The 229,068-nt window shown below is 74.5% G+C and carries 212 protein-coding genes, 3 tRNA genes, 1 other RNA gene, 2 pseudogenes and 1 riboswitch (2 of these 219 running past the window's edge); of the genes and pseudogenes, 82 read left to right on the top strand and 136 right to left on the bottom strand.

Annotated features, from left to right (window positions below):
- Positions 1-475, top strand: partial view of a septation protein SepH gene (sepH, locus tag KOV94_RS11915; protein WP_124343247.1) — the final stretch only. Its footprint begins 578 nt before the window's first position; the window shows 475 of its 1,053 coding nt (coding positions 579-1,053); its start codon lies beyond the left edge, outside the window; it ends in the stop codon at positions 473-475.
- Between the two features lie 37 nt (positions 476-512).
- On the opposite strand, the gene KOV94_RS11910 is transcribed toward sepH, so the two are convergent.
- From KOV94_RS11910 to KOV94_RS11895, 4 genes are read right to left on the bottom strand one after another with little or no spacing between them, the layout of a single operon-like run.
- Positions 513-1,181: a thymidine kinase gene (locus KOV94_RS11910; RefSeq protein WP_162352164.1), complete on the bottom strand. Its 669-nt coding sequence runs from the start codon at positions 1,179-1,181 to the stop codon at positions 513-515.
- Positions 1,182-1,183: 2 nt separating this feature from the next.
- Positions 1,184-2,362, bottom strand: coding sequence for an alkaline phosphatase family protein (locus KOV94_RS11905; protein WP_124343245.1), 1,179 nt, complete (start codon positions 2,360-2,362; stop codon positions 1,184-1,186).
- The gene (locus tag KOV94_RS11900; RefSeq protein ID WP_218052138.1) at positions 2,359-2,943 is read right to left on the bottom strand and encodes a DUF5998 family protein; all 585 of its coding nucleotides are present in this window, start codon (positions 2,941-2,943) and stop codon (positions 2,359-2,361) included. Before KOV94_RS11900 ends, KOV94_RS11905 begins: the two co-directional genes overlap by 4 nt.
- 31 nt (positions 2,944-2,974) lie before the next feature.
- Positions 2,975-5,749, bottom strand: coding sequence for a bifunctional acetate--CoA ligase family protein/GNAT family N-acetyltransferase (locus tag KOV94_RS11895; RefSeq protein ID WP_218052137.1), 2,775 nt, complete (start codon positions 5,747-5,749; stop codon positions 2,975-2,977).
- A 123-nt stretch (positions 5,750-5,872) separates the two neighbouring features.
- Between KOV94_RS11895 and KOV94_RS11890 the strand changes: the two genes are divergently transcribed.
- Positions 5,873-8,347, top strand: coding sequence for a DNA gyrase/topoisomerase IV subunit A (locus KOV94_RS11890; protein WP_218052136.1), 2,475 nt, complete (start codon positions 5,873-5,875; stop codon positions 8,345-8,347).
- 99 nt (positions 8,348-8,446) lie between these two features.
- Here KOV94_RS11890 and KOV94_RS11885 read toward each other — a convergent pair whose 3' ends face one another.
- From KOV94_RS11885 to KOV94_RS11875, 3 genes are all read right to left on the bottom strand, one after another.
- Positions 8,447-9,214, bottom strand: a complete 768-nt coding sequence (locus tag KOV94_RS11885) for a lysoplasmalogenase family protein (protein WP_308160506.1) — start codon at positions 9,212-9,214, stop codon at positions 8,447-8,449.
- A 131-nt stretch (positions 9,215-9,345) separates the two neighbouring features.
- Complete coding sequence (locus KOV94_RS11880) at positions 9,346-10,374, bottom strand: GNAT family N-acetyltransferase (RefSeq protein WP_308160504.1); 1,029 nt, start codon at positions 10,372-10,374, stop codon at positions 9,346-9,348.
- Between the two features lie 238 nt (positions 10,375-10,612).
- Complete coding sequence (locus KOV94_RS11875; protein ID WP_124341187.1) at positions 10,613-12,751, bottom strand: DNA gyrase/topoisomerase IV subunit B; 2,139 nt, start codon at positions 12,749-12,751, stop codon at positions 10,613-10,615.
- A gap of 196 nt (positions 12,752-12,947) precedes the next feature.
- Between KOV94_RS11875 and KOV94_RS11870 the strand changes: the two genes are divergently transcribed.
- The gene (locus KOV94_RS11870; protein ID WP_225916503.1) at positions 12,948-13,157 is read left to right on the top strand and encodes a DUF7455 domain-containing protein; all 210 of its coding nucleotides are present in this window, start codon (positions 12,948-12,950) and stop codon (positions 13,155-13,157) included.
- Between the two features lie 230 nt (positions 13,158-13,387).
- Here KOV94_RS11870 and KOV94_RS11865 read toward each other — a convergent pair whose 3' ends face one another.
- The 3 genes from KOV94_RS11865 to KOV94_RS11855 all read right to left on the bottom strand — a co-directional run bounded on the left by KOV94_RS11865 (position 13,388) and on the right by KOV94_RS11855 (position 17,108).
- Positions 13,388-15,007, bottom strand: a complete 1,620-nt coding sequence (locus KOV94_RS11865) for an RNA polymerase sigma factor (RefSeq protein WP_218052134.1) — start codon at positions 15,005-15,007, stop codon at positions 13,388-13,390.
- 346 nt (positions 15,008-15,353) lie between these two features.
- Positions 15,354-15,752 carry a universal stress protein gene (locus KOV94_RS11860; protein WP_124341184.1) on the bottom strand — a complete coding sequence of 133 codons (399 nt, stop codon included), beginning with the start codon at positions 15,750-15,752 and terminating at the stop codon, positions 15,354-15,356.
- A 108-nt stretch (positions 15,753-15,860) separates the two neighbouring features.
- The gene (locus KOV94_RS11855; RefSeq protein ID WP_218052133.1) at positions 15,861-17,108 is read right to left on the bottom strand and encodes a DUF4192 domain-containing protein; all 1,248 of its coding nucleotides are present in this window, start codon (positions 17,106-17,108) and stop codon (positions 15,861-15,863) included.
- 181 nt (positions 17,109-17,289) lie between these two features.
- On the opposite strand from KOV94_RS11855, the gene KOV94_RS11850 reads away from it, so the two are divergent.
- Both KOV94_RS11850 and KOV94_RS11845 read left to right on the top strand, forming a co-directional pair.
- Entirely contained in the window at positions 17,290-17,811 is a 522-nt protein-coding gene (locus tag KOV94_RS11850) for a hypothetical protein (protein ID WP_124343798.1), read from the top strand.
- 10 nt (positions 17,812-17,821) lie between these two features.
- Entirely contained in the window at positions 17,822-18,940 is a 1,119-nt protein-coding gene (locus KOV94_RS11845) for a polyprenyl synthetase family protein (protein ID WP_124343799.1), read from the top strand.
- A gap of 50 nt (positions 18,941-18,990) precedes the next feature.
- Here the strand turns inward: KOV94_RS11845 and KOV94_RS11840 are convergent, their stop codons facing one another.
- A complete protein-coding gene (locus KOV94_RS11840) occupies positions 18,991-19,404 on the bottom strand; it encodes an Rv2175c family DNA-binding protein (RefSeq protein ID WP_124343800.1) in 414 nt (137 codons plus the stop codon).
- Positions 19,405-19,550: 146 nt separating this feature from the next.
- Between KOV94_RS11840 and KOV94_RS11835 the strand changes: the two genes are divergently transcribed.
- Together KOV94_RS11835 and pknB are read left to right on the top strand one after the other, a co-directional pair.
- Positions 19,551-20,717: a LysM peptidoglycan-binding domain-containing protein gene (locus tag KOV94_RS11835; protein ID WP_124343801.1), complete on the top strand. Its 1,167-nt coding sequence runs from the start codon at positions 19,551-19,553 to the stop codon at positions 20,715-20,717.
- Positions 20,718-20,766: 49 nt separating this feature from the next.
- Complete coding sequence (pknB, locus tag KOV94_RS11830) at positions 20,767-22,770, top strand: Stk1 family PASTA domain-containing Ser/Thr kinase (protein ID WP_218052132.1); 2,004 nt, start codon at positions 20,767-20,769, stop codon at positions 22,768-22,770.
- 152 nt (positions 22,771-22,922) lie between these two features.
- On the opposite strand, the gene KOV94_RS11825 is transcribed toward pknB, so the two are convergent.
- The 3 genes from KOV94_RS11825 to KOV94_RS11815 form a co-directional block, all read right to left on the bottom strand.
- Positions 22,923-24,275, bottom strand: coding sequence for a class II 3-deoxy-7-phosphoheptulonate synthase (locus KOV94_RS11825; RefSeq protein ID WP_124343803.1), 1,353 nt, complete (start codon positions 24,273-24,275; stop codon positions 22,923-22,925).
- Positions 24,272-25,492 carry a pyrophosphate--fructose-6-phosphate 1-phosphotransferase gene (locus KOV94_RS11820; protein WP_124343804.1) on the bottom strand — a complete coding sequence of 407 codons (1,221 nt, stop codon included), beginning with the start codon at positions 25,490-25,492 and terminating at the stop codon, positions 24,272-24,274. Before KOV94_RS11820 ends, KOV94_RS11825 begins: the two co-directional genes overlap by 4 nt.
- Before the next feature lie 126 nt (positions 25,493-25,618).
- On the bottom strand, positions 25,619-26,398 hold the full coding sequence (locus KOV94_RS11815) for a lysophospholipid acyltransferase family protein (RefSeq protein ID WP_218052165.1): 780 nt from the start codon (positions 26,396-26,398) through the stop codon (positions 25,619-25,621).
- 163 nt (positions 26,399-26,561) lie between these two features.
- Here KOV94_RS11815 and KOV94_RS11810 point away from each other — a divergent pair, with 163 nt between their 5' ends.
- On the top strand, positions 26,562-27,131 hold the full coding sequence (locus tag KOV94_RS11810; protein WP_124342998.1) for a COX15/CtaA family protein: 570 nt from the start codon (positions 26,562-26,564) through the stop codon (positions 27,129-27,131).
- A 51-nt stretch (positions 27,132-27,182) separates the two neighbouring features.
- Here KOV94_RS11810 and KOV94_RS11805 read toward each other — a convergent pair whose 3' ends face one another.
- Positions 27,183-28,124, bottom strand: a complete 942-nt coding sequence (locus KOV94_RS11805; RefSeq protein WP_124342997.1) for an ROK family glucokinase — start codon at positions 28,122-28,124, stop codon at positions 27,183-27,185.
- 199 nt (positions 28,125-28,323) lie between these two features.
- Between KOV94_RS11805 and KOV94_RS11800 the strand changes: the two genes are divergently transcribed.
- Positions 28,324-30,129: an AMP-dependent synthetase/ligase gene (locus tag KOV94_RS11800; protein ID WP_124342996.1), complete on the top strand. Its 1,806-nt coding sequence runs from the start codon at positions 28,324-28,326 to the stop codon at positions 30,127-30,129.
- Between the two features lie 9 nt (positions 30,130-30,138).
- On the opposite strand, the gene KOV94_RS11795 is transcribed toward KOV94_RS11800, so the two are convergent.
- Positions 30,139-30,354, bottom strand: a complete 216-nt coding sequence (locus KOV94_RS11795; protein WP_124342995.1) for a hypothetical protein — start codon at positions 30,352-30,354, stop codon at positions 30,139-30,141.
- A 51-nt stretch (positions 30,355-30,405) separates the two neighbouring features.
- Complete coding sequence (locus KOV94_RS11790) at positions 30,406-31,797, bottom strand: NYN domain-containing protein (RefSeq protein ID WP_218052131.1); 1,392 nt, start codon at positions 31,795-31,797, stop codon at positions 30,406-30,408.
- Between the two features lie 110 nt (positions 31,798-31,907).
- Here KOV94_RS11790 and KOV94_RS11785 point away from each other — a divergent pair, with 110 nt between their 5' ends.
- Both KOV94_RS11785 and KOV94_RS11780 read left to right on the top strand, forming a co-directional pair.
- Positions 31,908-33,758, top strand: a complete 1,851-nt coding sequence (locus tag KOV94_RS11785; RefSeq protein ID WP_218052130.1) for a DEDD exonuclease domain-containing protein — start codon at positions 31,908-31,910, stop codon at positions 33,756-33,758.
- An 8-nt stretch (positions 33,759-33,766) separates the two neighbouring features.
- A complete protein-coding gene (locus KOV94_RS11780) occupies positions 33,767-34,048 on the top strand; it encodes an Lrp/AsnC family transcriptional regulator (protein ID WP_124342498.1) in 282 nt (93 codons plus the stop codon).
- A gap of 353 nt (positions 34,049-34,401) precedes the next feature.
- Here the strand turns inward: KOV94_RS11780 and trpD are convergent, their stop codons facing one another.
- Both trpD and KOV94_RS11770 read right to left on the bottom strand, forming a co-directional pair.
- On the bottom strand, positions 34,402-35,448 hold the full coding sequence (gene trpD, locus KOV94_RS11775) for an anthranilate phosphoribosyltransferase (protein ID WP_124342497.1): 1,047 nt from the start codon (positions 35,446-35,448) through the stop codon (positions 34,402-34,404).
- Positions 35,445-35,876 (bottom strand): response regulator transcription factor, encoded by a 432-nt coding sequence (locus KOV94_RS11770; protein ID WP_124342496.1) that lies wholly within the window; start codon positions 35,874-35,876, stop codon positions 35,445-35,447. Before KOV94_RS11770 ends, trpD begins: the two co-directional genes overlap by 4 nt.
- Positions 35,877-36,210: 334 nt before the next feature.
- Between KOV94_RS11770 and ctaE the strand changes: the two genes are divergently transcribed.
- The 6 genes from ctaE to KOV94_RS11740 all read left to right on the top strand — a co-directional run bounded on the left by ctaE (position 36,211) and on the right by KOV94_RS11740 (position 42,126).
- Positions 36,211-36,837, top strand: coding sequence for an aa3-type cytochrome oxidase subunit III (ctaE, locus tag KOV94_RS11765; RefSeq protein ID WP_124342503.1), 627 nt, complete (start codon positions 36,211-36,213; stop codon positions 36,835-36,837).
- Between the two features lie 63 nt (positions 36,838-36,900).
- Positions 36,901-37,686 (top strand): cytochrome bc1 complex diheme cytochrome c subunit, encoded by a 786-nt coding sequence (gene qcrC, locus KOV94_RS11760; protein WP_124342495.1) that lies wholly within the window; start codon positions 36,901-36,903, stop codon positions 37,684-37,686.
- Positions 37,683-38,705, top strand: a complete 1,023-nt coding sequence (qcrA, locus tag KOV94_RS11755) for a cytochrome bc1 complex Rieske iron-sulfur subunit (RefSeq protein ID WP_124342494.1) — start codon at positions 37,683-37,685, stop codon at positions 38,703-38,705. Before qcrC ends, qcrA begins: the two co-directional genes overlap by 4 nt.
- Positions 38,702-40,471 (top strand): cytochrome bc1 complex cytochrome b subunit, encoded by a 1,770-nt coding sequence (gene qcrB, locus KOV94_RS11750; protein ID WP_218052129.1) that lies wholly within the window; start codon positions 38,702-38,704, stop codon positions 40,469-40,471. Before qcrA ends, qcrB begins: the two co-directional genes overlap by 4 nt.
- Positions 40,472-40,595: 124 nt before the next feature.
- The gene (locus tag KOV94_RS11745) at positions 40,596-41,222 is read left to right on the top strand and encodes a superoxide dismutase (protein ID WP_124342492.1); all 627 of its coding nucleotides are present in this window, start codon (positions 40,596-40,598) and stop codon (positions 41,220-41,222) included.
- A gap of 130 nt (positions 41,223-41,352) precedes the next feature.
- Positions 41,353-42,126, top strand: coding sequence for a 2-phosphosulfolactate phosphatase (locus tag KOV94_RS11740; RefSeq protein ID WP_124342491.1), 774 nt, complete (start codon positions 41,353-41,355; stop codon positions 42,124-42,126).
- Positions 42,127-42,342: 216 nt separating this feature from the next.
- On the opposite strand, the gene KOV94_RS11735 is transcribed toward KOV94_RS11740, so the two are convergent.
- From KOV94_RS11735 to ctaC, 3 genes are read right to left on the bottom strand one after another with little or no spacing between them, the layout of a single operon-like run.
- Entirely contained in the window at positions 42,343-42,741 is a 399-nt protein-coding gene (locus KOV94_RS11735) for a cytochrome c oxidase subunit 4 (protein ID WP_124342490.1), read from the bottom strand.
- Entirely contained in the window at positions 42,738-44,558 is a 1,821-nt protein-coding gene (ctaD, locus tag KOV94_RS11730; RefSeq protein ID WP_124342489.1) for an aa3-type cytochrome oxidase subunit I, read from the bottom strand. The genes KOV94_RS11735 and ctaD overlap by 4 nt, the downstream gene beginning before the upstream one ends.
- A complete protein-coding gene (gene ctaC, locus KOV94_RS11725) occupies positions 44,558-45,451 on the bottom strand; it encodes an aa3-type cytochrome oxidase subunit II (protein ID WP_124342502.1) in 894 nt (297 codons plus the stop codon). The genes ctaD and ctaC overlap by 1 nt, the downstream gene beginning before the upstream one ends.
- Positions 45,452-45,738: 287 nt before the next feature.
- Here ctaC and KOV94_RS11720 point away from each other — a divergent pair, with 287 nt between their 5' ends.
- Both KOV94_RS11720 and KOV94_RS11715 read left to right on the top strand, forming a co-directional pair.
- Entirely contained in the window at positions 45,739-46,908 is a 1,170-nt protein-coding gene (locus KOV94_RS11720; protein WP_218052164.1) for a cysteine desulfurase family protein, read from the top strand.
- Positions 46,905-47,156, top strand: a complete 252-nt coding sequence (locus KOV94_RS11715) for a sulfurtransferase TusA family protein (RefSeq protein ID WP_124342488.1) — start codon at positions 46,905-46,907, stop codon at positions 47,154-47,156. Before KOV94_RS11720 ends, KOV94_RS11715 begins: the two co-directional genes overlap by 4 nt.
- Positions 47,157-47,246: 90 nt before the next feature.
- Here the strand turns inward: KOV94_RS11715 and erpA are convergent, their stop codons facing one another.
- Together erpA and KOV94_RS11705 are read right to left on the bottom strand one after the other, a co-directional pair.
- The gene (erpA, locus tag KOV94_RS11710) at positions 47,247-47,597 is read right to left on the bottom strand and encodes an iron-sulfur cluster insertion protein ErpA (protein ID WP_124342487.1); all 351 of its coding nucleotides are present in this window, start codon (positions 47,595-47,597) and stop codon (positions 47,247-47,249) included.
- Between the two features lie 127 nt (positions 47,598-47,724).
- Entirely contained in the window at positions 47,725-48,906 is a 1,182-nt protein-coding gene (locus tag KOV94_RS11705; protein WP_218052128.1) for a glycerate kinase family protein, read from the bottom strand.
- Positions 48,907-49,065: 159 nt separating this feature from the next.
- On the opposite strand from KOV94_RS11705, the gene nadA reads away from it, so the two are divergent.
- From nadA to KOV94_RS11690, 3 genes are read left to right on the top strand one after another with little or no spacing between them, the layout of a single operon-like run.
- Complete coding sequence (gene nadA, locus KOV94_RS11700) at positions 49,066-50,265, top strand: quinolinate synthase NadA (RefSeq protein ID WP_218052127.1); 1,200 nt, start codon at positions 49,066-49,068, stop codon at positions 50,263-50,265.
- Positions 50,266-50,271: 6 nt separating this feature from the next.
- Complete coding sequence (locus KOV94_RS11695; protein ID WP_124342484.1) at positions 50,272-50,871, top strand: DJ-1/PfpI family protein; 600 nt, start codon at positions 50,272-50,274, stop codon at positions 50,869-50,871.
- A 53-nt stretch (positions 50,872-50,924) separates the two neighbouring features.
- The gene (locus KOV94_RS11690) at positions 50,925-51,455 is read left to right on the top strand and encodes an acyl-CoA thioesterase (protein WP_124342483.1); all 531 of its coding nucleotides are present in this window, start codon (positions 50,925-50,927) and stop codon (positions 51,453-51,455) included.
- A gap of 130 nt (positions 51,456-51,585) precedes the next feature.
- Here KOV94_RS11690 and KOV94_RS11685 read toward each other — a convergent pair whose 3' ends face one another.
- The gene (locus KOV94_RS11685; RefSeq protein WP_218052126.1) at positions 51,586-52,989 is read right to left on the bottom strand and encodes a dipeptidase; all 1,404 of its coding nucleotides are present in this window, start codon (positions 52,987-52,989) and stop codon (positions 51,586-51,588) included.
- A 32-nt stretch (positions 52,990-53,021) separates the two neighbouring features.
- Between KOV94_RS11685 and KOV94_RS11680 the strand changes: the two genes are divergently transcribed.
- Positions 53,022-53,621 carry a DUF3043 domain-containing protein gene (locus tag KOV94_RS11680; protein ID WP_124342481.1) on the top strand — a complete coding sequence of 200 codons (600 nt, stop codon included), beginning with the start codon at positions 53,022-53,024 and terminating at the stop codon, positions 53,619-53,621.
- A 64-nt stretch (positions 53,622-53,685) separates the two neighbouring features.
- Positions 53,686-54,696, top strand: a complete 1,011-nt coding sequence (locus tag KOV94_RS11675; protein ID WP_124342480.1) for an aldo/keto reductase family protein — start codon at positions 53,686-53,688, stop codon at positions 54,694-54,696.
- A 78-nt stretch (positions 54,697-54,774) separates the two neighbouring features.
- Here KOV94_RS11675 and yczE read toward each other — a convergent pair whose 3' ends face one another.
- Positions 54,775-55,434, bottom strand: a complete 660-nt coding sequence (yczE, locus tag KOV94_RS11670) for a membrane protein YczE (protein WP_218052125.1) — start codon at positions 55,432-55,434, stop codon at positions 54,775-54,777.
- Positions 55,431-55,622 (bottom strand): hypothetical protein, encoded by a 192-nt coding sequence (locus KOV94_RS11665; RefSeq protein WP_218052168.1) that lies wholly within the window; start codon positions 55,620-55,622, stop codon positions 55,431-55,433. The genes yczE and KOV94_RS11665 overlap by 4 nt, the downstream gene beginning before the upstream one ends.
- A gap of 61 nt (positions 55,623-55,683) precedes the next feature.
- On the opposite strand from KOV94_RS11665, the gene yczR reads away from it, so the two are divergent.
- Positions 55,684-57,141: a MocR-like transcription factor YczR gene (gene yczR / locus KOV94_RS11660; protein WP_218052124.1), complete on the top strand. Its 1,458-nt coding sequence runs from the start codon at positions 55,684-55,686 to the stop codon at positions 57,139-57,141.
- 6 nt (positions 57,142-57,147) lie between these two features.
- On the opposite strand, the gene KOV94_RS11655 is transcribed toward yczR, so the two are convergent.
- Genes KOV94_RS11655 through KOV94_RS11640 form a run of 4 tightly spaced genes read right to left on the bottom strand, consistent with a single transcriptional unit; the run spans position 57,148 to position 59,249 of the window.
- Positions 57,148-57,360 carry a hypothetical protein gene (locus KOV94_RS11655; RefSeq protein WP_124342477.1) on the bottom strand — a complete coding sequence of 71 codons (213 nt, stop codon included), beginning with the start codon at positions 57,358-57,360 and terminating at the stop codon, positions 57,148-57,150.
- Positions 57,360-58,421 (bottom strand): quinone-dependent dihydroorotate dehydrogenase, encoded by a 1,062-nt coding sequence (locus KOV94_RS11650; RefSeq protein ID WP_218052123.1) that lies wholly within the window; start codon positions 58,419-58,421, stop codon positions 57,360-57,362. Before KOV94_RS11650 ends, KOV94_RS11655 begins: the two co-directional genes overlap by 1 nt.
- 4 nt (positions 58,422-58,425) lie before the next feature.
- Positions 58,426-58,893 (bottom strand): hypothetical protein, encoded by a 468-nt coding sequence (locus KOV94_RS11645; protein WP_218052122.1) that lies wholly within the window; start codon positions 58,891-58,893, stop codon positions 58,426-58,428.
- Positions 58,890-59,249: a hypothetical protein gene (locus KOV94_RS11640; RefSeq protein WP_124342474.1), complete on the bottom strand. Its 360-nt coding sequence runs from the start codon at positions 59,247-59,249 to the stop codon at positions 58,890-58,892. Before KOV94_RS11640 ends, KOV94_RS11645 begins: the two co-directional genes overlap by 4 nt.
- A gap of 96 nt (positions 59,250-59,345) precedes the next feature.
- Between KOV94_RS11640 and KOV94_RS11635 the strand changes: the two genes are divergently transcribed.
- Positions 59,346-60,830 carry a leucyl aminopeptidase gene (locus tag KOV94_RS11635; protein ID WP_218052121.1) on the top strand — a complete coding sequence of 495 codons (1,485 nt, stop codon included), beginning with the start codon at positions 59,346-59,348 and terminating at the stop codon, positions 60,828-60,830.
- A 33-nt stretch (positions 60,831-60,863) separates the two neighbouring features.
- Here KOV94_RS11635 and KOV94_RS11630 read toward each other — a convergent pair whose 3' ends face one another.
- Positions 60,864-61,211 carry an oxidoreductase gene (locus KOV94_RS11630; protein WP_218052120.1) on the bottom strand — a complete coding sequence of 116 codons (348 nt, stop codon included), beginning with the start codon at positions 61,209-61,211 and terminating at the stop codon, positions 60,864-60,866.
- Positions 61,212-61,391: 180 nt separating this feature from the next.
- Between KOV94_RS11630 and lpdA the strand changes: the two genes are divergently transcribed.
- The 3 genes from lpdA (at position 61,392) to KOV94_RS11615 (ending at position 65,742) form a co-directional block, all read left to right on the top strand.
- Positions 61,392-62,777 carry a dihydrolipoyl dehydrogenase gene (gene lpdA / locus KOV94_RS11625; protein ID WP_124342471.1) on the top strand — a complete coding sequence of 462 codons (1,386 nt, stop codon included), beginning with the start codon at positions 61,392-61,394 and terminating at the stop codon, positions 62,775-62,777.
- 30 nt (positions 62,778-62,807) lie between these two features.
- Positions 62,808-64,658, top strand: a complete 1,851-nt coding sequence (gene sucB, locus KOV94_RS11620) for a 2-oxoglutarate dehydrogenase, E2 component, dihydrolipoamide succinyltransferase (RefSeq protein WP_218052119.1) — start codon at positions 62,808-62,810, stop codon at positions 64,656-64,658.
- A 196-nt stretch (positions 64,659-64,854) separates the two neighbouring features.
- The gene (locus KOV94_RS11615; protein WP_218052118.1) at positions 64,855-65,742 is read left to right on the top strand and encodes a TIGR01777 family oxidoreductase; all 888 of its coding nucleotides are present in this window, start codon (positions 64,855-64,857) and stop codon (positions 65,740-65,742) included.
- Between the two features lie 3 nt (positions 65,743-65,745).
- On the opposite strand, the gene KOV94_RS11610 is transcribed toward KOV94_RS11615, so the two are convergent.
- The 3 genes from KOV94_RS11610 to KOV94_RS11600 all read right to left on the bottom strand — a co-directional run bounded on the left by KOV94_RS11610 (position 65,746) and on the right by KOV94_RS11600 (position 70,693).
- A complete protein-coding gene (locus KOV94_RS11610) occupies positions 65,746-67,140 on the bottom strand; it encodes a protein kinase family protein (RefSeq protein ID WP_218052117.1) in 1,395 nt (464 codons plus the stop codon).
- A 192-nt stretch (positions 67,141-67,332) separates the two neighbouring features.
- A complete protein-coding gene (locus KOV94_RS11605; RefSeq protein ID WP_218052116.1) occupies positions 67,333-68,376 on the bottom strand; it encodes a Gfo/Idh/MocA family protein in 1,044 nt (347 codons plus the stop codon).
- Between the two features lie 10 nt (positions 68,377-68,386).
- Positions 68,387-70,693 carry an MMPL family transporter gene (locus KOV94_RS11600; RefSeq protein WP_225916501.1) on the bottom strand — a complete coding sequence of 769 codons (2,307 nt, stop codon included), beginning with the start codon at positions 70,691-70,693 and terminating at the stop codon, positions 68,387-68,389.
- A 55-nt stretch (positions 70,694-70,748) separates the two neighbouring features.
- Between KOV94_RS11600 and KOV94_RS11595 the strand changes: the two genes are divergently transcribed.
- Both KOV94_RS11595 and lipB read left to right on the top strand, forming a co-directional pair.
- Positions 70,749-71,273, top strand: a complete 525-nt coding sequence (locus tag KOV94_RS11595; RefSeq protein ID WP_308160499.1) for a MarR family winged helix-turn-helix transcriptional regulator — start codon at positions 70,749-70,751, stop codon at positions 71,271-71,273.
- Between the two features lie 10 nt (positions 71,274-71,283).
- Positions 71,284-71,988: a lipoyl(octanoyl) transferase LipB gene (gene lipB, locus KOV94_RS11590; RefSeq protein WP_218052114.1), complete on the top strand. Its 705-nt coding sequence runs from the start codon at positions 71,284-71,286 to the stop codon at positions 71,986-71,988.
- Positions 71,989-71,992: 4 nt separating this feature from the next.
- On the opposite strand, the gene KOV94_RS11585 is transcribed toward lipB, so the two are convergent.
- Positions 71,993-72,493, bottom strand: a complete 501-nt coding sequence (locus tag KOV94_RS11585; RefSeq protein WP_124341003.1) for a flavodoxin domain-containing protein — start codon at positions 72,491-72,493, stop codon at positions 71,993-71,995.
- Between the two features lie 182 nt (positions 72,494-72,675).
- Here KOV94_RS11585 and lipA point away from each other — a divergent pair, with 182 nt between their 5' ends.
- From lipA to KOV94_RS11570, 3 genes are all read left to right on the top strand, one after another.
- Positions 72,676-73,677 carry a lipoyl synthase gene (gene lipA, locus KOV94_RS11580; RefSeq protein WP_218052113.1) on the top strand — a complete coding sequence of 334 codons (1,002 nt, stop codon included), beginning with the start codon at positions 72,676-72,678 and terminating at the stop codon, positions 73,675-73,677.
- 61 nt (positions 73,678-73,738) lie between these two features.
- Positions 73,739-74,458 carry a DUF4191 domain-containing protein gene (locus tag KOV94_RS11575; RefSeq protein WP_124341001.1) on the top strand — a complete coding sequence of 240 codons (720 nt, stop codon included), beginning with the start codon at positions 73,739-73,741 and terminating at the stop codon, positions 74,456-74,458.
- A 32-nt stretch (positions 74,459-74,490) separates the two neighbouring features.
- Entirely contained in the window at positions 74,491-75,084 is a 594-nt protein-coding gene (locus KOV94_RS11570; RefSeq protein ID WP_218052112.1) for a class I SAM-dependent methyltransferase, read from the top strand.
- Positions 75,085-75,087: 3 nt separating this feature from the next.
- Here the strand turns inward: KOV94_RS11570 and KOV94_RS11565 are convergent, their stop codons facing one another.
- The gene (locus KOV94_RS11565) at positions 75,088-75,588 is read right to left on the bottom strand and encodes an RDD family protein (protein ID WP_235843096.1); all 501 of its coding nucleotides are present in this window, start codon (positions 75,586-75,588) and stop codon (positions 75,088-75,090) included.
- A gap of 197 nt (positions 75,589-75,785) precedes the next feature.
- Here KOV94_RS11565 and glnA point away from each other — a divergent pair, with 197 nt between their 5' ends.
- On the top strand, positions 75,786-77,210 hold the full coding sequence (gene glnA, locus KOV94_RS11560) for a type I glutamate--ammonia ligase (protein ID WP_124340999.1): 1,425 nt from the start codon (positions 75,786-75,788) through the stop codon (positions 77,208-77,210).
- Positions 77,211-77,243: 33 nt separating this feature from the next.
- Here glnA and KOV94_RS11555 read toward each other — a convergent pair.
- Positions 77,244-77,513 (bottom strand): annotated as a pseudogene (locus tag KOV94_RS11555) (hypothetical protein); the annotation flags it as partial.
- A gap of 420 nt (positions 77,514-77,933) precedes the next feature.
- On the opposite strand from KOV94_RS11555, the gene KOV94_RS11550 reads away from it, so the two are divergent.
- A complete protein-coding gene (locus KOV94_RS11550; protein WP_162352226.1) occupies positions 77,934-78,578 on the top strand; it encodes a hypothetical protein in 645 nt (214 codons plus the stop codon).
- Positions 78,579-78,634: 56 nt separating this feature from the next.
- Positions 78,635-78,790 carry a hypothetical protein gene (locus KOV94_RS11545; RefSeq protein WP_218052111.1) on the top strand — a complete coding sequence of 52 codons (156 nt, stop codon included), beginning with the start codon at positions 78,635-78,637 and terminating at the stop codon, positions 78,788-78,790.
- Positions 78,791-79,007: 217 nt separating this feature from the next.
- On the opposite strand, the gene KOV94_RS11540 is transcribed toward KOV94_RS11545, so the two are convergent.
- From KOV94_RS11540 to KOV94_RS11520, 5 genes are all read right to left on the bottom strand, one after another.
- Positions 79,008-79,499, bottom strand: coding sequence for a cupin domain-containing protein (locus KOV94_RS11540; RefSeq protein ID WP_218052110.1), 492 nt, complete (start codon positions 79,497-79,499; stop codon positions 79,008-79,010).
- Positions 79,500-79,634: 135 nt separating this feature from the next.
- Positions 79,635-79,973 (bottom strand): ester cyclase, encoded by a 339-nt coding sequence (locus tag KOV94_RS11535; RefSeq protein WP_218052109.1) that lies wholly within the window; start codon positions 79,971-79,973, stop codon positions 79,635-79,637.
- Positions 79,974-80,226: 253 nt separating this feature from the next.
- Positions 80,227-82,044 carry a family 43 glycosylhydrolase gene (locus KOV94_RS11530; RefSeq protein WP_218052108.1) on the bottom strand — a complete coding sequence of 606 codons (1,818 nt, stop codon included), beginning with the start codon at positions 82,042-82,044 and terminating at the stop codon, positions 80,227-80,229.
- Positions 82,045-82,338: 294 nt separating this feature from the next.
- Complete coding sequence (locus KOV94_RS11525) at positions 82,339-82,704, bottom strand: cupin domain-containing protein (RefSeq protein ID WP_218052107.1); 366 nt, start codon at positions 82,702-82,704, stop codon at positions 82,339-82,341.
- Positions 82,705-82,815: 111 nt separating this feature from the next.
- Positions 82,816-83,232, bottom strand: a complete 417-nt coding sequence (locus KOV94_RS11520) for an ester cyclase (RefSeq protein WP_218052106.1) — start codon at positions 83,230-83,232, stop codon at positions 82,816-82,818.
- Positions 83,233-83,411: 179 nt separating this feature from the next.
- Between KOV94_RS11520 and KOV94_RS11515 the strand changes: the two genes are divergently transcribed.
- The gene (locus KOV94_RS11515; protein ID WP_124340995.1) at positions 83,412-83,645 is read left to right on the top strand and encodes a hypothetical protein; all 234 of its coding nucleotides are present in this window, start codon (positions 83,412-83,414) and stop codon (positions 83,643-83,645) included.
- A 9-nt stretch (positions 83,646-83,654) separates the two neighbouring features.
- Here the strand turns inward: KOV94_RS11515 and KOV94_RS11510 are convergent, their stop codons facing one another.
- Both KOV94_RS11510 and KOV94_RS11505 read right to left on the bottom strand, forming a co-directional pair.
- On the bottom strand, positions 83,655-85,547 hold the full coding sequence (locus KOV94_RS11510) for an ATP-binding SpoIIE family protein phosphatase (RefSeq protein ID WP_124340994.1): 1,893 nt from the start codon (positions 85,545-85,547) through the stop codon (positions 83,655-83,657).
- Positions 85,548-85,566: 19 nt separating this feature from the next.
- A complete protein-coding gene (locus KOV94_RS11505; protein WP_124340993.1) occupies positions 85,567-86,547 on the bottom strand; it encodes an ANTAR domain-containing protein in 981 nt (326 codons plus the stop codon).
- Positions 86,548-86,828: 281 nt separating this feature from the next.
- Here KOV94_RS11505 and KOV94_RS11500 point away from each other — a divergent pair, with 281 nt between their 5' ends.
- Positions 86,829-88,382 (top strand): DUF4153 domain-containing protein, encoded by a 1,554-nt coding sequence (locus KOV94_RS11500; RefSeq protein WP_218052105.1) that lies wholly within the window; start codon positions 86,829-86,831, stop codon positions 88,380-88,382.
- A gap of 12 nt (positions 88,383-88,394) precedes the next feature.
- A pseudogene (locus KOV94_RS21285) lies at positions 88,395-88,547 on the top strand (DUF6766 family protein); the annotation flags it as partial.
- 13 nt (positions 88,548-88,560) lie between these two features.
- On the opposite strand, the gene KOV94_RS11495 reads toward KOV94_RS21285, so the two are convergent.
- From KOV94_RS11495 to KOV94_RS11480, 4 genes are all read right to left on the bottom strand, one after another.
- Positions 88,561-90,273 (bottom strand): alpha-amylase family protein, encoded by a 1,713-nt coding sequence (locus tag KOV94_RS11495; RefSeq protein WP_218052104.1) that lies wholly within the window; start codon positions 90,271-90,273, stop codon positions 88,561-88,563.
- Positions 90,270-91,301 (bottom strand): TIGR03885 family FMN-dependent LLM class oxidoreductase, encoded by a 1,032-nt coding sequence (locus KOV94_RS11490; RefSeq protein ID WP_218052103.1) that lies wholly within the window; start codon positions 91,299-91,301, stop codon positions 90,270-90,272. The genes KOV94_RS11495 and KOV94_RS11490 overlap by 4 nt, the downstream gene beginning before the upstream one ends.
- Before the next feature lie 106 nt (positions 91,302-91,407).
- Entirely contained in the window at positions 91,408-91,698 is a 291-nt protein-coding gene (locus KOV94_RS11485) for a hypothetical protein (protein WP_218052102.1), read from the bottom strand.
- Between the two features lie 103 nt (positions 91,699-91,801).
- Positions 91,802-93,193, bottom strand: coding sequence for a hypothetical protein (locus tag KOV94_RS11480; protein WP_218052101.1), 1,392 nt, complete (start codon positions 93,191-93,193; stop codon positions 91,802-91,804).
- A gap of 155 nt (positions 93,194-93,348) precedes the next feature.
- On the opposite strand from KOV94_RS11480, the gene KOV94_RS11475 reads away from it, so the two are divergent.
- A complete protein-coding gene (locus KOV94_RS11475; protein ID WP_124343260.1) occupies positions 93,349-94,596 on the top strand; it encodes an AI-2E family transporter in 1,248 nt (415 codons plus the stop codon).
- On the opposite strand, the gene KOV94_RS11470 is transcribed toward KOV94_RS11475, so the two are convergent.
- Complete coding sequence (locus KOV94_RS11470; RefSeq protein ID WP_218052100.1) at positions 94,587-97,619, bottom strand: bifunctional [glutamine synthetase] adenylyltransferase/[glutamine synthetase]-adenylyl-L-tyrosine phosphorylase; 3,033 nt, start codon at positions 97,617-97,619, stop codon at positions 94,587-94,589. The genes KOV94_RS11475 and KOV94_RS11470 overlap by 10 nt on opposite strands.
- 88 nt (positions 97,620-97,707) lie before the next feature.
- Entirely contained in the window at positions 97,708-99,045 is a 1,338-nt protein-coding gene (locus KOV94_RS11465; RefSeq protein WP_124344329.1) for a glutamine synthetase family protein, read from the bottom strand.
- A 93-nt stretch (positions 99,046-99,138) separates the two neighbouring features.
- On the opposite strand from KOV94_RS11465, the gene KOV94_RS11460 reads away from it, so the two are divergent.
- Genes KOV94_RS11460 through KOV94_RS11450 form a run of 3 tightly spaced genes read left to right on the top strand, consistent with a single transcriptional unit; the run spans position 99,139 to position 102,654 of the window.
- Entirely contained in the window at positions 99,139-100,806 is a 1,668-nt protein-coding gene (locus tag KOV94_RS11460; protein WP_218052099.1) for an NAD+ synthase, read from the top strand.
- A 55-nt stretch (positions 100,807-100,861) separates the two neighbouring features.
- On the top strand, positions 100,862-101,674 hold the full coding sequence (gene panB, locus KOV94_RS11455; protein WP_218052098.1) for a 3-methyl-2-oxobutanoate hydroxymethyltransferase: 813 nt from the start codon (positions 100,862-100,864) through the stop codon (positions 101,672-101,674).
- The gene (locus KOV94_RS11450) at positions 101,671-102,654 is read left to right on the top strand and encodes an endonuclease/exonuclease/phosphatase family protein (RefSeq protein WP_218052097.1); all 984 of its coding nucleotides are present in this window, start codon (positions 101,671-101,673) and stop codon (positions 102,652-102,654) included. Before panB ends, KOV94_RS11450 begins: the two co-directional genes overlap by 4 nt.
- A 63-nt stretch (positions 102,655-102,717) precedes the next feature.
- Here the strand turns inward: KOV94_RS11450 and KOV94_RS11445 are convergent, their stop codons facing one another.
- Positions 102,718-102,891, bottom strand: a complete 174-nt coding sequence (locus KOV94_RS11445; protein ID WP_218052096.1) for an SPOR domain-containing protein — start codon at positions 102,889-102,891, stop codon at positions 102,718-102,720.
- 78 nt (positions 102,892-102,969) lie between these two features.
- Between KOV94_RS11445 and map the strand changes: the two genes are divergently transcribed.
- The 5 genes from map to KOV94_RS11420 all read left to right on the top strand — a co-directional run bounded on the left by map (position 102,970) and on the right by KOV94_RS11420 (position 106,226).
- Positions 102,970-103,842 carry a type I methionyl aminopeptidase gene (map, locus tag KOV94_RS11440; RefSeq protein WP_124344324.1) on the top strand — a complete coding sequence of 291 codons (873 nt, stop codon included), beginning with the start codon at positions 102,970-102,972 and terminating at the stop codon, positions 103,840-103,842.
- On the top strand, positions 103,839-104,624 hold the full coding sequence (ppgK, locus tag KOV94_RS11435; RefSeq protein ID WP_218052095.1) for a polyphosphate--glucose phosphotransferase: 786 nt from the start codon (positions 103,839-103,841) through the stop codon (positions 104,622-104,624). Before map ends, ppgK begins: the two co-directional genes overlap by 4 nt.
- On the top strand, positions 104,621-105,448 hold the full coding sequence (locus KOV94_RS11430; protein WP_225916563.1) for an MBL fold metallo-hydrolase: 828 nt from the start codon (positions 104,621-104,623) through the stop codon (positions 105,446-105,448). The genes ppgK and KOV94_RS11430 overlap by 4 nt, the downstream gene beginning before the upstream one ends.
- 21 nt (positions 105,449-105,469) lie before the next feature.
- Positions 105,470-105,757: a DUF6191 domain-containing protein gene (locus KOV94_RS11425; RefSeq protein WP_218052093.1), complete on the top strand. Its 288-nt coding sequence runs from the start codon at positions 105,470-105,472 to the stop codon at positions 105,755-105,757.
- Positions 105,758-105,818: 61 nt separating this feature from the next.
- The gene (locus tag KOV94_RS11420) at positions 105,819-106,226 is read left to right on the top strand and encodes a VOC family protein (RefSeq protein WP_124341518.1); all 408 of its coding nucleotides are present in this window, start codon (positions 105,819-105,821) and stop codon (positions 106,224-106,226) included.
- 81 nt (positions 106,227-106,307) lie between these two features.
- Here KOV94_RS11420 and KOV94_RS11415 read toward each other — a convergent pair whose 3' ends face one another.
- From KOV94_RS11415 to KOV94_RS11405, 3 genes are all read right to left on the bottom strand, one after another.
- On the bottom strand, positions 106,308-106,604 hold the full coding sequence (locus KOV94_RS11415; RefSeq protein WP_124341517.1) for a hypothetical protein: 297 nt from the start codon (positions 106,602-106,604) through the stop codon (positions 106,308-106,310).
- A 162-nt stretch (positions 106,605-106,766) separates the two neighbouring features.
- An RNA gene (gene rnpB / locus KOV94_RS11410) (RNase P RNA component class A) lies at positions 106,767-107,161 on the bottom strand.
- 49 nt (positions 107,162-107,210) lie between these two features.
- Positions 107,211-107,594, bottom strand: coding sequence for a tautomerase family protein (locus KOV94_RS11405; protein ID WP_124341516.1), 384 nt, complete (start codon positions 107,592-107,594; stop codon positions 107,211-107,213).
- 71 nt (positions 107,595-107,665) lie between these two features.
- Here KOV94_RS11405 and KOV94_RS11400 point away from each other — a divergent pair, with 71 nt between their 5' ends.
- Together KOV94_RS11400 and KOV94_RS11395 are read left to right on the top strand one after the other, a co-directional pair.
- Complete coding sequence (locus KOV94_RS11400) at positions 107,666-108,442, top strand: YaaA family protein (protein ID WP_218052092.1); 777 nt, start codon at positions 107,666-107,668, stop codon at positions 108,440-108,442.
- A complete protein-coding gene (locus KOV94_RS11395) occupies positions 108,439-109,614 on the top strand; it encodes an SLC13 family permease (protein WP_218052091.1) in 1,176 nt (391 codons plus the stop codon). The genes KOV94_RS11400 and KOV94_RS11395 overlap by 4 nt, the downstream gene beginning before the upstream one ends.
- A gap of 34 nt (positions 109,615-109,648) precedes the next feature.
- Here the strand turns inward: KOV94_RS11395 and KOV94_RS11390 are convergent, their stop codons facing one another.
- The 4 genes from KOV94_RS11390 to KOV94_RS21280 are packed head-to-tail and all read right to left on the bottom strand — an operon-like array spanning position 109,649 to position 113,685.
- Positions 109,649-110,854, bottom strand: coding sequence for a bifunctional RNase H/acid phosphatase (locus KOV94_RS11390; protein WP_218052090.1), 1,206 nt, complete (start codon positions 110,852-110,854; stop codon positions 109,649-109,651).
- Entirely contained in the window at positions 110,854-111,603 is a 750-nt protein-coding gene (locus KOV94_RS11385) for a zinc ribbon domain-containing protein (RefSeq protein WP_218052089.1), read from the bottom strand. Before KOV94_RS11385 ends, KOV94_RS11390 begins: the two co-directional genes overlap by 1 nt.
- Positions 111,600-112,796, bottom strand: a complete 1,197-nt coding sequence (locus tag KOV94_RS11380; protein ID WP_218052088.1) for a Nif3-like dinuclear metal center hexameric protein — start codon at positions 112,794-112,796, stop codon at positions 111,600-111,602. Before KOV94_RS11380 ends, KOV94_RS11385 begins: the two co-directional genes overlap by 4 nt.
- A 37-nt stretch (positions 112,797-112,833) precedes the next feature.
- Positions 112,834-113,685: an MOSC domain-containing protein gene (locus tag KOV94_RS21280; RefSeq protein ID WP_218052087.1), complete on the bottom strand. Its 852-nt coding sequence runs from the start codon at positions 113,683-113,685 to the stop codon at positions 112,834-112,836.
- A 107-nt stretch (positions 113,686-113,792) separates the two neighbouring features.
- Here KOV94_RS21280 and KOV94_RS11370 point away from each other — a divergent pair, with 107 nt between their 5' ends.
- Positions 113,793-114,326 (top strand): hypothetical protein, encoded by a 534-nt coding sequence (locus tag KOV94_RS11370; protein WP_218052086.1) that lies wholly within the window; start codon positions 113,793-113,795, stop codon positions 114,324-114,326.
- A gap of 9 nt (positions 114,327-114,335) precedes the next feature.
- Here KOV94_RS11370 and KOV94_RS11365 read toward each other — a convergent pair.
- The 3 genes from KOV94_RS11365 to KOV94_RS11355 form a co-directional block, all read right to left on the bottom strand.
- Positions 114,336-114,409, bottom strand: a tRNA-Val gene (locus KOV94_RS11365).
- A 97-nt stretch (positions 114,410-114,506) separates the two neighbouring features.
- The gene (locus KOV94_RS11360; RefSeq protein WP_218052085.1) at positions 114,507-114,974 is read right to left on the bottom strand and encodes a peroxiredoxin; all 468 of its coding nucleotides are present in this window, start codon (positions 114,972-114,974) and stop codon (positions 114,507-114,509) included.
- Positions 114,971-115,393: a DUF3052 domain-containing protein gene (locus KOV94_RS11355; RefSeq protein ID WP_218052084.1), complete on the bottom strand. Its 423-nt coding sequence runs from the start codon at positions 115,391-115,393 to the stop codon at positions 114,971-114,973. Before KOV94_RS11355 ends, KOV94_RS11360 begins: the two co-directional genes overlap by 4 nt.
- A 347-nt stretch (positions 115,394-115,740) precedes the next feature.
- Between KOV94_RS11355 and aceE the strand changes: the two genes are divergently transcribed.
- Positions 115,741-118,485: a pyruvate dehydrogenase (acetyl-transferring), homodimeric type gene (aceE, locus tag KOV94_RS11350; protein WP_218052083.1), complete on the top strand. Its 2,745-nt coding sequence runs from the start codon at positions 115,741-115,743 to the stop codon at positions 118,483-118,485.
- A 123-nt stretch (positions 118,486-118,608) separates the two neighbouring features.
- Here the strand turns inward: aceE and KOV94_RS11345 are convergent, their stop codons facing one another.
- Positions 118,609-119,295, bottom strand: a complete 687-nt coding sequence (locus KOV94_RS11345; RefSeq protein WP_225916499.1) for a hypothetical protein — start codon at positions 119,293-119,295, stop codon at positions 118,609-118,611.
- Between the two features lie 114 nt (positions 119,296-119,409).
- Here KOV94_RS11345 and KOV94_RS11340 point away from each other — a divergent pair, with 114 nt between their 5' ends.
- The 5 genes from KOV94_RS11340 to KOV94_RS11320 all read left to right on the top strand — a co-directional run bounded on the left by KOV94_RS11340 (position 119,410) and on the right by KOV94_RS11320 (position 124,491).
- Entirely contained in the window at positions 119,410-120,696 is a 1,287-nt protein-coding gene (locus KOV94_RS11340; protein WP_225916497.1) for a PucR family transcriptional regulator, read from the top strand.
- 98 nt (positions 120,697-120,794) lie between these two features.
- Positions 120,795-121,796 carry an ACP S-malonyltransferase gene (locus KOV94_RS11335; RefSeq protein WP_218052082.1) on the top strand — a complete coding sequence of 334 codons (1,002 nt, stop codon included), beginning with the start codon at positions 120,795-120,797 and terminating at the stop codon, positions 121,794-121,796.
- Positions 121,793-122,797, top strand: a complete 1,005-nt coding sequence (locus KOV94_RS11330; protein WP_218052081.1) for a beta-ketoacyl-ACP synthase III — start codon at positions 121,793-121,795, stop codon at positions 122,795-122,797. The genes KOV94_RS11335 and KOV94_RS11330 overlap by 4 nt, the downstream gene beginning before the upstream one ends.
- A 107-nt stretch (positions 122,798-122,904) precedes the next feature.
- Complete coding sequence (locus tag KOV94_RS11325) at positions 122,905-123,153, top strand: acyl carrier protein (protein ID WP_124341502.1); 249 nt, start codon at positions 122,905-122,907, stop codon at positions 123,151-123,153.
- Between the two features lie 93 nt (positions 123,154-123,246).
- Entirely contained in the window at positions 123,247-124,491 is a 1,245-nt protein-coding gene (locus KOV94_RS11320; RefSeq protein ID WP_218052080.1) for a beta-ketoacyl-[acyl-carrier-protein] synthase family protein, read from the top strand.
- A gap of 214 nt (positions 124,492-124,705) precedes the next feature.
- On the opposite strand, the gene KOV94_RS11315 is transcribed toward KOV94_RS11320, so the two are convergent.
- From KOV94_RS11315 to def, 5 genes are all read right to left on the bottom strand, one after another.
- Positions 124,706-126,223 (bottom strand): FAD-dependent oxidoreductase, encoded by a 1,518-nt coding sequence (locus tag KOV94_RS11315; RefSeq protein WP_218052079.1) that lies wholly within the window; start codon positions 126,221-126,223, stop codon positions 124,706-124,708.
- A complete protein-coding gene (locus KOV94_RS11310) occupies positions 126,220-127,077 on the bottom strand; it encodes an FAD:protein FMN transferase (protein WP_218052078.1) in 858 nt (285 codons plus the stop codon). Before KOV94_RS11310 ends, KOV94_RS11315 begins: the two co-directional genes overlap by 4 nt.
- Positions 127,064-127,549 (bottom strand): FMN-binding protein, encoded by a 486-nt coding sequence (locus tag KOV94_RS11305; protein ID WP_218052077.1) that lies wholly within the window; start codon positions 127,547-127,549, stop codon positions 127,064-127,066. The genes KOV94_RS11310 and KOV94_RS11305 overlap by 14 nt, the downstream gene beginning before the upstream one ends.
- A 147-nt stretch (positions 127,550-127,696) precedes the next feature.
- On the bottom strand, positions 127,697-128,197 hold the full coding sequence (locus KOV94_RS11300; RefSeq protein WP_124341012.1) for a DUF3145 domain-containing protein: 501 nt from the start codon (positions 128,195-128,197) through the stop codon (positions 127,697-127,699).
- Positions 128,198-128,336: 139 nt separating this feature from the next.
- Positions 128,337-128,825 (bottom strand): peptide deformylase, encoded by a 489-nt coding sequence (def, locus tag KOV94_RS11295; protein ID WP_124341013.1) that lies wholly within the window; start codon positions 128,823-128,825, stop codon positions 128,337-128,339.
- Positions 128,826-128,967: 142 nt separating this feature from the next.
- Here def and KOV94_RS11290 point away from each other — a divergent pair, with 142 nt between their 5' ends.
- The 3 genes from KOV94_RS11290 to KOV94_RS11280 are packed head-to-tail and all read left to right on the top strand — an operon-like array spanning position 128,968 to position 132,264.
- The gene (locus KOV94_RS11290; RefSeq protein ID WP_218052076.1) at positions 128,968-129,723 is read left to right on the top strand and encodes an AAA family ATPase; all 756 of its coding nucleotides are present in this window, start codon (positions 128,968-128,970) and stop codon (positions 129,721-129,723) included.
- 37 nt (positions 129,724-129,760) lie between these two features.
- Positions 129,761-131,683, top strand: coding sequence for a YhgE/Pip domain-containing protein (locus KOV94_RS11285; protein ID WP_218052075.1), 1,923 nt, complete (start codon positions 129,761-129,763; stop codon positions 131,681-131,683).
- 38 nt (positions 131,684-131,721) lie between these two features.
- Positions 131,722-132,264: a TetR/AcrR family transcriptional regulator gene (locus tag KOV94_RS11280; RefSeq protein WP_124341333.1), complete on the top strand. Its 543-nt coding sequence runs from the start codon at positions 131,722-131,724 to the stop codon at positions 132,262-132,264.
- 114 nt (positions 132,265-132,378) lie between these two features.
- On the opposite strand, the gene KOV94_RS11275 is transcribed toward KOV94_RS11280, so the two are convergent.
- Positions 132,379-132,594, bottom strand: a complete 216-nt coding sequence (locus KOV94_RS11275; RefSeq protein WP_200829613.1) for a BldC family transcriptional regulator — start codon at positions 132,592-132,594, stop codon at positions 132,379-132,381.
- A 15-nt stretch (positions 132,595-132,609) separates the two neighbouring features.
- Positions 132,610-132,684: riboswitch (cyclic di-GMP riboswitch) on the bottom strand.
- A 77-nt stretch (positions 132,685-132,761) separates the two neighbouring features.
- Complete coding sequence (locus tag KOV94_RS11270; protein ID WP_124341335.1) at positions 132,762-133,571, bottom strand: DUF1206 domain-containing protein; 810 nt, start codon at positions 133,569-133,571, stop codon at positions 132,762-132,764.
- A 119-nt stretch (positions 133,572-133,690) separates the two neighbouring features.
- Here KOV94_RS11270 and KOV94_RS11265 point away from each other — a divergent pair.
- From KOV94_RS11265 to KOV94_RS11245, 5 genes are all read left to right on the top strand, one after another.
- Positions 133,691-133,764, top strand: a tRNA-Ile gene (locus KOV94_RS11265).
- A 59-nt stretch (positions 133,765-133,823) separates the two neighbouring features.
- Entirely contained in the window at positions 133,824-134,333 is a 510-nt protein-coding gene (locus KOV94_RS11260; protein WP_124341336.1) for a hypothetical protein, read from the top strand.
- 73 nt (positions 134,334-134,406) lie between these two features.
- Positions 134,407-134,479: transfer RNA gene (locus KOV94_RS11255), tRNA-Asn, on the top strand.
- A gap of 436 nt (positions 134,480-134,915) precedes the next feature.
- Positions 134,916-135,464 (top strand): cysteine dioxygenase, encoded by a 549-nt coding sequence (locus KOV94_RS11250; RefSeq protein ID WP_218052074.1) that lies wholly within the window; start codon positions 134,916-134,918, stop codon positions 135,462-135,464.
- On the top strand, positions 135,461-135,892 hold the full coding sequence (locus tag KOV94_RS11245) for a rhodanese-like domain-containing protein (protein ID WP_200829614.1): 432 nt from the start codon (positions 135,461-135,463) through the stop codon (positions 135,890-135,892). Before KOV94_RS11250 ends, KOV94_RS11245 begins: the two co-directional genes overlap by 4 nt.
- Positions 135,893-135,897: 5 nt before the next feature.
- Here the strand turns inward: KOV94_RS11245 and KOV94_RS11240 are convergent, their stop codons facing one another.
- The gene (locus KOV94_RS11240; protein WP_124341338.1) at positions 135,898-136,278 is read right to left on the bottom strand and encodes an STAS domain-containing protein; all 381 of its coding nucleotides are present in this window, start codon (positions 136,276-136,278) and stop codon (positions 135,898-135,900) included.
- 125 nt (positions 136,279-136,403) lie between these two features.
- Here KOV94_RS11240 and KOV94_RS11235 point away from each other — a divergent pair, with 125 nt between their 5' ends.
- Positions 136,404-136,796, top strand: coding sequence for an ATP-binding protein (locus KOV94_RS11235; protein ID WP_124341339.1), 393 nt, complete (start codon positions 136,404-136,406; stop codon positions 136,794-136,796).
- Between the two features lie 124 nt (positions 136,797-136,920).
- A complete protein-coding gene (locus tag KOV94_RS11230) occupies positions 136,921-137,697 on the top strand; it encodes an SDR family oxidoreductase (RefSeq protein WP_218052073.1) in 777 nt (258 codons plus the stop codon).
- Between the two features lie 28 nt (positions 137,698-137,725).
- On the opposite strand, the gene KOV94_RS11225 is transcribed toward KOV94_RS11230, so the two are convergent.
- The 3 genes from KOV94_RS11225 to KOV94_RS11215 form a co-directional block, all read right to left on the bottom strand.
- Positions 137,726-138,286, bottom strand: a complete 561-nt coding sequence (locus KOV94_RS11225) for a GNAT family N-acetyltransferase (protein ID WP_235843129.1) — start codon at positions 138,284-138,286, stop codon at positions 137,726-137,728.
- Positions 138,287-138,446: 160 nt separating this feature from the next.
- A complete protein-coding gene (locus tag KOV94_RS11220) occupies positions 138,447-139,157 on the bottom strand; it encodes a response regulator (protein WP_124341341.1) in 711 nt (236 codons plus the stop codon).
- A complete protein-coding gene (locus tag KOV94_RS11215; RefSeq protein WP_218052072.1) occupies positions 139,154-140,482 on the bottom strand; it encodes a sensor histidine kinase in 1,329 nt (442 codons plus the stop codon). The genes KOV94_RS11220 and KOV94_RS11215 overlap by 4 nt, the downstream gene beginning before the upstream one ends.
- A gap of 174 nt (positions 140,483-140,656) precedes the next feature.
- Between KOV94_RS11215 and KOV94_RS11210 the strand changes: the two genes are divergently transcribed.
- On the top strand, positions 140,657-141,247 hold the full coding sequence (locus KOV94_RS11210) for a M15 family metallopeptidase (protein ID WP_124341343.1): 591 nt from the start codon (positions 140,657-140,659) through the stop codon (positions 141,245-141,247).
- A gap of 39 nt (positions 141,248-141,286) precedes the next feature.
- Here the strand turns inward: KOV94_RS11210 and KOV94_RS11205 are convergent, their stop codons facing one another.
- From KOV94_RS11205 to KOV94_RS11170, 8 genes are all read right to left on the bottom strand, one after another.
- Positions 141,287-142,063 carry an LLM class F420-dependent oxidoreductase gene (locus KOV94_RS11205; protein ID WP_218052071.1) on the bottom strand — a complete coding sequence of 259 codons (777 nt, stop codon included), beginning with the start codon at positions 142,061-142,063 and terminating at the stop codon, positions 141,287-141,289.
- Between the two features lie 138 nt (positions 142,064-142,201).
- Positions 142,202-142,615, bottom strand: a complete 414-nt coding sequence (locus KOV94_RS11200; RefSeq protein WP_218052070.1) for a transferase — start codon at positions 142,613-142,615, stop codon at positions 142,202-142,204.
- Between the two features lie 98 nt (positions 142,616-142,713).
- Positions 142,714-143,259, bottom strand: coding sequence for a hypothetical protein (locus KOV94_RS11195; protein ID WP_218052069.1), 546 nt, complete (start codon positions 143,257-143,259; stop codon positions 142,714-142,716).
- Entirely contained in the window at positions 143,256-144,680 is a 1,425-nt protein-coding gene (locus KOV94_RS11190) for a serine/threonine-protein kinase (protein WP_218052068.1), read from the bottom strand. The genes KOV94_RS11195 and KOV94_RS11190 overlap by 4 nt, the downstream gene beginning before the upstream one ends.
- Positions 144,681-144,848: 168 nt before the next feature.
- Complete coding sequence (locus KOV94_RS11185) at positions 144,849-145,484, bottom strand: trimeric intracellular cation channel family protein (protein WP_162352288.1); 636 nt, start codon at positions 145,482-145,484, stop codon at positions 144,849-144,851.
- 49 nt (positions 145,485-145,533) lie between these two features.
- Positions 145,534-146,544 (bottom strand): DUF389 domain-containing protein, encoded by a 1,011-nt coding sequence (locus KOV94_RS11180; protein WP_218052067.1) that lies wholly within the window; start codon positions 146,542-146,544, stop codon positions 145,534-145,536.
- 60 nt (positions 146,545-146,604) lie between these two features.
- Positions 146,605-147,096 carry a metallophosphoesterase family protein gene (locus tag KOV94_RS11175; protein ID WP_218052162.1) on the bottom strand — a complete coding sequence of 164 codons (492 nt, stop codon included), beginning with the start codon at positions 147,094-147,096 and terminating at the stop codon, positions 146,605-146,607.
- Positions 147,097-147,131: 35 nt separating this feature from the next.
- The gene (locus KOV94_RS11170; RefSeq protein ID WP_218052066.1) at positions 147,132-147,434 is read right to left on the bottom strand and encodes a hypothetical protein; all 303 of its coding nucleotides are present in this window, start codon (positions 147,432-147,434) and stop codon (positions 147,132-147,134) included.
- Between the two features lie 233 nt (positions 147,435-147,667).
- Between KOV94_RS11170 and KOV94_RS11165 the strand changes: the two genes are divergently transcribed.
- Positions 147,668-148,465 (top strand): transglutaminase-like domain-containing protein, encoded by a 798-nt coding sequence (locus tag KOV94_RS11165; RefSeq protein ID WP_218052065.1) that lies wholly within the window; start codon positions 147,668-147,670, stop codon positions 148,463-148,465.
- A gap of 84 nt (positions 148,466-148,549) precedes the next feature.
- Here KOV94_RS11165 and KOV94_RS11160 read toward each other — a convergent pair whose 3' ends face one another.
- From KOV94_RS11160 to KOV94_RS11120, 9 genes are all read right to left on the bottom strand, one after another.
- Complete coding sequence (locus KOV94_RS11160) at positions 148,550-149,530, bottom strand: diacylglycerol/lipid kinase family protein (RefSeq protein ID WP_124344657.1); 981 nt, start codon at positions 149,528-149,530, stop codon at positions 148,550-148,552.
- Between the two features lie 68 nt (positions 149,531-149,598).
- On the bottom strand, positions 149,599-151,743 hold the full coding sequence (gene dnaG / locus KOV94_RS11155) for a DNA primase (RefSeq protein ID WP_218052064.1): 2,145 nt from the start codon (positions 151,741-151,743) through the stop codon (positions 149,599-149,601).
- Positions 151,744-151,818: 75 nt separating this feature from the next.
- Positions 151,819-153,105 (bottom strand): deoxyguanosinetriphosphate triphosphohydrolase, encoded by a 1,287-nt coding sequence (locus KOV94_RS11150; protein ID WP_218052063.1) that lies wholly within the window; start codon positions 153,103-153,105, stop codon positions 151,819-151,821.
- A 55-nt stretch (positions 153,106-153,160) separates the two neighbouring features.
- Positions 153,161-153,493 (bottom strand): PIN domain-containing protein, encoded by a 333-nt coding sequence (locus KOV94_RS11145; RefSeq protein WP_218052062.1) that lies wholly within the window; start codon positions 153,491-153,493, stop codon positions 153,161-153,163.
- A gap of 282 nt (positions 153,494-153,775) precedes the next feature.
- Entirely contained in the window at positions 153,776-154,570 is a 795-nt protein-coding gene (locus KOV94_RS11140; RefSeq protein WP_218052061.1) for an AAC(3) family N-acetyltransferase, read from the bottom strand.
- Positions 154,567-156,411, bottom strand: coding sequence for a glycoside hydrolase family 13 protein (locus tag KOV94_RS11135; protein WP_218052060.1), 1,845 nt, complete (start codon positions 156,409-156,411; stop codon positions 154,567-154,569). Before KOV94_RS11135 ends, KOV94_RS11140 begins: the two co-directional genes overlap by 4 nt.
- Positions 156,408-157,334 (bottom strand): sugar ABC transporter permease, encoded by a 927-nt coding sequence (locus KOV94_RS11130; protein ID WP_218052059.1) that lies wholly within the window; start codon positions 157,332-157,334, stop codon positions 156,408-156,410. The genes KOV94_RS11135 and KOV94_RS11130 overlap by 4 nt, the downstream gene beginning before the upstream one ends.
- On the bottom strand, positions 157,334-158,959 hold the full coding sequence (locus tag KOV94_RS11125; protein ID WP_218052058.1) for an ABC transporter permease subunit: 1,626 nt from the start codon (positions 158,957-158,959) through the stop codon (positions 157,334-157,336). Before KOV94_RS11125 ends, KOV94_RS11130 begins: the two co-directional genes overlap by 1 nt.
- A gap of 166 nt (positions 158,960-159,125) precedes the next feature.
- Positions 159,126-160,370 (bottom strand): sugar ABC transporter substrate-binding protein, encoded by a 1,245-nt coding sequence (locus tag KOV94_RS11120; RefSeq protein ID WP_124343665.1) that lies wholly within the window; start codon positions 160,368-160,370, stop codon positions 159,126-159,128.
- 213 nt (positions 160,371-160,583) lie between these two features.
- Here KOV94_RS11120 and KOV94_RS11115 point away from each other — a divergent pair, with 213 nt between their 5' ends.
- Both KOV94_RS11115 and KOV94_RS11110 read left to right on the top strand, forming a co-directional pair.
- Positions 160,584-161,654, top strand: a complete 1,071-nt coding sequence (locus tag KOV94_RS11115; RefSeq protein ID WP_235843501.1) for a LacI family DNA-binding transcriptional regulator — start codon at positions 160,584-160,586, stop codon at positions 161,652-161,654.
- Positions 161,655-161,798: 144 nt separating this feature from the next.
- Entirely contained in the window at positions 161,799-163,574 is a 1,776-nt protein-coding gene (locus KOV94_RS11110) for a glycoside hydrolase family 13 protein (RefSeq protein WP_218052057.1), read from the top strand.
- Between the two features lie 256 nt (positions 163,575-163,830).
- Here KOV94_RS11110 and KOV94_RS11105 read toward each other — a convergent pair whose 3' ends face one another.
- The 8 genes from KOV94_RS11105 to KOV94_RS11070 all read right to left on the bottom strand — a co-directional run bounded on the left by KOV94_RS11105 (position 163,831) and on the right by KOV94_RS11070 (position 170,425).
- Positions 163,831-165,426, bottom strand: coding sequence for a SpoIIE family protein phosphatase (locus KOV94_RS11105; protein WP_218052056.1), 1,596 nt, complete (start codon positions 165,424-165,426; stop codon positions 163,831-163,833).
- Positions 165,423-167,147 carry an ATP-binding response regulator gene (locus tag KOV94_RS11100; protein ID WP_218052055.1) on the bottom strand — a complete coding sequence of 575 codons (1,725 nt, stop codon included), beginning with the start codon at positions 167,145-167,147 and terminating at the stop codon, positions 165,423-165,425. Before KOV94_RS11100 ends, KOV94_RS11105 begins: the two co-directional genes overlap by 4 nt.
- Positions 167,144-168,166, bottom strand: coding sequence for an ATP-binding protein (locus tag KOV94_RS21275; protein WP_200829761.1), 1,023 nt, complete (start codon positions 168,164-168,166; stop codon positions 167,144-167,146). Before KOV94_RS21275 ends, KOV94_RS11100 begins: the two co-directional genes overlap by 4 nt.
- The gene (locus KOV94_RS11090) at positions 168,163-168,576 is read right to left on the bottom strand and encodes an ATP-binding protein (RefSeq protein ID WP_124343660.1); all 414 of its coding nucleotides are present in this window, start codon (positions 168,574-168,576) and stop codon (positions 168,163-168,165) included. The genes KOV94_RS21275 and KOV94_RS11090 overlap by 4 nt, the downstream gene beginning before the upstream one ends.
- Entirely contained in the window at positions 168,573-168,980 is a 408-nt protein-coding gene (locus KOV94_RS11085) for an STAS domain-containing protein (RefSeq protein WP_124343659.1), read from the bottom strand. The genes KOV94_RS11090 and KOV94_RS11085 overlap by 4 nt, the downstream gene beginning before the upstream one ends.
- Positions 168,980-169,828 carry an STAS domain-containing protein gene (locus KOV94_RS11080; RefSeq protein WP_124343658.1) on the bottom strand — a complete coding sequence of 283 codons (849 nt, stop codon included), beginning with the start codon at positions 169,826-169,828 and terminating at the stop codon, positions 168,980-168,982. The genes KOV94_RS11085 and KOV94_RS11080 overlap by 1 nt, the downstream gene beginning before the upstream one ends.
- Positions 169,829-169,961: 133 nt before the next feature.
- On the bottom strand, positions 169,962-170,180 hold the full coding sequence (locus KOV94_RS11075; protein ID WP_124343657.1) for an alpha amylase C-terminal domain-containing protein: 219 nt from the start codon (positions 170,178-170,180) through the stop codon (positions 169,962-169,964).
- A 62-nt stretch (positions 170,181-170,242) separates the two neighbouring features.
- Positions 170,243-170,425 carry a hypothetical protein gene (locus KOV94_RS11070; protein ID WP_124343656.1) on the bottom strand — a complete coding sequence of 61 codons (183 nt, stop codon included), beginning with the start codon at positions 170,423-170,425 and terminating at the stop codon, positions 170,243-170,245.
- 151 nt (positions 170,426-170,576) lie between these two features.
- Between KOV94_RS11070 and KOV94_RS11065 the strand changes: the two genes are divergently transcribed.
- Positions 170,577-171,485 (top strand): carbohydrate kinase family protein, encoded by a 909-nt coding sequence (locus tag KOV94_RS11065; protein WP_218052054.1) that lies wholly within the window; start codon positions 170,577-170,579, stop codon positions 171,483-171,485.
- Between the two features lie 12 nt (positions 171,486-171,497).
- Here the strand turns inward: KOV94_RS11065 and KOV94_RS11060 are convergent, their stop codons facing one another.
- The 8 genes from KOV94_RS11060 to KOV94_RS11025 form a co-directional block, all read right to left on the bottom strand.
- Positions 171,498-172,634 (bottom strand): GNAT family N-acetyltransferase, encoded by a 1,137-nt coding sequence (locus tag KOV94_RS11060; RefSeq protein ID WP_124344365.1) that lies wholly within the window; start codon positions 172,632-172,634, stop codon positions 171,498-171,500.
- A gap of 83 nt (positions 172,635-172,717) precedes the next feature.
- Positions 172,718-173,908: a tRNA dihydrouridine synthase DusB gene (gene dusB, locus KOV94_RS11055; RefSeq protein WP_218052053.1), complete on the bottom strand. Its 1,191-nt coding sequence runs from the start codon at positions 173,906-173,908 to the stop codon at positions 172,718-172,720.
- 113 nt (positions 173,909-174,021) lie between these two features.
- Positions 174,022-174,642: a response regulator transcription factor gene (locus KOV94_RS11050; protein ID WP_124344363.1), complete on the bottom strand. Its 621-nt coding sequence runs from the start codon at positions 174,640-174,642 to the stop codon at positions 174,022-174,024.
- On the bottom strand, positions 174,639-175,883 hold the full coding sequence (locus KOV94_RS21270; RefSeq protein WP_218052052.1) for a sensor histidine kinase: 1,245 nt from the start codon (positions 175,881-175,883) through the stop codon (positions 174,639-174,641). The genes KOV94_RS11050 and KOV94_RS21270 overlap by 4 nt, the downstream gene beginning before the upstream one ends.
- 50 nt (positions 175,884-175,933) lie before the next feature.
- Positions 175,934-176,731 carry an ABC transporter permease gene (locus KOV94_RS11040; protein WP_218052051.1) on the bottom strand — a complete coding sequence of 266 codons (798 nt, stop codon included), beginning with the start codon at positions 176,729-176,731 and terminating at the stop codon, positions 175,934-175,936.
- Positions 176,728-177,702, bottom strand: a complete 975-nt coding sequence (locus tag KOV94_RS11035; RefSeq protein ID WP_218052050.1) for an ABC transporter ATP-binding protein — start codon at positions 177,700-177,702, stop codon at positions 176,728-176,730. The genes KOV94_RS11040 and KOV94_RS11035 overlap by 4 nt, the downstream gene beginning before the upstream one ends.
- 143 nt (positions 177,703-177,845) lie before the next feature.
- The gene (locus tag KOV94_RS11030) at positions 177,846-178,685 is read right to left on the bottom strand and encodes a nucleotidyltransferase domain-containing protein (RefSeq protein WP_124344359.1); all 840 of its coding nucleotides are present in this window, start codon (positions 178,683-178,685) and stop codon (positions 177,846-177,848) included.
- A 10-nt stretch (positions 178,686-178,695) separates the two neighbouring features.
- Positions 178,696-180,081 (bottom strand): glycine--tRNA ligase, encoded by a 1,386-nt coding sequence (locus tag KOV94_RS11025; RefSeq protein ID WP_124344358.1) that lies wholly within the window; start codon positions 180,079-180,081, stop codon positions 178,696-178,698.
- A gap of 162 nt (positions 180,082-180,243) precedes the next feature.
- Between KOV94_RS11025 and KOV94_RS11020 the strand changes: the two genes are divergently transcribed.
- The 4 genes from KOV94_RS11020 to KOV94_RS11005 are packed head-to-tail and all read left to right on the top strand — an operon-like array spanning position 180,244 to position 183,610.
- On the top strand, positions 180,244-181,173 hold the full coding sequence (locus tag KOV94_RS11020; protein WP_124344357.1) for a metal ABC transporter substrate-binding protein: 930 nt from the start codon (positions 180,244-180,246) through the stop codon (positions 181,171-181,173).
- Entirely contained in the window at positions 181,170-181,961 is a 792-nt protein-coding gene (locus KOV94_RS11015; RefSeq protein WP_218052049.1) for a metal ABC transporter ATP-binding protein, read from the top strand. The genes KOV94_RS11020 and KOV94_RS11015 overlap by 4 nt, the downstream gene beginning before the upstream one ends.
- A 20-nt stretch (positions 181,962-181,981) precedes the next feature.
- Positions 181,982-183,013: a metal ABC transporter permease gene (locus KOV94_RS11010; protein WP_225916535.1), complete on the top strand. Its 1,032-nt coding sequence runs from the start codon at positions 181,982-181,984 to the stop codon at positions 183,011-183,013.
- A gap of 9 nt (positions 183,014-183,022) precedes the next feature.
- The gene (locus tag KOV94_RS11005; RefSeq protein ID WP_218052048.1) at positions 183,023-183,610 is read left to right on the top strand and encodes a DedA family protein; all 588 of its coding nucleotides are present in this window, start codon (positions 183,023-183,025) and stop codon (positions 183,608-183,610) included.
- 86 nt (positions 183,611-183,696) lie between these two features.
- Here the strand turns inward: KOV94_RS11005 and KOV94_RS11000 are convergent, their stop codons facing one another.
- From KOV94_RS11000 to KOV94_RS10910, 19 genes are all read right to left on the bottom strand, one after another.
- Positions 183,697-184,059 carry a VOC family protein gene (locus KOV94_RS11000; protein ID WP_218052047.1) on the bottom strand — a complete coding sequence of 121 codons (363 nt, stop codon included), beginning with the start codon at positions 184,057-184,059 and terminating at the stop codon, positions 183,697-183,699.
- Positions 184,060-184,149: 90 nt separating this feature from the next.
- Entirely contained in the window at positions 184,150-184,938 is a 789-nt protein-coding gene (locus KOV94_RS10995; RefSeq protein WP_307720323.1) for an isoprenyl transferase, read from the bottom strand.
- A gap of 135 nt (positions 184,939-185,073) precedes the next feature.
- Positions 185,074-185,805 (bottom strand): DNA repair protein RecO, encoded by a 732-nt coding sequence (gene recO, locus KOV94_RS10990; RefSeq protein ID WP_218052046.1) that lies wholly within the window; start codon positions 185,803-185,805, stop codon positions 185,074-185,076.
- Between the two features lie 109 nt (positions 185,806-185,914).
- Positions 185,915-187,660: a 2-isopropylmalate synthase gene (leuA, locus tag KOV94_RS10985; protein WP_218052045.1), complete on the bottom strand. Its 1,746-nt coding sequence runs from the start codon at positions 187,658-187,660 to the stop codon at positions 185,915-185,917.
- A 182-nt stretch (positions 187,661-187,842) separates the two neighbouring features.
- Positions 187,843-189,345: an outer membrane protein assembly factor BamB family protein gene (locus tag KOV94_RS10980; RefSeq protein ID WP_218052044.1), complete on the bottom strand. Its 1,503-nt coding sequence runs from the start codon at positions 189,343-189,345 to the stop codon at positions 187,843-187,845.
- 70 nt (positions 189,346-189,415) lie between these two features.
- Positions 189,416-190,876, bottom strand: coding sequence for an outer membrane protein assembly factor BamB family protein (locus KOV94_RS10975; protein ID WP_218052043.1), 1,461 nt, complete (start codon positions 190,874-190,876; stop codon positions 189,416-189,418).
- 10 nt (positions 190,877-190,886) lie between these two features.
- A complete protein-coding gene (locus tag KOV94_RS10970) occupies positions 190,887-192,131 on the bottom strand; it encodes an RDD family protein (protein ID WP_218052042.1) in 1,245 nt (414 codons plus the stop codon).
- A 92-nt stretch (positions 192,132-192,223) separates the two neighbouring features.
- Positions 192,224-194,575: a transglutaminase-like domain-containing protein gene (locus KOV94_RS10965; RefSeq protein ID WP_308160495.1), complete on the bottom strand. Its 2,352-nt coding sequence runs from the start codon at positions 194,573-194,575 to the stop codon at positions 192,224-192,226.
- Positions 194,572-195,714: a DUF58 domain-containing protein gene (locus KOV94_RS10960; protein ID WP_235843348.1), complete on the bottom strand. Its 1,143-nt coding sequence runs from the start codon at positions 195,712-195,714 to the stop codon at positions 194,572-194,574. Before KOV94_RS10960 ends, KOV94_RS10965 begins: the two co-directional genes overlap by 4 nt.
- Positions 195,715-195,722: 8 nt before the next feature.
- A complete protein-coding gene (locus KOV94_RS10955; protein ID WP_124341941.1) occupies positions 195,723-196,679 on the bottom strand; it encodes an AAA family ATPase in 957 nt (318 codons plus the stop codon).
- Between the two features lie 49 nt (positions 196,680-196,728).
- Positions 196,729-202,824: an Ig-like domain-containing protein gene (locus tag KOV94_RS10950; protein ID WP_218052041.1), complete on the bottom strand. Its 6,096-nt coding sequence runs from the start codon at positions 202,822-202,824 to the stop codon at positions 196,729-196,731.
- Positions 202,821-204,389, bottom strand: a complete 1,569-nt coding sequence (locus KOV94_RS10945) for a protein kinase domain-containing protein (RefSeq protein ID WP_218052040.1) — start codon at positions 204,387-204,389, stop codon at positions 202,821-202,823. Before KOV94_RS10945 ends, KOV94_RS10950 begins: the two co-directional genes overlap by 4 nt.
- Positions 204,386-205,819 (bottom strand): FHA domain-containing protein, encoded by a 1,434-nt coding sequence (locus KOV94_RS10940; protein ID WP_124341938.1) that lies wholly within the window; start codon positions 205,817-205,819, stop codon positions 204,386-204,388. The genes KOV94_RS10945 and KOV94_RS10940 overlap by 4 nt, the downstream gene beginning before the upstream one ends.
- Positions 205,816-206,730, bottom strand: coding sequence for a PP2C family protein-serine/threonine phosphatase (locus KOV94_RS10935; RefSeq protein WP_124341937.1), 915 nt, complete (start codon positions 206,728-206,730; stop codon positions 205,816-205,818). Before KOV94_RS10935 ends, KOV94_RS10940 begins: the two co-directional genes overlap by 4 nt.
- A gap of 94 nt (positions 206,731-206,824) precedes the next feature.
- Positions 206,825-208,429: an alpha/beta hydrolase family protein gene (locus tag KOV94_RS10930; RefSeq protein ID WP_218052039.1), complete on the bottom strand. Its 1,605-nt coding sequence runs from the start codon at positions 208,427-208,429 to the stop codon at positions 206,825-206,827.
- Positions 208,429-209,343, bottom strand: coding sequence for a GTPase Era (era, locus tag KOV94_RS10925; protein ID WP_124341791.1), 915 nt, complete (start codon positions 209,341-209,343; stop codon positions 208,429-208,431). Before era ends, KOV94_RS10930 begins: the two co-directional genes overlap by 1 nt.
- Positions 209,340-210,659, bottom strand: a complete 1,320-nt coding sequence (locus tag KOV94_RS10920; RefSeq protein WP_124341790.1) for a hemolysin family protein — start codon at positions 210,657-210,659, stop codon at positions 209,340-209,342. The genes era and KOV94_RS10920 overlap by 4 nt, the downstream gene beginning before the upstream one ends.
- A complete protein-coding gene (gene ybeY, locus KOV94_RS10915) occupies positions 210,656-211,108 on the bottom strand; it encodes an rRNA maturation RNase YbeY (protein ID WP_124341789.1) in 453 nt (150 codons plus the stop codon). Before ybeY ends, KOV94_RS10920 begins: the two co-directional genes overlap by 4 nt.
- Entirely contained in the window at positions 211,105-212,112 is a 1,008-nt protein-coding gene (locus tag KOV94_RS10910) for a PhoH family protein (protein WP_124341788.1), read from the bottom strand. The genes ybeY and KOV94_RS10910 overlap by 4 nt, the downstream gene beginning before the upstream one ends.
- Before the next feature lie 226 nt (positions 212,113-212,338).
- On the opposite strand from KOV94_RS10910, the gene ppdK reads away from it, so the two are divergent.
- Positions 212,339-215,047, top strand: coding sequence for a pyruvate, phosphate dikinase (gene ppdK, locus KOV94_RS10905; protein ID WP_218052038.1), 2,709 nt, complete (start codon positions 212,339-212,341; stop codon positions 215,045-215,047).
- Positions 215,048-215,053: 6 nt separating this feature from the next.
- On the opposite strand, the gene KOV94_RS10900 is transcribed toward ppdK, so the two are convergent.
- The 3 genes from KOV94_RS10900 to hrcA all read right to left on the bottom strand — a co-directional run bounded on the left by KOV94_RS10900 (position 215,054) and on the right by hrcA (position 218,046).
- Positions 215,054-215,824 (bottom strand): 16S rRNA (uracil(1498)-N(3))-methyltransferase, encoded by a 771-nt coding sequence (locus tag KOV94_RS10900; RefSeq protein WP_218052037.1) that lies wholly within the window; start codon positions 215,822-215,824, stop codon positions 215,054-215,056.
- 1 nt (position 215,825) lies between these two features.
- Positions 215,826-216,953 (bottom strand): molecular chaperone DnaJ, encoded by a 1,128-nt coding sequence (gene dnaJ / locus KOV94_RS10895; RefSeq protein WP_124341785.1) that lies wholly within the window; start codon positions 216,951-216,953, stop codon positions 215,826-215,828.
- 67 nt (positions 216,954-217,020) lie between these two features.
- Positions 217,021-218,046, bottom strand: coding sequence for a heat-inducible transcriptional repressor HrcA (hrcA, locus tag KOV94_RS10890; RefSeq protein ID WP_124341784.1), 1,026 nt, complete (start codon positions 218,044-218,046; stop codon positions 217,021-217,023).
- A 128-nt stretch (positions 218,047-218,174) separates the two neighbouring features.
- On the opposite strand from hrcA, the gene KOV94_RS10885 reads away from it, so the two are divergent.
- Complete coding sequence (locus tag KOV94_RS10885; protein ID WP_218052036.1) at positions 218,175-219,032, top strand: DUF3097 domain-containing protein; 858 nt, start codon at positions 218,175-218,177, stop codon at positions 219,030-219,032.
- Positions 219,033-219,098: 66 nt separating this feature from the next.
- Here KOV94_RS10885 and KOV94_RS10880 read toward each other — a convergent pair whose 3' ends face one another.
- Positions 219,099-220,151 (bottom strand): hypothetical protein, encoded by a 1,053-nt coding sequence (locus KOV94_RS10880; RefSeq protein ID WP_218052035.1) that lies wholly within the window; start codon positions 220,149-220,151, stop codon positions 219,099-219,101.
- Between the two features lie 237 nt (positions 220,152-220,388).
- Between KOV94_RS10880 and KOV94_RS10875 the strand changes: the two genes are divergently transcribed.
- Positions 220,389-220,769: a DUF4870 domain-containing protein gene (locus KOV94_RS10875; protein ID WP_124343149.1), complete on the top strand. Its 381-nt coding sequence runs from the start codon at positions 220,389-220,391 to the stop codon at positions 220,767-220,769.
- A complete protein-coding gene (locus KOV94_RS10870; RefSeq protein ID WP_124343148.1) occupies positions 220,766-221,284 on the top strand; it encodes a DUF4870 domain-containing protein in 519 nt (172 codons plus the stop codon). Before KOV94_RS10875 ends, KOV94_RS10870 begins: the two co-directional genes overlap by 4 nt.
- 105 nt (positions 221,285-221,389) lie before the next feature.
- Here KOV94_RS10870 and hemW read toward each other — a convergent pair whose 3' ends face one another.
- From hemW to lepA, 3 genes are read right to left on the bottom strand one after another with little or no spacing between them, the layout of a single operon-like run.
- Positions 221,390-222,646 (bottom strand): radical SAM family heme chaperone HemW, encoded by a 1,257-nt coding sequence (gene hemW / locus KOV94_RS10865; protein ID WP_218052034.1) that lies wholly within the window; start codon positions 222,644-222,646, stop codon positions 221,390-221,392.
- On the bottom strand, positions 222,646-223,452 hold the full coding sequence (locus KOV94_RS10860) for an isocitrate lyase/PEP mutase family protein (RefSeq protein WP_124343146.1): 807 nt from the start codon (positions 223,450-223,452) through the stop codon (positions 222,646-222,648). Before KOV94_RS10860 ends, hemW begins: the two co-directional genes overlap by 1 nt.
- Positions 223,449-225,338, bottom strand: a complete 1,890-nt coding sequence (lepA, locus tag KOV94_RS10855) for a translation elongation factor 4 (protein ID WP_269467823.1) — start codon at positions 225,336-225,338, stop codon at positions 223,449-223,451. Before lepA ends, KOV94_RS10860 begins: the two co-directional genes overlap by 4 nt.
- Positions 225,339-225,448: 110 nt before the next feature.
- On the opposite strand from lepA, the gene KOV94_RS10850 reads away from it, so the two are divergent.
- Positions 225,449-226,153 carry a maleylpyruvate isomerase family mycothiol-dependent enzyme gene (locus KOV94_RS10850; protein ID WP_218052033.1) on the top strand — a complete coding sequence of 235 codons (705 nt, stop codon included), beginning with the start codon at positions 225,449-225,451 and terminating at the stop codon, positions 226,151-226,153.
- A 117-nt stretch (positions 226,154-226,270) separates the two neighbouring features.
- On the opposite strand, the gene KOV94_RS10845 is transcribed toward KOV94_RS10850, so the two are convergent.
- The 3 genes in view from KOV94_RS10845 to KOV94_RS10835 are tightly spaced (each overlapping or abutting the next) and all read right to left on the bottom strand, a layout consistent with a single transcriptional unit that may run on beyond the window.
- Positions 226,271-227,110, bottom strand: a complete 840-nt coding sequence (locus KOV94_RS10845; RefSeq protein ID WP_162352348.1) for a transglutaminase family protein — start codon at positions 227,108-227,110, stop codon at positions 226,271-226,273.
- The gene (locus tag KOV94_RS10840) at positions 227,110-228,039 is read right to left on the bottom strand and encodes an alpha-E domain-containing protein (RefSeq protein ID WP_168678246.1); all 930 of its coding nucleotides are present in this window, start codon (positions 228,037-228,039) and stop codon (positions 227,110-227,112) included. The genes KOV94_RS10845 and KOV94_RS10840 overlap by 1 nt, the downstream gene beginning before the upstream one ends.
- Positions 228,033-229,068 carry the 3' portion of a circularly permuted type 2 ATP-grasp protein gene (locus KOV94_RS10835; protein ID WP_124343142.1) on the bottom strand. The gene runs 551 nt beyond the window's last position, so the window shows 1,036 of its 1,587 coding nt (coding positions 552-1,587); its start codon lies beyond the right edge, outside the window; its stop codon occupies positions 228,033-228,035. The genes KOV94_RS10840 and KOV94_RS10835 overlap by 7 nt, the downstream gene beginning before the upstream one ends.

Raw genomic sequence — 229,068 nt, 5'->3', positions numbered from 1 at the left:
CTCCCGCCGTCATCTCGCGGCCGTCCGTGACGTCGTGTTCGACTTCCGCGACGACGGGTCGCTCACGGGCGGGGACGCACCCGAGCCCGAGCCGGAGCCCGACCCGCAGCAGGAGACGCACGACCTGCTCGACGAGCTCCGCACCCGGCGCGGCGTGCGGCAGAACCTCGACCTCGACGTCGACGACGAGGAGTTCGAGGGGTTCGGCCCGCAGCACGCGTTCGACTTCGGCCGCGACGACGCGGACGTCCCCGGGGCGCACCCGCTCGACGCCGACCCGCTCGCGGAGGCCGTCGTGCTGCGCCCGCCGGCGCCCGAGCCGGAGCCCGAGCCGGACGCGGTGGTGCCCGCGGTGCCCGTCGTGCCGCTCGACGACGAGTCGCCCGCCGAGCCCGCCGAGCGGCCCCGCACGCGCAAGGGGCGCGCGAAGGTGCCGAGCTGGGACGAGATCGTCTTCGGCGCCAAGCCGGAGTGACCCGGCCTCGGCGGTCGCGTCCGGCCTGATGCGAGGGTCAGGCCCCGACGCCGAGCGTGCCCTGCGCCGACGAGAGGGTCGCGACCGACGGTGACGCCGCGCGCGCGGTCGCGGCGGTCATCCGTCGCATGTGGTGCCGACGGCACAGCACCTCGTACGCGACCTCGCCGCTCGCGGCGGCGACGTCGCCGACGACCACCTGGGCGCCCTCGACGACCATGACGCCGTCGACCGTGCGCGCGTTGTGGGTCGCGCGCGCACCGCACCAGCAGAGCGCCTTGACCTGGAGCACCTCGACGCGGTCGGCGAGCTCGACGAGCCGGGCGGATCCCGGGAACAGCCTCGCCCGGAAGTCGGTCGAGATCCCGAACGTGTAGACGTCGACCTCGAGCTCGTCGACGACGCGCGCGAGCTGCTCGACCTGCGTGGCGGTGTAGAACTGCGCCTCGTCGGCGATGAGGTAGTCGACCGGCTGCCCCTGCGTGCGCCGCTCGATGACCTCGGCCCAGAAGTCGGTCGCGTCGCCGACCTCGGCGGCGTGCTGCACGAGGCCGAGGCGCGACGAGATGGTCGCCGCACCGGCCCGGTCGTTGCGCGTGAACAGCACGCCGTCGCGCCCGCGCGCCGCGTGGTTGTGGTGCATCTGCAGCGCGAGCGTGGACTTGCCGCAGTCCATCGTTCCCGAGAAGAAGACGAGCTCCGCCACGGTCAGGAGCCTTTCTGCACGACGAGGAACGGGACGAGCATCTCGTGCCGGGTGAGCGACCCGTGCACGCCGACGAGCTCGAGCGACGCGGGCGACTGGGTCGCGGAGTCGACCACGGTCGCGCGGCCCGTCATGGCGACGACCACGTCGCCGAGGACGCGCCGCGCACGCTCCCCCACGGGCCCGAACCAGCCGGCGTCGACCGCGGCCTCGCGCGTGACGACGACGGCTGCGTCCCCGAGCGTGCCGCGCCACCGCTCGGCGACGGCCTCGGCGTCGGCGCCCGGGCGCAGGTGCAGGTGCGACGCGCGCGGCTCCCCCGCGACGAGCGCGACGTCGGCGGACAGCACGGGATGGGTCGCGACGTCCCAGCGCGCGGTGCGGTCGACGTCGACCATGCCGTGGTCGGCGGTGACGACGAGGAGCGTGCCGCGCGGGAGGCTGCGCGCGAGCCGACCGAGCTCGGCGTCGAGGTCGGCGAGCGCGTCACCCCACTGCCACGACCCCCAGCCGTGGTGGTGGCCCGCCTTGTCGACGTCCCCCCAGTAGAGGTAGGTGAGGCCCGGGCGCCGCAGCGCGTCGAGCGTCGCGTCGACCCGGTCGGCGAGCGACTCGGCCACACGGTAGGTCGCGCCGCGCAGCGCCGCCTCGGTGAGGCCCGACCCGGCGAAGCGCGCCGGGCCGACGCTCGTGACGCTCGCGCCGGCTGCCGTGAGCCGCTCGAACACCGTGGGCTCCGCCTGCCACTCGCGGGCGGGCGGCAGGTCCGTCCACGACACGAGGTTCCCGAGCCGTCCGGTCGCGGGGTCGCGGACGGTGTAGCCGAGCATCGCGGTGGTGCCCGGCCCGGCACCGACGCCGAGGCTGCCGATCGCGGTCGCGGTCGTCGACGGGAACGTGCTGACGAGCGGCTCGGACTCGCGGACCACCCCGCGCAGGAACGGGGCGTGGCCCGCGCGCTCGCTCAGGTTCACGTGGCCGAGGCCGTCGACGAGCACGAGGCACACCCGGTCGGCGCGCGGCAGCCCGAGAAGGCCGGCGTCCGGTTGTTCGTGGCCGAGCACGCCCGCGAGCGCGGGCAGGAGCGACGGCAGGGCGGGCTCGTCGCCGCCCGGCAGCACGAGGTCCGCGTCGACGGGCAGCTCGACGAGCCGCGACGGCGACCCGGGCGGACGCGTCATCGACCGTGCGCGCTGGCGGCGGACAGCTGCCGCGCGAACGCGGCGGCGGCCCGCACCGAGTCGACGCCCTCGGCGGCGGCGCTCACGCGCACCACGACGTCGTCGGGGGTGAGCGTGCCGGTCAGGCCGTGGTCCGCCTCGCAGGCCGGGTCGCCGCACGTCGCGGGCTCGAGGTCGACGCGGGACACGGCCCCCCACCCGATCGCGAGCGTGAGCTCGGTCGGCGGCGTCCCAGCACGGTGTCGCTCCGGGTCCGGCATCACGTGCGTGAGGGCCACCGACCGCAGCTCGGCGATCGAGACCGCCTCGGTGGTCGCCGACGCGCTGGGCGACGGGTTCTCCGAGTCGGCGGCCTGGTCGTCGACGTGGGCCACGACGAGCCGGGTCGGCGTGAGCGCGAGGACCGTCACGTGGCGGCGGACCTCGGAGGCGTCGAACGTCGTCTCGGGGTGGACGAGGTGGGCGACCACGGGCTCGTCCGCGAGCGCCACGTCGAGGACGTCGGCCACGAGCTCCGGGTAGTAGCCGGCGCGGTGCAGGTCGTCGCGCAGGTCGTCAGATACTGCTGGCACGGCGCCCATCCTCCCACCGCCGCGGGGGTGCGCGCGGCGGTCACGCACGGGGCAGCCGCCGCGTCGAGTCCGCCCGGTCGGCGGGGGCGAGCGTCGCGCGCGCACCCAGGACGACCGCGCCGTGCTCGGACACCACGACGGGGTTGAGCTCGAGCGAGCGCAGCCCGGGCAGGTCGTCGGCGAGGACGGAGACGCGCGCGATGACGTCCTCGAGCGCGGCGACGTCCACGGCGGGCAGCCCGCGGTAGCCGAACAGGCGCGGGGCGGCGCGTGCCGACCGCACGAGCTCGGCGACGTCGACGTCCGTCAGCGGCGGCACGCCGTACGCCACGTCGCCCAGGAGGTCGGACGCGTCGCCCGACAGCCCGAAGCTGATGATCGGGCCGAAGAGCGGGTCCTCGGTGGACCGCACGACGCACGCGGAGCCGTGCGGCGCCATCGCCTGCACCTCGAGCGGCGCACCGTCGCCCTGCGGCCGGTGGGCGGCGCCGAGCGCGAGCACCTGGGCGACGTCGGAGCGCAGCTCGGCCTCGTCGGCGACGTCGAGCCGCACGCCGCCGAGGTCGGCGCGGTGCCGCAGCGCGGGCACGGTCGTCTTGAGCGCGACGGGCCAGCCGATCCGCTCGGCGACCTCGACCGCCTCGTCGGCGTCGTGCACGGGGAACGACGGGAGGACGTGGACGCCGACGGTCGCGAGCAGCGCGGACGTGCGCGCGACGTCGAGGTCGACGGTCCCCTCGGGTGCGGCACCGGGCGGCCAGCGCGTGACGTCCGGGTCCTCGACGCGACGGGGAGCCGCCTCCGCGAGCCACCCGGCGACGAGCCGTCGCGCGGCGCGCGTGTCGACCCCGTCGGGGTGCAGCGGGCGGCCGCGGTCCGTCGCGCGCCACCGGGCGTAGCGCGACGCGTGGCCGAGCGCGAGCGCCGCGTCCTCGGGCGTGCTGTAGGCGGGCACGGTCCACGACCGGCCGTCCGCGTCGAGCGCCGTGAGCTCGGGCGTCACGCCGTGCAGGCCGAGCACCGAGGCGACGGTCGTGCGGCCGGTGCGCGCGGCCGCGGCCGCGACCTCGCGCGGCAGGGTCTCGCCGACCGGGCCGAGCGTGGGGATCCGCACGACGACGACCACGTCGGTGGTGGGGTCGTCGTAGACGGCGGCGACCGTGGCACGGATCTCGTCCTCGTCCGCGTCCTCGGCGAGCATCGCGACGTGGCCCGACAGGACCAGGCCGCCGGCGGACACCGCCTCCGCGACGAGCGCGGCGACCGACGCGGAGGACGCGAGGACCGCGACGCGGCGGCCCCGGGGCAGCGGCTGGTGCGCGAGCAGCTGCGCGACGTCGAGCATCTGGTGCGTGTTGTCGACGCGGATGACGCCGGCCTGGCGCATCACCTCGGTGAGCGTCCGGGGCGGCGCGTACGTGGGCCGCACGGCGTGCCCGGGCGGGACGACGTGGCCGGACCGGCCCGCGGTGACGACGACGACGGGCTTCACGGACGACAGCCGGCGCGCGACGCGGGAGAACTTGCGCGGGTTGCCGATCGACTCGAGGTACAGGCCGACCACGTCGGTGCCGTCGTCGTCGGCCCAGAACTGCATGAGGTCGTTGCCGGAGACGTCGGCGCGGTGCCCGGCGGACACGAACTCCGCGAGGCCGATCCCGCGGCGCTGCACGGCGCGGATCAGCGCGACGGCCAGCGGTGCGGACTGGCAGAACAGCCCGACGCGGCCGGGCAGCGGCGGGTCGTCCTCGAGCGACGCGTTGAGCAGCCCGTCCGGCCCGGCGGCGAGCACGCCGTAGGACGCGGGACCGACCACGCGGATGCCGGCGGCGTGCGCGACGCGCAGCAGCGTGCGCTGGCGCGCGAGCCCGTCGGCGCCCGTCTCGGCGAAGCCGGTCGACAGCAGCACGACGCCGCGGACCCCGAGCGGCACGAGGCCGCGCACGACCTCGGTGGCACGCTCGGGCGGCACGGCGACGACCGCGAGCCGGACCGGTCGCGGCACGTCGGCGAGCCCGCTGTGCGCGTGCGCGCCCGCGGCGACGTCCTCGACGCCGACCGTGTGCACCGTCGCGCCGCCCCCGGCGACGAGGTTGGCGGCGGCCCGGGCCGCCTGCCGGCCGGCGAGGGTGCGCGCCTCGTCCGGCCCGGGACCGACGACCACGACGGTGCCGGCCTCGAGCAGCTCCCGGACCGAGCGGGCCTCGGCCCGGTGCTCGCGGTCGGCGATCACGGCGAGGGACCGGTCCGTCGGGTCGATGTCGAAGCCGACGGACACGACGCCGTCCTCGGTCTGCTGCGTCACCGCGTACCCCGCCTCGCGGAACACCGCGATCATCCGGCCGTTCTGCGGCAGCACGTCCGCGACGAACCGTCGCACGCCGCGCTCGCGCGCCGCCGCGGCGAGGTGCTCGAGGAGCACCGACCCGATGCCGCGGCCCTGGTGCGCGTCGGACACGTTGAACGCGACCTCCGCCTCCTCGGGCGCCTCGCCGACGAGCCGGTCGTAGCGCGCGACGCCGATGATGTGCTCGACGCCGTCGGCGTCGGCCGCGACCGCGACGAGCGCGACCCGGTCGACATGGTCGACGTTGACGAGCCGGTGCAGGTCGCGGTCGGGCAGCCGTTCGAGGTGCGCGAAGAAGCGCAGGTAGGTGGACCGCTCGGACTGCGCGACGTGGAACGCCTGCAGCGCGTCGGCGTCGCTCGGCCGGATGGGCCGCACGTGCGTCGTCGACCCGTCGGCCAGCACGACGTCCGCCTCCCACGCGGCGGGATAGCGGGCGGGCGCCGCGTCCTCGTCGACGTCTGCCATGCACGCCAGGCTATCCGGGCGGGACGCTGCGTCGTGCGCGCCCGCGTGCCGTGCCCACGACGCGCCCCGGACGGGCGACAATGGGCGGCGCACATCCCGCACCGGACCGAGGAGCACTCCCGCATGGCGCGTCGCCCCGCGACCCCGAACCTCCCTCCCGAGGACCTCGTCGAGCGCATCGTCGACATCGACGTCGCCTCCGAGATGGAGGGGTCGTTCCTCGAGTACGCGTACTCGGTCATCTACTCGCGCGCGCTCCCCGACGCCCGCGACGGGCTCAAGCCCGTGCAGCGGCGCATCCTGTTCCAGATGGCCGACATGGGCCTGCGCCCCGACCGGCCGTACGTGAAGTCGGCGCGCGTCGTCGGCGAGGTCATGGGCAAGCTCCACCCGCACGGTGACGCCCCGATCTACGACGCGATGGTCCGTCTGGCGCAGGCGTTCGCGCTCCGGCTCCCGCTCGTCGACGGGCACGGCAACTTCGGCTCGCTCGACGACGGCCCTGCCGCCCCCCGGTACACCGAGGCGCGGCTCGCACCGTCGGCGACGGCCATGACGACGGGGCTCGACGAGGATGTCGTCGACTTCGTCCCGAACTACGACAACAAGCTCACGCAGCCCGAGGTGCTGCCCTCGGCGATCCCGAACCTGCTGGTCAACGGCGCGGCGGGCATCGCGGTCGGCATGGCGACGAACATGGCGCCGCACAACCTCGTCGAGGTCGTCGCCGCGGCGCGCCACCTGGTCATGCACCCGGACGCGACGCTCGACGAGCTCATGCGCTTCGTGCCCGGCCCGGACCTGCCGACGGGCGGCAAGATCATCGGCCTGGACGGTGTGCGGGACGCCTACCGGACGGGCCGCGGCGCGTTCAAGACGCGCGCGACGGCGGTCGTCGAGAACGTCACGCCCAAGCGCAAGGGCATCGTCATCACCGAGCTGCCGTACATGGTCGGCCCGGAGAAGGTCATCGAGAAGATCAAGGAGGGCGTGCAGAGCAAGAAGCTCTCGGGCATCTCCGACGCGGTCGACCTCACCGACCGCCAGCACGGCCTGCGCCTCGTCATCGAGGTCAAGACGGGCTTCCACCCGGAGGCCGTGCTCGAGCAGCTCTACCGGTTCACGCCGCTCGAGGACTCGTTCTCGATCAACAACGTCGCGCTCGTCGACGGCCAGCCGCGCACGCTCGGCCTGCGCGAGCTGCTCCAGGTGTGGGTCGACCACCGGATCTCCGTGGTGCGCCGCCGCTCGCAGTTCCGGCTGACCAAGCGGCAGGAGCGGCTGCACCTCGTCGAGGGCCTGCTGGTCGCGATCCTCGACATCGACGAGGTCATCCAGGTCATCCGCTCGTCCGACGACGCGGACTCCGCCCGGACGCGCCTCCAGACCGTGTTCGACCTGTCCGAGCCGCAGGCCGAGTACATCCTCGAGCTGCGCCTGCGCCGCCTGACCAAGTTCTCCCGCCTCGAGCTCGAGCGCGAGAAGGAGCAGCTGCTCGCGGAGATCGCCGAGCTCGAGGCGATCCTGCGCGACGAGCAGCGGCTGCGCGTCCTCGTGTCCGACGAGATGGCCGAGGTCGCCGCGACCTACGGCACGCCGCGCCGGACGATCCTCCTGGAGTCCGCGGGCGGCACGTCGGTGTCGGGGGCGCCGGCCGCGCGCGCGTCCGCCACGCCGCTCGAGATCGAGGACTCGCCCTGCTGGGCGCTGCTGTCCGGGACGGGCCTGCTCGCGCGCACCGCCGGCGCCGACGCGCCCGTCCGGTCGGCCGACGCCCGCCGCGCGAAGCACGACGTGCTGTCGGCGGGCGTCCCCACGAGCGCCCGTGCGGACATCGGCGTCGTGACCTCGCGCGGTCGGGTGCTGCGGCTGTCGGTCCTCGACCTGCCGGCCCTGCCGCCGACCGACGGCCCGCCGTCGCTGTCGGGCGGTGTCCCGCTCGCCGAGCTCGTGACGCTGCCCGCGGGCGAGCGCGTCGTCGGCCTCGCGTCCCTCGCCGCCGACGCCCCGACGCTCGCCCTCGCGACCGCGCAGGGCACCGTCAAGCGCGTCGCGCAGGGCGACGTGCCCGGCAACAAGGACGAGTGGGTCGTCGTGGGCCTGCGCGACGACGACGAGGTCGTCGGTGTCGCCGCCGTGGCGGACGACGACGAGCTGGTGCTCGTGAGCTCGGACTCCTCGCTCCTGCACTTCCCCGCGTCGTCCGTGCGTCCGCAGGGCCGTGCCGCCGGGGGCATGGCGGGCATCAAGCTGGCGTCCGGCCAGCGGGTCGTCGCGTTCGGTGCGGTGCGCCCCGACGAGGTCGGCGACGCGCTCGTCGTCACCGTCTCCGGCTCGTCGAGCGCCCTGCCGGGCACGCAGGCCGGCGCCGCCAAGGTGACCCCGTTCGACGCTTACCCCGGCAAGGGCCGCGCGACGGGCGGTGTCCGCTCGCACCGGTTCCTCAAGGGCGAGGACACGCTCATCGCCGCGTGGGTCGGCGCGGGACCTGCGTGGGCCGCGGGCTCCGCGGGCCAGCCGGTCGACCTGCCGACCCCGGACCCGCGCCGCGACGGGTCGGGCACGCCGCTGACCGTGCCGGTCCACGCGATCGGCTGACCGCGGCCGGTCTGCACGTCGGCGGCTCTCGCCGTCGCCGCCGGCACGCCGGTCGTCGCGACCGCGCCGCCGCCGGCACGCCGTCGTCTCGACCGCGCGTCAGCGGACGGGCGCCCCGGTCCAGCCGACGAGCGCGACCACGTTGTCGCGCTTCGGCGCCGGCGGCCGTGCCTCCGCCGCGGGCACGGGCCGGGCCCGCCGGGCGGCGTGGTTGCGCTCGACGACGGCCACCGCGAGCATCCCCTGCGCGAGCAGGTAGGTCAGCATCACCCAGACGTCCTGGCCGGGCAGGTGCCACGCCGGCACGAACGCCTCGAGCGCGATCAGGCCGTCGGACACGACGAACACGGCGCCCGCGGCCCCGGCGAGCGGGCTCACGCCGGTCGCGAGGACCGCCATCGCGACGAGCACGCCGCCGTACACCGCGACCGGCACCAGCAGCGCACCCGCATGCGGCGCGCAGAGCCCGACCAGGACGACGAGGACGACCGCGTAGGGCAGCAGCCGCACCGGGTGCCGGTAGGCGACCGAGCGACGCGCGTCGGGGGCGAACGCCACGACGAACGCGACCTGCGCGAGCAGGAACCCGCCGACCATGAGCAGGAACGCGGTGTCGCCGCCGGACGTCGCCGGGAGCGTGTCGCCGAGCCACGAGCAGCCGAGCGCGACGAGCGTCCACGTCACGAGCCGCCCGCGCGGCCACCGGGTCGCGGTCGCGACCGCAGCCGCGAGCAGCGGCATCGCGCACCACTGCGCGACCTCCGCGACGGCGTCGGCGCCCGCCGCACGGCACACGAGCAGCAGCACCGCGTCGACGACGTAGAGGACCGACCACACGCGAGCAGCGACGGGCAGGGACCGGAGCACGGCGACCTCCTGGGACCGGACGTCAGCGTCCGGGACGGCACGCGGCCGGACCTCGTCGTCCGGCCGTCGCCGATGCTAACCCGCGTCGCACGCCCTCCGAGGACGGTTCGCGCGACCGTCGCCCGCAGGGCTCAGAGCTCGATCGCGTACATCGCCGAGCTGGCGTACACGGCGTACCCCAGGCCCGTGTAGAGCCGGTGCGCACCCGACCGGTTCGCGGTGTCGACGCTGAGCTCGGCGTACTCCATGCCGTCCGACCGGTAGACCGCCATGACCGCGGCGAGCAGCGCCGACGCGAGCCCGCGGCCGCGCCACTCGCGGACGACCCCGAGCAGGTCGGTGTACCCCGCCGAGTGGCCCGTGACCTCCCAGTCGGCCTCGTACCGCCCGGACAGGAGGTAGCCGACGACCTGGTCGTCGTCGTCCAGCGCGACCAGGCTCCACGTCGGCGCGAACATGCTGCGGCCGTGGACCCATTGCGCGGCGTTGCGCGGCTCGCTCCCCCAGTGGTCGGCGAACGCGGCGTTGTGCGCGAGACGCGCGCCCTCGTCGTGCTCGGGCGCCCACGGGACGATCCGCACGCCGTCGGGCGTCGGCGCCTCGGGCGGCGGCACGTCCAACGGGCGGCGCATCTCGGCGTAGTAGCGCACGGGCGTCATGCCCGAGCGGGTCAGCAGCCGGGCCGCGTCCTGCGCCTCGTCCGGCACGTAGGCGGCGATCCGTGCGGGCAGCTCCTTGCCGCTCGCCGCGAGGACCTGGCGCGCACGGGCGTGCGACCAGGCCACGATCGCCCGGCCGACTCCGCGACCCCGCCAGTCCGGGTCGACGCCTCCTCCGACGAACGCCCGCACGACGCGCGTGTCGCCCGGGGGCTGGTCCACCTCGGCCCACGCCCGCGGCACACCGTCGGCGTCCAGGCCGACGAGCGTGTCGCGCGGGATGTCACGCCACTCGCCGTCGAGCTTCTCGTCGATCTCCTCGGCCACCGTCCGGTAGGGCACACCGTCGGCGACCTCCGTGCGGGTGACGAGCGCGCTCAGCGCCGGGACGTCGTCTCGCGTGACCGGGCGCCAGGTGAGGCCCAGCGACGGGTCGGGCAGCGGCACGTCGACGGGCGCGGCGGCGCGCTCCGCGATGGGCGGCAGAGAGGTGGTGGTCACCGACCCACCCTCACGGCACGTCCCGGCCAGGGGCAACCGGAAATTGGCTCGACGTCCGCGCCGTCGCCGTGGTCGTGCCGGTGCCGGTGCCGGTCCTGCAGCCGGTGGGTGTCGCCGCGGCGGCATGTCCCCCGGCCGTCCAGCGGACCGGACCGGACCGGACCAGACCGGACCGCGCCGGCCGTGCGGGGCTCGGCCCGGACGCGACAGGGCTCAGCCCGGACGCGACGGGACGGCCTCAGGCGTCGATGCGCGACCGGTCGAGCGCCTGGGCACCCGCGACGATGAAGTCCTTGCGCGGCGCCACGTCCGAGCCCATGAGCAGCTCGAAGATCTGCTCGGCGCGGGCCGCGGCCTCGACGGTGACGCGGCGCAGCGTGCGGTGACGTGGGTCCATCGTCGTCTCCGCGAGCTGGTCGGCGTCCATCTCACCGAGACCCTTGTACCGCTGGATGTCGTCCTTGTAGCGCTTGCCGCTGCGGTCGAGCCGCTTGAGCGTCGCCGCGAGCTCCGCCTCCGAGTAGGTGTAGAGGTACCGGTCCTCGGGGTCGGCCTTGCGGCCGCCCCCGACGAGCTCGATGCGGTGCAGCGGCGGGACCGCCGCGTAGACGCGGCCCTGCTCGACGAGCGGCCGCATGTAGCGGAAGAAGAGCGTGAGCAGCAGGGTGCGGATGTGGGCGCCGTCGACGTCGGCGTCCGTCATCATCACGACCTTGCCGTAGCGCGCGGCGTCGAGGTCGAACGTCCGGCCCGAGCCCGCACCGATCACCTGGATGATCGAGGCGCACTCGGTGTTCTTCAGCATGTCCGTGACGGACGCCTTCTGGACGTTGAGGATCTTGCCGCGGATCGGCAGCAGCGCCTGGAAGTCCGAGCTGCGCGCGAGCTTCGCGGTGCCGAGCGCGCTGTCGCCCTCGACGATGAACAGCTCGCTGCGGTCCACGTCGTCGATGCGGCAGTCCGCGAGCTTCGCGGGCAGCGACGACGACTCGAGCGCGTTCTTCCGGCGGGAGATCTCCTTCTGCTTGCGCGCCGACAGCCGCGCCCGCATCTCCCCCACGACCTTGTCGAGCAGCAGCGACGACTGCGCCTTGTGGTCGCGCTTGGGCGACACGAAGATGCCGCCGAGCTCGGTGTCGAGGACCTTCGCGACGATCGCGCGCACCGGCGCGGTGCCGAGGACCTCCTTCGTCTGGCCCTCGAACTGCGGCTCCGCGAGCCGGACCGTCACGACCGCGGTGAGGCCCGCGAGCACGTCCTCCTTCTCGATGCGCTCGGTCGCCGCGTCCTTCGCGCTGATCTTGAGCCGGCGCGCGTTCGCCTCGACGGCCTTGCGGACCGTGCGCAGCAGGCCCGTCTCGAAGCCCGCGAGATGCGTGCCGCCCTTGGGCGTCGCGATGATGTTGACGAACGACCGGACCTCGGTCTCGTAGCCGGTCCCCCAGCGCAGCGCGACGTCGACCTCGCAGGTGCGGCTGACCTCCTGCGGGGTCATGTGGCCGCGGTCGTCGAGCACCGGGACCGTCTCGGTGAACGTGCCCGAGCCCGTGAGGTGCCAGGTGTCCGTCACCGCCGGGTCCGGCGACAGGTGGTCGACGAAGTCGACGACGCCACCGCTGTGGAAGAACGTCTCCTCGTGCGGGCCGCCCTCCCCCGGCGTGCCGGGGATGCCGCGCTCGTCGCGCACGGTCAGCGTGAGGCCGGGCACCAGGAAGCTCGTCTGACGCGCACGCGTCACGAGCTCGTCGTAGGAGAACACGGCCGTCTTCGGGAAGATCTGCCGGTCCGCCCAGTAGCGCACGCGCGTGCCCGTGCGGGCGCGGGCCGTCTTGCCGACGACCGCGAGCTCGGAGCCCGAGACGAACGGCTCGAACGGCGACTCGGGGCTCAGGCCCTCGCGGTCGTCGAACACGCCCGGCTCGCCGCGGTGGAACGTCATGCGGTGCGTGCGGCCGCCGCGGTCGACCTCGACGTCGAGCCGTGCCGACAGCGCGTTGACGACCGAGGCGCCGACGCCGTGCAGACCGCCCGACGCGCCGTACGAGCCGCCGCCGAACTTGCCGCCCGCGTGCAGCTTGGTGAACACGACCTCGACGCCCGTCAGGCCGGTCTTCGGCTCGACGTCGACCGGGATGCCGCGACCGTTGTCGCGGACCTCGACCGACGTGTCGGCGTGCAGCACGATGTCGATGCGGTCACCGTGCCCGGCGAGCGCCTCGTCGACGGAGTTGTCGATGATCTCCCAGAGGCAGTGCATGAGCCCGCGGCTGTCGGTCGTGCCGATGTACATGCCGGGGCGCTTGCGGACCGCCTCCAGGCCCTCGAGCACCGACAGGTGCCGGGCCGTGTAGCCGGACTGCGGGGAAGTCGTCGTCACGGGGGGATGGTAGCCGGGCGGCCTGACAGCACCGGGGAACCTCGCCGCAGCGGACACGGCCGGGACACGGGTCGGACACGGTCCGGACACGATCTCGTCCCGACCGGGGGAAACCCCGTACGCCGGGAGCGAACCACCCGCCGCCGGTGAGATGGATCCGCGTCCGGGATGGTTGTATGGAGACGTGACAGGGACCATGACCGAGCCGTTGACCGCAGCCGACCGTTGCGACCGCTGCGGTGCCCAGGCCTACGTCCGCGTGGTGCTCCCCGTGGGCGAGCTGCTGTTCTGCGCGCACCACGCGCGTGAGCACGCGCCGAAGTTCGCGGACGTCGCGACGCACGTCCACGACGAGACCGACCGCCTGCTCGCCGAGCACGGCGCCGGCACCGGCGCCGCCCGCTGAGGCACCGCACGACACTCGCACGACGAGGCCCGGACCCTTGCGGTCCGGGCCTCGTCGGATTTCCGGCCCACCCCCCACGCTGACGAGCCCGGCAGACGCTCCGTCCGACGGCTCCGGCCCACGCTCCGGCTGAAGGCTCCGGCCGACGGCGACCGCGCACCCCGCCCCGGACGCAGCGGAGCCCGCCACCGCAGACGCGGGGCGGGCTCCGTCGGGCGCTGGGCGCCGGATCAGTCGAGGTAGTCCCGGAGGACCTGCGAGCGCGACGGGTGGCGCAGCTTCGACATCGTCTTGGACTCGATCTGACGGATGCGCTCACGCGTCACTCCGTAGACCTTGCCGATCTCGTCGAGCGTCTTCGGCTGGCCGTCCGTGAGACCGAACCGCATCGAGACGACGCCGGCCTCGCGCTCGGACAGGGTGTCGAGGACCTGGTGCAGCTGCTCCTGCAGGAGCGTGAAGCTCACCGCGTCGGCGGGCACGACGGCCTCGGAGTCCTCGATGAGGTCACCGAACTCGCTGTCGCCGTCCTCACCGAGGGGCGTGTGCAGCGAGATGGGCTCACGGCCGTACTTCTGGACCTCGACGACCTTCTCGGGCGTCATGTCGAGCTCCTTGGCCAGCTCCTCCGGCGTGGGCTCGCGGCCCAGGTCCTGGAGCATCTGACGCTGGACACGCGCGAGCTTGTTGATGACCTCGACCATGTGCACCGGGATGCGGATGGTGCGCGCCTGGTCGGCCATCGCGCGGGTGATGGCCTGGCGGATCCACCACGTCGCGTACGTCGAGAACTTGTAGCCCTTGGTGTAGTCGAACTTCTCGACCGCGCGGATCAGACCGAGGTTGCCCTCCTGGATCAGGTCCAGGAAGAGCATGCCGCGACCGGTGTACCGCTTGGCGAGCGAGACGACGAGCCGCAGGTTGGCCTCGAGCAGGTGGTTCTTGGCCCGACGACCGTCGCCCGCGATCCACTCGAGCTCACGACGCAGCTTCGGCTCCATCGTGACGCCGGCGTTCAGACGCTCCTCCGCGAACAGGCCGGCCTCGATGCGCTTGGCGAGCTCGACCTCCTGCTCCGCGTTCAACAGCGCGACCTTGCCGATCTGCTTGAGGTAGTCCTTGACCGGGTCGGCCGTCGCACCCGCGGTGACGACCTGCTGCACCGGCGCGTCGTCGTCGTCGGCGTCCGAGTACACGAAGCCGGCGCTGTCCTCCGACTCCTCCTCGGCCGCGGCCTTCGGCTTCGCGTCGGTCGACTCCTCGTCGTCGCCCTCGGTGGTCTCGGCCGTCTCCTCGGTGTCCTCGGCCGCGACGTCGACGTCCTCGAGCGTCTCGGTCTCGTCGATCTCGACGTCCTCGAGCTCCTCGGTCTCGTCGATCTCCTCGTCGGAGTCGCCGGCCTTCCCGGGCGTGGCGGCCTTGGCGGCCGAGGCCTTGCCGGCCGTCTTGGGACCGGTCGACTTCGCCGCGGGCTTGGCGGTGGCCTTGGCGGTGCCGGCGGCCTTCGCGGTCGTCGCCTTCTTGGCGGCGGGGCGGGCGGGCGCGTCGCCGTCGGCCTCGTCTCGCGCGACGACGGCCTTGGTCGACGTCCGCGCCTTGGCGCTGGTCGCCGCGACGGCACGCGCGGGAGCGGGGGCCGCGGCGGGCTGCTGCACGCCGATACCCGCGGTGCCGAGGCCACGCATGACGGCCTTCAGACGCTTCGGGTCCTGGACGTCCGCCTGCTCGCAGGCGGAACGCAGCTCCTCGGCGCTGACGGTGCCATGGGTCCGCCCCCGGAGGACCAGCTCCTGGAGGGCGGGGTGCTCGAACTCGCGCGGGAGCGCGGGATGCGGGGTCTGGGACGACACGAATTACCTTTCGGCAGCGAGACACCCGGAGCGGGAGCCGGGAGGTAGACCCATATTGTACCGGCGGAGACCGCGCACGGCGGCTGCGGCGGCAGGTGTGGCGCCCTCGTCGACGCCGGCACACGGGCTGACGTCGTTCCAACGGAGGAGCGGCCCCCGGCATTCCCGCGCAGGGCCGCACGATCTCGCGCGGAGAGCGCACCACGCGGTGCCACGAGCCGAACCGACCGCCGCCGCGGAGAACCGCACGACGGCGCCGTCCCGGATCGCCGCCCGGTGCGTGCGGGCGGGATGCGCCGACCGGACGCGCGGCCGACGACGGCTCGCTCCGGCGGCGCGGCGCGTCTCAGCTCGCGGCGGGCTTCACCGTCAGGACCGGGCACGGGGCGTCGAACAGCACGCGCTGCGCGTTGGCACCGAGGATGAGCTTGCCCACGGGGCTGCGCCGACGCAGGCCGATGACGACCAGCTGCGCGTCGATGTCCTCGGCCGTCCCGATGAGGTCGTCGGCCACGTCGCCGCCGTCCAGCAGCCGCACCTCGTGCGGGATGCCGCCGGCCGCGAGCTCCGACTCGACCTGCGCGAGCGCCTGCTCGACCGCCGCACGCTGCTCGGGCGCCTCGTCGGGCCGCGCGCTCACAACCACGACGACCCTCGAGTCGTTCCGGCGCGCCTCCTCGACCGCCGCCTCGAGAGCCGCACGGCCCTCGGGGGTCGCCAGGTAACCGACCACGATGCCGCCCATCGGTCCTCCCTCGTCCACAACCGTCGCGCCGTGGCCGTGACGCTACCCGAGGTACGGCCGACGTTCGAGGGCACACGCGTCGGACCTGCCCGTTCACGGCCTCGGAGCTCAGCACGCCGACCGCACCCAGCCCGGCGGCACGGCCGCCGCGAGCACGTCCGCGAGCAGCACGGCGAGCCGGTGACCGGGGTCGTCGGTGAGCGCGCGCTCGAGCAGGACCGCGGCGCGTACCCCGTCGCCACGCCACCACGCGAGCATCGCCAGCAGCGTCAGGGCCGGTGCCTGGCCGCCGGCGCGGCCATGCGCGACGACCCGCTCGAGCACCCGCTCGTGCACGTCGACGTCCGCCGGCGGACGCATCGCGCGCGCGGGATCCACGAGCGTCGCCACGGCCGCACCCACCGCCGCGTCGACCGCGGGGGCCGGTGACTCCCCCGTCACGCTGCGCTCGGGGAGGTCGCCCGTCCCCGGCAGCATCCCGACGAGCACGGCGTCCCGCACCCGACGGTCGACGAGACCCGCCTCGATGCGACCCCACGGCGCGCGCCCGGGACTGTCGGGCGCGCCGCGGGTGTCACCGGCCGCCGCGAGCCCGGGACTACCGGGCGCGCCGCGCGTGCCACCGGCCGCCGTCCGCGACGGGGGGCGGGCCGAGGCGTCCGCACCGGCTCCCCGCTCGGCGGCGACCTGCTCCGCCGCCACTGCGGCGCGCCACGCCGCCAGGCAGTCGTGCCGCCACGCGGCGAGCTCGCGCGGCCCCTGGGCGGTCGCCGTCTCACGTCGCCGCTCCCACCGCCGCCGGGTCCGCGCGGCACCGCGGCGCGCGTCCTCGTCGGCGCGGCGGATCCGTCCGAGGTCCCCGCGCGAGCCCGCGACGGCCGAGCCGGCCAGCACCATGCGCGCGCTCGTCTGCGTGCTGTCGAGCTCGCGCAACGGTCGGCCGCCGGGCGGGCAGCACGCGTGGTCGGTGCAGTCGAGGGCCAGGTACCCCGTCGCGGTGACGACCCAGACGACGACGTCGCCCAACGGGACCGCCGCCGCCTCGCGGAGCGCCTCGACGGCGCGTACCGCCGTGCGGGCGCCGCCCGCGCGCGGGTCGTCCTCGACGTACAGCACGAGGACGGCGCGGCGTGCCCCGTCCTGGTCGAGCAGGCCCACGAGGGCGCGAGCGCACCGTCCGCCGTCGTCGGGGTCGGCGAGCTGCTCGAGGTCGACCCGCACCACGAGGCCGACCTGGCCGCGTGGCGGGCGGAGACTGATGGCGACCGCGCTGTCCCGTGGACGGAAGCCGAGGCGGTACGGGACGAGGGCCAGCAGCTCGCGGGGCTCGCTGACGCGCAGGGTCGTGGTGTCCATGGCGGCAGCACAGCGCAGCGCCGACCCGGCCGGGACGGTCGTCGACGCACCCTGTGGGCGGGAAGCGCGCCGACGGGTCTGTGGACGGCTGGGCGGAGGCCGACGTGCCGTCGGGCCGCCTGGCCCCAGGCCACGGCGCCATCAGGCCGCCGGGCCGCCGGGCGCCGACTACCCTGGCGCGGTGCCCCGCCCCTGGACAGCCGCCGTGCTCGCCGCCGCCGTCGCCGGCGCGGTCGCCGCGTGCTCCACGAGCGCTCCCGCGACGGTCGACCCGACGGCCTCGCCCACGCGTGCGCTGACCGCCGAGCCCGCCCCGAGCGAGACCCTGCTGCCGGACGACGGCGCGACGGCGTCGGCCGTCGGACGGCTCGCGGACGGCTTCCCGTCCGCGCTCCTCCCGGTGCCCGCCGGTGCCGAGGTGCTGGTGTCGTCCGTGCACCCCGTCGACGGTTCCGACCTGCTCGACGTCAGCCTCAACCTCCGCACCGAGCAGGACGCCGCAGGGCTGCTCGAGGCGCTGCGCGGACCGCTCGTCGCCGCCGGGTTCAGCGAGTCGTCGCCTCCCGCCCCCGAGCCCGGGCTGGCCGCGCAGTCGACCTTCTCGCGCGGTGACGGCAGCGAGCTCCTGGTCGTCGGGATCCTCGACCGGGACGGCGTCCGCACGCTCACGCTCGGCGGTCAGGTGCGCCCGACGACCGCCTAGGCTGCGGGGCATGACCGCCACACCCGCGCTCGTCGACCTCGAGGACGTCCGCCCCCAGGTCGACGCGCTGCTCGCGGGGCACGTCGCCCGCCTGACCACGGAGCTCGGCGCACTCGGCGACGACACGGCGCCCCTGGTCGCGGCCGTGACCCGCATGCTCTCGGGCGGCAAGCGGCTGCGCGCGGCGTTCTGCTGGTGGTCGTGGCGTGCGCACGGCGGGGAGCCCGGGACGCCCGAGGCCGCGGCGGTGCTGCGCGTCGGGGCCGCGCTCGAGCTGTTCCAGGCCGCGGCGCTCTTCCACGACGACGTCATGGACGACTCGGACACGCGCCGCGGCATGCCGTCGGCGCACCGCGCGTTCGAGCGGCTGCACGCCGAGCAGGGTCTGCTGGGCGACGCGGTCCGGTTCGGGGCGTCGGCGGCGATCCTCCTCGGCGACCTCGCGCTCGTCGCGAGCGAGCAGGAGTTCGCCGGCGCGCTCGCCGACGCCCCCGCGAGCCGGGCGGCGGCCGCGCGCGAGGTCTTCGACCTCATGCGGACCGAGGTGACCGTCGGGCAGTACCTGGACGTCCTCGCGCAGGCGATGCCCTGGGGCGCGGACCCGGACGCCGACGAGGCGCGCGCACGGCGCGTCATCCAGGCGAAGGCCGCGCGCTACAGCGTCGAGCACCCCATCGTGCTCGGCGCGGCGCTCGCCGACGCGGACGGGCCGGCCCTGGACGCGTGCCGCGCGATCGGGCTCCCGCTGGGCGAGGCGTTCCAGCTGCGCGACGACCTGCTCGGGGTGTTCGGCGACCCGTCGACGACGGGCAAGCCCGCGGGTGACGACCTGCGCGAGGGCAAGCGCACCGTCCTGGTCGCCCGCGCCGTGCGCCTGGCGCGCGAGCGCGGCGACGAGGCGACCGTGTCGTTGCTCCGCGACCACCTCGGCGACCGTGCGATGCCGGACGACGTCGTGACCCGGCTCGCTGACGCGATCGCGTCGACGGGCGCGGTCGAGGAGGTCGAGCGCACGATCGAGGACCTGGCGGGCCGCGCGTTCGCGATCATGGCCGCGCGCGCGTGGCCGGAGCCGGCGGCGTCACGCCTCGCGGAGGTCGCGCACGCCGCGGTGGACCGCCGGGCCTGACGGCACCGGCCAGGACGAGGGCCGCGACGACCGAGGCCGGGACGTCCTCGTCAGAGCTCGGCCTGGGCCCGCCGGCGCACCTCGGTCTTGCGGCCCGCACGGAGCGCCTCGACGGGCGTGCCCGGCAGCGAGTCGTCGGGCGTGAAGAGCCAGACGATCGCGTCCTCGTCCGAGAAACCGGCGTCCGCCAGGACCGTCAGCGTGCCCTGCAGCGAGGCGAGCACCGTCCACGCGTCGTCCGGGCGGGGCGTCGTGGGCTGCGCGGGGTTCGCGAGGTGCCCGGGGACGAGGAACGCGGCCGGGACGGACAGCACGCGGGGGTCACCGCGGCGGGCGCCGACGAGGCGACGTTCCTGGAGCAGGCGCCGCACCTTCCCGGCGTCGAGTCCGGTGCGCTCGGCCACGTCGGGCACGGTGAGCCACTCGTCGACGAGGCGGTCGAGGGCGTCGGATGCGTCGTTCACCCGTCAAGAGTACGCATCGCCGAATGACAGCCGCGCAATTCGCCCACCCGCCTTTCCCTGCCTGGACCGCTCGGCTACCGTCATTTTCTGTCACTTGTTTCACACCAGCACCACGAGTCACTCCTGACTCGTCTGAGGGGGCCGTCATGACGCCGCTCGCCACGTCCCGCGCCGACGGCCTGCGCCGTACCGCGACCGCCACGGGCGCCACGCTCGCGGTGGCCGCCGTCGCCGTGACCGCCACCGGCACCGCAGCGCACGCCGACGAGCAGGTCACGGTCCGCTCCGGCGACACCGTGAGCCACATCGCGGCCCGGCACGGCTCGACCGTCACGGCCGTCCGTCAGGCCAACGGCCTCGACGCGCGCGCCTTCATCCGCATCGGTCAGGTGCTCACGATCCCCACCGGGTCGTCCGGGGTGCGCGTCGCCCCGGCCGCGACCACCGCACCGACGCCGGCTGCCGCGACGTACACCGTCCGCAACGGCGACACCGTCAGCCACATCGCGAGCCGTCACGGCACCACGGTCGCGGCGATCGTCTCCGCGAACGGCCTCGACGCGCGCGCCTTCATCCGGGTGGGGCAGACGCTCACCATCCCCGGGGCCGCCGGCGCGGGCAGCGCCGCCGCCGCGACGCCCGCCGTCGCCGCCGCCCCCGCGTCCGCGACGCACACCGTCGCCGGTGGCGAGACGGTCTCCGCGATCGCCAGCCGCTACGGCACGACGGTGTCCGCGATCGTCGCCGCGAACGGCCTCGACGCGCGCGCGTTCATCCGCATCGGCCAGACGCTCACCATCCCGGGCGTCGCCCCGGCCGCGGCGACGAGCGTCGGCTCGACCTTCGCGGGCCGGTCGTACCCGGCTGCGACGGTCTCCGCCGCCAACGCCAACCTCGCCGCGCTGCGCGCGTCCGCCGTGCCGTCGAAGGCCGACATGCGGGCCAAGATCACCGCGACGGCGCGCGCGTACGGCGTCGACCCGGCGCTCGCGCTCGCCGTCGCGTTCCAGGAGTCCGGCTTCAACCACGCCGTCGTCTCCCCCGCGAACGCCATCGGCACCATGCAGGTCATCCCGTCGTCCGGGAAGTGGGCGTCGGACCTCGTCGGGCGGCCGCTCGACCTGCTGAACCCCGACGACAACGTCGTCGCGGGCGTCGCGATCCTGCGCTCGCTCGTGCGCAACGCGCCCGACCTGCCGACCGCGATCGCCGGGTACTACCAGGGCGCGTCGTCCGTGAAGCGCAACGGCATGTTCACCGACACCAAGCAGTACGTCGCCAACGTGCAGTCGCACATGACGCGCTTCGCCTGAGGGCCCTGCCTGCGACGATCCGGGCACGCCCGACCGTAGACTCCTGCGCGTGGGAGCCACCGTCACCGATCCGCTCGTCGGCCGCCTGGTCGACGGCCGGTACGAGATCGTCTCCCGGATCGCGCGCGGCGGGATGGCGACCGTCTACCTGGCCGTCGACCGACGGCTCGACCGCGACGTCGCCCTCAAGGTCATGCACCCGCACCTCGCGGAGGGCACCTCGGGCGCGGACTTCGTCGCGCGGTTCCGTCGCGAGGCCCGGACGGCTGCGCGGCTCACGCACCCCGGCCTGGTCGGGGTCTTCGACCAAGGGCTCGACGGCGAGACCAGCTACCTCACGATGGAGTACGTCGACGGCTCCAACCTGCGCCGCCGGATCGCGGAGCAGGGCGCGCTGACCGTCGGCGAGACCCTGCGCGTCACCGAGGCGGTGCTCGACGCGCTCGCCGCGGCGCACCGCGTCGGCCTCGTCCACCGGGACATCAAGCCCGAGAACGTGCTGCTGGCGAGCGACGACCGGGTCAAGCTCGCGGACTTCGGCCTGGCACGTGCGGTCACCGAGGTCACGTCGACCACGACCGGCACCGTGCTCGGCACGGTCGCGTACCTCGCACCCGAGCTCGTGGTGCGGGGTGCCAGCGACGCCCGCACCGACGTGTACGCGTGCGGCATCCTCCTGTACGAGATGCTCGTCGGCGCCCAGCCCTTCACGGGCGAGACGCCGATCCAGGTCGCGTTCCAGCACGTGAACAACGACATCCCGGCACCCTCCGACGCCGTGTCGTGGCTCCCCGCCGAGGTCGACGAGCTCGTCGCCGCGCTCGCCGCGCGGTCCCCCGACGACCGCCCGCTCGACGCGGCTGCGGCCCTGACGCTCGTGCGGCGCACCCGTGCGTCCCTCGACGCCGAGACGCTCGCCCGACGCGCCGACGTGGAACCCTCCATCGCCCTGCCTGCCGCGACCGACCCCGACGAGACGGACCTCGACGCGGAGGCGGAGCCCACGGACGACGTCCCGACCGACGAGACGACACGCCTCCCGGTCCCGCGCCCGAGCGGTGCGACGGTCGCCCTGCCGATCGGCCTCGGTGCCGCCCCGCCGTCCGCACCGGTCAGCGTCGTCGACACCGCACCGCCCCCGCGCCGCCGGCGCGTCCGCGTGCTGGCGATGCTCCTCGTGCTGCTCCTCGCGCTCGGCGGGCTGGGCACGTGGTGGTACCTGCGGGTCGGCCCGGGCGCGTGGACGACCGTCCCGTCCGTGCTGCAGGTGACCGAGGACGAGGCGAAGGCCGCCCTCGACGACGCCGGGCTGGACGCCAGCCGGGTCGAGGCGTTCGACCCCACGGCCCCCGTCGGGACCGTGGTCGCGAGCGACCCCGCGGTCGGTGAACGCGTGCGCAAGGAGGGCGTCGTCGAGCTCACGGTCTCCAAGGGCCCCGACTACGTGAACGTGCCGCAGGGCGTGGTGAACGAGCTCCAGGCGAACGCCGAGAAGACGCTCGCCGACGCCGGGCTGAAGGCGACCTACCCGCCCGCCGAGTACCACGACACCGTCCCGAACGGCGTCGTCATCAGCGCGACGCTGCCCGACGGCTCGCCCGCCGACCCGGGCGTCCGCAGCACGCGCGGCACCGAGGTCGCGCTCGTCGTCTCGAAGGGCCCCGCGCCCGTCACCGTCGTCAGCGTGGTCAACGAGCCGCTCGACGGGGCGACCGCGACGCTCGACGGGCTCGGGCTCAAGGTGGCGACCACCGAGGCGTTCAGCGACACCGTCGAGGCGGGTCACGTCATCTCGCAGGACCCGCCGGACAAGACCCAGCTGTTCCGCGGCGACACGGTCACGCTCACCGTGTCCAAGGGCCCCGAGCTCTTCGAGATCCCGAAGCTCATCGGCATGCAGTACGACGAGGCGGCCGCCGCGCTGACCGCCCTCGGGATGGAGCCGAAGCGCAGCAACGTCCTGGGCGGCATCTTCGGCACGGTCCGCGACCAGAGCGTCGGGTCGGGCCAGAAGGTCGCCAAGGGGACCGTCATCACGCTGACCGTCGTCTGACCCGTGGCACGTCGGCCGCTGACGGCCGCACGTCGACCGCCGTCCGTCAGGCGTGCGTCGCGCGCTCGGCGCCGCGAAGGTGCACGCAGGACGACGCTGGGGCGGCCGTCGTGGTGTCCCACGTCCGGCCGCCCCAGCGGTGCAGCGGTGCGTCAGGCCTTGCGGAGCAGCTCCACGACCTGGAACGCCATCTCGAGCGACTGCTGGTGGTTGAGCCGCGGGTCCACGAGCGTCTCGTAGCGACGCGCGAGACCCGCGTCGTCGATCTCCTCCGAGCCGCCGAGCACCTCGGTGACGTCGTCGCCCGTGAGCTCGATGTGCAGGCCCCCCGGCACGGTGCCGAGCGCCCGGTGCACCTCGAAGAAGCCCGCGACCTCGTCCATGACGTCCGAGAAGCGGCGCGTCTTGTACCCCGTGGCCGACGTGATGCCGTTGCCGTGCATCGGGTCGCACACCCACGTCACGGGACGCCCGTCGGCGCTCACCTTCTCGACGAGCGCGGGCAGCAGGTCGCGGACCTTGCCGGCGCCCATGCGCGTGATGAAGGTGATCCGGCCCGGTTCTCCGCTCGGGTTCAGCCGGTCGATGAGCGCGAGCGCGTCGTCGCCCGTCGACGTCGGCCCGAGCTTGATGCCGATCGGGTTCTGCACGCGCGAGAAGTAGTCGACGTGCGCACCGTCGAGCTGACGCGTGCGCTCCCCGATCCACAGGAAGTGCGCCGAGCAGTCGTACGGCAGGCCCGTGCGCGAGTCGATGCGCGTGAGCGGCCGCTCGTAGTCGAGCAGCAGCCCCTCGTGCGACGAGAAGAAGTCCACGGTGCGCAGCGCGTCGAAGTCGGCGCCGCACGCAGCCATGAACCGGATCGCGCGGTCGATCTCGGCGGCGATCTCCTCGTAGCGCGAGTACGCGGGATTCGTCGTGAACCCGCGGTTCCACTCGTGCACGCGCAGCAGCGACGCGAAGCCACCCGTCGTGAACGCACGGATGAGGTTCAGCGTCGACGCGGACGTGTGGTACGCCTCGAGCAGGCGCTGCGGGTCGGGGACGCGGGCCTCGGAGGTGAAGTCGAAGCCGTTGATGATGTCCCCGCGGAACGCGGGCAGCGTCACGCCGTCGCGCGTCTCGGAGTCCGAGCTGCGCGGCTTGGCGTACTGCCCCGCCATCCGGCCCATCTTGATGACGGGCAGGCTCGCGCCGTAGGTCAGCACGACGGCCATCTGGAGGATCGTCTTGATCTTGTTCCGGATGTTGTCGGCCGTCGCCTCGGCGAACGTCTCCGCGCAGTCCCCGCCCTGGAGCAGGAACGCCTCACCGCGACCCGCGGCGGCGAGCTGGCCGCGCAGCGCGTCCGACTCCCCCGCGAAGACCAGCGGCGGCAGCGCGGCGAGCCGCGACGACACCTTCTCGAGCGCACCCCGGTCGGGCCACTGCGGCTGCTGACCCGCGGGCAGGTCCCGCCAGGCGTCCAGCCCGGCGAGCACCTGCGGGTCCGGCTCGACGCTCATGAGTGGCTCGCCGCGACGAGCGGCTGGCCGATGTCCGCCAGCAGCTCGCCGAACCAGGGCTGCGAGACGTCGAACGCCTTGCCGCCCGCGATGCGCGGGAACTCGATGGCGCGCAGCACGTCGCCCTGCTCCTCGTCGTGGCCGATGACGCCGGACTCGCCACGCAGGGCGCACTCGACCGCGAGGTCGGTCATCGACTTGATGAGGCGCAGGTCCTCGGCGTTCGCGGCCGCGGCGCGCGAGTAGTAGCCGGACTTCTGGACCATCGTCTTCTCGGCGCCGAGCTTCTCCGCGAACTGCTTCGCGAACCACTGGCCCGGGTTGATGGTGTCGAGCTTGACGTGACCGAACGGGTCGCGCTCCGGGGGCGTGCCCGCCGCGGTGAGCTGCTCGACGATCTCGTGCATGCCCGCACCCTCGGACAGGAAGATGTTGACGTTGCCCTGGGTGTCCATGACCTTCTTGAGGCGCTCGGCCTCGGCGTCGATGTCGAGCGCGAGCTCGGGCACGAAGACGGCGTGGATGTCCCAGCGCTCGCGCGTGAGGCCGATGCCCGGGACCCACTCCTGCTGGTCGAGCCACTTGCGGTACTCGGCGGCCGCGGCGGCCGTGAGCCACCCGCAGTGCCGGCCCATGACCTCGTGGACGATGAGCATGCGCGGGCCCGAGCGGTGCTCGCCGATGACGTTCGCCGCGAAGCCGGCGGCCTCCTCGGCCGCGGTCCACGCGCCGAGCGACTGGCGGATCGGCACCACGTCGTTGTCGATCGTCTTGGGCAGGCCGACGACGGTCAGGCCGTAGCCGTTGTCCGCGAGGTACGCGGCCAGGTCCGCGGCCGTCGTGTTGGTGTCGTCGCCGCCGATCGTGTGGAGCACGTCGACGCCGTCGGCCTTGAGCTGCTCCGCCGCGACCTGCAGCGGGTCCTGGCCCTCCTGCACCAGGCCGCGCTTGACGCAGTCCTTGGCGTTGGTGAGCTTGACGCGCGAGTTGCCGATCGGCGAGCCGCCGAAGCGGTGCAGGATGCCGGCCTTCCTGCGGGTCTCCGCGTCGATCACGATCTTGTCGCCGCGCAGCAGGCCGTAGTACCCGTGCTCGTAGGCGATGATCTCGACGTCCGGCGCGATCTCGGTGTAACGCTCGATGAGGCCACCGACGGCGGACGACAGGCACGGAGCGAAGCCACCTGCGGTCAGGAGGGCGACGCGACGAACCGACATGAGACACACCTCTCGTAGATGAGCACGGCGGACGCGCTGCGGCGTTCCCGCCCTGACGTGCCGGACCCGGTCTCCCGTCGGGGGACGTCGGGCCGTGCACGGTCGGTCGAGACCGACGGGCTCATCCTACTGACGCGCGGACCCGTCCTCGGGTGGGACCGGAACCTGGACCTCCGGGACCGGGCGGCCGCCCGGCGCCGACGGCAGGTGGTCCTGCGCGTCGCCCGTCGCAGCGGGGTGACCTGTGGCGATGCGCGCCTTCTGGGTCGCCGCGTACACGTCGACGTACTCCTGGCCGGACAGGCTCATGATCGCGTACATGATCTCGTCGGTGACCGACCGCAGGATGAAGCGGTCGTTCTCCATGCCCTGGTAGCGGCTGAAGTCGAGCGGCTCGCCGATGACGACGCCGATGCGCATGATCTTCGGGATCTTGCGACCGAGGGGCTGCGCGATCTCGGTGCCGACCATCGCGACCGGGATGACGGGGGCGCCGGACTCGAGCGCGAGCCGCGCGACACCCGTCTTGCCGCGGTACAGGCGGCCGTCGGGGCTGCGGGTGCCCTCGGGGTAGATGCCGAACAGGTCGCCCTCGCGCAGCCGCCGCAGGCCCGTGTTGAGGGCCGCCTCGCTGGCCTTGCCGCCGCCGCGGTCGACGGGGATCGTGCCGACGCCGCGCATGAAGCCCGCGGTCATCCGGCCCTTGATCCCGCGGCCCGTGAAGTACTCCTGCTTGCCGATGAAGACGAGCTCGCGGTCGAGCACGAGCGGCAGGAAGAACGAGTCGATCACCGCGAGGTGGTTGCTCGCGAGGATCGCGGCGCCGCGCGCGGGGACGTGCTGCGCACCGCGCACCCACGGGCGGTACACGAGGTGCAGCAGCGGGCCCACGAACACCCGCTTCATCAACCAGTAGAACAACAGCCCACCTCTCAGCCGACTCATCGGCACGTTCCGGCCCGCCCACGGGCTCCTGACGGACCGGCCCGCGCGGCTCGGGACCACGCCCCTGACCGATCGACCGGCGCAGGGCGTCCCCGACCGCTGCGTCCGACTCTAGAGTGCTCTCATGGCTGCACGCCCCGACGACCCCGACGACGCGGTCCCCCCTCCGGGGTCCGACGCGCCGGGACCGGCCGACGACGCGCACGCCGAGACCGACGACGAACGCTGGGACGCGATCGTCGCACAGCTCGGCGACCTCGCCGGCTACACGGGCGAGGACGACGACGACGAGGACCCGTCCGGTCGAGCCGCCGCACCGACCGACCCCACGCCCGACGCGACCGCGTGGACGTCCGAGGCGCGCGTCGTGCGCTCCGCACGGGACGCGTCCGGACGCGACTGGTCGGGCACCGACCAGATCGACGACGCCGAGCAGGCCGTCGACGCCGAGGAGCACTTCGTGCCGCCCGACCCGGGCCCCGTGCTCGGCGGCGACCCGCTGCTGACGATGGCGTGGATCGCGGCGGCGGGCATGCCGCTGTTCCTGCTTGCCGTCGTGCTGTTCTGGCGCGACGCGCCCAGCGCGATCGTGCAGGCCGCGGCCGCGGTCTTCGTCATCGGCGTCGCGGTGCTCGTCTGGCGCATGCCGCACCGCCGCGACCCGGAGGACGACGACACGGGCGCCGTCGTCTGACCGCGCCCGCGCCGACGGCGAGGTCAGGCCGGCGACGTCATGCCGGCGCTGTCAGAGGCGCGCGAGGTCCGCCGCGCCGACCATGCCGGCGTCGTTGCCCATCGCGGCGGCGACGAACGACGCCTCCGGACGGTGCCCGCGCGCGGAGAGCTGCTCCCCGAAGCCGCGACGTGCCGGGCCGAGCAGCAGCTCGCCGGCCGCCACGACACCGCCGCCGACGACGATGAGCGCGGGGTCGAGCAGCGCCGTCGCGGACGCCGCACCCTCCCCGAGCCAGCGACCGAGCTCGGCGAGCAGCTCGATCGACAGCGGGTCGCCCTCCTCGGCGGCCTGCGTGATCTGCGGGCCGACGATCTTCTCGGCGTCGCCCGCGAGCTGCAGCAGCCGCTCGGCGCGCTCGGGCTCGCGCAGCACCGCGGCCTGGGCGTCGCGGACGAGCGCGCTGCCCGACGCGTACTGCTCCCAGCAGCCCTCGTGGCCGCAGCCGCAGTAGTGGCCGCCCGGCACGACGCGCATGTGCCCGACCTCCGACGCGACACCCCACGCACCGCGCACGAGCTCGCCGTTCGAGACGATCGCGCCGCCGAGGCCCGTGCCGACCGTGAGCAGGAGCATGTCGTCGACGTCGCGCGCCGCACCGAACCGGAACTCGGCCCAGCCGGCGGCGTTCGCGTCGTTCTCGACCACGATCGTGAGGTCGTCGTCGATGAGCGCCTTGACCTTGTCCCGCAGCGGGTAGTCGCGCCACGCGATGTTCGGCGCGAACAGGACGCCCGAACGGTCGGCGGCGACGAAGCCGGCCGCGGCCAGGCCCATGGCCCCGACCTCGTAGGAGCCCGCCAGCTCGCGGTAGACCTGGGCGATCGCGCGGTCGATCCCCGCGACGTCGTCCGGGGACGTCTCGACGCGCGTCTGCGCGAGGATCACGCCCTCCTCGTCGACGACGCCTGCCGCGATCTTCGTCCCGCCGATGTCCACACCGATGGCGTGCATGTCCGTGAGTGCTCCTACGCGTCAGTGCCTGGGGTCCGCGACCGAGAGGTCCGCGGCACCACGCTAGCGGCCCGCGGACCCGACACGTGCGCCGATCGTCCTGCTGGTCCCGCGGCATGCGACACGTTCGGGCGACGATGTGGCCCTTGTCACGTCACGTATCCTCGTCGCACACTTCGCCACTGCCACTGGAGCCAGAATGGACGAGTTCCACACTCCCCTGCTCGTCGAGGTCGATCCCGAGCACAACCTCAACGACCTCTTCGCCACCCGCGTCCGCGACACCCCGGACCGCGTCCTGGTCGAGCACAAGTCACAGGCCGGTGGCCCGTGGATCCCGCTGACCGCGCGGGAGTTCGACGCGGAGGTCGTCGCCGTCGCGAAGGGCCTGGTCGCACGCGGGGTGCAGCCGGGCGACCGCGTCGGGATCATGTCGCGCACGCGGTACGAGTGGTCGCTCGTCGACTGGGCGGCCTGGCGCGCGGGGGCCGTGCCGGTCCCGCTGTACGAGACGTCGTCGGCCGAGCAGGTCGAGTGGATCCTCACCGACTCCGACGTCACGCTCCTCGTCGTCGAGACGCGCGACCACCTCGCGGTCGTCGACGAGGTCCGGCCCGCGACCCGCCTGCGCGACGTGCTCGTCCTCGACGACGGTGCCGTGGACGACCTCGTCGCCGCGGGGGCGGACGTGCCGGACGAGGAGATCGCGCGCCGCCGGTCGATCGCGTCGCTGGGGGACGTCGCGACGATCATCTACACCTCGGGCACCACAGGCCGCCCGAAGGGCGTCGAGCTGACGCACGGCAACTTCTACGAGCTCACCGTGAACACGGTCGCCGGGCTCCAGGAGGTCGTCGCGGGCGACGGGGCCCGCACGCTCCTGTTCATGCCGCTCGCGCACGTGTTCGCGCGCTTCATCGAGGTGCTGTGCATCCCGGCGGGTGCGGTGCTCGGCCACACGCCCGACACGCGGACCCTCGTCGAGGACCTGGGCTCGTTCCGCCCGACGTTCATCCTGTCCGTGCCGCGCGTGTTCGAGAAGGTCTACAACTCGGCCGAGCAGAAGGCCGCCGCGGGCGGCAAGGGCCCCATCTTCCAGCGTGCCGCGAAGACCGCGATCGTCTACTCGCGTGCGCTGGACAACCCCAAGGGCCCGAGCCCGTGGCTCAGGCTGCAGCACAAGGTCGCCGACGTCCTCGTGCTGCACAAGCTGCGCGCCGCGCTCGGCGGGCAGGCCGAGTGGGCGATCTCCGGCGGAGCGCCCCTGGGCGAGCGCCTCGGGCACTTCTACCGCGGCGTGGGCCTCAAGGTCCTCGAGGGCTACGGACTGACCGAGACGACGGCGCCCGCGACGGTCAACCGTCCGGGGAAGACGAAGATCGGCACGGTCGGTCTGCCGCTGCCCGGCACGGCGATCCGGATCGCCGCCGACGGCGAGGTCGAGATCAAGGGCATCCAGGTCTTCACGGGCTACCACGCCAACGAGCAGGCGACGCGGGAGTCGCTCGCCGACGGCTGGTTCCGCACCGGCGACCTGGGCGCGCTCGACGACGACGGCTTCCTCACGATCACGGGCCGCAAGAAGGAGATCATCGTCACTGCGGGCGGCAAGAACGTCGCGCCGACGATCCTCGAGGACCGCCTGCGCGCGCACCCGCTCATCAGCCAGGTCGTCGTCGTCGGCGACCAGCGGCCGTTCATCGGGGCGCTCATCACGCTCGACCCCGAGGGCGTGCCGGGCTGGCTCGCCGCGCACGGCAAGCCGGCCATGAGCCTCGAGGAGGCCCGCACGGACCCGGACGTGCTCGCGTCGCTCGACAAGGCCGTCGCGAAGACGAACCGCGCGGTCTCGCGAGCCGAGTCGATCCGCAAGTACCGCATCCTCGACCGCGACCTGACGCTGGCCGACGGCTACCTCACGCCGAAGCTCAGCATCCGGCGCGCGGTCGTCATGAAGGACTTCGCGGCCGACGTCGAGGCGCTGTACAGCGACGACCGGGAGTAGCGAGGGAGGTCATCCGGCCTCCACGAGCCGCAGGGGCGGGACGAGCCCCGACGCCGCCAGCACGCCGATCGCGTGCCGTTCCGCGGCGTCGAGCTCGACCGCCCCTGCGGCGTCCCCGGACGCCGGCACGACCGCCGCCGGGCGGACGGGGATCGTGAGGAACGAGACGACGCAGTCGGCGCAGTCCCTGCCGCGGACCGCGCAGGAGTCGCAGTCGATGATCATGCGGCGGACGCTAGCGACGGCGTCCGACACTCCCCCGCCGCGCGCGTCGGGTCACAGGTGCTGCAGGCGCGCCAGCAGCGTCGTCGACGGCACGACCCACGCGCCCCGGGCCTCGACGTCGCGCGCGACCGCCTGGTCGCTCGTCACCACCACGAGGACGCGTCCCGGCGGCTCGGCGGCCACCAGGCGGCGGATGAGGTCGTCGGCGATCTCCCCCACCGAGAACAGCACGCGCACCCCGCGCGCCTGGACCGCCGGCGGCGCCTGACCGGGCTGGCCGTCGAAGCAGCACGTCACCTCCGCCCCCGTGCCGGCCGCGACGCGCGCGAGGCCGTCCACGAGGCGCCGGCGCTGGTCCGCGAGGGTCAGCTCCCCGTACCCGGTCTTCGTGACGTTGTAGCCGTCGACGAGCACGTGCGCCCACGGCTGCCGCAGCAGCTCGTCCAGCAGCGCCGGGTCGTCGGCCGACCGGCCGCGCGACCCCGGCCGCGGCGCGGGGCGGGTCTGGTCGGGCGCGACGAGGTCCGCGGGCAGGTCCGCCGCGGGCGGCAGCGCGAGCTCGTGCCGCAGGCCGGTCGCGGCGTCGACGATGGTGTCGAGCAGGAGGCGCACGCGGGCGTCGGCGAGCTTGCGTGCGGAGCGCAGCTCGGCCCGGGCGGCCGTGCGCTCCGCCTGGGCCGCTCGCAGGTCGTCGGCGGCCGCCCGCGCGTCGTCCGCCGCCCCCGCGCGCGCCTCCTCGGCGCGTGCCAGCGCGGCCGCAGCCTCGTCGGCCTGACGACGCCCCTCGCTGCGCGCCCGGTCCGCGTCCGAGCGGAGCCGACGCAGCTCGCGCTGCAGGGCGGCAAGCGCGTCCCGGGCGTCGGCGGCCTCACGGCGCGCGCCGGTCAGGTCGTCGCGCAGCCGCTCGACCTCGGCCTCGCTGCGGCCGAGCCGCTCGGTGAGCCGCGCGACCTCCGGCGACGGCCGCACGTCGGCTGTCGGCACGAACGGCCTCCAGTCGTGCCCGAGGAGCCACGCGCCGACCGCCGCTGACGTGCCGTGGGTCGCGCCACCCGCACCCGCGGCGGCCGCACCGTCGTCGGTGTCGTCGGAGCGGTCCGTGCTGTCGGCGGCGTCGGTGCCGGCGTCCGTCTCGCCGGCGGTGTCGCCGGCGAGGGTGCGTGCGAGGTCCGGGTGGTCCGTCGCCCACGCACGCGCCACCCGGGCGCGGAAGCCGTCGTCCTGGAGCGCCGTCCACAGGGGCCCGGCACCCGCCGACGCGCGGCGTCGGGGCGCGAACTGGCGGACCGCCCGGAGCGTCGTCGGCACGTCGGAGCCGTCGAGCGTGCCGAGCACGTCGGCCGCGACCTGCACGAGGGCCGCCCGCACGTCCGCCGGCACCTCGCCGGTGCGCAGGTCCTGCGCTCGCGCCGGCGGCTCCTCAGGTGCTCCGGCGCCGCTCATGGCAGCACCCTAGGTCCCGGGCGACCTCGCCTCGACCGCCGCTCGTCCGACGCGCCGCACCGACCACGGGGTGCGTCGGGCTGTCGGAGGGCCTGGGTACGGTCCGTCGCATGTCGCCCGACCGCCGTCTGCGCCCCGTCTGGGCCGACGCGTCCCCGGCGCCCGGCGCGGCACCGGTGCAGCTCACGCTCGACGACGTCGGCACGCCGCTGTCGGACGTCACGTTCGTCGTCGTCGACCTCGAGACGACGGGCGGCACGCCCGCCGACTGCGAGATCACCGAGATCGGCGCGGTCAAGGTCCGCGGCGGCGAGGTGCTCGGCGAGTTCCAGACGCTCGTCGACCCCGGCGGGCCCGTGCCGCCCTACATCCAGGTCCTCACCGGCATCACGACCGCGATGCTCGTGGGCGCCCCGCGGATCGAGACCGTGCTGCCGAGCTTCCTCGAGTTCGCGCGGGACTCCGTGCTGGTCGCGCACAACGCCCCCTTCGACATCGGCTTCCTCAAGGCCGCCGCGGCCCGGACGGGCCACGCGTGGCCCGGGAACAAGGTCCTCGACACCGTGCGGCTCGCCCGGCGGGCGGTCACGCGCGACGAGGTTCCCAACCACAAGCTGTCGTCGCTCGCCGCGCTGTTCGGCGCGAGCGTGACCCCCAACCACCGCGCGCTGTCCGACGCGCGCGCCACGGTCGACGTCCTGCACGCGCTCCTCGGCCGCCTCGGTCCGCTGGGCGTCACGCACCTCGAGGACCTCGCCACCGCGACCGACCCGGTGCCCGCGGACGTGCGTCGCAAGCGCACGCTGGCCGACGGCCTGCCCGACGCACCCGGCGTCTACCTGTTCCGCGGCCCGCACGAGGAGGTCCTGTACGTCGGGACCTCGACGACGTCGCTGCGCACCCGGGTCCGCAGCTACTTCACGTCCGCCGAGAAGCGGCAGCGCATCACCGAGATGGTGCGCATCGCGCACCGCGTCGACCCGGTCGTGTGCGCGACGCCGCTCGAGGCCCGCGTCCGCGAGCTGCGGCTCATCGCCGAGCACTCACCGCGGTACAACCGCCGCTCGCGCTTTCCCGAGCGCATGCCGTGGGTGCGGCTCACGAGCGAGCCGTTCCCGCGGCTGTCGGTCGTGCGCGACGTCCGCGACGAGGACGGCGCCGCGTACATCGGGCCGTTCTCGTCGAGCGCCTCCGCACAGCTCGCGCTCGACGCGCTGCACGAGTCCTTCCCCGTCCGCCAGTGCACCCGCCGCCTCCCCCTCGTCGCGCCCGCCGGCGCGACGGCGTGCGTGCTCGCCGAGCTCGGCCGCTGCGGTGCACCGTGCCTCGGGCAGCAGTCCGTCGACGCGTACGCCGCCGTCGTCGAGCGCGTCCGCACGGCCATGTCGTCCGACCCGGCCGAGGTCGTCGCCGCGCACGCCGAGCGCATCACGTGGCTCGTCCGTCAGGAGCGCTTCGAGGAGGCCGCGACCGTCCGCGACCGTCTCGCCGCGTACCTGCGCGGCGCCTCCCGCGCGCAGCGCGTCGCACCGCTGTCCCGCTGCCCCGAGCTCGTCGCCGCGCGACGGACCGACGACGGCGGCTGGGAGCTCGTCCTCGTCCGGCACGGACGGCTCGCGGGGACCGCACGCGTCGACCGGCGCACCGACCCGCGACCCGTCGTCACCGCGCTGCAGGCCAGCGGTGAGCACGTCGCCGCGCCGCCGTCGCCCGCCCCCGCCGCGCACCCCGAGGAGACCGACCTCCTGCTCGCCTGGCTCGACAAGCCCGGCGTCCGACTGGTCGAGGTCGCCGGCGGCTGGTCGATGCCCGCCCGCAGCGCCGTCGCGGTCGTCGACCCGGCCGCGGCCGTCGCGGGCGCCGCGCGGCACGCGCAGGTCGACCCGGCCGGTGACCAGGGCGGCGGCACGACGCACCGGCCGCACCTGTCGCTCGTCGCCCCCGCGCCCAGCACGGCATGATGGGCGACATGCTGACCGCCATCGTGCTCATCGACGCCGACGCCGCGAAGGTCCCCGAGGTCGCCACCGCCATCGCCGACCTCCGCGGGGTCAGCGAGGTCTACTCCGTCACCGGCGACGTCGACCTCATCGCCGTCGTGCGGGTCCGCGAGCACGAGGCGCTCGCCGACGTCATCGCCGACAAGGTCGGCAAGGTCGACGGTGTCGTCCGGACGCAGACCTACATCGCGTTCCGCACGTACAGCCAGCACGACCTCGAGACCGCGTTCGCCCTCGGCCTCGAGGACTGACCACGCAGCGGAACGGTGAGCAGCGGATCGCCCCGGAGCCTCCGAGGCTGACCGACGACGCCCTGCTCGCGCTGCGCGCGCTGTCCGACCGGTGCGACCCGCCGCCGTGGCGGTCCTCGGTCGAGGGACGCGATCACGTCGCTGGTGACGACGTCATCCTCGTCGGAGCAGACGGCGACCGGCGTGAGGACCTCTACCTGCACCGCGACAGCGGCCCGGCGGACGCGGACTGCCTCGATCTGGTCGCGACGGCGCGGACCTACCTACCGGTGCTGGTGGACGAGGTGCTTGAGCTCCGAGGCCGGCTGCGCGAGCAACAGAAGGCGCGGCCGTAGACGTCGACCACGCCGTCGTCACGCGCTGGCGGCGCGCCACCTCTCGAGCGCCGCGGCCGCCGCGCCGCTGTCGATCGACTCCCGCGCGATCGCGGTCGCACGGTCGAGCCGCTCGAGCAGCGAGCCCTCGCCGATCCCGGGGAGCGTGCCGTCCGCGACGAGCGCCGCGGCGCTGTTGAGCACGACGGTGTCGCGCACGGCGCCCGGCTCGCCCGCGAGGAGTCGACGCGCGACCTCGGCGTTGTGCGCCGCGTCGGCGCCACGCAGGTCCTCGAGGTCGACGTGCACCTGCCCGAGGTCGCGCGCCCAGTCGACGAGGTGCTCGTCGACCTGGCCGGACCGGACCTCCCACACGCGGGTCGTGCCTGTGGCGGCGATCTCGTCGAGACCGTCCTCCCCGCGGAACACGACGGCGTCCTTGCCGCGGTCGGCGAAGACGCCCGCGATGAGCGGCGCCATGCGCTCGTCCGCGACGCCGATCGCCGACGCCGCGGGCTGCGCGGGGTTGGACAGCGGGCCGAGGAAGTTGAAGACGGTGCCGATGCCGAGCGCGCTCCGGGCGGCGGCCGCGTGGCGCATCGCCGGGTGGAAGCGGCCCGCGAAGCAGAACGTGATGCCGGCCTCGAGGGCGATGTCCGCGACGCGGCGGGGCTCGTGGTCGAGCCGGATGCCGAGCACCTCGAGCACGTCCGCCGACCCGGACGACGACGAGGCGGCGCGGTTGCCGTGCTTCACCACGCGCAGGCCAGTGCCCGCGACGACGAGCGCCGACATGGTCGAGATGTTGACGGTGTGCGCGCGGTCGCCGCCGGTGCCGACGATGTCGACCGTGCGGCCGGGGACCTCGATGCGGATCGCGTGCTCGAGCATCTGGTCCGCGAGGCCGCGGAGCTCGTCGACCGTCTCCCCCTTGGCGCGCAGCACCACGAGGAACGCGGCGACGCGCGCGGGGTCGGCCTCGCCGCGCATGATCTCGTCCATCGCCCACGAGGCCTGCTCGCGGGTCAGGTCCTCGCGTCGGACGAGGGTCGCGAAGAGGTCGGACCAGGTGCGCGCGCTGGTCATCCGGCGAGCGTCCGTCGGCTGACGAGCGACGCGACGGCGTCGTGCAGCTGCTCGGGGTCGAGCGGCCGGCTGACGACCGCGTCGGCGTGCGACCACGACGCGAGCCACGCGTCCTGCGGGCGACCGGTGAGCAGCAGCACCGGGGGGCAGCGGTAGATCTCGTCCTTGAGCTGGCGCCCGAGGCCCATGCCGCCGACCTTGTCCGCCTCGCCGTCGAGCACGAGCAGGTCGATCCCGCCGGCCTCGGTGGTCGTGATGACGGCGTCGGCCGTCGCGACCTCGACCCAGTCGATGTCGGGCTCGCCCCGGCCCAGCCGGCGGCCGACGGCGAGCCGCACCTCGGCGCGCGTGTCGACGTCGTCGCTGTAGAGGAGGACCCGGGGTCCCGAGGCGGCGGTCTGTGCGTGGTCGGGCTGGGCCGTGCTCATGGTCGTCCCTCACTCGTCGTCGACGTGCGTCCGAGGGGCATCTTGGCACGACCGGGCTGCTCGCCGGGCCATCGTCGCGGCTCGTGCCGGCGCGAGCCCTAGCACGAGTCGCCGCGCCGTCCGCACGCCGCGAGACCTGGCGACGCGCGCGTGAGACGTCGTCCCGTCCGCGGTCGCAGGACGAGTTCCGCGTGTTGACGCGCGACTCTCGCTCCCCTGACCACGTGCGACGCCCCGAGGATCGTGACGGTGTGACATATACCGCGCGCCACGAGGTAGGCCCAATGACCCATGCACAGCGGCGATCAGCCATAATGACGACGTGTCGACCGCCATGGCTGCCCCTCGCACCGCGCCTCACGTGAGCGTCAACCGACCCAACCCGGTGTCGGTGGGGACGATCGTGTGGCTCGCCAGCGAGCTCATGTTCTTCGCCGGCCTCTTCGCCATGTACTTCACGCTCCGGGCAGCGGTGCCCGACGAGTGGGCGACGCAGACCGAGAAGCTCAACCTGACCTTCGCGTTCATCAACACCTCCGTGCTGGTGCTGTCGTCCGTGACGTGCCAGATGGGCGTGTGGGCCGCCGAGCGGTTCCAGCCCGTCCGGACGGGCTCGCTGCTCCAGGTGAACCGCTGGGGCATGAACGAGTGGATGGTGCTCACGTACCTCATGGGCGCCTTCTTCATCGGCGGCCAGGTGTTCGAGTACGCGGAGCTGGTCCACGAGGGCCTGACCATCTCCTCGAGCCCGTACGGCTCGGTGTTCTACCTGACGACCGGCTTCCACGGCCTGCACGTCGTGGGCGGCCTCATCGCCTTCCTCTTCCTGCTCGGTCGGTCGTTCGCGGCGAAGCGCTTCGGCCACCACGAGGCGACCACCGCGATCGTGACGTCGTACTACTGGCACTTCGTCGACGTCGTGTGGATCGCGCTGTTCGCGGTCATCTACCTGATCCGCTGACGCCCGGCGGCTCGCCCCGCCACCCAGTCCCCCATCCCCCACGTGCGAGACGAGGATCGATCCGTGAAGGCACTCGCAGCCCGCAGGCACGATCGGCGTGCGCCGATCGTGCTGCTCCTGCTGGCGCTGCTGCTCACCGGCGGCCTGTACGCCGTCCTGGCCCCGACGTCCGCGGACGCCGCGCCCAAGACGGCCACGGCCGACGACGTCGCCACCGGTGAGAAGCTGTTCCAGGCCAACTGCGCCACGTGCCACGGTCCCTCGGCGGGCGGCACCGAGGACGCGCCGTCGCTCATCGGCGTGGGCGCCGCGGCCGTCGACTTCCAGGTCGGCACGGGCCGCATGCCCATGCAGATGAACGGCCCGCAGGCGCAGGCCAAGCCGGTGCAGTTCGACGACGAGCAGATCGAGCAGCTCGCCGCGTACGTCGCGTCGCTGGGCGCCGGTCCCGCGATCCCCACGGACGACATGGTCGACCCCGCGCAGGGCGACGTCGCCAATGGCATGGCCCTCTTCCGCACCAACTGCGCCATGTGCCACAACGCGGTCGGCGCCGGCGGCGCGCTGTCGCAGGGCAAGTTCGCGCCCAACCTCTGGGAGACCTCGCCGCGTCACCTCTACGAGGCGATGCAGACGGGCCCGCAGTCGATGCCCGTGTTCAACGACGCGACCATCACGCCCGAGGAGAAGCGCGACATCATCGCCTTCATCAACGAGCAGGGCGACGTCTCCCCCGGTGGCCTCGACCTCGGCTCGCTCGGCCCGGTCAGCGAGGGCCTCTGGGCGTGGGTCGTCGGACTCGGCCTGCTCATCGGTTTGTCGGTCTGGATCGGAGCCAAGTCCTCGTGAGCACGCACGACCCCCACACCGAGCTGGACGTCCGCGGCGCGGACGGCGCTCCCCAGCGCTTCGAGGACCCGGGCGTCCACGAGCACGTCCACCGCCAGGCGGACATCGACCCGAAGGCGACCAAGCGCGTCGAGCGGCAGGTCCTCCTGCTGTTCACGCTGTCGATCCTCGCCACGATCGGCTTCATCGTCGCGTACTTCGCGCTCCCCCCGGGCGAGACGCCCGAGTCGATGCGCACCTCCAACCTCGCGCTGGGCCTCGGCCTCGCGATCTCGCTCCTGGGCATCGGCATCGGCGGCAGCCACTACATCAAGGTGCTGATGAGCAACCGCGAGTACGTCGAGGAGCGCCACCCGCAGCGCACCGACGACGCGACGCGCGAGATCGCCGTCCAGATGCTCAAGGACGGTGCCGAGGACTCGGGCCTCACGCGCCGCGGCGCGATCATCGGCGCGGCCGTCACGGCGATCGCGCTCTTCCCGCTCGCGATCGTCCTGCCCATCGTCGGCAACGTCGGCGAGGACTGGAACGTCCGCAAGTTCAAGCACACGATGTGGCGCAAGGGCACGCGGCTCGCGTACGACCCGACCGGTCGCCCCATCAAGGCCTCGGACCTCACCATCGGATCGGTCGCGCACGTCCAGCCGGCCGACCTCGACGAGGCCGAGCACCCGCTCGACGAGAAGGCGAAGGCGGTCGTCCTCGCGATCCGGCTCGACCCTCGGGACATCGTGTCCGAGCAGGGCGAGGGCTGGTCGTACGACGGCATCGTCGCCTACTCGAAGATCTGCACCCACGTGGGCTGCCCCGTCGCTCTCTACGAGCAGCAGACCCACCACCTGCTGTGCCCGTGCCACCAGTCGACGTTCGACGTCGCTGACAGTGCGAAGGTCGTCTTCGGTCCCGCGAAGCGACCGCTGCCGCAGCTGCCGATCACCGTGGACGACGAGGGCTACCTGATCGCTCAGAGCGACTTCCACCAGCCCGTCGGTCCGAGCTTCTGGGAGCGCCTGACGTGACGACCACGACCACCTCCAAGGCCACGACCCCGCCGTCGGCGGGTGCGCGGGCCGTCGGCGCGACCGCCGACTACCTCGACCAGCGGACCGGCCTCGGCCACGCGGTCAAGTTCTTCGCCCGGAAGGTCTTCCCCGACCACTGGTCGTTCTTCCTGGGCGAGATCGCGCTGTACAGCTTCGTGACGCTGCTCATCTCGGGCGTCTTCCTCACGCTGTTCTTCGTCCCGAGCATGGGCGAGACGCACTACGAGGGCCCGTGGGCGTCGATGAACGGCGTCGAGATGTCCGAGGCGTTCGCCTCGACGCTGCGCCTGTCGTTCGAGGTCCGCGGCGGTCTGCTCATGCGGCAGATCCACCACTGGGCCGCTCTGATCTTCATGGCCGCGATCGTCACGCACATGATGCGCGTGTTCTTCACCGGTGCGTTCCGCAAGCCGCGTGAGATCAACTGGGTCGTCGGCTTCGTGCTGCTGATCCTCGGTCTCGCCGCCGGCTTCTCGGGCTACTCGCTCCCGGACGACGTCCTGTCCGGCAACGGCCTGCGGATCACGGACGGCGTCATCAAGGCGATCCCGATCATCGGCAGCTACATGTCGTACTTCGTGTTCGGCGGCGAGTTCCCCGGGACCGACCTGATCCCGCGCCTGTTCACCGTGCACGTCCTGCTGGTGCCGGCGCTGATCCTCGCGCTCATCGGCCTGCACCTCGTGCTCATGGTCATGCACAAGCACACGCAGTACCCGGGCTCGGGCCGCACGAACAACAACGTCGTCGGCTTCCCCGCGCTCCCGGTGTACGCCGGCAAGCTGCTCTTCAACCTGTTCGTGGTGTTCGGCGTCATCGCCCTCATGGGCGCGACGATGTCGATCAACCCGGTGTGGAACTACGGCCCGTACGACCCGTCACCGGTGTCCGCGGGCGCCCAGCCCGACTGGTACATGCTGTTCCTGGAAGGGTCGCTCCGACTCATGCCGGGACAGGCCGAGTTCGTGCTCGGTCAGTACACGGTCAGCCTCAACGTGATCATCCCGGCGATGGTGGTGCCGGGGATCCTGTTCACGCTGCTCGCGCTGTACCCGTTCATCGAGGCGTTCGCGACCGGTGACAAGCGCGAGCACCACGTGCTCGACCGCCCGCGCAACCGCCCGTTCCGCACCGCGTTCGGCGTCTCGCTGCTCACGGCGTTCTTCATCCTGGTGCTCGCCGGGTCGAACGACCTCATCGCGACGCACTTCCACCTGTCGATCAACGACATCACGTGGGTCTTCCGCGTGCTGCTGTTCGTCGGCCCCTGGTTCGCGTTCTGGATCACCAAGCGCATCTGCCTCGGCCTGCAGCGCAAGGACCGCGAGCTGGTCCTGCACGGGCACGAGACGGGTCGCATCGTGCGGTTCGCGAGCGGCGAGTACATCGAGGTGCACAAGCCCCTCGACGCGCACGAGCGCTGGCTGCGCGTGCAGCACGAGGCCATCCGCCCGCTCGAGATCGAGCCGGCCGAGGACTCGCGCGGCGTCCGCCGCAAGGGCTACCGCCGCGACACGATCCGCCAGCGGCTCTCGCAGGTCTTCTACGAGGACCGGGTGGAGCCGGTGACCCCCGCCGAGCTCGAGGCCGCGCACGCGGCGCACGGGCACCACGGCGAGGTCGAGGCAGCCCCCGAGGCGCACGCGGCGCCGGAGCTCGCGGGCGCGTCCGGGCGGACCGGCGGTGGCCAGCACCTCGTCGATCCGCAGGACGAGACGTCCCCCGAGACGCGGAATCGCTGATCAAGGACCAGAGTTGACCGTGGAGTCGGGCGGCTCGCCGTAACGGCGGGCCGCCCGATCCGTTTCGTACCCCGCCCGGCCGTACCAGAACGGTCGTGCACCGACGCAGGAGAGGTACTCACGCATGGCTGACTACACGCTTCCGGACCTGCCGTACGACTACGCAGCCCTCGAGCCGCACATCTCCGGCCGGATCATGGAGCTGCACCACGACAAGCACCACGCGGCCTACGTCACCGGTGCCAACACGGCCCTCGAGAAGCTCGCCGCCGCGCGCGAGGCGGACGACCTGGCCGCCGTCAACCTGCACGAGAAGAACCTCGCGTTCAACCTCGGCGGTCACGTGAACCACTCGGTGTTCTGGCAGAACCTCTCCCCCGAGGGCGGCGACAAGCCCACCGGCGAGCTCGCGGCCGCGATCGACGAGTTCTTCGGCTCGTTCGAGGCGTTCCAGAAGCACTTCGCCGCCAACGCGATCGGCATCCAGGGCTCCGGCTGGTCGATCCTCGCGTGGGACTCGATCGGCGAGAAGCTCGTGATCGTCCAGCTGTACGACCAGCAGAGCAACATCGCGCTCGGTCTCGTGCCCGTCGTCGTGCTCGACATGTGGGAGCACGCGTTCTACCTCGACTACGTCAACGTCAAGGCGGACTACGTCAAGGCGTGGTGGAACATCGTGAGCTGGGCCGACGCGGCCGCGCGCTTCGACCGCGCCCGGACGCAGACGCGGGGCCTCATCGTCCCCGCCTGACGCTCGCGTCGTCACGAGGCCGTCCGCTCCCGTCCGCGGGGGTGGGCGGCCTTCGTCGTACGCGGACGCCACCGGACGCCACCGGACGGCACCGGACGGCACCGGACGGCACGGTGGTAGGAAGGGGCGGGTGAGCGGAGACAACGAGGTGCCCGTCGACGTGCGGCTCGTGTGGGGTCCGTCGGGCGCCCGCTCCCTGGGTACCGACGTCGACGTGGCCGTCGTCGTGGACGTGCTGTCCTTCACGACGACCGTGTCGGTCGCCGCGGACCGCGGCGTCACCGTGCTGCCGTGCGCGGCGTACGACGTGCACGCGGCGACGCTCGCCGTGCAGCACGACGCCGTGCTCGCCGTCCGTCGTTCCGAGGCGCGCCCGGGCGACGTGTCGTTGTCGCCCGGCTCCGTACGGGCGGCGGCCAGCCTGCGACGACTCGTCCTGCCGTCGCCGAACGGCTCGACGCTGAGCAGGCTGCTCGGCGCCGGCGAGCGTGCCGTGGTGGCAGCGTCGCTGCGCAACGCGGCGTCGGTCGCCGCGTGGATCGCTGCCACCGCGGCCGAGAGAGCGCGTCCCCTCCGCGTCGCCCTCGTGCCCGCAGGAGAGCGTCGGGCCGACGGGAGCGTCCGCCAGGCTCCGGAGGACGTCTGGGGTGCTGGAGCCGTCTTGGAGGGCCTCACGACCACCGCTCCTGCGGTCGCGTCGCCCCGCGCCGCCGCGGCGCTGACCGCCTGGCGCGAGGTCGCCCGTCGGCCCGGGCGCGCGCTGCGCCTGAGCCGCACCGGGGTGGAGCTGACCGACGCGGGGTTCGCGTCCGACGTGGCGGTCGCGGCCGAGGTCGGGACGAGCGTGGCGGTGCCGCTCCTGCGCGACGGCGCCTACGTCGACGTCACGCCTCTCGGACGATGAGCGACGCGCGGGCGCCCCGCGCGACCACGTACCACGGAGCGATGAGCGACGCGCTGGCGCCCTGGGGAACGACGTGCCGCCCGGTGGTGACGTTCCCGCGCCTCGCGGGCCGCGCGCCGGTCGACGAGCGACAGGGCCGACGTGCCGGGACGTGCGACGGCCCCCGCGGTCGCGCAGAGCGAGGACCGAGGGGGCCGTCGTGCGGTCAGGGACCGGTCAGTGCGCGTGCTGTCCGCGGGAGAACTCGAACACCCAGCCGACCAGGCCGATGACGCCGAGGATCGCGCCGATGATCGCGACCCAGAAGCCGATCGCGAGGCCGAGGAACATGACGGCCGCCGCGGCACCGATGACGAGCGGCCACCAGCTCCACGGGCTGAACACGCCCTGGTCGCCGGCGCCCTGCTCGATCTCGCCGAACTCGTCGTCCTCGGGACGGGCGTCGATGCGCCGCGCGAGCAGCGCGAAGTAGGCGCCGATCATGCCGACGAGGCCGCCGACGAGCGGGATGCCGACGGTGCCGACGGGCTCGCCGTCGCTCCACAGCGCGTAGATCAGGCCGACCGGGATGAAGAACAGCAGGCCGTAGAGGAAGAGCTTCGCCTCGAACCTCACCGGTCACCCTCCTTGTCGCTGCCGGGACGGTCCTGCGGACGGTCCTCGACGATCGTCGTGGACGACTGCTCGGGCTCGCCCTTGCCCTCCACGACGCGGTCGACCGCGACCTCGGTCTCACCGCGGCGGTCCGCCTCCCAGTCGAACGGACCGGGGTTGGGCTCGACGTGGTCCATCGCCGCGACCTCGGGGTGGTGCAGGTCGAACGCGGGACGCTCGGAGCGGATGCGCGGCAGCGACGTGAAGTTGTGCCGCGGCGGCGGGCAGGACGTCGCCCACTCGAGCGAGGCGCCGTACCCCCACGGGTCGTCCACGGTCACCTTCGGCGCGTTGCGCCACGTGACGTAGACGTTCCAGAGGAACGGCAGCGTGGACGCCGCGAGCACGGCCGCGCCGATCGTGGAGAGCTGGTTCATCCACGTGAAGCCGTCGTCGGGCGAGTAGTCCGCGTACCGGCGGGGCATGCCGATGACCCCGAGCCAGTGCTGGACGAGGAACGTCGTGTGGAAGCCGATGAACAGCAGCCAGAAGTGGATCTTGCCGAGCCGCTCGTCGAGCATCCGGCCGGTCATCTTGGGCCACCAGAAGTAGAAGCCCGCGAACATCGCGAACACGACGGTGCCGAAGACGACGTAGTGGAAGTGCGCCACGACGAAGTACGAGTCGGAGAGCTGGAAGTCGAGCGCCGGGCTGGACAGGATGATGCCCGTCAGTCCGCCGAAGAGGAACGTGACGAGGAAGCCGATCGTCCAGAGCATCGGCGTCTCGAACGTGAGCTTGCCGCGCCACATCGTGCCGATCCAGTTGAAGAACTTCACGCCGGTCGGCACCGCGATGAGCATCGTCATGAACGCGAAGAACGGCAGCAGCACCGAGCCGGTGACGTACATGTGGTGCGCCCACACGGTCACGGACAGGGCTGCGATCGCGATGGTGGCGTAGACGAGGCCCTTGTAGCCGAAGATCGGCTTGCGGCTGAAGACCGGGAGGATCTCGGTGACGATGCCGAAGAACGGCAGCGCGATGATGTAGACCTCGGGGTGCCCGAAGAACCAGAACAGGTGCTGCCAGAGGATGGCGCCGCCGTTCTCGGGGTTGAAGACCTGCGCGCCGAGGCGGCGGTCGGCACCGAGCGCGAACAGCGCGGCGGCCAGCGGCGGGAACGCCATGAGCACCAGGAGCGACGTCACCAGGGTGTTCCAGGTGAAGATCGGCATCCGGAACATCGTCATGCCGGGCGCGCGCATGGTGACGATCGTGGTGATGAAGTTGACGGCACCGAGGATCGTGCCGAAACCACCGAGCGCGAGGCCGAAGACCCACAGGTCACCGCCGACACCGGGTGAGTACACGGTGTTCGACAGCGGTGCGTACGCGAACCAGCCGAACGACGCGGCGCCCTGCGGCGTGAGGAAGCCCGCGGCGGCGATGAGGCCGCCGAAGAAGAACAGCCAGTACGCGAACATGTTGAGCCGCGGGAACGCGACGTCGGGCGCGCCGATCTGCAGCGGCATGATCACGTTGGCGAAGCCGGCGAACAGGGGCGTCGCGAACAGCAGCAGCATGATCGTGCCGTGCATGGTGAACGCCTGGTTGTACTGCTCCTTGGAGGAGAACACCTCCATGCCGGGCGTGAACAGCTCGGCGCGGATGAGCAGCGCGAGGATCCCGCCGATCGCGAACCACACGAACGACGTGATCAGGTACATGTACCCGATCGTCTTGTGGTCGGTGGAGGTGATCCACTTGATCACCGTGCGCCCGAGCGTCTGGCGCGAGGGCGCCAGTCCGGGGATCTTCTCCACGGCGGTGGCCATCAGTGGTCGCTCTCTTCCTGCGTGGTGCTGCTGCTGACGCTGTCGACGTCCTGCAGGCGGCTGTACTCGAGCCCCAGCGAGCCCTCCTGGCCCTTGTCCTTGAGCTCCTGGATGTGCGCGTCGAACTCCTCGCGGGACACGACCTTCACGTTGAACAGCATCGACGAGTGGTACTCGCCGCAGAGCTCGGCGCACTTGCCGAGGTAGGTGCCCTCCTCGGTGGGGGTCACCTGGAACGTGTTGGTCTTCCCCGGGATCATGTCCATCTTGTAGAGGAACGAGGGGATCCAGAACGAGTGGATGACGTCACGCGAGTCCAGCGTGAACTCGACCCGCTCGTCGACCGGCAGGTACAGCGTCACCTGGTCCGCCAGGGCGCCTGAGCTGCCGCCCACGTCCTGCGCGTGCTGACCCGTCTCGTACGCGTCGTCGTCGAGGTAGTTGAAGTCCCAGCTCCACTGCTTGCCGATGGCCTGCACGTGGATGTCGGCCTCCGCGGAGGTGTCCTGCAGCGCCGTGACGTCTCGGTTCGTGTAGTAGAAGAGCACGCCGACCATGAAGATCGGCAGGATCACGTACATGACCTCGAGCGGCACGTGGTAGCGCAGCTGCACGGGGAGCACGTCGTCGTTCTTGCGCTTCCGGTAGACCGCGACGCACCACAGGATCAGGCCCCAGGTGATGAGGCCGACGATGAGCGCGGCGATCCACGAACCGCGCCACAGGCTGACGATCCGGGCGGTCTGGTCGGTGATCTCGGCGTCCGACGAGCCGGGCAGCCAGCCGCGTTGGACCTCATCGGAGCAACCGCTCAGGGCGACCACGACGACGGCCGCGAGTCCTGCCGTCAGCAGGGCCGGGCGGCGCGTCCGGCGGGGGTGTTCCGGGTGCACGGGGGACCTCTCACTCACGTCCCGTCAGCGCTCGACCCCGCTGCTGGCGGTCGTCACCCGGGACCTTCGTCCTCGACCTGTGCAGCCTAGCGCGCCGACCACGACGTTTCGTCCTCGCGACGCCGGATGACGACACGGTGTCAGCACCGTCACACCACGTCTCCTGCGCACGTCCACGACGTGCGGCCGGGCCGCGCACGGCGGACGACCGCGCCGGTCAGGGCTACGGTGCACCGGTGAGCCCCCGTGACGACGCCCCCGCGGTCCCGGCCGTCGACGACCGCGGTGTGACGCACACCACTGCCCCCGCAGCGGTCCGTCGGGTGGTGCTCGACGCGGGCGGGCGCGCTCCCCTGCTGCCGCAGGCGCGGGCCGCGTTCGTCGAGGCGCTGGACCAGGGCTGGGCGGACCCGCGACGTCTGCACGCCGAGGGTCGACGTGCCCGCCTGCTGCTCGACGGCGCGCGCGAGGCGATCGCGGCCGTCGTCGGCGCGCGCACCGAGGACGTCGACCTCGCACCGTCGCACACCACGGCCCTCCACACGGCCGTGCTCACGGTCGCGCGCGGACGCCGGCGCGCGGGCGGCGACGTCGTGGTCCCGACCGTCGAGCGGGCCGCCGTGCTGCACGCGGCCGACACCGCGGTGGCGTCGTCGGGCGGCCGGCGCGTCGACGTCCCGGTCGACCGGCTCGGGCGCGTCGACGTCGCGCGCATGGTGGACGCCGTCGGGCAGCCCGGGGTGGCGCTCGCCGCGCTCCAGCACGCGAACGGCGAGGTCGGGACGCGGCAGCCCGTCGCGGAGGTCCACGCGGCCGCGCGCCGGGCCGGGGTCCCCCTGCTGGTCGACGCCGGTGCGAGCCTCGGGCACGCCGACGTCGGCGACGCGTGGGACGTGCTGGCCGCCGACGCGGGCGACTGGGGCGGGCCCGCGGGCATCGGCGTGCTCGTGACGCGCCGCGGTGTCCGGCGCTCGCCGGTCGCGCCCGAGGACGAGGACCGCTGGTTCCCCGGCGGTGTCAGCGTGCCGGCCGCGCTGGCCGCCGCGGTCGCCCTGCAGGTGGCGCACGCCGACCGGGACGCCGCCGACGCCGCTCGGCGTGCGCTCGTCGACCGGGTCCGCGCGCGCGTCGCGGCCGAGGTGCCCGACACCGAGGTCGTCGGTGACGCCGACGACCGTCTCCCCCACGTCGTGACCTTCTCGTCCCTGTTCGTGGACGGCGAGGCCCTCGTGACCGCGCTCGACGCGCTGGGCTTCGCGGTCGCGTCCGGCTCGGCGTGCACCTCGAGCTCGCTCGAGCCGAGCCACGTGCTGGCCGCCATGGGGGTGCTCACGCACGGGAACGTGCGGCTCGCGCTCCCCCGCGGCACGCGCGCCGAGGACGTGGAGCGGTTCCTCGACGTGCTGCCGGGGGTCGTCGCGCGCGTGCGCGCGGCGGGCGGGGTGGACGGCCTGTGACCGAGGACCCGGACCCGCTGGTGGTCGACGCACGCGGCCTGCGCTGCCCTGCGCCCGTCATCGCGCTCGCGAGGGCCGCGCGCGCCGCGGCGCCCGGGAGCGAGCTCACGGTGCTCGCGACCGACCCGGCGGCGCGGCACGACGTCCCCGCCTGGGCCCGGATGCGCGGCCACACGATGGTGTCGAGCACCGACGGCGAGGGCGTCTGGCGCCTCACGGTCCGCCTCGGGGACGCCCCTGCCGCGTGAGGTTCACGCGCGAGGCCTGACGACGGAGCCCTGACGCACGAGGGCCCGGCACCGAGATCCGGTGCCGGGCCCTCGTCAGGGCGTCGGTTGTCAGCTGAACGAGCCGCCGCACGCGCAGGCCGAGCCCGCGTTCGGGTTGTCGATCGTGAAGCCCTGCTTCTCGATCGTGTCGGCGAAGTCGATCGTCGCGCCCTCGAGGTAGGGGACGCTCATGCGGTCGACCACGACCTCGACGCCGTCGTAGTCACGCGTCACGTCGCCGTCGAGCAGGCGCTCGTCGAAGTACAGCTGGTAGATGAGGCCCGAGCAGCCGCCGGGCTGGACGGCGACGCGCAGACGCAGGTCGTCGCGGCCCTCCTGCTCGAGCAGGCTGCGGACCTTGTCCGCCGCCACGTCCGTGAGCAGGACGCCGTGCGTCTGGGTCTGCGTGGTCTCGCTCATCGTCTCTCCTGGTGCCGGGGAACTCACGTCAACGGTGCGCAACAGCGTCGCGCGCCGCGTTGTTCCCGTCCAGGGTACGACTGTCCGCGGGCGTCGTCGTACGCGGCCCGCCCGCACCGCCCGGGCGTCAGCGCGACCACGTCCGGGCGACCCGCTCGGCGCGTGCCCGCAGGGTCCGGACGGGGTCGGCGAGCGCAGCCTGCACCTCCTCGGGCGTCTCCCCCACCGCGTACGCCGCCGTGATCCCCGCGGCGGACAGCTCGCGCCGGCCGACCTGCACGTCACCCGCCAGGACGACGGTGGGGATACCGTGCCGGAGCGCGCGCTCGGCGACCTGGGCGGCCACCTTGCCGTGCAGGCTCTGCCAGTCGAAGCGGCCCTCACCGGTGACGACGAGGTCGCTCGCGGCGAGCCGGTCGTCGAGTCCGACGTGGTCCGCGACGAACGCGGCGCCCGGCACGACGCGCGCGCCGAGGAGCGCCAGCCCGAACCCGAGCCCGCCGGCCGCGCCGGCACCGGGGGCCGCGGTGAGGCGTGCAGCGGCCGACGACGGGCGTGCACCGGCGAGCAGGTCGGGACGCAGGTCGTCGGCGAGCGCGGTGGTCGCGGCGTGCGCGAGGTCGGCGAGCGCGCGCTCGAGCGCCTGGGCCTGCTCGGGCGTCGCGCCCTTCTGCGGTGCGAAGCCCGCGCTCGCGCCCTGCAGCCCGAGGAGCGGGACGTCGACGTCGGTCGCGGCGACGAGGTCGACGTCCGCCCAGGCGGCGCGGAGCGCCCGCAGGCCGCCGAGCTCCTCCGGACGCAGCCCCGCGAGAGCCCCGCCGCCGGCGTCGAGCCGCCCGGGTGCCGCGTCCAGGCCCGCGCCGACGAGCATCCCGGCACCGCCGTCGTTGGTGGACGAACCGCCGAGGCCGACCACGACGCGACGCGCCCCGGCCTCGCGGGCGGCGACCAGGAGCTCGCCGACGCCGCGCGTCGTGGTCCGCGTCGGGTCGCGCCGCTCGGGCGGGACGAGCGGGAGGCCGATGGCCTGGGCGGACTCGACGTAGGCGGTGCGCCCGCTCGGACCGTCGACCAGGAGCAGCACCGCGGGCGCGGGCTCGCCGAGCGGGCCCGTGACGGTCACGGGCACGGTCTGCCCGCCGAGCGCGGCGTGCAGCGTGTCGACGAACCCGGGGCCGCCGTCGGCGAGCGGGCAGGCGTCGACGTCGTCGTGCGGCGCGGCCGCGCGCCACCCGTCGGCGATCGTGGCCGCGACCTCGCGGGCGGTGAGGACGGAGCCGAAGGTGTCGGGGGCGACGAGGACACGCACGCGGGCATGGTGGCACGCGCGACGGCCGTGCGTTCGCGCGGCACGACAGGGGCCGTCGCCCGGCACGGCGGCCCGCGCACCGACCGGGGTGCCCGGGTGCGGTTCGACCGGTCGGACGTCCCGGACTCGCGCGCACGCCCGTGTGCGAGGATCGGTCCCGTGACGCTGACGACCTCCGCCGCCTTCACGGAGCCCGCACCCTCGGCCCTGCTGCTGCTGGGCCGCGGCGTCGACCTCGCCTCGGAGCGCGGGGTCGAGTGCGTCGGGGACCTGCCGGCGCCGAGCGACCCGGACCTCGTCGAGCGGGCGCGCGCCGCGCGTGCCGCGCTCGGTGACCGCGCGTTCGTGCTCGGCCACCACTACCAGCGCGACGAGGTCATCGCGTTCGCCGACGTGACGGGCGACTCCTTCAAGCTCGCGCGCGAGGCCGCGGCCCGCCCCGACGCGGAGTTCGTCATCTTCTGCGGCGTGCACTTCATGGCCGAGTCCGCGGACATCCTCACGTCGGACAGCCAGCAGGTCGTGCTCCCGGACCTCGCGGCGGGCTGCTCGATGGCGGACATGGCGGCGATCGACCAGGTCGAGGACGCGTGGGACGTGCTCGTCGACGCGGGTGTCGCCGAGGACACCGTCCCGGTCACGTACATGAACTCGACGGCGGCCATCAAGGCGTTCACGGGGCGCCACGGCGGCACGGTGTGCACGTCGTCGAACGCGCACGTCGCGCTGCGCTGGGCGTTCGACAAGGTCGGCGGGCTCGACGGCACCGGCAAGGTGCTGTTCATGCCGGACCAGCACCTCGGCCGGAACACCGCGGTGCTGCAGCTCGGCCTGTCGCTCGACGACTGCGTCGTGTTCGACCCGCGCAAGCCGAACGGCGGCCTGACGGCGCAGCAGCTCAAGGACGCGCGCATGATCCTGTGGCGCGGGCACTGCTCGGTGCACGGCCGCTTCTCGGCGCGCAACGTCACGGACATCCGTGCGGCCGTCCCGGACGTCACGGTGCTCGTGCACCCCGAGTGCAAGCACGAGGTCGTCACCGCGGCGGACATGGTGGGCTCGACGGAGTACATCATCAAGGCGCTCGACGCGGCCGAGCCGGCAACGTCGTGGGCGGTCGGCACCGAGCTCAACCTGGTCCGCCGCCTGGCGAACGCGCACCCGGACAAGCAGGTCCACTACCTCGACTCGACGGTGTGCTTCTGCTCGACGATGAACCGCATCGACCTCCCGCACCTGGTGTGGGCGATGGAGTCGCTCGCCGCGGGCCGCGTGCCGAACCGGATCGTGGTCGACGCGGACGACGCGCACTGGGCGCGGGTGGCGCTCGACCAGATGCTGGCGCTGCCGGGCTACTGAGCTCCCGTGAACACCGGCCACCACCTGCGGATCGGCATCTTCGTCTTCGACGGAGCCGAGGAGCTCGACGTCGTGGGGCCGTTCGACGTGCTGTCGTCGTGGGCGGCCCACTCGCCCCTGCACCCCGAGGTCGTGACGTTCTCGGCCGACGGTGCGGGCGTGCGCTGCGCGAAGGGCCTGGGCCTGGTGCCCGACACCTCTGCCGAGGAGGTCGGCCCGCTGCACGTGCTCGTGTACCCGGGCGGTGCGGGGACGCGCCCGCTCGCGGCCGACTCCGAGCACCTCGAGTGGCTGCGCGGCGTCCGGGCGACGACCCCGCTGGTCACGAGCGTGTGCACCGGTGCGCTGGTGCTCGCGGCCGCCGGGCTGCTGGCCGGGCGGCCGGCGACGACGCACTGGGCGGCGTTCGACGAGCTCGCGGCGATCGACCCGAGCGTCCTGCCGGACACCGAGGCGCGGTTCGTCGACGACGGCGACGTCGTGACGTCGGCGGGCGTGTCGGCGGGCATCGACATGGCGCTCCACCTGGTGGCGCGGCTCGACTCGGTGGAGGCCGCCCGAGGCGTCCGGCGGGGCATCCAGTACGACCCTGCTCCCCCGGTGTGACCGGCGTCCGGCACCCGACGACCGGCTTTGCTACTCATGAGTAACATCGCGTCGTGACCCGGACGCTCCAGCTCGCCTTCGCCACGTTCCGCCCCCGACCCGCGGTCCCGGGGCAGACGCTGTTCTCCCCGTCGGTGACGACGATGCGCGTGCACCCGGGCGACCTGGACCTCTACCGGCACGTCAACAACGGCGTCTACCTGCAGATGATGGACGTCGCGCGCGCGAACTTCATCGCCGACCTCGGCGGATACCGGCTGCTCGCCGAGCACGGCTGGTACCCGGTCGTCGCCGCGTCCACGGTCAAGTACCGGCGGTCGCTCACGCTCGGCCAGCGGTTCACCGTCACGACGCGCGTGCTCGGCTGGGACGAGCGCGTCTGCTACCTCGAGCAGTCGTTCGCGCGCGGTGACCAGCACATCGCGCGGGGCGTCGTCGCGGGGCGGTTCCTCGCGCGCGACGGCCGGCGGATCCCCGCCCCCGACGTGGTCGAGCTCCTCGCGGGTGAGCACGTCGAGGCACCCGAGCTGCCCGACGACGTCGCCGCCTGGGCGGCCGCGGTCGACGTGGCCCACCGCGCCTGACGCGGCACCCGTCCCGACGTCCCCCCACCCGCAGCCCTCGCACCGCGGCGCCGCGACCTGCTGAGGCCCGTCCCGGTGCCGTCCGTCCGGTGACGCCCCGATCAGGGCGTCTCCGGACGGGCGTCGCGTGTCAGGACGCGCCGCGGGCCAGGTGGTCGAGCAGCAGCGCCTCGGCCAGGACGACCTTCTCGAGCTCGCCGAGGTGCACCGACTCGTTCGCGCCGTGCGCGCGGCTGTCCGGGTCCTCGACGCCCGTGACGAGGATCTGCGCGTCGGGGTAGACCTCGAGCAGGTCCGCGATGAACGGGATCGACCCGCCGACGCCGATGTCGACCGGCTCGGTGCCCCACGCCTCGCCGAACGCCCGACGCGCGGCGCGCATGCCGGGCGTGTCGGCGGGCGCGAGGAACGGCCGCCCCTTCTCCCCGTCCGTCACGGTGACGCGCGCCCCGAACGGCGCGTGCTCCTCGAGGTGGGCGCGCAGCGCGGCCATCGCCGCGACGGGGTCCTGCCCGGGCGCGATGCGCATCGACAGCTTCGCGGCCGCGCGCGGCGTGATGGTGTTCGACGCGGTCGCGACGGCAGGCGCGTCGAACCCGATGACGGAGATGGCCGGACGCGTCCACAGGCGCGCGGTGATCGGACCGGTGCCCGCGAGGCGCACACCGCCCAGCACGCCCGCGTCGGCGCGCAGCTGCTCCTCGTCGAGCTCGACCGCCGGGTCGGGCGCGTGCACGAGGCCCGCGACCGCGACGTCGCCCGCGTCGTCGTGCAGCGTCGCCACGAGCCGCGCGAGGAGCGTCACGGCGTCGAGCACCGGGCCGCCGTACATGCCCGAGTGGACCGCGTGCGTGAGCACCTCGACCTCGACCGTGCAGTCGACGAGCCCGCGCAGCGACGTCGTGAGCCCCGGGACGCCGACCGACCAGTTGGTCGAGTCGGCGACGACGATGACGTCGGCCGCGAGCCGGTCGCGGTGCGCGTGCAGGAAGTCCGCGAACGTCGGCGAGCCGATCTCCTCCTCGCCCTCGACGAACACCGTCACGCCGACGCCCAGCTCGTCGCCGAGCACGCGCAGCGCGCCGACGTGCGCGACGACGCCCGCCTTGTCGTCCGCGGCACCGCGGCCGAACAGCCGCCCGTCGCGCTCGGTGGGCTCGAAGGGGTCGGTCTGCCACGCGGCGGCGTCACCGGGTGGCTGCACGTCGTGGTGCGCGTAGAGCAGCACCGTGGGGGCACCGGCGGGCGCGGGCCGGCGGGCGACGACCGCGGGGGCGCCGATGCGGCCGTCGGCGGTCGTGACGGTGAGGACGTCGACCTCGTCGAGCCCGGCACCGCGCAGCAGGTCGGCGACCGCGTCGGCGCTCGACCGGACGTGGGCCTGCTCGAACGCGGCGTTCGAGACGCTCGGGATGCGGACCAGCGCCTCGAGGTCCGTGCGGATCCCCGCGAACGCGGACGCGGTGCGCGTGCGCAGCTCGTCGAGGCGGGCGGTGGGGTCGGTCGGGGTCTCGGGAGCGCGCTGGTCGGTCACGGATCGCCACGGTACTCGACTACCCTGAGGGTGTGTTCGGACGCAGCAAGGAGCCCGTGAACGAGATCCCCGGCCTCGTGGAGTCGGCTCCGACCCCCGACCTCCCCGGCGGCAAGGGACGCCCCACGCCCAAGCGCAAGGAGGCGCAGGCCGCCAACAAGCGTCCCCTCGTGCCGCAGGACCGCAAGGCCGCGTCGAAGGCCGCCCGGGCGGCGCAGCGCGAGCAGCGCGACCGTGAGTACAAGGCCATGCAGACCGGCGACGAGCGCTTCATGCCGGCCAAGGACCGCGGTCCCGTCCGTCGCTACGTGCGCGACTGGGTGGACGCCCGGTGGAGCCTCGGCGAGCTGTTCCTCCCCGTCGCGGCCGTCGCGCTCGTCGCGCAGTTCGCGCTCGCGCAGACGGCGCCCGTGTTCGCGTTCTACGTGATCGTCGCGCTGTACGTGTACGTGCTCGCCGCGATCGTCGACGGGTGGCTGCTGTGGCGCGGCCTCAAGAAGCGGCTGATCGCCAAGTTCGGCGAGAAGGCCGTGGTCCGCGGCACCGCGATGTACGGCGTCCTGCGCGCGTTCCAGATCCGGCCGTCGCGCATGCCGAAGCCGCAGGTCAAGCACGGGCAGAAGCCCGCCTGACGCGTCGACCCGGCCGCGACCGGCCCGCGCGGCAGGGTCCGGTGACGGACGTAGGGTTGATCGCATGGTCAACTACCGCCACCTGGGCCGATCCGGCCTCAAGATCACCGAGATCACCTACGGCAACTGGCTCACGCACGGCTCGCAGGTCGAGAACGACACCGCGACGGCCTGCGTGCGCGCCGCGCTCGACGCGGGCATCACGACGTTCGACACCGCCGACGTCTACGCGAACACCGTCGCGGAGTCGGTCCTCGGCGAGGCGCTGAAGGGCGAGCGCCGCCAGAGCCTCGAGATCTTCACCAAGGTCTACTGGCCGACGGGTCCGCGCGGCGCCAACGACTCGGGCCTGTCGCGCAAGCACATCCTCGAGTCGATCGACGGCTCGCTCGAGCGGCTGCAGACCGACTACGTCGACCTGTACCAGGCGCACCGCTACGACCACGCGACGCCGCTCGAGGAGACGATGGAGGCGTTCGCGCACGTCGTCCGTCAGGGCAAGGCGCTCTACATCGGCGTGAGCGAGTGGACCGCGGACCAGATCCGCGCCGGGCAGGCGCTCGCGCAGGACCTCGGCTTCCGGCTCGTGTCCAACCAGCCGCAGTACTCCGCGCTGTGGCGCGTCATCGAGGGCGAGGTCGTCCCGGCGTCGCAGGAGCTCGGGCTGTCGCAGATCGTCTGGTCGCCCGTCGCGCAGGGCGTGCTCACCGGCAAGTACAAGCCGGGTCAGCCGGCCCCCGCGGGGTCGCGCGCGACGGACGAGAAGGGCGGCGCGCGCATGATCGGGCGCTTCCTCGAGCAGGAGGACACGCTCGCCCGCGTGCAGGACCTGCGGCCCGTCGCCGACGAGCTCGGCCTGACGATGGCGCAGCTCGCGATCGCGTGGGTGCTGCAGAACCCGAACGTGGCGTCCGCGATCATCGGTGCGTCGCGTCCCGAGCAGGTCGCGGAGAACGTCAAGGCCTCCGGCGTCGAGATCCCCGCCGAGCTGATGGCCCGGATCGACGAGGTCCTGGGCGACTCGGTCGTCACCGACCCCGCGGAGACCGCGAAGTCGTCGCCCGCGTCGCGCTGACGACGCTGCGCCGACGCGAGCCGGCACGCACGGTGCCCCGTCCTCCCCGGTCTCCGGGCAGGGCGGGGCACCGTCGCGTCAGGCGGGGACCGGCTCCGCGGTCGGCTCGGGTGCGGGGTCGTCGAGCGGGACGGTGAACAGGCGCAGGAAGACCTGCGCGAGCGGGCCGACGCCGAGCGCGTAGGCGAGCGTGGCCCAGCCGACGGTGCCGCCGAGCACCCAGCCGACGGAGACGACGGCCACCTCGATGCTGGTGCGGACGAGCCGGACGGACCTGCCGGTGCGCGCCACGAGCCCGGTCATGAGCCCGTCGCGCGGGCCGGGGCCGAGGCGGGCGCCGACGTAGAGACCCGTCGCGACGCCGTTGAGCACGATGCCGGTCACCGCCATCGCGATCGCCGCCGCGAGCGGCAACGGGTCGGGCAGGCGGTCGAGCAGCGCGAGCACCGGGTCGACGAGCAGGCCGATGACGAGGACGTTCGCCACGGTCCCGATCCCGGGCCGCTGGCGCAGCGGCCACCAGCACAGCAGCACAGCGACGCTCGTGAGCAGCGTGATCGTGCCGAACGACAGGCCGGTGCGGTGGGCGATCCCCTGCGTGAGGACGTCCCACGGCATGCTCCCCTGCCCGGCGTGCACGACGAGCGCGATCGACACCGCGTAGAGCACGACGCCGGCGAACAGCTGGACGAGGCGACGGACGGGCCGGTGCGCGAGGTCGCGCAGCACGCCGCTCACAGGCCGGTCCGCACGCTCGACCGGACCTCGAGCATGCTCCCCGCGGCCCAGTCCGGACGGCAGGGCGGCGGGGGCCGGTGCCCGAGTCCGTCGCCGCGCACCAGGCGGGCGAGCGCGACGACGAAGGCGGCGAGGAGACCGAGACCGACGAGACCCCACACGAGGGTGAGGCCGAGCACCTGCGACATGGCCTCATCCTCTCGACACAGTGGCTATGTCGAACATAGCCACTTGTGGGAAAGTGGCTCCATGACGGTCTCGGACCTCCCCACCGACCGCCGCGTCGCCGGCGCCCGGGTCGCACGCCTGCTCGGCGCCTGGCAGCAGGGCGGTCCCGCCTACACCGCCCTCGCCGACGCGCTGCGCGCCGCGATCCTGTCCGGCACGCTCCCGATCAGCACCCGGCTCCCGGGCGAGCGCGAGCTCGCCGACGCGCTCGGCGTCTCCCGCACGACCGCGACCGCCGCCTACGGCCTGCTGCGCGACGAGGCCTACCTGGTGAGCCGGCGCGGCAGCGGCACCGTCACCACGCTCCCGTCCGGTCCGGGCGCACGCCGGCCGATGCCCGTCCTCGGCGGCGTCGACGACTCGCTCACGGACCTCTCCATCGCGGCTCCCTCGGCACCGTCCGCGCTGCACGGCGCCTACCTCGCCGCGCTCGACGCGCTCCCCCGCCACCTCGCGGGCAGCGGGTACGCGCCGCTCGGCCTGCCCGTCCTGCGCGAGGCCGTCGCGCGCTGGTACACCGAGCGCGGCACGCCGACCTCGCCCGACCAGATCCTCGTCACCACCGGCGCGCAGCAGGCGATCCACCTGCTCGTCGCCGCGCACGCCGGTCCCGGCGACCGCGTCGTCGTCGAGCAGCCGACCTACCCGCACGCGGTCGACGTCGTCCGGGCCGCCGGTGCCCGGCCCGTCCCCGTCCCGTCCGGCGCCGACGGCCTCGACGTCGACCTGCTCGAGTCGACCGTCCGCCAGGTCGCGCCGCGGCTCGTCTACCTCATCCCCGACCACCGCAACCCGACCGGCACCAGCCTCGACCCCGACCAGCGCGCGGCCGTGCGGGCGATCGCGCGACGGCACCGCACCACGGTCGTGGGCGACGAGGTGCTCACCGAGCTCACGATCGACGGCGACGCGCCCGCGTCCTTCCCCGGCGACGGCAGCGCGTCGCACGTGGTCGTCGCGATCGGCTCGGCCTCGAAGTCGTTCTGGGGCGGCCTGCGTGTCGGCTGGGTGCGCGCGCACCCGGACCTCGTGTCCCGGCTGGCGTCGGTACGTGCGCACGTCGACATCGGCACGCCGCCGCTCGAGCAGCTCGTCGTCGCGGAGCTCCTCGCGTGCGCCGCCGACGTGCTCGCCGCCCGCCGGGCCGTGCTGCGCGAACGTCGGGACCTGCTCGTCGGGCTGCTGCGCGAGCACCTGCCGACCTGGGACGTGCCGGTCCCGGCGGGCGGGCTGTCGTTGTGGGTCGGCCTCGGCGCACCGGTGTCGTCCGCGCTCGCCGCATCCGCGCTGCGGCACGGCGTCCGGCTGGTCCCCGGCCCCGCGTTCGGCGTGGACGGCGGCCTCGAGGACCACGTGCGCGTGCCGTTCGCGGAGGCGCCCGACGTGCTGCGTCGGGGCGTCGAGGGGCTCGCGGCCGCCTGGGGCGACCTGGGCTCGGTCACGTGGGAGCCGGTCGCACCGATCCGGGCCGTCGTCTGAGGGTCGTCAGGCCGCCGGGATCGAGAGGGTCGGCGTCGCCTGGACGCCCTCGTGCACGAGCCGCGCGGCCTGCACGCCCTGCGACGACAGGACGCGCCACGTCTCGCCCAACCACTGCTCGGCGTCGAACTGCGTCGTGAAGACCGGGCTCACGGGCCGCTCGAGCGGCGCGCCGTCCGCACCGTCGAACCGCCACTCCCACTGCGGGCGCACGACCATCACGCCGCCGTCGCCGTCTTCGAGCCGCGCCGGCCCGCGTCCGCCGCGAGCGCCCGGCCGATCCACCCGGCCCAGCCCGGTCCCTGGTAGATCAGGCCCGTGTAGCCCTGCACGAGGGTCGCGCCGACGGCCAGGTACTCGCGCGCGTCGGCCGGGGACGTGACGCCGCCGACGCCGATGATGACCACCTCGTCTCCGAGGCGGTCGCGCAACCGCGCGACGACGTCGAGGCCACGGGCGAGCACGGGCGGCCCGGACAGGCCGCCGGGGCCGAGGTCGTGGCCGATGGTCGTGTTGACGGCGACGACGCCGTCGAGCCCGAGCTCGGCGACGAGCTCCGCGACCGCGTCGACGTCGTGGTCGGACAGGTCGGGTGCGATCTTCACGAGCAGCGGGACGGGCCGGCGGCCGGCCTTCGCGGTGGCCTCGTCGGCCGCGACGCGCGTCGCCTCGAGGATGGGGCGCAGCGACTCGACGGCCTGCAGGTCGCGCAGGCCCGGCGTGTTGGGCGAGGAGACGTTGACGACGAGGTAGTCGGCGTACGGCGCGAGCCGCGCGGCGCTGGTCGCGTAGTCGACGGGCGCCTGCTCGGCGGGCGTCACCTTCGTCTTGCCGATGTTGACGCCGACGACGTAGCGGCGGCCGGCGGGCGTCGCGCGCAGCCGGCGCAGCCGCGCCGCGACCGCGGCCGACCCCTCGTTGTTGAAGCCCATGCGGTTGCGCAGGGCACGCTGGTCGAGGACGCGCCACAGCCGCGGGCGCTCGTTGCCGGGCTGCCCCTGCGCGGTGACCGTGCCGACCTCGACGAACCCGAAGCCGAGCATCGTCATGCCGGGGACGCCGACGGCGTTCTTGTCGAAGCCTGCGGCGAGACCGAACGCCGAGGGGAAGGTCCGCCCCCACACCCGCACCGCACCCGTCGACGGCGGCGCGAGCACCCCGCGCACCACGTCGCGCAGGACCGGGACGGCGGCGACGACGCGGATCAGGCGGAAGGCGAGCTCGTGCGCGCGCTCCGGGTCGAGCCGGCGCAGCACGAGGTCGAACAGGAGGCGGTACACGACATCACCCTAGGGGCTGGCGGGCGGCCTCACCGGTGCCGTCCACCGGACGCCCGGTGCGCCACAGCCACCACAGGCCCAGCAGCGGCAGGACGAGCGGCACGTACCCGTAGCCCTGGCCGAACCCGGACCACACCGTCTCGTCGGGGAAGTCGCCGACGTCGACCCGCGCCAGCACGCCGACGGTCAGGACACCCACGAGCTCGACGCCCACGGTGACCCACGCGAGCGTGCGCCGGCCGGTCGCGAGCGCGAACGTCGCCACGACGTACACGAGGCCCGCGGCGAGCGACAGGAGGTACGCGACGGGCGCCTCGTCGAGCTTCGTCGCGACCTGGTAGACGCCGCGGGCGGTCGCGGCGAGCGCGAGTACGCCGTAGACCGCGACGACGAGGCGGCCCGGGCCGGCGCCGGTCGGTCGCGGGCCGGCACCCGGGCGCGGGCCGGTGGCGGCGGCGGTGCGGTCGGTCACACGGACCCCCAGATCTGCAGCAGACGGAACTCCAGGAACGCGACCGTGAGCGCGGCGACGAGCAGGACGACCGAGCTCCACCGCGTCCGCTCGGCGAACGCCCACGCGGCGGCGAGCGGCAGGACGATCGCCTGCGTCACGACGTACCCCCAGAAGAGCGCGGCGTCGATGTCGGGCGTCCCGGTGAGGGCGAGGACGCCCGCGACGACGGCCTGCACGACGAGGAGACCCTCGACGACGGACGCGCCCCAGAGCTGGCGCAGGACCACCGCGCGGTCGCGGGCCACGAACCACCCGGCCCAGCCGGCGAGGACGACGCAGACCGCCACGACGAGCAGGGCGAGGGGCACGATCACGGTGCCCCACCGTACCGGCGACGCAGCGTCGCGCCCGACGCCCGGCCGCGCGCCGGTCCCCCGACGTCGCGAGGGCGACGAACTACGATCGAGCGCGTGACCGTCACCCTCACCTCCGCTGACCCCGCCCGTCTCGCCGTCGACGCCGTCGTCGTCGGCGTCGCCCAGAACGACGGTGCGCCGTCGCTGCTCGGTGCCGCCTGGTTGCCGAAGGACCTGCGGACGTCGCTGACCCGGGACGCGGTCGCGCTCGGCGTCACGGGTGCGACCGACGAGGTGCGCCGCGTGCCGGGCATCGGCACCAAGGCGCCCGTCGTCGTGCTGGTCGGCGTCGGGTCCGCGGACGCCCTCACGCCCGAGGCGCTGCGCCGTGCGGCGGGTGCCGCGACGCGCGAGCTGGCCGGGACCGCGTCCGTCGCGCTCACGCTGCCCGCCGAGGACGAGGAGCGGCTCGCCGCCGTCGTCGAGGGAGCGCTGCTCGGGGCGTACGCGTTCCACCGCTACCGCGCGTCCGACGCGGCGAGCAAGGCGCCCGTCGCCGACGTGCAGGTCGTCACGTCGCTCGGACGCTCGAAGGCCGCGAAGGACGCGGTCGCGCGGGCCGAGGTCGTCGCCGCCGCGGTGCACGCGACGCGGGACCTCGTGAACACCGCGCCCAACGACCTGTACCCCGAGGCGTTCGCCGACGCCGCGAAGGCGGCCGTCAAGGAAGCGGGCGCCAAGGGCCTCAAGGTGTCGGTCCTCGACGAGAAGGCGCTCGCGTCGGGCGGGTACGGCGGACTCGTGGGCGTCGGTCAGGGCTCGGCCCGCGGCCCGCGCCTCGTCCGCGTCGCGTACGCGCCGTCGCGCCCGAAGGCCACCGTCGCGCTCGTCGGCAAGGGCATCACGTTCGACTCGGGCGGCATCTCGATCAAGCCCGCCGCCGGCATGGAGGCCATGAAGTCCGACATGGCCGGTGCCGCCGCCGTGCTGCACACCGTGATCGCGGCGGCCCGCCTGGGTCTGCCCGTCGCGGTCACCGGGTGGCTGTGCCTCGCCGAGAACATGCCGTCGGGCACCGCGCAGCGGCCGTCGGACGTCATCACGATCCGCGGCGGCAAGACCGTCGAGGTCCTCAACACCGACGCCGAGGGGCGGCTCGTCATGGCCGACGGCCTCGTCGCGGCGGTCGAGGAGAAGCCCGACGTCGTGCTCGACATCGCGACGCTCACGGGCGCCCAGCTGGTCGCGCTCGGCCACCGCGTGTCCGCCGTCATGGGCACCGACGACGTGCGCGGCGAGGTCGTCTCGGCCGCCGAGACCGCGGGCGAGCAGTTCTGGCCCATGCCGTTGCCGGCCGACCTCAAGGCCGGGCTGCGCTCGAAGGTCGCCGACCTCGCGAACATCGGCGACCGGTTCGGCGGCATGCTGACCGCCGGGATCTTCCTGCAGGAGTTCGTCGGCGCGACGCCGTGGGCGCACCTCGACATCGCGGGACCCGCGTTCAACGAGAAGGCCGCGCACGGCTACACGCCCGTCGGGGGCACCGGCGTCGGCGTGCGGACGCTGCTCGCGCTCGTCGAGGGCCGCGCGACCGCCTGACCCGTCCGACGCCGAGCGGCGCCGCCGTGCCTGTCAGAGGGCGCGGCGGCGCCGTTCGCGCTCGATCCGCTGCCGCGCGTTCCAGTCACGGACGCGCTGCGGGTAGCCGGTGCGCTGCACGTCGTACACGGGGATGCCCAGCTCGCGGGCCAGGTCCCACCCGACCGTGGGGTCCGGGACGCGCCGACGCGTCCACTCGCCGTCCGTCGCGACCAGCATCATCGTCGTCTGCGTGACGTTCGTGGGCGGCTCGACGTACGCCTCGACGCCGACGCGCGTCGTCACGAACTCGCGCAGGTGCGCGAGCGTCGCCTCGCGCGCGGCGCGGTCCGACGGCACGGCGTCGGGCGAGCGGTGGCGGCGTCGCGAGAACCAGGCCATCCGGGGAGCGTATCGAGGCACCCTGGGGGTTCGCTGGGACCGCGCCGAGCGGCAGTCATGGGACGACTGTTCCCAGCATCACACGCCGCGCCTGGTCGCCGAGGTCGTTCGGACCTTGACGGGATGACAAGATGGTCGGCGAGCTTCGAGACCCACACGCCTGCGCATAGGAGTCTGCACGTGGCCGACACGAACGGCACCGCTTTCGACATCGTCGTCCTGGGAGCGGGGAGCGGTGGCTACGCCGCGGCTCTGCGCGCCGCCCAGCTGGGCAAGAACGTCGCCCTCATCGAGGCCGACAAGGTGGGCGGGACCTGCCTGCACAACGGCTGCATCCCCACCAAGGCTCTGCTGCACGCCGCCGAGCTCGCGGACAACGCGCGCGAGGGTGCGCACTTCGGCGTGCACAGCACGCTCGACCGCATCGACATGGGCGGCGTGAACCAGTACAAGGACACCGTGATCGGCGGCCTCTACAAGGGCCTGCAGGGGCTCATCAAGTCCCGCAAGATCACCGTGGTCGAGGGCCACGGCAAGCTCGTCGGCCAGAACGCCGTCCAGGTCGGCGACACGACCTACACGGGCGACCACGTCATCCTCGCGACCGGCTCCTACGCGCGCTCGCTGCCGGGCCTCGAGATCGGCGGCCGGGTCATCACGTCCGACCAGGCGCTGACGCTCGACTTCGTGCCGAAGTCCGCGATCATCCTCGGCGGCGGCGTCATCGGCTCCGAGTTCGCGAGCGTCTGGAAGTCCTTCGGCGCGGACGTCACGATCATCGAGGCGCTCCCCCACCTGGTCCCCAACGAGGACGTCGCCCTCTCCAAGGCGTTCGAGCGCGCCTTCCGCAAGCGCGGCATCGCGTTCAACCTCGGCGTCCGCTTCCAGGGCGTGACCCAGAACGACAACGGCGTGCACGTCACCCTCGAGGACGGCAAGTCCTTCGACGCGGACCTCCTGCTCGTGGCCGTCGGCCGCGGTCCCCGCACGTCGGGCGTCGGCTACGAGGAGCAGGGCATCACGCTCGACCGGGGCTTCGTCATCACCGACGAGAAGCTGCACACGGGCGTCGGCAATATCTGGGCGGTCGGCGACATCGTCCCGGGCCTCCAGCTCGCGCACCGCGGCTTCGCGCAGGGCATCTTCGTCGCCGAGCAGATCGCCGGGCTCAACCCGCAGCCGATCGTCGAGTCGGGCATCCCCCGCGTCACCTACTCGCACCCCGAGGTCGCCTCGGTCGGTCTCACGGAGGCCGCCGCGAAGGAGGTCCACGGCGAGGACGCCGTCGAGACCCTCGAGTACAACCTCGCGGGCAACGGCAAGAGCAAGATCCTCGACACCCAGGGCTTCATCAAGCTCGTGCGCCAGAAGGACGGCCCCGTCGTCGGCGTGCACATGATCGGCGACCGCGTCGGCGAGCTCATCGGCGAGGGCCAGCTCATCGTGAACTGGGAGGCGTACCCCGAGGACGTCGCCTCGCTGATCCACGCCCACCCGACGCAGAACGAGGCGCTCGGCGAGGCCCACCTGGCGCTCGCCGGCAAGCCGCTGCACGCCCACAACTGACCCCCACGATCGAAGGAGACACGAGCGGTCATGTCCGACAACGTGCAGCTTCCCGCTCTCGGTGAGTCCGTCACCGAGGGCACCGTCACCCGCTGGCTGAAGAACGTGGGCGACCGCGTGGAGGTCGACGAGCCCCTGCTCGAGATCTCGACCGACAAGGTCGACACCGAGATCCCGTCGCCGTTCGCCGGCGTGCTCGAGCAGATCCTCGTCCAGGAGGACGAGACCGTCGAGGTCGGCGCGACGCTGGCCGTCATCGGCACGGGCGAGGGCGGCAGTGCGTCCGCGCCCGCCGAGGAGGCCCCGGCCCAGGAGGAGCCCGCGCAGCAGGCGCCCGCCGAGCAGCCCGCCGCCGAGGCGCAGCCGGTGCAGGAGTCCGTCGAGGAGCACGAGGAGCCCGCCGAGGCCCCCGCGCAGCCCGCGCCCGCCGCGCAGGAGCCGTCCTCGGGCAGCCAGGGCGGCGGCGATGGCCAGGAGGTCACGCTCCCCGCGCTCGGCGAGTCCGTCACCGAGGGCACCGTCACGCGCTGGCTCAAGCAGGTCGGCGACAGCGTCGAGGTCGACGAGCCGCTGCTCGAGATCTCGACCGACAAGGTCGACACCGAGATCCCGTCGCCGGTGGCCGGCACGGTGCAGGAGATCCGCGTCCAGGAGGACGAGACCGTCGAGGTCGGCGCCGTCCTGGCGATCGTGGGCTCCGGTGCCGCGGCCGCTCCGGCTCCCGCCCCCGAGGCGGCTCCCGCCGAACAGGCGCAGCCCGCGCCGGTCCCGGCCGCGGCTCCCGCGCCGGCCCAGCAGGCTCCCGCCCCCGCGGCCGCGCAGCCCGGTGGCTACGAGGCGCCCGCGCCCGAGGCCGAGTCCGCCCGGACGGCCGGCGAGAAGCCCGCTGCCGAGGAGGCCGCGGCGCAGCAGCCGACCGCGTCCGCCGCGGCGAACGCCGGTGGGTCGTACCTCACGCCGCTCGTCCGCAAGCTCGCGGCCGAGAAGGGCGTCGACGTCGCGACCCTCACGGGCACGGGCGTCGGTGGCCGCATCCGCAAGGAGGACGTCCTCGAGGCCGCCGCCAAGGCCGAGGCCGCGAAGGCCGCGCAGGCCGCCCCGGCCGCCGCCGCTCCGGCAGCGGCTGCCGCCCCCACGGCGCCGACCGTCCCGTCGGTGTCGCCGCTGCGCGGCACCACGGAGAAGGCCAGCCGCCTGCGCCAGATCATCGCCGAGCGCATGGTGGAGGCCCTGCACACGCAGGCGCAGCTCACCACGGTCGTCGAGGTCGACGTCACCAAGGTCGCCCGCCTGCGGGCTCGTGCCAAGGACGACTTCAGGGCGCGCGAGGGCGTCAACCTCACGTTCCTGCCGTTCTTCGTGCAGGCCGCGGTCGAGTCCCTCAAGGCGTTCCCGAAGATCAACGGCGTGCTCGAGGGCAACCAGATCACGTACCACGGCCAGGAGAACGTGGCGATCGCCGTCGACACCGAGCGTGGCCTCCTCACGCCGGTGATCCGCGACGCGGGCGACCTCAACCTCGCCGGCATCGCGCGCAAGATCGCCGACCTCGCCGCGCGCACGCGGGCCAACAAGGTCACGCCGGACGAGCTGTCGGGCGCGACCTTCACGGTGACGAACACGGGCTCGGGCGGTGCGCTGATCGACACCCCGATCGTGCCGACCGGCACGTCGGCGATCCTCGGCACCGGCGCGATCGTCAAGCGGCCCGTCGTCGTCAAGGACGCGGACGGCGAGGAGGTCATCGCGATCCGGTCGATGTGCTACCTCTGCCTGTCGTACGACCACCGCCTGGTCGACGGCGCGGACGCGTCGCGGTACCTGTCCGCGGTCAAGGCCCGCATCGAGGAGGGCGCGTTCGAGGCCGAGGTCGGTCTCTGACGCTCGTCGCCTGACGACGGCCCGGGTCCCCTGCGGACCCGGGCCGTCGTCGTCCCACGGGGTCGCCTCCGGCGCCTGCGCGAGCCGTTCGGCCGTGCCGCCCGGTCACCTCCGGTCCGACGGGTGCCGGGGCCGCGCGCCCGCGCGCACACGTCTCGCCCGGCCGGGTGCGGCGCGGACGCCTAGGGTGACCGGCATGGACGTGGTCGTGGCGGGTGCCAGCGGGTTCATCGGGGGTGCGCTCGTACCGGCGCTGCGGGCGGACGGGCACCGCGTCCGCGTGCTCGTCCGCCGAGAGGCGGGCGGGCCCGACGAGATCCCGTGGGACCCGACGGCGGGTCGCCTCGACCCGCACGACCTGGCCGGGGCCGACGCCGTGATCGACCTCGCGGGCGTCAACGCGGCGTCCCGCCCGCTGACGCCCGCGCGCAAGCGGGCCGTCGTGCAGTCGCGCGTCGACACCGCCGGGCTGCTCGCGCGCACGATGGCGGCGCACGACGACGGCCCGCGGGTGCTGCTGCAGGCCTCCGGGATCGGCGCCTACGGCGACCGGGGCGACGCGGTCCTCGACGAGCACGAACCGCTCGGCACGACGTTCTTCGCGGGCGTCGTGCGGCAGTGGGAGGCGGCCACCCTGCCCGCGCAGGAGGCAGGGCTGCGCGTGGTCCTGCTGCGCACCGGGATCGTGCTCGCGCCGCACGGGGGCGCGCTCGGCCGCCTGCTGCCGCTCGTCCGGCTCGGGGTCGGCGGACGGCTCGGGTCCGGGCGGCAGTTCTGGCCGTGGATCACGCTCGTCGACGAGGTCCGGGCGATCGCGCACCTGCTGACCACCGACGTGCACGGGCCCGTCAACCTCGTCGCGGCGGCCGACCGGAACGTCGACGTCGTGAAGGCGCTCGCGGCCGCGGTGCACCGCACCGCGGTCGTCCCCGTCCCCGCGTGGGCGCTGCGGCTCGCGCTGCAGGACTTCTCGTCCGAGGTGCTCGGGTCCATCCGTGCCGAACCCGCGGCCCTCACCGCGAGCGGGTTCCGCCCGGTGCACGCCGACCTGCCGTCCGCCGCGGCCTGGGTCGCCGCCCGCTGACGGTCACGCGTCCGCGACGTCCCACACGCGCCACCCGTCGGCGGTCCAGCGCAGCGTCAGCACGACGGTCCGCGGCGACGCCGCCGGCACCGCCGTGGACACGCCGGACGCGTCGACACGCGTGTAGCCCGACATCGCGGAGGTGACCCGCACCGCCGCCTCCGCGCCGGGAGTGGGCTCGCCGGCCGTGTCCCCGCCTGCGACGACGGTCGCCTCCTGCACGTCGACCGCGAGCCCCTCGACCCGGTCCCCCGCGAGAGCCTCGACGAGCCGCAGGTCGGCACGGTGCGCGGGTCCGTCGGGCACCTCGACGTCGACGAGCCGCGCCGGGTCGCCCGCGGCGACGTGCTGGGCGCGGAGCTGCGTGAGCTCGGCGGCGGCCTCGGCCACGTCGGTCGTGCGCGCCGGTTCGCCCGTCCCGTCGGCCACACCCTGAGCGTCGACCTCCGTCTCGGAGGGCGGTGCCGTGCGGGCCGAGGCCGCCGACGACGCGGCGGGTGGCGCACCGGCCGCTCTCTCGTCCCCGGCGGACGACCGCAGCCCGGCCGTCCCGAGCGCGAGGCCGCCCACGACGACCACCCCGGTGGCGACCACGCCGACGACGAGCGCACGAGGTGCGCGACGGGGCGCCCGCCGAGGCCGGCGGAGGTCGGCCGCGGCCGACGCCCCCGTGCGTGCGAGGTCGAGCGCCGCGCGAGCACCGGCGTCGGGGACGCGGACCGGCTCGGGGGTGACGACCGCGAAGCACCGGTCGACGAGGACGGCCGCGCTGACGTCGCCGCTCGTGAGGAGGTCCTCGAGCGCGTCCCGGAGCGAGCCGTCGTGCGGCCCGGCGAGCAGGTGCACGTCGGCGTCGGGCACCTGGGCGAGCACCGACGCCACGAGGCGGCGGACGTCGCCGTCCGGCGTGCCGCTCCCGGCGAGGACGCCCCGCAGGTCGACGAGCGCGGGCCGCCCGTCCGGTCGCACGACGACGGTCGCGGGGCTCACGCCGCCGTGCGCGAGACCGGCGTCGTGCAGCGCCGCGAGCGCCGAGGCGACGGGGATGGCGACCGTGGCGGCCTCGCCGTCGGACAGCGGGGCACGCTGCGACCGGAGCTCGGCGAGCGTCGGTCCGGCGACGTGCTCGACGACGAGCGCGGTGCGGCCCGGGCCGATCTCGACGACGTCGTGCAGCGCCGGCAGGTGGTCGTGCCGGACGTGCCGGAGCCGCTCGACGCGCGCAGCCGTGAGGTCGTCGAGCACGGTGGCCACGACGTGGACCTCGAGGCGGCGGTCGGAGCCGTCCGTCGCGGCGGCGAGCCACCCGGAACCGTCGGGGCCGGCCGCTCCGACGACGCGGAAGGCGCTGCCGTCGACGAGCGCGCGCACGTCGGCGGGCACGAGGAACGTCTCCATGCCGGGCATCGAACCGTGCACGGCCCGCCGCGCGTGCGGCTCGTCCACAGGTCACGGCTGTCCCCGTGGCGCACCCGGCCCGACGTGCTGCCGCCGGGGGTGCCGTCGACGGGTGTGCCGTCGACGGGTGTGCCGTCGACAGGCGTGCCGTCGACAGGCGTGCCGTCGACGGGACACGCACCGCCGCGCGCGTCAGAGCCGGACGACGACGCCCTCGGAGGCCGAGGTGCGCGCGGCGTCGAGCACGCGCGCGGTGCGCACGGCGTCGGCGGGGTCCACGGGCGGCGGACCGCCGTCGACGACCCACCGCACGGCCTCGCGGTAGAGGTCGACGTGCCCGCCGGCGGGCGCCGGCACGGGCGTCCGCTCGGCGCCCCGCACGAGCCAGCCCTCGTGGACGGGCTCGCCCGGGCGGCGACCCTCCTCGTAGGCGTCGTCGAGGACGGCGAACGGCGTCGGCTCGCCCTCGAACGAGGTCACGAGGTAGGCGGCGGCGTCCCCGAGCACGCGTGTGCGCGGTCCGGGCGCCCCGACGACGGCACCGGCCTGCAGGTGGCTGACGACGCCGGGCTCGCCGCCGCGCGCGTCGTGCACGAGCGCGAGGAAGACGTCGTCGACCGCGGGCGTGGACCGCGCGGCGAGCTCGGCGTACACCGACCGGACGGGACCGAAGAGCTGCACCGCGGAGTCGACGAGGTGGGCGCCCAGGTCGAGCAGCAGCCCGCCGGCCTCGGGGTCGTTCTCCTTCCAGCGGTCCTGCGGGACGGGACGGAACCTCTCCCAGCGCCGCTCGAATCGGTGCACGCGGCCGAGCGTCCCGGCCTCCAGCAGACCGCGCAGCGCGAGCTGCTCGGGGTCCCAGCGCCGGTTCTGGAACACGGTGAGCCGTCCGCCGGCGTGCAGCGAGGCGTCGACGAGCCGCTCGGCCTCCGCGGTGGTGGTCGCGAGCGGCTTGTCGACGAGCACGTGCACGCCGGTCGCGAGCGCGGCGAGCACGTGCTCGACGTGGTCGCCCGTCGGGCTCGCGACGACGACGAGGTCGAGCTCGCCGACGTGCGCGAGCAGCGCCGGCACGTCGGGGACGACGACGGCACCCGGCCAGTCCTCGTGCACCTGCGCGGCGCGGTGGCGGGTGACGACGTGCGTCACGCGCTGGTGCGCCTCCCTCAGCAGGCGCGCGTGGATCCCGCGCCCCGCTCCCCCGTAGCCGACCAGACCGACGCGCAGCGAGTCCATGCGCGCCACTCTACGGTCGGGCCGACTCCGTGGTGTCGGCCGCACCGACCGTCGCACCCGGCTCCGCCGAAGTGGTCCGGTGCGTGCCCGGCGCGTGCGGTCGCGACAGCCGCGACGGCCACCAGGTGCGGTCGCCGAGGTCGTGCACGAGGGCCGGGACCAGCAGCGAGCGGACGACGGTCGTGTCGAGCAGCACGCCGAGCGCGACGATGACCGCGAGCTGCGCGAGGAACAGCAGCGGGATGACGCCGAGCGCCGCGAACGTCACCGCGAGCACCACGCCCGCCGAAGTGATGACGCCGCCGGTCACGGCCAGGCCGCGGACCACACCGGGGCGCGTGCCCACGCGTGCCGACTCCTCCCGCACGCGTGTCATGAGGAAGATCGAGTAGTCGACGCCGAGCGCGACGAGAAACACGAACGCGTAGAGCGGCACGGCCGGGTCGGCGGGCGGCCAGTCCAGGACGTGGTTGAAGAGGATCGCCGAGACACCGAGCGTCGCCGCGAACGACAGGACGTTCGCGCCGAGGAGCAGCCCGGCCGCCACGACCGAGCGCAGCAGCAGCGTGAGGATCAGCCCGATCACGAGGAGCACGACGGGCACGATGACCCGCAGGTCGTGGCGGGCGGCGTCCTGCGCGTCGAGCGTCTCGGCGGCCGCACCGCCGACGAGCGCGTCCGGGTCCACCTCGTGCGCGGCGGTCCGCACGTCCGCGGCGACGGCGACGGCCTCCTGCGAGTCGGACGGGGCTGTCGTCACGACGTCGAGCCGCACGTCCCCGTCGACCACGACGGGCTCGCCCGTCCCGGCGGGACCGCCCGCCGCGGTGCCCGTGTACGGCGCGACGCTCTCGACGCCCTCGACGTCCTCGATCGCGGCCGCGACGTCGTCGGCGGAGTCCTGCGCGGTGATGACGGTGACGGGCTGCACGGCGCCGGCCGGGAAGTGCTCGGCGAGGACCTCCTGGCCCGCGACGGCGTCGACCGGGGTGAGGAACACGTCGGCCTGGTCGGTGCCCCCGGCGCGGAACGTCGGCAGGAACGCGGCACCGACGACCAGGACGACCGCGGTGACGGCCCACACCGGCCGTGCGTGCCGGGCGACCCAGCGCGCGAGGCGGCCCCACGCGCCGGACGCGTCGGCGGGGTCGTCGGTGGGCGCCGCGTGGTGCCCGTGGGCGACGGCGACCGCGGCGACCGGGCGCGGCACGCGCGGCCAGAACAGGGCGCGCGACCACCGGCCGAGCACGATGAGGAACGCCGGCAGCAGCGTGGTGGCGGCGAGGAACGACGACGCGATGCCGATCGCGGCGACCGGTCCGAGCGAGCGGTTGGAGCCGAGGTCGGAGAGCAGGAGGCAGAGGACGCCCGCGGCGACGGTGCCGGCGGAGGCGCCGATCGGCTCGAGGCACGCGCGCCACGCGCGGCGCATGGCGGTGGCCGGGTGCTCGGCGTGCCGGAGCTCCTCGCGGTAGCGGGCGACGAGCAGCAGCGCGTAGTCGACGCTCGCGCCGACCACGAGGATCGACAGGATGCCCTGGGACTGGCCGTTGAGCACGAGCACGTCGTTCGCGGCGAGCTGGTAGACGACCAGGCCCGCGAGGGACAGCGCGAAGACGGCCGTGAGGATCACGACGAACGGCAGGAACGGCGAGCGGTAGACGATCACGAGGATGACGAGCACCGCGCCGAGCGCGACGAGCAGCAGCACGCCGTCGATCCCGCCGAACGCCGTCACGAGGTCGGCGACGAAACCCGCCGGACCGGTGACCCAGGCCTGCAGCCCGATCTCGCCGGCGTCGGTCGCGGTCGCGCCGAGGTCCTGGTCGAGCGACGCGCGCAGGTCGGTGACGAGCACCGCCGCGACGGAGTCCTCGCCGATGCGCTCGTCGGCCGCGTCGGCGTCGACGGAGAAGATCGCGAGCAGCGCGAGGCCGTCCTCGGACGGCACGACGACCGGGTCGCCGACGAGGTAGTCCGCCCACGTGTCGCCGTCGCCGTCCGGGACGTCGCGGTCGGGGACCCCGTTCGCCCACTCGGTCGCCGCCTGGACCTGCTCCGGGGTGACGTCGCCGCCGTCGGCGGGCTGCATCACCACGAGCGCAGGTAGGGTCGGCGTGTCCACGAACGCGCGGCTCGCCTCGGCGGCCCGCGTGGACTCGGCGGACGACGGCAGGAAGGCTGCCGCGTCGTTCTCCTGGACCTGTGCGAGCTTGCCCTGGGCCATGCCCCCGACGGCTCCGACGGCGAGCCAGGCGACGAGCGCGACGGCGACGGCAAGGGCGCGGACCACGGTCGCCCGGCGATTACTCAGCATGCTGAGTATCATGGGTGGCCAAGCGCCGGACGGCAAACCGAAGGGATCGACGAGGGTGCGCGACGGCCTGGACGACCCCGACCTCACGGGCGGCGGCGAGCAGTTCGACCCCGCGTCGAGCGACCCCGCCCACTGGCCCGTGGGGCGCCTGCTGTCCGCCGCCGCGCGACGCGTCGAGCGCGAGTGGAACGCCCACCTCGGCGGCTGGGACCTCAACCACGCAAGCCTCCCCGTGCTCGTCCACCTCGCCCGCTCGCCCGCCTCGCAGCGCGAGCTCGCGACCCTGTGCGGCGTGACCGAGCAGACCATGAGCCGGGTGCTCGCGCGCATGGAGCGCACCGGGTACGTGCGCCGCGCGCCGCACGCCGAGGACCGGCGCCGCCACGTCATCACCGCGACCCCCGAGGGCCTCGCGGCGCTCGACGCCGCCGCCGACCGCCGCCGGGCCGAGGCGGTCGTCACCCGCGGGCTCACGCCCGCCCAGGTCGAGCAGCTGCGCGCGCTGCTGGTCCTCGTCGCCCGGCCCGACGACGCCCCCGACGACGGGACGACGCACGCGGCCGCATCGACCCGGGGTTAGCCTGACCGGCATGCGGTTCGACGCGCTCGACCTCGGCACCCGCCTGCTCCCCTACGAGCCCACGTGGGCGCTGCAGCGGGAGGTGCACGCGGCCGTCTCCGCGGGCGACCAGGAGGACACCGTCCTGCTGTGCGAGCACGAGGACGTGTACACCGCCGGTCGCCGCACCGCCCGCTGGGACCGGCCGACCGACGGCACCGCGGTGGTCGACGTCGACCGCGGGGGGCGCATCACGTGGCACGGCCCGGGCCAGCTCGTCGGGTACCCCATCGTCCGGCTCGCGCAGCCCATCGACGTCGTCCGCTACGTGCGCGCGCTCGAGGAGGCGCTCATCCGCACGTGCGCCGACCTCGGCCTCGAGGCCGTGCGGGTCGACGGACGCAGCGGCGTCTGGTTCGCGGCCGACCCGGGCGACGACGACCGGCCGGCGCGGCGCGAGCGCAAGGTCGCCGCGATCGGCGTGCGCGTCGCCCGCGGCGTCACCATGCACGGGTTCGCGCTCAACTGCGAGCCCGACCTGCACGCCTTCGACCGCATCGTGCCGTGCGGCATCGACGACGCCGACGTCACGTCGCTCTCGGCCGAGACCGGCCGCCGCGTGACGATCGACGAGGTCACGCCGCTCGTGCGCGGGCACCTCGTCGCGACGCTCACCCCGCTCCTCGCCGCCACCGTCGACGCCGACGCCGGCGCACCGGCGCCGGCCGCCGGCTGACGCCTCAGCCCGCGCGCACCGCCGCGAGCTCCGCGACGACCTCGGCGGCCCACGACCGCACGTCGTCGAAGTCCCGGAAGTCCCCGGTCTCCGCACGCGTGAGCGCCACGAGCGCGCGCTCGTTGAGGTTGAGCTCGGAGCGCTCGATGCGGCCGACGAAGCACCGCGGCTCGCGCGCACCGACGTGCCGGGCGACGACGTCGACGTCGTCGGGAGGCGTCGGCGGCAGCGGCGGGTCGCCCACCGGTCCGGACCAGAACAGCCACACGGGCATCGCCCGCAGGTGCGCACCCTGCCGCTCGACGAGGTCGCGGAGGGAGGCCGCGAGCCGGCCGACGTAGACCGCCGACCCGAGGACCGCGGCGTCGTACCCGGTCACGTGCTCGACCTCGTCGGGGGTCACCTCGTCGACGTCGTGCCCCGCCTCGCGCAGCACGTCGGCGACCACCGCACCGATCTCGCGCGTCGCGCCGTGCCGCGACGCGACCGTCATGAGGATCTTCATCGTCCCTCCCCTCGTCGTGCCGGCGTCGCGGGGTCCCGCCGGTCCCGGTCGCCCGGGCGTGTCGCCGACGCCCTCAGCGTCGCGCCGCGCGACGGGCCAGCGCGCGGGACCGAGGTCCCGACCGGCTGTGACGTGCGACTCCCCCACCACGCGCCGCGCACGAGCGGGGTTAGTCTGACGACGTGACGATCGCTCCCGAGGGCCGCCGCATGCTCCGCGTCGAGGCGCGCAACGCCGCGACGCCGATCGAGAAGAAGCCGGAGTGGATCCGGACCCGCGCGACCATGGGCCCCGAGTACAGCGAGCTCAAGGGCCTCGTGAAGCGCGAGGGGCTCCACACGGTCTGCGAGGAAGCGGGCTGCCCCAACATCTTCGAGTGCTGGGAGGACCGCGAGGCGACGTTCCTCATCGGCGGCGACCAGTGCACCCGCCGCTGCGACTTCTGCCAGATCGACACCGGCAAGCCCGCCGACTTCGACGCCGACGAGCCGCGCCGCGTGGCCGCCTCGGTGCAGGCGATGGGCCTCAAGTACGCGACGGTCACGGGTGTCGCGCGCGACGACCTGCCCGACGGCGGTGCGTGGCTGTACGCGGAGACGGTCCGCCAGATCCACGCGGTCAACCCCGGCACGGGCGTCGAGCTGCTGATCCCCGACTTCAACGCGGTGCCCGAGCTGCTCGACGAGGTCAACGAGTCGCGTCCCGAGGTGCTCGCGCACAACGTCGAGACGGTGCCGCGCATCTTCAAGAAGATCCGCCCGGCGTTCCGGTACGAGCGCTCGCTGTCCGTGATCACGCGCGCCCGCGAGGCCGGTCTCGTCACCAAGTCGAACCTCATCCTCGGCATGGGCGAGACGACCGACGAGGTGAAGACGGCGCTCCAGGACCTTCACGACGCGGGCTGCGACATCGTGACGATCACGCAGTACCTGCGTCCGTCGCTGCGGCACCACCCGGTCGACCGGTGGGTGCGCCCCGAGGAGTTCGTCGAGCTGTCCGACCACGCGCAGGAGCTCGGCTTCCTCGGCGTCATGTCCGGGCCGCTCGTGCGCTCGTCGTACCGCGCGGGTCGGCTGTGGGGCCAGGCCATGCGGCACCGCGGCATCGAGATCCCCGCGGCGCTCGCGCACCTGGGCGAGCCGACGACCGCCCGCCAGGAGGCGGCGAGCCTGCTCGCGCGCTGAGGCCCTTCGCGCCGCCGGACGATGTCCGGTGGTGCCCGCGAGATCGGTAGACTCCGACCCCATGGCCCGCGACACGAACGCCACCCCCCCGGCCGCCGGGAAGGTCCGCAAGACCCGCTGGTACCACCAGCTGTGGCAGGCGTACCAGATGACCCGGCAGAGCGACCCGGCCATCACGTGGCTGCTGCTCGCGGTGTTCGTCGGGATCGTCGCGCTCGGCCTGGTCATCGGCCTCCTGGTCGACTCGATCGTCTACGTGCTGCTGCTGAGCATCCCGTTCGCGCTGCTCGGTGCGATGTTCGTCCTCGCGCGCCGCGCCGAGACCGCCGCGTACACCCGGATCGCCGGCCAGCCCGGTGCGTCCCGCGCGGCCCTCGGCACCATCCGCCGCGGCTGGACGTTCACCGAGGAGCCCGTCAACGTCGACCCTCGCACGCGCGACATGGTGTTCCGCGGGCTGGGCCGCCCGGGCGTCGTCCTCATCGCCGAGGGCGGTCCCGCGCCGCGTCTGGCCCGCCTCCTCGAGGCCGAGCGCAAGCGCACCGCGCGCGTCATCTCCGGTGCCCCGATCACGCTGGTCCAGGTCGGCGACGACGAGGGCCAGGTGCCCCTGCGAAAGCTGCCGCGGCACATCCAGCGCCTCCGGCCCTCGCTGACCAAGCAGGAGGTCGCCGAGGTCGGCAAGCGGCTCACCGCGCTCGGCGCCGTGCGCCTGCCCGTGCCGAAGGGCGTCGACCCGATGCGCGCGCGTCCCGACCGCAAGGGCATGCGCGGGCGCTGACCCGGCACGGCCGGACCCGGTACGGTCCGTCCGTGCGCGACGACCGCTGGAACCACAACACGCACTACCACCCGCTCGCGCTGCGGCACGCCCCGCAGGCGTGCACCGCGCTCGACGTGGGCTGCGGCGAGGGCCTGCTCGTCCGCCGGCTGCGGTCCGCCGGGGTCCCCCGCGTCACGGGGCTCGACGTCGACGCCGCCCAGGTCGAGCTCGCACGCGCGGCCTCGGTCGGTGACGACGGCGTCACGTTCGTCGTCGGCGACGCGCTCGAGGTCCTCGACGGCGACGCCTTCGACCTCGTGACGTGCTACGCGACGCTCCACCACCTGCCGCTCGAGGACGGGCTGCGCCGGCTGGCGGCCCTCACCGCACCCGGCGGACGGCTCGTCGTCGTCGGCCTGGCGGGGGCACGCACCCCCGGCGACGTGGCGCTCGGCGCCGCGGCCGTGCCGGTCGCCGCCGTGGTCGACCGGGCGCGAGGCGTGTGGGAGCACGGGGCGGCCGTCACCGACCCGCGCGAGGGGTACGGCGAGGTCCGCGACGCGGCGCGCCGGATCCTGCCGGGAGCCCGCTGGCGGCGGCACCTGTACTGGCGCTACAGCCTCACGTGGCAGGCGCCCGCCTGACGGTCAGCGCCGGACGATCGCCGTGCCCGCGAGCCGGTCGTGCAGGCCGCGACCGTCCGAGTCCCACACGACCGCGGGGATCACGAGGCAGAGCAGCACGCCGCGGACGAGCCCCGACAGCAGCCCGGGCGGGCGTCCGGAGTCGGCCAGCGGCGCCGCACCGGGCGGCGCCACGGCCGCGCGGCGCACACGCAGCCCGAGCACGCGGTGGCCCAGCGTGAAGCCGACGGTCCCGACGAGCAGCACGTTCTCGAGCAGGAAGATGAGGAGCGTCGCCGTCGGCGCCCCGCGCGTCAGGTAGAACCCCGTGCGCTCGACCGGGAAGAACGTCGCCGCGATGAGCAGGCACACGGTCCAGTCGACGGCGAGCGCGGCGACCCGACGGCCGAGGGACGCGAGCGCCCCCGGCCCGTCCGGCGGCAGGCCGAGCCGCGCACCGCGGGCCGTCGTCCCGGCCGGGGAGCCGCCTTCGAGCCAGGAACCCATGTCGTCGCGTGAGGTCACGCGACCAGGGTAGGTCGCCACCCCCGGTGCGACGCCCACGCGCGCTCCCGGACGTCCGCCCAGGAGTTCGCGCGATCGTTACACGGGGGACGCCGACGTAACACGGCGGAAACAACCGCTACACCCCAGAGAAACTCCCCCGCCATAGCCTCGGCGGAGCCCGACCCCAGGGTGGACACACAACCGAGGAGCAGCGGATGTTCAGCAAGCCAGAGGAAGTACTGGCCTTCATCAAGAGCGAGGACGTCAAGTTCATCGACGTCCGGTTCTGCGACCTGCCCGGCGTCATGCAGCACTTCAACGTGCCGGCCGCCTCCGTGGACGCGAACTTCTTCACCGAGGGCCAGATGTTCGACGGGTCGTCGATCCGCGGCTTCCAGGCGATCCACGAGTCGGACATGAAGCTCATCCCCGACGTCACGACCGCCTACATCGACCCCTTCCGGGTCGAGAAGACGCTGAACATCAACTTCCACATCGTCGACCCGTACACCGACGAGCCCTACAGCCGCGACCCCCGCCAGGTCGCCGCGAAGGCCGAGGCGTACCTGCGGTCGACCGGCATCGCCGACACCGCGTTCTTCGCCCCCGAGGCCGAGTTCTACGTCTTCGACGACGTGCGCTTCCAGACCCGCCAGGACGCGTCGTTCTACTACATCGACTCGATCGAGGGCGCCTGGAACACCGGTCGCAAGGAGGAGGGCGGCAACCTCGGCCACAAGACGCCCTACAAGGGCGGCTACTTCCCCGTCCCGCCGGTCGACCACTTCGCCGACCTGCGCGACAAGATCTCCCTGCAGCTGGACGCCCTCGGCCTCGAGGTCGAGCGCGCGCACCACGAGGTGGGCACCGCCGGCCAGGCCGAGATCAACTACCGCTTCGACACGCTCGCCAAGTCGGCCGACAAGGTGCAGCTGTTCAAGTACGTCGTGAAGAACGTCGCGCACGAGGCCGGCAAGACCGCGACCTTCATGCCGAAGCCGCTCTTCGGCGACAACGGCTCGGGCATGCACGTGCACCAGTCCCTGTGGAAGGACGGCCAGCCGCTGTTCTTCGACGAGAAGGGCTACGGCGGCCTGTCCGACATGGCGCGCTGGTACATCGGCGGCCTGCTCAAGCACGCGCCCGCGCTGCTCGCCTTCACCAACCCGACGGTGAACTCCTACCACCGCCTGGTCCCGGGCTTCGAGGCGCCGGTCAACCTGGTCTACTCGGCCCGCAACCGCTCCGCGTGCATCCGCATCCCGGTGACCGGCTCGAACCCGAAGGCCAAGCGCATCGAGTTCCGCGTGCCGGACCCGTCGTCGAACCCGTACCTCGCGTTCGCGGCCATGCTCATGGCCGGCCTCGACGGCATCCAGAACCGCATCGAGCCGCCGGAGCCGGTCGACAAGGACCTCTACGAGCTTCCCCCCGAGGAGCACGCCCTCATCCAGCAGGTGCCGGGCTCGCTCGGCGAGGTGCTCGACAACCTCGAGGCCGACCACGACTGGCTGACCGCCGGCAACGTCTTCACGCCGGACCTCATCTCGACGTGGATCGACTACAAGCGCTCCGCCGAGGTGGACCCGATCCGTCTGCGGCCCCACCCGCACGAGTTCGAGCTCTACTTCGACGTTTAAGTCGTACCTGCAGGTCAGACGCCATTTCCGCCGTCAGGTGGACATGGATTGGACAAGTCCGCTTGTCCACGACGCCCTCGTGGCGGTGGCTGCTCCCACCGCTGCGAGGGCGTCCTGCGTCGCCGTACGGGCCTGCTCCAGACCGACGTCCGTCACCGCGCTGTAGATGCCGAGCGTCAGGCCGGACGACTCGTGCCCGGTCACGTAGTCGATCACCCGCAGCGGCACCCCGGCGTCGCCGAGCATGGTCGTGTACGTCTTGCGCAGGCGCCTACACCTCCAGGGTGTTGACGTTCCCGCGCGGCGGTTTGCGCCACCTCCGGCTCCTCCCGTCGTCTCTCGCGAAGTGGCTCATCGTGATCCTGTCCATGGCGGGCGCAGCCCTGCCGAGCGTCGGCGTCTTCCGGGTCTACACGCGCCGACCGCGTCCCTCACACGGCGGCGACGTAGGCGCGTCGATCGCGGACTTCAACGCGCAGTACGCGGGTATGTACGCACCAAACTAGCTGTCGTCGGCTCCCTGGCCTCCACCCCCTCCCCGAGGGCTTGCCAGCCGAAGAGGCGCTGCGGCTGGGGACTTGCCTGAGTCTGGAACTTTCGCGGCGGACAGACGTTTCACCCGCCCCTGGCCTGCACTTCACCCTTTGCGCGCCTCCCGGACACCGGCACAAAGCGGGACGATCGGTCCCACTGATTGCCTTGTGAACGCAGGGGGACGACGACGTGAGACGGTTCGCGACGCTCGGGATTCTGCTCGCCGTAGTCGGCGTCGCCGGCTGTTCCGGGGGTAAGGGCGATCTGCCTGTGACGCCCGCCCCAACCTCCCAAAGTCCGGAGCCAGAAGAGTCTCCGATTGAGACGGCGACTCCCGTGGTCGAGGCGGCACGCGGCAGTCGGGCCAACCCGCTCACCCCTGGTGAATCTCGCAAGATCAGCGACGAGAGCGCCTTCACCGTGTCTGGCGGCGCCACCACATTCGATGCGTGGCCGACGGTGCAGGCGGAGAACCAGTTCAACACGCCCCCTGCTGACGGGCGGAGCTACATCATGTTTCCGCTGTCAGTTGCCATCGATTGGCCGACGATCCAGAAACAGGCCGCGGACGACGGTTCGACCACCGACGGGGGGTTCTCTGCGCAGTACTCCCTCACAGTGGCGTTTGTGGGAACCGACGGCATCTCCTACGGCTCGAACGAAGCCGACTACTGCGGCGTCATTCCCAACGACTGGATGTCCGTCAACCCTGTCTTCGACTCCGCGACGGTCACCGGCAATGTGTGCGTGTCCGCGCCGACGCAGGTCATCCCCGGCGGCACGTGGGTGGTCTCGAACGTCGTCAACGACGCGGTCTTCGTCGCCGCTCAATAGGTCAATGCCCCAACCCCGAGCATCAGAACCGAGCAACGGCAAGGAGGCCGAGTGAAATGAAGGTCGCTCCGTACCACTCGATCGATCCGACGGACCCCGACGTCTACCACGACCATGACAACTGCCCCTCGGGCCAGCAGATCCCCGCCAGGAACAAGCGCAGCGGCACGAACGAGTACCGCCGCTGCCAGCACTGCGTCCAGATGGGCTGACGGCACTTCCCCCATCGTTCGGTCAACGATCCGTCGCCCGGTCAGTTCGGGCTCGAGCGAACTCGTCGAGGTCGTTGCGCAGGTACACGCGGCGTCCGTCGAGCCCTTTTGGGGTGATCCGCCTGACTCTCGCGGTACCGGCACCCCCGTAGCGCAGGGGGTGCCGTCGCGTGAGCCGCTTCCGCGCCAGGCGTCGATGCGGCGAGGCGCACAGTGTTCAGCGGCAGGCCGGCTCGGGCTCGTCGATCCGCCCCTGGGTCGCCGACGTCGGGTAGATGCGCGTGATCGACAGGACCGCCGGGATGTCGCCCGTGTTGCGGACGAGGTGCGGACCGACCTCGGTGAACGACTCGCCGCCCCCGAACTCCTCTGCCCTGCACGTGCCGCGCTTCGTGACCGTCCAGCGCTCGACCGTGCCCGAGGCGACGACGGCGACGACGATCCCCGGGTGCGAGTGCCATCCGGAGAACTGCCCCGGCTGGTAGGTGAGGTCGAACGTCGACACCGTCGTCGGCACCGCCGCCGTCAGCGCGACCCGTTCCTGCGCGGCGACGAACACGTGCCGGTCGGTCCCGTCGAGCACACCGGTGGACGTGCCGCTCGCGGTGGGCGGCGGGACGGAGGGCGGGGTCGCGCTCGCGGACGAGACGTAGACGCCGCACAGCAGCACGGTGGCGAGGGCGGCGACGGTGAGCTTCCTGCCGTTCATGGGGATCCTCCGTTCGTCGTGGTCGACCGGGAGGCGCCGCGCCGCGCCATGAGCGGCGCGTGCGCCGTCGCCCTCGCTGGTCCGGGAGCGGCGCCCGGTCGTTGCGTGTCCGCCGCTCGACGGCAGCGGCACGACCTAGGCCCCCGCCCCCACCTGGGCGAGGAAGGCGGGGATCTCGACGTACACGCGGCCCTCGACGATCGCCCCGTCGCGGACGTCGTACACGACGGCGAGCGGGATCCGCACCTGCGTGCCCGTCGCCGCCACGCCCGCGAACTCGCCGGTGTGCCGGCCGACGACGAATCCCTCGAAGACGGCGGTGCCGGCGTCGACGACGAAACGGGTCCGCTCGGCGGTGGCGTCGAACGCCTGGTGGTAGAAGAAGTCGAGCAGCCCCTGGACGCCCTCCGGCGTCCGGTACTCGTCCCCCGTCGCCATCAGCCGGAAGACCACGTCGGGCGACATCGCACTCATATCGCCGTGATCGGAACGGAGACAACGCTCGACGACATGCCGTGTCTGCGCGGCGTCCGGGCGTCCGTCCTCGGACATGTCCGGCCCCTTCCCCCCCCCCCCCGATGGGCAGGACGCCACTCGCGCCGCAGTGCTCGGGAACAGGCCCGCGAGCGGCCGGGCGACGCAGTCGCGGACCGCACGACCGGGGACGACACAACTCGGGAGGCGGCGGACCGGACCGCCGCCTCCCGGGCCTCGTCGCACGAGTCGCTCAGGAGCGGGACCACTGCATGCTCGCCGCGGAGCTGCACGTCCGCTGCTCCAGCGCGGCACCTGCAGTCGTGGAACCGTTAAACACGCCGAGGCACTTGCCGCTGCTGGCGTTCACGAGCTGGCTGTAGCCGTCACCGGTCGAGCGCCAGGTGAAGGCCTGGTTGGGCCGGTCGTGGCACGTGTACTGGATGACCGCCGCGCCGTCGGCCGTGGACGCGCCGCTCACGTCGAGGCACTTGCCGCTGTTGACGCTCTGCAGCCGCACGGTGCCACTGCTGGCGTCGACGAAGCGCCACTGCTGCCACGCCGAGCCCGTGCTGGGCCACTGCCCCACGACCGCCAGGTCCGCGAGGCTGCCCTGCTGCACGTCGATCACCTGCCCGCTGTTGCGGTTGGTCACCCGGTACGCCGGCGTCGTGGTCGTGCCTCGGACGAACTGCCACCAGTCGACGTTGAACAGGGTGCCGCTGCCGCCGGCGAACCGCAGGTACAGGTCGTGCGTCCCGGTCGCGCCGGTGACCGGGCAGGTGGTGGTCGTCCAGCTCTGCCACCCGCCGGTGCCGCCGACCGTGCAGGTCGCGACGACCGGTCCGCCCGTACCGTCGAGCCGCACCTCGATGCGCCCGCCGCTCGTGGCGGACGCGACGCGCGCGGAGAACGAGGTCGCGCCCGTGCCGAACGCGACGCCCTTGACCTTGACGTAGTCGCCGTTCTCGATCCAGCCGACGTTCATCCCGCCCTGGCTCGAGGGTTCGGTCTCGATCCCGGACCCCCAGGCGATCGTCTCGGCCTCCTGCCGCACGTACGGGTCGAGGGTGCCGACCTGCGGCGCACCCGTGGTCGTCATGGTGATCGTCGGGATGCTGCCGTCGGCGTTGTAGGTGAACTTCTCGACCGCGACCGAGCGGGTGTACCCGCCGCCGCCCGGCAGTGCGCCGTTGTGGTAGAAGAAGTACGAGCCGCCCTTGTAGTCGATGACGCCGGGGTGGTTCGTGAAGCTGCTGCCCTGCGTCGGCATGACGGTCCCGCGGTAGGTCCACGGCCCGGTCGGCCCGGGCGCGGTCGAGTAGCCGATGAACTCCGAGCAGCAGCGGGCCGCGAACACGTTGTAGTAGGTCCCGCCGCGCTTGTAGACCCACGGCCCCTCCTCGTAGAGGGTCGGCCGGTTCGCGTCGCCCGTCCGGGTGCCGAAGCCTGCCGTGGTCAGCGGGATCTGGGTCGGGCTGCCCGAGTACGAGACCATGTCCGCGTTGAGCCGGACGTACCAGAGGCGCGGGTTGCCCCAGTAGAGGTAAGCCTGGCCGTCGTCGTCGACCAGCACCGTCGGGTCGATCTCGCCGTTCCCGACGAGCGGGCGGCCGATCGCGTCGCGGAACGGCCCGGTCGGGCTGTCGGCGACGCCGACCCCGATGACGCGCTGCCCCGTCGAGCGCTGCCGGACAGGCACGTACCAGTAGAACTTCCCGTTGCGCTCGACGACCTGACCGGCCCACGCGTCGGCGTCTGCCCAGCTGAACGTCGCGAGCGACATCGGCGAGCCGTGGTCCGTCCAGTTGACCATGTCGGTCGACGAGAAGACGCGCCAGTCGCGCATCGTGAAGTAGGACGAGCCGTCCTCGTCGTGCCCGGTGTAGAGGTAGACGCGGCCGTCGTGCACCAGGGGCGCAGGATCGGCGGTGTAGAGGTGCTGGACGATCGGGTTGTCCGCCTGCGCCGGGGCAGCGAGCAGGGTGACGGCGCAGACCGCCGCGGCGAGCGACGCGATCGCCGACCGGAGCCGCCTCCGGTGCGGGCGTGCTGATGGCTGCTTCAACATGGCTCCTCGGGTGTCACGAGCGGTGAGCTGTCGCGGACCGGCGCCGGTCGGCGCCACTGCGTCCGTCGTCGGCCGGCGGCGGCGTGGACGAGGTGCGCCACGTCGGGCGTGCGGTCGGTCCTCGGGCGCCAGGCCGGTCCCCGCCGGGTGCCCGGCTCGCGGTCGTCGCCCCCGTCGCGCGCCGGGATGTCCGGCTCAGGGCGTCCTCGCCCCGCGCGACGGCTGGATGTTATCGCTCACATTCCCGTCAGAATCGTTTCGCCGCCCGCACGCGGACCCGCAGCAGCCGGGAGCTCAGCCGCACGCGGGAGCGGGCTCGTCGATGCGCCCCTGGGTCGCGGCCGTCGGGTAGATGCGTGTGATCGACAGGACCGCGGGCACGTCGCCGGCGTTCCGGACGACATGCGGCCCCACCTCGGTGAACGACTCGCCGACGCCGAACTCCTCCGTCACGCACCGCCCCCGCTTCGTCACCGTCTGACGCTCGACCGTCCCCGACGTGACCACGGCCACGACGATGCCCGGGTGCGAGTGCCACCCCGAGAACTGACCGGGCTGGTAGGTGAGGTCGAACGTCGACACCGTCGTCGGCACCGCCGCCGTCAGCGCGACCCGGTCCTGCGCGGCGACGAACATGTGCCGGTCGGCCCCGTCGAGCACGCCGGTGGACGTGCCGCTCGCGGTGGGCGGCGCGCGGACGCCGCCGCCCCCGCTGGTCCCCGGGCGTGCCCGGTCCTCCGTGCGCTCGCCGCTGCACCGCGGCGGCACGACCTACGTGCCGGCGCCCACCTGGGCGAGGAAGGCGGGGATCTCGACGTAGACCCGTCCCTCGACGATCGCGTCGTCCCGGACGTCGTAGACGACCGCGAGGGGGATCCGCACCTGCTTGCCCGTCGCCGCGACGCCGGCGAACTCGCCGGTGTGCCGGCCGACGACGAAGCCCTCGAACACGGCCGTGCCCGCGTCCACGACGAGACGGGTCCGCTCGGCCCTGGCGTCGAACGCCTGGTGGTAGAAGTACTCGAGCAGCCCCTGCACCCCCGCCGGCGTGCGGTACTCGTCGCCCGTGGCCATCAGGCGGAAGACCACGTCGGGCGCCATCGCGCTCGCGTCGCCGTGGTCGGAGTCGAGATAACGCTGGACGACCTCACGCGTGGTCGCGGCGCTCTGGTGCCCGTCGTCGGACATGTCTGACCCCCTCGTCCCCCGGAGCCGATGCGCTGGACGGTACTCGCGTGGCGGGTCGGCGACCAGACCGGTCGACAGTGCCGCCGGGCGGCCGAGGACCGGACGAATTCCGCGGATCACCGGTTGTCATGGTTTTCTGGGAGGTGCATGTCTACGCACCACGCACCACCGGAGGACCCGTGAGCCACTCATCACCGGCGACGATGCCGGGCGCGACCCCCGTCATCGACGAGCAGGCACGTCTGCGCTGCCCGCGCTGCACGTCGCCGTCGATCGCCGTCACGTCGACGGACACGGACCCCAACGTGTCGTGGACCAACCACACCGTGACCTGCCAGAGCTGCCGCAGCAGCTCGCAGCTGGCCGTCGTGTCGACGTTCGGCCAGGTCGTCATCCGCTGGCTGAACGACTGACGCGCGACCTCACCGGGTGACGACGGGCGTCCCCACGACCGCGAGCGTCTGCGCCGCGGCGCTCCCTCCGTGCACCACGACCTCGACGTTCCGGGCGGCCGGGTCGGCGCCCCGGACGTAGCGCTCGATCGCCCGCACCGCGGCGCTGCCGAGGAACGCCGTGGGTGCGATCTCGACGGTCACGGGCACGATCCCGCCGCGTGAGCGCGACCGGACCTCGGCGTCGACGAGCGCGGCGGCCGACTCCGTGTCGAGCACGCCCCCGACGCGGATGACGCCGTCCTCGCCGACCGCGACCTCCGGGCCGCCCGTGAGGACGGCGGTGGGGCCGACGACGGGTGACCCGACGGGGGCTCGTCGTCGGGCGTCGAGCTCGAACTCGACGCGCGTCCCGGACTCCCCGGTGTCGACCGCGAGCCGCGCGCCGCTCGACGCGACCATGCTGAGGCCACGCCCCCGGTCGCCCGGGTCGGGTGCGGGCGGGCGCCACAGGCCGTCGTCCTCGACGCCGAGCGTGACCGTGGTGCGGCGCAGGCGCGCGTCCACGCGGATGCGGCCGGGTGTCACGCCCGCGTAGGCGTGCTCGATGCTGTTGGTGGCGGCCTCGCTCGCGGCGAGCACCAGAGCGGCGCGCTCACGGGCCTCGAGCCCGACGGTGCGCGCCCACGCGTCGACCTCGCCGCGCACGTCGGCGAGCCGCTCGGCGTCGGCGGGCAGGTCGAGGGCCAGGTCGGCCGGCGCGGCGCGGCGTGCGACGGCCAGGACCGTGACGTCGTCGACGAAGCCCTCGTCGAGCGCCCACGGCACGTGCAGGCAGAGCCGCTCGGCGACGGTCCTGCCCGCGTAGCGGCCGATGACGGCGCCGCGGACGGCGTGCTCGGCGGCGGACACGACCTGCTGCATCCGCTCGTCGAGCCGGCGGCCGACGACCTCGACGAGCCCGTCGGTGAAGAGCAGCAGCGCCTCGTCCTCGGCGAGCCGGTCCGTGCCGACGACGGTGTCGTCGTCGATGCCGAGGGGTCCCCCGCCGGTGGACGGGAGCCAGCGCGAGCTCGCGGGCCCCACGACGAGGGGCGCGGGGTGACCGCGTGTGGCGTACTCGAGCACGCCCGTCTCGGGGTCGAGGAGCACGACGCACACCGACGTCGCGAACGCGTCGGTCGCGACGCGGGCGTACCGGTCGAGCGAGGCCAGCGCGGCGTGGACGGGGACGCCGTCGAGCAGCCGCGACGCGAGGATCGCGCGCATCTGGCTCATCGCCGCCGACGCCGCGACACCGTGCCCCACCACGTCGCCGACGGTGAGGGCCACGCGCCCGTCGGGGGCGACCGCGGCGTCGAACCAGTCGCCGCCCGCTGCCTGCTCGCGACCCGCCACCAGGTAGGTCGCGGCGACGTCGACACGCGGGAGGACCGGCACCGACGACGGCAGGAGCGCCCCCTGCAGCGCGATGATGACGTCGCGGGCGACCTCGTACCGCTCCTCGACACCCGCGACGCGCGCCTCCTCGGCGAGGCGCTGCTCGACGGCCGCGGTCACGTCCTCGGCGGTGACGATCATGCCCTGGTACTCGCCGGCGTCGTCGAGCCACGGCGCGAGGGACAGCCGCACCCAGACGTCGCGGTGGTCGTCGCCGACCTCGAGCAGCATCTCCTCGGGTGCCAGCCCGCGTCGGCTCTGGAGCGCGAGCTCGAGCCGCGGCATCATCCGCCGACCGACGACGTCCGTCAGGGTGTCCGCGGCCTGTCGCCCGACGACCTGCCCGATGCCGAGCTCCTGGGCGGCGCGGTTCGCGGCGGCGACCACGCCGTCGGCCCGGATCGCGGCGACCGCGACGGGCAGGCCGTCGAAGGCCTGCAGGGTCGCCTCGACGGCGGGCGGGGGCCGCGACGGGTCCGTCATGGACCCAGCGTCGCACCGATCAGCTCAACGCACCGACCGTGCCGGCCGGGTCGACGACCGCGACCTCGAGCCCGTGCCCCGCCGCGAGCAGCAGCGCGCTGTCCGGACCGACGAGGACACGCAGGCGGGTGCCCTGGGTGCGGGCGCGCCGGTCGAGCGACGCGAGCACGGACACACCCGCGGAGCCGACGTGCGTGGCCTCGCGGAGGTCGACGACGAGCCGGCCCGCCTGGCGCGCTGCTCCGGACGCGGCCGCGATCGCGGCGGACAGCACGCCGGCCGTCGCAAGGTCGACGGGTCCGCGCGCAGCGACGACGGGGACGCCGCCGACGACGCGGGACGACACGATGAGGCCCTGCGCCGGCGGCGTCGCGGGGACCGCGGACGCCTCCTCGCCGAGCGACTGGAAGAACAGCTCGTCGAGCTTGGCGCGCGACGTCGGCGCGAGCCCGCCCGCGCTCTCGACCGCGGCGACGAGGCGCTCCGCGAGCGCGAGCAGGCGCACGTTGCGCTGCTGGGAGCTCCACCGCAGCAGCTCGAACGCGGCGTCGCCGTCGATGCCGTACACGAGCATGAGGACGCCCTTGGCCTGGTCGATCACGGCGTGCGACTCGAGCGCCTGGTGGAGCTGAGCGTTGACGGCGTCCGCGACGGCGACGCGCTGGCTCACGCTCACGTCCACGAGGAAGCCGCTCACGGTCGGGCCGTCGGCGGAGTCCTCACGGCCCCCGCTGAGGGTCACCGCACGCTCGTCCCCGGCCAGGTCGACCAGCACGTAGTGCTCGCCGAGGGGCGTGCCGTCGCGCTCGCACGCGTCGAGGGCCGCGGCGACGCGGTCGCGGTGGTCGGGGCGCACGTGCCGCAGGAAGAGGTCGCGCGTGGGCACGACCTCGCCCGCCTCCATGCCGTGGATCTCGAACATCCCGTCGGACCATCGCCAACGGTCACCACCGGCGGAGAACTGGTACTGGCCGACCTGAGCCTCGTCCTGGCTGTGCACGGCACCTCCACGCGGCCTCAGCGGCCGCCGGCAAGAGCTCCGAGCTGACTTCCCAACCCGATCCGGCGGCCGGTCTTCGGCCGTCCACCGGTCGAGGTTAGTGCGGACCCGTCGGACCCGCGCGCGGTGGCGGACCGCGGCGCGTGCCGACCGCGCCGTCCGACCGCCGAACCGTGGTGAAGGTCGAGGTCATGAACCTCCACGGGAGTGCACGGGACGTGCACGACCCCTTCGCCGTGACGAGGTCCACACGGCGACGGCGCGGTCCTAGCGTGACGCACATGACCGGCACAGCCGCCTCCCAGACTCCGCCCGCACCTCCCTCGTCCGCGGTCCGCCCGGGTCCGCTCGGCCCGCTCCTGGGTCCGCCACCGCCGCCGGGACCGTTCGGCCGCGCGCTGTCGGCATTCCGCTGGGACGGGCGGGGCGCGGCGCCGCTGCCGGTGCTCGCACTGGTGGCCGGGGTGGGGGTCGCGGTCGCCGTGATGGTCGTCGGTCACCAGCCGGGGCTGGGCGTGGCGCTCGGCGGGCTCGTGGCGTGGGCGGCGGCCGTACCGGCGCTCGTGCGTCGCCGTTCGCTCGTCGACGCGGCCCTCGCGGTGCTGTCGGTGCTGCTGGTCGGCGTCGTCGCGGTGCGGGACGCGCCGTGGGTGGTCGCGCTGTGCGTGCTGACGGCCGCGTGGGCGGCGACGGCGGCTCTCACGGGGGCGCGCGCGACCCCCGCGGTGGTGGCGGCGCCGCTGAGCTGGCTGGCCGGCGTCGTGCGTGCGCTGCCGTGGCTGCGGCACGGGGCGGGCGACGCGGTCGGGGCACGGCGTCAGCAGGTGCTGCGCGTGGGGCGCGCCGTCGCGCTCGCCGCGGTCGTCGTCGTGGTGTTCGGTGCGCTGTTCGCGAGCGCGGACCGCGTGTTCGCGAGCCTGCTCCCGCGGTTCGACCTCGGCGTGCTGCCCGGGCAGGTCGTCGTGGCGCTCCTGGTGGCGGTCGCGGTCGCAACGAACGCGCAGCTCGCGGCGCACCCGCCGGGCTGGTCGGCGCTCCGGCCGGGTCCGGGGCGGCCCGCGGGCGTCGTCGAGTGGGCGATCCCGGTCGTCGCGCTGGACCTCGTGGTGTTCGCGTTCGTGACGGTGCAGGCGACCGCGCTCGCCGGGGGCCACCGGCACGTGCTCGAGACCGCGGGCCTGACCTACGCGCAGTACGCGCGACAGGGCTTCGCGCAGCTCGTCGTCGCGACGGCGCTCACGCTGGTCGTCGTCGCCGTCGCCGCACGCCACGCGCCGCGCGGGACCGGCCGTGAGCGGGTGGTCGTCCGCGCCGGTCTCGGCGTGCTGTGCGTGGGGACGCTCGGGGTCGTGACGTCGGCGCTCCTGCGGATGGACCTGTACGTCGACGCGTTCGGCCTCACGCGGCTGCGCCTGTGGGTGGCGCTCGCGGAGGCCGCCATGGGCGTGGTGCTGGTGCTGGTCCTCGTCGCGGGGGTGCGGTGGCGGGCCGGCTGGTTGCCGACGGCCGTGCTCGGGGTCGTGGGCGCGACGGTGCTCGTGCTCGCGGCGGTCGACCCGGACGCGCAGATCGTGCGGCACAACACGGGCGCTGACCTCGACGTCCCGCTCGACGTCCGCTACCTGCAGGGCCTGTCGGCCGACGCGGTGCCCGCCGTCGACGCGCTGGACGAGCCGCTGCGCTCGTGCGTGCTGGACGGCATGTCGCTGCGCGAGGCGGAGAGCGGCTTCGGCTGGAACCTCGGGCGCGCCCGGGCCGCGTCCGTCGTCGACGAGCGGGCGGTGCCCACGTCGTGGCCTCCCGCATCGTGCGACGGCGTCGACGTGAGGTGGTGAGGGTGCGCGCGCCCGGACTTCTGCAACCGGACCCTGCAGAACTGGCAGTCCGAGTTCCTCGCGGTGCTGTCGATGGTCGTGCTGTCGATCTCCCTGCGCGAGCGCGGGTCACCGGAGTCGAAGCCGGTCGGGGCGTCGCACGACGCGACGGGCGTCGAGGGCTGAGGCGCCGCCCGCCTCACAGCAGGCGACGGCTGTCCTCCCGCACGACGCGCAGCCATCGGTACCCGTAGGCGTCGAGCGGCACGGTGGCACGACCGCGCTCGTCGCACGTCCACTCCTGCGCGTGCAGCAGGTCGACGAGCCGCACGGCCGGGCTGCCGTCGTCGTCCGCTACGCAGTCGGGCAGGTCGAGCGGGACCTCGACGGCCTCGTCGCCCAGGTTGTGCAGCGCGACCGTCGAGCCGTCCTGCCACGTGCTGCGGTGCGCGAGGACCGCGGCGTGCGGCTGGGCGAGGATCTCGACGTCGGTCGCCCAGCCGAGCTCGGGGCTCTCGCGGTACCGGCGCACGAGCGTCTGGACGAACGTGAGCAGCGACCCGGGGTCGCGCCGCTGGTCCGCGACGTTCACGTGCTCGGGCCCGTACCCGCCCTCGACGACGGGCCCGCTCAGCCGCGACGCACGCGCCCGGGAGAAGCCGCCGTTGCGCTCCGACGTCCACTGCATGGGCGTGCGCACGGCCATCCGCCCCTCGGCGGCCAGGTTCTCCCCCATGCCGATCTCCTCGCCGTAGAACAGCACGGGCGTGCCGGGCAGCGAGAACAGCAGCGAGTAGACCATCCGCACGCGGCGCGGGTCGCCGTCGAGCATCGTCGGCAGCCGGCGGCGCAGGCCACGGCCGTACAGCTGCATGTCCGGGTCGGGGCCGAAGGCCTCGAACACCTCGGCGCGCTCGTCGTCGGACAGCTTGTCGAGCGTCAGCTCGTCGTGGTTGCGCACGAACGTCGCCCACTGCGCGTCGCGCGGGATCGGCGGCCGGGACTGCAGCGTTGTCGCGACCGGGCCCGCGTCACGGCGGGCCAGCGCGAGGTAGAGCTGCTGCATGAGGACGAAGTCGAACTGCAGCGTGAGCTCGTCGCCGTCCGCGAGCCCGTCGCCGTCGTCGTCGCCGAAGAACTGCCGCTGCTCCTCGTACGGCAGGTTGACCTCGCCCATGAGGATCGCGTCGCCCGTGCGCCGCGTGAGGAACGCGCGCAGGGACTTGAGGAAGTCGTGCGGGCGCTCGATGTCGTCGCCCTTGCCCTTCGCGGCGTCGGCCAGGAAGAACGGCACGGCGTCGACGCGGAACCCGGACAGCCCCACCTCCGCCCAGTAGCCGACGACCTTGGCGATCGCGTCGCGGACGCGGGGGTTGGCGGTGTTGAGGTCCGGCTGGTGCCGGTAGAACCGGTGCCGGTAGTACTCGCCGGTCTTCTCGTCAAGCGTCCAGATGCCCGTCTCCTGGTCGGGGAAGACCACCTGGTCGGACGTGTCCGGCGGCTTCGTCGCGCTCCACACGTAGAAGTCGCGGAACGGCGAGTCGACGCTGCTGCGCGCCGAGCGGAACCACGGGTGCCGGTCGCTCGTGTGGTTGACGACGAGGTCGGCGATGACGCGGATGCCGCGGTCGCGCGCCGTGCGGATGAGCTCGACCAGGTCGCCGGCGTCGCCCAGCCGCGGGTCGACACCGAAGAAGTCGATGATGTCGTAGCCGTCGTCGCGGTCGGCCGTCGGGTAGAAGGGCATGAGCCACAGGCACGTCACGCCGAGGTCGGCGAGGTGGTCGATGCGCTGCACGAGGCCCGGCAGGTCGCCGACGCCGTCGTCGTTCCAGTCCATGTACGTCTCGACGTCGAGGCAGTAGACGACCGCGTTCTTCCACCACAGGTCGCCGGTGTCGCGGATCCTCACGCGGTCACCTCCCGCAGCTGCGGGACGAGGTGCTCGCCTGCCATGTCGAGGAAGGCGCGCAGGTTGTACGCCGCCGGGGTGCTCGTGGGCTCGGCGACGGGGTGCTTGTCGCGCCGGGCGGTCTCGTCGGTCGCGACCTGGTGCACGTAGACGGCGTCGAAACCGATCGCCACGAGCGCCGCGATCCGGTCCCGCAGTCGCGCGGGGTCGTGCTCGACGAGCACCGAGCGCCGGACCAGGTCGTCGGTGAGGTTGGGGACGAGCGCGTCGAACGACTCGGGGGTGTCGAGGTCCCACGCGACGGGCGGGCCGACGACGTTGGCGGTCCACTGCTCGCGCGCGAGCGCGAACGCGGCGTCCTCGTCGGGCGCCCACGCGACGTGCACCTGGAGCGCGATCGTGCCGCGCCCACCGGCCGAGCGGTACGCGTCGACGACCTCGCGCAGCACCGCCGGATCCTGGTTGACGGTGACGAGCCCGTCGGCCCAGTCCGCGTGCCGGGCGGCGGTCGCGGGCGTCACCGCGGGGCCGATCAGCAGGGGGCGTTCGGCGGGGAGCGTCCAGAGGCGGGCTCGGTCGACGCGCACGAGCCCGTCGTGCGTGACCTCCTCGCCGTCGAGCAGCGCACGGATGACGTCGACGCACTCGCGCAGCCGCGCGTCGCGCTCGGCCTTCGAGGGCCAGCGGTCGCCCGTGATGTGCTCGTTGACGTTCTCGCCCGAGCCGAGCGCGACCCAGAAGCGCCCCGGGAACATCGCGCCGAGCGTCGCGACCGCCTGTGCGACCACCGCGGGGTGGTAGCGCTGGCCCGGCGCGTTGACGACACCGAACGGGAGGTCGGTGGTCGCGAGCGCGGCGCCGAGCCACGTCCACGCGTAGCCGGAGTGGCCCTGGGTGGCGCTCCAGGGCGCCCAGTGGTCGGAGCACATGCCCGCGTCGAAGCCGACGTCCTGGGCGTGCCGGGCGGCCTCGAGGAGCGCGCGCGGGTGGATCTGCTCGTGCGAGTGGTGGAAGCCGACGACGGTCATGGTGACCGTTCCTACCGGCTGGGGCGGCGTCCCGCGCGGCGAGCGGCCGTGGGTGCGCGGCTCGCCGGGCGACACGCGGCCCGACGGTCGGCCCGCGCCGCCGGCGTCAGCGGGAGCCGGCTCCGGCGGACGCGACGACGGTCGCCGGCACGACGTCGTTCTCGCGGACGAGCCGGTTGGCGGCGGCCGTCGGGAGCGGGGCGAGCGTGACGACGGTCGTGGTCGGCGCGGGCGTGGCGGCGGCCGTGCGACGGCGCCAGGGCAGCCCGCGTCGGGGCGTGCGCGCAGGGCGCTCGGCGGTGAGGTCGCCGTGCGTCGCGGCCTGGAGCGCGACGAGCCCGGCGGTCGGGTGACCGGTCACACCGGCGCCGACAGCGGCGAGGAAGGTGAGGTTCATGGCGGGGTCCTTCCGTGGATGGGAACGCTTCCATCCTACGGACAGCGCTTGCCGTATTCATGGGACGAAAGGCTCGCGGCGGGCGAGTCGGACGTCGCGCTCGTCACACGTCGGCGGCCGCAGGCACCTCGGCGGCCCGCGGGCGCGCCAGGACCGTCGTCAGCGCGAGCAGGACGACCGCGGCGATCGCGACGCCCAGCACGTACCCGGGCGTCAGCGGCATGCCGAGCGCGATCGCCAGCGCCGCACCCGACGCGATGACCACGCGCACGAACGTGCGCTGCTCGTCGAGCCACACCCCGACCGGCCCCGTCGTCACACCCCGCCGCTCCCCCGCGCCGCGCAGCCACGCCACCGACCGCGTCCACGACGAGCGCAGACCCACCGCCGCGGCGCTGCGTCCCGACACGAAGGCGACCACCGCGACGACCAGTCCCAGCACGAGGCCCGACCGCAGCGCGACCCGCAGCAGCGACACCACCTGGTCGTAGACGACGACCGCCGCGTCGGGCCGCTGCACCGCGGGTGGCAGCGCGTTGGCGTACACCGTGCGCCCGACCGTCAGCACGACGCCGAGCAGCAGCATCGCGCCCGCGAGCGTCAGGCCCGCGACGACGAGCGCCCGCGAGCGGTGCTGCGCGAGGAGCACCCCGCCCGCGAGCAGCAGCACGACGACCCACGGCAGCCACGTGCCGAGCACGTCCAGCCAGCCGTACGCGTTCTGCAGCCGCACCAGGTCGGCGCTCTGCACGAGCGGGAAGCTCGCGTTGATCGTCGGGAGCCGGTCCACGATCGTGAAGCCGCGCTCGGACAGCGCCGACTTCACGGCCTCGATCACCGTCGTGAGGTCGACGGTGAGCGTGCCCTGCGCGTTGATCGACGCGATCGCGTCGGGGTCGCCCCGCATGACGGCGACGAGCTGCTCGTGCGCCGTGCGGTTCGCCTCGGTCCACGCGGCGTCGAAGGCGTCCGACGTCACGAGCCGCTCGACGGCCTGGTGCACGAAGCTCGTCGCCGCGCTGACCAGCGGCCCCTGCAGCGAGTCGACCGCGGTCGCGAGCCGCGGCGGCAGCCCGAGCTCGGCGACCGCCGACGTCGCATCCGCGGCCAGCCGCTCCAGGTCGATCGCGTCGACGATCGCCCCCGTCACCCGGTTCGTCACCGCCTGCTGGATCTGCGGCTCGTCGACCAGCGGCGCGACCGTCGCGAGGTACCGGTCGGTGTCGGTCACCAGCCCACGGGCCCACGTGGCCACCACGGCCACGGGGGCGAGCAGCGCCGCGACCACGACGAGCACGACCGAGGCCGTCACGCGTCCGGGACGTCGCCGTCGGCGCGGTACGGCCGGTGCGACCGACGCGTCGGGCGGGTACGACGGCGGCGCGGCCCGGAGGCGGGCGTTCTCCTCCTCGAGCGCTGCGAGCCGGGCCCGCAACGCCGTGAGGTCGTCCGTCCCGTTCCCGTCCGCGGCCTGCGGCACACCCTGACCGGCCATCGCCCCTCCTCGACATGCCCGATTCGTCCCGCTGCCCACGAGCATGGCAGCGTCGCAGGTCAGCGCGCGACCCCTGGCGCGGTACGGTGCCCACCGAGCGCTCCACGCGCGACCGCCGGCCGCACGTCCCGTGCACGTCGTCCCCGGAGGGACCGATGCCCAGACCGCCCGTCCCCGCTCACGACGCCGTCGCCCGCGACCCCCGCAAGCCGCCCGCGTGGCTGCCGCGTGCGTTGCTCATGACCGCGGTCGCCGTGTTCCTCGGCCTGTTCACGTGGCGGGCGCTGTCGCTGCTCGGGTCCGTCATCACCATCGTCGTGATCTCGTGGTTCGTGTCCCTCGCGATGGAGCCGCTCATCCGGTGGCTCGTCGCGCACCGCGTCCGGCGGACGCGCGCCACCGGCATCGTCATGGTCGGCGGGATCCTCGTGATCCTCGTGATCGCCGCGCTGTTCGGCGGGCTGTTCGTCGCGCAGGTCGTCGAGCTCGTCGAGTCGCTGCCGTCGTACTACGAGCAGCTGAAGAGCTGGCTCGACACGTCGTTCGGCGTCGAGCTGCCCGAGTCCGACGAGGTGATCGCCAACGTCGGCGACAACTGGCAGTCGCTCGCGCCGGGCATCATCGGCGTCGGCGCGTCGATCGTGGGCGGCCTGTTCACGCTCACGTCGATCCTGCTCGTCGTCTACTACATGGCCAGCGCGGGGCCGAAGTTCCGGGCCGCCGTCCTGCGGCTGTTCGCGCCGAACCGCCAGCGCGAGATCCTGCGGCTCTGGGAGGTCTCGCAGGAGAAGGTCGCCGACTTCATCAACTCGCGCATCGTGCTCGCCGCGCTCTGCACGGTGTTCACGTGGATCTTCCTGCTCGTGCTCGGCATCCCGTACTCGCTGCCCCTCGCCGCGTTCACCGGCGTCGTCTCGCAGTTCGTCCCGACCGTCGGCACCTACATCGGCGGCGCCCTGCCCGTGGCCGTCGCGCTCGCCGTCGACCCGATCAAGGGCGTCGCCGTGCTGGCGTTCATCATCGCCTACCAGCAGGTGGAGAACCTGATCTTCTCCCCCAAGGTGTCCGCGCGGTCGCTCGAGCTCAACCCCGCGGTGTCGTTCCTCGCCGTCATCGCCTTCGGGGCCGTGTTCGGCCCCATCGGGGCGTTCCTCGCGCTGCCCGTCGCCGCGACCATCCAGGCCGTGTCCTCGACGTACATCCGCCGGCACGAGCTCGTCGACGCCGCGATCCTCGAGGAGGACGCGGAGGCGCTGCGCGCGCGGGGGTGGCACGACGTCGACGAGGACTCGCCCGCGTCGGTCACGCCGCCCGTCGACCCGCACGACGCAGCCCCGCCCGAGGCCGGCGCGACCGACACCGGCACGACCGACACCGACGGGACCGCGGCGCGTCAGCCGTAGAACACCCGCTCGACGACCGCCCGTGCACGCCGGGCGGTCCGCAGGTAGTCCTCCTCGAGGTCCGCACCGCCGCCCGCGGGGTACCCCGCGACGCGCGCGACGCCGCCGAGCGCCTGCCGGTCGTGCGGCAGGACGTCCGCGTGCGCACCCTCGGCACGGCCGGTCCACAGCACGTTCGCGTCCCGCAGTCGCGACGCGAGCTCCCACGCCTCGACGAGCACCCGCGTGTCGTCCTCGGCGATGAGGCCCGCCTCCCGGGCTGCCGCGAGGGCGTCGAGCGTCGACGTGGTGCGTAGGCCGGGCACCTCGTGCGCGTGCTGGAGCTGGAGCAGCTGCGCCGTCCACTCGACGTCGGCGATCCCGCCGCGCCCGAGCTTGAGGTGCCGGGCCGGGTCGACGCCGCGCGGCAGACGCTCCGCCTCGACGCGGGCCTTGATCCTCCGGACCTCGCGCACGGTCGCCGGGTCCAGGCCGCCCTCCGGGTAGCGCAGCGGCGCGATCAGCGCGACGAACCGCTCCCCCAGTGCCGTGTCGCCCGCGACGGGCCGGGCGCGCAGCAGCGCCTGGCTCTCCCACGGCGACGACCAGCGGCTGTAGTACTCGGCGTAGGCGTCGAACGACCGCACGAGCGGGCCGTTGCGTCCCTCCGGTCGCAGGTCGGCGTCGACCGCGAGCGTCGGCTCCGGCCCCACCGAGCCGAGCAGGGACCGCAGCTGCGTCGCGACGGACAGCGCGAACTCCTGCGCGACGGCCGCGTCGGCCCCGGGCAGCGGGTCGTGCACGAACAGCACGTCCGCGTCCGACGAGTAGCCCATCTCGCCGCCGCCGAGCCGGCCCATCGCGACCACCAGCATCCGCGTCGGGTTCTCGTCGAGCCCGAGCGCGACACGCGCCTCCCACTCCGCGACGCGCAGCGTCCCCGACAGCACCATGTCGGCCGCGCGGGTCAGGCTCCGTGACGCCCGGACGCTCGTGAGGACGTCGAGCACGTCGGCCGCGGCCGTGCGCGCGAGCTCGCGGCGGCGCAGTCCGCGCAGGGCGAGGGCCGCGGGCACGGGCTCGTCCGCACGCGTGAGGACCGCGTCGGCCTCGGCCGCGAGGCGCTCCGCCGTGCGCGGCTCGAGCTCGGCGTCGTCGGCCAGCCACGTGACCGACTCCGGCGACCGGGACAGCGCGTCCGCGACGTACCGGGACGTCGACAGGACGTGCGCGAGGCGCTGCGCCACGGTGCCCGAGTCCCGGAGCAGCTTGAGGTACCAGTGGGTCGTCCCGAGGTCGTCCGAGAGGCGGCGGAACGCGAGCAGGCCGCCGTCGGGGTCGGCGCCGTCGGCGAACCAGCCGAGCATGACGGGCAGCAGCTGGCGCTGGATCGACGCGCGCCGCGACACGCCCTCGGTGAGCGCCGCGATGTGCCGCAGCGCACCGGCGGGGTCGCGGTAGCCGATCGCCGCGAGGCGCGCCCGTGCCGCGTCGGGCGCGAGGCTCGCCTCCTCGGTCGACAGCTGCGCGGTCGCGGGCAGCAGCGGGCGGTAGAAGAGCTCCTCGTGCAGGTGCCGGACGTCACGCCGCACCGACCGCCACCGCTCGAGCAGGCCCTGGGCGCCCTCGGCCCGCAGCCCGACCGACCGGGCGAGCCGCTGCAGGTCGGCATCGGCGGTCGGCAGCAGGTGCGTGCGGCGCAGCCGGTGCATCTGGATGCGGTGCTCGACGAGCCGCAGCCACCGGTAGCAGACCGCGAGGCGCGCGGCGTGCTCCCGCCCGACGTAGCCGCCCGCCGCGAGGGCCGCGAGCGCCGTGAGCGTGCTGGGGCTGCGGATCGAGTCGTCGGCGCGGCCGTGCACGAGCTGCAGGAGCTGGACGGTGAACTCGACGTCGCGCAGGCCGCCGACGCCGAGCTTGAGCTGACGGTCGGCCTCCGCGGCGGGCACGTGCTGCTCGACGCGGCGACGCATCGCCTGCGCGTCCTCGACGAAGTTCTCGCGCTGCACGGCCGCCCAGACGAACGGCTGCACCATCGCCGCGTACTCGCGCCCCAGGTCGGGGTCGCCCGCGAGCGGCCGCGCCTTGAGCAGCGCCTGGAACTCCCACGTCTTGGCCCACCGCTCGTAGTACGCGCGGTGGCTCGCGATCGTCCGGACCAGCGGGCCGTCCTTGCCCTCGGGACGCAGCGCGGCGTCGACGGGCCACAGCGCGGGCTCGCCCGACGCGGTCGAGCACACGCGTGCGAGGCCGGCGGCCAGCCGGGCACCCGCCGCGAGCGCCTCGGCCTCGTCGACGCCGTCGACGGGCTCGGCGACGTAGATGACGTCGACGTCGCTCACGTAGTTGAGCTCGCGCCCGCCGGTCTTGCCCATGCCGATGACGGCGAGCCGGACGCCCGCGCCGTGGTCGTCGAGGTCGCCGCGCGCGACCGCGAGCGCGCCCTCGAGCGCCGCCGCCGCGAGGTCCGCGAGCGCGGCCGCGACGCCGGGCAGCCGGGACAGCGGGTCGGTGGCCGTGACGTCGGCGGCCGCGATCCGCAGCAGCCGGGTGCGGTACGCGCGCCGCAGCGCGTCGGTGCCGCCCGGCGCGGTCGCGACCGGGACGGCCGCGTCGGGGTCGGCGCCGACCGCGTGGAGGAGCTCGGCCCGCACGGCGCCGACGGGCACGCCGAGCGCGGGCTCGTCGTCGACCAGCACGCGCAGGTTCTCGGGGTGCGCGACGAGCGTGTCGCCCAGCGCCACGGACGCCCCGGCGACGCCGAGCAGCCGGTCGCGGGGCGGACCGCCGTCGAGCACGACGTCGCGCAGCAGACCCCCGAGCTCGTCGTCGCCGCGGACGGCGCCGGCGAGCTTGGCGAGCGTGAGCAGCGCCTGGTCGGGGTCGGCGAGCTCGTGCAGCTCGCCCGCCAGGACGTCGGCAGCCCCCGGCACGACCTCCTGCAGGGCGGCGTCCTCGAGCAGCCGCTGCGCGCGCGCCACGTCGGCGACGCCTGCCCGCGTGAGCCGCCCCGCGAGGCTGCCGCTGCGTCCGTCGACGGTCACGACGGCCCCCGTCCGTCGGCGTGCACCGTCGTCCGCTCGGCGAGGTGCTCGGTCATGAGCCAGATCCCGGGCGCGACCATGCGCACCGTCACAGGACCGGCAGGAACCGCCGCAGCTCGTACGGCGTGACCTGCGCGCGGTACTCGTCCCACTCCTGGCGCTTGTTGCGCAGGAAGTAGTCGAAGACGTGCTCGCCCAGCGTCTCGGCGACGAGCTCCGACTTCTCCATCACCGCGATGGCGGCGTCGAGGGACTGCGGCAGCGGGTCGATGCCGAGCGCGCGGCGCTCCGCGTCGGTGAGCTCCCACACGTCGTCCTCGGCGCCCTCGGGGAGCTCGTAGCCCTCCTCGATGCCCTTGAGTCCGGCGGCCAGGATGACCGCGAACGCGAGGTACGGGTTGGTCGCGGAGTCGACCGCGCGGTACTCGATGCGGCTCGAGTTGCCCTTGCCCGGCTTGTACAGCGGGACACGGACCAGCGCGGAGCGGTTGTTGTGCCCCCAGCAGACGTAGCTCGGCGCCTCGGCACCTCCCCACAGCCGCTTGTAGGAGTTGACGAACTGGTTGGTCACGGCGGTGATCTCGGCGGCGTGCTTGAGCAGGCCCGCGATGAACGAGCGCGCGGTCTTCGACAGCTCGAGGTGCCCACCCGGCTCGTGGAACGCGTTGCGGTCGCCCTCGAACAGCGACAGGTGCGTGTGCATGCCCGAGCCCGGCTGGTCCGACAGCGGCTTCGGCATGAAGGACGCGAACACGCCCTGCTCGAGCGCGACCTCCTTGACGACCGTGCGGAACGTCATGATGTTGTCCGCCGTGGTCAGGGCGTCGGCGTAGCGCAGGTCGATCTCGTTCTGGCCCGGCCCGGCCTCGTGGTGCGAGAACTCGACCGAGATGCCCATGGACTCGAGCATCGTGATCGCGGCGCGGCGGAAGTCGTGCGCGGTGCCGCGCGGCACGTGGTCGAAGTAGCCGCCCTGGTCGACCGGCACGAGCGCCTGGGTCGGGTCCGCGGGGGCCTCGAACAGGTAGAACTCGACCTCGGGGTGCGTGTAGAAGGTGAAACCCTGGTCGCTCGCGCGGGACAGGGCGCGCTTGAGCACGTGCCGGGAGTCCGCGAGCGACGGCGCACCGTCGGGCGTCAGCAGGTCGCAGAACATGCGGGCGGTGCCGTGCCGCTCACCGCGCCAGGGCAGCACCTGGAACGTCGACGGGTCGGGACGGGCGATCATGTCCGCCTCGTAGACGCGTGTCAGGCCCTCGATCGCGCTGCCGTCGAAGCCGATCCCCTCGGAGAACGCGTTCTCGAGCTCGGCCGGCGCGACCGCGACGGACTTGAGGATCCCGAGCACGTCGGTGAACCAGAGGCGGATGAAGCGGATGTCCCGCTCCTCGACCGTGCGGAGCACGAACTCCTGCTGCCTGTCCATGGCGTACATCCTGCCCGATGCGAGAGCCGTCCGGCCGCCATCCCCACGCCGACGTGGCGGGCGGTCCCCGTGGCGGTGACTAGGCTCGACGCCATGACGAGGCCGCGTATCGCCCTGGCCCAGATCGACACCTGCGTCGGCGACGTCGACGGCAACGCCGCGGCGGTCGTGACGTGGGCGCGCAAGGCCGCGGACGCGGGCGCCGACCTCGTCGTCTTCCCCGAGATGACGCTCACCGGGTACCCGATCGAGGACCTCGCGCTGCGGGCGTCGTTCCGTCGCGGCGCCGAGGCGGCGCTCGAGCGGACGGCCGCCGAGCTCGTCGACGCCGGGCTCGGCGACCTCACGGTGCTCGTGGGGACCGTCGGGGAGCACGGTGCGGGCGACTCGGCCGCACCCGACGACCGCGGGCTGCCCACCAACCAGGCGGTGCTCCTGCGGCACGGGAAGGTGCAGACCCGCTACGACAAGCACCACCTGCCGAACTACGGGGTGTTCGACGAGTTCCGCATCTTCGCGGCCGGCGACGAGACGTGCGTGATCGACGTCGCGGACGCGCGCGTGGGCGTCGTCATCTGCGAGGACATCTGGCAGGACGGCGGGCCGGTCGCGCAGATGGACGAGAACGACGTCGACCTGCTCGTCGTGCTCAACGGCTCGCCCTACGAGGAGGGCAAGGGCCACGTCCGGGTCGACCTGGCAGCCCGCCGCGCCCGCGAGGTCGACGCGCCCGTCGCATACGTCAACCTCGTCGGCGGCCAGGACGACCTCGTGTTCGACGGCGGGTCGTTCGTCGTGGGCGTCGACGGGACGGTGCTCGCGAGCGCGCCGCAGTTCGTCGAGCACCTGCTGGTGTGGGACCTGCCCGAGCGCGGCGCCGCGCCCGAGCCCGGTTCGCTCGCCGGGCCGCTCGAGGCCGACGAGGAGGTCTACCGGGCGATCGTCACCGGCCTCGCGGGGTACGTCCGCAAGAACGGGTTCCGGTCGGTGCTGCTGGGCGTGTCGGGCGGGATCGACTCCGCGCTCACCGCCGCGATCGCCGCCGACGCGATCGGCGGGGAGCACGTCGTCGGCGTGTCGATGCCGTCGTCCTTCTCCTCCGAGCACAGCAAGGACGACGCCGCGGACCTCGCCCGGCGGATCGGCGCCGACTACCGCGTCCAGCCGATCGCGTCGGTCGTCGACGCGTTCCAGGAGCACCTCGCGCTCGACGGGGTCGCCGAGGAGAACCTGCAGGCGCGCGTGCGCGGCGTCCTGCTCATGGCGATCTCGAACCGCGAGGGGCACCTGGTCATCGCGCCCGGCAACAAGTCGGAGCTCGCGACGGGCTACGCGACGATCTACGACGCGGGCAGCATCGGCGGGTTCGCGCCGCTCAAGGACGTCGACAAGTCCCGCGTCTGGGCGCTCGCGCGCTGGCGGAACGCGCACGCCGCGGCCCGCGGCGAGACGCCGCCCATCCCCGAGTCGTCGATCACCAAGCCGCCGTCCGCCGAGCTGCGCCCCGGCCAGACCGACCAGGACTCGCTCCCGCCCTACGACCTGCTCGACGAGGTGCTCGACGCGTACGTCGAGCACGCCGAGGGCCGCGCGGAGCTGCTGGCCCGCGGGTTCGACCCGGCCGTCGTCGACAAGGTCGTCACGCTCGTCGACCGCGCCGAGTGGAAGCGCCGGCAGTACCCCCTCGGCCCCAAGGTGACCGCGCTCGCGTTCGGGCGCGACCGCCGCCTGCCCGTGACGTCCCGGTGGCGCGAGCCCTGAGGCGTCACCCACCCGCGACCGTCGTGACCCGACCGCACCCCAGGAGCACACCCTCATGACCCAGAACGTGAAGCGCGTGCGCGTGCACCACCTGCGCCAGGCCAAGGAGCAGGGCGATCGCCTCTCCATGCTCACCGCCTACGACGCGGTGACCGCGCGGATCTTCGACGAGGCCGGCGTCGACATGCTGCTCGTCGGCGACTCGATCGGGAACACCATGCACGGGCACGCGACGACGCTCCCGGTCACCGTGGACGACCTGATCCCGCCCGCCCGGGCCGTCGCGCGGGCCGCGCAGCGCGCGTTCGTCGTCGTCGACTTCCCGTTCGGCTCGTACGAGGCCGGGCCCGAGCAGGCGCTCGCGACCGGCGTGCGGCTCATGAAGGAGACGGGCGTCGACGCGGTCAAGCTCGAAGGCGGCAAGCGCGTGGCGCGGCAGATCCGCGCGCTCACCGACGCGGGCATCCCCGTCGTGGGCCACCTGGGCTACACCCCGCAGTCCGAGAACCTGTTCGGCGGTCCGCGCGTGCAGGGGCGCGGCGACGTCGCGGCGGAGCGGCTGTCGGAGGACGCGCTCGCGATCACCGAGGCCGGCGCGGTCGCGATCGTGCTCGAGATGGTCCCCGCACCGCTCGCGGCCCGCATCACCGAGATCGTCGCCGTGCCGACCATCGGCATCGGGGCCGGCGCGCAGTGCGACGGCCAGGTGCTCGTCTGGGTGGACATGGCCGGCATGACGGACTGGTCGCCGCGCTTCGCCAAGCGGTTCGGCGAGGTCGGGGCGGCGCTCAAGGCTGCTGCGACGTCGTACATCGACGAGGTCCGCGGCGGCACGTTCCCCGACGCGGCGCACCAGTTCGACGCGTGACGCCCGCGCGGGTCGCGGGCTGGGTCCTCGCCGCGGTCGCGGCGGTCGTGGTCGTCGTCCTCCTGGTGCCGGTGGGCGGCGGCCTGTACGGGGTCGCGCAGCTCGTCTCGTTCCGCGCGGTCCTCGGGGCCGGGGCGCTCGCGGTCGCGCTGCTCCTGGCGGCCGTGCCGTGGGCGCGCCGACCGATGCTGCCGCTCGTCGTGGTGCTCGCGGTCGGCGCCGTCGGCCAGGCCGGCGTGCTCGCGTGGCGTTCGGTCCCGCTCCCCGGGACCGGGGCGACGACCGCAGCTGCGACGAGGTCCGCGAGCGGTGAGCTCGTCGTCCTCTCGTTCAACACGCTCGACGTCGTGCGGGCCCCGGTGCTCGCCGACCTCGTCGACGCCCAGGACGCGGACGTCGTCGTGCTGCCGGAGACGTCGGCCGGGACGGCACACGACGTCGCCGCGCTGCTCGCCGACCGCGGCCGTCCGATGCAGGTGCTCACCGCCCCCGGCGACGTGCCCACGATCGCCGGGACCGCGCTGCTCGTCTCCCCCGACGTCGGCCGCTATGCCGACGCCGACCCGCTGCCGACCCGGCTCGGCTCGCTCCGCGCCGAACCCGTCGACGACGGACCCGTGCTCGTCGCCGCGCACCCCCTGGCGCCGATTCAGCGGTCGGCGATGCGGACGTGGCGCGAGGAGACCGCGCTCGTCGCGCGCACGTGCGCGCAGACACCCGGTGCGATCGTCGCAGGCGACCTCAACGCGACGCTCGACCACCCGGGGCTGCGGTCGCTCGGGCCGTGCGTCGACGCGGCACGGGCGGCCGGCATGGGCGCGCACGGCACGTGGCCCGCGAGCGCGCCGACCCTGCTGGCGGCACCCATCGACCACGTGCTCGTGGACGGCCGTCGCTGGCGCGTGACGTCGTTCGACGTCCTGCCGCCGACCGGCGGAAGCGACCACCGCCCGGTCGTCGCGCGGCTCGTCGCGCGCTGAGCCGACACCGGGACGCGGGCGCGGCTCGTCGCGCGCTGAGCCCGGCCGCGGGGGCGGCCGCCGTCAGCGGCTGCGGCGGTCCTCCTCGTCCCAGTTCTCGGTCCGCTGCCGCGCCCGCTCCAGCGCGTGCTCCGCCTCCTCGCGCGTCGCGTACGGGCCCATGAGCTTGCTCCAGTCGCTCTGGCGGCCCTCCTCCACGACGTGGGTCTCGGTGTTGTACCAGTACTGCGTCGCCATCGTCCGCTCCCTTCGCGTCGCCGCCCGCGGCCTGTCCCGGCCGGGCCGCCCCCTCGTGCTGTCCGTAGACTGCCAGGTATGCCGCCCGTGCACGCGCCACGATCCGCCCTGGTCCCGGGCACGGTGAGCCCTCGCCGCGCCGTCCCCTCGACCATCGCCCGCCCCGAGTACGTCGGCAAGCCCGGCCCCGCGCCCTGGCGCGGCAGCAACGTCCTCGACGACGAGACGGTCGCACGGGTCCGCGTCGCCGCGCGCATCGCGGCGCAGGCGCTCGAAGAGGTCGGCCGGCACGTCGAGCCGGGCGTCACGACCGACGCGCTCGACGCGATCGGCCACGAGTTCCTGCTCGACCACGGCGCCTACCCCTCGACGCTCGGCTACCGCGGCTTCCCGAAGTCGCTGTGCACGTCGGTCAACGAGGTCATCTGCCACGGCATCCCCGACTCGACCGTCGTCGAGGACGGCGACCTCGTGAACATCGACGTCACCGCGTACATCGGCGGCGTGCACGGCGACAACAACGCGACGTTCCTCGCGGGCGACGTCGACGAGGAGTCGCGCCTGCTCGTGGAGCGCACGCGCGAGTCGCTCGACCGCGCGATCAAGGCCGTGAAGCCGGGCCGCGAGGTCAACGTCATCGGCCGCGTCATCGAGAAGTACGCCGCCCGGTTCGGGTACGGCGTCGTGCGCGACTACACCGGCCACGGCGTCGGCCCCGCGTTCCACACGGGCCTCGTCATCCCCCACTACGACGCCGCGCCGCTCTACGACACCGTCATCGAGCCCGGCATGGTCTTCACCATCGAGCCCATGCTCAACCTCGGCACGCCCGACTGGGTCGTGTGGGACGACGACTGGACCGTCGTGACGGCCGACGGCCGTCGCAGCGCGCAGTTCGAGCACACCCTGCTGGTCACCGACACCGGAGCGGAGATCCTGACACTGCCATGAGCCACGACAAGCACTCCAAGCACGGCAAGAAGAAGCACGACGTCGCGTTCGGCATCGACATCGGCGGCAGCGGCATCAAGGGCGCACCCGTCGACCTGCACGCGGGCGAGTTCGCGTCCGACCGGGTCCGCATCCCCACCCCGCTGCCCGCGACGCCCGACGCCGTGTCGCAGACGGTCGCGGAGGTCGTCGCGAAGTTCGACCTCGACAAGGACGTGCCGATCGGCGTCACGTTCCCGGCCGTGATCTTGCACGGTGTCGCGCAGTCCGCCGCGAACGTCGACAAGTCCTGGATCGGCACCAACGTCGAGACCGCCGTCGGCGCGGCGACCGGCCGGAAGGTCGTCGCCGTCAACGACGCCGACGCCGCCGGGTTCGCCGAGGTGAAGTACGGCGCCGCGAAGGACGTCGACGGCGTCGTGCTCGTCGTGACGCTCGGCACCGGCATCGGGTCCGCGCTCATCGTCGACGGTCGCCTCGTCCCGAACACCGAGCTCGGGCACCTCGAGATCGACGGGTTCGACGCCGAGTCCCGCGCCGCCGACTCCGCGCGCGACCGCGAGAGCCTCGACTGGGCGGCGTGGTCGCAGCGGCTCCAGCGCTACTTCACGGTCGTCGAGAACCTGTTCTGGCCCGACCTCATCGTCGTCGGCGGCGGCGTCAGCAAGCACCACGAGCAGTTCCTGCCACTGCTGGACCTCCGCACCCGCATCATCCCCGCCGAGCTGCGCAACGCGGCGGGCATCGTGGGCGCCGCGGCCCTCGCGGCGAAGGCGCACTGACCACCCGCCCGCGCCCGCTCGTCGAGCTCGCCGCCGGCGTCCACGTCGCGACGAGCGCGGTCTACGCGACGACGTCCAGCCTCGTCGTGGGCGACGACGGCACGACGCTCGTCGTCGACCCGGGGGTCACGGCCGGCGAGGTCGCCGGGCTCGGCGCGGCCGTGGCGCGCCGCGGGTGGCGGCCCGTCGCCGTGTGGTCGACGCACGCGCACTGGGACCACGTGCTCGACGGGCACGGCGTACGGGGCCTGCCGCGGTGGCGCGCCGGGGAGCTGGGCTCCTTCGGCCCGGGTTGGGCGGAGTCGCTGACGCGGTCACGTGACGACGACGCGGCGCTGGCCGCGGTGCTCGCCGCGCACCCCCAGGACGGCCCCGCCGACGTCGTCGCCGTGCCGCCGGTCCCGTACCCGCGCGCGGCTGGCACCGACCGGCTCGACTGGCCGGGCCCCGAGGTCGTCGTCGTCGCGCACGCCGCGCACGCACCCGACCACGGTGCGCTCGTCGTCGTGCACGCAGGCGTGCTGCTGTGCGGCGACATGCTGTCCGACCGCGAGGTCCCGCTCCTCGACGACACCGCGGCCGACCCCGTCGGCGACTACCGCGCCGGTCTCGACGCCCTCGCCTCGGCGGTCGAACGCTTTGACCTCGCCGCCGTCGTCCCGGGGCACGGCTCCCCCGGCGACCACGACGAGCTCGACCGGCGCCTCGACGCCGACCGCGCCTACCTCGACGACCTGGTCGCCGGACGGTCCGACGACCCGCGCCTCGCCGACCCGTGGGTGGCCGACGCGCACGCCGCCCAGGTCGCCGCCCTGCACCGCTGAGGCGCGTGCGACCATGGCCGCATGGAGTGGCTGTGGGCTGTCGCGGGCGTGGTCGTCGTGCTCGTCGTCGTCGACCGCCTCGTCGCGCGCGGCCTGTTCGACCGCCGCCGCCCCCGCACCCGTGTGCCGTCCGGGTCGGCGGCGTCGGGCATGTTCGGCGGGCTCGTCGACGTCTTCCAGCCCAACCGTGAGTACCTCACGCAGGAGCAGGACCGTCAGCGGCTCGACATCCAGCACGCCGGGGACACGGCCCCGCCCGTCGACCTCGACGCCGGCGTCGCCCGGATCGACCCGGGCCGCACCGTCTGACGGCGTCGCAGAGGAGACGGCTCGACGCGCGGGTCGCCGCGCGCACCTCTAGCGTCGCGGTGTGCCTCTCCACGTGTCCCAGATCACGATCGACTGCCACGACCCCGTCGCGCTCGCCCGCTGGTGGGCGGACGCGCTCGGCTGGGACGTCCTCGACGAACCCGAGGACGACGACGGGCCGGTCGAGATCGAGATCGCCCCGTCCGACGGGTCCGCGACGAACTGGCTGTTCATCGAGGTACCCGAGGGCAAGGCGGGGAAGAACCGCATCCACCCCGACGTCCGCCCGCCCGACGGCTCCGACCAGGCGAGCGAGCTCGCCCGCCTGCTCGCGCTCGGTGCGACCCCGGTCGACGTCGGCCAGGGCGACGTCCCGTGGCACGTCCTCGCCGACCCCGAGGGCAACGAGTTCTGCCTCCTGCGCAGCACCCCCAGCCAGCTCGCTGCGGCTCAGGCCGCCGCCACCTGAGCCGTACAGGCGTCGTCCGTCGACCTGCTGGTCCGGTCCGGCCGCGAGACCCTCGAGGATCGCGCAGCCGGACCGGCGGTCTCAGAAGCGCAGCGAGCGGTTGGTCTGCCGCGCGGCGGCCTCGCGCTCCTGCTCGGCCAGCAGCCGGTGGCGGGCCGCACGGCCCAGGTAGTAGTCGCGGCGCTCCGAACCGGCCGCCGCGAGCTCGTCGAAGAACAGCGCAGCGCGTTCGTGCACGTCGCGCGCCTCGTCGTGCAGGCGGATCGCGTGCGCGACCGCGTCGTCGCTCGGGAACGTCTCGGAGACGTCACGGAGCACCGACGCCGGCACCGGCGGCGCGACTGGTGCGGGATCAGGTGAGACGTGGATCGTGGCCATGTGGTCCCCCTCGGCGACTCTGCCGTCCAGGTGACGGGCGTGCGCGACCCGGCTCCGACTGCTCCGGAGAGGTCTGCTGCTCATCCTCCGGTCCCCCGGGGCAACCCGCGACCGGAACGGGGATCGTCTCAGCGCCGGGCGGCCGACGACGGCGTGCGAGGGCGGATGAGTCAGTCGATACGCCGGGTTCTGTCCCCGTGCCCGGTTGCCCCGGCACGGGTGGCGACCATCCCTCTACGACGTACGTTGCCGCACGCCTCCAGCGGTCTACCCGGGAGCTCGGGCGGGCCGCCCTCGAACGCTCCCTGTCTGACCTTGCTCCGGGTGGGGTTTACCGAGCCGCACCGGTCACCCGGTGCGCTGGTGGTCTCTTACACCACCGTTTCACCCTGACCGGCGCCCGCGTGCGTGTCTCCACGACGCGGTGCCGGCGGTCTGTTCTCTGTGGCACTGTCCCGCGGGTCACCCCGGGTGGGCGTTACCCACCACCCTGCCCTGCGGAGCCCGGACGTTCCTCGGCAGGCCCGAGGGCCTGACGCGGTCGCCTGACTGACTCATCCGCGCCGAGGAGTCTACCCGCTGGTCATGCGGCCGGAGCAGCGCGGGTCAGACGTCGACGCGGTACGGCAGGACGAGCTCGTCACCGCTGCGGCCGCGGATGCCCCAGTTCTCGGGCGGGCTCTCGACGATGACGACCTCGAGGTCGTCATCGTCGAGGGCGAGGGCGGGCGCGACCGAGTCGAAGAAGGCGGCGACGAGGGCGCGGCGTGCGGCGAGGCTGCGACCGGTGAAGCAGACGATCTCGACGACGAGGTAGGCGTCGGACCGGGGTGCGACGAGGTCCTCGGGGTCGAGCAGGAGGAACCGGTGGAACCGCTTGTCCGCGGGGAGGCCCCATGTGCCGACGAGCGCGGCGTGGATCGCGTCGGACACCTCGCGACGTCGCGTGGACCACACGTCGCGCCGCCCGTAGACCTTGACCTGCGCCATCGCCCCTCCCCCTGCGGCACACGCGTGCCGCTGATGCGGCCGCCCCGGCTCGCGGAGCCTACAGTCAGGGCGTGCTCGTGCTGCTGCCGCCCTCGGAGGGCAAGACGTCGCCTCCCCGGGGGCCGGCGCTCGACCTCGATGCCCTCTCGTCGCCCGGTCTGACGCCCGTGCGGGAGAAGGTGCTCGACGCGCTCGCCGAGGTGAGCCGGCGTCCCGACGCGGCGGCGGTGCTGGGCGTGGGCGCGAGCCTGGCCGACGAGGTGCTGCGGAACACCGTGCTGCGCGAGGCCCCGACGGCCCCGGCCCGACGGGTCTACACCGGTGTCCTGTACGGCGCCGCAGGGCTCGACTCCCTGACGCCGGCGGCCCGCCGACGTGCGCACGAGTCGGTGCGCGTCGTGTCCGGGCTCTGGGGTGCGGTCACGCCCGAGGACCCGCTCCCGGCGTACCGGCTGTCGATGAGCACGGACCTGCCGGGCATCGGGCCGCTCGCGTCCGCGTGGCGCGGACCGCTGGGGGTCGAGCTCGACGCGCGCGCGGACGGCGAGCTCGTCGTCGACTGCCGTTCGGCCGCGTACCTGGCCGCGTGGCACCCGCCGCGCTCCGCGGACTGGGTCGCGGTGCGCGTGCTGCGCGAGGTCGACGGCGTGCGGTCCGTCGTCTCGCACCACGCGAAGCACACGCGGGGCGTGCTCACGCGGCACCTGCTGAGCCGGCGTGCGCGTCCGCCGCGGGACGCGGAAGGTCTCGCCGCGGCCGCGTCCGAGCTCGTCGGTGACGTGCTGCTGGCCGTCGAGCTGGGTCCGCCCGCGCGCGGTGCGCGCACGCTGTCGCTCGTCGTCGCGTGAGCGCTCCGGCCCGCCGGGGCTTCCCGTGGTGGGCGGTCGCCGCCGTCGTCGTCGTGGTGCTCCCGACCACCGGGCTGCTGCCCGCCGACGACGCGCGCACGCTCGCCGAGCGCACGCTGCCGATCCTGCTGTTCCTCGCGGCGCTCACGGTCGTCGCGGAGACGAGCGCGGGCGCGGGGCTGTTCGACGCGGCCGCAGGGCTGGCCGCCCGGGTGGCGCGGGGTCGACGCGTCGTGCTCTGGCTGCTCGTCGTGGTGCTCGCGACGCTCTCGACCGCGGTGCTGTCGCTCGACACGACCGCGGTGCTCCTGACGCCGGTCGTCATCTCGCTCGCGCGGCACACCCGCACGTCTCCCCTGCCGTTCGCGCTCGCCGTGCTCGCGCTCGCCAACACCGCGTCGCTCGTGCTGCCCGTCTCGAACCTCACCAACCTGCTCGCCGACCACGCCATCCGGCGGGCGGGCGCGTCGTTCCTGCCGCTCATGTGGGCGCCCGCGCTCGTGGCGATCGTCGTGACGGTGGCGATCCTGGCCGTGCGCGACCGCCGGCACCTCGGCGGCACGTACGAGCCGCAGGAGCCGTCGCCCGCGCCCGACCGGACGCTGCTGCTGCTCGCCGCGGGGGTCACCGGCCTGATGGCCGTGGGCTTCGTTGCCGGTCTGCCGCCGGCGCCGCTCGCGACCGGTGCCGCCGTCGTCCTGCTCGCCGCGACCCGCGTGCGACGACGCCCCTGGCCCGTGCCGCCGTCGCAGCTCGTCCCGTGGCGGACGCTCGTCGTCGTGCTCGGGCTGTTCGTCGCGGTCGAGACCGCGCACGCGCACGGCCTCGGCGCGCTGCTGCACGACCTCGCGGGCGACGGGGACGGCGCCGACGAGCTGCTGCGGCTGGCCGGCGTCGCCGCGCTCGCGTCGAACGGCGTCAACAACCTGCCCGCGTACCTGGCGCTCGAGCCGGCCGCCGCCGGCGACCCGCTGCGGCTCGCGGCGCTGCTCGTCGGCACCGGTGCGGGTCCGCTCCTCACCCCGTGGGGCTCGCTCGCGACGGTGCTGTGGTGGCACCGGTGCCGTCAGGTCATGCTCGACGTGCCGGCGCGCACGATCGTGCTGCAGGGTGCGCTGCTGGCCCCGCCGGTCGTAGTGCTCGCGGTCCTCGCGCTCGCCGTGGCGCACTGACGCGGGCGGCCGCGCAGCGTCGACCCGAGCCGGCCTACCAGCCCTCGCTCGGCACCCCGACGACGGCGATCTCGTGCCGCTTGTCGGCGAACAGCCGCACGATGCTCACCGACGCGGGCGCGACGCGGAGCTGGCTCCACGACCCCGGCTGCGCGCCCATCGCGACGCCCAGCGCCGCGCGGATCGCGACCGCGTGGCTCACGACGACGACGGTGCGGCCGCGCCCCTCCGCGATGAGGTCGTCGAACACCTGCTGCAGCCGGACGCCGACGTCGGCGATCGACTCGCCGCCGGGCGGGCGCACGTCACCACGCGTGTGCCAGGGCTCGAGCTCGCCGGGCCAGCGCTCCTCGATCTGCTCCGCGGTGAGGCCCTGCCACTCGCCGAAGTCGGCCTCCTTGACGAGGTCGACGGTCTCGACGGACAGCTTCAGCCGCTCCGCGATGATGCCCGCGGTCTGCTGCGTGCGGACCATGGGCGACGCGATGATCTCCGACGGGTACTCGATGTCGCCCCACAGGTCGTGCCCGATGCGGTCCACGAGCACCGCGGCGGCACGGGCCTGCTGCTGCCCGTGCTCGTCGAGCGGCGGCCCGGGCTCGGACGAGCCGGAGTACCCGCGCGAGACGGTCATCGCCGTCTGACCGTGCCGCACGAGCACGACCGTGACGGGCTTCTCCTCGTCGAAGCGGACGCCCGCACCGGACGGTCGTGGCGCGCGGCCCGAACCGGGGTCGCCCGCACCCGTCGTCGCGGACTGCGTGCCGCTGCCGGTCGGGTCGGTGCTCGGCGGGGTGAGCGGGCCGGTGCTGGCGTCGTCGGTCACCAGCCCACTCTCACGGTCCATCGCGAGGTTCGCCAGCCGGTCGGCGGCGGCGTTCTGCGCGCGCGGCACCCACGTCCACGTGACGTCCGCGGGGTCGACGAGCGTGTGCACCTCGTCGGCGAGGCGGCGCATGTCGGCGTGCTTGATCTTCCAGGTGCCGCGCATCTGCTCGATGACGAGCTGCGAGTCCATGCGCACCTCGAGGCGCGCGGCGGGGTCGATCGCGAGCGCCGCCCGCAGCCCGGCGACCAGGCCGGAGTACTCGGCGACGTTGTTCGTCGCGACCCCGAGGAAGTCCGCGCGCTCCGCGAGGACCTTCCCCGTGTCGGCGTCCCGCACCACCGCGCCGTACCCGGCGGGCCCGGGGTTGCCCCGCGAGCCGCCGTCGGCCTCGACGACGAGCCGGCGGGTCATCAGCCCGCGGCGGCCGGCTCGGGCAGGCGCACGAGGATGCGGCCGCACTCCTCGCAGCGCACGACCTGGTCCTCGCCCTTCGAGCGGATCGCGTCGAGGTCGAGCGGGTTGAGCTCCAGGCGGCAGCCTTCGCAGCGACGGCCCCGCAGCGGTGCGGCACCGAGCCCGCCGAGCTGGCCGCGCAGGCGCTCGTAGAGCGTCACGAGGCCGGCGTCGAGGCCCTCGGCGGCCTTCGCGCGCTCGCCCCGGACGCGCTCGGCGTCCGCGTCGATCGTCCGGAACGCGGCGTCGCGGTCGGCCGCGACCGACTCCTTCTGCGCGACGAGCGCGTCGTACGCCTTCGTCACCTCGGCGAGCGCACCCTCGTGCGCCTCGAGCCGCTCCATGACCTCGAGCTCGACCTCCTCGAGGTCGCCCTGGCGGCGCGCGAGCGACGCGAGCTCGCTCGTCAGCGCCTGCAGGTCCTTCGCGCTCCCCTGCCCCGAGTCCAGACGGGCCTGGTCGCGGGCCGCGCGCGAGCGCACCTGCTCGACGTCGGCCTCCGCCTTCGTGAGCTCGCGACGCAGGTCCTCGGCGGCCGTGCGCGACGTGACGAGCGCGGTGTGCAGGTCGGCGAGCTGCGCGTCGAGCTCCGCCAGCCGTGCGAGCTCGGGCAGCGTGCGGCGCTTGTGCGCGAGCTGGTCGAGGCGCGTGTCGAGCTCCTGGACGTCGAGCAGGCGGCGCTGGTCCGCCGCGGGGGCAGTCGTCACGGGTGTCCTTCCGGCGGGAGGGGGGCGGGCGCGGCGACGCGGCCCGTCCAGGGGTCGGTGCTCAGGGTGCTGACCCGGGTCTCCACCGTAGTGCCCGCGGCGGCCAGGTCCGTCTCCAGGTCGCGCGCCGCACGGGCCAGCCACGGCCACTCGGACGCGAAGTGCGCGAGGTCGACGAGGTACGGCGGGGCGTGGCCGTCGCGCGCCTCGAACTCCGCGCGCTCGCGCAGCTCCGAGGCGGGGTGGTGACGCAGGTCGGCGGTGACGTACGCGTCGACGCCGGCCGCCCGGACCGCGTCGAACAGCGAGTCGCCCGAGCCGCCCACGACGGCGACCCGTGCGACCCGCCCGTCGGCGTCCCCGGCGTACCGGACCCCCTGCGACGTGGCCGGGACCGCCGCGGCCACGTCGGCGGCGAACGCGGCGAGCGTCGTCGGACGCTCGAGCCGCCCGACGCGGCCGATCCCCGTCGCCCCGGGCCAGGACGCCAGCTCCAGCACGTCGAACGCCGGTTCCTCGTACGGGTGCGCGGCGCGCAGCGCGGCGACCACCGCGGACCGGAGGCGCCGCGGCGCGACCATCTCGACGCGCGCCTCCACGACGCGCTCGACCTCGCCGACCGTGCCGATCGCGGGCGACGCGCCGTCGAGCGGCGTGAACGTCCCCTCGCCGGTCGTCGTCCAGGCGCACCGCGCGTACCGGCCGATCGCGCCCGCCCCCGCCGCGGCGAGCGCATCGACGAGCGCCTCCGCGTCGCGGACCGGCACCATCGCGACGACCTTGTCGAGCGCCTCCGACGCCGCGGCCTGCAGCGGCGTGCGATCCACGAGGCCCAGGGCGTCGGCCAGCGCGTCGGCGACTCCCCCGACCGCGGCGTCGGCGTTCGTGTGCGCGGTGTAGAGCGCGACGCCCGACCGGACGAGACGGTGCAGCAGCGCGCCCTTGAAGGTGGTCGCCGCGATCGAGTGCACGGGCCGCAGCAGCAGCGGGTGGTGCGTGACGACCAGGTCCGCACCCCACGCGACGGCTTCCTCCACCACGTCCGCGACGGGGTCGACGGCGAGCAGCACCCGCCGGACCTCCTGCTCCGGGTCCCCGGCGACCAGCCCCACCGCGTCCCACGACTCCGCCGTCGACGGCGGGTAGCGGCGCTCGAGCGTGCGGACGACGTCGGCCAGACGAGGGGCGGTCACGTCACGCACGCTACCCGCGCGACGCCGACGGACGGGCTCACCGCAGCGGCGTCGTCGCGTCCCCCACCGCGACCCGGCCCGTGCTCACGGGCACCATCCGCACGCCGAACCACGTCCGCCCGTCCTCGCGGCGGTGCCGCGCGAGCGTCCGGATCGGCTCCTTGGTCGTGACGAGCGCGTCGAGGTCGATCGTCGTGAGGCTGCACCGGTCGCACCGCTCCGCGAAGCGCAGCTCGACGTCGCCGACCCGCAGCCCCGCCCACCGGTCCTCCTCGAACGGCTCCAGGTCGCCGCCGACGACGAGGTTCGGCCGGAAGCGCTCCATCGGCAGCGGCGCCGGCACCTGCGGGGACCCCGTCGGGTCCGCCGACTCCAGCACCCGGTCGGCGACCCACGCGTTGAGCGCCGCCATCGACGCCTCCGTGGTGACCAGCAACGGACCGGCGTCCGCGAGGTTGAGCGGATCTCCGGGGCGCCCGCCGTGGTGCACGCTCACCGACCGCCGCCGCGGGTCGTCGAGCCAGACCAGCCGCACGGACCGCCCGAGCACGTCGGACAACCACGCGTCGGCATCCGCCCCCGCCCCGGTCGCCCGGTCGAGGCGCGACAGCCCGACGGCGACGTCGGGCTGCGCGTCCACGGGCTCGGCGACGACGAGGTCGGCTGCCCCGGCCGCGCTCAGCCGCAACGACGCGCCGTCCGGCGAAGCGCGGACCGCCAGCATCCGCGGGTGCTCGCGCGCGGTCAGCACGTCGCCGTCGGCGGTCACGACCATCCACCGCCGGTCACCCCGGACGCCCCACGGGTCGACGTCGACCGCCGGCACGTCGACGCCCCGCAGCGACTTCACGGGGAAGACGTGGAGCGACGAGACTCGGGGGGCGGCCACCCGCGGACGGTAGCAAGCGCACCTCGCGTCCGGCCCGGACGCGCCCGCATCACGATCCCGTCACGATCGGGTCCCGGTGCCGTACGCGCACACCGGCGAGCGCGGGGGTGCGCCATCCTCGCCGCATACCTCGTCATGCGGTCCGCCGGCACCACACGACGCCGCTCACGTTCGCCCTGGTCACGCTCGTGCTCGCCGGCTGCATGACGCCGGCTCCCGACGACGCGGACGCACCTACCACCGCCCCCACGGAGGCCGCTCCGACGACGGCGGTCGCACCGGGAGACGCCGCGACGCCGACGATCACCCCGGCGTGGCCCACCGCGCTGCCCGAGGACGAGGCGATGTCCGTCACCGGCTCCTACTCGGTCGTGTGGCTCGCGATCGCGCCCGACGACGACACGGACAGCCTCGACGCGGCGCAGGCACGCGCCGAGTCGCTCGGCTACGGCGCGCCCGCGACGCCCGTGATCTGCGTGCCGCCCGTCCCCGCCGGAGTCGTGGCGGAGTCGTGGGACGACGCGTGGGGCGCCCCCGTCTACTTCCGCGAGCCGCAGGACGCCGACCTGTTCGCCGAGCTGTGGGGCTCGCCCGTGGCGGCGGTCGTGCGCGACGTGCACCTGGCCTGCGGGTGGGGATGACGCGTCGGGTGGGCCCGGCCGGTTTCGAACCGGCGACCTCCGCGGTGTAAGCGCGGCGCTCTGACCAGCTGAGCTACAGGCCCCTCGCCGCGACGTGCTCAGGGGTGCGACGGGCGCACAGCCTACCGGTGCACCACGCTGCGCCCGAGGGGCACCGCAGCACGCCGACCGACGTCTACGTCAGGCGACGAGGTCGGCGATCGCCGCGCGGTAGGCGGCGAGGTCACGGGCCTGGCCCGCGGGGTTGACGACGGACCACCGCAGCACGCCGTCAGCGTCGACGAGGAAGGAGCCGCGCAGCGGCCGGCCGGCCTTCTCGTCAAACACCTCGTAGGCGCGGGCGACGTCACCGTGCGGCCAGAAGTCGGAGAGCAGGTCGAAGCCGTAGCCCTCCTGCTCCTTCCACGCGCGGAGCGTGAAGGTCGAGTCGCACGAGACGACGAGGACGCGCACACCCCCGGCGTCGAAGGCGGCGATGTTGTCGCGGATCTCGCACAGCTCCCCGCGGCACGTCCCGGAGAACGCGAACGGGATGAACACGACGACGACCGGGGTGCCGCGCAGGGCCGACAGCGTCACGGGCGTGCCGTGCGTGTCGACGAGCGTGAAGTCGGGTGCGAGCTCGCCGAGGACGGGCGTCGCGGTCACTTGCCGCGGCCGCGCGTGCCGAGGCGCGTGGCGGACCAGTCGGCGGCGATGGCGAACGTCGTCATCGCGTGCAGGCCGGACGTGGTGGCGGCCTCCTCGATGTCGCTGTGCGACACGTGGCCCGACCGGCCGGACTTCGGGGTGAGCACCCAGATGGGGCTGTTGTCCTCGAGGACGGTCATCGCGTCGACGAGGAAGTCCGTGAGGTCGCCGTCGTCGTCTCGGAACCAGATGAGGGCGCCGTCGGTGACGTCGTCGTAGTCCTCGTCGACCAGCTCGTTGCCGGTGACCGCCTGGAGGGCGGTGCGCAGCTCCCCGTCGACGTCGTCGTCGTACCCGAACTCCTGGATCACCTGTCCTGCGGTGAACCCCAGACGCGCTGCCACCTGCGAGGCGGCGTCGTCCGTGCTGGATGACACGTCCCGACCGATCCCTTCGTCGCGTCGCCCCCGGCGGGACGACCTGCTGATGTCCGCACACCGTAGCCCACCGCACGGTGGCGGGCCCTGGCAAGACGTCGACCCGGACGGGCGTGTCCGACCGGTCCGCCGACCGCTCCGGCACGCGAGTCGTCCCACGACTGTCGCGGACGTCACGTGGCCCGAGTGCCGGGACGGTGTGACTTTGTGCCCGGCAGGGGCCGACAATGGGCCGACTACCCGCACCTGCCGCAGCGCGCCCCACGTGCTCGGACCAGGGTCGGGCCGAGATGCGCGCCGGGGCCACGAGGCTCGCGCGTGCGGACGAGAAGGCAGAAGGAGCACCGGTGGCTTCCATCGACGAGACGGGCCCGCTCATCGGCGGCCTGCTCAGCCAGGTCCCCGACATCGACCCCGCCGAGACCGGCGAGTGGCTCGAGTCGCTCGACGGGCTCATCGACGACAAGGGTGGTCCGCGCGCCCGCTACGTGCTGCTGAGCATGCTGCGCCACGCGCGGCAGCGGAACGTGGCCATCCCGGCCTCGCTGAACACGCCGTACGTCAACACGATCGCGGTGCACGACGAGCCGTACTTCCCCGGCGACGAGGTCATGGAGCGGCGCTACCGCTCGTGGATCCGCTGGAACGCCGCGGTCATGGTGACGCGCGCGCAGCGTCCGGGCATCGCGGTGGGCGGGCACATCTCGTCGTACGCGTCGGTCGCGACGCTGACCGAGGTCGGCCTCAACCACTTCTTCCGCGGCAAGGACCACCCGGGCGGCGGTGACCAGGTCTACTTCCAGGGTCACGCCTCCCCCGGCGTGTACGCGCGCGGGTTCCTCGAGGGCCGCCTGAGCGAGCACCAGCTCGACGGGTTCCGCCAGGAGCTGTCGCACCCCGGCGGCGGCCTGCCGTCGTACCCGCACCCGCGCCTCGCGCCGGACCTGTGGGAGTTCCCGACGGTGTCGATGGGCCTCGGCCCGGCGTCCGCGATCTACCAGGCGTGGACCAACAAGTACCTGCACCTGCGCGGCATCAAGGACACGAGCCAGCAGGACGTGTGGGCGTTCCTCGGCGACGGCGAGATGGACGAGCCCGAGTCGCGCGGCATGCTCCAGCACGCGGCGCAGCAGGGCCTCGACAACCTCACGTTCGTCGTCAACTGCAACCTGCAGCGCCTCGACGGACCGGTCCGCGGCAACGGCAAGATCATCCAGGAGCTCGAGGCGCAGTTCCGTGGCGCCGGGTGGAACGTCATCAAGGTCATCTGGGGCCGCGAGTGGGACACCCTGCTCAACGCCGACAAGGACCGCGCACTCGTGCACCTCATGAACACGACGCCCGACGGCGACTTCCAGACGTACCGCGCGGAGAACGGCGCGTTCATCCGTGAGCACTTCTTCGGTCGCGACCCGCGCACCAAGCAGCTCGTCGAGAAGATGACGGACGACGAGATCTGGGCGCTCAAGCGCGGCGGGCACGACTACCGCAAGATCTACGCCGCCTACAAGGCAGCCCGCGAGCACACGGGCCAGCCGACGGTGATCCTCGCGCACACCATCAAGGGCTACGGCCTGGGCTCGGGCTTCGCGGGGCGCAACGCCACGCACCAGATGAAGAAGCTCAAGGCGGACGACCTCAAGACGCTGCGCGACTCGCTGCACATCCCGATCACGGACGAGCAGATCGACGAGAACCCGTACGTCCCGCCGTACTTCCACCCGGGTCCCGACGACGAGGGCATCCAGTACATGCTGGAGCGCCGCCGCCAGCTCGGCGGGTTCGTGCCCGAGCGCCGCTCGACGCACAAGGCGGTCTCGCTGCCCGAGGCCAAGGTGTACGAGGGCCTCGCGAAGGGCTCGGGCCACCAGGAGGTCGCCTCGACCATGGCGCTCGTGCGCCTGTTCAAGGACCTCGTCAAGGACAAGGAGTTCGGCCACCGCCTGGTGCCGATCATCCCGGACGAGGCCCGCACGTTCGGCCTGGACTCGATCTTCCCGAGCGCGAAGATCTTCAACACGAACGGCCAGAACTACATGGCCGTCGACCGGGAGCTCATGCTCTCGTACAAGGAGTCCGAGTCCGGGCAGATCATGCACACGGGCATCAACGAGGCCGGTTCCGCGGCCGCGTTCCAGGCCGTCGGCACGTCGTACGCGACGCACGGCGAGCCGCTCGTGCCGTTCTACTTCTACTACTCGATGTTCGGGTTCCAGCGGACGGGCGACCAGTTCTGGGCGGCCGGCGACCAGATGGCCCGCGGGTTCCTCATCGGCGCGACGGCCGGTCGCACGACGCTGACGGGCGAGGGCCTGCAGCACGCCGACGGCCACTCCCCGCTGCTCGCGGGCACCATGTCGCACGTCGTGCACTACGACGCGGCGTACGGCTACGAGCTGCGCCACATCGTCAAGGACGGCATCGAGCGCATGTACGGGGAGGGTGACGGCCGCGACAAGGACGTCATCTACTACCTGACCGTCTACAACGAGCCGATGGTCCAGCCGGCGGAGCCCGAGGGCGTCGACGTCGAGGGCATCCTCAAGGGCATCTACCTGCTGTCGCCGGCCGAGGGCGACGGGCCGCGCGCCCAGATCCTCGCGTCGGGCGTGGCGGTGCCGTGGGCGCTCGAGGCGCAGAAGCTGCTCGCGGACGACTTCGGCGTGCGTGCCGCGGTGTGGTCCGTGACGAGCTGGAACGAGCTGCGCCGCGACGGCCTCGCCGCGGACCAGCACGACTACCTGCACCCGGGCGAGGAGCCTCGCCAGGCGTACCTCACGCAGAAGCTGCAGGGTGCCGAGGGTCCGTTCGTCGCGACGACGGACTACGACCACCTGGTCGCCGACCAGGTGCGCGCATGGATCCCCGGCACGTACGCGACGCTCGGTGCGGACGGCTTCGGCTTCTCCGACACCCGCGCCGCCGCGCGCCGTCACTTCAAGATCGACGGCCCGTCGACCGCGGTGCGGGTGCTGCAGCAGCTCGCGCGGACCGGCGCGGTCGCGGCCGACGCCCCGGCGCAGGCCATCGAGCGGTACCGCCTGCACGACGTCACCGCCGGCACGTCCGGCAACACGGGCGGCGACTCCTGACGGTCGCCGTCACCTGACGGACGAGGGCCCGCGGCGGATCACCCGCCGCGGGCCCTCGTGCTCTCCGGCGCTCCGGGCGCCGCCGTCGGCCGCACCGCGCACAGGCGACGCGGGGCTGCGGTGTCAGGTACCGGGGATCGTCTGCTCGGCGTGCGCGACCGCGCGCGCGAGCTCGTTGCGCAGGTCGGCGACGGCCGCCTGGTCCGGGTAGAGGTCGAGCGAGCCGAGGTGCTGCTTCGCCTCGAGCGGGCGGCCCGCCTCGATCGCCGCGAGCACCAGGTGCCGGGCGACCTCGGGGTCGTGCTCGCGCGGGCGCCAGTGCCCGATGCCGAGGCCGAGGGCGTCGACGGGCTGGCCCGCGCTGCGCAGGAGCGCGAGCGACTCGACGAGCGCGCGGCCCGACGGGTCCCGCTCGGACGCCGTGGTCAGGCGCCGCAGCGTGCCCTCGTGGTCGTCGCGGACGGAGAGCCGGGCGACCTCGATGAGCGGGTACCAGGCACGCGGGTTGCCGGCGAGCTCCTCGCCGAGCGCCCATACCGCGAGGTCGGCGGCGCGCTCGCGCTCGGTCTCGTTGCCGGGCGCCGTGAGCGGGTCCTCCTCCGAGCCGGACTCGGCGGCGCGACGCCGCACGATCTCGGCCAGGGCGCGGAAGGCGCGCTCGTTGTTCGGGTCGTCGCTGAGCATCGACCGCAGGGCGTCCTCGTGCAGGGTGTCCCCCCGCCGCGCGGCGGTGGTGGGTCGTCGGGCTCCGACGCGCGAGGCGGAGCTCGGGCGGCGCATCAGCTGTCGCAGTCGGGGCAGGAGAGCCATGTCGTGACCTTAGCCGTTGACCGGGCGGGGCACCCGGCCCGTCTCCGGGCCGCTCCCTGACCCCTGCGCGCGCCTTTGTCGACTTCCCACAAGCGCGCCTCCTATGCTCCCCCTATGCCCGGACCTTCGCACGGCGGACGCCCGCCGACCGGCGCGCAGGCCGTCCGGCCCGCCGACGCCACCCCGCCGCGCAGCCGCACCGTCGACGCCCCGGAGGGTGGCGAGGCCACGGCGAACGCCGAGACGCAGCGGCGCGTGCGCGAGGGCTCGGGGCTGCTCGCGGCCGCGGCGATGCGGCGTCTCGACGAGGACCTCGACTGGTACCGCGCGCTGCCCGCGGAGGACAGGTCGTGGGTCGGGCTCGTCGCGCAGGCCGGCATCACGGCGTTCGTCACATGGTTCATGGACCCGACCCGCCCGCCGCACGGCGTCGGCGACATCTTCGCGACGGCACCGCCCGAGCTGACGCGCTCGATCTCGCTCCAGCACACGCTCCAGCTCGTCCGCGTCGTCGTGGACGTGGTCGAGTCGAACAGCGACCGGCTCGCAGCACCTGGTGACGAGCGCTCGCTGCGCGAGGCCGTGCTGCGCTACTCGCGCGAGGTCGCGTTCTCGGCCGCCGAGGTCTACGCCCGAGCGGCCGAGGTCCGCGGTGCGTGGGACGCGCGGCTCGAGGCGCTCGTGGTCGACGCGATCGTGCGCGGAGACGTCGACGACGCGCTCAGGTCGCGCGTCGCCGCGCTGGGGTGGAGCGGGCGCGGCTCGACGCTCGTGATCGTCGGCACGACCGCGTCGCCGCTCGACGACGTGCGGGCCGCGGACCTGCGCCGGGCCACGCGCCGCGCCGCCGACGACGCGCTCGTCGGGATCCACGGCGACCGGCTGGTCGTGCTGGTCGGCGGTGAGGGTGACCTGCGGGCCGCCGTGACGGCGCTGCTCCCTCGGTTCGGGCCCGGTCCTGTCGTCGTCGGGCCCGAGGCGCAGGACCTCGCGGACTGCGCGCGGGCGGCCCGTGCTGCGCTCGCCGGGCTGGCCGCCGCCGCCGCGTGGGCCCAGGCGCCCCGACCGGTGCAGGCCGACGACCTGCTGCCCGAGCGCGTGCTCGTCGGCGACGTCACCGCGCGGCGTGCGCTCGTGCACCGTGCGTACGAGCCGCTCGCCGCGAGCCAGGGGTCGCTGCTCGAGACGCTGTCGGCGTACCTCGGCACCGGACGGTCGCTCGAGGCCGCCGCGCGCACGCTGTACGTGCACCCCAACACCGTGCGGTACCGGCTGCGCCGGGTCGCGGACGTCACGGGCTGGGACCCGCTCGACGCACGCGAGTCGTACGTCCTGCAGACCGCGCTCGCGCTCGGCCGGCTCGACGCCGCGGGCGTGACCTCGATCGTCGAGCGCCCCTGACCGGTCCGCACCGTTTGTAGGGTCCGCACAACACCGTCCGTGAACGTTGGTGTGCGTCACGAGCCCGGAGGGCACCGACGGCACGGCAAGGTGGACAGGTGCTCGTCGTCGTCTGCCCCGGACAGGGTGCCCAGTCCCCCGGCATGCTCGCCCCCTGGCTCGAGCTGCCCGTCGTCGCGGAGTCGGTCGACCGCTCGTCGCGGACCGCCGGTCTCGACCTGCGTGCGCACGGCACGACCTCGGACGCGGACACGATCCGCGACACCGCGGTCGCGCAGCCGCTGCTCGTCGCGTCCGCCCTCGCGAGCCTGCGCGCGGTGCTCGAGGTCGACGCGGACTCCCCGCTCGGCACGGCCGCTGCGGGCGTCGTCGGCGCGACCGCCGGTCACTCGGTGGGCGAGCTCGCCGCCGCGGCCGTCGCGGGCGTGCTGACCGACGACGAGGCCCTCGCGCTCGTCGCGGTCCGCGGTGCCGCCATGGCCCGCGCCGCCGCCAGCACGCCGACCGGCATGAACGCGGTCCTCGGCGGCGACCCGGACGAGGTCCTCGCGGCGCTCGCCGCGCACGGGCTCGTGCCCGCCAACGTCAACGGCGGCGGTCAGGTCGTGGCGGCCGGCCCGCTCGACGCGCTCGCCGCGTTCGCCGCCGCCCCGCCCGCCCGCGCACGGGTCGTGCCGCTCCAGGTCGCCGGCGCGTTCCACACGCAGGTCATGGAGCCCGCCGTCGCTGAGCTGCGCGCCGCAGCCGACGGCATCACGCCCGGCGACCCGGTCGTGCCGCTCCTCACCAACTCCGACGGGACCGTCGTCCCCGACGGCGCCCGCGCGCTCGCGCTGATCGTCGCGCAGGTCGCCAACCCCGTCCGCTGGGACCTCTGCCAGGAGACGCTGCTCGCGCTCGGCGTCACCGGCCTGCTCGAGGTGGCCCCGGGCGGGGTCCTCACAGGCCTCGCGCGGCGTACGCTGCCGGGGATCGAGACGGTCGCCGTCAAGACGCCGGCCGACCTCGACGCCGCACGCGACCTCGTGCGCCGCCACGGCGCCGCGTCCGCGTCCGCGTCCGAGGGCACCACCGCGAACACCCAGGAGCAGCCGTCGTGACCCGACCCACCCTGACGCAGGCCACCGGACCGGCCCACACCCGGATCCTCGGCATCGGCGGCGTGCGCGGAGAGCGCGTCGTCCCGAACGACGACCTCGTCGGCCCCATCGACTCCTCGGACGAGTGGATCCGCCAGCGCACGGGCATCGTCACGCGCCGCCGCGCGGGTGAGAGCACCGACGTGCTCGACCTCGCCGAGGGTGCCGCGCGCGCCGCCCTCGAGAACGCGGGCCTGACGGGCGCCGACATCGACGCCGTCATCCTCTCGACCGTCACCTACTTCCACCAGACGCCCGCGGGCGCCGCGATCGTCGCCGACCGCATCGGCGCGACGCCGGCCGCCGCGTTCGACATCTCCGCCGCGTGCGCCGGCTACTGCTACGGCATCGGCCAGGCCGACGCGCTGGTCCGCGCCGGCACCGCGCGCCACGTGCTCGTCATCGGCGCGGAGAAGATGAGCGAGTTCGTCGACCCGACGGACCGCACCATCTCCTTCCTGCTCGGCGACGGCGCGGGCGCGGTCGTGATCGGCCCGTCCGACACGCCCGGCATCGGCCCGACGATCTGGGGCTCCGACGGCGGCCAGGCGCAGGCGATCCGCCAGACGCACTCGTGGCTCGCGACGCGCGACGAGGGTGCCGGGTGGCCGACGCTGCGCCAGGAGGGCCAGTCGGTCTTCAAGTGGGCGGTGTGGCAGATGGCGCCGGTCGCGCAGAAGGCCCTCGACGCCGCGGGCGTGACCGCCGACGACATCGAGGCGTTCATCCCGCACCAGGCGAACATGCGGATCATCGACCAGATGATCAAGCAGCTGAAGCTCCCCGAGTCGGTGGTCGTCGGCCGCGACATCGCCGACACCGGCAACACGTCCGCCGCGTCGATCCCGCTGGCGACCGAGCGCCTGCTGCGCGAGGACCAGGTCCCCAGCGGCGCGCTCGCGCTGCAGATCGGCTTCGGCGCCGGCCTGGTCTACGCCGCGCAGGTCGTGGTCCTGCCCTGATCCACCGCGGCCCGGCGCACGTCGGGCCCGCCCCGCCCCCGGGGAGCGGTCCACCCTCGGGCTGTACCGTTCGTCCGACCCTTCCAGCAGTCACCAGAGGAGACACCATGGCGTACAGCGAGCAGGAGATCCTGGCCGGTCTGGCCGAGATCGTGAGCGAGGAGACGGGCCTGCCCGCCGACTCGGTCCTGCCGGAGAAGTCCTTCACCGACGACCTCGACATCGACTCGCTGTCGATGATGACGATCGTCACGCTCGCCGAGGAGAAGTTCGACGTGCGCATCCCCGACGACGAGGTCAAGAACCTCACGACCGTGGGTGACGCCGTCTCGTTCATCGCGGGCGCGCAGTCCTGAGCCTGCCGTGACCCGGGCACCGTCCCGGCGCCGCCGCGGGCGCACCGCCGCCGGCGCCGGGACGGGCCACCCCCATCGCCACCAGGAGCACCGATGAGCCACGCAACCGACGTCGTCGTCACCGGACTCGGCGCCACCACGCCGCTCGGCGGGGACGTGCCCTCGACGTGGGCCGCCGCCCTCGCCGGTGAGTCCGGGGCCCGCACCCTCGACAACGACTGGGCCGAGACCTACGGCATCCCCGTCTCGTTCGCCGCGACCATCAAGGTCGCGCCCGCGGACGTCCTGCCGCGCCCCGAGCTCAAGCGCATGGACCCCTCCGCGCAGTACGCCGTGATCGCGGCGCGCGAGGCGTGGGCCGACGCGGGCTCCCCCGAGGTCGACGGCGAGCGGCTCGGTGCCGTGGTGTCGTCCGGCATCGGCGGCATCTGGACGATGCTCGACGGCTGGGACACGCTCCGCGAGAAGGGCGCCCGGCGCATGCTGCCGATGACGGTGCCCATGCTCATGCCGAACTCCCCCGTCGCATTCGTGTCGCTCGACCTGGGCGCCCGCGCCGGTGCGCACGCCCTGGTCTCGGCGTGCGCGTCGGGTGCCGAGGCGATCGGGTACGGCGTCGACATGATCCGCTCGGGCCGCGCCGACGTGGTCGTCGCGGGCGGCACCGAGGCTCCGATCCACCCCATGCCGATCGGCGCGTTCGCCGCGTCGCGCACGCTGTCGCAGCGCAACGACGACCCGCAGCGCGCGTCGCGCCCGTACGACACCGCCCGGGACGGCTTCGTCGTCGGTGAGGGCGCCGGCGTCGTCGTGCTGGAGAGCGCCGAGCACGCCGCCGCGCGCGGCGCCCGCGTGTACGCGCGCATCGCCGGTGTCGGACTGTCCGCCGACGGGTACCACATCACGTCCCCCGAGCCCTCGGGCGACGGGCAGATCCGTGCGATGCGCTCCGCGCTGCAGGAGGCGGGCGTCTCGCACCGCGACATCGTGCACGTCAACGCGCACGCGACCTCCACGGTGGTGGGCGACCTCATCGAGGCGCGCAGCATCCGCGGCGTGCTCGGCGACGAGGCGGACCACGTCGCCCTGTCCGCGACGAAGTCGATGACGGGCCACCTGCTCGGCGGCGCGGGCGCGCTCGAGTCGGTGTTCACGATCCTCGCGCTGCACGACCGGCAGGCGCCGCCGACGATCAACGTCGACGACCCCGACCCGGAGCTCGTGCTCGACCTGGTGCGCGACAAGCCGCGCGCGCTGCCCGACGGGCAGATCGCCGCGATCAACAACTCGTTCGGGTTCGGCGGCCACAACGTGGCGCTCGTCGTCACGTCGGTCTGACCCGCCGCACCACCCGTCCGCCCCGGCGGACCGAGGGCGCGCCTCCCCTGCCCGGGTGGCGCGCCCTCGGCGTCTGCGACGACGGCACGCGCGTCGCGTCGGCGGGGCCGCGCACGGCACGCGGCGCGTCGCGTCGGCAGCACGGCGCATGCGACGCGTCAGCGGCGGCGACGCGCGTCGGCACCGCGCGTGGCGAGCCGACCGCCCGCGCGGGTCAGTAGCCGGCGAAGGCGTCGGTGCGGATCCGACGCACCCCCGCCCGGCGCAGCGTGCGGCGCGCGTGCACGACCATGCGCGGCGGACCCGAGACGTACGCGAGCCGCCGGTGGGCGTCAGGCACGCCCTCGCGGAGCACGGCGTCCTCGAGCAGGGGCGCGGCACGGTGCTCCCACCCCTCCGGCAGCACGGCGGGCGGCGTCGGGGCGACCACCACGACGCGCGCCGCGGACGCGGTGAGCACGTCGGCGTAGGGCGGCTCGTCACCGGGCCCGAGCAGGAGCAGCAGCACGACGTCGCGCCGCTCCCCCGCGCGTGCGAGTGCCGCGAGCTGGCTGACGAACGGCGTGATCCCGATCCCGCCCGCGACCAGCAGCAGCGGGACGTCGGCGCGCCGCGGGAGGAGGAAGTCGCCGCCCACCGCCGTGGCGCGCACCACGACACCCTGCGGCAGCGACGTGAGCGTGCGCTTGAACGAGCTCGGCGCGGGTGTCAGCCGGTACGCGACCACGACGCCGTCCACGTGCCCGGGCGGCGACGCGACCGAGAACACCCGGCGGGTCCCGCGCCGGTCGACGCCCGCGTGCGGCACGTGCAGCTCGATCCACTGCCCGGGGCGGAAGCGCAGCGCGCGCTCGGGCGCGAAGGCGACCTCGCGCACGGCCGGCGTGACGTCGCGGTGACCCACGACGGTGAGCCGCACGGCACGCCGCTGTCCGAGCGCGAACGCGAGCACGTTGCCGACGACGAGCGCGAGCTCGGGCGAGCTCCACACGGGTCCGAGCGTGAACGGCGTGACGGTGAGCGCGCCGACGAGGGCGGCCTCCGCGAGCTGCTGGCGGCGGCGGGGCGGCAGGGTCAGCGGCTCGGTGAGCATGAACGCGGCGGCGAGCACGAGCGGGTAGGACGCGAGCGAGGTCCACAGGGCGTCGGGCACCGCCAGGCCCAGCCCGACGAGCCGCACGCTCACCACCCCGCCCGCGACGACCAGGTACGTCCCGACGAGCAGCCCGCGCCGGGTCCGCACGACGACGGCCAGCGCGGCGACCGCGACGACCGGGAGCAGCGCGGGCGTCGCGACCCACCAGGTGGCCGGCACCGCGCCGAACGGGACGCCCACGAGCCCCACGGCGAGCGCGCCGGCCGCCGCGGGGTTGAGGACGTGCCGCGACCGCACGGCGAGGACGAACTTGGACGCCCCCGCGGCGGCGGCGGCCGCGGCGAGGACCGCGAGGTCGAGGGGTGCCGTCGACGGACGGAGCAGCAGCGCGAGGAGGAGCCCGGTGATCACCGACGACTCGCGGTGCACGGGCACGCGCCAGAGCGCGCCGCACGCGAGGCTGACGAGCAGGGTGACGGCGACCGCGACGACGACCGACACCGCCAGCGCGACCGGCTCGACGTGCACGCTCCCCGAGAGGCTCAGCACGAGCGCGGCGGCCAGCACGACGCCCAGTGCGGCCGAGACGGTCCGGTACGTCGTGACGCGGCCGAGCAGGTCGTCGACGCGGCTCATGCGAACACCTCCCCGGGCAGCCCGAGCGACCAGTGCACGCGGCCGTCGGCGTGGATGCGCACGTACTCGAGGTCGAACCGCACCTGCAGGCGCTCGGGGTCGACGAAGAAGAGCGCCGTCGCGAGGCCGTCGGCGACCATCGCGGTGGGCGCGACGGCCCAGGTCGCGACGACGTCCCGCGTGGGCGCACCCGTGCGGGCGTCGACGACGTGGTGCAGCCCGTCGCCCCACGTGCGCCGGTCCACGCCCGAACCGCACACGGCGGCGTCGCCGACCTCGACGACGCCCACCGCGCGGCTCGCGTCGCCGGGCTGCTGGAGCCCGACCCGCACCGGCGCACCGTGCCGCAGGACGTCGCCGCCCGCGTCGACCAGCACGTCGTCGACGCCGCACGCCGCGAGCTCGGCGGCCACGAGGTCGACGAGCTGGCCCTTGCCCGCGGCGCCGACGTCGAGCAGCACGGGCTCGTGCACGACGAGCCGGTCGCCGTCGCGCGCGAGCACGTCGGCCGCGCGCGGGGCGGGCACGGGCGGACCCGCCGGGACGAGGGTCAGCCCGGGGTCGTAGCCGAGCCGCTCCAGGCTGCGGCCGACGAGCGGGGACACGGCGCCGCCGGTGCGCTCGTCGAGCACGTCGTAGAGGTCGAGCAGCGCGACGCCGTGCGCGGGCAGGGCGTACACGCCGGGTGCCGCGGCGATCCGGGCCACGAGCGAGTCGGGACGGAACCGGGACCACACCGCGTCGTACGCCGCGACGCACGCGTGGACGCGGGCGAGCACCGCCCCGTCGAGCGGTGCCGGTGTGCGCAGCGTCCACCGGGTGCCGATCGCGTCGAACGACTCACGCGCGCGCATCGGCGAGGACGGACTCCAGCGCGGACTCGAAGGCCTGCGTCGTGAGCGACGCGCCGGCCACGACGTCGACGTCGACGTCCTCGAGCGGGATCCCGACGACCTGAGCCGAGATGGCGGAGGCGAAGTCGGACTGGAACGTCTGCGAGGTGGGGTTGGTCGCCTGCGGCACGACGTCCATCGCGGCGACGATGCCCTCGTCGACGGTGAGCGTCACCTCGATGCTCTCCTTGCCCGCGGGCGAGGAGTAGATGCCGACCCCGACGTAGGTGCCGTCGACGATGCGGCTCGTCGGGGACGCGGAGCTGCCGACGGCACCGCTCGCGTCGCCCTGCGCGCCGGCGGCGCCGGTCCCTGCGGCACCGCCCGCGGCGGTCGTGCCGTCGGCGGCCGTCGCGTCGGCGGCGCAGCCCGTGAGGGCGGCGGCGAGCGTCAGGCCCGCGAGGGCGAGCGCGGGCGTGCGGGGCGTGGTCATCGGGGTGCGTCCTCTCGTGGCCCGGGCTGTCCCGGGTCGGCAGGCGTCGAGGGGGCGACGCCCGAGGTCACACCTTGGCGGACGGGGTCGGCAGGCTGTCCACGCGCGAATCGATTAGGCGCTCACGCAGCGAGACGTCGGTGCAGGTCAGCCCACCCGGTGGAGCCACCGGACGGGTGCGCCCGCGCCCGCGTAGCGGAAGGGCTCGAGCTCGTCGTCCCAGGCCTGGCCGAGCGCGAGGTCGAGCTCCGCACGCAGGCGTGCCGGGTCGTCCGCGTGCTCGAGCGCGGCGCGGATCCGGTCCTCGGGGACGACGACGTTGCCGTGCACGTCGGTCGCGGCATGGAAGATCCCGAGCTCGGGCGTGTGGCTCCAGCGGGAGCCGTCGACGCCGTGGCTCGCCTCCTCCGTGATCTCGTACCGCAGGTGCGCCCACCCGCGCAGCGCGGACGCCAGCCGCGCGCCGGTGCCCTGGGGTCCCTGCCACGAGTGCTCGGCACGGTAGAAGCCGGGTCCTGCCGGCTGCGGGGTCCAGTCGAAGGTCACCCGCGCGGTCAGGACGTTCCCGGCTGCCCACTCGATGTGGGGGCACAGCGCACGGGGCGCAGAGTGCACGAAAAGAACACCGCGGGTGATCGCACCTGCCATGTCGTCCTCCTGGTCGGCTCGAGGTTCGCCTTCCCCAACGTCCTCGGGTCCTGCTCAGGAGCACTCACGGTCTCGCGGCGTGCTGTGCACACTATGCCCGACGTGCGGCGTCACCGCCAAGCACCAGGGCGGGGATGCGTCAGAGCTGCTCGCGGATCGCCCGCATCGCCTTCTTGCGCACGGACCGCTCGAGGCGGTCGAGGTAGAGCATCCCGTCGAGGTGGTCGACCTCGTGCTGGAGGCACCGGGCCATGAGCTCGGTGCCCTCGACGACGACCTCCTTGCCGTCGAGGTCGGTGCCGACGACCCGCGCGTACCAGGCGCGGCGCGTCGGGTACCAGAGACCCGGGACCGAGAGGCAGCCCTCGTCGCCGTCCTGGTACTCGTCCTCGGAGAGCTCGACGATCACGGGGTTGAGCACGTAGCCGATCTCGTCGTCGATGTTCCACGAGAACGCGCGCAGGCCGACGCCGATCTGGTTGGCCGCGAGACCGGCGCGACCCTCGTGGTCGACCGTCTCGAGGAGGTCCTCGACGAGCGAGCGGACGCGGTCGTCGACCGCGGTGATCGGGTCGCACGGGGTACGCAGGACGGGGTCTCCGACGGTGCGGATCTCTCGCATGGCCAGGCGTCGATCCTTTCATGCCCGGGCCGCGGACCAGGGCCGTCCGGAGGCGGCGTGTGAGGAGCGAGACACCGCACGGCGCCGACAAGCCGACGAAGCGGGCGTACCTTTGTACTGACCGGTCAGTCAGAAGGGAACCCGCCACATGACCGCCTCCGCCGAGATCGGCACCGACCCCACCCCCGGCGCCGCGAGCGACGGCCCCGCCGCGCCCGACGCGACACCCGAGCCGCCCGTCGTCCGCGCCCGGCACCTCGCCCTGCACGGCCCGCGCGGACGCGTGTTCGGACCCGTCGACCTCGACGTCGCGCCGGGCGTGCTCGTGCTGGTCCAGGGCGCGCAGGGCTCGGGTCGCACGAGCCTGCTGCTCACGCTCGCCGGCCGCATGGTCCCCGACGCCGACGCACGGCTCGACGTGCTCGGGCACCACCTGCCGCGGGAGCGCCGCGCCGTGCAGAGCGCGGCGGCGATCGCGGGGTTCGGCGGGATCGACGACCTCGACCAGTCCGTCACGGTCGGCGCGCTCGTCCGCGAGCGGCTCGCCTGGCTCGGCCCCTGGTACCGACGCCAGCCCCGCCTCACCCGGCGCACGCTCGACGAGGCACTGGCGCCGGCGTTCGGCGACCGCCCCGTGCCCGCGCCGGGCACCGTCGCCTGGGACCTCGACGAGCTGGACGCGATGCTGCTGCGCCTCGGCCTCGCCCTGCTGCAACGACCCCGTCTGCTCGTGGTCGACGACGTCGACCAGGTGCTCGACGACGCCCGCCGCCAGGTCGTCTGGACCCGGCTCGAGCGGCTCGCCGCGGGCGGCCTCACGGTCGTCGCCGCGTGCGCGAGCGCCGACGAGGTCACGCGCACCCGCTGGGTCACGCCGCCGACCGTCGTCGCGCTCCCCCTCTGACCCGTCTCCCGTCACCCACCGCACCCCGAGGACCGTCATGCTCTCGCTCACCGCCGGCACCGAGCTGCGCCGCTTCCGCCGCGGCACGCTGCCCCGCCTGGCCGTCGTCGCGATGATCGTCGTGCCGCTGCTCTACGGCGTCCTGTACCTGTGGGCGTTCTGGAACCCCACCGGGCACCTCGACCGCATCCCCGTCGCGCTCGTCGACGCCGACGCGGGCGCGACGCGCGACGGCGAGCCCGTGCACGCGGGCGCCGACCTCGTCGACCGGCTCGTCGACGAGCACCGCCTCGACTGGGTCGTCACCGACCCCGCCGACGCGGCCGACGGCGTCGACTCCGGCCGCTACTACTTCAGCGTCACGGTGCCCGCGGACTTCTCCGCCGACCTCGTCTCCGCCGGCGGCGACTCCCCGCGCTCGGCGCGCATCGACGTCGCCTACGACGACGCCAACTCGTTCCTCGTCACGTCGCTCGGCCGCACCGCGATGGAGCGCATCACGGCGGCCGTCTCGGCGACCGCGGGCGAGCAGGCCGTCGACGCGGTGCTCGTCGGGCTCTCGCAGGCGCACGACGGCTTCACCGAGGCCGCCGACGGTGCCGTCCGGCTGCGCGACGCAGCGGACCAGCTCGGTGCGGGCGCACGCACGCTGGCCGACGGCGCGGGCCAGCTGGCCGACGGTGCCGAGCAGGCGTCGTCGGGGGCCGCCGACGTCCGCGACGGCGCCGCACGCCTCGCCGACGGGTCGACGCAGGCCGACACCGCAGCCGGGAGGCTCGCGACCGGGAGCGCCCAGGTCGCCGACGGGGTGCACGCCGCGGCCGCGCAGGTCGACGGGCTCGTCGCGGGCGTGTCCGGGCTGCCCGCCGACCTGCAGACGCTCACCGCCTACCTCACCGCACGCGCGCAGGCGGGCGACGCCGACGCCGCGCAGATCCTCGCGCACCTCGCGTCGACCGCGGACCGGCTGCCCGACGCCGCGACCCTCGCCGCGGCCCGGCAGCAGCTCGACGCGCTCGACACGGGCGCCCGCCAGGTCGCCGACGGTGCGGCTGCGCTGCACGACGGGACCGCGCAGGTCGCCGCCGGCGCCGGGTCGCTGCGCGACGGCACGCGTACGCTCGCCGACGGCACCGCGCAGGTCGCGTCGGGCGCGCAGGACGTCGCCGACGGCGCGTCCCGGCTGGTCGACGGCACCGGGCAGCTCGGCGCGGGCACGGCCACGCTCGCGGGCTCGCTCGACGACGGCGCGGCGCAGGTCCCGGCCGACGACGACAGCACCCGGGCGGCACGTGCCGCCGCGATCGCCGAGCCTGTCGGGCTCGACGCGACGGACCGCGCGACCGCGGCCGGGTTCGGCGAGGGCATCGCCCCGTTCTTCCTGCCGCTCGCGCTGTTCCTCGGCGGCGTCGTGACGTGGATGATCCTGCGGCCGGTGCCGCCGCGTGCGCTCACCACGCCCGCGCGCGGCGCCCGTGCGGCCCTCTCCGGGTACGCGCCCGCACTCGTCATGGGGATCGTGCAGGTCGTGGTGCTGCTCACCGTCCTGCGGGTGGGGGTCGGGCTGACCCCGACGCACCCGGTCGGCGCGCTCGCGTTCACCGTGCTCGTGGTCGCCGCCTTCCTCGCGGTGCAGCAGATGCTCCTCGCGCTGCTGGGCACGGCCGCCGGACGCATCGCGACGCTCGCGCTGCTCGTGCTCCAGCTCGCGTCGGCGGGCGGCACGTACCCGGTCGAGACGTCGCCGGCGTTCTTCCGGGCGCTGCACCCGCTGCTGCCCATGAGCTACGGCGTCGACGGCCTGCGGGCGCTGCTCACGGGTAACCCCGACGGTCGGCTCTGGACCGCGGTCGCCTACCTCGTCACGCTCCTCGTCGCGTCGCTCGCGGTGACGTCGTGGCGGGCGGGGCGCATGCGCACGTGGACGCTCTCGCGCCTGCACCCCGCACTCACGATCTGACCGGCGCCCGCGGGCGCACGTTCTGGGAGGCTGCACGCATGCGGACCACCGACACCCGGCGGCACATCGTCGACGCGGCCCTCGCGCTCGTCGCCGAGCGCGGCTACACCGCGACCGCCGTCGACGACATCGCCGCCGCGGCGGGCGTCGCGAAGGGGTCGGTGTTCTACAACTTCGGCTCCAAGGCCGAGCTGTTCGAGGCGATCATCGCCGAGGGCGTCGCGCGGCTCACCGCGGCGCTGCGGGCGGCCGCCGACGGCCTGACCGGCACCGACGCGGTCGACGCGCTCGTCACCGAGCTGCTCACGCAGGTCCGCGACCACCCCGACTTCGCGAAGGTCATGGTCGCCGAGGTCTTCCGCACGGGCCGGCAGTGGCAGGACTCGATCCGCGCGCTGCGGGACGACGCGATGGGGGTGTTCGCCGGTGCCGTCGCGGCGGCATGGCCCGACCGGGACCCGTCGCTCACGGCGGCGGCGCTGTTCGGTGCCACGGTCGTGGCCGGGCTCGAGTGGCTCGTGTTCCAGCCGGAGCGCTCGCTCGAGGACGTGCGGTCGGCGGTCCTGACGACGGTCCGCTGACCGCACCGCCGAGTGGGGCGTCACCCCACGCCCGGACACAGCAGCACGCCGGCGGCGACTGGTGTCACCGCCGGCGTCCCGGGGTCGTGCAGGTCGCGGCGCAGCCGCGGAAGGTCACTCGCCCGCGCGCTGCGTGGGGACGCCCTGGAGGAGCTGACGCACCTCGGCCTCGTGGAAGCGACGGTGCCCGCCCAGCGTGCGGACCGCCGAGAGCTTGCCGGCCTGGGCCCAGCGCGTCACCGTCTTGGGGTCCACGCGGAACAGGACCGCGACCTCGCCGGGGGTGAGAAGGGCACCCTGCGTGAGGGGGGCGTCGGTGGTCACAGCCATGGTCATCTCCTGTCGTTCGGTAGCTCGGCTGACCTCGTGGGTCCCGTGGCTTTGCGTCCCCACCTTGCGGCGGGTTTGCCGTTGTCGCTGACAACAAGAACTATGACCGTTTCTGGACAGTTAGTCAAGAAACTCCGCGTCAGTTGCGTGCGGCAAACGGGTGAACTTCAGAGCCGCCCGTATCTCGCACGGGCAAACGCATACCCGCCGTACGCGACGAGCCCCAGCGCGACGACGCCGAGCAGGAACGGCCCGCCCGGCTGGTCGCGCAGGGTGTGCAGCGCCTGGTCCAGGCCGCCCGCCGCCTGCGGGTCGGCCTTGGCTGCCGCGACGACGAACAGCACGCCCACGACGCCGAGCGCGACACCCTTGAGCACGTAGCCCCACACGCCCAGACGCTCCACGACGCGGCCCGCCGTCCCGGACGGCAGGCGGTGCAGGTCGGCCAGGAACTTCTTCTTCCAGCCCTTGACCACGTGGTACGCGCCCACGCCGACGACGGCCAGGCCGACGGCGGCGACGAGGATCCGACCGCCGGGCGCGGACATGAGGCGCGACGTGAGGTCGGCCGTCTGCTGCTCGCTCGACGTGCCGCCGCCACGCGCGAACGCGAACGACGCGGCCGCGAGCGCGAGGTAGACGAGCGCGCGGCCCGCGGCCTTGGCACGCCACCCGTTCGTCCGCGAGCCCTGCGCGCCACCACCCGACGTGGGCGGCGCACCGCGGACGGCCTTGGCGACCTCCCACGCGCCCAGCGCCGCGAAGGCCACCACGAAGAACCACAGCGCCGCGCCGCCGAACGGCGTCGACGCGACCGTCCCCAGCGCGCCCGACTGGTCGGCCTGCTGGCTCCCGCTGCCGACCGCCACCTGCAGGGCCAGCACGCCGATGAGCACGTGCAGCACCCCGCTCACCGCGTACCCGGCCCGCGCCGCGAGCTCCCAGCCGTGCTCGGCGTGCGTCGTGTTCCCGCTCATCTGCGCCTCACCACCCCGCTCTCCCCCCGGTCGTCCCCCGTGCTCCGTCGCGTCGGATCGTGGCAGCGAACGGGCACCCCCGCGACCGGAGGGGACTGCCGTAGCCTGGGCTCCGCCTCGGGGCAGTAGCTCAGCCGGTCAGAGCAGCGGACTCATAATCCGTGGGTCGTGGGTTCAAGCCCCACCTGCCCCACCCGACGTCCCTCCCCGCGCGTGCGCGGGCGCCGCACCCCGCGCGGGTACCGTTGCCCGGTGGCTCTCTCCCGTCGACGCCGGCTCCCCGCGGCGGACCGCGCGCTGCTCGACCTGCGCCCCGGCGACCGCGTCCTCGTCGAGGCGCACCTGAGCGACGGCCGGTGGGCGGTCGCGTCCCGTCGGGCGCTGCACCTCCTCGAGGACGGCAAGGTCGCCCGCGTCCCCTGGAGCGAGGTGGACCGCGGGTCGCTCGACCCCGCGACGCGCGTGCTGACGGTCACCTGGGTCTGGGGCGGCACGTCGCGCCTGCCGTTCGCGCAGGACTCCGCGTCCGTGGGCTTCACGCAGACGTTCCGCGAGCGCGTGCAGCAGTCGGTCGTCCACGCCGTGCCCGTCACGGTGCCCGGCGGCGGCAAGGTCCGGCTCGCGCTGCGGCGCGACGAGGAGGGCGAGATCTTCACGCAGGTGCTGGGCGACGCGGGCGTGGACGTCGACGACCCCGTCGTCTCCGCGGCGCTCGACGTCGCCGAGGCCGAGGCGCGCGACGCGGTCGGCCTGCCCCGCTGACGCGGGTGGCCGCCGGGCGCCTCGGGTGGTCCGGAGCACCCTCCGACGGCTGCTAGAGTTTCTTCCCGCGCGATCCCTCGTAGCTCAATTGGCAGAGCATCCGACTGTTAATCGGACGGTTACTGGTTCGAGTCCAGTCGAGGGAGCTTCCCACGAAGGCCCCCGCCCGGCACCACGCCGAGCGGGGGCCTTCGTCGTACCGCCACATCTCCGCCCCGGCCGCGCAGCAGGGCCGCCCCACGCCTGCGCGCGACGCCGTGCCATCCGGATCGTGGGAAGTGCGCCGCTCCCCCTTGCCCTGCGAGCAGCGCTGTGGTGACGTCTGCCGCCTGCCGGGAGCGAGTCGTCTCCCGCCCGTCGACGCCCAGAGGAAGGACCCACCCGTGCCGACCACGACGTCCTCCTCCGTCCGCGTCCCCGCGTCGCCGGCCCTCGCGCGCCGGTCGTGTCGCTGTCGCCGCTGCTGCCCGTCCTGATCCACCGGCGACCACGCCGGAGCAGCCCCCGGTCGACGCCGTGACGCGTGCGCCTCCTGCGCGCAGCCGCCGCGTCGGCCTCTCGACGCACCGGAGAGACACGACCATGACCCTCGACCTGACCCTGCCGCCCACCACGGCGACCGCACCCGCCCCGCGCGTCGCACCCGTCGCAGCCGCCGCACCCGGCACGCTCCGCACCGCGGAGCTCGCCGACCTCGTGCGGTCGATCGCGGCGCGCCCGGACCGCTGGCGTCCGCTCGTCCGCTTCCAGGAGAGCGGACGGTGGTGGACCCGGCTCGACGCACCGGCCGGCGTCGACGTGTGGCTCCTCACGTGGCTGCCCGCGCAGGGCACCGAGCTGCACGACCACGGTCGGTCGTCCGCGGCGTTCACCGTCGCCGCGGGCACCCTGACCGAGCTCCGCCCGGGCGACGACGGCGCGCCCGTCCCGCAGGGCTTCGCGGCCGGGCGCACCCAGACGGTCGAGCCGGGTGATCTGCACGACGTGGTCAACGCGGGGACGGAGCCGGCCGTGAGCATCCACGCCTACTCTCCCCCGCTCACCCGCGTGACCTACTGGGGTGCGGGGCCGGACGGCGTGCTGGTGCCGACGCGCACCGTCGACACCGACGAGCCGGAGACGGACGCGTGACCGCCGCGGTGCGCCGCCGCACGATCGACGACGTCCTCGCGGAGGCTCGCGCGCGCCTGCACCGCCTCACGCCGCACGAGGCGTGGGCCGCGGTCGAGCGCGGTGCGCTCCTCGTGGACATCCGCCCCGCCGCGCAGCGGGCGGCCGAGGGCGAGGTGCCGGACGCCGTCGTCATCGAGCGCAACGTGCTCGAGTGGCGGCTCGACCCCGCGAGCGCGCACCGCATCCCCGAGGCGACCGGGTACGACGTCGAGGTCGTCGTGCTGTGCTCGGAGGGGTACACGTCGAGCCTCGCGGCGGCGTCGCTCGCCGACCTGGGGCTGCACCGGGCGACGGACGTCGACGGCGGGTTCAGCGCGTGGCGAGCGGCGGGTCTGCCGACCGCCGGGGTGCCCGTGGGCGGGACGGCGCGCACGGTGCACGCCTGACCGGCTCAGCGGGCGGCGTCGTCCCGGTCGCCCTCGCCGTCCCGGTCGAACATGGACACGACGCCCGAGGCCTCGAGCGCCATCAGCGGGCTGCCCGACGCGCCGCGCAGCGGGACGCGCGACGACTGGTGGGACGCGACGGTCACGAGCACCGCGATGACCGAGGAGTCGATGAACGTGGCCCGGGTCAGGTCGATCTCGCGCACCCCGGCGGCGACGAGGGTCGGACCGAGCTCGCCGCGCGCGACGCCGAGCTCGTCGGCGAGGTCGAGGACGGACGCGACGTCGACGTCGCCGTCGACGCGCAGCACGTGCGGGTGCTCGGGGTCGACCCGAAGGCCGTCCTGCGGGGCGTCTGCGCCGTCCAGGCGTGTCGGTGACGTCACGTGCCCAGTATGACGACTCGACGCGGGCACCGTCGTACGCGACGCGCGACACCGCCGCCTGGCCGACCGGGCGACGCGCCCGTCGCCGGTGCGCACGGACGCGTCCGGGCGGGTACGGTCGGCGGGTGCACGCGGAGGTCGAGGGCAACGAACGCTCGTTCGCGTCCTCCGTGGGGTCCCTCGCGCGGGCGCGTGCGTGGTCGATGGAGCGGGCGCGCGACGCCGGTGCGCCCAAGCGTGTGGTCGACTCCGTCCAGCTCGCGATGAGCGAGGCGTTCACCAACGCGGTGCGGCACGCGCCCGGTTCGCAGGCGATCACGGTGCGAGCGGTCCACCGCGACCGCGAGGTGACGTTCGAGGTGCACGACGGCACCGCGACGGCCCCCCGCCGCCGCACGGGACGCGAGGGGCTGCCGGGTGGTCACGGCCTGCACATCCTGGACGCGGTGACGTCGGGCTGGGGATGGCGCCCGACGCGCGGCGCGGGGAAGGTCGTCTGGTTCACGATCCGCTGGTGACGGGCGGGCGCACTCGCCGATCACCGGGCGGGCGGCGCCCCGGACCCGCGGTTACGGTCGACGGATCGCACGCGGTCGTGGTCCGGAGGGCGGCGGCGGCCGGGTGGCGGCGAGAGGACGCGCGATGGTGGCGGCGGAGAAGGTGGCGCTCGTGACGGGCGCCGGGTCGGGCATCGGCCGGGCGAGCGCGCTGCGGCTCGCGGCCGACGGCATGACGGTCGTGGTGCTCGGGCACCGGCAGGAGAGCGCCGACGAGGTCGCCGCGGAGATCCGCGACGCCGGCGGGACCGCGGTGCCGGTCGCGGCCGACGTCGCCGACGCCGCGGCGGTGCGGGACGTGGTGCGGCGTGTCGAGGAGGAGCTCGGCCGGCTCGACGTCGTGGTGGCCAACGCGGGCGTCAACGGCGTGTGGGCGCCGGTCGACGAGATCGAGCCCGAGGAGTGGGACGCGACGATCGGCACCAACCTCACCGGCACGTTCCTCACCCTCCGGTACACGGTCCCCCTGCTCGTGCGGCAGGGCGGTGCGGTCGTCGTCTCGTCCATCAACGGCACGCGGACGTTCAGCAACTCGGGCGCGTCCGCGTACGCGACGAGCAAGGCGGGGCAGGTCGCGCTCGCGCGCATGCTCGCGGTCGAGCTCGCGCCGCGCGGCGTGCGCGTCAACGTCGTGTGCCCGGGCGCGATCGACACGGAGATCAGCGACAACACCGAGCAGCGGAACACCGAGCGCCTGGGCGTGACGGTCGAGTTCCCCGACGGCGAGATCCCGCTCACGGGGTCCGAGCCCGGACGCGCGTCGCAGGTCGCGGACGCGGTCGCGTTCCTCGTGTCCGACGGCGCGAGCCACGTCACCGGTACCGAGGTGTTCGTCGACGGGGGCCAGTCGCTCGTCGTCTGAGCGGGACGTCCCGCGCAGCGAGCGACCGTCACGGGCTGGTCGTCATCACCGCGAGCGCGTCCGCGTCGAGCGGCCGGTCCGCGAGCACCAGCCGGACCGCGTCCGGGTCGGGGTTGCCCACGTCGGGTCCGCGCCAGGCGAGCGTGAGCCCGAGACGCTCGGCGAGGCGGCGGGACGCCGCGTTGTGCTCGAGGAGGTAGGCGGCGACCGGGACGTCGGGCCGGACGTCGCGGGCGGCGTCGAGCGCGGCGCTCGCGAGCTCGTGCGCGAGCCCGCGACCCTGCGCCTCGACCGCGCACCGGTAGTACACGTTCCAGACGGTGCCCTCGCGCAGCGTCACGCCGCCGATGCCGACCACCCGGCCGTCCGCACGGTCGCGCGCGGTCCAGTAGCCCAGGCCGTCGTCGTCCCACGCGGTGGCGTACCGCTCGAGCTGGGTGCGGGTCTGGTCGGTCGACGTGTGCCGCCCGGACGGCAGGTGCTCCCACAGCCGCGCGTCGGCGTTCAGCACGAACACCGGCTCGGTGTCGTCGACGCGCACGGCGTCGAGGCGCAGGCGGGCGGTCAGGACGTGGCGCAGGTCGGTCACGGCTCGACCGTAGGGGGCGCCGTCCGGCGCTGCCACGTGCGCACGTCGGGGTCACGCACGGCGCGCGGCGCCCCCCGGGCCGAGGTGGCGACCCGACCGCTCGGGCGTCCAGGTCGCGCACTCCGCGGCGACGGCACGCCCGAGGCGGCGACGCGGCCGTTCAGGCGTCGGCTCCCCCGTCGCCGGCCGGGCGGACGAGGCCCGCGTCGAACGCGGCGACCACGAGCTGCACGCGCGTCGCGAGGCCGAGCCGCGTGAGCATCGAGCTCACGTGGCTCTTGACGGTGGCCTCGGTGAGCGAGAGCGCGGTCGCGACGTCGGCGTTCGTGGCCCCGGTCGCGAGGTGCACGAGCACGTCGCGCTCGCGCGGCGTGAGCCGGTCGAGCACCTGTCGTGCCGCTGGTGAGGCGGTGCGCGACCGGACCGCGTCGGCGGCCTCTGCGAGCCGCACGTACCGCGCGACGACGTCCCGCGTGACCGACGGGTCGAGCAGCGAGTCGCCCGCGTGGACGCGCCGGACGGCGGCGACCAGCTCGGCGGGGTCCGCGTCCTTGAGCAGGAACCCGTCCGCGCCCGCGCGCAGCGACGCGACGACGTACTCCTCGTCGTGGAACGTCGTGAGCATGATCGTGCGGGTGCCCGGGAGCGTCGGGTCGGCGACGAGCGCCGCGACCGCGTCGATGCCGTTGCCGTCGGGCATGCGGATGTCCATGAGGACGACGTCGGGGCGCGTCGTCCGGACCAGGTCGACCGCGTCGGCGCCTGTGCCGGCCTCCCCGACCACGACCATGTCGTCCTCGTGCTCGAGGATCATGCGCAGCCCCAGGCGGATCGTCGGCTGGTCGTCGACGACGACGACGCGCACCGTCACCGCGCCGCCCCCGTCAGGGCGACGTCGGGACCGTCCGGTGTCGTCGTCGGGAAGGACGCGTGCACCGTCCACCCGCCGTCGTCAGCGGGACCCGCGTCGAGGCGGCCGCCGCACGCGCGCGCCCGCTCGCGCATGTGGACCAGGCCGTGCCCGCCGGACGGGCTCGCGGCGCGGCGCGGGCCGGGGTCCCGGACGAGCAGGTGCAGGGCGTCGCCCCGGGCGTCCACGCGGACCTCGGCGCGTGCCGCGCGGGAGTGCAGCAGGACGTTCGTCAGGGCCTCCTGGGCGATACGGGCGACGGCGAGCGCGACGTCGGGCGGCAGGTCGACGTGGTCCGGGAGCGTGAGGTCGACGGCGACCCCGGCCTCGCGCAGCCGCTGCGCCGCGCGTGCGACGTCGTCGACCCCGGGTGCCGGGGCGAGCTCGGCGGAGACGCCCGCCGAGGCGGACGACCCGGCCGTCCCCGGGTCGCGGGCGTCGGGGGCGGCGGCTGCGCGGTCGTCGGCGCGCAGCACGTGGACGAGGCCGCGCATCGCGGTGAGCGCCTCCTTGCCCGCGCCGGCGATCCACGCGGTCGCCTCGGCGGTGGCCTCCGGGCGGCGCCCCGCGACGCGGTTGGCCGCCTGCGCGCGCACGACGATCGCGCTGACGTGGTGCGCGACGACGTCGTGCAGCTCCCGCGCGATCCGGGTCCGCTCCGCGAGCACCGCGCGCTCGGTGCGTACCTCCTGCAGCCGGCGCAGCTCGGCGTTGCGGGCCGCCAGGTCGGCGCTGGTCCGCTCCAAGCGGTGGACCACGGCGCCGAGGACCACCACCGCGCACGCGAGCGTCGCGAGCGCGACCGAGTAGGACACGTCGACGAGCGGCATCCAGGGCAGCAGCCACACGTCGAGGTCGCGCGTGACGGCGAGCCCGCCGGGCACGAGCAGGGCCAGCGTGCCGCCCACGGTCGCGACGGCTCCGACGACCGGCGCGACCGCACCCGCCCGCGCGCCGACGAAGGCCGCGGCGAGCAGCGGGGCGAGGTGCAGCTCCGACTGCAGGCCCGTGCGGTAGACGAGCGGGTAGCCCACGACGACACCCCAGAACGTCGCGCGCGGGTGCCGCCGCCACGCCGCGACGACGACCGCGAGCGCGAGCCCGCACCACCACCACGCGGACACCCACCGCGGGTTCCACCAGTCCGAGGAGCGCAGCACCTCGACGACGACGCACCACGCGAGCCCGACGGCGACGCCGAGCAGGAGGTCACGGACGTCGCCGGACGTCGGGGCGACGGCCGCGTCGGGCGTGGTGGACCCGGGGTCGGGCGCGGTCGGGTGCACCAGACGACGCTAACCGCGCGACTGCGCGCCGCCCGACCGCCCCCGGACGGAGATCCGGGACCGGCGGGTCAGACCCGGGACGGACACCGGGCGGGCACCTTCCGTCGATCGGCCGCGGACGGTTCGGCCGCCGCTCCGACGCGGTCACCGGACGTCCTTGCCGACGCTGGAGCCATGACCAGCAGGACGACCCGACCCCGCTCCCCCCTCCGCCTCGTGCCCGCGCTCGTCGTCGGCACGACCGCCGCCGTGACGGCCGTCGGTGCGGCCGCGTTCGCATCGGGTGCGCTCGACTCCGTGCTCGCACCACCCGCCCTGTCCGACGCGGGTCACCCCCAGGACGGCGTGGGGCTCGCCGACCCGGCGGCCGCTCCCCCGCGCGCGGTCGACGGCCTCGACGCGGAGCTCCTGCGGCGGTTCGACGCCGCGCGCGCGGCGGCCACCGAGGACGGCGTCGACCTGACGATCACGTCCGGGCACCGGACGGCCGAGCAGCAGCAGTCGCTCGTCGACGACGCCCTCGCGCGGTACGGCTCGCAGGACGAGGCGCACCGGTGGGTCGCACCCGTGGACGGCTCGGCGCACGTCGCGGGCACCGCGATCGACGTCGGCCCGACGGACGGCGCGTACTGGCTGCTCGAGCACGGCGCGGAGTTCGGGCTGTGCCAGGTGTTCGCGAACGAGGTGTGGCACTTCGAGGCCACGATCGAGCCGGGCGGGACGTGCGGGCCGACGGTGCCGGACGCCTCGGGGCTCTGGCACTGACCGGCGCACGTCGCGCCCGGCTCGAGGGGGCGTGCGGGGTCAGCCCTGGGCGTCGCGCCAGGCCACCCACTGCTCGGCGAGCGACAGGTCGTAGTCCGGTCCCGACGCGCCGACGGTGAAGAGCGTCACGCCCGCGTCGACGAGCGCGTCGGCGACCTCGCTGGGCGGGGCCTGGACGCCGATGCTGCGCTCGACGAGGGTGCCCGTGTCCCGGCCGACGGCCTCGCCGTGCTCGTCGAGGATCGCGCTCTTGCGCACGAGCGTGTCGACGTCGCCGAACGAGTGCCACGCGTCGGCGTGCTCGGCGACGACGCGCAGCGTCTTGCGCTCACCACCACCGCCGACGAGGACCGGGATCTCGCGTGTCGGCGCCGGGTTGGACCTCGCCCAGCGCTCCTTGATCCGGGGCAGGGCGCTCGCGAGGTCCGCGATCCGCGAGCCCGCGGTGCCGAACTCGTAACCGAACTGGTCGTAGTCCTTCTCGAACCAGCCGGCGCCGATGCCGAGGATCAGCCGGCCGCCGCTGATGTGGTCGACCGTACGGGCCATGTCGGCCAGCAGCTCGGGGTTGCGGTACGAGTTGCAGGTGACGAGCGCGCCGATCTCGACGCGGCTCGTCTGCTCGGCCCACGCGCCGAGCATCGTCCAGCACTCGAAGTGCTTGCCGTCGGGGTCGCCGTAGAGCGGGAAGAAGTGGTCCCAGTTGAAGATGACGTCGACGCCGAGGTCCTCCGCGCGGCGCACGGCGTCGCGGATCTGGGGGTAGTCGGCGTGCTGGGGCTGGAGCTGGACTCCGATGCGGAGACGACGTGTCATGCCGTCACGCTACGTCCGCTCCCGGGACCGCGCGGCCCGACCGGGGCACGGTCTCACGCTGCGGTCCGACCACGGTTCCGGCGGGTGCCGGACGGGGCCCGCGGCGGCCTCCGGCGGGAGGCCGCGCGGGCCGGTCGGTCAGGCGGCCTCGTGCCGGGCGGCGTGCCGCCCGACGACGCTGCCGTCGGGGACGATCGCGTCCTGCTCGACGTGGGCGCCGGCCTCGACGACGACGTCCGCGCCCAGGCGGGCGCGGCTGCCGATGCGGGCGCGCGCACCGACACGGGTGCCGGGGCGCAGGTGGACGGTGGAACCGACGACGACGTCCGGGCCGACCTGGACGTTGCGGTCCACCCAGCTCGCGGTGCCGATGCGCGCCCCGGGGCCGACGCGCGCGCCGGACTCGACGTAGGCGGTGGCGGCGACGCTCGCCTCCTCGTGGACCTGGGCACCCGGCGACACCAGCCCACCACCGTTCGGGTGGCGGTCGTAGCGCATGGTGGTGCCGTCGTCGGCCTCGAACTCGATCCGTCCGCGGGTCTTCCTGGTCATGCCACTCCTCTCGGGAACGGTTCTCGCTCTCTGTTCAACGAGCGCGTGCGCGCGCATGTTTCCGCGCGGTCTGTGGTGGCGCTCACAGCGGAACGCGGTCAGGGCTTGCCGGGCTTCTTCGCGTGGGGAGGCGTCTTCGGCTCGCCCTTGCCGGGGCCCGGCGCCCGGTTGGCCTCGGCCTCCTTGCGCGCCGCGGCGGCCTCCGCGTTGGCCTGCGCGAGCGCTGCGTCGGCCTCGGCCTGGGCGGCGGCCGCCTGCTGCGCGGCCTCCGCGGTCGCCTGCGCGCGGGCCGCCTCCGCGGCCGCCTCGGCGGCAGCCGCCTGCGCCGCCGCCTCGGCAGCGGCCTGCGCCGACGCCGACGCCTCGAGCTCGGTCGCGACGTCGTCGATCGCCGCGGCGAGGGTCGCGTACCGCTCGGCCGAGAGGTCGCCACTCGAGCGGCCGTCCTCGACCTCGGCACGCAGCCGGTCCAGCAGCGCTCCGGCCGCGTCGAAGCGCCCCTCGGCCGACGCCTGCGTGACGGCGAGGACGTCTGACTGGAGGGCCCGCGCGCGGTCCGCGTCGATGTCGGGGCGCGCGCAGCCCGTCGCGCCGAGCAGGACCGTCGCGACCAGCACCGACGCGGCCCACCGCCGCGCGCTCACGGCGTGACTCCGTGCTGCAGACGGACCAGCGCGTCGCCGAGCGGCCCGTCGACCACCGGGTACGCGGGCGGAGGCGTCTGCGGCTCGGGCGCCGAGGCGGGCCGGACGAGCAGCACGACCGCGAGGGCGACGCCGACGAGGAGCGCCGTGGCGACGACGAGGACCGGCGCACGCCCCCAGCGCGCGACGGCGCGGTGCGCGATCGCCGTGACACGGCCGACGACCACCTCCGCCGCGGTCCGGGCCGTGCCCACCGGGGAGCGGGGCGCGCCCGCAGGCGCCGCGAGGGTGGGAGCCGGGGCGCCCGGCACTCGCGCGTCCGGGACCTCCGGCACCCGCGCGTCCGCGACGTCCGCGACCCTGGCGTCGGTGGCCGACCGGCCGTCTGCGGCGCCCGTCGGTGCGCCCGTCGCCGAGGTGGACGCGACCGCGGCGGCCTCGTGCGGGAGGCGGTCCGTCGCGTCGGACGGCAGGCCCAGCGCGGCCGCGTCGGCAGCCATGGTCGGCTCGTCGACGATCCCGCCGCCGTCGGCGGGGCGGACGGCCGGGAGCAGGAGCGTGGCGGCCGGCGGGGGCAACGGCGCGACCCGGCCTTCCAGCACGTCCGCGAGCTCGCGGGCGACCTCGTCGGCGGTCGGGCGGTCCTCCGGACGGCGGCGCGTCATGCGGACGAGCAGGTCGGCGAGATGGCCGTCGACGTCGTCGGGCACGTCGGGGTCGCGCGAGAGGCGTGCGGCGGCGACCTCGGCCATCGTGCCGGCGAACACGGGCCGGCCCGTCACGCACTCGAGCAGCACGAGCCCGAGCGCGTACACGTCGCTCGACGGCGCGAGCACGCTCCCGACGGCCTGCTCGGGGCTCAGGTAGGACGCGGTGCCGACGATCATGCCCGTCACCGTGAGGCGCGTGGCTGCGGCGAGACGGGCGATGCCGAAGTCGACCAGCTTGACCGGGTGGTCGGGCAGCTCCTCGAGGTCGAGGCAGTCGTCGGTCGCGAGCAGGATGTTGCCCGGCTTGACGTCCCGGTGGATGACGCCGCGCGCGTGCACGACCGCGAGCGCCTCGGCGGCCGCCCGGCCGACCGCGGCGGTCTGCCGGACGGTGAGCGCGCCGTCGTCGGCGAGCCGTCGCGCGAGCGTCGGCCCGGGCACGAGCTCCATGACGAGGTACGCCTGCACGTCGTCGCCGTCGACCGGCACGGTGTCGGCGTCGAAGAGCCGGACGAGACCGGGATGGCGCAGCCCGGCGAGGACGCGGATCTCCGCCTCGTGCCGGCGCAGGTCGTCGCTGTCCCGCGGGACGGGCGGCAGGACCTTGACGGCGACGGTGCGGTGCAGCAGCTCGTCGGTCGCGCGGTGCACGACGGCCGCGCCACCGCGTCCGATCACCTCGTCGAGCCGGTACCGGTGGCCGAGGACCACGGGAGCAGCGGACGCGCCGGTCCCCCGGGACGGCGTCGGCGCGCTGCCGAGGACGGACGGTGGCACGTCGAAAGACGCTAGGCGACCGCGCGACGAGTCGCACGCCGGGGCGCCCGGAGCACCACCCGACCGGGCGAACCGCACGCACCGATCGCGAGGGGCCCGGGGTCAGCGCGACGGGAAGCCCCGCCAGGGGCCCGGCACGGTCAGGCGGAACCGCAGCGCGAGGACGCGCAGCACGAAGATCAGGAGCACCACGCCCGTGATGGTGGCCGCGTCGAGCGCGTCCCACCGCCACAGGAACACCGTCAGCGCGGCTCCGAGCAGCGCGGGCACCGCGTAGAGCTGCCGGTGGTGCAGGACGACGGGCACCTCGCCCGTGAGCAGGTCGCGCAGCACGCCCCCGCCGACGCCCGTCATGACGCCGACGAGGACCGCGGCGACCGCGGTCGTGCCGAGCTCGAGACCCTTGATAGTCCCGACGACGGTGAACACCGCGAGCGCGCCCGCGTCGAGCACGACGATGACGCGACGCGCGCGTTCGAGCCGCGGGTGGAAGAAGTACATGGTGAGCGCGCCGACGACGGCGGTGACGACGAGCCGCCAGTCGGAGATCCCGACGGGCGGCACCGCGCCGATGAGCACGTCGCGCAGCATGCCGCCGCCCAGACCGGCCGCCCAGCCGAGCACGAGGATGCCGAACACGTCGAACTGCTTGCGGACCGCCGCGAGCGCTCCCGACATGGCGCCGACGTAGACGCCGAGGATCTCCAGGAGCGGCTCGTAGGGCAGGTCGGCGATCACGGGACGTCATCCTCCCAGGCCGACGAGGCGGGCCCGCGGGACCTGCCGGTCACGCCGTCCCGTCCGGCGGGCGCAACGGACCGGCGTGCGGTCCGTGCGTGGCGGTGCGCCCGATGCGGGCCGCGAACCGGGCGCGGCGCACGGACACGTGCTGCCACACCGTCTGCTGGACGATCAGGGTGAGCCACCCGGCGACCGCCATGCCGGAGATGTTGACGACGAGCTGCAGCACGCTGCCCGTGATCTCGTGCGCGACGCCGAACGCGATCCCGAGCGCGAGGTTGCCCGCGGCGGGGATCGTCGTCACGGAGATGAACACGCCCGTGAGACCACCCACGCGCGACGACGTGAGCGACAGCACACCCGCGGCGCCCGCGATGACGGCGACGACGATCGACCAGCGGTCGGGACGGTAGATGAAGTCGGTCCCGGGACGCGGCCCGGTCACGTCGTCGAGCGTCACCCAGCCGGCGCCGCGCAGCACGAGCGCCGCGACCGCGGTGAGCCCGATCGCGACGACGAAACCGACGAGCAGCGCGAGCGCCGCACGCCGCAGCAGGCGCCAGCGTCGCCGGACGAGCGCGACGCCCAGGGCCGCGACCGCGCCGAACTCCGGGCCCAGGACCATCGCGCCGATGACGAGCACCTGCGAGTCGACGATGATCGCGACGCTCGCGAGGAGGGTCGCGAGCGTCATGAAGCTGAGGAACGTCCAGGTGAGCTCGGTGTCGTCGTACGCGCGCAGCACGACCTGGGGCCAGACGACCGAGTCGGCGCTCGCGCCCGGCGCGAGCCGCTCGGCCTCCCAACCGGCCCGCGACACCCAGGTGTCGACGGGCGTGAGCTGGACGGTCCCGACCTGCTGGACGTCGAGCGCGAGGAGTCGCTCGATCACGTCGTCGGCGGCCTCGCGCGCGACGTCGGCGGTGACCACGTCGCCCTCGGGGCGCAGCGCGGTGCCGGTGCCCACGACGAGGGCGGACACCGCCGGGTCGTCGCGCAGCACGTCGAGCACGGCACCCGTGAGGTCGGTCGGGACGGTGACCCGCAGCTGCAGCACGGCGCCAGTCTGGCGCGGTGCGGGTGCGCGCCCGGTGCGCCACGCGGAGGCGCGGGCGCGTCAGCGCGGCCGCGGCCGCAGGGCGTGCAGGACGAGGTCGTGCACGCCGGCGTCCGCGAGCGTGAAGGTGAGGAACGTGAACGTGGGCTGCCGGCGACGGTCGGTGGGCGACCCGGGGTTGAGCAGGCGCAGGCCGCCGGGCGTCGTGGAGTCCCACGGGATGTGGGAGTGCCCGAACACGAGCACGTCGAGGTCGGGGAACGCCGCGTCGCACCGCCGTTCCCGGCCCGTCGCCGCACCGGTCTCGTGCACGACGCCCACGCGCACCCCGGCGACGGTGGCCCGCGCGACCTCGGGCACGCGCGCCCGGACGTCGGGGCCGTCGTTGTTCCCGTGGCACGCGAGGAGCGAGCGCGACCGTGCGGTGAGCGCGTCGACGGTCGCGGCGTCCACCCAGTCACCGGCGTGCACGACGAGGTCCGCGTCGTCGACGGCAGCCCACAGCGCGGCGGGCAGGTCGCGCGCCCGCGCGGGCACGTGCGTGTCGGCCATGGCCACGACGCGGACGCGCTCCCCCGACGGCGCGCTCACGGACGCGGGTCCACGCGCCGCCCGGGGCGCTCGTCGCGACGTGCCCCCGTGCCCGCCGCGCACCGGTGGCACACGTGCGCGACGGCGTCGGCGTGCGCGCCCGTGGCGGGGTCGGCGTCGGACCACTCGACGTGCGGGAACCGCGCGAGGTCGGCGCGCGCGAGCGGGAGCCCGCACACCGTCTGGTTGGTGCCCGGCAGCCACGCGTGCACGTCACCGGCGGGCCGCCGCACGCCGTCGGGGTCGACCCACGTGCTCGACGCGGCCACCCGTGCACCGCTCACCCGCCGCGTCGCCACGTGCCCTCCTCCGCCGTCACCGCGCACGTCGCCGCACACCTCGCCGCACCCCCGGTCGCACGACGTCCGAGCCACTGTGCGACGGCCGCGCCGCACCCGCACGCGCAGCGCGCTGACCTGCGCGGACGCAACCCTCCGCACCCCCGCTGGACGGATCGTCCCGCGGGCCTCACACTGGCCGTCGCCCCCTCGATGTTCCGGCCGCAGAGTGCCGGGAAAGGACCCGTGCGGTCGTGCTGCGCACCGTGACCTCCCACCTGTCGATCGACGTGCGGCAGCCGCTCGAGCTGCTGCTCGCCGTGGCCGTCGCGGACGGCGCCCACGACCGCTCCGAACAGCTCGCCGTCCGCCACGAGGACGGCCCGCTCGACGTCGTCGAGATCAAGGGACCGCACGGCGGGCGCACCCACCGCGTGCTCGCGCCGGTCGGGCGGCTGGTCGTCGACTACACCGCGACGGTGATCGGTCAGGCCGACGCGCCGGCGGTCGAGGACATCGACCTCGTCGAGTACCGCCGCCCCAGCCGGTACGCCGACTCCGACCGCCTGCTCGCGTTCGCGCGCGACCAGTTCCGCGGCCTCGAGGGCGCCGAGCTGCTCGACGCGGTCGTCGCGTGGGTCGCCGGGCACGTGACCTACCTGTCCGGGTCGAGCCTCCCGACCGACGGCGCGACCGACACGCTGCTCAAGCGGCGCGGCGTGTGCCGCGACTTCGCGCACCTCGTCGTCGCGCTGCTGCGCGCGACGGACGTGCCCGCGCGGCTCGCGTCCGTCTACGCGCCCGGCCTCAAGCCCATGGACTTCCACGCGGTGGCCGAGGCGTACGTCGACGGCGGCTGGCACGTGGTCGACGCGACACGGCTCGCGCCGCGCGAGTCGTTCGTGCGGATCGCGACGGGTCGCGACGCGACCGACACGGCCTTCATGTCGTACTACGGCGGCTCGCTGACGCTGCGCTCGATGACCGTGACCGCGACGGTCCAGGGCATGCTGCCGGTCGACGACGGCACGGGGCTCGTCACGCTCCGCTGAGGTCCGGTCCGCCGGCGCCCTGCTCGCCGGCGGCTCTCCCGCCCGTCGACCCGCTCGGGGGGAGCCGCGGGCCCGTTGAGCGCCTCAGTGGTGCGGGCCGCCCTCGGCGAGGTCAGGGGACGTGTCGGGCTGGTGGACGCAGACCCACAGGCTGCGCGGCTCGACGGTGACCTCGAGCGTGCGACCGGGGTCGAGCACGTCGCCGTCGAGCTGGCGCGGCTGCGGCCTGTCGCACCGGACGACGACGTGCGAGCCGCGCACGATCTCGCGCGCGGGCACGCGCTTGCGGCGCAGCGCGATGCCGACGAGCAGCTGCACCCAGTGCCCGACGTTCTTGGGCGCGAGGACAGCGACCTCCATCGTGCCGGTGTCCGGCTGCGCGTCGGGTAGGAGGGTGATCCCGCCCTGGAGGCGCCCGACGTTGCCGATCAGCACCGAGCGCGCACGCCGTCGACGCGGCGCGCCACCGTCGATCTCGATCTCGACGTGCATCTCGTCGTCGGCGAGGTGCTTGATCGCCGAGAAGACGTACGCGATCGAGCCCGCCTTGTTCTTGAGCTTCGTGGGCGCGTCGTCCATCGTCGCGGCGTCGAGGCCCATGCCCGCCATGACGGCGAACACCTGGCCGTCGGCGCGGCCGACGTCGATCTGGCGCCGCCCGCGTGCGAGGACGGTGTCGACGCCGTCGGGCACGTTGGTCGGCACGTCGAGGTTCGCCGCGAGCAGGTTGCCCGTGCCGCCCGGCAGCACCGCGAGCGCGGTGTCGGTGCCGACGAGCCCTTCGATGACCGCCCGCACCGTGCCGTCGCCGCCGCACACGAGCACGACCTCGGCGCCGTCCTCGACCGCTTGCCGTGCCTGCCCCGTGCCCGGGTCCTCGGCGGTCGTCTCGAGCCACGCCGGTGCGGGCCAGCCGGCCGCGGCGAGCTGGTCGGTGATCGCCTGCCGGAGCTCGTCGGTGCCCTCGACCCGGTTGGGGTTGACGACCACCGCCGTGCGCAGGGGCTTGTCGCCGTCGCGCTGCTGCGGGGCCGGCTCGGTGGGGTTGGTCGTGGTGTCCGTCACGCAGGCGATTGTCCAGGCCGGGACCCGGTCGCGCGCGGCGAGCGGCCCGCACCCGGGCGGGCGTCGGGTCAGGCGCTCTCGCGCAGCGTGCGCCGACGCCCCTCGAGGGCGACGAGCTCGGCGAACGCGGCCTGGTAGGCGGCAGCGTCCTCGGCCGGGTCCATCCGTTGCAGCCGCCCGCGCAGGTCCGCGATGCTCCGCGTGAAGCCGATCTCGACGAGCCGCAGCACGACGTCGCGCACATAGCCCGGCATCGACTCCGGCCGGTCCTCGGGCAGCGGCGCGACCGCGAGCTCCGTGATCAGCGGCCGCACGGCCTCCGCCGCCTGCTCGACGACCGCGTCGACCCAGCCCGTCGACGCACCGCCCGCCGCCGCGGCCGCCGCACGTGCCGCCGCCATCCCGCCGGCCGCACGGACCGCCTCGTGGACCGCGCGGTGCGCGGGCGCGGCGAAGGCGTCGGCGGCGAGGTCGTCGAACTGCGCGGGGACGTGCTCGGGCTGCTGGAGGACCACCTCGAGCGCGGTCCGCTCGATCTGCACGACCGGGTCGCGACGGTCCGGTGACGGCATGCGCACGACAGGCGCCTCGTCGCCGTACGGGCCGTCCGCGCGCTGGTCGCCCCGCGTCCAGCGGTCGTCCGGTCGCCCGCGACCGTTCGAGCCGCCTCGACGGTCGTCCGGCCGCGACCACGGCCCCTCGCGTCGCGCGCCGTCACCGCGACCGCGCTGCCCGTCGCCGCCGCGCCACTCGGGACGCCCGCCCCGACCACCGTCCCCGCGACCCGCGTCGGGACGGCCACGACGGTCGTCGGACCGCTGCTCGCCGCCGCGCGGGCTGCTGCCGCGCGCCGGCCCGGCGGCAGCGACCGCGCGCCGCACGGTCTCCTGGTCGTCGATGCCGAGCCAGCCCGCGAGCAGGCGCGTGTACTCGGGCCGCAGGGCGGCGTCACGGATGCCCGCGACGACCGGCGCGGCGGCGCGCAGGGCCGCGACCCGGCCCTCGGCGGTGCGCAGGTCGTGCGAGTCGAGCGTCGAGCGGATGACGAACTCGAACAGCGGCGTGCGTCCGGCGACGAGCGCGCGCACCGCGTCCGGACCCTTCGCCTGGCGCAGCTCGCACGGGTCCATGCCGGACCGCTCGACGGCGACGAACGTCTGGGCGGAGAACGACTGGTCCTCGCCGAACGCGCGCAGGGCCGCCTTCTGACCGGCGGCGTCGCCGTCGAACGTGAAGATGATCTCCCCCCCGATCGACGTGCCGGACGCGAGCTGGACGCCGCCCGTCGACCCGGCGTCGCCGACGAGCCGTCGCACGATGCGCGCGTGGTCGGAGCCGAACGCCGTCCCGCACGTCGCGACCGCGGAGCCGACACCCGACAGGTGCATCGCCATGACGTCGGTGTAGCCCTCGACCACGACGACGCGCTTGTCGCGCTGCATGTCGCGCTTCGCGAGGTCGATGCCGTACAGCACCTGCGACTTGCGGTAGAGCGGCGTCTCCGGGGTGTTGAGGTACTTCGGCCCCTGGTCCTCGTCGAACAGACGCCGCGCGCCGAACCCGACCGTCTCCCCCGTGACCTCGCGGATCGGCCAGACGAGCCGCCCGCGGAACCGGTCGTAGACCCCGCGCTGGCCCTGGCTGACGAGCCCCGACGCGACGAGCTCCGCCTCGGTGAAGCTCCGTCCGCGCAGGTGGCGCAGCAGCCCGTCCCAGCCCTGCGGCGCGAACCCCACGCCGAACTGCTCGGCCGCCGACCGGTCGAAGCCCCGCTCGGCGAGGAATGCGCGCCCCGCGGCCGCCGCGGGCGTCGTCAGCTGCTCGCGGTAGAACTCCTCGGCGACCCGGTGCGCGTCGAGCAACCGGCGCCGCCGACCCGGCTCCTCGCCAGGCCGCGGTGCGCCACCCTCCTCGTACCGGAGCTGGATCCCGACGCGGCCCGCGAGGTACTCGACGGCCTCCGTGAAGCCCAGCCCGTCGACCTTCATGACGAACGCGATGACGTCGCCGCCCTCGCCGCAGCCGAAGCAGTGGTAGCGGCCGACCTGCGGCCGGACGTGGAACGAGGGGGAACGCTCGTCGTGGAACGGGCACAGGCCCTTCATCGAGCCGACGCCCGCGGGCTTCAGGCTGACGTGGGCGCCGACGATCTCCTCGATGCGCGCACGCTCGCGGACCGCCTCCACGTCCTCCCGTCGGATGCGTCCCGCCACGCCGGTGAGTCTAGGCGTCGCGCGGCGCGGCCCGGCCCGCCCGCGACGTCGTTCGCCCGGGCGCGCGGCCCGCGCTCAGTGCCGCGGCGGGTGGACGAGCCGCGCATGCATCTCCGCCGCCGACACGTCCGTGAGCGACGCCACCTGGTCGACGACCACGCGCAGCCGCGCGGCGTCGTCGGGGGCCTGCGCCCAGTCGGCGGCGAACGGCGGCTCGAGGGCCAGCGGCGCACGGTCCGACATCACGCGGACGAGGTCGGTGAGCACCTCGCGCTGCCGGTGGTAGAGCGGCTCGAGCTCGCGTGGCGCCATGACGTACGCGACCGCGAGGCCCTTGAGCACGAGGATCTCCGCCGTGGTGCCGATCGGCACCACGAGGTTCGCGGCGTACCGGGTGAGCGGGCCGTCGCCGTACTCGGCACGCGTGGCCGTCTGCGCGGCCTTGGCGAACCGGCCGATGAGCTGGCTGGTCGCGTCCTTCAGCATCGCGAGCGCACCGCGTGACCCGTCGAACGCCGTCGACGCCCACAGGTGCGCCGCGACCAGGCGGTCCATCGCGTCGTGCAGGCCGTTCTCGTCGACCGCGTCGCCGTACCACGTCTGCACGGCCTCGACGATGCGCGCCCGCTCGTCCGGCCGCGTCAGCACCTCCAGGTCCAGCCGTCCGCCGACGACCGCGTCCTCGACGTCGTGCACCGAGTAGGAGATGTCGTCGGCGAGGTCCATGACCTGCGCCTCGAGGCACTTGCGACCCGCAGGGGCGTCCTCGCGCAGCCACGTGAACACCGGCAGGTCGTCCTCGTAGACGCCGAACTTGTGCGTCGGCCGGCCGCTCGCGGCGCTCACCGGCCCCTGCCCGTACCGCCACGGGTACTTGACCGACGCGTCGAGGCTCGCGCGCGTGAGGTTGAGGCCGACCGTCTGCCCGTCGGGCCCGACGACCTTCGGCTCGAGCCGGGTCAGCAGGCGCAGCGTCTGCGCGTTGCCCTCGAACCCGCCGATGCCGCGCGCGAGGTCCGCGAGCGCGCGCTCGCCGTTGTGCCCGAACGGCGGGTGGCCGAGGTCGTGCGCGAGGCACGCGGTGTCGACGACGTCCGGGTCGCAGCCGAGCGCCTTGCCGATCTCGCGGCCGACCTGCGCGACCTCGAGGGTGTGCGTGAGCCGCGTCCGCACGAAGTCGTCCGAGGAGGGGCCGAGCACCTGCGTCTTCGCCCCGAGCCGCCGCAGCGCGGACGAGTGCACGATGCGCGCGCGGTCCCGCTCGAACGCGGTGCGCTCGCGCGACTTCGGGGCCTCCGGCACCCACCGCTCCCGGTCCGCGTCGACATAGCCGTCGAGCTCGAGCACGTCAGGGGCGGTCACGGGTCCAGGGTAACGAGTGGGGCGTGCACGTCCGGCGCCGTGCACAGCCGGTCGCTCACTCGACCTCGGGCGTCGGACGAGCGGCCTCCGCCCTCCACGGGTCGAGCGTGCGGACGCCGAGAGGCTCGACGTACCTGACGTCGCGCGTGACGAGGATCGACCCGTGAGCTTCCGCGACCGCCGCGACCTGCGCATCGTCCACCGGCGCGGCTTCGGGAACCGGGTAGCGGGCGAGGATGCGGGCCGCTGCGAGATCGAACGGCAGCACCCGATCCGCGAAGGCAGGGAGGACGTGCCCGGCGAACCCTCGGCGCAGGACGGCACCCTGCGCCGGATCGGTCCGCTCCTTGCGGAGCACGCCACGCTCGATCTCGGCGACGGTGAGCACCGAGACGTACTGGTCGGCGAGCGGGACGGTGCCGGCCCACGCGGCGACCGGCGGTCGCGGCCCGGCACCCGCAGGGCGGAGACGACGTTCGCGTCCAGCAGGTACGTCACAGGTCGGCGACGCGCGCCGTGGCGCCCAGGCGCTCGGGCTCGAACTCGACGTCCGCGCTCTCCGGCGTCGCCAGCAGGTCGACGAGGGTGGCCGGCTCACTTGGTGCCGTTCGCCATGGTGCGGATCACGATCTGCTCCACCGCGCCACCTCCCGATGTCGGATCGACCACATCAGTCCCGTCGATCGCGGGTGCGGGCGAACCAGTCGGCGGCGAGGTCGACGAGGGCACGGACGCGGGCGAGGCGTGCGGTCGCGGCGCCGACGGTGCCGACGGTCTCGTGCCCGGTCGCGGAGAACACCGCGCCGACGGCCTCGAAGTCGGCGTCCTCGACGACGGGCTCGTCGAACCACACCCACTCCCGACGGCCGTCGACGAGGAGCGGGGCGCCGTTGCGGACGGTCGGCAGCGGCAGGCCCGCGCGGGCCTCGGCCAGGTGCAGTGCGGTGCACTTGTCGTAGCCGACGCCGAGGAGCAGGACCTGCGCGTCGAGCGCGTGGAGAGCCGCGAGCGGGGAGCCCTCGCCGACGGGGTCGTCGAGGTCGTGCCGCGCCAGCACCTCGGCGGCGCGAGGACCGTGCGCGACGAACGACCGGTGCGGGTGCGACGAGCGCACGGTGCCGGGCAGGGTGCGCAGCGCCTCGACGACCAGCCCCATCGTGCGGGTCGGCGTCCAGGCGGGGTCGTAGACGGGCAGCGCGGCGCGCACGTCGTCGTACCGGGACGGCGGGACGGACGGGTCCGCCAGGTAGGCGGGGTCGCACAGCTGCCACGACTGCGACGGCATGACGAGCGTGCCGTCCTCGCCGAGCGCGTCGAGCAGCGCGCGCACGACGGCCTGCTCACCCCCGACGACGGTCCCGAGCCGCGACAGCGAGACGTGCGCGACGAGCACTCCGCCGGGCTCGACCCCGAGCGCGCGCAGGTCGCGCTCGAGGTCGGCACGGAGGACGAGGGGGCGGGTCACGCCAGGCGCCACACGGAGACGCCGGGCCCGTCGCCGCCGACGCGCAGCGCGTCGGGTGCGATGTCGAGCGTGCCCTCGCCGTACAGGCGCTCCACGGCAGCCCCGGCAGGCACGAGGTGCCGGGGCAGGTCGACGCCCGCCCACGGGGCGCGGGCGGCGACGACGAGCACGCGCTCGTCGACCGTCTCGCGCAGGTAGGCGACGGCGTCGTCGGAGACGACGGCCCACCGCAGCCCGCCCTCGCGCAGCGCACGTGACGAGCGGCGCAGCGCGATGAGGGACCGGTAGACGTCGAACGTGCGGCCGTCCCAGCGGTCGCCGCCGCCCGCCTCGATCTGGTCCCACGGCATGGGCACGCGCGCGTGCTCGCCGTTGGTGCCGGTCGCGCCGCCCTCGTCGCCCGCGAACAGCGCGGGGGTGCCCGGGTAGGTGAACAGCAGCCCGGCAGCGACCTCGACGAGGCGCGGGTCGCCGACGACCGTCCGCAGGCGCGGGGTGTCGTGCGAGCCGAGCATGTTCCACTGCCGCGCGGTGACCTTCCACGGCACGGTCGCGTCGAACTCGCGCATGGTCTCGACGACGGACACGCCGCCGCGGCGCGGGATCGTCGTCGGGATGCCGAGGAAGTCGAGCGTCGTCGCGGGGTCCACGAGCCAGGTCCACAGCGGCTTGGTGAACGCCGAGTAGTTCATGTTGACCTGCCAGCCCTCGCCGGTCAGGTCGCCCGCGGCGTCGTGGAAGTGCTCGCTCACGAGCACCGCGTCGGGGTTGAGCTCGGTCATCGTCGCGCGCACCGTCCGGGCGACGTGGTGCGTGAAGTCGTCGGACGCGTACCGGCCGGTCATGTTGGCGACGTCGATGCGCCAGCCGTCGAGCGCGAACGGCTCGCCGAGCCAGCGGCCGATGACCGAGCCGGGGCCGTCGACCATCCGGCGGGCCAGCGCGGACGAGCCGTAGTTGAGCTTCGGCAGCGACGGGACGTCGAGCCACGCGACGTAGCCGAGGTCGGACTCCTTGTCCCAGTAGTAGAACTCGGCCTCCTCCGACGACCGGTCCCGCAGGGCGTGCTCGAACCACTCGTGCGCGACACCCGTGTGGTTGGTCGTGAAGTCGCCGACGAGCCGCATCCCGCGGCCGTGCAGCGCGCGGCGGAGCGAGACGAGCGCCTCGTCGCCCCCGAGCAGCGGGTCGACGTGGTCGAACGTGCGCGCGTCGTAGCGGTGGTTCGACTGCGACGGGAAGACGGGCGTCAGGTAGACGGTGTCGACGCCGAGCCGCTGCAGGTGGTCGAGCCGCTGCTCGATGCCGAGCAGGTCGCCGCCGTACAGCTGCACGGGCGTCGACGGCCCGCGGCCGATCGGCTCGTCGTCCCACTCCGCCGGCTCGGCCCACTCCGGGAACGTTCGCGAGACGCCCGACCGCGCGAACCGGTCCGGGAAGATCTGGTAGACGACCGCCGACGACGTCCACGCGGGTGCCGGCTCGTGCACCGTGAGCCGGAAGTCGGCCGCGTCGGGCACGTCGCGCGAGAACAAGCCGCGCCCGTTGAGCCAGCGGTAGCCGCCGGGCTCGTCGAGCAGCGCGCGGTACGACGTCACCGGGTTGTGCACGGGCACGTCGGCGACGTACCAGCGCTCGTGCGCGTCGGCACGGTCGAGCCGTGCCTGCACCATGCGCGGCTCGGCGTCACGGACGGTCCGCACCCACAGCGCGCGCTCGGTCGCGGAGGCCGGCACGCGGAACCGCACCGGGACGACGTCGCCGAGCGCGGGCGTACCCGTCGGGACGTAGAGCTCCGAGCCGTCGTGGTGGGGCTGGTCGAGCAGGTGCCGCACGGTCATCCCTTCACCGCGCCCTGGGTCAGGCCGGAGACGATGTAGCGCTGGAGGAACTGGAACAGGAGCACGACGGGGATCGCCGCGAGCACGGCACCGGCCGCGAACACGCCCCAGTACTCGGAGAACCGCTGGCTCACGTACTGGTAGAGGCCGACCGCGAGCGTCTGCGCCTCGGGGTCGACGAGCACGATCGACGCGATGAGGAAGTCGGAGAACACCCCGACGAACGACAGCAGGCCGACGACCGCGAGGATCGGCGCGACGAGCCGCAGGATGATCGAGAAGAAGATCTGCGCGTGGCTCGCGCCGTCGATCTTGGCGGCCTCGTCGAGCTCCTTCGGGACCGTGTTGAAGAACCCGTACATGAGGTAGGTGTTCACACCGAGCGCACCGCCCAGGTACACGAGGATCAGGCCGAGCGGCGAGCCGAGGCCGATCGCCGGGAAGACCTCGCGCAGCGTGACGAGCAGCAGGAAGATCGCGACGTACGCGAGGACCTGCGGGAACATCTGCAGCAGCAGCAGCGACAGCAGCCCGCCGCGCCGACCGCGGAACCGGAACCGCGAGAACGCGTACGCCGCCGCCGCGCCCAGCAGGACCGTGCCGACCGACGTGGTCGTCGCGATGACGATCGTGTTCGCGAACCAGCGCACGTACGGGTGCACCGGGTCGCTCAGCAGGTCGACGTAGTTCTGGAACGAGATGCTCGAGAACAGCTTGTTCGAGCCCGTGAGCGACCCCGTCGGGTTCAGCGACGACGACAGCACGTACAGGATCGGGATGAAGCAGAAGACGAGCACGGCCCAGGTGACGACGTGGCGCCAGCCGAGCTCGCGCCACCAGCGCACGCCGCGCGGGGTGGTCTCGTTCTGGTCCGGGCGCAGGCCGGCGTCGGTGGTGCCGGCGGGGAGCGTGGTGGCAGCCATCAGTGCAGGTCCTCCAGGGCGCGGGTCTTGCTGAAGGTGGCCGCCGAGATCGAGGCGACGATGAGGAAGATGAGGATCGACACCGCGCACGCGAGGCCGTACTGGCGGTTCACGCCGCCGAACGCGAGCCGGTAGACGAACGTGATGAGGATGTCCGTGGCGCCGACGTCGACCGGTGCCGACAGGTCGTCCGGCCCACCCTCGGTGAGCAGGTAGACGACGTTGAAGTTGTTGAAGTTGAACGCGAACGACGAGATGAGCAGCGGCGCGGTCGAGACGAGCAGCAGCGGCATCGTGAGCGACCGGAACAGGCGCAGCGGCTTGGCGCCGTCGATCTTCCCGGCCTCGTAGATCTCGTTCGGGATCGACTGCAGCGCGCCCGTGCAGATGAGGAACATGTACGGGAAGCCGAGCCACAGGTTCACGACGAGCACGGAGATCTTCGCGAGCCACGGGTCCGTGAGCCACGGGATGCTCGCGCCGCCCAGCAGCGTCGCGTTCACGAAGCCGAAGTCGCGGTTGAGCATGCCCTGCCACACGAGCGCCGTGAGGAACGCCGGGAACGCGTACGGCACGATCAGCAGCGACCGGTAGATCTTGCGGCCGCGCACCTTCGGGTGGTTCAGCACGACCGCCATGAACAGGCCCAGCCCGAACGTGAGGACGACCGACAGGATCGCGAACGCGAACGTCCACAGCAGCACGCCGACGAACGGCCCGGCGAGCTTCGAGTCCGTGAAGACGCGGCTGAAGTTCTCGAAGCCGACGAACACCTTCCACCCGGTGCCGAGCTGCGAGCCGTCGGCGGCGACGAACGCCCCCTGCTCCTCGTCGGCGGTGTAGACGTCGCCGGTCGCCGTGTTGGTGATCGTGCCCGCGGCCTCGTCCCACTCCATCGTCGAGACGTAGACGTACCCCGTCGAGCCGTCGGGCGTGCGGACGCTGCCGTCGTTGGGGTCGTCGGAGATCGGGACGCGCAGGGCGAAGATCTCGTCCTGGCGCTCGAGCACCTGGGTGAACTGCAGCGTCTCCCAGCCGTCGACGGACGCGACGCGGCCGTTCTCGAGCGTCGCGTCGACGGGCTCCAGCGGCTGCTCGGCGGTGCCGAGCTCCGCGTCGCCCTCGCCGTCGACGACCGCGAAGCCGAGCTCGTCGCCGTTCACGACGACGGTCAGCGGGTAGGTGGGCGAGTCCGGGAGGCGCGCCTCGTTCTGCACGAGGATCGCCTCGACCGCATCCGCCTGCGTCGAGTTGTGGCCGTCGCCGTAGTTGGTGAAGGCCGTGAAGCCCGTGTAGAGGACGACGAACACCTGGTACACGAGCAGGAAGACCAGGCCCGGCACGAGATACTTCGCCGGGAGCATCTTCTTGGAGAAGTAGACGACGTTCACCGCGACGAGCGCGACGACGAGGAACGCGACGATCCCCCACTGGCCCAGCGCACCGGCCGCGAGGATCCCGTAGACGCCGAGCGCGTCGACGAGCGCGACGAGCACGGTCTTGACCCAGAAGCCGCGGGTCAGGTCCTGCCGGCTCCACCAGCTCCCCGTGGGCCGGCGCGAGCCGGTCGACGGTGGCGGCGCGGTCGCGTCCGTGCGGTCAGGGCGGGTCGACGTGTCCGTCATGGGGTGCTCCGGAGATCGGCGGTGATCGGCGCGCACGGCGCGCGGGGGCTGCTCGGCGCGCGAGGGCGCGCGTGCGGTGGCGCACGCGTCCTGCGGCGCCGGGGTGCGCGCGGGTGCGCGCGGTCCGGCGACCCGGCCGGGGCGGGCCGGGTCGCCGGACGGGTGCTCAGCTCGCGGCGATCTTGCCGGCGATCGAGGCGGTCATCTGGTTCCACAGCGCGGTGGGGTCGCCCTGCTGGTTGACGAGCGCGACCTCGGTGGCGCCCCAGTCGGCCCAGACGGTGTCCATCGCGGGGATCGACGGCATCGGGACGCCGTCCTTGCCGACCTCGGCGAACCCGCCGACGATCGGGTCGTCGCCGATCTCGTCGAGCGCCGACTGCAGCGCCGGGGCACGGCCGCCCGCCTCGTACATGGCGAGCTGGACGTCCTTGGTGCCGAGGTAGTTGACGACGAACTCGTTCGCGAGGAGCGCGTTCTTCGACTTCGCGGAGATGAAGAAGCCCTGCACGCCGACGAAGGGCTGCGACGGCTGGCCACCGGCGGACGGCACCTTCTCGATGCCGACGTTGATGCCGGCGCTCACGAAGTCGCCGACGTTCCACGGACCGGTGATCATGTACGGCGCCTGGCCGTTGATGAACGCCTCCTTGGCGACGTCACCCGAGAGCGACGTGTTGAGGACCCCCTCGGCGCCGAGCTTGGCGACGTACGCGGCGAACGCGCGGCCGCCGTCGGAGTCCATCGCGAGCTGCGACGCGTCGTACGCGCCGTCGGCGTCGGTGCCGAAGACGGGGGCGCCGAACGACGTCTGCAGCGGGTACATGTGGTACGGGTCGCCGGTCTTCTCGTCCTGCTGGATGAGGACCGAGTACTGCGTGCCGGCCGCCTTGGCCTGCGCGACGAGCTCGTCGAACGAGGCGGGCGTGGCGTCGGGGACGAGGTCCTTGTTCTTGACGAGCGCGATGTTCTCGACGGAGTACGGCAGGCCGTACAGCGTGCCCTCGTAGCTCATGGCCTGCGTGGAGACGGGGAGGAAGTCCTCCGCCTTGTCGCCGAGCTCGATCGGGGCGACGACGCCGTTCTGGACGAGCTTGCCGAGCCAGTCGTGCGCACCGACGATCACGTCGGGGCCCTGGCCGGTCGGCGCCTGCGAGATGAAGTCGTCGCGGATGTCGCCGAAGTCCTTCTGGACCAGCTTGACGGTGACGCCCTTCTCCTTCTCGAAGGTGGTCGCCACCTCCTTGACCGGGCCGGACCGGGTGTCGTCCACCCAGACGGTCAGGGTGCCGGCGTTCGCCGCGGACGACTCGGACGCGTCGTCCGTCGTCTCGCCGGACGAGCCCGAGCACGCGGCGAGCGTCAGCGCGAGGCCGAGGGTCGCCGCGACGACAGGGATGCTCCGTCGCATCGTGTCTCTCCAAGGGGTGCAGAGGGAGTGCCCGCTCCGGCGGTGCTCCCACCGACGCTGGCCTGGTGCGACGGAAAGTTACGTCGTTGCACCGCGCGTTGCAAGTCGTTACGGTAACTTTCAGGCAACGGTTGCAGCGGCGTCACGAACGGGCTCGCCTCGACCACGAACAGCCCAGGACGAGGAGGTCCCGTGTCCCTTACGCTGCCACCCGTGCGCACCCGTCTGACGGACCTGGCCGAGCAGGCCGGCGTCAGCACGGCGACCGTGTCACGGGTACTCAACGGCAAGCACGGCGTGTCGGCCCAGGCACGGCAGGCCGTGCTGGCGGCCCTCGACGTGCTCGGCTACGAACGCCCCGAGAAGCTGCGCACCCGCTCGGCCGGCCTCGTCGGCCTCGTCGTCCCCGAGCTCTCGAACCCCGTGTTCCCCGCGTTCGCGCAGGTCATCGAGACGATGCTCACCGAGCGCGGGTACACCGCAGTGCTGTGCACCCAGTCCCCCGGCGGGACGACCGAGGACCAGTACGTCGAGATGCTGCTCGAGCACGGCGTCGACGGCATCGTCTTCGTCTCCGGCCTGCACGCCGACACCACCGCGAGCAAGGAGCGGTACCACCGGCTGCGCAGCCGCGGGCTGCCCGTGGTCCTCGTCAACGGCTGGGCCGAGGGCGTCGACGCACCGACCGTGTCGACCGACGACGCCGCCGCGCTCGACCTCGCGTTCCGGCACCTCACGTCGCTCGGGCACCGCAGCATCGGCCTCGCGATCGGCCCCGACCGCTTCGTGCCCGCGCGCCGCAAGCGCGAGGAGTTCGCGGTCAACCTGCAGCGGCACCTCGGCGTCGACGACCCCGCCGGGCACGTCGTGTCGACGCTGTTCACCGTCGAGGGCGGACAGGCCGCGGCGCTCGACCTCATCGACTCCGGGCACACCGCGATCATCTGCGGCTCCGACCTCATGGCGCTCGGCGCGATCCGGGCCGCCCGGTCCCGCGGGCTGTCCGTGCCGGGCGACGTCTCCGTCGTCGGGTTCGACGACTCGCCCCTCATCGCCTTCACCGACCCGCCGCTCACGACCGTGCGCCAGCCGGTCCAGGCGATGGGTCACGCCGCGGTGTCGGCGCTCGTCGCGGAGATCAACGGGACACCTGCGTCGCGCACCGAGCTCAAGTTCCACCCCGAGCTCATCGTGCGCGGCTCCACGGGCGCCGCCCCCGCGCACGCCGTCGCGACCGGCTCCCTGACCACCGGAACCCCGGCGGACGGTCCGGCACCCGCCTGACCGGCAGGCTTGCCGGACCCCGGCAGCCGCTGCCTACCCTGGTCCGACCCGGAGCCTTCGCGCGGCCTCGCGGCCGTCTTCCGCACCGCTCCTCCGGCGACGACGCCTCCCCTCCCCAGATCCACCCGAAAGAGGCATGCCCGCATGACGACGCTCGACTCCCGGCCCCTGCACACCCCCGTGCACGCCCCCGGCTCCCCCGACGCCGAGTGGTGGCGCACCGCGGTGATCTACCAGGTCTACCCGCGGTCGTTCGCCGACGCGTCGGGCGACGGTGTCGGTGACCTGCCCGGCATCACGTCGCGCCTCCCCCACCTCGCCGAGCTGGGCGTCGACGCGGTCTGGCTCTCGCCGTTCTACCGTTCGCCGCAGGCCGACGCCGGCTACGACGTCGCCGACTACCGCGACGTCGACCCGCTGTTCGGCACGCTCGACGACTTCGACACGCTGCTCGGCCGCGCCCACGAGCTCGGCATGCGCGTGATCGTCGACCTCGTCCCCAACCACACGTCCGACGAGCACGCGTGGTTCGTCGAGGCCATGGCCGCCGGCCCCGGCTCGCCGGAGCGCGAGCGCTACCTGTTCCGCGAGGGGCGCGGCGAGCACGGCGAGGAGCCGCCGAACAACTGGCAGTCGATCTTCGGCGGCCCCGCGTGGACCCGCACGACGAACGCCGACGGCACGCCCGGCCAGTGGTACCTGCACCTGTTCGACTCGCGGCAGCCCGACCTCAACTGGGAGCACCCCGAGGTCCGCGCCGAGTTCGAGGACGTCCTGCGGTTCTGGCTCGACCGGGGCGTCGACGGCTTCCGCATCGACGTCGCGCACGGCATGGTCAAGGAGCAGGGCCTGCCCGACTGGGACGGCCACGTCTCGATGATCGAGGGCGTCGACGAGGTCGACGGCCACGAGGCCGTGCCGGCCGAGGCGGACGACCCGTCGCGCGCCGACGAGGTCACCGGCTCGGGCAACCGCGGCCCGATGTTCGACCAGGACGGCGTGCACGAGATCTACCGCGCGTGGAACCGCGTGCTCGCGCAGTACGCGGGCGACCGCGCGCTCGTCGCCGAGGCCTGGGTCGAGCCGCTGTCGCGCCTCGCGCTGTACGTGCGCCCGGACGAGATGCAGCAGGCGTTCAACTTCGCGTTCCTCGCGACGCCGTGGGACGCACCGCAGCTGCGCGACGTCATCGAGGCGTCGTACGTGACGGCCGACGGCGTCGGCGCGCCGACGACCTGGGTGCTGTCGAACCACGACGTCGTCCGTCACGCGTCGCGCCTGGGTCTGTCCGTGCCGGGCTCGCGTCCCAACGGCATCGGCGTGGGCGACGAGCAGCCCGACGAGGCCCTCGGCCTGCGCCGGGCCCGCGCCGCGACGCTCCTCATGCTCGGCCTGCCCGGCTCGGCGTACCTGTACCAGGGCGAGGAGCTCGGTCTGCCGGACCACACCGCGCTCGACGACGACCTGCGCCAGGACCCGGCGTTCTTCCGCACGGGCGGCGCGGAGCGCGGGCGTGACGGCTGCCGCGTCCCGCTGCCGTGGGCGGCCGCCGAGGAGGGCTTCGGCTTCTCCCCGACGGGTGTCACCTGGCTGCCCCAGCCCGCGTCGTGGGCGGCGTACGCGCTCGACGCGCAGCGCGGGGTCGCCGGCTCGACCTACGAGACGTACCGCGCCGCGCTCGGCCTGCGCCGCAGCGAGCTGCTCGGCTCGGGCGGGCTCGCGTGGACGCCCGGTCTCGGCGAGGACGTCATCGCGTTCGTCAACCGGGAGGTGCAGGTCGTGGCGAACCTCGGCACCGCACCCGTCGTCCTGCCGGCCGGCACCGAGGTGCTGCTGACCTCGGGCGACACCGCGACCGACACCGACGGTGCCGTCCTCGTCCCGTCGGACACGACCGTGTGGGTCCGCGCGACCGCCTGAACGCACCGCCCGCGCGACGCGGGACCGTCGACCGCCCCGCGGGGGTGCGCCCCGACCCCGGGGGCACCTCCCGGGGCGGTCGTGCGTCGGTCGTCCGTGGTCCGCCCGCGTCGCGCACGGTCTGCGAGCGGGACCGGGACGTCAGGCGGTCGCGGCCGCCGGGCCCGCCGGCAGGCTCGTGCTCGTGCCCTGACCGCGCCGCGGGCGTGGCCGGGGCCTCGAGGAGCCGGGGACCTCGTCCGCGCCCGGGTGCTCGTCAGGCGACGGGCGCGTCGGGGTGCTCGCCCGTGAGGTGCACTGCGAGCACCGCGACGTCGTCGCCGCGCTCGGCCGAGTCGAACCGGCCGAGCAGCACGTCGCACAGCTCGCCCGGGTCGAGGGTGCCGGCGTCCGCCACGACCTCGGCCATGCGCGCGAGCGAGTCGGCCATGTGGCCCGAGCGGCGCTCGAGCAGGCCGTCGGTCACCAGGACCAGCGTGCACGGACCCGACGGCGGCACCGTCGTGGTGCGCCGTTCGCTCGGCAGCCGCACGCCCAGCAGCGGCGACGACCCCGTGAGGTAGCGCGCGCCGTCGGCGGACACGAGCAGCGGCGGCAGGTGCCCGGCGTTGACGACCTCCATGCTGCCGTCGCCAAGGTCCACCACGGCGACGCACACCGTGACCAGCTCGGGGTGGCTGCGGATGAGCAGCTCGTTGAGCAGGTCGAGCGCGCGGGCCGGCGGGTGCCCCTCGACGAGGTAGGCGTGCAGCGCGAACCGGAGCTGCGCCATGACCGTCGCCGCGCGCAGCGAGTGGCCCTGCACGTCGCCGATCACGACCGCGACCTTGCCGTCGGGCAGCTCGAGCGCGTCGTAGAAGTCGCCGCCGACGCTCAGCTGCGCGTCGGACGCGCTGTACCGGGCGGCCATCCGGATCCCGGGCGGGGTCGGCAGCGCGTGCGGGAGCATCGAGCGCTGGAGCGTCAGGGCGATGTGGTGCTCCTGCGCGAACGACCGGAGCGTGCCGATCGCACCGGTCAGCGCCTCCCCCAGCTGCTGCGCGAGGTCGGCGTCGTCGGGGCCGAGCGGACCGTCCGGCACCGCGACCGCGAACCCGCCGAGGTGCCGCCCGGACGCGTCGTGCAGCGGCGTGACGTGCCAGCCGGTCGCGGGGACGCCGGCACGGTCGAGCATCTCGCGCCACACGCCCGGGGTGTCCTGCGCGGCGACCGGGTAGGGGTGGTCGGCGTCGGGCTCGGCCGCCGGGGCGAGGAGCCGCCCGCGGACGACCGCACGACCCGGCCCCGGGCTCACGACCCGGGTCGCCATGCCGTCGACCGCCGTCGCGACGACCACGACCGGGGCACCGAAGACCGTCGCCGCCCCCTGCGCCGCCGCGGCGACGAGGTCGTCGAGCGAGCGCGCCGAGCCGAGCGGGACGACCGCCGCCGTGAGGTCCGCGAGCCGGCGGGCGTGCTCGGTGATGCCGCGACGGGCCCGGTGCGAGCGGCACAGGCCGGCCACGGTCGCGAGGAACTCGTCCCGGTCGAGCGGCTCGACCAGGTAGGCGTCCGCGCCGCGCTCGAGCCCCGAGGTGCGGGCCCGGGCGTCGATGCTCGTCGCCGACACGTGCACGACGGGCACCGCGGCGGCCGGGTCGGCCTTGATCACCTGGCACACGTCGAAGCCGGACATGTCGGGGAGGTTGACGTCGAGGACCACGGCGTCGTGCCCCGCGGCGGCGTCCAGCGCGGCCCGGCCCGTCGCCGCCTCGGTCACCTGGTAGCCCGCCCGGCGCAGCCAGCTGGCCATGACGTACCGGTGGGCCTCGGTGTCGTCGACGACGAGCACGCGCGCGGTCGCGTCGGTCATGGTGCGACCTCCGTCGCACCGGCCGTCCCGGTCGCGCGGCTGAGGACGTCCGCGAGACCGTCGGCGTCCAGGGCCGTCTTCGCGACGAACGGCACGCCCGCGACCGGTGGCTCGTCGAGCGTCGACATGAGCACCACCGGCAGCGTCGACCAGCGCGCGTCCGCGCGGAGGGTGTGCAGGGCCGCGACCCCGTCGACGCCGGGCATGCGCACGTCCATGAGCACCGCGTCCACGGCCCCGGCGGCGATCACGTCGAGCGCCTCGGCGCCGTCGCGTGCCTCGACGACCTGGGCCGCCGAGGGTGCGAGGAGACCGCGCACGACCGCGCGCGCGGCGTCGTCGTCGTCGACGACGAGCACGCGTCCGAGCGCCGGGGCCGTCGTGCGCTCGAGCGTGAGCGTGAACGTGCTGCCCTCGCCGACGGCGCTCGCCACCTGGAGCGACCCGCCGAGCGCCTCGGCGACGCGCCGCGCGTACGGCAGGCCCAGGCCCGTTCCCTTGGCCGAGGGCTGCAGGCGGTTCGGCACCTGGAAGAACTCCTCGAACACCGTCTCGAGATGCTCGGCGGGGATCCCGATGCCCGTGTCCCGGACGGTGACGACCACGACGCCGTCCTCGGGCACCGTGACCGCGACGTCGACCGCGCCGGCGTCCGTGAACTTCACGGCGTTGGTCAGCAGGTTGCGCAGCACGCGGCCCAGGAGGTCGGGGTCGGTGTGGAGCTCGACACCCGTCGGGACGTCGACGTGCAGGGCCACGCCGGGCCGCAGGAGCGGGCGCACGGTGCCCTGGAGGTCGCCGAGCAGCGCCGCGAGGTCGACGCGGACCCGGTGCACGTGCTGCCGTCCCGACTCGGCGCGCGCGAGGTCGAGGAGCTCGTTGACCATGCCGAGCAGCGCGCGTGCGCTCGAGTCGAGGTAGCCGACCTGGATGCGCTGGTCCTCGTCGAGCGCACCCTCGGCGAGCAGCGACGTGAGGCCCAGGATCGAGTTGACGGGCGCGCGCAGCTCGTGGCTCACGCTGCGCAGGAAGCGCGTCTTGGCGTCGTTGGCGGCGGCGAGCTGACGTCCGCGCTCGTCGAGCTCGGCGTAGAGGGCGACGACGCCGCTGTTCGTCTCCTCGAGCTCGTCGGACAGCTGCGTGTACATCGCCATGACGCCGCGGTTGGTCTCCTCGAGCTCCTCGTTCGCGCGCACGAGGTCCTGCTCGCGGGCCGCGAGGGCCTCGAGCGCACGCACGAGCTCGGTGTTCTGCACGCGCAGCTCGCCGAGCGCGTCGGCGGCGCGCGGACGGGACAGCGACGCGCGGACCTCGTCGAGGCGGGCGGGCGACACCGCCCGCGCGTCGGGCAGCGCCTTGCGCAGCACGACCGTCCGGCTGCCGTCGGCGTCGGACGTCACGTCGACCCGGTCGACGAGCCGCTGCGCGGCCGTCACGCCGGTGACGTCGCCGCGCCCACCCCGCGCCGGACGACCGAGGACGTGCACCACGAGCTCCGGCGCGCCGGGCGCACCGTCGACCTCGAGCACCGCCAGGCCCCCCGCGGTCCCGGCGACCTCGCGGCCGACCTCCGACAGCGCCGTGGCGAGCCGCACCTGGTCCTGACCGTCGAGACCGAGCAGCCCGCCGGCCTCACGACCGACCTGGCGCAGCAGCACGACGTCGCCGTCGGTGAGGAGCTCGACCGTGCCGAGCCGCCGGACCGAGGAGCCGCCCGTCACGCCGGCACCGCCGCACCGGCGCGGGCCACCACGACGCTCGCGTCGTCCCGCCGCACCCCGAAGTCGCGCAGCAGGACCGCGGCCACCACGAGCGACGTGCGCGCGAGCAGACCCGGGTAGCCCGCGAGGTCGTGCCGTTCGGTCACGCCGTCGCTGTGCAGGACGACGAGGCCTCCGGGCGGCAGCGGGTACACGGCCTCGCGCAGCGTGCGCGCCTGGGCGCCCGCGATCCCGGGGTGGCTGATCATGCCCCGCCGCGCGGCCCCGTCGACGACGACGCCCGCGATGTTCCCGACGCCCGCGTACCGCACCTCACCCGGGTCGAGCCGCGCGACCGCGACCGCCGCCCCCCGCGTGCCGGACAGCGCCCGGTGCACGGCGGTGAGCAGCGCGAGCGGGCCGCCGGGCGCCGCACCGCGGAACGCGCGCACGGCCTCGGTGCTCGCCGCGGCCGCGAGCGGACCGTGCCCCAGCCCGTCGGCGAGCATCACGGTGAGCACGCCGTCGTCCGTGCGGATCGCGTACGCGTCCCCGCACACGTCCTGGCCGGTCATCGGCCGGGTCACGCCGACCGCGGTGGGGATCCCGGGCAGTTCGGCGTCGACGTCGGCGAACGCGGCCGTGATCACCGTGCCCGAGCCGGGCCGCGACCAGATGTCCCACGACGTCGCGAGCCGCGACAACGTGCCGAGCCCGATGCCGAGCGTGCCCGCCGACGACACGCCGTCCGTGAGCGACGCGGCGACGTTGACCATCCCGGGGCCGGAGTCGACCGCCACGGCCTCGACCACCGGGCCGGCGGCGGCGTGCCGGACCCGCAGCAGGAGCGAGCCGGAGCCCGCGTGGTTGATCTGGTTGCCGGTGAGCTCGGCGACCACGAGCGCGATCTCGCCGGCGCGCTCCTCGGACATCCCGACGCGACGCGCGAGCGACGCGGCGGCACGGCGGGCGGTGCCCGTGGCGCTCACGTGGTCGACCGTGAACCAGGCGACGTCCTCGACGGTGCCGTCCGCACTCACCGCGACCACGAGGCGATCACCACACGCGTGCCGCGCCCCGGTCCCGTGTCGATCTCGAAGTGCTCGACGAGCCGCCGCGCACCCGACAGACCGAGCCCGAGCCCGCTGCCGCTCGTCCAGCCGTCCGTCATCGCGAGGTCGAGGTCGGGGATGCCCGGGCCCTCGTCGCGGAACTCGACCCGCACACCCGTGCGCCGCCCGTTCGACTCGACCGACAGCACGGCCTCGCCGCCGCCGCCGTAGATCAGGGTGTTGCGTGCGAGCTCGCTCGCGGCGGTCACGAGCTTCGTCTGGTCGACGAGCGACAGCCGCGCGCCCTGGGCGAGCCCGCGCACGGCCTGGCGCACCCGCACGACGTCGCCGTCGGTCGTGATGGCGAGCCGCTCGGACGTCACCGGGTCGGCTGTCACGCGGGCGCGTCCGGGGCGAGCGCGAGGAGCAGCTGCTCGGGGGCGACGTCCTCGTCGTCGGGCTGCAGGAGCCGCAGGCCCTTCTCGACGTCGAGCGCCGTCCGGACGCCGTCGAACGACAGCCCGAGCTCGACCATCGTGATCGCGACGGCGGGCCGCATGCCGACGACCACCGTCGTCGCGTCGAGCACGCGCGAGATGCCGGCGATCGAGGAGAGCATCCGGCCGATGAAGCTGTCGACGATCTCCAGCCCGGAGATGTCGATGAGGACGCCGCGGGCACCGGTCTGCGTGATGCGCTCGGCGAGGTCCTCCTGGAGCTGGAGGGCCGACTGGTCCTGCAGGTCGACCTGGATCGAGACCAGCAGGGTCGAGCCGATCTTGAGGATCGGGACGCTGTCCATCAGGCCCCCGCGACCGCGCCGGCGGTGCGCGCGCTGCCGTTGGCCCGCAGGGCCGCGACCAGGGCGTCGGCCAACGTCGCCTTGGTGCGGATGTCGCCGAACTCGATGCCGAGCGCGACGATCGTCTGCGCGATCTGCGGGCGGATGCCGCTGATCGTGCACTCGGCACCCATGAGGCGCGCCGCGACGACCGTCTTGAGGAGGTGCTGCGCGACCTGCGTGTCGACCGCGGGGACGCCGGTGATGTCGATGATCGCGTGCTCGGACCCCGTCTCGACGAGCGTCTGGAGCAGCTTCTCCATGACGACCTGCGTGCGCGCCGAGTCGAGCGTGCCGACCAGCGGCACGGCGACGATGCCCTCCCAGAGCTTCACGACAGGCGTCGACAGCTCGAGCAGCTGCTCGGCCTGCTCGGTGATGATCCCCTCACGCGCGGCGGCGAACGACTCGAACGTGAACAGACCCAGGTCGTCGACGAGCCGCAGCAGGGCGGCCACGTCGTCGACGCGCTCGGTGTCGCCCCGGCCGGCGAGGTCGTAGAGCCCCTCCTTGAGCGCGAACACGCCCACGGCGGTCTCGCGCGGCGTGAAGCCGAGCCGCGCACGCGTCGCGGACAGGTCGCTCAGGAGGCTGCGCAGCGAGTCGAACGAGGGGGCGTCGAGCCGCTCGCCGCCCGCGAGCAGCCCGCCCACGAGCGCGTCGAAGATGTCGGTCTGCTCGCGCTCCGCCTCGGCACGCGTGATGCGGCCCTGCAGCTCGGTGACGACACGGTCGAGCCAGGCGGCGCCGATCTCACCGCGCCTGTCCTGGAGGATCGCGGCGAGGCGGGCGGCGTCGGCTGCGGGCATGCGGAACTCCGATCGGGGACGTGTCGCGACGCTCGGACGAGCGCGAGGCGGCGGCGCCGTGACTCTACAGCGCCTGGTCGGGGGGACCCCGACGTGGGTGAGGTGTCCCCCGTCCGGCCGCGCGGGCGGCTTGTCAGCCCGTGCGGCCGACGTGCCACGCCTGCGCGGCGTGCGGAGGGACGTCGACGGTCGTGCGGCCGTCGACGACGCGGGTGCGTGCGCAGTCGTCGGTCGTGCCCGTCAGGACGTCACAGTAGTCGCCGTCCGGGAACGACGTGACGAGCTCGGTGCGCAGCGGCTCGTCGCCCGCGTCGACGACGACGAACCCCAGGCGTGATCGACTCCCCCGCACCGCGGATCACCTCCTGCACGACGTCGGTGCCCTCGGGGAGCGGGTCGAGGACGGCGGCGACGTCACGGGCCCGCGGAGTCGTGCGTGCACGGCGTCCCGGCCCAGCCGGTACCCGGCTCGCCCTGCCCCGTCATGTGGTCGAGCACGGCGTCTGCCCAGACGTCGACGCCCGCGTCGTGGCACGACGCGACCATGTCGGCGAACTCCTCGCGGGTGCCGAGCCGGTACTCGAGCCGGTGGCTCACGGGCTGGTACGACGTCCACCGTTCCCCGCCCAGGACATGCTCCTGCGGTGGCGCGGGTGTGCCGTCGTCACCACCGTCGCAGGCCTGCAACGAGTTGCAGCAGGTTTCCGAACGCCTCACCCTGGCGTTGCCGCGCCCCTACGCTGGCCACGTGCCGCGCGTCCTCGTCACCGGTCCCGCCTCGTGGAACACCACGATCCGGCTGCCCGTGCTGCCCGAGCCGCGCAGCGCGACCGTCTTCGCGACCGCCGCGCACGACGGCCTCGGCGGGACGTCCGCGGGCAAGGCGCTCACGCTCGCCGCACTCGGTCTCGACGTGACGCTCCGCACCGTCCTGGGCGACGACGAGCACGCACCCCGCGTGCGCACCGCGCTCGACCACCCGCGCGTGACCCTGCGCGCCGAAGCCGCCGCCGACGGGCGCTCCGAGCGCCACGTCAACGTCCTCGCCGACGACGGCGCACGGCTGTCCCTGTACCTCGCGCTGCCGTCGCCCGCCCGCGCCGTCGATCCGGTCCCCGACGACGTCCGCGCGCTGCTCGACGGCGCGGCCGCGGCCGTCGTCGACCTCGCCGACCACAGCCGGCCCGTGCTCGCCGCCGCGCGCGCCGCGGGCGTCCCCGTGTGGTGCGACGTGCACGACGACGACGGCACGGCCACCGGGTACGCGCGCCCGTTCGCGCAGGCCGCCGACGTGCTCCTCGTGAGCGCCGACCGGCTCGCCGACCCGGCCGCGTACCTCGACGCCGCGGTCGCGCGCGGGGCCCGGCTCGCGGTGTGCACCGCCGGCGCGTCCGGTGCGATCGCACGCGACGCCGACGGCTGGTGGGACGTGCCCGCCGCGCCCGTCGACCGCGTGGTCGACACCGACGGCGCGGGCGACGCGTTCCTCGCCGGCCTGCTGCACGGCGTCCTCGACGGACTGCCGCACCCGGCCGCGCTCGCCCGGGCGTCCGCGTGCGGCGCGCTCGCGGTCGGCACGCCGGGCGTCGGTGCCGCGCTCGCGACGCCGTCCGCGGTCGCCGCGCTGGCGGAGCGGGTCGCCGTGCGAACCCGCTGACGCGCACCGCCGCTACGGCACCGGCCGCGCCGCACCGGCAGCGTCGAGGTCCCGCTGCCACATCCCCAGCACGCCCGTCGGCGTGAAGCCGAGCGCGACGTTGATCGCCAGCATGTGGTCGTTCTCCTGCGCGTTCCACGTGTGCAGCCGCCGCAGTCCCGGCCACAGGTCCTCGAGCCGCAGGAGCTGCGCCGTCTTGACGAGCATCCCGAGGCGGTGCCCGCGGTGGGCCGCGACGACGAGCGTGTCCTGCTGGTAGGCGGCCTCGGGCAGCGTCGGGGGCCACTCCACGACCGTGAACGCCACGAGCTCGCCCGTCGGCACGTGCTGCGCCGCCACGACCGCGGCGACCCGGCCCTGCTCGACCACCTCGCGGTCGTGCGCGCGCACCCGCTCCGCGTCCCACGGCTCCTCGTCGAGCTCCAGGTCGGCGGTCGGCACGTCGGTGCTCATGCGCGTCCGCAGCACCGCCATGCCGTCCAGGTGCTCCTCGGGCGTCGGTCCCGTCCAGGCGACGAGGCGGTACGCGCCGCCGGCCGCGCGCCCCGCGTCCTCGTGCGCCCGGCGGACCGCAGCCCGTCGCGCGTCGTCCAGGGGGAACGTGAACGTGCTGAACCGCTCGACCTGCTCGAGTCCGTACCCGCGCGCGCCGGCCAGCCGCGTCGCCGCGTCCGCGGCGGGCACGGCGCCGGTGCCGCTGCGCGCACCCGCAGTCGGCTCGCCGTCGGTCGGCGCCCGGTGCGTGCTCATCACGATGAGCGTCCGGCGGTCCTCCGCGCGCGCAGCCGACTCGGCGGCGTCAAGGAGCACGCGACCCACCCCGCGCCCCCGTGCGTCCGGTCGCACCCACGTCTCGGCGACCGCGAGGTGCGCGTTGTCCTGCGTCGGCACGTTCACGAGCGCGGCGCCGACGACCGCGTCGACCGCGGGCGCCATCCCGTCCGCGGTGACGACGAGCAGCGTCGACCGCTCGTACGGCCGGTCCTGCAGCAGCGCCCCGACCTCGGCCACCTGCCAGGCAGCGTCCGCGTGACCGAACAGGGCGCGGTGCGTGGCCGCGTGCGCGCGGCACGCTCCGGTCACCGCCCACGTCGCGGCGTCGTCGGGCGTCGCGGGCGCCGTCGCCCGGTGCACGGTCCAGGGAGCCATGCGTCCCAGGGTGCTCCCGTGGCGCGTCCGCCGTCACGCCGGCACGTCGCCCCGCGCGCGGCGACGACGCGCCGACCCGGCTGTCAGCCGCCCGAGACGCTCAGCTCGGCCTCGTGCAGGTCGCGGCGGAAGTCCTCCGACAGCTCGCGCGAGTCGAGCCAGCCGTACGGGAGGATCGGGCGCTTCGGCGACCCCGCGCGCCCGCGCTGCCCCTCCGCGGCCTCGCCCGGGTACGGCTGGTCGAGGTCGAGCGCGGCGAGCTTGTCGTCGAGGTCCGCCATCGACGTGACGAGGCCGAGACCGGCACGCGCCTCGCCGCCGACGACGTACCCCTTGAGATACCAGGCCATGTGCTTGCGCATCTCGCGCAGCGCCTTGCCCTCGTCGCCGAAGTGCTCGACCATCAGCTCGGCGTGCCGCCGCACGACGTGCGCGACCTCCCCGAGCCTCGGCCGGATGCGCTCGTCGGAGCCCGCGAACGCCGCCGCGAGGTCGGCGAACAGCCACGGCCGACCCTGGCAGCCGCGCCCGACGACGACGCCGTCGCAGCTGGTGTGCGCGACCATCGCGAGCGCGTCCTCCGCGGACCAGATGTCGCCGTTGCCCAGCACCGGGATGTCGGTGACGGCCGCCTTGAGCGTCGCGATCGCGTCCCAGTCGGCCGTGCCCGAGTAGTAGTCGGCGGCGGTGCGGCCGTGCAGCGAGACGGCGGCCACGCCCGCGTCCTGCGCGGTGAGCCCGGCCTCGACGTACGTGAGGTGGTCCTCGTCGATGCCCTTGCGCATCTTCACCGTGACCGGCACGCCCGCGGGGCTCGCGGCGTCGACGGCCGCGCGCACGATCGCCGAGAACAGGTCCCGCTTCCAGGGCAGCACCGCTCCCCCGCCGCGCCGCGTCACCTTGGGGACCGGGCAGCCGAAGTTGAGGTCGACGTGGTCGGCGAGGTCCTCCTCGACCAGCATCCGGACCGCCGCAGCGACCGTCGCGGGGTCGACGCCGTAGACCTGGACCGACCGCGGCACCTCGTCGGGCTCGAACGAGATGATCCGGAACGACTCGGGGCTGCGCTCGACCAGCGCGCGGCTCGTCACCATCTCGGCGACGTAGAGGCCCGCGCCGGACTCGCGGCACAGCCGCCGGAACGCGGCGTTGGTCACGCCGGCCATCGGGGCGAGCACCACGGGGGTGTCGACGGTGATCGGCCCGATGCGCAGCGGCGGCAGCACCGCGCCGGCGCCGGGGCGCGCGGGAGCCGCGGGTGTCGTCGTGGTCATGCGGCCATTGTCGCACCGGCTGCCCGGGACCCGCGGGTCGGCGGGCGCCGGTCAGGTCCGGGCAGGCGGTCGGCGAGCGCCGGTCGGGTCCCGGCGCGCGGCCCCACGCCTGCTCAGGCCAGCAGCCAGCCGTTCTCCTGCGCGATCCGCACGGCCTCCGCGCGCGTCCGCCCCCCGGTCTTGGCCATCGCGGCGGACAGGTAGTTGCGGACCGTGCCCTCCGACAGGAACGTCGCGCGCGCGATGTCCGCGACCGTCCCGCCGTCCGCGGCGGCCACGAGCACGTCACGCTCCCGCTCGGTCAGCGGACTGCTGCCCACCGCGAGCGACTCGACCGCGAGATCCGGGTCGACGACGCGCAGCCCGCGGTGCACGCGCCGCACCGCGTCGGCGAGCTGCTCGGCGGGCGTGTCCTTCACCACGAACCCGCTGGCCCCCGCGTCGAGCGCGCGGCGCAGGTAGCCGGGACGCCCGAAGGTCGTGACGATGAGCGACCGGCACGACGGCAGGCGGCGGTGCAGCTCGGCGGCGGCCGTGATGCCGTCGAGCCCGGGCATCTCGACGTCGAGCAGCGCGACGTCGACGCGCGCGTCGCGGGCCGCGACCAGCACCTCGTCGCCCCGGCCGACCTGCGCGACGACCGTGAGGTCGGCCTCGAGGTCGAGCAGCGCGGCGAGCGCGCCCCGCACGAGCGCCTGGTCGTCGGCGAGCAGCAGGCGGATCGGGTCCGTCACCGGGCGTTCCCCCGGGTCGTGACGAGCAGGCGGTAGCCGCCGAGCGGACCGCGCGCGGCCTCGACGCGGGCCCCCGACCGGCGCGCACGCTCCGCGAGGCCGTGCAGCCCGTTGCCGGGGCGCTCGTCGCCCGGTCCCGCACCGTCGTCGTCGACCGTGAGCGTGTCGGCGGTGATCTCGACCCGCACGCGCGTCGCGCCCGAGTGCCGGAGCACGTTCGTCGCGCCCTCGCGCACGGCCCACGCGAAGAGCACGCGCAGGTCGTCGGGCACGTCGTCGACCGCGCCCGGCACCTCCGCCTCGATCCCGGCGGCGTCGAAGGCCTGCCGTGCACCCACGAGCTCCCCGGCGAGCGTGACCGCCCGCGTCGCGGTGACCATGCCGCGGACGTCCGCGAGCGCGGACCGGGCGAGCTGCTGGACCTCGAGCATCTCGGCGCGTGCCCGCTCGCCGTCGACGTCGAACATCCGGGCGGCGAGCTCGGCCTTGACGGAGATGACGGTGAGGCTGTGGCCGAGGATGTCATGCATGTCGCGGGCGATCCGCTCGCGCTCGCGCTCGACGGCGAGCACCGCGACCTCGTCGCGCGCCAGCTGGAGCTGCCGGTTGCGCAGCACGAGCTGCGTGAACCCGAACACCGCGACGGTCGCGAGCACGATCGACAGCACGAGGTCGTCGATGGTCTCCCAACCCGGCACGACGCGCGGCACGAGCATCGCCAGGACCACCATGGTCAGCGCGACGGCGAGCGCGCGCAGGTCGCGCAGGAGGAAGACCCCGCTCACGCTCACGAACACGAGCCCGACCAGTCCGTCCTGCTCCGCCGCCAGGCACGCGAGCGCGACGAGGACGAGCTGGCCGCCGAGGAACGCGAACGCCGGTCCGGTCGCCATCTGCTCGCCGCGAGGCCCGGCGTGGGTGAAGACGACCCACACGAACGACAGCGACAGGAGCGCGATCGCGACGAGGGACACGACGCGGGCCGGGCCGGGGTTGCTGTCCCACGCGGACTGCCACGGCTGCAGCAGGAAGACGGCCCAGACGACGCCCATCGTGGGGCCGACGACGCGCATGACGCGGTGCGTGCGGGTGCCCAGCGGGTTGCCCCGCTCACCAGTCGGGTCCGGCACCGCGACCGACCACAACCCCTCGCGCAGCGCCCAGGTCTGCCCGCCGACCGCCGCCCACCGCCCGCGCGCCCGTGCGGGCCGCTCGTCGTCCGGTCGGGTGGTGCCGCTCACGGCGCCCACCGTACCGAGCCGACGAGCGGCCCCCGCGTCGCATCCGTCCGTCACACGCGGGCCGTGTCGAGACGGAACCGCCACACCGCACCGCCGACGAACACCGCGGCCCACGCGACGACGTTGACGACGGCCCAGACGCTCACGTCGCCGCCCGTGAGCGGCGCGCGCACGATCTCCGCGAGGCCGTACGTCGGGATGAAGCGCGCGATGGTCGCGAACACGCCGTCGCCGAGCGGCATGAACAGCCCGCCCGCGAAGGACAGCAGCGCGAGCACGGGACCGAGCACCTGCATGACGTTCTCGGCCGGCAGCAGGTAGCCCATGAAGAGCCCGAACGCGGCGAACACCGCGGAGCCGGCCCAGGCGAGCACGACGGACCAGACGAGCGCGGTCGTGCTGATCTCGGCCCCGCGCGCGAGCCCGGCGACGAGCGTGACGAGGATCGACGCGAGGCCCAGCACCATCGCGACGGCGACCTTGGTCAGCACGTACGCGGCCGGCCGCAGGGGCGTGAGCCGGAGCTGCCGGCTCCACCCCTGCGCGCGCTCGATCGACACGCTCGCGCCGCCGCTCGTGGTCGCGAGGATCGCGCCGTACAGGGCCATGGAGATCATCACGTACGCCGTGACGTTGCCGTTCCCGACCGACTGGTCGAGGTACTCGCGCTGCGTCCCGAACAGCAGGAAGAACACCGGCGGCATGACGAGCGTGAAGATCACCGTGCGGCGGTTGCGCAGCAGGCGGCGCAGCTCGGTGCGCAGGTAGACGGGCTGCAGCAGGCGCGCCCGCGGACGGGCGGCGACCGCGGCGGGCGCGGCCTTCGTCGTGGTGGTGAGCGTGCTCATCGGGTGCTCCCGGAGGTCGTCGTGGCGGTGGTGTCGCCCGTGAGGGCGAGGAAGGCGTCCTCGAGGCCGAGCGCGGTGATCTCCACCTCGGTCGCGTCGGTGCGGGTCAACAGGTGCCGGGCGACGTCGTCGGAGGCGGTCGTGCGCAGCAGCACACGTTCGCCGCGACGCTCGACCTCGGTCACGCCGGGCAGGGCCGCGAGCGCGGCGTCCGACGGTGCACCGTCCCGGAACGCGGCGGAGACGACACGCCCCGACGCGAGCGACTTCACCTGGGCCGCGGAGCCGTCCGCGACGACCCGTCCGTGGCTCACCAGGACGACCCGGTCGGCGTACGCGTCGGCCTCCTCGAGGTAGTGCGTCGCGAAGACGATCGTGCGGCCGCGCGCCGCGTCGGCGCGGATCGCGTTCCAGAAGTCGCGACGTCCACCCACGTCCATGCCCGTCGTCGGCTCGTCGAGGATCAGCAGGTCGGGGTCGGGCAGCAGTGCCAGGCCGAACCGCAGGCGCTGCTGCTGGCCGCCCGAGCACGAGCCGACACGGCGGTCGGCCGCGTCGGTGAGGCCCGCGCGCACCAGCACGTCGTCGACGTCGTGCGCCGAGCCGAAGAACGACGCGGTCAGCGCGAGCGTCTCGCGGACCGTCAGGTCCTTGAGCAGACCGCCCGTCTGCATGACGGCGGACACCCGACCGGCGGCGATCGCGGCCGCGGGGTCGAGCCCCAGCACGCGGACGCTGCCCTCGTCGGGCCGGGCCAGGCCCAGGACCATGTCGATCGTCGTCGTCTTGCCCGCGCCGTTGGGGCCGAGGAACGCGACGACCTCGCCGGGGCGGATCGTGAGGTCGAGCCCGTCGACCGCGCGGACCGTGCCGGCGGGCGTGGTGAACGACTTGCGCAGGCCGCGCAGCTCGAGCGCGGGCGGCACCGCACCGCTCGGTGCGGGCGTCGGGAGGGCGTCGGTGGTGGTCATGACGACGATCGTGCCGCCGCGCGGTCCGGCGGTCCCCCGCCGCTCGTCACCACCTCGCCATGACGGATGTCATGTCGAGCCGACCCTCGCCGGCGTGGGGCGACGTGGCGCCCTGCGGGTCGGAGCAGCGGTCCGAGGACGTCTCAGCCGGGCGGCGCCCAGCGGTCGAGCAGGGCGCGGAAGCGGGTGGCGGCCTCGCCGCGTGCGGCTGCGCTCGCTCCCGGCGGCGGGACCGTGTCGTCGGAGGCCGCGCGCTCGAACCTCTCCTGCACCCACGCGCGCACGGCCGCGGGCACGACGCCAGACCCCATCTCGCGCGTCACGGCCTTCGCGGCGACGAGGTCCGCGACCGGTCGCGCGACCGCGTCGGGTACGGGCGCCTCGGCGAGCAGGGCACCGAGGTCCATCGGCGGGGTGACCCGACCGGGGTGCTGCTCCATCCAGTGGAGCGTGGCGGCGGGCCGCAGCGCGTAGAAGACGCGCTTGAGGTGGACCGCGGCACCGTCCGCGGCTCCGCTGCGCTCCCAGTGGTCGCGGCCGACGTGAAGGTAGTGCCGCACGATCGCCGACCGGTCGGCGACCGCGGCGACGAGCGCGAGCAGCTCGTCGCGGAACTCCTCCTCGCCCGCGTAGACGAACGGCGACCGGAGCCACTCCCCGACCGTCGCGTTGCCGCCGGTCGCGAGCCGCACGGCCTTCACGAGGTCCCAGCCGTTGACGTCGAGCACGGCGTCGAGCGGCGTCTCGATCACGTCGCGCGGCGGCCACGGGTCCAGGTACGCCGACCGCGGCCGCACGAACACGAACCGGCAGTCGTAGTCGCTGTCGGGCGACGGGAAGCCCCAGGCGCGGCTGCCGCTCTCGACGGCCCAGCCGATGCGCACCCCGTGCTCGCGCGTGATCGCCGCCAGGCGGTCGTCGACGTCTGCGACGACCGCCTGGTCGAACGACGCGGGCAGCGCGCGGCCCCCGGGCGACGTCATGCCGTGGACGTCAGGCGCCGATCAGGTGCTGCGCGAGGTAGCCGGCGACCTTGTCGAGCGCGACGCGCTCCTGCGTCATGTCGTCGCGGTGCCGGATGGTCACGGCCTGGTCCTCGAGCGTGTCGAAGTCGACCGTGATGCAGAACGGCGTGCCGATCTCGTCCTGGCGGCGGTAGCGGCGGCCGATCGCCTGGGCGTCGTCGAAGTCGACGTTCCAGTGCTGGCGGAGCTCGGCGGCGAGGTCGCGGGCCTTCGGCGAGAGCTGCTCGTTGCGGGACAGCGGGAGGACCGCGGCCTTGACCGGCGCGAGGCGGTGGTCGAGCTTGAGCACGACGCGCTCGTCGACGCCGCCCTTGGTGTTGGGCGCCTGGTCGACGGTGTACGACTCGACGAGGAACGCCATGAGCGAGCGCGTGAGGCCCGCGGCCGGCTCGATGACGTACGGCACGTAGCGCTCGTTCTTGGCCTGGTCGAAGTACGACAGGTCCTGGCCGGAGTGCTGCGAGTGCGTCGACAGGTCGAAGTCGGTGCGGTTCGCGATGCCCTCGAGCTCGCCCCACTCGCTGCCCTGGAAGCCGAACCGGTACTCGATGTCGACGGTGCGCTTCGAGTAGTGCGAGAGCTTCTCGGCGGGGTGCTCGTAGAGACGCAGGTTGTCGCGGCTGATGCCGAGGTCGACGTACCAGTCGGTACGCGTGTCGATCCAGTACTGGTGCCAGGTCTCGTCGGTGCCGGGCTCGACGAAGAACTCCATCTCCATCTGCTCGAACTCGCGCGTCCGGAAGATGAAGTTGCCGGGCGTGATCTCGTTGCGGAAGGACTTGCCGATCTGGCCGATGCCGAAGGGAGGCTTCTTGCGCGACGCCGTGAGCACGTTCTGGAAGTTCACGAAGATGCCCTGCGCGGTCTCGGGCCGCAGGTAGTGCAGTCCGGACTCGTCCTCGACGGGGCCGAGGTACGTCTTGAGCATCATGTTGAAGTCGCGCGGCTCGGTCCACTGGCCACGGGTGCCGCAGTTGGGGCACGCGATCTCGGCGAGGCCGCCCTCGGGCGCACGGCCCTTGCGCTCCTCGAACTCGTCGATCATCTGGTCCTCGCGGAACCGCTTGTGGCACGAGAGGCACTCGGTGAGCGGGTCGGTGAAGACGCCGACGTGGCCCGACGCGACCCACACCTGGCGGGGCAGGATCACGGACGAGTCGAGGCCGACGATGTCGTCGCGACGCGTGACCATCGCACGCCACCACTGGCGCTTGATGTTCTCCTTGAGCTCGACGCCGAGCGGGCCGTAGTCCCACGCGGAGCGCGTGCCTCCGTAGATCTCACCGCTGGGGAACACGAAGCCACGGCGCTTGGCCAGGGAGACGACGGCGTCCAGACGGGAAGGTGCGGCCACGGGCGATCACTCCAGTGCGTGAGGCGCCCACGGCTGGGTGTCGCGGGCGGTGGGGGCCGGGGCGGGTTGCCACGGCAGGCGAGTCCCCAGGCTACCGGCCCCGGGGCGGCGCGCCGCACGGCGTTTTTGACAACGGTTCTCGTCCAACTGAGAATGATCGTCATGCTCTTCGCCCGCCCCCGGCGCCCCCTGCTCCTCGTGCCCGCCCTCGCGCTGCCCGCGCTGCTCGCCGGCTGCGGGTCGACCGCCGCCGCGGACGACGACACCGTGCACGTGCTCGCGTCGTTCTACCCGCTGCAGATGGTCGCGCAGCAGGTCGGTGGCGACCGCGTGAGCGTCGAGTCGCTGACGCCGCCCGGAGCGGAGCCGCATGACGTCGAGCTCTCCCCCGCCCAGGTGTCGCACCTCGACACCGCCGACCTCGTCGTCTACCTGTCGGGCTTCCAGGCCGCCGTCGACGACGCCGTCGCGCAGACCGCACCCGCGCACGTGCTCGACGCCGCCGACGTCACGCCGCTGATGTCCGACGAGGGCCACGAGCACGAGCACGAGGAGGGCGACGACCACGAGCACGGCGGCCTCGACCCCCACTTCTGGCTGGACCCGTCGCGCATGCCGGCCGTCGCCGACGCGGTCGCCGAGCAGCTGACGGAGCTCGACCCCGACGGTGCCGACGAGTACGCCGCCAACGCCGCCGCGCTGTCCGAGCGGTTCACCGCGCTCGACGCGGCGTACCGGGCCGGGCTCGCGGAGTGCTCGATCCGCACGTTCGTCACGTCGCACACCGCGTTCGGCTACCTCGCCGACCGGTACGACCTGCACGAGGTCGGGATCTCCGGCATCGACCCCGAGGCCGAGCCGTCGCCCGCGCGCCTCGCCGAGGTGTCCGACGTGGTCGAGCAGGAGGGCGTCACGACGATCTTCTTCGAGACGCTCGTCAGCCCTAAGGTCGCCGAGACGCTCGCCGCCGACCTGGGCGTCGACACCGCGGTCCTCGACCCGATCGAGGGCCTCGTCGACGAGGACGCGGACTACTTCTCCGTCGCCGAGGACAACCTCGAGGCGCTGCGCGTGGCATTGTCCTGCTCGTGACCCTCGGCACCACCACACCGCTCGCCGTCGAGGCGACGGGCCTCGACGTCACGCTCGGCGGCCGCCGCATCCTCGCCGGCGTCGACCTCGCGGTCGAGCCCGGGCAGGTGCTCGCGCTGCTCGGCGCCAACGGGTCCGGCAAGTCCACGCTCGTCCGCGCGCTGCTCGGCGTCGTCCCGACCAGCGCCGGCAGCGTGCGGCTGTTCGGCGCGCCGCTCGGCCCGTCCGCCCCGTGGCACCGCGTCGGCTACGTGCCGCAGCGCATGCCCGCCGCGTCCGGCATGCCCGCGACGGCGCTCGAGGTCGTGACGTCCGGGCTCCTGCACGGGCGCCGGGTGCGCCCCGCGCACGGGGGCCGCCGCCGCGCGCTCGCCGCGCTCGAGTCCGTCGGGCTCGCCGACCGCGCCCACCGGCGCGTCCAGGAGATGTCCGGCGGGCAGCAGCAGCGGGTCCTCATCGCCCGCGCGCTCGTCCGCGACCCCGACCTGCTCGTGCTCGACGAGCCGACGTCGGGCATCGACATCCCCACGCAGGCGACCTTCGTCGACACCGTCGCACGGCTGCACGCCGCCGGGACGACCGTCGTCGTGATCCTCCACGAGCTCGGTCCGTTCGCCGGGCTCATCCAGCGTGCCGTCGTCCTGCGGCACGGACGCGTCGCGCACGACGGGCCCCCGCCCGCCGCGCGGCCCGAGCACGCGCACGCCGACCACGACCACACGCACGCGCACCCCGACCCCGAGCCGCCGCCGACCGGACCCACGATCACCGTGGAGGTGACCCCGTGACCTGGGACCTGGTCGTCGAGATGCTCACGTCGCCGCTCATGCAGCGCGCGCTGCTCGCCGCCGTGCTCGTCGGCGCCGCCGCACCCGTCGTCGGCACGTTCCTCGTGCAGCGGCGCATGGCGCTCATGGGCGACGGGATCGGCCACGTCGCGCTCACGGGTGTCGCGCTCGGCTGGCTCGTCGGGTCGTGGGCCGGGCTCGTCCCGCAGGACGCGCTCGCCGTGCCCGGAGCCGTCGTCGCCGCGGTCGTCGGGTCGGTCGTCATCGAGCTCGTCCGCGAGCGCGGCCGTACCAGCGGTGACCTGGCGCTCGCGCTCATGTTCTACGGCGGCATCGCGGGCGGCGTCCTGCTCATCAAGGTCGCGGGCGGCACCAACGCGAACCTCATCAGCTACCTGTTCGGCTCCATCTCGACCGTGTCGACGAGCGACCTGTGGTGGACCGTCGCGCTCGCCGCTCTCGTGCTCGGCGTCGGCCTCGGCCTGCGCACCGCGCTGTTCGCCGTGAGCCACGACGAGGAGTTCGCCCGCGCGAGCGGCATGCCCGTGCGGCTCCTGTCGATGCTCGTCGCGACGATCGCCGCGCTCACCGTGACGATCGCGATGCGCGTCGTCGGCCTGCTGCTGGTGAGCGCGCTCATGATCGTGCCCGTCGCGATCGCGCAGCTCTACGCGCGGTCGTTCGGCCGCACCATGACGCTCGCGAGCGTCATCGGCGTCGTCGTCAGCGTCGTCGGGCTCGGGCTGACGTACTGGCAGGACATCCCGCCCGGCGCGACCATCGTCGTCCTCGCGATCGTCGTCTACACCGTCGCCGCCACACTGCGACCCGCGCTCCAACGGCGCCGCCCCGACGACGACCCGCACCCCGACATGGTCGACGACGTGCTGATCGTCGACGACGTGTGCGACGACCCCGTCCCCACCGCCCCCGCACCGGCCGGCGCCGCGCACGCCATCGCCGCGACCCCGTCGCGCGCCGGCCGCACCGGGGGTGCCCCACGCCCGACGCCCGGGACCGACGACCCGGCCGGCGGCGCCCCCGCGACCTAGGATCGGCGCGTGGACGACGACCCCATCTCGGCGTTCGGGCTCGCGACCGTGCCCGTCGGCATCGCCGTCGTCCTGCTGTTCTTCGTCGTGCTGGCCCGCTCGCACGCGACGTACTGGGCCGGGCGCGGCGTCACGCGCGGCGCGCAGTACGTGCACGACTCCGACCGGGGCTTCGCGTGGTGGCGCTCGACGATGGAGCACCTCGAGCGCTGGACCAGCACCCGCGCCGCGCAGCGCGGCCTCGACCTCGTGCGGCGGTGGGGCGCCGTCGCCGTCACCCTCGCCTACCTGACCGTCGGCCTCCAGACGGCCGTCTTCGCGTCGGCGGGCCTCATCCGGATGCGCTACCTGCGGTTCACGCTCGCGTCGATCCCCGGCTCGCTCCTGTGGGCCGTCATCTGGGCGACCGTCGGCTTCGGCGCCGTCTGGGCGGGCGTGCGCCTGTTCGTCGCCTCGCCCGTCGCGGCGATCGCCGTCCTCCTGCTGCTGGCGGTCGCGATCGGCTGGGGCGTGCGACGTCGCCTGCAGCGCAACGCCGCCACCGCGGAGCACGAGCCGACGCACCCCGGCCGGCACGCCGCCGAGAGCGACGCCTGACCCGTCGCGAGCCGCCGCCCCCGGGGCGGCGCACCGGCGCCGCCCCGTCAGGCCCACTCCCGACGCCCGCGCGACGCGTCCGGCCGTCAGGACGCCGTGTGCTCCTGCGAGACGCAGAACTGGTTGCCGTCGAGGTCCGCGAGGACGACCCACTCGAAGCCCTCGTGCTCGTGCCGGCCCACGAGCGTCGCGCCGTCGCCGAGCAGACGCTCGACCTCCGCGTCCCGGTCCGCCGCGGCGAGGTCGACGTGCAGGCGGTTCTTGCCGGGCGTCGGGTCCGGCACCTTCTGGAACGCGAGCACCGGTCCGCCGGCCGCGGACGGCAGCACCATGACGTACCAGCCGTCGCTGTCGTCGCGCACGGTGCCGCCCGTCTGCCGGGCCCACCAGTCCGCGAGCGCCGTCGCGTCGAGCGTGTCGAAGGTCACCATCGCGGGTCGCAGCGTCATGGCCGGAACCGTAGCGGCTCCGTCCGACATCGGCGCAGGTGAGGGCGCTGTCGACGTGGAGCCGAGCGCCGCGGGGCCGCGCGCGCGGGCTCAGGCGGGCGCTCTCCCGGGCTTGTCGACCGCTCCCCCGTACCGACGGTCGCGTCGGGCGTACGTCTCGACCGCGCGCCACAGGTGCCGCCGGTCCACGTCGGGCCACGGCTCGTCGAGGAACACCAGCTCCGCGTACGCCGCCTGCCAGAGCATGAAGTTCGACGTGCGCTGCTCCCCCGACGACCGCAGGAACAGGTCCACGTCGGGCAGGTCCGGCTCGTCGAGGTAGCGCGCGAACGTCTTCTCGTTGATCCGGTCCGGCTTGAGCCGCCCCGCCGCGACCTCGCGCGCGATGGCCTGCGCGGCGTCGGCGATCTCGGCACGGCCGCCGTAGTTGACGCACATCGTGAGCGTGCACGTCGTGTTGTCCTTCGTGAGCTGCTCGGCCTCCTCCAGCTCGGAGATGACCGACCGCCACAGCCGCGGGCGGCGACCCGCCCACCGGACTCGCACGCCCCACGAGTTCATGAGGTCACGGCGCCGTCGCAGCACGTCGCGGTTGAACCCCATGAGGAACCGCACCTCGTCGGGCGAGCGCGACCAGTTCTCGGTCGAGAACGCGTACGCGCTCACGTACTCGACGCCGATCTCGATCGCCCCCGCGACGACGTCGAGCAGCGACGCCTCCCCCGCCCGGTGCCCCTCGGTCCGTGGCAGCCCGCGGGCGTTCGCCCACCGCCCGTTGCCGTCCATCACGACGGCCACGTGCTTCGGCACGAACTGCTTCGGGATCGCCGGGGCGCGCTCCCCGGACGGGTGCGGGTACGGGGGCACGGGAGTCGGCACGCCCACATTCTGCCCGTTCGGCAGACCGCGGCGGTGTGGCGTCACCGCCTCCGACCAGCGCGGGCACGGGTCCGGCACAGCCACGGGCGTGCGCCGGACGTCAACGGGACCGTCGGTCGTCGCCGGCCGCGACGGTCAGACGCGCTCGACCAGCGGCAGGGAGCGGAGCTGGCGCTCCAGGTGGAACTGGCAGAATGCGGCGACGAGGCCGTTGCCCTCGCCGCGGTGCCGCTCGGCGCTCGCGTCGGCGACCGACCAGTCGCCCGCGAGCAGCGCGGCGAGCAGCGCGAACGTCTCGGGCGCGGGGGCCGCGGCACCGGGCGGGCGGCACGCGCCGCACACCGCCCCGCCGGACGCGACCGCGAACGCGTGGTGCGGGCCGGGCTCGCCGCAGCGTGCGCAGTCGGTGAACGACGGGGCCCAGCCCGCGACCGCGAGCGCGCGCAGCAGGTAGGAGTCGAGGACCAGGCCGGGGGTGTGCTCGCGCGTCGCCAGCGCGCGCACCGCGCCGACGAGCAGCCAGTACTGCTGCAGCGCGGGCTCGTGCTCGGCCTCGACGAGCCGCTCCGCCGTCTCCAGCATCACGGTCCCGGCCGTGTAGAGCGTGTAGTCCTCGCAGACCGCGCGGCCGTAGGCGCCGAGCGTCTCGGCCTGCGTGACGATGTCGAGCGAGCGGCCCGTGGAGAGCTGCACGTCGACGTGCATGAACGGCTCGAGCCGCGAGCCGAAGCGCGACGACGTGCGGCGCACGCCCTTGCCGACGGCGCGCACCTTGCCGTGGCTGCGCGTCAGCAGGGTCACGATGCGGTCGGCCTCACCGAGCTTGTGGGTGCGCAGCACGATCGCCTCGTCGCGGTAGAGGCTCACCGGGTCATTCTCCCCCGGCGGTCCGACACGGCGTGCTCCGACACGACGCGCGCAGGGCCGCCCGGACGCGCCGGACGGCCCTGCTGCACGTGCTGCGGGACGGCGTGGATCAGCGCTCGTACCGGTTCACGGCCGAGATGATCGCCTTGAGCGACGCCGTCGTGATCGAGGGGTCGATGCCCACGCCCCACAGGATCTGGTCGCCGATCGCGCACTCGACGTAGGCCGCGGCGGACGCGTCACCGCCCGCGGACAGGGCGTGCTCCGCGTAGTCGAGGACCGCGACGTCGACGCCGATCCCGCGCAGCACGTCGACGAACGCCGCGACGGGGCCGTTGCCGGACCCCTCGTGGGTGCGGACCTCGCCGCGGTCGACGAGGTCCACGACGAGGGAGTCGGGCCCGTCCTCGGAGCTCGTGGCACGCGTGCCGCGCAGCTTGAGGCGCCCCCACGGCGGCGTCGCCGAGCCCGGCTCGACCGGCAGGTACTCGTCCTCGAAGATCCGCCACAGCTCGTCGGCCGTGACCTCGGTGCCGTGCTCGTCGGTGTGCTTCTGCACGACCTGCGAGAACTCGATCTGCAGGCGGCGCGGCAGGTCGAGGTCCTTCTCGGACTTCATCAGGTAGCTGATGCCGCCCTTCCCGGACTGCGAGTTCACGCGGATGATCGCCTCGTACGAGCGGCCGACGTCCTTCGGGTCGATCGGCAGGTACGGCACGGCCCAGACGAGGTCGTCGACGGTCTTGTGCTCGCGCGCGGCGGTCGCCTCCATGGCCGTGAGGCCCTTCTTGATGGCGTCCTGGTGCGAGCCGGAGAACGCCGTGAAGACGAGGTCGCCGCCGTACGGGTGCCGCTCGGGCACGGGCAGCTGGTTGCAGCGCTCGACCGTGCGCCGGATGTGGTCGATGTCGGAGAAGTCGAGCTGCGGGTCGATGCCCTGGCTGAACAGGTTCATGCCGAGCGTGACCAGGCAGACGTTGCCGGTCCGCTCGCCGTTGCCGAACAGGCAGCCCTCGATGCGGTCCGCGCCGGCCAGGTAGCCGAGCTCGGCGGCCGCGACGGCCGTGCCGCGGTCGTTGTGCGGGTGCAGCGACAGGATCACGTTCTCGCGGAACCGCAGGTTCCGGCTCATCCACTCGATCGAGTCCGCGTAGACGTTCGGCGTCGCCATCTCGACCGTCGCCGGCAGGTTGACGATGACCTTCTTGTCCGGCGTCGGCTGGAGCTCCTCCAGCACCGCGTTGCAGATCCGCACCGCGAACTCGAGCTCCGTGCCGGTGTACGACTCGGGGCTGTACTCGTAGAAGACCTCGGTGTCGGGGACCAGCTCCTCGTACTTCTTGCAGAACCGGGCACCCGAGACGGCGATGTCGACGATGCCGTCCTCGTCGGACCGGAACACGACCTCGCGCTGCAGGGTCGACGTCGAGTTGTACAGGTGGACGATCGCCTGCTTGGCGCCCGCGATCGCCTCGTACGTGCGCTCGATCAGGTGCTCACGCGCCTGCGTCAGGACCTGGATGACGACGTCGCCCGGGATCCGGCCCTCCTCGATGAGCATCCGGACGAAGTCGAAGTCCGTCTGCGACGCCGACGGGAAGCCGACCTCGATCTCCTTGAAGCCCATCTGCACCAGCAGCTCGAACATCTCGAGCTTGCGCGCGGGGTTCATCGGCTCGATCAGCGCCTGGTTGCCGTCGCGCAGGTCCACCGCGCACCAGCGCGGCGCCTGCGTCATGCGCTTGCCGGGCCAGGTGCGGTCGGGCAGGTCGACGCGGATCTGCTCGTGGAACGGCCGGTACTTGTGGACCGGCATCGGCGACGGCTGCTGGGGGCTCGTCTCGAGATAGCTCATGGGGGTGACGCTCCTTCGTGGCGGTGCGGCTGGGGCGGCCGGCGCACAGGGAACACCGCGACGAGGATGCGGCCTCTACAGGGCCTCGTCGCGGCGACGAAGAAGGAGGGTGCGAACGAGCACGTCGTCACACTACCCCCACGGCCCGGCCCCCCGGCAAACGCAGCCGTACGCCGGACGCGTCACCGCAGCGCGGTCAGCGCGTCGTCCGACACGACGTACAGGTGCGCCCCGAGCTGCACCACCGTCCGCGCCCCGGGCGGCAGCGGCGCGACCCACTCCGGCGCCCCCGACCGCAGGTCCAGCGCGACGAGCGCCGACCCGTCACCCGGCGACGTCCGCTGGACCACGACCAGGCGGCCGTCCGAGAACACCGCCCCCATGCCGAGCCCGAACGTCCGCCGCCACACCGTCCGCCCCGTCTCCACGTCCAGACCGACGAGCGCACCGGCCGCCCGCAGGACCACCCGGCCGCCGGCGTCGACCGCGATCTCGCGCGCCGGGGTCAGCGCGTGCCACTCCGGGTCGGGCCGGCCCGGCGCGTACGCGCGGACCCGGCCCCCCATCGGCCCGCCCGCGAGCACGCTCGACGTGAAGACCAGCGCCGACGACCCGTCGGTCACGGTCGGCTCGACCGGGACGCCGCGCGTCGTCAGCCACGGCTCGCCGTCGCCGTCCGACAGCTCCGACACGACGTCCACCCCGACCGCGTGCACCCGGTACCGCGTCCGCACGAGCGTCCCGTCCGACAGCAGCGCCGTCTCGTCGGTGCCCGTCGCGTCGGCCGGGGGCGGCACCGGGACGCCGTCGTCCAGGTGCACGACGAGCGTGCTGCCCTCCGCCGTCGCGACCACCAGGCCGCCGCCCACCGACACCCGCACGCGCGACGTCGACGCCGCGGGGAACGCCGACGGCCGCGTCGCGACCCAGCGGACCTCGCCCGTCGCCGGGTCCGTCCGCCGGATCGTCAGGACGCCGTCCGCGATCGCCGCGAGCACGACGTCGCCGTCGAGCTCGTCGTCCGTCGCGAGCGACACGACCCGACCGGGTGTCGTCGCGCGCCGCAGCACCTCGCCCGTCGCGGGGTCGAGCAGCACGAGCGCCGCCGCGTCCCGCGTCGGCGCCAGACCCGACCGCGTGGCGACGCGCTCGTCGACCTGGTCGGGTCCGAGCGTGCACGCGACGCTGCCCTGCACCTCGAGGCACCGCACCTCCGCCGGCCGCGGGTCGGTACCGAGCGGCCGCTGCCAGCGCACCGCGCCCGTCACGACGTCCAGGCCCGCGAGCGACCGGTCGTCCGGGCCTGGACCCGTGGCGACGACGACCGTGTCGCCCACCAGCAACGGCGGCACGCGGTCGTCCACCGTGACCGTCCACCGGACCGCCGGCACGGCCGACGTCCGGATCGCGCCCGCGAACGCGCCGGGCCGCAGGACCGTGCTCCGCTCGTGCGCCGTGACGAGGCTCGGGATCGTCACCGCGAGCGTCACCGCGAGACCCAGCGAGCCGACGAGGACCGCGACCGCGCGCCACGGGCTGCGGGACCGCCAGCCCGCCCACGCGCTCCCGAGCCGGGCGGCACGCTGGAACCCCGACGGCGGGCGCACGCCCGTCCCTGCGTCGGCCTCGTCGACCTCGTCGAGAGGGACGCGCTGCAGCGCAGGGCTCGGCCCGGCCGCCCCCATGCGTTCACGGTAACCCCGCGGTCGGGCCGTCCGGGAGATGGCGGGCGCGGCGGCGACCGGCCGTCCCGCGCTACCCGAGGACGAGCGCCTGGTCCGCCGTCCGCGCGACGAGCACGCCTCCGAAGCCGTCGATCCGCTGCACCCGGCCCGGCAGGTCGAGCGCCCAGTAGCGCACGCCGTCGTCGAGCCCGAGGCCGACCAGCTGTGCCGTGCCGTCCGGCGCCAGGCCGGGCGCGAGCACCAGCGCACCGTCCGTCAGCGGCGTCCACGGCATCGGGTCGCCCGCGTCGGAGACCCAGCGGACCCGGCCGTCCGACGCGTCCACCACGCCGAACCGCGTCAGACCCGACACCAGCAGCCGCTCGGAGACGCGCGCCCGCACGTCGAGCATCGTGTCGGTCGACCACCGCACCCGGCCCGTCCCCGCGTCCACGCCGCGCAGCCGGGAACCGTCGTCCACGACGAGCACGTCGGCCGCCGTGCCGTCGTCGAGCGCGAAGGGCACCGGCAGGCCGTCCACCTCGAAGCGCTCCGCGCCGTCCGGGGCGTGCACGTGCCCCCCGCCGACCGTCGCCCACGTCGCGAAGCCGTCCTGCAGCGCCACGACCTGCAGGTTCCGGTACGGCGCCCCCGTCGTCAGGACCGCGCCGTCGTCGACGTCGAGGACCGTCGTGACGACGCCCTCGACGACCACCACGTCGCGCGCGACCTTCGCATCGGCGACGCGGCTCAACGTGATCGACTCCAGCACGTCGGGTGTCGTGTACGTCCAGCGCACCTCGCCGCCGACCCCCGCGCGCCGCTCGGCGACCGCATGCCCCGCGTCGTCGAGCGTCACCAGCACCACGTCGTCGCCCACGCGGCCCGCCTCGACGAGCGCCTGGTCGACCTCCCACTCCCCGACCTGCTCGCCGTCGGCCCCGTCGAGCGCGACGACGCGGGTGTGCGCGGGCTCGTCGACCGACGCGTCGTCCGAGTACACGACGCGCGGCTCGGTCACCAGGCACACGACGAGCCCGCCGACATCCTCCCCGCGGGACGGGCACGCGACGAGGCTGCTCTCGAAACCGGAGACCTGCACGGGCGCCAGGTCCTGCGACCACAGCGCCGTCCCGTCGGCCGCGTCGTGCGCGGTCACGAGCCACCGACCGTCCTGCGCGGAGACCAGCACCACCGTGCCGTCGGCGGACACCACCGCGCCGCGGTGCGGGGCGGCAGGAGCGGTCCAGCGGACGGTCGGGACGCCGTCGAGCGGCCGGACGAGCCCGGGCACCGCGCCGACCCGCTCGACGAACTCGCGGTCCCGTGCGACGCCCGCGACGACCGTCGCCACGACGGCCACCACCGCGACGGCGCCGACCGGCCACCACCGACGGACCAGCCGCCCGACGGACCCCCGGGCGGTCGGTGCCGACGACGGCTCGACGAGCGCAGAGACGGGGTTGTTCTCGCGATCCGGGCGGCGAGGAGGAGCGGGCGACTCGTCCACCTCGACGAGCTGCATCCGCGCAGCCGATCGCCTCCCGGCCATGAGGCCGACTCTAGGACACGGCCGACGACTCCGGTGCCCGGACCAGACGCATCCAGCAGTCGCCGAACACGACCGTCGCGCCGACCCGCAGGCGGACCTGGTGGTCGACCTGGCACACGACCTGACCGCCGCCCGGGAGCGTCACGACCGTGCCGTTCGTCGAGCCGCGGTCGGCGACCCACACGCCGGCCGGCTCGACGCCCACCTGCAGGTGAGTCTTCGAGACGGAGCGCGCCGGGTCGACGACGCGCACGAGCTGCACGTCCGCGACGGTCGCCGGGTTGCGTCCCACGAGCGCGGTGCGCTCGACCGTCAGACGCCGCCCGTCGCTCAGCTCGAACTCGGCCGTCGTCGGCACCGTCCGCGGGCGCGCCGGTGCGACGCGCACGTCCGGCCGGCGTGGCGCGGGCCGGGTCAGCTCGAGCTCGGGGTCGAGTCCGCTCACCGGGGCGACCGGTGCGGACACGGCGGACGCCGCGGCCGCCGCGCGCACGATCGGCAGCGCGCGCGTGTCGAGGTCCGGGCCGCTGCGCGCGGGGGTCACCGGCGCGAGGACGAGCGACGGCGCGTCGTCGTCCAGCCACTCGGAGAGCTGCTCCGTGCCGCCCGTCTGGGCCGCCGCCCAGCGCGGGACGCGCACAGGAGCCGTCACGGACGGCGGCTCGGGGGCGCCGGGAGCGACGACCGCGGCCGCCGGTCCTGGCGCCGCACCGTCCCACGCGTGCACGCCCCGGGGCCGCGCGAGCTCGGTGCCCCGCACGACCAGGACCTCGTCGCGCGCGACCAGGTCGTGCCAGCCGCGACGCCGACCCGTCCGGTCGAGGAGCGGCGACAGCAGCACCACCACCTGGCCGACGCCGAGGACGAGCGCACCCGCCGCGACCACGAGGCCGCGCACGAGCACGCGCCCGACGCCGATGGGCCGGCGCGTCTCGACGTCGAGCGTCCGGATGCCGACCGCGAACCGGCCGAGCGTCGCGCCGGTCCTGCCGTGCAGCACCCACTGCGCCGCACCGACGATCGCCATGACCGCGATCCCCACCGCGACCCCGACACCCGCCGCGGGCGGCCGCTCGCCCGTCGCCGCCGCGCGCGCGGTCGCGAGCCACCACGGCAGCACGAGCCAGCCGCCGAGCACCACCGCGACCGCGGCGTCGATCACGCCGGCGACGAACCGTCGACCGAGGCCGGCCGGCGGCTCGTCGGCGGGCACCGCCGACCGGAACGGCGGGTGGAGCGGGGCGACGGGCTGCACGTGGACTTCCTCGGGTCGGACGGTCGAGCGGTGCTGCGGGGACGGGGTCGAGCGGGCGGTGCTGAGAGCCGCGGGGCGGCCGGGTGCGACGGTCAGGTGCCGCGCGCGCCCGAGCCCGGGCCAGCGGCCCGTCGACCGCGTCGCCCGGGCGGACCCGAGGCCGCCGACGCGCCCACGGCCCGCGCGCGACGTCGGCCGGCACGCAGCGACGCCGTCGACAGGCGGGCCCGCACGCGCCGACGCCAGCCCACCGTACGGGTCATGGCGTTCACGGCCGCCTCGACGCGCTGCCAGTAGGCCGCCGCGTCGGCGTCGGTCGGCTCGGCCGCCGCGAAGACCGCACGGTCGGCGTGCCCGGCGAGCTCGTGCACCGTCGCGGCGACGGCGGCCGCCTGCGGAGCCGGCGCGTCGGCGAACGCGTGCGCGAGCGCCCGCGCACCCTCCTGCCGGGTCGCGAGGTCGGGCACCGGGCGGCGCAGGTCGTGCGCGTGGTCGACGACCTCCTCCCAGCCGCCCGCGACGCGCCCGACGGTGTCCGCCCGACGGCGACGACGTCGGCGGCGCCGCGCCTTGAGGACACCCACCACCAGGAACGGCAGGAGGACGAGCACGACCGGGATCGACGCGATCCCCGCGATCCGGGCCACCAGCCGCCACACGGCGTTGCCGTCGGCGTCGTCCTGGGGGTCGTCCGTCGTCGGCTGCTCGGTGTCCTCGTCGGGCGGCGTCACGGCGTCCGGCGGCGGCGGGGGCGGCTGGACGACCTGCGGGTCGGGCTGCGTCGGCGCCTGCTGCTGGTCCTCCTGCGGCGTCTGCGTCGGCGGCGGCGTCGGGTCGAACGGCACCCAGCCGTAGCCCGTGAACGCGATCTCCACCCACGCGCGGATGTCGTCGCCCGTGAGCTCGACCGGCTCGCCGCCCGACGGCTCGGGTTCGAAGCCGATCACGACGCGCGCGGGCAGGCCCATCTCGCGGGCCAGGAGCGCGAGCGCCGACGCGTACTGCTCGCCGTCACCGACCATGAGGTCGCCGCCGAGCAGGGCCGTCATGCGGAACGCGCCGTGGCCCGACAGCGACGGGTAGTCCTCGGGTCCGACGCCGTGGCTGAAGTACCCCTTCTCGGAGAGCCACTTCGTGAGCGCGGTCGCGACCTCGGCCGGGTCGCCGGCGTCGCGCGCGACGTCGGGTGCGGTCACCGCGATGACGTCGGGCGCCCCGACGACCTCCGGGAGCGTGACGGCCGCCGCGGGCGCGGCGCCGATGTCGGACGGGTCCGGCGTGGGCGGGACGACGACGTCGACGTCGTACGTCAGGCCCTTGCGCACACCGCCCACGAGCACCGCGGCCCCGGTCGCGTCGTTGTACCGCAGCGCGCCCGACGACGCGCCCAGGTCGAACGACGTCGCCATGCCGACCGTCGGCAGCCAGACGCCCGAGAGCGCCCCGATCTCGACCTCGACCTGCGCCTGGTCGCCGTCGGCCGACGGCTCCAGCACCTCGCCGACCCGGCGGAACTCCCCCGACGCGTCGGCCGAGCCGTCCCCGGAGACGTTCCAGACGACCCCGTCGTAGCGGTCCATCGTGGCGAGCCGCACACGCGCACCGTCGGGCAGGCCGCGCACCGTCAGCAGCGTCGTGTCCTCGCCGAGCTTGACGAAGTGCCGGAACGCCGAGAGCGGGCTCGGGTAGTCCCGGGGGTCGAACGGCGGGACGATCTCGTCGCGCACGACGTACCGCGGGGTGTCGCCGACCACGGCGGGCGCCCCGACGACCCCGGCCGCGACGGCCACCGCCACGAGCGAGCCGAGCGCCACGACGCGTCGAGGCCGCAGCAGACCCGTGCGGGCGGCGGCCCACGGCAGCAGCGCGAGCACCGCGACCGTGCCGGTGAGCGCGGGCGGCGGCACCGGGTCCCGCGTGCCGAGGACGACGACGGCGACCATGACGACGAGCGGCACCACGGCGGCGAGCGCCGCGACGGCCGGGCGGCGCACGCGCACCGCGAGCGTCACGGCGACCGCCGAGCCGACCAGCGCGAGCAGGTAGGCCGCGACGAGCAGCGACCCGCTGGTGCCGACCGGGGGCTGCAGCGTGAGCAGCTGCTTCCACGTCGACGCCGCACCGCGCGCGAGCTCGACCGCGGTCCGCGCGGTCGGCACGACGCCCGCGACCGTCGTCGACGGGGCCGCGAGCGGGCCGCCCGCGAGCAGGTAGGTGACGGTCAGCACGGCGACCGTCACGGCCGCCGACCAGCGACGCGCGGCGGCGGCCAGCGCGACGCCCGCACCGAGGACGAGGCCCCCGACGATCGCGGGCAGCGCGGCGAGGCCGCCGTAGACCGGCAGCAGCGGCAGCAGGACGAGCGCGAGCACGCCGACGAGCACGACGACGTCGACCGTCGCGGCGCGTGCCGTCCGCACGCCGATCACGGGCCTGGTGCTCACGCGACCACCCGGCGGAGCATGCGCGGCAGGTCGGACAGCGCCCCCGCGGTCGCCATGCTGAGCGTGCCCTGCGTGCGGACCGCGACCTCGGCCCCGCGCTGGCAGCGCACGACGACGGTCCGCGTGCCCGTGGGGACGTGCCGCGCACCCAGTCGCAGCGTCGCGTCGTCCACCGCCGACCCCGTCACGAGGATGGCGACCGACACGTCGGGCGTCTCACGCGCGACCCGGCGCCCGAGCAGGGCCGCGCCCGCCCCGCCGTCGGCCTGCGTGAGGCGCGCGCAGTCGTCGAGCAGCAGCGGCGGGGTCTGCACGCGCAGCGCCCCCGGACCCGCCAGCACGGCGATGTCGCGCTGCTCGCGGATCGTGTGGACCGCGAGGGACGCCACCACGGACACCGCGAGCTCGAACTCGTCGTCGTCCGCGTAGTCGCGCGGGTCTGTCGCGAGCGCGATCACCGTCTGCGTCCGACGGGTGTCCTCGAACTGCTTGACCATGAGCGAGCCGCGGCGCGCGGTCGTGCGCCAGTGGATGTACCGGCGGTCGTCGCCGGCGACGTAGTCGCGCAGCGCGTGGAACGACAGGTCCGAGTCGGACAGGTCGCGCGTCGACTGGCCCTCGAGGTCGCGCAGCACGCCCGAGCCCGACCCGCTGAGCCCCACGGTGAGCGGGTGCACGAACAGCTCGACCGGGGACGTCCAGCGGATGCTGCGTCGCACCAGGCCGAACGGGTCGCCGCGGACCGAGCGGACCGGCCCGACCACGACGACCGCGCGGCGCGACGTCGGCACCGCGAAGAGCTCGTCGTGCGACGCGCCGGGCGCGAGCCCGGGCACCCCGAGCTCGGCCACCGACGAGCCCACGGGGAGCTCGATCCGGGCCGGCAGCGAGCGCCGCCGCCCCGCGTTGCGCACCTCGACCCGGCCCACGGCGCGCTCCCCCACCCGGACGCGCCGGTCCGCGAGGTCGACCACGACGCCGAACCGCGACCGGCCGAGCACCATGAGCCCGGACACCACGAGGACCGCCGCGAGCGCGGCGCCGACGGCTGCCACCTCGAGCCAGCCCAGCCACCGGCCCGCGACGAGGCCGAGGACGGCGACGACCGCCGTCCCCCAGCCGAGGGGCGAGATGCGCACGGACACCGTCACACGGCTCGCAGGACCGGCGGCGCCGTCGTCTCGAGGATGCGCTCGAGCACGTCGTCCGCGCGCACGCCCGCGAACTCGGCCTCGGTGTCGAGCACGAGCCGGTGCGTGAGCACGGGCTGCGCGAGGTCCTTCACGTCGTCCGGCAGCACGTACTCGCGGCCCGCCGCCGCGGCCCACACCTTCGCGCAGCGCACGAGCGCGAGCCCGCCGCGGACGCTCGCGCCGAGGGCCGTCTGCGCGTCGGCGCGCGTGGCCTCCGTGAGGCGTGCGACGTAGTCGAGGACGGCGTCGTCGATGTGCACCGTGCGGGCCAGGTCCGCCATCGTGCCGACCGCCTGCGTCGTGATGCGCGGCGCGAGGTTCGTGGTGCGGTCGCGCGCGCCGGCGAGGATCTCGATCGTCGAGGCCCGGTCGGGATAGCCGAGCGACGTCTTGATCAGGAAGCGGTCGAGCTGCGCCTCCGGGAGGCGGTACGTGCCGGCCTGCTCGATCGGGTTCTGCGTCGCGATGACCATGAACGGCCGGCCGACCGAGTGGGTCACGCCGTCGACCGTGACCTGCCCCTCCTCCATGACCTCGAGCAGCGCGGCCTGCGTCTTGGGCGAGGCGCGGTTGATCTCGTCCGCGAGCACCACGGACGCGAAGACCGGCCCCTGGTGGAACTCGAACTTGTGCGACCCCTGGTCGTAGATCGTCACGCCCGTGACGTCCGACGGCAGCAGGTCCGGCGTGAACTGGATCCGGTGGTGCGTGCCCTGCACCGTCGCGGCCAGCGCCTTCGCGAGCGACGTCTTGCCCGTGCCGGGCGCGTCCTCGAGCAGCAGGTGGCCCTCGGCCAGCATCGCGGTGAGCGCGAGGCGGATCGTCCGGTCCTTGCCCAGCAGGGCCTGCCCGACGTTGGACACGAGCGTGTCGAACGTCTCGGCGAACCAGGCGCTCTGCTCGGGGGTCATCGTGTTCTCCTCCAGGGACGTGCGGGGTTCGAGGTGCGGGGTTCGGGGGTCACGGCACCGTGTAGGTGACGGGGTTCGACGCCGGACCGGCGCCCTTCTCGTTGCGGGCGGTCACGACGACCGTGACCTTGGCCCCGGTCCCGGGGTCCCCGAGGTCGCGCATGCGCCGCGTGCGAGTCGTGCCGTTCTCGTCGTCGCAGCCGACCTGGTTGCCGTCGACGGACCAGCAGACCTGGTAGGTCACGGACAGCCCGCCCGAGTCGGGCGCCGACCACGCCGCGGTGAGCTGCGTGGGCGCGTCGGTGGAGTTCGCCGTGAGCGTGACGCCCGTGACCTGCTTCGGCACCGCGCCCCACGTGACCACCGCGCTGTTCTGGCCCGGCGAGCTGGTGAACGTGCGGCCGTCGACCGTCGTGTCCGCGACGACCGTGAGCGTGACGCGCGTGCCCTGCCAGCGCCAGTTCCACCCGGACACGTCGACCGTCTGGCCCGCCGCGCCGGTGCCGTCCGCGCGCTGACCCGTGTCGGTCTGCAGGCTCCACCGGTACCGCAGGTTGCTGCCGCCGTTGGCCGCGGCCGCGGACCAGCTGATCTGCAGCGTCGTGGGCCGACCGGCGGACGTCGTGCCCGTGACCGTCGGCTGGGCGACGTTCGGCTGGCCGGGAGGCGTCGTCGCGGGGGCGCTCGCCGCCGGGCTCCACCCGCTCGACCCGGCCTGGTTCACCGAGCGGACCTGGAACGTGTACGGCTCGTCGCGGCCCTGCAGGCCCTCGGCGACCCACTGCTCGCCGCGGCCCACCGACCGCTCCGTCCCGTCAGGCATGCGGACGACGTACTCGGTGATCGGCGCGCCGTTGCCGTCGGCGCCGGACCACGACAGGCGGATCGCCCCCTGGCCCGCGAGCGACGTCGCCGTGAGGGAGGTCGGCGCCGTCGGCAGCCCGAACGTCGACGCGGTCGTGGTCCCGGCGGCGCCCTGGCCGGCCTTGTTCCGTGCGCGGACGGACACCTTGTACGGGTACCCGGTGCTCGCCTGGGTGAACGTCCAGCGCGTCTGCCCGGCGGGGACGAGCGCCGTCACACCGTTCGGGCCTTCGACCGTCACCTCGTACTCGGCGACCGGGTCGCCGTTGTCGGCACCGGGCACCCACGTCACGTCGAGCACGCGGCCCGTCTGCGAGTCGGTCGGCAGGGCCTGCACGGTCGGGGCGTCGGGCGCGCGCGCGGGCACCATCGGCGTCGACCACGGCGACCACGGACCCGGCTCGGGCGCGCGGTTGTGCGCCCGGACCTGCACCGTGTACGCCGTGCCGTTGCGCAGGCCGGTGAACGTGTAGCTCGTCGAGCTGGTCGAGACGCTCGCCGGGCCGCTCTGCGGCGACGGCGAGATCTGCAGCGTGTAGCTCGAGATGGCCGACCCGCGCGACGCCGGCGGGGTCCACCGCGCCGTGACGGCGTTGTCGCCGAACTCGAGTGAGGGCGTCGCGGGCGCGTCCGGGACCGCGTCGGGCCGCGCGGGCGCCGACGGCGCGCTCGGGTCCGACCAGCCGACGGCGTTGCGTGCGGCGACGGTGAACGTGTACTCGACGTCGTTCGTCAGGTTGTCGAGCGTGCACGTCGTGCTGGTGCACGAGCGCGCGATGCCGCCCGGGCTGGCGACGACGCGGTACTCCTCGATCGGTGCGCCGCGGTTGTCCGGGGCGTCCCACGACAGGACCACCGTGCGGTCGCGGACCTCGCCCACGCGCGGCGCGATCGGGACGGCCGGACGCCCGCGCACGACGAGGACCACGCGCCCCTCGACCTCGCGGTCCGGGTCGCCGGTCGCGTCCCGCACCCGCACGACGGCGACCATCTGACCGATGAACCCCTGGGCCGGGCGCAGCGACACCGACCCGTCGCCGACGGCGACCGTGCCCTGGCCCGACTCGACGCGCGCACCGACGACGGTCAGCGGCTCGCCGGGGAACGGGTTGTACGCGCCTTCCAGGACGTCGACGCGCCGCTCCTTGCCCTCCTCGCCGTCGGTCAGCGTCCGGTCGAGGACGACCGCGAGCGGACGCTTGCTCGCGACGACGCGCACGGCCACGGCCTGGTCGAGCGAGCCCGACCGGCCGTAGCCGATGCGGATCGGGAGCTGCGCGGTCTTGCCCTTCGGGGTGTCGCGGGCCGCCGCCACGTAGAGGATGCCGGCCTCGACCGTCGCCGTGAACCCGACCGGGCTCGCCCCGGTGAGCTGGTAGCTGTACTTCTCCGCGGCGCCCGACTGCCCCGCGGGACCGGTCGTGAACGCGCGGAGGTCGACCACCGAGGCCGCCTCGCCGGGGGCCACGTCGATCGTCGAGGGCGTGAACGTCGGCGGGTGGTCGTCGACCGCGTACACGTCGATGAGCAGCGTGAGGGGCGCGGTGTGGGCCGACGAGTCGCCCGCACCCGTGGCGTCGGTGACGACGAGCGTGATCGAGGCGGGACCGGCGTACCCGGGCGCGGACCGGAACTGCAGCGTCGTGTCGTCCTTGACGAGCCCGCTGCCGTCGGACTTGGTCGCGGTGACGCCGAGCGGGTCCGCGACCTGCGCGGTGCGGCCCGGGGCGACCTTGATCTGCTCGTCGAGCGAGATCTCGAGCAGCTCGCCCGTCGCGACCCGCAGGTCGGGGGCGCCGCGGCGCAGCGTCGGCGGGAAGAACCCGAGCGCGGGCACCGTGATGAACGCCCACGACGCGGCCTCGCCGGTCGGGTCGGTCGTGTTCGTCAGCCGGTACGGCAGCGTCTGCGCGTGGTCGACGAGCGTGATCACGACCCGGCCGTCCGGCGCCACACGTGCGACGTCGGCGACCGACCGGGGCACCGAGACCTCGAGGTCGCTCAGCGGGCCGCTCGGGTTCTGCGCGAGCGTGAGGACGTTGACGGCGACCTCGGTCAGCTCGAACGTGTCGGCGGGCGGCACGACGACGTCGGCGGCGATCGGTGCCAGGACGGGGGCGTCGCGCGTGACGGTCACCGTGAGCACGGCGGTGTCGCTCCCGCCGCGTGCGTTGGTCGCGGTGTACGAGATCTGCAAGATCCCGTCGCTCTCCGGGGCCCGCACGATGATGCGTCGACCCTCGACCCGCGCGGAGGCGTCCGTCGGCGACGTCACGAGCTCGTCGGACAGCGTCAGGTCGCCGCCGCTCGAGTCGACGTCGTTGGCGAGCACCCGCACCTCGACCGTGCGGCCCGGGGCGACCGTCACCGCGTCGTCGCGCGCGACGACGGTGGCCGCGGTCGTGGGCCTCTTGGCGATGCCGACCCGGATGTCCGCGACGGCGCGCTGGCCGGTCCAGTCCTCGACCGCGTAGCTGAACGTGACGGTGCCGAGGTCGTCCTGCGCCGCCTCGTAGACCAGGTAGTCCGCGCCGACCTCGACGATCCGGCCGCGCTCGGGCGGCTTGGCGAAGCCGAGGAGCGCGACACCGTCGCCGTCGTCGTCGATCCCGACGAGCGGGACGTCGATGCGGACCGTGTCGCCCGCGAAGACGCGCGCCTCGAGGTCGCGCGGCCGCGGCGGCGCCTTGGTCGCGGCGTCGGACGCGTGCACGCGCACCGTGAGGGTCGCGGCGGTCTCGTTGCCGGTCTCGTCGCGGACCACGAACGTCGCGCGCGCCGTCATCGGTGTCGACGGCGCCTGGTAGCGCAGCACGTCGCCCGACACGAAGAGCAGCCCCTCGCCGTCGCCGAGCGGCTCCGCCAGCGTCGGCTGGACGGTGAGCCGGTCGCCGTCGGGGTCGTACGCCGTGTCGAGCACCGGGATGGTCACGACGCCCCCGGTGCGCACGGACGCCTCGACGTTGCGCACCACGGGCGGCTGCGACGTCCCGGTCGCGGCCACGGGCCGCACGACGATCTCGCCGACCGCCTCCTCGCCGCCGTTCGAGACGACGTACCGCAACGACACGGGCTCGGTGAGCGTGCGGTCGGCCGTGATCTGGACGTACCGGTGCTCGAGGACCGCGGCGTGCAGGCCGAGGCCGGGCGGGACGTCGACGTCCTGCAGGACGAGCACGCCGCCCGCCGGGTCGGAGTCGTTCTCGAGCGGGTCGATCGTGACCTCGCCGCCCGCCGGCAGGTACGCGACGTCGCGCACCGCGACGGGCGGGCGTGCCTGCTCGGGCCACTCGAGCACGTCGACGCGCGCGAGACCCGTCGCCTGCTGCGGCGCCGCGGTCACGACGAACGGCACGTAGTACGTCTGGGCGCGCGGCGCGGAGAACGTGAACGTGCCGGCCGCGAGGTCCGCCTCGACGGTCGCGCCGACCACCTGGTCGACGCTCGCGAGCCGCGGTGCCTCCTGCGACGACGAGCGCACCGCGTCGAGGGGCCGCAGCGTCACGGCCTGCCCGACGTAGGTGACGGCGTGCACGGGGTCGATCTGCGGCGCGAGCGAGCCCGCCGGCCGCACGTCGACCTCGAGCGAGCCCTCGACGGTGTGCGTGCCGTCGGAGACCAGCACCGTGACCGGTGTGCGGCCGAGCCGCCCCCCGTCCGCCCGGAACGTGAGCGACCCGTCCTGGCGGAACCGCACCGTCCCGGCCGCCGCGTCGGCCGACGCGCCGACGAGCACGAGGTCGTCGCCGTCGGGGTCGCGGAAGTCCGCGAGCACCTGGTAGTCCGCCTCGCCGCCCGCCTCGACGCGCAGCGAGCCGTTCCGCAGCTGCACGGGCGGGTCGTCGAGCGAGCCGTCGCGCGCCGTCAGCCGCACGCGCGCGGTCGTCGGGGAGCTCGTGCCGCGGCCGTCGTCGACCGTGTACGTGAACTCGGCCGTGCCGGTCGCGTCGGGCGCGACCGCGACCTGGAGGGACCGGCCGCCGAAGATGGGCTCGACCGTGCCGAACTCGGGCGGCAGCGGGTCGACGGTCGAGATGACGAGGATCCCGCAGTCGGACGAGGAGTCGTTGTCGATGACCGGCAGGATCGTCGTCCGGCCGGGGCGCACGCCGAACTCGTCGTCCGCGGCGACGGGCGCCGCCGACGAGTCCGAGCACTCCGTCACGAGCTCCTGCGTGGTCTGCGGGGTCTGCGACTCGTCCTCGGCCTCCTCGGGCTCCTCCTCGGGCACGACGTCCTGCCAGTCCGGTGTGCGCAGGTCGGTGTCCTGCGTCGGCATCCAGACGCGGCCGCGCAGCGTGTCGTTGAGCACGACGATGCCGTGGTTGACGCGGAAGACGAGCACGTCCTGCGCGGACATGTCCTGGAGGTTGCGGACCTGCGGCTTCGTCCCGTCGCACAGCTCGAGGTACGAGCCGACGGGCGTCGCCCACGCGGCGTGCGCGCACGACCCGACCTGCACGGGCCGGGCCGGGCGGCCCTCCCCCGTCGTCGGGTGCTCGACCACGTCGCCGCCGTCGAGCGGCACCTCGAGCAGCGCGTCGCGGCTCGCGACCAGCACGCGCGACGACTGCGGCCCCGGCTCCTGGAGCGCGAGGTCCTCGCCGTCGAGCTCGACCGTGCCGTGCAGCGTCCGGACCGTGCTGCCCGAGAGCACGACGGGCTCGTCGCCGACGGCCGTCACGGAGTCGATGTCCCCCTCCCCGCGCAGCGTGCCGCCGGGCGTGGTCGTCGGGAGCTGCGACAGGTCGACGCGCGTGACCTCGCCGTCCTCGGCGACGGCGAGCGCGACGCCGCTGCGCGCGACCACGACCGTGCCGCCGTCCCCGACCTCGGCGTCGGCCGGGTCCTGCGGGACGTTGAGCCGGTCGAGCTGGTCGACCGTGCGCACCCAGGCGTCGCCGCCCGCGGCGACCGCGACCGTCCCGGCCGCCATGGAGACGTCGGCGCCGGCGACGGCCACCGCGGTCGTCTGCGTGACGGACGCCGGGTCCACGACCGAGAAGCCGGTCGGCTCGAGCAGCAGCACGTCGCCGCCGTCCTGCTGGACGTCGAACGTGCTGCCGCTGGTGACGACGCCCGCGTCGAGCTCCTCGACCTGCGCGTTGAACCGGCCGAGCTTGAGCTGGCTCGTGTTGGTGAGCCACACGCCGCCGTCGTTGAGGTCGACGCGTGCGAGTGGGAAACCTTGGTCGACGAGCGCGAGGACCGCGACGACGGCGGGCAGCGTGACCACGGCCATCGTCTTCGTCGCGCGGCTGCGGACCGTCTGCCAGCTCATGCCGAGCACCCCTGCGCGGGCTGCGCGGACGACGACCGGTCGGCGCGGACGATCGACACCTCGATGCACACCTGGCCGCCGGGCGCCTGCTCGGCGGGCACGGTCACCGTGGGTGCGTCCGTGAGCTGCGGCGTGGGCTCGCCCGTCGCGGTGCGGACCGCCCACAGATATCGGTCGCCCTCCGCCGGGTCGGGGTTGACCCAGGTGAAGACGACGGAGCCGTCGGCCTGCGGGGTCGCCCGGATCGAGTGCGGCGCGGGCACGACCCCTCCCGTCACCTGCGGCGCGTCGCCCGACAGGTCGTCCTGCGTCGGTGAGGTGCGCGGCGGCGGGTCGCTCGACAGCGTCGCGACCGCGACCGCGGTCACGGTGCCGAGCAGCACGACGGCGGCCGCGACGCCCGCGAGCACGCGGGTGCGTCGTGACGCGCCGGGACGCTGGTCCTCCGTCGCGACGGCCGGCTCGTCGGGCACGACGAACGCGGACGGGCGCGGGGGCTCGGGCCGGGCGTCCGGGGGCACGACGTGGACGCCCCGGAGCCGCGTCGGTTCGTCGGCGTCGGGCGGCCGCGGGACACCTGGCGTCGTGCGCGCACCGGCGTGCGGGTCGAGCGTGACGACCGACCGCACCCGGGTCGCGTCCTCGGGCTCCGCGGACGGTGTGACCGGCAGCGGCTCGACCGGCTCGTCGCCGTCGTCGGACAGGTCGAGCGGCGTCACGGGGAGGCGGAGGGCCGACTCGACGGCCTGGAGCGCCCGCCCCATCGCGGCGGCCGACGAGAACCGTCGCTCGGGGTCCTTCGCCATCGCGCGCTCGAGCACGTGCTGCAGGCCGACCGGCACGTCGTCGCGCCCGGTCGGCGGCAGCGGCGAGCGCTCGATGCGCGCGACGAGCTGCTGCGCGCTGTTCTGGCCGCCCGGGATCTCGAACGGCGTGCGGCCCGCGAGCAGCGAGTAGACCGTCGCACCGAGCGAGTACACGTCGGAGCGCTGGTCGCCCGTCGGGTGCTCGCTGAGCAGCTCGGGGGGCGACCACGGGATCGACATCCCGACCGTCGCCCCGGCGCCGTGCCCGGTGGTCGCGGCGATGCCGAAGTCCGTGAGGGCCGGCCAGCCGAAGTCGGTCGTCAGGACGTTCGCGGGCTTGATGTCGCGGTGCAGGATGCCCGCGCGGTGCGCGGTCTCGATCGCCGACGCGAGGCGCACGCCGATCCGCAGCGACTCCGCGACGGAGATCCGCTCCTGCCGGTACCGCTCGGCGAGACCGGGCCGCGAGCAGTACTCCATGACGAGGTACGGCCGGCCGTCGGCCGCGATCGCCGCCTGGTAGATCGTGACGATCGACGGGTGGTGCGACAGCTGGGCCATGAGGTTGGCCTCGGACTGGAACCGCGACCGGACCTCGTCGTCGAGGCTGCCGGCGAGCAGCACCTTGACCGCGACCTCACGTCGCGGGAGCTCCTGCTGGTACAGGAACACGTCCGCGAAACCGCCCAGCCCGAGGACCCTGAGGAACTCGTAGCCGGGCAGTCGCGGCGGGGAGGAGGCTTCGCGGCGTGCGGTCACGACCCCCGCTCCACGGTGAACGTCACCCCGTCACCCAGGTCGACGACCTCGTCGGTCGCGACGACGCTCGGCTCGCCGGGGTGCAGGCGGCGCGCGCCCTCCCCCGGCCGGGCGACGTGCACGCCGTTCGTGGAGTCGAGGTCCGTGACGAGGACGTGGTCGCCCTCGACGCGCACCTCGGCGTGCGTGCGCGAGATGTCCTGCTGCGGGCTGGGCACCGTGACGAGGCGCGGCAGCTCGCGGTTGGTGACGCGCGCGACCTGCGGCGCACGGCCGAGCAGCACCGCGCGGTCGAGCGTCACGACCAGGCCGGTCGACAGCACGAGCTTGGCCGGCTCCGCCGCCGCGGGGACCGCGAAGGGGCCGGGCACCTCGTCGGCTGCCCAGCTGGGGAGCTGGTCGCGGATCGCGGCCAGGTCCGACGACAGGATCGTGAGGCCGTCGTGGTCGTCCGGCGACGCGGGCGGCACGGGCTGGTCGACGGGACGCACGGGCGGCAGGTCGACCAGACCCGGACGCTGCGCGTGCTGCTCCAGGAACTGCTCGGCGGCCGCGACGACGTCGTAGCGCGGCTCGGTCGGCTGCGGCTCGAGCGGGTAGGCCGCCGACGCGGGCGTGCGCACGGTGTGCTCCCACGCGTCGTCGGCCGGGGTGACGGGCTCCTCGACGACGTCCGCGACCTGCGCCTGCGGGGTGTCCTTGGTGAGCGCGACGGGCGCCGCGGCGGGCTCGGCCTCGACCACCGGCTCGGGCGCCGGCTCGACCGCCACCGGCTCGAAGGCCGCGGGCTCGACGGCCGCAGGCTCGTCCGCGACAGGCTCCGCCGGGACCGCCGCGGGCGCGACCGGCTCGACGGCGACCGGCGCCACGACGACGTGCTCGACCTCGGCGGCGGGCGCGGGGGTGCCCTCGGCGTGCGACGACGCGTGGTCGTCGACCGACGGCTCGCCGGCGGTCGGCTGCGCCTCCTCGACGACGGGCTCGACGACGGGCACGACGACCTCGGCGACGTCCACGCGCACGGTCCCGGCGGGCGCGACGCCCTCGACGAGCGGGAGCGTGGGCGCGTCGGGCGCTCCATCGGCGCGCGCGACGACCACGCCCACGGTCTCGAGCACCTGCTCCGACCACGTGCGGACGGCCCCGGCGCGCAGCACCTGCACGGCGCCGTCGGTCGCGGTCACCTCGACGTCGACGTCACCGCGCACGGCGACGTGCACCCGCGTGCCGTCGACGGACGCGACGGCGAACGGCGGCAGCGCGGCGAGCCCGTCGCGCGCGAGCACGTCGAGCACCGCGAGGACGCCCTGCGGCGCGGCGTCCCACAGCGCGCGGGCGACGTCGGCGTCGGCCTGCGGGCCGACGAGCGCGACGAACCCCGGCCGGACGACCGCGGTCCACTCGCCGGCGCTGTACTGGGGCACGCTCATGTCGGGGTCTCCTGGTCGCGAGCGGTCGGGGGTGCGGACGAGAGTGTGCCTCCATGGTCCGACGTCCCGGGGGAGGTTGACGAGGGCCGCGCGGGCGAACGGGGCACGGTCGCCCCGTTGAGCATCTCGTCCCACTGGGTCGGGGCGAGGTCGGCGCCGATGCGCGGCACGGTGATGTGGACGTCGTCGAGCGCCCCGGCCGCGGTCGCGACGTCGACGACGACGGCGCTGACGTTGTCGCGCGCACCCCGCGCGAGCGCGGCCTGGACGAGCTGCGTCGCGACGTCCTGCGGGTCGCCGACGGCGGCGAGCACGGCCGCGAGGTCCTCGTCGTGGAGCTCGCGCGTGAGGCCGTCGGTGCAGATGAGGAGCCGGTCGGTGAGGCCGGCGGGCAGCAGCCAGTAGTCGGGCTCGGGCGGCTCGCCGGTGCCGAGCGCGCGCGTGAGGACGTGCCGCTCGGGGTGCCGCTCGGCGTCGGCGGTGGTGATCTCGCCGAGGTCGATGAGCTCCTGGACGACGGAGTGGTCGACGCTCACCTGCTCGAGGACGCCCTCGGACCAGCGGTAGACGCGCGAGTCGCCCACGTTGAAGACGAGCCAGTACGACCCGCCCTCGTGCTCGGTGACGGCGACCCCGGCCACGGTGGTGCCGCCGCGTCGCCCGCCGGTGAACTCGCCGCGGATGCGCGCGGCGGTGCGCGTGAAGCACGCGTGCACGTCGTCGGCGGTCGCGGCGAGCTGGCCCGCGAGCTGGGCGAACTCCTCGACGGCGATCCGGCTCGCGAGGTCGCCGGCGTCGTGCCCGCCCATCCCGTCGGCGACGAGGAAGACGGGCGGGTACGCGAGCAGCGCGTCCTCGTTGACCTCGCGGACGAGGCCTCGATCGGTCGCCGAGCCCCAGGACGTGCGCACGCAGCCCCCTCCTCGGTCCGGACGACGCCTTGGGGCGCCGCGCATATGGTGCCTCACCAGGGCCGGTCCCACACAAACGAGGACCGACGAGCGGTCAGATGCCGAGCTGGAACACGCCCCAGTAGGCCAGGACGACAAGAAGCACGGCCGACCCGACGACGACCGCCCACCCCGCGACGACGCGCAGCACGCCGCCGGCGACGGGCGCGTGCGCGACGCCGAGCCGGTGCACGCGCCGGGCGAGCACGACGCCCGCGACGACGGCGCCCACCCCGAGCAGGCGCACCAGGAGCCACCCGCCCTGCACGACCCAGTCGTTGCGCTCGTAGTCGAGCGCGAGCCGGGCGACCGCGACGAGGTACACGACGAGCGCGACGACCGTGACGACCGTGCCGACGCCCAGCACGGTGAGCCGCGACGCGACGCCGGGGCCGAACCGGGCCGGTCGCGCCGCCACGGGCACCGGGCTCGCGGCCTCGGTGCCCGGGCGCCGGCGACCCACGCGCGCGCGCACGGCCTCGACGGTGCGCGCTCCCCCGACGGCGAGCGGCGCCAGGACGATCAGCCCGGCGGCGACGGCGACGGTGCCGAGCACGACGTCGCCGTCGCGCAGCCACCACGGCTCGGGCACGGGTGCGGCGACGTAGGTCTGGACGGGCTGCGCGCCGGCGATGCGCGGCTCGCTGCTGCCGGTCGCGGGCAGGCCGAGCACCCAGCCGGACAGGTCGCCGAGGAACACCGGCGACACGTCGCCGTCCACCCGGATCCCGTGGTTCGCGCCCTCGTAGTAGCGGACGGTGACGTCGCCGTTCCCGGCGATCGCGGTGTCGCGGATGATCTGCTCGGCGCCCTGGACGGTCGGCATGGACGCGTCTCCCGTGCCGTAGACGACGAGGACGGGCTGCCGCATCTGCCGCTGGTAGGGCGTCACGTCGAAGTCGGCGTACTCGAAGCCGCCGCCCGGCAGCGACATGCCGACGGCGCGCGGGATCGCGCGGAACACGCCGTGCGGGACGCCCGTGTTGCGCAGGTAGGAGTCGACCGCGAAGGCGGCCTGCTCGCGCGGCGGCACGACGGGCGACGACACGAGCACGACGAACGCGAGGCGCGGGTCCTGCGCGGCCATCACGGGCGCGATCCAGCCGCCCTCGCTCTCCGCGTAGACGCCGACACGGTCGGGGTCGACGTCGGCGTGCCGGCGCAGGACCTCGACGGACGCCTCGTAGTCGGCGGCCATCTGCACGTAGTCGCGGTGCCGCGTCGTGTAGGTGTCGAGCCGCTTGTCGGGGACCATCGCGACGATGCCCGACGCGGCGAGCGCGCGCGCCTGCTCGACGAACGCCCGGCTGAACTTGCCGGTGCCGGCACCGTGCACGAACACGACGCCGGGCGCGGGCTCGTCGAGGCCGACGGGGACGCTGATCTGCGCCTCGACGGTCGCGCCGTCGAGCTGGACGGTGACGGTGCTGGTCGCGACGTCGTACGTCCGCAGCAGCGGGGCGTCGCCGATCGCGGTGTCCGACGTCTCGACCGCGATCGGGTCGGCCAGCGGGACGGGGTCCCACTGCGGGCCCATGACGGCACCGAGCACGGCGAGCACGACGATCCCGAGCACGGTGCTCGCGACGACGCGGTACTGCGAACCGCCCCGCCGCTCGTGCGGCAGGGTGCGGCGGTCGCGGAACCCGGGTCGGAGCATCAGAAGCCCAGCCGCCCGAGCTGCTTGGGGTCGCGCTGCCAGTCCTTCGCGACCTTGACGTGCAGGTCGAGGAACACGCGCGCGCCGAGCAGCGCCTCGATGCCGCGTCGTGCCTGGCTGCCGACGTCGCGCAGCCGCGCACCGCCCTTGCCGATGACGATGGCCTTCTGGCTGTCGCGCTCGACGAAGAGGTGCACGCGCACGTCGAGCATGGGCGTCGCGTCGGGCGACGTGGTCTCGCGGGGCACGATCTCGTCGACGACGACCGCGAGCGAGTGCGGCAGCTCGTCGCGCACGCCCTCGAGCGCGGCCTCACGGACGAGCTCGGCGACCATGACGTTGTCGGGCTCGTCCGTGAGCTCGCCCTCGGGGTAGAGCGCGGGGCCCTCGGACAGGTGCCCGACGAGCACGTCCTCGAGGACCTTCACCTGGTAGCCGGACACCGCCGAGACGGGCACGATGTCGGCCCACTCGCCGAGGTTCTGCACGGCCATCAGGTGCTCCGCGAGGCGGCCCTTGCCGACCGTGTCGGCCTTGGTGACGATCGCGACCACGGGCGTGCCGCGGCCGTCGCGCGCGAGCTCCGCGAGCTGGTCGGCGATGAACCGGTCCCCCGGCCCCACGCGCTGGTCCGCGGGCAGGCAGAAGCCGACGACGTCGACCTCGGTGAGCGTGTCCTTGACGAGGTCGTTGAGCCGCTCGCCGAGCAGCGTGCGGGGCCGGTGGAGGCCCGGGGTGTCGACGAGCACGAGCTGGGCGTCGTCGCGGTGCACGATGCCGCGCACGGCGTGCCGGGTCGTCTGCGGACGGCCCGAGGTGATCGCGACCTTCTGGCCGACGAGCGCGTTGGTCAGCGTGGACTTGCCCGCGTTGGGCCGGCCGACGAAGCAGGCGAATCCTGAGCGGAAGGTCATCGTGCGGCTCCGTGCTGGTCGGTCGGCACGCCCTCGGCGGGCGTGTGCGTCGGGGGGTCGTCGGGGGTGGCGAGGCTGACGAGCACGGTGGACAGCGTGCGACGCCGCCCCTGGGCCTCCTCGGCGACGAGGTGCAGCCCGTGGATGTCGCCCGCGGACCCGGGCAGCGGGACCTTGCCGAGCGCCTTCGCGAGGAGCCCGCCGACGGTGTCGACGTCCTCGTCCTCGACGTCGAGGCCGAACAGCTCGCCGACCTCGTCACGGCCGAGCCGTGCGGGCACCCGGTAGACGCCGTCGCCGAGGTCCTCGACCTCGGGTGCGGTGGGGTCGTGCTCGTCGGTGAGCTCGCCGACGATCTCCTCGAGCGCGTCCTCGATGGTGACGAGGCCGGCGATGCCGCCGTACTCGTCGACGACCATCGCCATGTGCGACGAGCCGTCCTGGAGCTCGCGCAGCAGCTCGTCGACGGGCTTGGACTCGGGCACGAACACCGCGGGTCGCGCGAGCGAGTCGGCGGGGGCGGCGAGGAGCGCGTCGGCGTCGGGGTCGTCGACCCCGGGCGCGAGCCTCAGTCGTCGCACCACGTCCTTGAGGTACAGCACGCCGCGCAGGTCGTCCACCGACTCGCCGACGACGGGCACGCGCGAGAAGCCGGACCGGCGCAGCAGCCCGAGCACCTTGTGGACGGGGGTGTCGGCGTGCGTCACGACCATGTCGGTGCGGGGCACCATGACCTCGCGCGTGAGCGTGTCGCCGAGCTCGAGCACCGAGCGGAACATCTCCCGCTCCTCGTCCTCGATCGCCTCGGACTCGCTCACGCGCTGCACCATCTCGCGCAGCTCCTCCTCGTCCTGCGCGGGCCCGGCGTACGACGCGGCGCGCCCGAGGCCGCCGAACGCGACCGTGATGCCGAGCAGCGGGCGGGACAGCACGGTCAGCGTGCGCACGGGGTGCGACCGGCCGATGCTGCGCGGGCTGACGCGCACGAGCAGGAACGCCACGACGGCGACGAGCCCGACGGTGACGAGCAGGACGGCCCACCACGGCAGCGACCCCGACGACACGACGAGGGTGAGGCAGACCGTCGCGGTCATCTCCGCGAGCAGCCGGACGAACGACGCCGCCGCGACGACGCGGGACGCGTGCTCCTCGAGACGCCTCACACGCGCGGCGGCCGGGTGCTGGTCGGCGACGAGGTCGGTCACCGTGGCGCGCGAGACGCGCGTGACCGCGACCTCACCCGCCGACATCGCCGCCGCGAACGCGATGCCGAGCACCGCGAGCGCGACCAGCAGCCCGACGGGCACGTCGGTCATCGACCGGCCAGGAACGTCAGCAGGAGGCGTCGCTGGAGCGCGAACATCTCCTTCTCCTCCTCCGGCTCGACGTGGTCGTAGCCCAGCAGGTGGAGGATGCCGTGCGTCGTGAGCAGCAGCAGCTCCTCGGCCGTGGAGTGGCCCGCGGCGCGCGCCTGCTGCGCGGCGACCTCGGGGCACAGCACGACGTCGCCCAGCAGGCCGGCGGGCGTCGGCTCGCCCTCGCGGCCGGGGCGCAGCTCGTCCATCGGGAAGGACAGCACGTCGGTCGGGCCGGGCTCGTCCATCCACTTGACGTGCAGGTCGGTCATGACGTCGGTGCCGACGAGCATGATCGACATCTCGGTCTGCGGGTGCACGTGCATCGCGTCGAGCACGAACCGCGCGAGCGCCGCGAACTCGGCCTCGTCGACGTCGAACCCGGACTCGTTGTTGACCTCGATGCTCATCGGCTGCCGTCCCTGTCCCAGCGCGCGTACGCGTCGATGATGTCGCTCACGAGCCGGTGGCGGACCACGTCGGCGGACGACAGGCGGCAGAACGCCACGTCGTCGACGCCTTCGAGGATCTTCTCGACGACCCGCAGGCCCGACGTCGTCGCGGACGGCAGGTCGACCTGCGTGACGTCGCCCGTGACGACGACGCGGGACCCGAACCCGAGGCGCGTGAGGAACATCTTCATCTGCTCGACGGACGTGTTCTGCGCCTCGTCGAGGATGATGAACGAGTCGTTGAGGGTGCGGCCGCGCATGTACGCGAGCGGCGCGACCTCGACGGTGCCGGCCTCCATGAGCCGCGGGATCGACTCCGGGTCGACCATGTCGTGCAGCGCGTCGTACAGCGGGCGCAGGTAGGGGTCGATCTTCTCGGACAGCGTGCCGGGCAGGAACCCGAGCCGCTCCCCCGCCTCGACGGCGGGACGCGTGAGCACGATCCGGTTGACCTGCCGGGCCTGCAGCGCCTGCACGGCCTTCGCCATCGCGAGGTACGTCTTGCCCGTGCCGGCGGGGCCGATGCCGAACGTGACCGTGTGCCGGTCGATCGCGTCGACGTACTCCTTCTGGCCCGCGGTCTTCGGCCGGATGGTGCGGCCCCGCGCAGTGAGGATGTTGAACGTCAGGACGTCGGCGGGGCGGGCCGTGGAGCCCTCGGCCAGCATCGCGACGGAGCGGGACACGACGTCGGGTGTGAGCGGCGTGCCGGCGGCGGCCATCTCGACGAGCTCGTCGACCAGGCGCGCCACGAGGGCGACGTCGCCCGCGGGACCCGCGAGGGTGACCTCGTTGCCCCGGACGTGCACGTCGACCGTGGTGAAGCCGGACTCGATGGCGCGGAGCACCTCGTCGCGCAGGCCCAGCAGCTCGACCATCGAGACGTCGGCCGGGACGGTGATGCGGTGCTCGACGCGGGCGTGCGCACCGGCCGGGCGGGGATCAGTGTGGGGCTGCGTCATGGGTCGGCGTGCGCCGTGCGCTCCTTCGGTGGCGGTCGCGGGGCGCGTCGGGCGCGTCGCACGCGGTCGGGTGGTCGTCCCAGTCTACCGACGCCGTGCGCGCGTCCGCCGAGCGCATTCCCGCGGGCCAACCCGGGACCTTGGTGCTGCGCGGCGGGCGTGGACGGGGACAGACTGGCCGGTGGGAGGCCGGGTGAGGGCGCCCGGCCGCACGCGGAGGTGCGCCGTGGCGACGTACGTGTGGGACTTCACGCAGGGCGACAAGGACCAGAAGGACCTCCTGGGCGGCAAGGGCGCGAACCTCGCCGAGATGACCCGCCTGGGTCTGCCGGTGCCGCCGGGCTTCACCATCACGACCGAGGCGTGCCGCGCGTTCATGCGCACGGGCGCGGTCCCGCGCGAGCTCGCGGTCGAGGTCACCACGGCGCTGCGCAAGATGGAGGACACCCTCGGGCGGCGGTTCGGCGACCCGGACGACCCGCTGCTCGTGTCGGTGCGGTCGGGGGCCAAGTTCTCGATGCCCGGGATGATGGAGACCGTCCTCGACGTCGGGCTCAACGACACGACCGTGCACGGGCTCGCGCGGTTCAGCGGGGACGAGCGGTTCGCGTGGGACTCCTACCGCCGGCTGGTGCAGATGTTCGGCCGCACGGTGCTGGACATCGACGGCGCGCTGTTCTCCGACGCGCTGGACGCGGCGAAGGCGGCGCGCGGCGTGACCTCGGACGTGGACCTCGACGCCGACGCGCTGCGCGAGCTCGTCGGCACGTTCCAGGAGATCGTGCGCACGCACACGGGGTCGCCGTTCCCGCAGGACCCGCGCGAGCAGCTCGACCTCGCGATCGTCGCCGTGCTCGGCTCGTGGAACACCGAGCGCGCGCGCCTGTACCGCCGCAAGGAGCGCATCCCCGACGACCTCGGCACGGCCGTCAACGTCGTGCCGATGGTGTTCGGCAACCTCGGCCCGACGTCGGGCACGGGTGTCGCGTTCACGCGCGACCCCGCGACCGGGAAGACCGGCAACTACGGCGACTACCTGGCGAACGCGCAGGGCGAGGACGTGGTGGCCGGGATCCGCAACACGCTGTCGCTCGAGGACCTCGCGCAGCGCGACCCGGGTGCCTACGCGGACCTGCGCCGCGCCATGCGCCAGCTCGAGACCCACTACCGCGACCTGTGCGACATCGAGTTCACGATCGAGCGCGGCAAGCTGTGGATGCTCCAGACGCGGGTCGGCAAGCGCACCGCGCCGGCCGCGTTCCGCATCGCGACGCAGCTGGTCGACGAGCACCTCATCACGCTCGACGAGGCGCTCGCGCGGGTCTCGGGGGCGCAGCTGTCCCAGCTGCTCTTCCCGCAGTTCGCGGTGTCCGACGACCGCACGCTGCTCGCGCGCGGGATGGCCGCGTCGCCCGGCGCAGCCGTCGGTGCGGCCGTGTTCGACTCCGCGACCGCGCAGCAGAGGGCCGCGCTCGGGGAGGACGTCGTCCTGGTCCGGCGGGAGACCAACCCCGACGACCTCGGCGGCATGATCGCCGCGGTCGGCGTGCTCACCGCGCGCGGCGGCAAGACGTCGCACGCGGCGGTCGTCGCGCGCGGCATGGGCCGCGCGTGCGTGGTCGGGGCCGAGGCCGTCGACATCGACCTCGTCACGCGCTCGTTCCGCGTCGACGGGCACGTCGTGCGCGAGGGCGACACCCTCGCGATCGACGGCGGCACGGGCGAGGTGTTCCTGGGCCAGGTGCCCGTCGAGCCGTCACCGGTCAGCCGGTACCTCGAGGAAGGGCTCGACGCCGCGCTCGACCACGCGCCCGACGACGACACGCGCGAGCTCGTGCGGTCCGTCGACCGGCTGCTCACGCACGCCGACACGGTCCGCCGCCTGCACGTGCACGCGAACGCCGACACCGCAGCCGACGCCGCACGTGCCCGCCGGCTGGGTGCGCAGGGCGTCGGGCTGTGCCGCACCGAGCACCAGTTCCTCGGCGAGCGGCGCGTCCTCGTCGAGCGCGTGGTGCTCGCGTCCGACGACGGCGAGCGGCAGTCGGCCCTCGACGCCCTGCTGCCGCTCCAGCGCGAGGACTTCGTCGGGCTCCTGCGTGAGATGGACGGGCTGCCCACGACGATCCGCCTGCTCGACCCGCCGCTGCACGAGTTCCTGCCCGACCTCACCGACCTGTCGGTGCGCGTCGCGCTCGCACACGAGCGGGGCGAGGACGCCGCGTCCGACGAGCGGCTGCTCGCGGCGGTCCGCCGCATGCACGAGGCGAACCCCATGCTCGGCCTGCGCGGCGTCCGGCTCGGCCTCGTCGTGCCCGGCCTGTTCGCGCTGCAGATCCGGGCGGTCTGCGAGGCCGTCGTCGAGCGCCGGGCCGCCGGCGGTGACCCGCGCGCCGAGATCATGGTGCCGCTGGTCGGATCGGTGCAGGAGCTGCGGCTCGTCAAGGACGAGGCCCGCACGATCATGGCCGCGGTCAGTGCCGAGCGCGGCGTCGACCTCGACCTGCCCGTCGGCGTCATGATCGAGCTGCCCCGCGCCGCGCTCACCGCCGACCGGATCGCGCAGGAGGCCGCGTTCTTCTCGTTCGGCACCAACGACCTCACGCAGACCACCTGGGGGTTCTCGCGCGACGACGTCGAGGGCGCCTTCTTCGCGCAGTACACCGACAACGGCGTCCTCACGGTGTCGCCGTTCGAGACGATCGACGCGCTCGGCGTCGGGCGTCTCGTGCAGATCGCCGTCGAGCAGGGCCGCGCGGCCCGGCCCGACCTGACGCTCGGCGTGTGCGGCGAGCACGGCGGCGACCCGGAGTCGATCCGGTTCTTCCACGACGCGGGCCTCGACTACGTGTCCTGCTCCCCGTTCCGTGTCCCGGTCGCGCGCCTCGAGGCGGGCCGCGCGGCGGTCGCCGAGACGGTCGCCGACGTGCGCTGACGAGGGCTAGGACCAGCGGCCGAGGCGCTGGGCGAGGAGCGCGAGCGCGACCGGCCCGGCCGTCGACGTGCGCAGGACGTGCGGCCCGAGCCGGACCGTGACCGCGCCCGCGTCCACGAGCCGCGCGAGCTCGTCGTCGCCGATGCCGCCCTCCGGCCCGACGACCACCAGGCACTCGCGCGCCGCCGTCCCCGCGCCCGGCAGCGTCACGTCGGCGATCGGCAGCGCCGCCTCCTCGTGCAGCACGAGCGCGGCGCCGCCGGCCTCGACGCTCGCCCGCACCCGCTGCGCGAGCGCGCGCGAGTCGACGGCCGTCCCGACCTCGGGCACGCGCGCCCGCCGGGACTGCTTCGCGGCCGCCCGGACGGTCCCGAGCCAGCGCGCGCGGCTCTTGGCGGCGCGCTCGCCGCGCCAGACGACGATCGACCGGTCGGCCTGCCACGGCAGCACGCCGTCGGCGCCGACCTCGGTGGCCGCCTCGATCGCCATCTCGTCGCGGTCGCCCTTGGCCAGGGCCTGCACGAGGACGAGCGCGACGTCGGGGGCGGGCTCGACGACGACGTCGTCGACGCGCAGGTGGACCCCCTCGCCGCCGACGGACTCGACCACGCCGACCAGCCGCACCCCGGCGCCGTCGACCACGTCGACCCGCTCCCCCGGCCCGCGCCGCTGCACGACGCCCGCGTGCCGGCCCTCGGAGCCGTCGAGCAGGTACGCGCCGCCCGCGGCCACGCCGACGAGCGTCCCCGGCTCCGCGAGGAAGACGGGTGCGCTCACCTCAGCGGCCCGAGAGCTTGTCGCGCAGCTTCGCGAACACGCCGCTGCTCGCGCTCGCGAGCCGCGACTCCGGGCGCTCCTCGCCGCGGAGCACCGCGAGCCGCCGCAGCAGCTCGACCTGCTCGTCGTCGAGCGCGGTGGGGACCTGCACCTCGACGTGCACGTGCAGGTCGCCGCGGCCCCCCGCGTGCAGGTGGCCGACGCCGAGACCCTTGAGCGTGACGACCTGGGCGGGCTGCGTGCCCGGGCGCAGGTCGACCTCGCGCTCGCCGTCGAGCGTGTCGAGCTGCAGCGTCGTGCCCAGCGCGGCCGCGGTCATCGGCACCTGAAGCGTCGCGTGCAGGTCGTCGCCGCGGCGCACGAACGTGTCGTGCTTGCGCTCGTGCACCTCGAGGTAGACGTCGCCCGCGGGGCCGCCGCCCGGGCCGACCTCGCCCTGTCCCGTGAGCTTGATGCGCGTGCCCGTGTCGACGCCCGCGGGCACGTCGACGCCGAGCGTGCGGCGCGACCGCACCCGGCCCTCGCCCGAGCACTCGGGGCACGGCTCGGGGATGACCGTGCCGAACCCGTGGCACGCGGCGCACGGCTGCGTCGTCATGACCTGGCCGAGGAACGACCGCGCGACGCGCTGCACCGACCCGCGGCCGTGGCAGACCTCGCACGTGCGCGGCGACGTGCCGGGACGGCAGCACGAGCCGCCGCACGTCGGGCACAGCACGGCCGTGTCGACCGGCACCTCCTTGTGCGCTCCGAACGTCACCTCGGTGAGGTCGAGGTCGAGGCGCACGAGCGCGTCCTGGCCGCGACGCGCGCGAGGAATCGGTCCGCGCTGCGCGCCCGCACCCGCGGCCGCGCCGAAGAACGTCTCGAAGATGTCCTGGAAGCCGAAGCCGCCGCCCATGCCGCCGCCGGGCGACGCCGGGTCGGCACCGAGGTCGTACGCGCGGCGCTTCTCGGGGTTGGACAGCACGTCGTACGCGCGGGAGACGTCCTTGAAGCGCTCCTCGGACGCGGAGTCGCTGCCGGCGACGTCGGGGTGGTGCTCGCGCGCGAGCTTCCGGTACGCCTTCTTGATCTGCTCCGGCGACGCGTCGCGCGGGACGCCGAGGATCTCGTAGTAGTCGGTCACGTGAGGGTGCGCTCGCTTCCTGTGCTCAGGCACGCGGTGGGGACGGGCCGGGGACGCCGCAGCGGGCTCATCCGGCGAGGATGCGGGTCAGGTAGCGGGCGACGGCGCGCACGGCGGTCATCGTCCCGGGGTAGTCCATGCGCAACGGGCCGAGCGAGCCGACGCGGGCGACGACCGCACCGCTCTCGTCGCCGTAGCCCGTCGTGACGAAGCTCGTCTCCAGCAGGCCGTCGTGCTGCGTCTCGCGCCCGATCCGCATGCTGACCGCGGCCTGGTCCTCGGCCATCTCGGACAGCAGGCGCAGCAGGACGACCTGCTCCTCGAGCGCCTCGAGCACCGGGCCGATCGAGTGCGCGAAGTCGACGCCGCCGCCGCGGGCGAGGTTCGCGGTGCCGGCCAGCACGACGCGCTCCTCGCTCTCCTGCGCCAGCGTCTCCTCGACCAGCGCGACGACCTGACGCACCAGCGGCGCGTCCTGCGGCGCGAACGCGTCGTGCAGCTCGCGGAACGCGTCGGGGAGCTCCGACAGACGGCGACCGGTCGCGGCCACGTTGAGGCGGGCGCGCAGCTGCGCCACGACGGCCTCGTCGACGTCGTGGTCCTGCTCGAGCGTGCGCTGCTCGACGCGGCCCGTGTCCGTGATGAGGACGACGAGCAGGTGCCGGGCGCCGACGGTGACGAGCTCGACGTGCCGCAGCGCCGAGCGCCGCAGCGACGGGTACTGCACGACCGCGACCTGCCCGGTGAGCTGCGCGATGAGTCGCACCGCGCGGTCGACGACGTCGTCGAGGTCCACCGCGTGGTCGAGGAACTCGCCGATCGCGCGCCGCTCGGCCGCGGACATCGGCTTGACCGTCGTGAGCCGGTCCACGAACAGGCGGTAGCCCTTGTCCGTCGGGACGCGTCCGGCCGACGTGTGCGGCTGCGCGATGTACCCGGCGTCCTCGAGCGCCGCCATGTCGTTGCGGATCGTCGCGGGCGACACGCCCAGCGCGTGCCGCTCGACGAGCGCGCGCGACCCGACCGGCTCACGCGTCGCGACGTAGTCCTCGACGATCGCGCGCAGCACGTCCAGCCGACGGTCCTCGCTCACTCTCGCCTCCCCCGCGTCGGTCCCGGGCCATGCGGCCACGGGTAGCACTCGCCGTGCACGAGTGCCAATCCTACGCCGCGCCCCCGACGTGCCGACGGCGCGTGCACCGGCGCCCTAGAGTGCCGCGCGTGACTCAGGACCGCTACGGCTCGGACGTGCTCGGGGGCTCCGGCTCCTCCCACCACCGCCCGGCCCGCACGTCACGGCCGCAGGCCGCCGACGTCGGCCTCGTGGTCGAGGAGGTGACGACGGGGTGGGTCGGTGCGGTCGTCCGCGTCGAGAAGTCGGGCGGCATGCACGTCGTCGTCCTCGAGGACCGGCGCGGCCGGTCGCGCACGTTCCCGCTGGGACCGGGGTTCTGGGTCGACGGCGAGCCCGTCGCGCTCACCGCCCCGGTCCGCGCGAGCGCACCGGCCGCCCCGACCCGGACCGCCTCCGGGTCGCGCGCGGTGCGCGGCGCGCAGGCCCGCGTCGCGCGCGGCAGCCGCATCTGGGTCGAGGGCAAGCACGACGCCGAGCTCGTCGAGAAGGTGTGGGGCGACGACTTGCGCCTCGAGGGCGTCGTCGTCGAGCTGCTCGACGGCGTCGACCACCTGCCCGACGCGGTGCGCGCGTTCGCGCCCGGCCCCGGACGCCGCCTCGGCGTGCTGGTCGACCACCTGGTGCCCGGGTCCAAGGAGAGCCGGATCGCCGCGGAGGTCACGCGGTCCGCGCCCGCCGGGACCGTGCTCGTCCTCGGGCACCCGTACGTCGACGTGTGGCAGGCCGTCCGCCCGCAGCGCCTCGGGCTCGAGCGCTGGCCGACGATCGAGCGCGGCACCGAGTGGAAGCACGGCATCCTGCGCGAGCTCGGCTGGCCCGTCGCGGACCAGGCCGACGTCGCGCACGCGTGGAAGCGGATCCTCGGGACCGTCCGCACCTACGCCGACCTCGAGCCGAGCCTGCTCGGCCGGGTGGAGGAGCTCATCGACTTCGTCACGGCATGACGGCGCCCCGCCCGGCGCGGTCCCGGGCGAGGCGTCGCACGCTCGTGGCGCGCGGTCATGGCGCGATCAGGGCGCGATCGGCTCGCCGAGCAGGCGGCGGTACAGGTACGACGTCGCGACGAGCACGACGGGGACGGCGACCAGCAGGCCGACGCCGCAGAGGATCGCGCCCGCCCAGATGATCGCGCCGCCCACCAGGTAGAACAGGATCGTCGTCGCGAGGTTCGAGGTGACGAGGCGGATGCTCGACTGCAGCGCGTCGACCGGGCTCAGCTGCTTGTCGATGACGAACCACAGCGTGAACAGCACCAGGAGGTTCGCGGCGACGCTCACCAGCCAGCCGACCACCGGGATCCACACGACGAGCCCCACGACCAGGTTGACCGCGGCGAGCAGCAGCGCCGTCAGGACCACCGGGCCCGAGTTCTCGAACCGGAAGAAGTCGCCGAGCGCGACCGGGCGGCCGTACGTGAGGTTGAGCGACACGCGCACGAACGCGGCCTGGACGAGGTACGCCACCAGCCACGCGACGGTGTAGATGACGACGAAGCCGAACGAGAAGCCCAGCCCCATCCCGTTCGACACACCGTCGCCGTCGGGGTCCGCGAGCGCCGACAGCCCGCCGAACACGAGGGTCACGAGGAAGACGACGACCGCCGCGATCGCCAGCCAGATCAGGGTGGCCGCGACGAAGACGCCGCCGTTCGTCGTGAACTTCTGCCAGCCGTACTGGAGCGACTCGCCGATGGGCGCGGTGGCCGACGGCGCCCCGTAGCCGGCCTGTGCCGGGTAGCCCGCGGGCGGGTAGCCGGTCGACGGCGGCGGGTAGCCGCCCGGCGGGGGCGTCTGGCCGTACCCGGGCCCCCCGGACGGCGGGGGCGGGTAGGAGCCCTGCGCGGCGGGCGGCGGCGGGTAGCTGCCGGGCGCGGGGGCGGGCGGCGGCGGGTAGCCGCCGGGGGCGGGCGGCGGCGGGTAGGCACCGGGCGCCGGGGCGGGCGGCGGCGGGTACGTGCCGCCGGCGGGCGGCGGCGCGTCGGGCTGCGCGGGCGTGGGTTTGTCGAGCGGCACGTCGGGCCGCTGGTCGTCGTCGCGGCGCTCTCCGCCGGGGTTCTCGCTCATGCGTCGCCTCCTGTCGCGGGCCGAGTCGCCCAGTCGGATCGAATCGGCGCGGCGCACGGCGTGTCAAGGAACCACGCGTACCGGACATCTCACCTCCGGGTGAACCTGGGCGCGCGTCCCCCCGGGTCGGTAGGCTCGCGCTGCCTTCCCCGCCCCTGACGTGGGGAGGCACGCGGCCACCAGGCCCGCCCCGTCCCGGCCGGCCCCGCGCCGGTCGGCCCCTGCACGAGGAGCGCGATGTCGTACCAGCAGCAGCCCGCCCACCACCCGTCCGGCGCGGACCAGACCCGCACGTGGGCGACCCTCGCGCACCTGGGCGGGATCCTCGCCTACTTCTTCATCGGGTGGGTCCCGGCGCTCGTCATCTGGCTCGTGCACCGCGAGCGCGGCGGCCAGGCGGCCGAGCAGGCCCGCGTCGCCCTCAACTTCCAGCTCACGCTGCTGGTGGGTCTCGTCGTCGCCAAGATCGTCGAGAACCTGCCCGCCATCGGAGTGATCGGCTGGATCGCGATCATCGGCATCGGCATCATCAGCCTCGTCCTGTCGATCCTCGCAGCCGTAGCCGTCAACAAGGGCGGCTCGTACCGTTACCCCTTCTCGCTGGAGCTCGTGCGATGACCACCCCGCAGCCCGACCCGTGGGCCAAGCAGCCCGACCCGAACGCCACCCCCGGCCAGCCCGCGGGTGACCCCGCCGGCCAGCCGTACGGTGCGCAGCAGCCCTACGGCGCGCAGTACGGCGCCCAGCAGCCCTACACCGGCGCCCCGCAGGGCTCCCCGGCCGGCTACGCGCAGCCCGCGGCGCCCCTGCGGCCGGACGACGAGAAGACGTGGGCGATCGTCGGCCACCTCCTGCCGCTGGTCGGCGTGGGCTTCATCGCCCCGCTGGTCATCTGGCTCGTGTTCCGCGGCCGCGGCCCGTTCCTCGAGCACCACGCGAAGGAGTCGCTGAACTTCCAGCTCACGCTCCTCATCGCGTACGTGGTCGGCGGCATCCTCAGCGTGATCGGCATCGGCGTGCTGCTCATCCTCGCCGTGTGGGTCGTGCAGCTCGTCTTCGGCATCCTGGCCGCCGTCGCCACGAGCCGCTGGGAGTGGTACCGGTACCCGATGACCATCCGCATGGTCAGCTGACACCGCAGCACCTCACGACGAGGGCGTCACCCGGTCCACGGGTGGCGCCCTCGTCGCGTCGGGCGACGGGCGACGACGGCCGTCGCCGCGGCGACGCGTCGCTGGTCAGGCGGCGAGCGTCCGCACCACGGCGTCAGCCAGGAGGCGCCCACGACGCGTCAGGACGATCCGCCCGCCGGGCGTCGACGACCCCGCGGCAGGTCGGGCGAGCGCGGCGCGACCGTCGACGAGGCCGTCGGCGACGAGGCCCGCGACCTCGCGGCGCGCGCCGGCCGGGAGGTCCGCGATCGGCAGGCCCTCGGCCGTGCGGACACCGAGCATGAGGCGCTCGAGAGCCGCCGACTCCCCGTCGACGGTCTCGCGTCCCGCCGCGGGGCTCAGCCCACGGGCCAGCCGGTCGGCGTACGCCCGCGGGTGCTTGACGTTCCACCAGCGCACGCCCCCGACGTGGCTGTGCGCCCCCGGACCGATCCCCCACCAGTCGTCGCCGCGCCAGTACGCGAGGTTGTGCCGGCACGCGTCGGCGGGCGTGCGGGCCCAGTTGCTGACCTCGTACCAGCCGAGCCCCGCCGCGGCGAGCAGGTCGTCCGCGAGCTCGTACTTCGCGGCCTGGTCGTCGGGGTCCGTCGGCGGGAGGTCGCCGCGGCGGACCTGGACGGCCATGCGCGTGCCCTCCTCGACGACGAGCGCGTACGCGGACACGTGGTCGACGCCGGTCGCGAGGGCCGTCTCGACGCTCGCGCGCCAGTCGTCGAGGGACTCGCCGGGCGTGCCGTAGATGAGGTCGAGCGAGACCGCGAGGCCGGCGTCGCGGGCCCAGCGGACGACGTCGGGGATGCGGCGCGGGTCGTGCGTGCGGTCGAGCGTCGCGAGGACGTGCGGCACCGCGGACTGCATGCCGAACGAGACACGCGTGAAGCCGGCCGCCGCGAGCGCGGCCAACGACTCCGGTGTCACGGAGTCGGGGTTGGCCTCGGTCGTCACCTCGACGTCCAACGCGAGGCCCCACGTGTCGCGGACACCGCCCAGCAGACGCGCGAGGTCGTCGACGGGGAGCACGGTGGGCGTCCCGCCGCCGACGAACACCGTCGAGACGGGCCGTGCGGGCAGGCCGGCTGCGGCGAGCACGCGCCCGGCGAGGTCGATCTCGGCGAGGGCCGTCGACGCGTACGACGACTGGCTGGCGCCTCCCCCGAGCTCGGTCGCGGTGTAGGTGTTGAAGTCGCAGTACCCGCAGCGCACGGTGCAGAACGGGACGTGCAGGTAGACGCCGAACGCGCGCCTCTCGGCCCCGGCGACGACGGAGGCGGGCAGGGCGCCGTCGTCGGGGGCGGCGTCGCCGTCGGGCAGCGCGGGGGCCATCAGCGGAACGCCTCACGGTCGGCGGACGTGAGGCCGCGCCGACGGAACGTGGTGGTGCCGTCCGTACGCAGCTCGCGCGCGGCGGCGACGAGCGCGCCGTAGGCGGCGGACGCGAGCGCCCCGCCGACGGACACCCGGCGCGCACCCGCGGCGGCGATCTCGGCGACCGTCGGGCCGTCGGGCCACGCGAGGACGTTGACCGGCACGTCGACCGCGGTCACGACGGTGCGGATCTGCTCGACGGTCGTGAGCCCGGGCGCGTAGACGCAGTCGGCGCCCGCGGCGGCGTAGGCGCGCAGCCGCGTCACGGTGTCGTCGAGGTCGTCGACGCCGTACAGATGGTTCTCGCAGCGTGCCGTGACGACCATCGGGTCCCCGGCGCGGTGGGCGGCGTCCGCAGCAGCGGCCACGCGGGCGACGGCGATCTCGAGCGGCTCGACGGCGCCCGCGGCCGGGTCGTAGTCCTCGATCGAGCAGCCTGCGGCACCCGCGTCGTGCAGGAGCGCGACGGTCTCCGCCACGCCGGTCGGGTCGTCGGCGTAGCCACGCTCGGCGTCGACCTGCACGGGCACGTCGACGGCCGCGACGAGGGTCCGCACGTGCGCGAGCAGCTGGTCGCGCGTGACCTGCTGGTCCTCGGTACCGAGCGACCACGCGAGGCCCGAGCTCGTCGTCGCGAGCGCCTCGAAGCCCTCGTGCACGAGCAGCCGCGCCGACCCGACGTCCCACGGGTTCGGCAGCAGGAACGTCGCCGGGCCGGCGTGCAGCTCGGCGAACCGGCGGCGACGACGGGCGGCGTCGGTCACTTCTTCTTCGCGTCCTTCGCGTCCTTGCCGCCGCTCGAGCCTGCCGCGTCGGACGACAGCGCGGCGATGAAGGCCTCCTGCGGCACGTCGACCCGGCCGATGGTCTTCATGCGCTTCTTGCCCTCCTTCTGCTTCTCGAGCAGCTTGCGCTTGCGGGTGATGTCGCCGCCGTAGCACTTCGCGAGGACGTCCTTGCGGATCGCGCGGATCGTCTCGCGCGCGATGATCCGCGAGCCGATGGCGGCCTGGATCGGCACCTCGAACTGCTGGCGCGGGATGAGGTCCTTGAGCTTGGTCGCCATCATGACGCCGTACGCGTAGGCCTTGTCCTTGTGCACGATGGCGCTGAACGCGTCGACGGTCTCACCCTGCAGCAGGATGTCGACCTTGACGAGGTCGGCCGTCTGCTCGCCGATGGGCTCGTAGTCGAGGCTCGCGTAGCCGCGCGTGCGGGACTTCAGCTGGTCGAAGAAGTCGAACACGATCTCGGCCATGGGGAGGATGTAGCGCATCTCGACGCGGTCCTCGGACAGGTAGTCCATCCCCTGGAGGTCGCCGCGCTTGCCCTGGCAGAGCTCCATGATCGCGCCGATGAACTCGCTGGGCGCGAGGATCGTCGCCTTGACGATCGGCTCGTGCACCGCGCCGATCTTGCCGCCCGGGAACTCGCTCGGGTTCGTCACGCGGACCGTCGTGCGGTCCTCCAGGTCGACGTCGTAGACGACGTTCGGCGCGGTCGAGATGAGGTCGAGGTCGAACTCCCGCTCCAGGCGCTCGCGCACGATCTCGAGGTGCAGCAGGCCGAGGAAGCCGACGCGGAAGCCGAAGCCCAGCGCGACCGACGTCTCGGGCTCGTAGTTGAGCGCGGCGTCGTTGAGCTTGAGCTTGTCGAGCGCGTCGCGCAGCGCCGGGTAGTCCGACCCGTCGATCGGGTACAGCCCCGAGAAGACCATGGGCTTGGGGTCCGAGTAGCCGCCGAGCGCCTCGCCCGCGGGCTTGCTCGCGTTCGTGACGGTGTCGCCGACCTTCGACTGGCGCACGTCCTTCACGCCCGTGATGAGGTAGCCGACCTCGCCGACGCCCAGACCCTGCGTCGGGACGGGCTCGGGCGAGATGACGCCGATCTCGAGCAGCTCGTGCGTCGCCTTGGTCGACATCATCGCGATGCGCTCGCGCGGGTTGAGGTTGCCGTCGACGACCCGGACGTACGTCACGACGCCGCGGTACGTGTCGTACACCGAGTCGAAGATCATCGCGCGCGCCGGCTTGTCGGCGTCGCCCACGGGCGCGGGGACGAGCTCGACGATCCGGTCCAGGAGCGCCTCGACGCCCTCGCCCGTCTTGCCGGACACCTTGAGGCAGTCCGCGGGGTCACCGCCGATGAGGCCCGCGAGCTCCTCCGCGTACTTCTCCGGCTGCGCCGCCGGCAGGTCGATCTTGTTGAGCACCGGGATGATCTGGAGGTCGTTCTCGAGGGCCAGGTACAGGTTGGCGAGCGTCTGCGCCTCGATGCCCTGGGCCGCGTCGACCAGCAGGACCGCGCCCTCGCACGCCGCGAGCGACCGCGACACCTCGTACGTGAAGTCGACGTGCCCGGGCGTGTCGATCATGTTGAGCGCGTACGCCTGGTCGCCCACGCCCCACGGCATGCGCACGGCCTGCGACTTGATCGTGATGCCGCGCTCGCGCTCGATGTCCATGCGGTCGAGGTACTGCGCCCGCATCGCGCGCGCGTCGACCACGCCCGTGAGCTGCAGCATGCGGTCGGCCAGCGTCGACTTGCCGTGGTCGATGTGCGCGATGATGCAGAAGTTGCGCAGCAGCTCGGGCGCGGTGGCCGCGGGGCGGATGCGCGACGTGGCGGCGGCGCTCGGGATCGGGGACAACGCGGACGGCTCCCGGTTTCGGTGCGGGGGGCGCAGCGTGGCGCCCGACGGACGGTCGGTGACGGCTCCGCACCTCACGGTGCGTGAGCGGTCGACGCCACCATGGTCCCATGACGACGGACGTGGCCGCCTCGCTCGACCACCTGCGGCTCCTCGGTGCCCTGCAGGACGAGTTCCTCACGACGATCCCGCAGGTCGACCCGACGACCCGCGTGCCGTGGTGCGGGCGCTGGCGCGTGCGCGACCTCGTCGTCCACCTCGCGCGGATCCACCACTGGGCCGCGTGCCAGGCGAGCCGTCGCCGCGAGACGCCGCTCGGCCGCGGGCCTTTCGACCTCGTCGACCTCTACGCGACGTGCGCGGCCGAGCTCCGGGAGACCCTCACGGCGCTCGGGCCCGACGCCACCGCGAGCACGCTCGTCGGTCCCGGGCCGGCGTCGTTCTGGCACCGCCGCCAGCTCCACGAGACGCTCGTGCACCTGTGGGACCTGCGCACCGCGGGCGGGCTCCCGCTCGACGTCGACGCCGAGGTCTGGGCCGACACCGTCGACGAGGTCGTGACGGTCATGCAGCCGCGCCAGGAAGCGCTCGGGCGCATGGAGCCGCTGCCCGCCCCCGTCGCGCTCGTCGCGACGGACGCCGGCCGCACGTGGCTGCTCGGCGGCGACGGCGAGCCCGCCGTGACGGTCACGGCAGGGGCGCAGGACCTCGCGCTGCTCGGGTGGGGCCGACGCTCCCCCGACGACGACGGGCTCCTGGTCGACGGCGACCGCGCCGCGCTCGACGACGCGCTCGGCCGCCGGCTCACGCCCTGACGCGCTGGGGCCCCGAGACGCGCCAAGCCCCGACGCCGGCCGCGGACCGGGCCGCGCACCGGCTCGGTCCGTGCCCGGGACGCGACGGCACTCCGCGACGACCGTCGGGCAACCTCGCTACGCCTCGCGCGTGATCCGCACCTCGACCGCGAGCTCCTGCGTGCCCGCCCCCGCGTAGATCCCGCGCAGCGGCGCGACGTCGTCGTACGAGCGCCCGCGGGCGAGCACCACGTGGTGCTCCCCCACCGGCACGCGGTTGGTCGGGTCGTACGCCGTCCACTCGCCCGTCCACCACTCGACCCACGCGTGCGACTCGCCGCTCACCGTCTCCCCGACGGGCGCGTCGAACCGGGGGTGCAGGTACCCCGACACGTACCGCGCGGGGATGCCGATGCCGCGCAGCGCCCCGACGGCGAGGTGCGCGATGTCCTGGCACACCCCCGCGCCCGCGGCCCACGCCTCCGTCGCCGGGGTGTGCACCGTCGTCGCGCCCGGGATGTAGTCGACGCGGTCGCGCAGTGCGCGGCACACCGCCTCGGCGGCCTGCGCCGGCTCGAGCCCGTCCGCGGCCTCGTGCGCCAGCGCGACGACCTCGTCGGGCGGCTCGGTCGTCGGCGTGTCCGCGAGGAACTCCGCGAGCCGGTCGCGCAGCTCGGGGCCGCGGAGCACGTCCCAGCCGACCGGCGCGCGTCCCGGCACGCGCTCAGCGACGTCGACCAGGTGCTCCGCGGTGATGACGAGCGACTCGTGCGGCGCGAGCACCTCGAACGCCGTGACCGCGCTGCCCCAGTAGTCCCGGTACTCGTGCCACCACGTGTGCGGCTTCACCTCGAGGCGCGTCTCGACGACCGTCTGCCCGACCTGCGACAGCGGCGTCATGCGCGCCTCGTTGTACGACGCCGCGACCGGCCCGGCGTACCGGAACGTCGACGTGTGGACCACCCTCAGCCTGGCCACTAGAGCGCCTCCCCGACCCACGTCGTCGCCGCGCCCGACGGGAAGTAGCGACCGCGGATCGCGTCCGACGCCGCCGAGCACGCCCGCTGCACCTGCTCCATCTCCTTCGGCAGCGCGTCGAGCACGTCGACCAGCGGCCGGTACTCGAGGTTCGTCCGGACGTACCCGATGTGGCGCCGCGCCTCGTCGACCGTCGCCCGGTCGGTCACGGGCTCGAGCGCCGCGAGGCACTCCTCCGCCTGGTTGAGCGCGAAGACGATGGACCGCGGGAACAACCGGTCGAGCAGCAGGAACCCGGCCGCGCGCTCGTCGGACGCCGTGCCGCGGTAGGTCCGCAAGAACGCCTCGTGCGCGCCGCACGACCGCAGCAGCGTCGTCCAGCTCGGGCCGGCGGACCCCGCGAGCGCGCGCGTCGTGAGCAGCCGGGCCGTCATGTCGGCGCGCTCGATCGACCTCCCGAGCACCATGAACGCCCACGTCTCGTCGCGGGACGTCGCGGAGTCCATGATCCCGGCGACGACCGCCGCCCTCTCGCGGACCCAGGTGAAGTAGTCGTGCGGCCGCGCGGGCCGCATGTGCGACGGCAGCTGGTTCCACGTCGTGTTGAGGCACTCCCACAGCTCGGTCGAGATGATCTCGCGCGCACGTCGCGCGTTCTCGCGGGCGGCGACGAGCGATCCCGCGATCGCCGAGGGCGCGAACCGGTCGTAGGCCAGCACGTCGAGCACGTGCTCGCGGCCGACCTCGACGTGCGGCGGCGGCGCGGTGCGGTCCATGACGGACAGCAGGGACCGACACGCGAGGTCCTCCTCCGCCCACGGGTCCTCGAGCAGGATCTGCACGTGCACGTCGAGCAGGCGCGCGGTGTCGTCGGCGCGCTCGACGTACCGGCCGATCCAGAACAGCGACTCGGCGATGCGGCTCAGCACGAGGCACCTCCGTCGACGGTCCGCGACTGCTGCTGCTGCATGACCTGCACGCGCACGTCGCTCGGGTTGGCGTCGATCGGCACGGCCGCGTCGAGCGGCACCGGTTGCGGCAGGCCGGACGACGCCTGCGGCGCGCGACGGGGGACGGCCCCGCCCAGCACCCACGTGTCCTTCGACCCGCCGCCCTGCGACGAGTTCACGACGAGCTGCCCCTCGGGCAGCGCGACCCGCGTGAGGCCGCCGGGCAGCACCCAGACCGCGTCGCCGTCGTTCACCGCGAACGGGCGCAGGTCCGTGTGCCGGGGTCGCAGGCCGTCCTCGACGAGCGTCGGGATCGTCGACAGCTGCACGACGGGCTGCGCGATCCAGCCGCGCGGGTCCTCGACCAGCCGCGTCCGCAGCTCGGCCAGCTCCGCCCGGCTCGCGGCCGGCCCCACGACGAGCCCCTTGCCGCCCGAGCCCGCGACGGGCTTCACGACGAGCTCGTCGAGTCGGTCGAGCACCTCCTCGAGCGCGCCCGGGTCCTCGAGCCGCCACGTGTCGACGTTCGGCAGCACGGGCTCCTCGCCCAGGTAGTAGCGGATGAGGTCGGGCACGTAGGTGTAGACGAGCTTGTCGTCGGCGACGCCGTTGCCGACCGCGTTCGCGAGCGTGACCGTGCCGTTGCGCGCGCACGTCATGAGGCCCGGGCTGCCGAGCAGCGAGTCCGACCGGAACGACACCGGGTCGAGGAACTCGTCGTCGACCCGTCGGTAGATGACGTCGACGCGGCGACGCCCCTGCGTCGTCCGCATCCAGACGCGGCCGGCCGCGCAGAACAGGTCGCGCCCCTCGACGAGCTCGACCCCCATGGTCCGCGCGAGCAGCGCGTGCTCGAAGTACGCGGAGTTGAAGACGCCGGGCGTGAGGACGACGACCGTCGGGTCGTCGACACCGGCGGGCGCCGCGGCCGTGAGCGCCGCGAGCAGCCGCCGCGGGTAGTCGACGACCGGGCGGATCCGCAGCGCCGCGAACAGCTCGGGGAACGTC

The organism is Cellulomonas algicola (genome assembly GCF_019024305.1).
GTDB lineage: Bacteria > Actinomycetota > Actinomycetes > Actinomycetales > Cellulomonadaceae > Cellulomonas > Cellulomonas algicola.
Note: the sequence above shows the minus strand (reverse complement) of the source record. Positions and strands in the feature narration are given on the sequence as shown.

Bases quoted from the DNA above. Each gene is read 5' to 3' on its own strand.
- KOV94_RS11905 (WP_124343245.1), bottom strand. From the start codon at position 2,362: ATGACGCGTCCGCCCGGGTCGCCGTCGCGGCTCGTCGAGCTGCCCGTC.
- KOV94_RS11900 (WP_218052138.1), bottom strand. From the start codon at position 2,943: ATGGGCGCCGTGCCAGCAGTATCTGACGACCTGCGCGACGACCTGCAC.
- KOV94_RS11895 (WP_218052137.1), bottom strand. From the start codon at position 5,749: ATGGCAGACGTCGACGAGGACGCGGCGCCCGCCCGCTATCCCGCCGCG.
- KOV94_RS11890 (WP_218052136.1), top strand. From the start codon at position 5,873: ATGGCGCGTCGCCCCGCGACCCCGAACCTCCCTCCCGAGGACCTCGTC.
- KOV94_RS11870 (WP_225916503.1), top strand. From the start codon at position 12,948: ATGACCGAGCCGTTGACCGCAGCCGACCGTTGCGACCGCTGCGGTGCC.
- KOV94_RS11860 (WP_124341184.1), bottom strand. From the start codon at position 15,752: ATGGGCGGCATCGTGGTCGGTTACCTGGCGACCCCCGAGGGCCGTGCG.
- KOV94_RS11855 (WP_218052133.1), bottom strand. From the start codon at position 17,108: ATGGACACCACGACCCTGCGCGTCAGCGAGCCCCGCGAGCTGCTGGCC.
- KOV94_RS11845 (WP_124343799.1), top strand. From the start codon at position 17,822: ATGACCGCCACACCCGCGCTCGTCGACCTCGAGGACGTCCGCCCCCAG.
- KOV94_RS11835 (WP_124343801.1), top strand. From the start codon at position 19,551: ATGACGCCGCTCGCCACGTCCCGCGCCGACGGCCTGCGCCGTACCGCG.
- KOV94_RS11825 (WP_124343803.1), bottom strand. From the start codon at position 24,275: ATGAGCGTCGAGCCGGACCCGCAGGTGCTCGCCGGGCTGGACGCCTGG.
- KOV94_RS11820 (WP_124343804.1), bottom strand. From the start codon at position 25,492: ATGTCGGTTCGTCGCGTCGCCCTCCTGACCGCAGGTGGCTTCGCTCCG.
- KOV94_RS11815 (WP_218052165.1), bottom strand. From the start codon at position 26,398: ATGAAGCGGGTGTTCGTGGGCCCGCTGCTGCACCTCGTGTACCGCCCG.
- KOV94_RS11810 (WP_124342998.1), top strand. From the start codon at position 26,562: ATGGCTGCACGCCCCGACGACCCCGACGACGCGGTCCCCCCTCCGGGG.
- KOV94_RS11805 (WP_124342997.1), bottom strand. From the start codon at position 28,124: ATGCACGCCATCGGTGTGGACATCGGCGGGACGAAGATCGCGGCAGGC.
- KOV94_RS11800 (WP_124342996.1), top strand. From the start codon at position 28,324: ATGGACGAGTTCCACACTCCCCTGCTCGTCGAGGTCGATCCCGAGCAC.
- KOV94_RS11795 (WP_124342995.1), bottom strand. From the start codon at position 30,354: ATGATCATCGACTGCGACTCCTGCGCGGTCCGCGGCAGGGACTGCGCC.
- KOV94_RS11790 (WP_218052131.1), bottom strand. From the start codon at position 31,797: ATGAGCGGCGCCGGAGCACCTGAGGAGCCGCCGGCGCGAGCGCAGGAC.
- KOV94_RS11785 (WP_218052130.1), top strand. From the start codon at position 31,908: ATGTCGCCCGACCGCCGTCTGCGCCCCGTCTGGGCCGACGCGTCCCCG.
- KOV94_RS11780 (WP_124342498.1), top strand. From the start codon at position 33,767: ATGCTGACCGCCATCGTGCTCATCGACGCCGACGCCGCGAAGGTCCCC.
- trpD (WP_124342497.1), bottom strand. From the start codon at position 35,448: ATGACCAGCGCGCGCACCTGGTCCGACCTCTTCGCGACCCTCGTCCGA.
- KOV94_RS11770 (WP_124342496.1), bottom strand. From the start codon at position 35,876: ATGAGCACGGCCCAGCCCGACCACGCACAGACCGCCGCCTCGGGACCC.
- ctaE (WP_124342503.1), top strand. From the start codon at position 36,211: ATGGCTGCCCCTCGCACCGCGCCTCACGTGAGCGTCAACCGACCCAAC.
- KOV94_RS11745 (WP_124342492.1), top strand. From the start codon at position 40,596: ATGGCTGACTACACGCTTCCGGACCTGCCGTACGACTACGCAGCCCTC.
- ctaD (WP_124342489.1), bottom strand. From the start codon at position 44,558: ATGGCCACCGCCGTGGAGAAGATCCCCGGACTGGCGCCCTCGCGCCAG.
- erpA (WP_124342487.1), bottom strand. From the start codon at position 47,597: ATGAGCGAGACCACGCAGACCCAGACGCACGGCGTCCTGCTCACGGAC.
- KOV94_RS11675 (WP_124342480.1), top strand. From the start codon at position 53,686: ATGGTCAACTACCGCCACCTGGGCCGATCCGGCCTCAAGATCACCGAG.
- KOV94_RS11665 (WP_218052168.1), bottom strand. From the start codon at position 55,622: ATGTCGCAGGTGCTCGGCCTCACCCTCGTGTGGGGTCTCGTCGGTCTC.
- yczR (WP_218052124.1), top strand. From the start codon at position 55,684: ATGACGGTCTCGGACCTCCCCACCGACCGCCGCGTCGCCGGCGCCCGG.
- KOV94_RS11655 (WP_124342477.1), bottom strand. From the start codon at position 57,360: ATGGTCGTGCGCCCGCAGTGGGAGTGGCGGTTCGACGGTGCGGACGGC.
- KOV94_RS11630 (WP_218052120.1), bottom strand. From the start codon at position 61,211: ATGGCCTGGTTCTCGCGACGCCGCCACCGCTCGCCCGACGCCGTGCCG.
- sucB (WP_218052119.1), top strand. From the start codon at position 62,808: ATGTCCGACAACGTGCAGCTTCCCGCTCTCGGTGAGTCCGTCACCGAG.
- KOV94_RS11615 (WP_218052118.1), top strand. From the start codon at position 64,855: ATGGACGTGGTCGTGGCGGGTGCCAGCGGGTTCATCGGGGGTGCGCTC.
- KOV94_RS11610 (WP_218052117.1), bottom strand. From the start codon at position 67,140: ATGGAGACGTTCCTCGTGCCCGCCGACGTGCGCGCGCTCGTCGACGGC.
- KOV94_RS11605 (WP_218052116.1), bottom strand. From the start codon at position 68,376: ATGGACTCGCTGCGCGTCGGTCTGGTCGGCTACGGGGGAGCGGGGCGC.
- KOV94_RS11600 (WP_225916501.1), bottom strand. From the start codon at position 70,693: ATGCTGAGTAATCGCCGGGCGACCGTGGTCCGCGCCCTTGCCGTCGCC.
- lipB (WP_218052114.1), top strand. From the start codon at position 71,284: ATGCGGTTCGACGCGCTCGACCTCGGCACCCGCCTGCTCCCCTACGAG.
- KOV94_RS11585 (WP_124341003.1), bottom strand. From the start codon at position 72,493: ATGAAGATCCTCATGACGGTCGCGTCGCGGCACGGCGCGACGCGCGAG.
- KOV94_RS11575 (WP_124341001.1), top strand. From the start codon at position 73,739: ATGGCCCGCGACACGAACGCCACCCCCCCGGCCGCCGGGAAGGTCCGC.
- glnA (WP_124340999.1), top strand. From the start codon at position 75,786: ATGTTCAGCAAGCCAGAGGAAGTACTGGCCTTCATCAAGAGCGAGGAC.
- KOV94_RS11545 (WP_218052111.1), top strand. From the start codon at position 78,635: ATGAAGGTCGCTCCGTACCACTCGATCGATCCGACGGACCCCGACGTC.
- KOV94_RS11540 (WP_218052110.1), bottom strand. From the start codon at position 79,499: ATGAACGGCAGGAAGCTCACCGTCGCCGCCCTCGCCACCGTGCTGCTG.
- KOV94_RS11535 (WP_218052109.1), bottom strand. From the start codon at position 79,973: ATGAGTGCGATGTCGCCCGACGTGGTCTTCCGGCTGATGGCGACGGGG.
- KOV94_RS11530 (WP_218052108.1), bottom strand. From the start codon at position 82,044: ATGTTGAAGCAGCCATCAGCACGCCCGCACCGGAGGCGGCTCCGGTCG.
- KOV94_RS11520 (WP_218052106.1), bottom strand. From the start codon at position 83,232: ATGTCCGACGACGGGCACCAGAGCGCCGCGACCACGCGTGAGGTCGTC.
- KOV94_RS11510 (WP_124340994.1), bottom strand. From the start codon at position 85,547: ATGACGGACCCGTCGCGGCCCCCGCCCGCCGTCGAGGCGACCCTGCAG.
- KOV94_RS11500 (WP_218052105.1), top strand. From the start codon at position 86,829: ATGACCGGCACAGCCGCCTCCCAGACTCCGCCCGCACCTCCCTCGTCC.
- KOV94_RS11490 (WP_218052103.1), bottom strand. From the start codon at position 91,301: ATGACCGTCGTCGGCTTCCACCACTCGCACGAGCAGATCCACCCGCGC.
- KOV94_RS11485 (WP_218052102.1), bottom strand. From the start codon at position 91,698: ATGAACCTCACCTTCCTCGCCGCTGTCGGCGCCGGTGTGACCGGTCAC.
- KOV94_RS11480 (WP_218052101.1), bottom strand. From the start codon at position 93,193: ATGGCCGGTCAGGGTGTGCCGCAGGCCGCGGACGGGAACGGGACGGAC.
- KOV94_RS11475 (WP_124343260.1), top strand. From the start codon at position 93,349: ATGCCCAGACCGCCCGTCCCCGCTCACGACGCCGTCGCCCGCGACCCC.
- KOV94_RS11465 (WP_124344329.1), bottom strand. From the start codon at position 99,045: ATGGACAGGCAGCAGGAGTTCGTGCTCCGCACGGTCGAGGAGCGGGAC.
- KOV94_RS11460 (WP_218052099.1), top strand. From the start codon at position 99,139: ATGACGAGGCCGCGTATCGCCCTGGCCCAGATCGACACCTGCGTCGGC.
- panB (WP_218052098.1), top strand. From the start codon at position 100,862: ATGACCCAGAACGTGAAGCGCGTGCGCGTGCACCACCTGCGCCAGGCC.
- KOV94_RS11445 (WP_218052096.1), bottom strand. From the start codon at position 102,891: ATGGCGACGCAGTACTGGTACAACACCGAGACCCACGTCGTGGAGGAG.
- map (WP_124344324.1), top strand. From the start codon at position 102,970: ATGCCGCCCGTGCACGCGCCACGATCCGCCCTGGTCCCGGGCACGGTG.
- ppgK (WP_218052095.1), top strand. From the start codon at position 103,839: ATGAGCCACGACAAGCACTCCAAGCACGGCAAGAAGAAGCACGACGTC.
- KOV94_RS11425 (WP_218052093.1), top strand. From the start codon at position 105,470: ATGGAGTGGCTGTGGGCTGTCGCGGGCGTGGTCGTCGTGCTCGTCGTC.
- KOV94_RS11415 (WP_124341517.1), bottom strand. From the start codon at position 106,604: ATGGCCACGATCCACGTCTCACCTGATCCCGCACCAGTCGCGCCGCCG.
- KOV94_RS11405 (WP_124341516.1), bottom strand. From the start codon at position 107,594: ATGGCGCAGGTCAAGGTCTACGGGCGGCGCGACGTGTGGTCCACGCGA.
- KOV94_RS11390 (WP_218052090.1), bottom strand. From the start codon at position 110,854: ATGACCCGCCGGCTCGTCGTCGAGGCCGACGGCGGCTCGCGGGGCAAC.
- KOV94_RS11345 (WP_225916499.1), bottom strand. From the start codon at position 119,295: ATGGCTCTCCTGCCCCGACTGCGACAGCTGATGCGCCGCCCGAGCTCC.
- KOV94_RS11340 (WP_225916497.1), top strand. From the start codon at position 119,410: ATGCCCGGACCTTCGCACGGCGGACGCCCGCCGACCGGCGCGCAGGCC.
- KOV94_RS11325 (WP_124341502.1), top strand. From the start codon at position 122,905: ATGGCGTACAGCGAGCAGGAGATCCTGGCCGGTCTGGCCGAGATCGTG.
- KOV94_RS11320 (WP_218052080.1), top strand. From the start codon at position 123,247: ATGAGCCACGCAACCGACGTCGTCGTCACCGGACTCGGCGCCACCACG.
- KOV94_RS11315 (WP_218052079.1), bottom strand. From the start codon at position 126,223: ATGAGCCGCGTCGACGACCTGCTCGGCCGCGTCACGACGTACCGGACC.
- KOV94_RS11310 (WP_218052078.1), bottom strand. From the start codon at position 127,077: ATGCGCGCGCGTGAGTCGTTCGACGCGATCGGCACCCGGTGGACGCTG.
- KOV94_RS11305 (WP_218052077.1), bottom strand. From the start codon at position 127,549: ATGACCACGCCCCGCACGCCCGCGCTCGCCCTCGCGGGCCTGACGCTC.
- KOV94_RS11300 (WP_124341012.1), bottom strand. From the start codon at position 128,197: ATGGCAGGTGCGATCACCCGCGGTGTTCTTTTCGTGCACTCTGCGCCC.
- KOV94_RS11290 (WP_218052076.1), top strand. From the start codon at position 128,968: ATGACCGCCTCCGCCGAGATCGGCACCGACCCCACCCCCGGCGCCGCG.
- KOV94_RS11285 (WP_218052075.1), top strand. From the start codon at position 129,761: ATGCTCTCGCTCACCGCCGGCACCGAGCTGCGCCGCTTCCGCCGCGGC.
- KOV94_RS11280 (WP_124341333.1), top strand. From the start codon at position 131,722: ATGCGGACCACCGACACCCGGCGGCACATCGTCGACGCGGCCCTCGCG.
- KOV94_RS11275 (WP_200829613.1), bottom strand. From the start codon at position 132,594: ATGGCTGTGACCACCGACGCCCCCCTCACGCAGGGTGCCCTTCTCACC.
- KOV94_RS11270 (WP_124341335.1), bottom strand. From the start codon at position 133,571: ATGAGCGGGAACACGACGCACGCCGAGCACGGCTGGGAGCTCGCGGCG.
- KOV94_RS11250 (WP_218052074.1), top strand. From the start codon at position 134,916: ATGACCCTCGACCTGACCCTGCCGCCCACCACGGCGACCGCACCCGCC.
- KOV94_RS11230 (WP_218052073.1), top strand. From the start codon at position 136,921: ATGGTGGCGGCGGAGAAGGTGGCGCTCGTGACGGGCGCCGGGTCGGGC.
- KOV94_RS11210 (WP_124341343.1), top strand. From the start codon at position 140,657: ATGACCAGCAGGACGACCCGACCCCGCTCCCCCCTCCGCCTCGTGCCC.
- KOV94_RS11205 (WP_218052071.1), bottom strand. From the start codon at position 142,063: ATGACACGTCGTCTCCGCATCGGAGTCCAGCTCCAGCCCCAGCACGCC.
- KOV94_RS11200 (WP_218052070.1), bottom strand. From the start codon at position 142,615: ATGACCAGGAAGACCCGCGGACGGATCGAGTTCGAGGCCGACGACGGC.
- KOV94_RS11175 (WP_218052162.1), bottom strand. From the start codon at position 147,096: ATGGCCGACACGCACGTGCCCGCGCGGGCGCGCGACCTGCCCGCCGCG.
- KOV94_RS11135 (WP_218052060.1), bottom strand. From the start codon at position 156,411: ATGACCGTGCGGCACCTGCTCGACCAGCCCCACCACGACGGCTCGGAG.
- KOV94_RS11130 (WP_218052059.1), bottom strand. From the start codon at position 157,334: ATGGCTGCCACCACGCTCCCCGCCGGCACCACCGACGCCGGCCTGCGC.
- KOV94_RS11125 (WP_218052058.1), bottom strand. From the start codon at position 158,959: ATGACGGACACGTCGACCCGCCCTGACCGCACGGACGCGACCGCGCCG.
- KOV94_RS11120 (WP_124343665.1), bottom strand. From the start codon at position 160,370: ATGCGACGGAGCATCCCTGTCGTCGCGGCGACCCTCGGCCTCGCGCTG.
- KOV94_RS11110 (WP_218052057.1), top strand. From the start codon at position 161,799: ATGACGACGCTCGACTCCCGGCCCCTGCACACCCCCGTGCACGCCCCC.
- KOV94_RS11105 (WP_218052056.1), bottom strand. From the start codon at position 165,426: ATGACCGACGCGACCGCGCGCGTGCTCGTCGTCGACGACACCGAGGCC.
- KOV94_RS11085 (WP_124343659.1), bottom strand. From the start codon at position 168,980: ATGGACAGCGTCCCGATCCTCAAGATCGGCTCGACCCTGCTGGTCTCG.
- KOV94_RS11080 (WP_124343658.1), bottom strand. From the start codon at position 169,828: ATGCCCGCAGCCGACGCCGCCCGCCTCGCCGCGATCCTCCAGGACAGG.
- KOV94_RS11060 (WP_124344365.1), bottom strand. From the start codon at position 172,634: ATGGCTCCCTGGACCGTGCACCGGGCGACGGCGCCCGCGACGCCCGAC.
- dusB (WP_218052053.1), bottom strand. From the start codon at position 173,908: ATGACCACGACGACACCCGCGGCTCCCGCGCGCCCCGGCGCCGGCGCG.
- KOV94_RS11040 (WP_218052051.1), bottom strand. From the start codon at position 176,731: ATGAGCACGCTCACCACCACGACGAAGGCCGCGCCCGCCGCGGTCGCC.
- KOV94_RS11035 (WP_218052050.1), bottom strand. From the start codon at position 177,702: ATGACCACCACCGACGCCCTCCCGACGCCCGCACCGAGCGGTGCGGTG.
- KOV94_RS11030 (WP_124344359.1), bottom strand. From the start codon at position 178,685: ATGACGTCGCCCGGGGGCCGCGCGCTGCCCGCGTCGTTCGACCAGGCG.
- KOV94_RS11020 (WP_124344357.1), top strand. From the start codon at position 180,244: ATGCTCTTCGCCCGCCCCCGGCGCCCCCTGCTCCTCGTGCCCGCCCTC.
- KOV94_RS11010 (WP_225916535.1), top strand. From the start codon at position 181,982: ATGCTCACGTCGCCGCTCATGCAGCGCGCGCTGCTCGCCGCCGTGCTC.
- KOV94_RS11000 (WP_218052047.1), bottom strand. From the start codon at position 184,059: ATGACGCTGCGACCCGCGATGGTGACCTTCGACACGCTCGACGCGACG.
- leuA (WP_218052045.1), bottom strand. From the start codon at position 187,660: ATGAGCTATCTCGAGACGAGCCCCCAGCAGCCGTCGCCGATGCCGGTC.
- KOV94_RS10980 (WP_218052044.1), bottom strand. From the start codon at position 189,345: ATGGGGGCGGCCGGGCCGAGCCCTGCGCTGCAGCGCGTCCCTCTCGAC.
- KOV94_RS10975 (WP_218052043.1), bottom strand. From the start codon at position 190,876: ATGGCCGGGAGGCGATCGGCTGCGCGGATGCAGCTCGTCGAGGTGGAC.
- KOV94_RS10955 (WP_124341941.1), bottom strand. From the start codon at position 196,679: ATGACCCCCGAGCAGAGCGCCTGGTTCGCCGAGACGTTCGACACGCTC.
- KOV94_RS10950 (WP_218052041.1), bottom strand. From the start codon at position 202,824: ATGAGCTGGCAGACGGTCCGCAGCCGCGCGACGAAGACGATGGCCGTG.
- KOV94_RS10940 (WP_124341938.1), bottom strand. From the start codon at position 205,819: ATGAGCGTGCCCCAGTACAGCGCCGGCGAGTGGACCGCGGTCGTCCGG.
- KOV94_RS10930 (WP_218052039.1), bottom strand. From the start codon at position 208,429: ATGCTCCGACCCGGGTTCCGCGACCGCCGCACCCTGCCGCACGAGCGG.
- era (WP_124341791.1), bottom strand. From the start codon at position 209,343: ATGACCTTCCGCTCAGGATTCGCCTGCTTCGTCGGCCGGCCCAACGCG.
- KOV94_RS10920 (WP_124341790.1), bottom strand. From the start codon at position 210,659: ATGACCGACGTGCCCGTCGGGCTGCTGGTCGCGCTCGCGGTGCTCGGC.
- ybeY (WP_124341789.1), bottom strand. From the start codon at position 211,108: ATGAGCATCGAGGTCAACAACGAGTCCGGGTTCGACGTCGACGAGGCC.
- KOV94_RS10910 (WP_124341788.1), bottom strand. From the start codon at position 212,112: ATGACGCAGCCCCACACTGATCCCCGCCCGGCCGGTGCGCACGCCCGC.
- KOV94_RS10880 (WP_218052035.1), bottom strand. From the start codon at position 220,151: ATGAGCGAGAACCCCGGCGGAGAGCGCCGCGACGACGACCAGCGGCCC.
- KOV94_RS10875 (WP_124343149.1), top strand. From the start codon at position 220,389: ATGTCGTACCAGCAGCAGCCCGCCCACCACCCGTCCGGCGCGGACCAG.
- KOV94_RS10870 (WP_124343148.1), top strand. From the start codon at position 220,766: ATGACCACCCCGCAGCCCGACCCGTGGGCCAAGCAGCCCGACCCGAAC.
- hemW (WP_218052034.1), bottom strand. From the start codon at position 222,646: ATGGCCCCCGCGCTGCCCGACGGCGACGCCGCCCCCGACGACGGCGCC.
- KOV94_RS10850 (WP_218052033.1), top strand. From the start codon at position 225,449: ATGACGACGGACGTGGCCGCCTCGCTCGACCACCTGCGGCTCCTCGGT.